Here is a 230686-nt window from a genome sequence, read left to right as displayed (position 1 = left end):
ACATCAACCACCTCATCTACCAGCCGGGCGGCGCGCTGCTCATGGCGGTCGGCAACGAGCGCGACTCCCTCGCCTCGCTGGTCGCCTACAAGCTGGGCCTGCGCGGCCCGGCGATCTCCGTCCAGACGTTCTGCTCGACCTCGCTGGTCTCCGTCCACCTGGCCTGCCAGAGCCTGCTGACCTACGAGTGCGACATCGCGCTGGCCGGCGGCGCCTTCACCCCGCTGCCCCAGCCCTCCGGCTACCTGTACGAGCAGGGCGGCATCATGTCGCCCGACGGGATCGTGCGCAGCTTCGACGCCGAGGCCGGCGGCACCGTGATGGGCAGCGGCGCCGGCGTGGTCGCGCTCAAGCGCATGTCAGAGGCGCTGGCCGACGGCGACGTGATCCACGCGGTGATCCTGGGCTCGGCCGCCAACAACGACGGCCGCATGCGGGCCGGCTACACCGCGCCGGGCGTGGAGGGCCAGGCCGAGGTGATCGAGTCCGCGCTGGGCGTGGCCGGGGTCAAACCCGAGACGGTCGGCTACGTCGAGTGCCACGCGACCGGCACCATGCTGGGCGACTCGATCGAGCTGGCGGCCATGAACCGCGTCTTCCGCACCGGCCGTGACACGCCGTGCGTGCTGGGCTCGGTCAAGCCGAGCCTGGGCCACCTCGACCGCGCGTCGGGCGTGACCGGCCTGATGCGGGCGGCCATGAACCTGAAGAACGAACTGCTGCCCGGCACCCCCAACTACCAGACGCCCAACCCGGCGCTGGCCTCCGCGCAGGACCGGTTCACCGTCCTGACCGAGCACCGGCCGTGGCCGGAGGGCCCGCACCCGCGGCGGGCGGGCGTCAGCTCGTTCGGCCTCGGCGGCACGAACGCGCACGTCGTCCTGGAGCAGGCGCCGCCCCGCGAGGAGCGGCCGGCGCGGCCCGGCCCGCACCTGCTGGTGTACTCCGGCGGCGACGACCAGGCCCTCACGGACGTGACCACCCAGCTGCGCCGCTACCTGGAGGACGAGGACGGCGTGGACCTGGCCGACGTGGCCTACACGCTCCAGGTCTCGCGCGGCGGCTTCGCCAAGCGCCGGGCGGTCGTGGTCCGCGACCGCGACGACGCGATCGCCGCGCTGTCCGACCCGTCGCGCTGGATCGACGGCAAGACGCAGCGCCGCCACGCCAAGGTCAAGCTGATCCGGCCCACGGGCGAGGTTCCGGACGGCTGGTGGGCCGACCTGCGCGCCGCCGCCGCCGAACTGGCCACCGGGGAGGCGGCCGCGAAGCTGCGGGCCGTACCGGATGAGACGGCGGGCGAGGACGACGCGAGCGGCCGTGAGGCGGCGCTCACCGCGTTCGCCTACAGCCTGACCGCGCTCGGCATCCGCACCCTGCGCGACGGCAAGGACCAGGCCAACGGCGTCGAGGAGCTCGTGGTCGAGCCCGACGGCGACCTGACGGCCGCCGAGTGGGTGCTGTCCGCGCTGGCCAGGCTGTGGCAGGGCGGCGTCACCGTCGACTGGCCCGCGCTGCACAAGGGCGAGGGGCGGCGCGTGCTGCTGCCGACCTACCCGTTCCAGAAGCGCAGGTTCTGGGTCAAGCCGCTGCCCGGCCAGGCGCCGGTCGCCGAGGGCAAGAACTTCGACCGCTCCCAGTGGACCTACCTGCCCACGTGGAAGCAGCGGCCGCTGTCCACCACCGACCTGGACGAACGGCTCAGGCTGGCGGGCCCGTGGCTGGTGTTCACCGCGGACGCGCGCGGCGAGGCGCTCGTCGGGCGGCTGAACCAGGCCGGCGCCGAGGTGACGGCGGTACGGCCGGGCGAGCGCTTCGAGCAGGACGACTCCGGCGACTTCACCATCCGGGTGGACAAGTCCGACGACGTGGCCGAGCTGATCTACTCCCTCGTGGCCGGCCCCCGCGCCATCGTGCACGGCTTCAGCCTGGCGAGCCCGGAGGCTTCCGGCGACCCGGTCGAGCACTTCACCACCGAGCAGAACCGCGGCTTCTACTCCGTTCTCGCGCTGGCCAGGGAGCTGGTGGACAACACCGGCTCGGCCCCGCGCGCGGAGCTGGTGCTGCTGACCTCGCAGGCGGTGGGCGTGGCCGGCGCCGACCTGCGCCACCCCGAGCACGCCACGCTCGCGGCCCTCGCCCCGAGCCTGGCCCAGGAGAACCCCCGGCTGCGAGCGCGGCACATCGACGCCGACGAGGTGGCCGAGGACGCCCTGCACCTGCTGGCCGCCCAGATCCTGGCCGCCTCCGTCGCCCCCTACGAGGGGCCGATGGCGGTACGCGCCGGCGAGACGTTCGTGCGTGCCTACGATCAGCACCCCATCGCCGAGCCCGAGGGCGAGGCGCGGCCGATCCGCGACGGCGACACCGTGCTCATCACCGGCGGTCTCGGCGACGTGGGCCTGGTGCTCTCCCGCCACCTGGCCAGCACGTACGGCTGCCGCCTCGTGCTGACCGCCCGCTCCCCGCTGCCGCCGCGCGAGGACTGGGACGCCTACCTGGACGGGCACGACGGGGACCGTACCTCGCGGCACATCCGCAACATCCGCGACCTGGAGGCGAGGGGCGCCACGGTGCTCCCGCTGTCGGCGGACGTGGCCAACGAGGAGCAGATGGCGGCCGTGGTCAAGGCGGCGGTCGGCCGGTTCGGCACCATCGACGTCGTGGTCCACGGCGCCGGGGTGCAGGACGGGGCGTACTTCAACTTCGCCCACCTCATGGACCGTCAGCAGTGCGACGCCCACCTGGCCGCCAAGGTCACCGGGTTCCACGTGCTGCAGAAGGTCCTGGGCGAGCGCTGCCCGGAGCGCCGGATCACGCTGTCGTCCATCGCCTCGGTGCTGGGCGGGATGACACTGGCGCCGTACGCGGCGGCCAACGCCGCCCTGGACGCCTACGTCAGGCAGGCCAGGACCGCGGGCGAGGGCCGGTGGGTCACCGTCGACTGGGACACCTGGGCGATCGACCCCGACCGGGTCGAGGGCCACAGCGAGGCCGTGGTCGGCTACGCGATGGCACCCGCCGAGGGCGTGGACGTCTTCGAGCGCACGCTGTCGGCGGCCGACCGCGCCGGCCACTTCGTCATCTCGACGGGCTGGCTGGAGACGCGGATCGCGCAGTGGGTCACCGGCGACATCCACGACACCGACGGCGACTTCGACGAGCAGGAGCGCCACCCCCGGCCCGAGCTGAACAACGCCTACGTCGAGCCCGCCCCCGGCACCGAGACCACGCTGGCCGACATCTGGTCACGGGTGCTCGGCATCGAACCGATCGGCGCGCTGGACAACTTCTTCGAGCTCGGCGGCCACTCGCTGCTGGCGATCGAGCTGACGACCCGCATCCGCCGGGCCGTGAGCGCCTCGATCCCGGTGACGGGACTGCTGGAGTGCCCGACTGTCCGCCAGCTCGCCGCTCTTCTCGACGCGAGGGACGAGGATGAAGCAGCCTGAGTACCTGCGGACGGTACAGGCCTTCGCCCGCCGCGAACTCCTGGGCAAGGACGCCTACCTCGACTCGCTGGCCGAGGCTCCGCTGCCGCTCTACGAGCGGTTCGCGGAGACCGGCCTGGCGAACTGGTGGCTGCCCGAGGAGAGCGGCGGGCTGGGCCTCGGCCTGGAGGAGAGCGTGCGGATCACCGCCGAGCTGGCCTACGCCGACGCGGGGGTGGCCTTCACGCTCTTCATCCCGGTCCTGACGACGAGCATGGTCTCCTGGTACGGCAGCGCCGAACTCAAGGAGCGCCACCTGAAGCCGCTGGTCAACGGCGGCTACGCGGCGACCCTGGGCAGCGAGCACGCCGCCGGCAGCGAGCTGGCCAGGATCACCACCACGGCCCGCCGCGAAGGCGACCAGATCGTGCTCGACGGCGAGAAGGCGTTCTCCACCAACACCGGCTTCGCGAACTTCCTCGTGGTGGTCGCGCGCGCCCAGGACGACCCGGCGGGCTACCTCGCCGTCCTGGTCCCGCGCGAGACCCCCGGCGTCAAGGTCGACAAGCGCTGGGACGTCATCGGCCTGCGCTCGTCGGCCACCTACCAGGTCTCCCTGTCGGGCGTGCGCGTGCCCGCGGCCAACGTGCTGCGCGGCAACGGCCTGCGCCTGCTGGAGATCGGCCTGAACGCCAGCCGCATCCTCATCGCCACCACGGCGCTGGGCATCGCCCGCCGCATCCGCGACGTCTGCATGGAGTACGGCAAGGCCAAGCAGGTCAAGGGCGCCCCGCTGGCCGGCAACGCGGTCTTCGCCTCCCGGCTCGGCCAGTTCGAGATGCAGATCGAGGTCATGGCCAACCAGTGCCTGGCGGCGGCGCGGGCGTACGACGAGGTGGCGGCCAGGCCGGACGCCGGCGAGGAGTTCCTGCGCGTCGGCACGCTCAAGCAGGCGCTGACCACGAAGATGTTCTGCGGCCAGACCGGCTGGCAGATCGCCTCGGCGGCGTCGGAGATGTTCGGCGGGCTCGGCTACACGCACGAGTCGGTCATCGGCAAGCTGATGCGCGACATGCGCTACGTCTCGATCGTGGAGGGCGGCGACGACGTCCTGCGCGAGCTGGTCTTCAGCCGGTACGTGGTTCCGGTGTCGAAGCGGTCGTGACGATCCGCCGTGCGGCGTCGGTCGCCGGTGTGGCGGTGGTCGCCGGTGTGGCGGTGGTCGTGACGAGGGCCGCGGCGTAACCGGGCGCCACGTCCAGCCACCGGACCGGCCACTCGCCGTCAAGGGAGCGCGAGCCCACCAGGGCCGCGCTCCCTTCGTGTGCCGGGGTGACCCGGGTGTCGCGCAGCCCGGCCAGGCCGACGCCGGTGGCCTTGATGTAGGCCTCCTTGGCGGTCCACAGCCGGAAGAACTCGGGCGCGCCCGCCGCGCGGACGCGCTCGGCTTCCTCCGGTTGGTACATGCGCGCGGCCAGCTCCAGGATGTCGGCGTCGGAGCTGACGCGCTCGACGTCGACGCCGACCCGCCGGCCCTCGGGAGCGACGGCGATCAGCGCCCACTCCCCCGAGTGCGACAGGTTGAAGTCCAGGCGGTGATGGTGGTGGTCGAGGCGGGGGCGGCCGCCGCCTTCCGTGCGGAAGGCGAGCCGGGCGGCGGGGATGCCGCACAGCTCGCCCAGGATCTGCTTGAGCGTCGAGCGCGCCACCACCCAGCGGCGGCGCTCCAGCGGATCGGCGAAGCGCAGCGCCCGCTCGCACTCGGCCTCGGAAAGGGCCGACCAGCCGGGCATGCCCGGCCGGTCGAGGTACACCTTCCACACCTTCACACCCACGGCCGCAGCGCCTCCGCGAGGATGCGGTGCGTGAGCATGGCCTGCTCGAAGACGGCGAAGTGGCCGCCGTCGAAGGGCCGCAGCACGAACGCCGCCGCGGTCTGGTCCCGCCAGCCGATCACCTTCGACTCGGCGATGCGCGGGTCCCTGGTGCTCGGCAGCGCGGTGATCGGCAGGTCCAGGGGCGGTTCCTGCGCATACGTGTAGGTCTCCTTGATCGTGAAGTCGGCCTGGATGGCCGGCAGGATCATCGCCATGGCGCCCTCGTCGCTGAGCAGCCACTCCGGCGTGCCGCCGAGCCCGCGAAGGAACGACACCAGCTGCGGCCTGGTCATCGTGCGCACCGGCTGGCCGTCCTCGTAGGTGACCTGCGGCGCGTCGCAGCCGGAGACGAACAGGTGCACCGGCTCCGGTCCGCCGCGCCGCCGGATCTCCCTGACCAGCTCGAACGCCACGAGCGCGCCGAGACTGTGCCCATAGAGCGCATAGCGCCGCCCGGCGGCGTTCAGCTCCACGTCGGACAGGACGACATCCGCCAGATCGGAGACCAGGGCCCCCATCCGCTCGTAGGCCGGCTCCTTGTGCCTGGCCTCCCGGCCGGGCGGCTGCACCGGCTGGACCGCCACCCCCGGCAGCTTGCGCTGCCAGAGGCGGAAGGCCGAGGCCGCGCCGCCCGCGTGGGGCAGGCAGTACAGCGGGAGCGCGCCGGGTTCGGCGCCGGTCTGCGTGCGGAAGGGCAGCCAACGGTTGAGCGCGTCCGTGCTCATCACGTCGTTGACGGTCATGGGGGGCGCCTCATTCCACGATCTCAAGCTGCACGTACGACGGCGGCGGCTGGACCACGCTCAGGTCGGCCTCCAGGACCACGTGCGCGCCGTCCCTGCTCACCTCCCGGAACCCGGCGAACGCGTAGGTGACCTGCATCATGCGGTTGCGGCCCGTCTCCACGAAGTCGGCGCGGACCGCGGCCCCGGCCTCGGCTGCCAGGCGCATGATGTGGTTCAGCAGGACCATGCCGACGCCGCGTGACATCACCCGGCACGACATGAGCATCATGTTGAGCCGCCAGACCTCCTCCTGCTTCTCCACCAGGGCCAGCCCGATCTTGCCGTAGCTGCCGAACTTGTCGGTGAGCGAGGCGACCAGGACCAGATGGTCGGGCGACTCGCGCAGCGTGTCGAGCTCCTCGTAGGAATAGGTGCGGCCGGTGGAGTTGAGCTGGTTGGTGCGGACCGTGAGCTCCTCGGCCCGCTGCAGGTCGTCGCGGAGCGCTGGCGCGATCGTGAACGACATCTCCAGGCTGGCGAGGAACTCCTCGTTGGTGCCGACGAACTCGTTCTCCAGCTCGTCGCGGGCGATCTGGCCCTGGTACATCTCGCGGCGCAGCGCCGACTCGTCGGTGACGAAGCGCGGCTGGAACTCCGGCCGCTCCAGCGCGTCGTGCAGCTCCAGGATGTCGACGCAGGTCACCTCGGGCACCTCGTGCGCCACCTCGGCCAGCTCGAACGGCTGGTCGTCGACGAAGGCGAAGGCGTCCAGGCCCAGGTTGAGCGCCTTGGCGATCCGGCGGATGGAGTCCGACTTGGCGTTCCAGCCGATCTGCGGGAACAGGAACATCTTGTCCAGGCCGAGCACGCGCAGCTTCTCCAGCGCGGTGTCCCGGTCGTTCTTGCTGGCGACCGAGTGGAGCACGCCCTTGCGGTCGAGTTCGTGGATCGCCTCCACCACGCTCTCGCGGACGTGCACCTCCTCGTCCTCCAGCAGGACCCCGTCCCACAGCGTGTGGTCGAGGTCCCAGACGATGCACTTGATCCGCCCCTGTACGGGTTTCTCGGGGAGGAGGGCGACGGTCTCTACGGTCATGGCTTCTCCCGATCTGCCTGACCAGCGATGGTCATGCGCTGGATCTCGTTGCTGCCTTCGATGATCTCCATCACCTTGGCGTCCCTGTAGAAGCGCGCCACCGGGTAGTCGGGGGTGAACCCGTTGGCGCCGTGGATCTGGACCGCCTCGGAGGCGTGCTTCGCCGCCGCGGTGGAGGCGAAGTACTTGGCGATCCAGGTGGCCATGAGCGTGGCCGAGTCGCCCGCGTCCTTCAGCCGGCCGGCCTCGGCCAGCAGCAGGCGGGCCGCCCGCGCGTCGGTGACCATGTCGGAGAGCTTCGCCTGGATGAGCGGGAGGTCGCGCAGCGGCTTGCCGCCGACCTCACGCTTGGCGGCGTACGCCGCGCTCGCCTCCAGGCAGCCCTGGACGATGCCGACCGACCCGGCCGCCACGCTGTAGCGGCCCAGGTCGAGTGTGCCGGTGAGGACCATCCCGGCGGTGAAGCCGCTCGGGCCGAGCAACGCCTCGCGCTCGACCTCCACGTCCGTGAAGGTGATCTCGGCCAGCATGGACGCCCGGGTGCCCAGGATCTCCTCGATCGGGCGCACCCGGATGCCCGGGGTGTCCTTCGGCACCAGGAAGGCGCCGATGCTGGAGGCGGTGCGGGCGAAGACGAGGAACACGTCCGCCCGCTGACCACCGGTGGTCCACTTCTTGGTGCCGTTGATCACCCAGCCGCGGCCGGTCTCCGTGGCGGTGGTGGTGATGCCGGAGGTGTCGCTGCCGGCGCCCGGCTCCGACAGGCAGAAGGCGCCCAGCGCCGCTCCGCTCGCCAGTGCCGGGCCCCACTGCTCGCGCTGGGCCGGGGTGGCCCAGCGCTGCACGGTCCACGACAACATCGTGTGCACGGTGAGCAGGCTGCGGACCGAGGAGCAGCCCCGGCCCACCTCCTCGTGCACCTCGCCCAGCGTCACCATGTCCATGCCGGCGCCGCCGTACCGCTCGGGCAGGAAGGGGGCCCACAGGCCCGCTTCGCTCGCCTTGCGGATCAGGTCCTCGGGCACGCGGCCGTCGAGGTCCCAGGCATCGGCGTGGGGGACGATGTGCGCGTCGACGAACTCGCGGGCCGAGCGCCGGTCGGTGACCCTGCCCGTGGTCACGCCGCCACTCTCGCCAGCCTGTCGACCAGCTCGGCCATCGAGTCGGCCGTGCGGAAGTTGTCGATGCGCAGCTCGTCGTTGGGGATGGTGACGCCGAAGGTCTTCTCGACGAACATCACCAGCTCCATCGCGAACAGCGAGTTGACGAAGCCGAGGGCGAAGATGTCCTGCGCGGCGTCGAGCTCGGCCTGCGGGAAGCGGCCACGGACGAAGTCGAGGATCTGGCCCTGAGCGGTGTTGGACATGGTGGTGAACCCTTCTCAGTTGTAGGTGTAGAAACCGCGGCCGGACTTGCGGCCGTGCAGCCCGGCGTCCGTCATCTGCTTGAGCAGGGGGCACGGCCGGTACTTGCTGTCCGCGTAGTGCTCGTAGAGCACCTCGACGGAGTAGAGGATGGTGTCGACGCCGATCAGGTCGGCGGTCTCCAGCGGGCCCATCGGGTGGCCGAAACAGCTGCGGAAGACCTCGTCGACGGACTCGGCGGTGGCCACGCCCTCGTGGACCAGGTACGCCGCCTCGTTGACAGTGAGCATGAGGACCCGGTTGGAGACGAACCCGCAGGCGTCCTTGACGTCGATGGCCTTCTTGCCCATGGCCTTGAGCAGGTCGCGCGTACGCTCGACGGTCTCGGCCGAGGTGTGGAAGCCGGGGATCAGCTCGCAGGCGGGCTTGGCCGGGACCGGGTTCATGAAGTGCACGCCGACGACCTTGTCGGGACGCCGGGTGATCGAGGCCATCTTGGTGATCGGGATCGCCGAGGTGTTGACCACGAAGACCGTGTCGGGCCCGCAGACCTCGTCGAGCTCCTCGTGGACGGCCCGCTTGACCTCCCAGTTCTCGGTGACGTTCTCGATGACGACCTCGGCCTTGGCCGCGCCGCCGACACCCACCGACGTGGTGATCCTGGACAGGATCTCGTCGGCGTCCAGCGCCGGTCCGCCCATGAGCCGGCTCATCCGCGCGTTGCGCGAGATGGTTTCGAGCGCCTCCTTGAGGATCTGCTCGTCCTTGTCGACCAGGACCACGTCGTGCCCGGTCTGCGCGAGGTTCTGGGCGACGCCGACGCCCATGACGCCTGCGCCGATTACGCCGATCAAAGCCATGACATTCCCTTCGTTACCGGCCACGCCTGCGGGCGGCCGAGGCTTCGAGTCCTGATCTGCGGAGCTGGGCGCGCACCTGGCTGCCGCCTTCGGCGCCGCCGTCGGTCTGCGCCTCTCCCGAGGCCATCGCCTCCACGGTCTGGGCCAGCGCGGCCACCGTGGGCGCCTCGTAGAGGATGTGCGGGGGCAGCTCGTCCAGCTCGAACGCGCGGCGGACCGCGGCCACGATGGTGACGCCGAGCAGCGAGTTGCCGCCGAGTTCGAAGAAGTTGTCCAGGACGCCGACCCGCTCCAGCTTGAGCAGGTCGCACCAGATCCCGGCGATCTTCTCCTCCGCGGGGCCGGTGGGCTCCTGGTAGGAGGTGACCAGTTCGGGCCTGGGGTGACGCTCGCCGCCCGACTCGGCGGCGGTGACCGCCTCCAGGGTGAACATCGAGCTGCCCTCGACCAGCGTCGGGAAGTCCTGGGTGGAGACCACGACGCGGGTCTCGCCGCTGGCCAGCACCCGCAGCAGCGAGCGCCAGCCGTCCTCGAACCCGATGCCGATGCGCACCCGGTTCTTGCGGAAGAAGTCCTGGAGCCCCTCGTCGTAGCCGGCCAGGCCGGCCTCCCAGGCGTTCCAGGTCCACTCGCCCCAGTCGACCGACACCACGCGGGTGCCGGAGGCGGCCATCCGGTGGGCGTAGGCGTCGAGGTAGGCGTTGGCGGCGCAGTAGTCCACCTGGCCGGGGCCGCCGCCGGTGGCGGAGGTGATCGAGGAGAACAGGACCAGGAAGTCCAGCTCGGCCTCGTCCGGCTCGCCCAGGCGCAGCGCCTCGGCCAGCGCCCGCATACCGGCGATCTTGGGCGCCATGACCTCGTCGAGCTCTTCCGGCCGCTTGAACTGCATGAGCCCCATACCGGGCACGCCCGCCGCGTGCAGCACGCCGTGCAGCGTGCCGAACCGCTCGCGGGCCCGCCCGACCGCGCGGGCGACGTCGTCCGCGCTGGCCACGTCGCCGACGACGACCTCGACCTCGCCGCCGGCCGCCTCGATCGCCAGCACCCGCTCGACGCGGTGGCGTACCGTCTCGCCGGCCTGCTCGGCGCCGCCCAGGATCGCGGCCCAGCGGGAGCGCTCCGGCAGGCCGTTCCTGGCCAGCAGCACCAGCTTGGCCTGCGACTCCTTCGCCAACTGCTCGGCCAGGCCGAGCGCGATGCCGCCCAGGCCGCCGGTGATCAGGTAGACGCCGCCGTCGCGCAGCGGCTCGGCCTCCGGCAGCGGCATGCGGTCGTAACCGGGCACCCAGCGCCTGCCGCGCCGCAGCGCCACCGTCCTGGCGGACTGCTCGCGCAGCAGCTCGGCCACCAGGTCGGCGGGGCCGTCCTGCTCGGCGTCGATGAAGCGGGTGCGGACGTTCGGGTACTCCAGCGGGATCACCAGGCTCGGGCCGATCAGCTGCGCGCTGTCGGGGTTCGTGACGTCCTCGCCGAGCACCTGCTGGGTGCCGGTGACCGCCACGTCCAGCGACCAGCGGTCCACGCCCGACTCGCCCGCCGCCCTGGCCAGCGCGACCAGTGTGTGGGGGCCCTGCGCCGTCGCGTCCAGCCCCCAGAGATGGACGACCCGGTCGAGGGGACGGCCCGCGCCACGCAGGTCTCTGAGCAGGGCCGCGGTGTCGGCCACGTTGCCGGGCCGGATCGTGTAGCCGTCCGGGGAGGTGGTGTAGGAGTCGCCCGGCCGTACGACGGAGATGGGCTTGTCCGTGCTAAGGCGGAGCTCGGCCACCACGCGCTCGGCCAGCCCGTCGCGGGCGTAGACCAGCCAGGTGGCGGGCTCGGCCTTCGCCGAGGCGGTGACCTGGCGCCAGACGGGCTGGTAGAGCCACTGGTCCTCGGGCAGCTTGGCCAGGCTCGTGATCGCGTCGAACAGTGAGCCCTCGGCGATCGCGTCCTCGACCGTCCTCTTCCTGCCCTTGCTCGCCGGCGGGTCGATCCAGTAGCGCAGCCGCTGGAACGGATAGGTGGGCAGCGGCACGCGGCCCGGCAGCCCCGCGGGGTCGGCGCCCTCGACGCGGCCGTGGTAGGCGTCCCAGTCGAGGGTGGCGCCGCCCAGCCAGAGGCGGGCCAGGCAGCCGGCGAACACCTCGTCGTCGGGCCGGTTGTCCCCGGCGGCCGGCAGTACGTGGGAGATGAGCGGCCAGCGCTGCGGCGGGCAGCCCGCGCCGCGCACGAGCGCGCCGAGCGACTGGCCCGGCCCGATCTCCACGATCGCCAGCTCCGGGTCGGCCAGCAGGCTCTCAAGCCCGGCGGCGAAGCGCACGGTCTCGCACATGTGCCTGGCCCAGTAGCCGGGGTCGCGCACCTCCTCGCCGGCCACCTCGCCGGTCAGGTTCGACACGTACGGCAGCGCCGGGGCGTTGAGCCGGACGTTCTTCTTCACCCAGTCGGTGAGCTCGGCCGCGATCGGCTCCAGCATCCTGGAGTGGAAGGCGTGCGTCGTCCGCAGGGGCCGGCACGGCACCTCCGCCGCCCGCAGCCGCCCGGCCAGGGCGTCCACCGCCTCGCCCGGCCCGGCGACGACCGTCACCTGCGGCCCGTTGACGGCGGCCACGTCCAGCCCGTCCAGCGGGAAACGGCGGCGCAGGCCGTCCTCGGGCATGGAGATCGCGAGCATGGAGCCGCCGGGCAGTCCGGCGATGAGCCGGGCCCGGTGGGCGACCAGCTTGAGCGCGTCCTCCAGGGACAGGACACCGGCCAGGGTGGCGGCCACATACTCGCCGAGGCTGTAGCCGAGCATGATCCGCGGCTGGAGGCCCCAGTCCATGAGCGTGCGGGCCAGCGCGTACTCGACCGCGAACAGCGCGGGCTGGACCAGCTCCGTGCGTTCCAGCCGGGCGGCGCGCTCGTCGGCGGTGTCGCCGCCGCGGCCCAGCAGCGCGGCCAGGCCGGGCGCGCCACCGCGCTCGCCGGTCAGCAGGTCCGCCAGGTCCAGTTCCCGCAGCTGCTCCAGGCAGGTGTCGAGGTGGGCCTTGAAGACGGGCTCGTGCGCGTAGAGCCCGCCGGCCAGGCCCGGGTACTGCTCGCCGACGCCGCCCAGCAGGAAGGCGACCTGCCGTCCCTGCACGGTGTCGACCCGGTTCAGGACCCCGGTGCCGGTCAGTTCCTCCGCCGCTTCCCCGACGGTGGCGGCGACCAGGGCCCGGCGGTGCTCGAACGTCTTGCGTCCCACCTGAAGGGTGTACGCGACGTCGGCGAGCCGGGCCCCGGTCGCCTCTCTCAGGTGCTCGCCAAGGCGTTGGCACGCCTGGTCCGCCGCCGTGGCATTGCGTGCGGACAGCGGGAGCACCTGGTACCTGCGCGGGGACTCGGGGGCGGTGTCCCTGGCAGGCGCCTGTTCGACGACGAGGTGCACGTTCGTGCCGCCCATGCCGAGCGAGTTGAGTCCGGCGATGCGCGGGCGCCCGTCACGGGTGCGCCACTCGGCCAGCTCGGTGTTGACGTAGAACGGGCTGTCGTCGAAGTCGATCTCGGGGTTGGGGCTGGTGTAGTGCAGGCTCGGCGGGATCATCCCGCTGTCCAGCGCGAGCGCCGTCTTGATCAGGCCGCTGGCGCCGGCGGCGCGGTCGAGGTGGCCGACGTTGGTCTTCACCGAGCCGATGGGGCAGTACCGCTTGTCGCTGGTCTGGCCGAAGGCCCGGGTCAGCGCGGCCACCTCGATCGGGTCGCCGAGCTCGGTCGCGGTGCCGTGGGCCTCGATGTAGCTGATGTCGTCACCGCTCACGCCGGCGTCGGCCATCGCGTCGGAGATGACCCTGGCCTGGCCGACCACGCTGGGCGCGGTGTAGCCGACCTTGAGCGCGCCGTCGTTGTTCATGGCCGCGCCGCGGATGACCGCCCAGACGTGGTCGCCGTCGCGGATCGCGTCCGGCAGCCGCTTCAACAGTACGGCAGCGGCCCCGTCGCCGAACATGCTGCCCCGCGCCCGCGCGTCGAACGTGCGCACGTGCCCGTCGGGCGACTCCTGCCCGCCCGGCCCGAACTTGTGGCCCACCCGGTCCGGCACCCGGATCGAGACGCCGCCGGCCAGCGCCAGCTCGCACTCGCCCGCCCGCAGGCTCTGCACCGCCATGTGCGCGGCCACCAGCGAGGTGGAGCAGAACGTCTGCACCGCCACGCTCGGCCCGTACAGGTCGAACAGGTAGGACACGACCGTGGTCAGGGCGTCCTTGTCGTTGCCCATGATGACTTCGAAGTCGCTGAAGTCGTCGCTGCCGGCGCCGAGCAGGTGGTCGCTCATGCGCAGCAGGTAGGTGCTGATGTTGGCGCCGCCGAACACGCCGACCCGGCCCCGGTTCTCGGGGGCGGCGTACCCGCCCTGCTCCAGGGCCTCCCAGCAGACCTCCAGGAAGGCCCGCTGCTGCGGGTCGGTGATCGCGGCCATGCGCGGGCTCATCCCGAAGAAGGCCGCGTCGAACTCGGCGACCTCGTCCAGCACCGGCCGCGCCGGCACGTAGGCCGGATCACGCACCAGCTCGGGGTCCACGCCCGCCGCCACCAGCTCCTCCTCGGAGAAGAACGTGATGGACTCGACGCCGTCACGCAGGTTGCGCCAGAAGGCGCCGACGTCGGAGGCGCCGGGGAAGCGGCCGGCCATGCCGACGATCGCGATCCGCCGATCGTCGTCGTCCTTGCTGGGCGCCGCCCGCTCGACGACTCTCGCGGGCACTCTCGCGGGCGCCGCGGACACCGCCGCGCCGCGCTCGTCGAGGATCGCCGCCAGCCGGTTCACCGTCGGCGCCTCGAACAGCATCACCGTCGGAACGGCCACGCCGAACCGCTCCTTCACCAGCCGGAGCATCTGCAGCGCGACCAGCGAGTTGCCGCCCAGGTCGAAGAAGTTGTCCCGGGTGCCGACCGGCTCGACGCCCAGCACCTCGGACCAGAGCTCGGCCAGGCCGCGCTCGGCGTCCGTGAGCGGCGGGCTGTACGGCTGCGGCAGCTCAGGCCGGGGAAACCGGTCCCCCTTGGCCGTCACCGGCGTGGTCGCGGCCGCGCGCGGCAGCCGGTCGTCCAGCCCGCCCGCCGCCACCACCAGACCCGGCTCGGGCGCGGCCAGCAGCCGGTCGAAGGCGGCCATGCCCTCTTCCGTGCTCATCGAGTGCGCCACCATCGCGGCGCCGAGCCCGCCGCCCAGGCGTTCCAGTGAGACCGCCCAGGTGTCCCAGCCCGCCGCCACCCACGTGGTCGGGGTACGGCGGGCGTGGACCCGGTGGGCCAGCGCGGTCAGGGCGGCGTTGGCGGCGGCGTAGCTGCCGAACGTGATGCCGCCGAGGATCGAGGAGGTGGAGGAGAACAGCACACAGAACGCCGGCGGCCGCTCCATCTCGTCGAAGACCCGCTCCAGGACCATGGCGCCGGCCACCTTGGCGGCGAAGTGCCTGGCCACGGCGGTCTCGTCCAGGTCGCGCAGGGAGACGAAGGTGTCGGGGCTGCTCTCGGCGGCCAGGTGGATCACGCCGTCCACGCCGTCGAGGGCGGCGCGCATGGCGTCCGGGTCGGTGACGTCCACGGCGGGGGTCAGCACCTCGACGCCGCGCGTCCTGAGCCGCTCCACGGCCGCGTGGCGCGGGTCGGCGGCCTGCCCGTTGGGGCTGCGCAGGCCGTTGCGGCCGGTCAGGACGAGGCGGCCGGCTCCGGCGTCGGCCAGGTGATCTGCCAGCAGGAGGCCCACCGGGCCCAGGCCGCCGGTGATCAGGTAGGCCCCGCCCTTCTTGACGCCCTCTCGCGGGCCGGCGGGCTTGACGCCTTCTGGCGTGCCGGCGGACTTGACGCCTTCTCTTGTGTCGGCGGGTTTGACACCTGCTCGTGTGTCGGTGGGGCGTACCGGCTCGAAGTCGCGCAGGAGGCGGCGGCCGTCGCGGTAGGCGGCCAGCACCTCGCCCTGCGGCGCGGCGAGTTCGGCGGCCAGCAGCGCGGCGGCCTCCCCTGCGGCCAGGCCGGGCGGCAGGTCGACGGCGCGGCAGTCGAGGTTCAGGTACTCCTGGTTGGCCACCAGCGGCAGCGTCGCCACGGCCGCCTGGGCGGGCGACGGGCTCTCGCCGGGAAGCACGGCCTGGCCGCCGGAGGTGACCACGAGGATCCGGGTGTTGTCACCGCTCTCGGCCCAGGTGTCCAGAAGCGCGGACACGGGCAGCAGGGCCTCGCGGCCGTCGCCGCCGTCGTCGGTGTGGTCGAGCATGCGCAGGTCGATGACCACGTCGGCGGCTCCGGGACCGGCGTCGATCTCGACGTCGGTGCCCGCGGCGCGCAGGGCCTGTGCCAGGGCCTCGGCGACGCCGCCGCGGTCGGCGACCAGCACGGCCCGCCCGACCGGCGCGGACGCCCCGGCGGTTTCCGCGGCGGTCCACTTCGCGGCCATCACCCGCACGTGCGGTTCCGGCGTGGCGGCCGGTGCCGGGATGCCGGCCGGCGCGACGGCCGGCGCCGTGGCGGTGGGCGCGTCCACCCAGTAGCGGGTGCGCTGGAACGGGTACGGCGGCAGCGACACCTTGGCCACCGGGCGGTCCTGCTGGTAGCCGGCCCAGTCCACCGGTACCCCGGCCAGCCACAGCCGGCCGACCGCCTCGGCGAGCACCTTCCCGGCGGGCCGCTGGTCGCTCTCGGCGGGCAGCGCCTGCACGATGAGCGGCCACCGCTCGCGCGGGCAGTCGCGGTGCCCGCGGACCATCGCGCCCAGCGACGGCCCCGGGCCGATCTCCAGCAGCGCGGCCTCGCCGTGCCCGAGCAGCGTGCCGATGACCTTGTCGAACTGCACCGGCGCGCACATGTGCTCGGCCCAGTAGCCGGGGTCGGTCACCTGCTCGGCGGTGGCGAGGGCGCCGGTCACGTTGGAGACGTAGGGGATGCGGGGCGGGTTGAGCGTGATGGTGGCCGCGATCCACGCGGTGAGCTCGCCGCGGATCGGCTCCATCATGCGGGAGTGGAAGGCGTGGGTGGTGGCCAGCGGGCGGCACGGGATCGACTCGGTCTCCAGCAGCGCCCGCACGGCCGCCATGCCCTCCGGCTCGCCGGAGATGACGGTCAGCTCGGGGCCGCTGACGGCGGCCACGTCCACGCCGGGGACGGCGGCGATGCGCGCCCGCACCTCGGCCTCGGCCAGCGGGACTGCGCTCATGCCGCCGGCGGGCAGCTGGTTGATCAGTTTGGCCCGGTGGGCGACCAGCGCGAGCGCGTCGTCCAGCGAGAGGACTCCCGCCAGGGTCGCGGCCACGTACTCGCCGAGGCTGTAGCCGGCCAGGATCGACGGCTCGACACCCCAGGAGCGTACGAGCCGCGCCAGCGCGTACTCCACCGCGAACAACGCGGGCTGGAGCAGGTCGGTCGAGGTGGCGTCCGAGGCCTCGGCGCGGCCCAGCATCCTGGCCAGCGCGCCCGCCTCGCCCGTCACGCGGGGGCGGAGCATGCCGGCCAGCGGGTCGGCGCCGTCCATGAGCCCGCGCAGCGCCGTACGGCACCGGTCGAGCGTCTGGGCGAAGACCGGCTCGGTGTCGTAGAGGTCGGCGGCCATGCCCGCGTACTGCTCGCCGGTGCCGGCCAGCAGGAAGGCCACGGGCCGGTCGTCACGGGTGTCGGAGCGGGTGAGCACGGCCGGCTCGCGCAGCCCGGCCACGGCCTCGGCCGTGTCGCCGGCGACCAGTATCCTGCGGTGCCCGAACAACTGGCGGCCCGACTGTAGCGTGTGCGCCACGTCGGCCAGCCGTACGCCGTCCTCGGCCTCCAGGTGGGCGGCCAGCCGGTCGGTCATCGCGTCCGCCGCCTCGGCGGTGCGCGCCGACCAGACCAGAAGCTCGGCCCTCGGCTCCGTCTCCGGCCTCGGCACCGGCGGCGCCTCCTCCAGGACCACGTGGGCGTTCGTGCCGCCGATGCCGAAGGCGCTGACCCCCGCCCTTCTGGTACGGCCCGCCGCCCGCGGCCATGAGCGCAGCTCCGTGACGACCTCGATATCGGCGTCGCCGCTGCTGAGCTGCTGGTTGGGCGTGACCAGGTTGAGCGTGGGCGGGATCTCGTCGTTGCGCAGCGCCAGCGCCGCCTTGATGAGGCTGGTCACCCCGGCCGCCCGGTCGAGGTGGCCCAGGTTCGTCTTCACGGAGCCGACGAGCAGCGACTCGCCGCGGAAGACCTGCTGGATCGCGGCGAGCTCGGCGGCGTCGCCGAGTGCGGTGCCGGTGCCGTGCGCCTCCACGTAGTCGATGTCGGAGGGGGCCAGGTCGGCGGCGGCCAGCGCCTCGGCCATGACCGCGGCCTGTCCCTGCACGCCGGGCGCGGTGAAGCCGACCTTCTTGCCGCCGTCGTTGTTGACCGCCCAGCCGCGGATGACCGCGTAGATCTGGTCGCCGGCGTCCAGCGCGTCCTCCAGGCGGCGCAGCACGATCACGCCGACGCCGCTGCCGAGCGGGCTGCCGAGTCCCGCCGCGTCGAAGGCGCGGCACTCGCCGTCGGGCGGGGCGATCCCGCCGGGCTGGTAGATGTAGCCGACCCGGTGGGGGACGTTGACGGCGACGCCGCCGGCCAGCGCCATGTCGCACTCGAACCCGGCCAGGCTCGTGGCCGCCGCGCAGATGGCGACCAGCGAGGTCGAGCAGTAGCTCTGCACGCCGTAGCTGGGTCCGGTCAGGCCGAGCGTGTGCGCGACGCGGGTGGTCAGCGAGTCCTTGTCGTTGGCCAGGCCGAGGGCCAGATGGCCCATGACCTCGCCGATGCCGCCGGGCAGCAGGTTGTTCTGCATGTAGGAGCTGTGGGCGCAGCCGCCGAAGACGCCGATGGAGCCGTCGAAGCGGGTCGGGTCGCAGCCCGCGTCCTCCAGCGCCGCCCAGCCGTGCTCCATGAACAACCGGTGCTGCGGGTCGAGGATCTGCGCCTCCTTGGCGCCCAGTCCGAAGAACGAGGCGTCGAACAGGTCGATGCCCTCGATGACCGGGTTGGCCTTCACGTAGCTCGGGTCCTGGAGCTGCTCCTCGGTGACACCCTCGGCGCGCAGTTCCTCGTCGGTGAAGCGGGTGATCCCCGATCTGCCCGCCCTGATGGCGGACCACAACTCGGCGACGCCGGGCGCGCCCGGGAACCTCCCGGACATCCCGACGATCGCGATGTCGGTGCCGGCGCTCTCGTCACTCACGGTTCCTGTCCCTTCCGGTGCTGGGCCTTCCGCTTGCGGACCGGGCGCGGCGGCGCCGCTGACCCCTCGCCGAGCTGCTGGTCAGTACTTCCTGCGTGGCCGACTCGCCGCCGTCGACGGCCGCGGCGAACGCGGCCACGGTCGGGTGCTCGAACAGCACGGCCGGGGCGATCGGGACGCCGAGCTCCTTCTCGATGGCGAGCACCATGGCCATCCCGACCAGGGAGTTGCCGCCGAGGTCGAAGAACGGGTCGTGCACGCCCACCTGGGCGATGCCGAGGTAGGCGCCCCACATCTCGGCGATCAGCGTCTCCCGCTCGTTACGCGGCGGCGCGTAGTCGGTGCGCAGTTGCGGGCGGGGGAAGCGCTCGCCGCGCGGGACCGCGGAGGCGGCGCCGATGAGGTTGTCGATGTCGAGCATCGCCGTCCACTCCCTGACCACCTCCCCGAGCGGCTGCCTGGCGGCCAGGACGTGGCCGTGGCCGCCCTGGATGATCGTGTCGAGGAGCTCGTTGCCGGCCTCCTCGGCGAAGCCGTACCTCTCGCGGTAGGCGCGTACCCGCTCGGCCAGGCCGCCGGTGCCCTTGAAGTTCTCGGCCTGCCAGTCGTCGTGCAGCCAGGGGCCCCAGGAGATGGAGACGACCTTGGTGGAAGGGGCGGTGGCGGCCAGCGCCTCGCCGTAGGCGTCGAGGACGCTGTTGGCGGCGCAGTAGTCGCCCTCGCCGATGCCGCCGAACGCGGTGACCGCCGAGGAGTACAGGACGAGCAGCTCCGGCCGCTCGTGTTCGGGGGTCCGCGCGCCGACCAGTTCGGCCAGCGGGCCCATGGCCAGGACCTTGGGCGCGAGCACCGCGCGGGCCTCGGCGACGGTCCTGCGCTGCATCAGCCCGCCCGCGGGCAGACCGGCCGAGTGGATCACGCCGTGCAGGGCGCCGTAGTGGCCGCGCACGTCCTCGATGGCCCGCCCGAACCGCTCCGCGTTCCCTGTGTCGGCGGCCACCAGCAGCACCCGCGCGCCCGCCGCCTCCAGCGCCGCGACGTCCTGGAGCGTGCGCTCCGCCCGGCTGCCGGGCTCCGGCGTCGCCTCCCTGTCCAGTGGGGTACGGCTCAGCAGCGCCAGCTTCCTGACCCCGCTCCGCACCAGATGCCTGGCCAGCCCCATCCCCAGCCCCCGGGTACCACCCGTGATCAGGTAGACCCCGTCGGCCCGCCAGGGAGAGCCCTCGCCTGATGGCGCGGACGGCACTTCGGACCAGGCGCGCAGCCACCGGTGGGAGCGGCGCCAGCCGGCCAGGGCGTCGCTGCCGCCGACCTCGGCGACCAGTTCGGCGGCCAGTTGCCCGGCCACCGGCGCGTCGGCCGGGGCGTCCGGGTCGAGGTCGACGCCGGTCCAGCTCAGGTCCTTGAACTCGTGCTGCACCGCCCGCCCGAACCCGTGTGCCATGGCCTGCTGGGGCGCGAGCGCGTCCCCGCCGAGGATCTCCGTGGCGCCCCTGGTGACGGTGAGCAGCCGGGAACCGGGGGCGACGTTCATGGCCTGGGTGGCCAGCAGCAGGCTGTCGAAGCCGTGGCCGATGGCCGCTACCAGGTCGGTACGGTCCGACAGCAGGCTCCACAGGTGCGCCACGTGCACGGGACCGTCGGGCAGGTCGCCGAACACCTCGGCGTAATGGGCCGGGTCCGCGGGGTCGATGGTCAGGCGGCGCCCTTCACGGTGGGCGTGGGTGCCGGGGAGGACCTCGATGACCGTGGTGCCGCCGGCTTCGGCCAGGCCGGCGAGAGCCGTACCGGCGAGGCCGTCGGAGAAGATCACGAGCGGGCCGGGCAGGGAGAGGAAGGCCGGGAGTGCGGGGCGTGCGGCGGCCCGCTGCCACGCGGGCACGAACCGGAAGTCGGCCGGGTCGCTCGAACGGGCGGGGGCTGTGGTCCCGATACCGGTGGCGGCGGTCCCGAGGCCAGTGGCGGCGGTCCCGAGGCCGGTGGCGGCGGTCCTGATGACGGTGGCGGGGGCGACGTCCCGGCCAGGCTCGGGCCAGAAGCGGGTGCGCTGGAACGGGTAGCCGGGCAGGGTGGTCACGCCCGCGCCGGACGGGCCGGTCAGGTCCCAGCGGATCGTGGCGCCCAGTTCCCACAGCCGGCCCGCGCTCTCCAGCAGCTCGGTCCTGGAGTCGCGGCGCTCGCCGGTCGTCCACAGCGCGGGCAGTGTGCCGAGGACGGCGGCGGGCCCCGCACCGGCGAGGTTCTGGCGGACCAGCCCGCCGAGCGTCTGCCCGGCGCCCAGTTCGATGAAGACGTCGATGTCCTGGTCCACGCAGTGCCGCACCCCGTCGGCGAAGCGGACCGGGCTGACGAGCTGGTCGGCCCAGTAGGTGGCGCTGACGGCCTGTTCGGGGGTGAGGGCGGCGCCGGTGAGGTTCGCGACGATCGTGGTGGCCGGCGGCTTTCTCGGAACGGTCTCCAGCAGGGCCAGCAGCTTGTCGCGGGCCGGCTGCAGCAGCGAGCTGTGGAAGGCGTGCGCCGAGCGCATCGGGCGGCAGGCCAGCCCGGCGGCCATCAGGACGGCGGTGGCCTGCTCGATCTGGGCGGGCAGGCCGCTCAGGACCGTCATCGACGGGCCGTTGAGCGCGGCCACGTCGACCTCCAGGCCGGGCAGCGCCTCGCGGATGCGCTCCTCCGAGGCGGCCACGGCGACCATGCGGCCCGCGGGGACCGCGTTGATCAGGTGGGCCCGCTCGATCACCACGTGCAGGGCGTCCTCAAGGGTGAAGACGCCGGCCAGGCACGCGGCCACGTACTCGCCGAGGCTGTAGCCGATGAGCATGTCGGGGGTGACGCCCCAGTGCGCGAGCAGCTTGGCCAGCGCGTACTCGACCGTGAACTGGAAGGGGTGGGCGATCGGGGCGTGGTCGAGCGGGTCATCGGCGCGCTCACCGGTGTCGCGGCCGAGCAACGTGGCCAGGTCGTCCTGCCTCGGGGCGGCCTCGGCCTCGAAGAAGGGGCGCAGGTCCAGGCCGGCGTGCGCCAGCACCTGTTCGACGCACTCGTCCACAGCCTGTGCGTAGACGGGCTCGCTCGCGTACAGCTCCTTGCCCAGGCCGGCGTACTGGTCGCCGACGCCGGGGAGCAGGAAGGCGATCCTCGGGTTGTCCTTGGCCCGGGGCGGCGCGGGGGCTTCCGCCAGGGAACGCAGGCGGGTGACGGCCTCGCGCAGGTCCGCCACGACCAGCAGGCGGCGGTGGTCCAGGTGGGCGCGGCCGTTCTGCAGCGTGCGGGCCACGTCGGCCGGGCGCAGGTCCGGCTGCCCGGTCAGGTGGGCAGCCAGCCGTCCCGCGTGCTCGCGCAGCGCCGTCTCGCCGCCGGCCGAGACGGGGAGGGCGTAGACGGGGGCGGCCACGGGCGGAGCTTCGGGGGCGGGGGCCGCTTCCAGGACCACGTGGGCGTTCGAGCCCGACAGGCCGAACGAGCTGACGCCCGCCAGCCTCGGCGCCAGCTCCAGCACCTCGTTGACCGGCTGGACGGTGCCGTCGCCGGGGATGGCCGTCGCGGGACGTTCCAGGTTGAGGTTGGGCGGCACCAGGCCGTTCTCCAGCACGAGCACGGTCTTGATCAGCCCGGCGACCCCCGCGGCGGCCTGCGTGTGGCCGATGTTGGTCTTGATGGCGCCCACCCGCAGCGGCCGCTCGGCCGGGCGCTCGCCGAACACGTCGTGCAGGGCCGACAGCTCGATCGCGTCGCCGAGCTGGGTGCCCGAGCCGTGCGCCTCCACGTAGTCGACCTCGTCGGCGCGGACGCGGGCGGCGGCGTGCGCGCGGGTGATCACGTCGACCTGGGCGCTCCTGCTGGGCGCGGTGAGCCCGTTGCTGCGCCCGTCCTGGTTGACCGCCGAGCCCTTGATGACCGCCCGGATACGCCGCCCGTTGGCCAGCGCCTTCGACAGCGGCTCCAGCACCACCAGGCCGCCGCCCTCACCCATGACGTAGCCGTCGGCGCCTTCGTCGAAGGTCTTGCACCGGCCGTCGGAGCACATCATCATGCCCGCGCACGCCTGGATGAACATCGACGGGTGCAGGGTGAGCGAGCAGCCCGCGGCCAAGGCCAGGTCGCACTCGCCCCTGCGCAGGCTCTCGACGGCCAGGTGCACGGCGATCAGCGAGGAGGAGCAGGCGGTGTCCACGCTCATCGTGGGGCCGGTCAGGTCGAGCTGATAGGCGATGCGCCCGGCGGCCACGCTGGAAATGGCGCCCTGGCCCAGGTACGGGTCGGCGACCGCGTCCCGGCCCTGGAGCTCCATCTGGAGCCGGCCGTACTGGAGGGTGTCCATGTAGCCGACCATCACGCCGGTCCTGCTGCCGGCCATCCGGTCGGGGGCCAGGCCCGCGTTCTCCAAGCCTTCCCACGCCAGCTCCAGCAGCAGCCGCTGTTGCGGGTCCATGCGCAGCGCCTCGCGTGGCGAGATGCCGAAGAACTCCGCGTCCCAGCCGGTCACGTCGTCGAGGAAGCAGCCGTAGCGCGTGTACATGCCGCCCGGCTTCTGCGGGTCGGGGTCGTAGTAGTCATCGATGTCCCAGCGCGCGGGCGGCACCTCGCCGACGGCGCTCCTGCCTTCGCGCAGCAGTTCCCACAGGCCCTCGATCGTGTCGCCGCCGCCCGGGTAGCGGCAGGCCATGCCGACGACGGCGATGGGCTCGTGGCGGCGGTCCTCGGCCTCGGTGAGGTTCCGGCGCGCTTGGGCCAGTTCGACGGTCACACGCTTGAGGTAGGCGCGCAGCTTTTCCTCGGTCCCCATCGGGCGAACCTTTCCGGTAACGGGAGTCATGGGTTCACAGTTCGTTGTCGATGAGCGCGAAGATCTCCTCATCGGAGGCGGCGTCGATCTTCTCGACCATGCCGTCGGCGTCGTTCTGGCCCGCGCCGTACCGGGCGAGGGCGGTCTGCAGGATCGGGACGAGCCGGCCGCGGATGGCCTCGCCCTCCCCGTTGGCGCTGGTGAGCATGGCCTCGACGCGCTCCAGGGCGCTTTCCAGCACGTCCTCGGGCGACGGCGTCTTGGGCGCGAGCGTGCGGAACAGGTAGTCGGCCAGGGAGGTCACGGTCGGGTGGTCGAAGACGAGCGTCGCGGGCAGCCGCAGGCCGGTCTCCGCGTTGAGCCGGTTGCGCAGCTCGACCGCGGTGAGCGAGTCGAACCCGAGCTGGCTGAAGGCGGTGCCGACGTCGATCTGGTCAGGGCTGGCGTGGGCGAGCACGGCCGCGACGTGCGCGCGGACGGTGGCGGTCAGCAGGCGCAGGCTCTCGGTGTGCGGGAGCGCCGCCAGCCGCTCGGCCAGCCCGCCCGCGACCGTCACGTTCGACGCGGTACGGCGGGGCCCGCGCACCAGCCCGCGCAGCATCGCGGGAAGGTCGTCGTTCTCCGCCCTGGCCCGAAGCCCGGCGGTGTCCCAGCGCACCGCCACGACCACCGCCTCGTCGGTGGCCAGCGCCGCGTCCAGCAACTCCAGCCCCTGAGTGGAGTCGAGCGGGGCGACGCCGGAGCGGGCCAGCCTGCCCCGATCGGCGGCGCTGAGCCCGCCGGTCAGGTCGGTGGAGGTGTCCCAGAGTCCCCAGGCGATGGAGACGGCCGGCAGCCCCTCGTCCCTGCGCAGTTCGGCCAGTGCGTCGAGGTAGGTGTTGGCGGCGGCGTAGTTGCCCTGACCGGCGTTGCCGAGGATCCCGGCCAGCGAGGAGAAGAGCACGAAGACCTTGAGGTCGCGGTCCTTGGTCAGCTCGTGCAGGTGATGGGCCGCGTCCAGCTTGGGGGCGAAGACCCGGTCGATCCGCTCCGGCGTCAGCCCCTCGATCGTGGCGTCATCCAGAACCCCCGCCGTGTGCACCACACCGGTCAGATCCGCGATCCCGTTCACCACCGCGGCCAGCGCCTGTCGGTCGGCCACGTCACAGGCCAGCACCTCGACCCGCGCGCCCAGCCCTTCGAGCTCCGCGCGCAGCTCCCCGGCCCCCGGCGCGCCGGGGCCGCGCCGCGACAGGAGCACCAGATCGCGCACCCCATGCCGCTCGACCAGATGACGGGAGATCAGACCGCCCAGGCCGCCGGTCCCGCCGGTGACCAGGACCGTGCCGGAACCGATGGGCTCCGGTTCCCCGGCGGTTCTGCGGGCCACGCGCGGGGCGAACAGCTTGCCGTCGCGCACCCGCACCTCCGGCTCGCCGGTCGCCAGCACCCGCTCCCAGTCCGCGAACCCGTCCGGGACATCGGCCAGGACGAACCGGCCCGGCTGCTCGGTCTGCGCCGTCCGCACCAGCCCCCGGACCACTGCGGCGTCCAGGCCACGCGGTGCGAACACCACCTGGTGGTCCTCGCCGGCCACCGCCGCCAGAACGCGGGCGGTCAGCTCGCGCGGCGTGCCCTCGGCCAGCGGCACCACCGTGAACGCGCCGGCCGGATCGGCCGTGGGCGCGACCTCCACCCAGTCCAGGCCGTGCGGGGCCACCTGGGCGGCGGCCGGTCGGGGTGCGGCCTGCCGTACGCGGAGGGAGTCGATCGAGAAGACCGGGTGACCGGCGGCGTCCACCGCCTCGATCCCGGCGTCGTCGGCGCCGCGCGGCGTCAGCCGTACGCGCAGGAGGGAGGCCTGTGCGGCCGACAGGCGCACGCCGCGGAAGGCGAACGGCAGCCGCAGCGCGCCCTCCTCAGCCGCCAGCACGAGCGGGTGGAAGGAGGCGTCCAGCAGCGCGGGGTGGATGCCGAACCCGGTCACGTCCACCCCGTCGGGGGCGCTGACCTCGGCGAACAGCTCATCACCCGCGCGCCACATCGCGTTCACGCCCTGGAAGGCGGGCCCGTACTCGTAGCCCTGGGCGGCCAGGCGCTCGTAGGCCACCTCCACCGGCTGGGCGCCGTCGGGAGGCCAGGTGGCGGCCCAGCCGGGAGAGGCGGGTCCGGTGACGGCCAGGGCGCCGGAGGCGTGACGGACCCAGGCGTCGCCGGTCTCGGAGAAGATCGTGATGCCGCGCCGTCCGTCGGTCCCGGCGGAGACGACGACCTGGAGGCGGGCGGTTCCGGTGAGGATCAGCGGCGCCTCGATGATGAGTTCCTCGACCAGTTCGCAGCTCGCGGCGGCGGCCGCTTCGAGCGCCAGTTCGGCGAAGGCGGCGCCGGGCAGCAGGACGCCGCCCTCGACCGCGTGGTCGGCCAGCCAGGGCGCGACCTTGGTGGACAGCTGACCGCTGAGCACGAGCCCGCCGTCGGCCACCGGCACGACCGCGTTCAGCAGCGGGTGCTCGGAGCCGTCCACGCCGGGCACGCGCCCCGCCCGCGCGCCGGCGTCCAGCCAGTAGCGCTGCCGGTCGAAGGCGTAGGTCGGCAGGTCCACGTGCCGGAAGGGAGTGGCGGCGAGCGCGGCGGCCCAGTCGACCTCGGCGCCCAGCACGAACGCCTGGGCGAGCGCGGTCAGGAAGCGCCGCCAGTCGCCCGCGCCCTTGCGCAGGGTGCCGCAGATGCCCGCGGACTCGTTCATCTCGGCCACGTCCGCCTGGAGCACCGGGTGCGGGCTCACCTCGACGAACAGCGGCGCTCCGGTGACCGATCCGATCGCCTGCCGGAACAGGACCGGATTGCGCACGTTGTCGAACCAGTAGCCGGCCGTCAGCCGGTCGGTGTCGATGAAGTCCCCGGCCATCGAGGAGCAGAACTCGATGTCGGTACGGCCCGGCCGTACCTCGCCCAGAAGGGCGGGCAGCTCGTCGCGCAGGACCTCCATGTGCGGCGTGTGCGAGGCGTAGTCCACCGCGATCCTGCGCGCCCGGTAGGGCTCCTCCCAGGCGGCGGCCACCTCGTCGAGCGCGTCCACGTCACCGGCGACGACGCACCCGCCCGGCCCGCTGTCCACGGCGATCCACAGCCGTCCCTCGTACGGCGCGGCCAGCTCGCGGACCCGCTCGGACGGCAGCGCGACGGAGAGCATGCCGCCGGTGCCGCCGAGCCGCTCGACGATGACCCGGCTGCGCAGCGCGACGATCCTGGCGGCGTCCTCCACCGAGAGGACCCCGGCGACGCAGGCCGCGGCGATCTCTCCCTGCGAGTGGCCGACGACCGCGGCGGGCTCGACGCCGAGCGAGCGCCAGAGCTCGGCCAGCGCGACCATCACCGCGAACAGCACGGGCTGGATGACGTCGGAGCCGGTCAGCTTCTCGCCCGAGCGCAGCACGTCCTCCACCGACCAGCCGGTGTGCGGCTTGAGCGCCTCGTCGCACGCGCGCAGCCGCTCGCGGAAGACCTCGCTGGCCTCGAGAAGCTTGACGGCCATCCCCGGCCACTGTGATCCCTGGCCGGGGAACAGGAAGATGGTGCGGGCCGCGGCGGCGACGCCCTCCAGGACGGCGGGGTGCGGGGCACCGTCCGCGAGCGCGTCGAGGCCGGCGAGCAGTTCGAGGCGGTCCGCGGCGATCACGACGGCGCGGTGGGCGAACCTGGCCCGGCGGGCGAGCACCGGGCCGGCGGCGGCCAGGTCGGCGAGCGGCGCGGTCGCGGCCCGCCCGCGCAGCCTGGCGGCCTGGGCGCGCAGCGCGCTCTCGGTCTTGGCCGACACGACCCACACCAGCGGCGCGTCCGCCTCGGGGGCGGGCTCCTCGTCGGGGCCGCGCTCCAGGATCAGGTGCGCGTTGGTGCCACTCACGCCGAAGCTGGAGACGCCGGCGCGCGGCGGGCGCTCGCCCTCGGGCAGCTCGACCTCGTCGGTCAGCACCCGTACGCCGCCCTGCGACCAGTCCACGTGCGGGGTCGGCTCGGCCACGTGCAAGGTGCGCGGCAGCACCCGGTGCTCCAGCGCCTTCACCATCTTGATCACGCCGCCGACCCCTGCCGCCGCCTGGGCGTGCCCGAGGTTCGACTTGAGCGAGCCCAGCCAGAGCGGCCGGTCGGCCGGCCGCCTGCGTCCGTAGGTGGCCAGCAGGGCGTGCGCCTCGATCGGGTCGCCGAGGGTGGTGCCGGTGCCGTGCGCCTCCACCGCGTCCACGTCGTGGAGGTCGAGGCGGGCGTCGGCGAGCGCCTGCTCGATCACGCGCTCCTGGGCGGGTCCGCTCGGGGCGGTCATGCCGTTGCTGGCGCCGTCCTGGTTGACCGCGCTGCCGCGTACGACGGCCAGGATGCGGCGGCCGTTGCGGCGCGCGTCCGACAGGCGCTCCAGCAGCAGCACCCCGGCGCCCTCCGCCCAGGCCACCCCGTCGGCCGTGGAGGAGAACGCCTTGCAGCGTCCGTCGGGCGACAGCGCCCGCTGGCGGGAGAACTCCACGAACGGCACCGGTGACGGCATCAGCGTCACGCCGCCGGCCAGGGCAAGCGTGCACTCGCCCCGGCGCAGCGCCTGGGTGGCGAGGTGGATGGCGACCAGCGAGGAGGAGCAGGCGGTGTCGATCGAGATCGACGGGCCCTCCAGGCCGTAGACGTAGGAGACGCGGCCGGACAGCACGCTGGCCACGGAGGAGGTGAACAGCGTGCCCTCGATCGCCTCTGGCGAGCCGTCGAGGAAGCGGTTGGAGTAGTGCTCGTACATCACGCCCGCGTACACGCCGGTACGGCTGCCGCGCAGCGTCCCCGGGTCGATCCCGGCCGCCTCGAACGCCTCCCAGGTGGCCTGGAGGAACAGCCGGTGCTGCGGATCGGTGCCGAGCGCGTGGCGCGGGCTGATGCCGAAGAACGCGGCGTCGAAGTCGAACGCGTCGGGGATGAAGCCGCCGTTGCGCGTGTAGCTCTTGCCGATCGCGTCGGGGTCGGGGTCGTACAGGTCATCGAGGTTCCAGCCGCGGTCGTCGGGGAAGTCCCCGATGGCGTCGCGGCCGGAGCGCACGAGCTCCCACAGTTCCTCGGGGCTGCTGACGCCGCCGGGGAAGTGGCAGGCCATGCCCACGATGGCGATGGGCTCGTGGCGACGGCTCTCGTCCTCGGTCAGGCGCCTGCGGGTCTCCGCCAGTTCGACGGTGGCGCGCTTGAGATAGTCGCGGAGCTTGTCCTCGGTACCCATCGCTCGGGCCTTTCCTGTCATGGTTCACAGTTCCTTGTCGATGAGTGCGAAGATCTCCTCATCGGAGGCGGTGTCGATGTCGACGCCCTCGTCGTCATTGCTCGCGGTGCCCCCGAACCTGGTCAGGCCGCTCTGCAGCACGGCGACCAGGCGGCCGCGGATGTCCTCGCCGTTGTCCTTGGCGGTGGTGATCATGGAGCCGACCCGTTCCAGGACCCCGCGCAACAGGTCCTCGGGCGACGGCGTGGCGGGTGCCAGGGTCTCGTGCAGGTACTTGGCCAGCGCCGAGACCGTCGGGTGGTCGAACACGAGCGTCGCGGGCAGCCGCAGGCCGGTCTCGGCGTTGAGCCGGTTCTGCAGCTCGACCGCGGTGAGCGAGTCGAACCCGAGCTGGTTGAACGCGCTGTCCACGTCGATGTGGTCGGCGCTGGCGTGGGCGAGCACCGCGGCCACGTGGCCGCGGACCGTCGTGGTGAGCAGCCGCATCGCCTCGGACTCCGTCAGCGCCGCGAGCCGCTCGGTGAGCCGCCCCGTCCCCTTCTTCTGCGCCGAGGTACGGCGCGGCGCCCGCACCATCCCCCTGAACAGAGGCGGCAGCATGCCGTCCTCGGCTCTGGCGCGCAGCCCGACCATGTCCCAGCGGGCCGCCACGACCACCGGCTCGTCCCCGGCCAGTGCGGCGTCGAACAGGGCCAGCCCGTGCTCGACCCCGAGCGGGGCGACACCGGCGCGGGCGAGCCTGGCGATCTCCAGGTCGGTGAGCGCGCCGCCCATGCCGCCGTCCCAGAGTCCCCAGGCGATGGAGACGGCGCGCAGTCCCTCGGCGGCGCGCTGCTCGGCCAGCGCGTCGAGGTAGGTGTTGGCGGCGGCGTAGTTGCCCTGGCCGGCGTTGCCGAGGATCCCGGCCAGCGAGGAGAAGAGGACGAAGACCTTGAGGTCGCGGTCCTTGGTCAGCTCGTGCAGGTGATGGGCGGCATCCAGCTTGGGGGCGAAGACCCGGTCGATCCGCTCCGGCGTCAGCCCCTCGATCGTGGCGTCATCCAGAACCCCCGCCGTGTGCACCACACCGGTCAGGTCCGCGATCCCGTTCACGACCGCGGCCAGCGCCTGTCGGTCGGCCACGTCGCAGGCCAGCACCTCCACCCGCGCGCCCAGCCCTTCGAGCTCCGCGCGCAGCTCCCCGGCCCCCGGCGCGCCGGGGCCACGCCGCGACAGGAGCACCAGATCGCGCACCCCATGCCGCTCGACCAGATGACGGGAGATCAGGCCGCCCAGGTCGCCGGTCCCGCCGGTGACCAGGACCGTGCCGGAGCCGAGCGTGACCGGCCCTTCCACGGTCCGGCGCGCCAGGCGGGGGGCCAGCACCTTGCCGTCGCGCACCCGCACCTCCGGCGCGCCGGTCGCCAGCACCCGCTCCCAGTCCGCGAACCCGTCCGGCACGTCGGCCAGGACGAACCGGCCCGGCTGCTCGGTCTGCGCCGTCCGCACCAGGCCCCGGACCACCGCGGCGTCCAGGCCACGCGGCGCGAACACCACCAGGCGCTCTTCCCCGGCCATCGCAGCCAGCGCCCGTGCGGTCAGCTCGCGCGGCGTGCCCTCGGCCAGCGGCACCACCGTGAACGCGCCGGCCGGATCGGCCGCCGGCGCGACCTCCACCCAGTCCAGGCCGTAGGGCGCGGGACCGGTCGAGTGGCCGCCGAGCGCGCCCGCGGCGACCGCGCGGACGCGGGCGGACTCCAGCGCGAACACCCGCAGGCCCGAGGCGTCCGCCGCCTCGATCGAGCAGCCGTCCTGGCCGTCGCGCAGCAGCCGCACCCGCAGCGCCGTCGCCCCCGGGCTCACCAGCCGCACGCCGCGGAACTCGAACGGCAGCCGCAGCTCCGCCGAGGGCGCGCCGATCAGCAGCACGTGGAACATCGCGTCGAACAGCGCCGGGTGAATCCAGTGGCCGGCCACGTCGAGTTCACCCACGGCCACGTCGGCGAACAGCTCGTCGCCCGAGCGCCACAGCGCGCGCACGCCCTGGAAGGCGGGCCCGTACTCGTAGCCCGCGTCGGCCAGCGGGCCGTAGGCCACCTCGACCGGCTCGGCGCCCGGCGGGGGCCAGGTCTCCGCCCAGTCGCAGGCGGCGGGGGCCGCGGGCTCCGGTGACAGGGTGGCGCGCACGTGGCGGGTCCAGGGGGCGTCGGGATCCGCCACGGGGCGGGAGTGGACGCGGGCCTGCCGTACACCTTGGTCGTCGGGGGGGTCCGCGACGATCTGGACGGTCACGCCGCCGCGCTCGGTGAGCATGAGCGGCGCCTCGAAGACCAGTTCCTCGATCTGGCCGCCGGCTTCCAGCAGCAGGTCGGCGAAGGCAGCGCCGGGCAGTACGGCGGCGCCGTTGACGGCGTGGTCGGCCAGCCAGGGCGAGTCGGACAGCGAGAGGCGGCCGGTGAGCACGCTCGCGCCGTCGCCGGCCACGTCGAGCGCGGCGCTCAGCAGCGGGTGGGTGACCTCGCGCAGGCCGGTCGCGGACAGGTCGGCGACGCGGGCGGGCGGGTCGAGCCAGAAGCGCTCGCGGTCGAAGGCGTAGGTGGGCAGGTCGACCGGGGCGCCGGAGCCGGTCAGCTCGGGCCACTCGACGCGGGCGCCGATCACCCAGGCCTGCGCGAGGCAGGTGACGAGGGCGTCGGCCTCCGGGCGCTTGCGGCGGCTGAGCGTCAGGACGGCGGCCTCGCGGCCGTCCAGGCAGTCGTGGGTCATCCCGGCGAGCACCGCCTGCGGGCCGATCTCCAGGTAGGCGTCGGCGCCGAGCGAGTCCAGCCGCTCGATCATGGCCTGGAACTGGACCGCGCGGCGGATCTGGGCCAGCCAGTACTCGCGGTCGGCCCACGAGCCGCCGTTGAGGTTGGTGGCGAACTCCAGCTTCGGCTCGGCGAACTCGACGTCCTCCAGCACGGCGGCGAAGGGGGCCAGCATCGGCTCCATGAGCGGCGAGTGGAAGGCGTGGCTGACGGCGAGGCGGTGGATGCGCCGGCCGAGGTCCGACCAGTGCTCGGCGAGCGCGAGACAGGCGGCCACCTCGCCGGAGACGACCACGCTCTTGGGCCCGTTGACGGCGGCGACGCCGATCAGGTGCTCCTGCCCGGCCAGCGACGAGGCGATCTCCTTGGCCGTGGCCTCGATCGCGACCATCGCGCCCGGCGTGTCGAGTCCCTGCATGAGGCGGCCGCGGGCGGCGATCAGCCGGGCGGCGTCGGGCAGCGACCAGACGCCCGCGGCGTAGGCGGCGGCGAACTCGCCCACCGAGTGGCCCGCGACGATGCCGGGGTGTACGCCGAGCGACTCCAGCAGCCGGAAGGCGGCGACCTCGAAGGCGAACAGCGCGGGCTGCGTGTAGGAGGTCTCGTTGAGCAGCTTGGCCTCGGGGGTGCCGGGCTCGGCCCACATCACCTCGCGCAGCGGGCGGTCGAGGTGGCGGTCCAGCTCGGCGCAGACCTCGTCGAGCGCCTTGGCGAAGGCGGGGAAGGCGGCGTACAGCTCGCGGCCCATCCCGTGCCGCTGGCCGCCCTGGCCGGTGAACAGGTAGGCCAGCTTGAGGTGCTCCTTGGCCTGCCCTTCCACGACCTCGGCCGGGGCCTCGCCGCGCAGGTGCCCGCCGAGCCCGGCCAGCAGCGCCTCACGGTCTCCCCCGAGTACGGCGACGCGGTGCGTGAAGGCGGCGCGGCGTGTGACCAGCGAGTGGGCGACGTCCCGGGCGCCGGTCTCGGGCCGGTCCAGCACGAAGTCACGCAGCCTGGCTGCCTGCCCGCGCAGCGACGTGGCCGTCTGCGCGCTGAGCGCCCAGACCAGCGGGCCGTGACCGGCCTGACCGGTGGCGGGGACGGCGGGCTCCTGGGTGTACTCCTCCAGGACGGCGTGGGCGTTGGTGCCGCTGATGCCGAAGGCCGAGACGCCCGCGCGGCGGGGCCGCTTGTCGTGCGGCGTCCACTCGCGGGCCTCGGTGAGCAGGTTGACCGCGCCCGCCGACCAGTCCACGTGCGGGGTCGGCTCGGCCACGTGCAGGGTGGGCGGCATGACGCGGTTCCGCAGCGCCATCACGGCCTTGATCACGCCGGCCACTCCGGCGGCGGCCTGGGCGTGTCCGATGTTCGACTTCACCGAGCCGAGCCACAGGGGCCGATCCGCCGCACGATTACGTCCATATGTGGACAAAATGGCCTGTGCTTCGATCGGGTCGCCCAGCTTGGTGCCGGTCCCGTGCGCCTCGACCACGTCCACGTCCGCCGTGGTCAGCCGGGCGTCGGACAACGCCTGCGCGATCACGCGCTCCTGGGCGGGCCCGCTCGGGGCGGTCATGCCGTTGCTGGCGCCGTCCTGGTTGACCGCGCTGCCGCGGATGACCGCGAGGATCCGCCGGCCGTTGCGGCGCGCGTCCGACAGACGCTCCAGCAGCAGCACCCCGGCGCCCTCGCCCCACGCCACCCCGTCCGCGGTCGAGGAGAACGACTTGCACCGCCCGTCGGGCGACAGCCCCCGCTGCTTGGAGAACTCCACGAACGTGTCCGGCGGCACCAGCACCGTCACGCCCCCGGCCAGCGCCATCCCGCACTCGCCGTCGCGCAGCGCGCGTACCGCGAGGTGGATGGCCACCAGCGAGGAGGAGCAGGCGGTGTCCACCGAGATCGACGGACCCTCAAGACCGAACGTGTAGGACACCCGCCCCGACAGGACACTCGGCGTGCTGGAGGTCAGCAGCAGGCCCTCGACCGACTGCGGGATCGCGCCGTGGGTGAACCTGACCGAGTAGTCGTTGTACATGCACCCCGCGTAGACCCCGGTACGGCTGCCGCGCAGCGTCGCCGGGTCGATCCCGGCCCGCTCGAACGCCTCCCACGACGCCTCCAGGAACAACCGCTGCTGCGGGTCCGTGGCCAGCGCGTTGCGCGGGCTGATCCCGAAGAAGCCGGCGTCGAAGCTCGCCACGTCGTGCACGAAGCCGCCGTGCCTGGTGTAGGACTTGCCGGGTGCCTCCGGGTCCGGGTCGTAGACGTCCTCGTCCCAGCCTCGGTCGGCGGGGAACTCACCGATCGCGTCCACACCGGACCTGACCAGGTCCCACAGCTCCTCCGGGCTGGACACGCCGCCCGGATAGCGGCAGGCCATGCCCACGATCGCTATCGGCTCGTGGCTGCGCGCCTGCGCGTCCGCCAGGCGCTGCCTGGTCTCGGCGAGTTCGACCGTGGCCCGCTTAAGGTAATCGCGGAGCTTTTCCTCAGTTGCCATGATCGGGTCCTTCCGCCATGCTCCGGTTGTCGATCAAGGCGAAGATCTCCTCGTCGGAGGCCGAAACGATCTTCTCGGCGGCGCCGTTCGCCGCGGTGCCACTGCTGCCGAACCGGGTGAGGGCGCTCTGCAGGATGGCCACCAGCCGTCCCTTGATCCCCTCGCCCTCCCCGTTGGCCGCCAGCAGCATCGACTCGACCTTCTCCACCGCGCCGCGCAGCGTGTCCTCGGGCGAGGGCGTCTGCGGGGCCAGGGACTGGAACAGGTGCTCGGCCAGCGCGCTGACCGTCGGGTGATCGAAGACGAGCGTCGCCGGCAGCCGCAGCCCGGTGTCGGCGTTGAGCCGGTTGCGCAGCTCGACCGCGGTGAGCGAGTCGAAGCCCAGTTCGTTGAACGACTTGTCCACGCCGACGTGGTCGGCGCCGCCGTGGCCGAGCACCGCCGCCACGTGCGAGCGGACCAGGCCGGTCAGGTGGTTGCGCGCGTCCGGCCCGCCCATGACGGCCAGCCGCTCGACCAGCGCCACCGGCCCGGCCGCGGGAGCCGTACCGTTCCTCGCGGAACCACCCTTCTCCGCGGTACGGCGGGGCGCGCGCACCAGCCCGCGCAGGATCGAGGCGAGCTCCCCCGCCTCGGCCCGCTGCCGCAGCGCCGCGGCGTCCCACCGGGCCGCCACGACCACGGCCTCGGCGGCCGGCGCGGTCAGGACGGCGTCGAAGAGGTCGAGACCCTGCTCGGCGGTGAGGGCGGCGACACCGGCGCGCGACATCCGCGCGACGTCGGCGCCGGACAGCTCACCGGCCATCCCCGTCTCCCACGCGCCCCAGGCCACCGACACCGCGGGCAGCCCCAGGGCGTGGCGGTGCTCGGCGAGGGCGTCGAGGAAGGCGTTGGCGGCGGCGTAGTTGGCCTGCCCCGCGGTGCCGATCACGCCGGCCACCGAGGAGAACAGGATCAGCGGACGGTCCCCGGCCAGCTCGTGCAGCCGCCACGCGGCGTCCGCCTTGGGCGCGAGCACGGTGTCGAGCTGCGTGGCCGACAGCCCGGAGACCGTCGCGTCGTCCAGGACGGCGGCCGTGTGCACGACCCCGCCCAGCTCGGGAATCCCGGCGACCAGCCTGCCCAGCGCGTCCCGGTCGGAGACGTCGCACGCGGCGATCGTGACGCGGGCGCCCAGCGACTCCAGCCGCCCGGTCAGCTCGGCCGCGCCCGGCGCGCTCGGGCCGCTCCTGGAGACCAGCACCAGGTCGCGCACGCCGTGCCGCGCGGCCAGCCGTTCGGCCACCAGCCCGCCCAGCGCACCCGTGCCGCCGGTGACCAGCACGGTCCCCCCGGCCAGCGTGCCCGCGAGAGCACCCGTCGGCGCACGGTCGGAAGCGGAAGCGGGAGCGCGGTCGGAAGCGGGGTCGGAAGCGGGAGCGGGGGCCGGCGAGCCCGGGTCCGCCGTGCCCGGGTTCGCCGGCTTCGCGCCCGCCGGACCCCCGGTCCGTCGGGTCAGGCGGGGAACCTGAAGGCTGCCGCCGCGCACCCGCAACTGGGGCTCGTCGGTGGCGGCCAGCAGTCCCCAGTCGGTGAAGCCCGCGTCCACGTCGGCCAGCGCGAAGCGGCCGGGGTGCTCGGCCTGGGCGGAGCGCACCAGTCCCCACAGGGGGCCGGTGACGACCGCGGGTCCCCTGGTCACGAAGACCATCCGGGACTGCCAGAACCGCTCGTCGCCCACCCAGCCCTGCACGAGGTCGAGGGCCTGGTAGAGGGCGTCGTGCACGGAGTAGGGCAGGTCATCGGCGTCCGGCTCGAACGGGACGAGCACCGCCCGCGGCGCGTCCACGCTCATCTCGGCCAGCGAGGCCAGGTCGTAGTAACGCTGCCCGCCGGCCTCGTCGGCGAAGGCGTCGTAGCCGACCGTGGCCCAGGTGACGTCGCCGCGTCCGGGCTCGGGCAGCTCGGTCCAGTCGACGCCGTAGGTCTCGGCGGACGGGGCGGCGCCGGTGCGCGGGACCGCGCGCAGGGTCAGCGATTCGGCCGTGGCGATCGGGGCGCCGGACACGTCGTAGACGGTCAGGGCGTGGCGGTCCTGGCCTTGGGGGGCCAGCCGTACGCGGAGGGTACGCGCGCCGCCGGTGCTCGCGTGCACGCCGCTCCACGAGAACGGCAGCAGCAGCGTGCCCGGCTCGCCCGCGGCGTCGAGCACCAGCAGGTGGAGCGCGGCGTCGAGCAGAGCGGGGTGCAGGGTGAACCGGTCGGCGCCCTCGCTGACGTGCTCGGGCAGGTCCACCTCGACGTAGGCGTCCGTGCCCGCGCGCCAGGCGGCGCGCAGGCCCTGGAAGGCGGGGCCGTAGCCGTAGCCGCGCTCGGCCAGGCGCTCGTAGGCGTCGTCGAGGTCCACGCCTGTGGCGTCGGCCGGGGGCCAGGCGGTCAGCGGCTCGGCCGTGCCCGGTCCGCCGGATGCGGCGGGTGTGCCGTCCGACAGTGTGCCGGTCGCGTGGCGCGTCCACGGGGCGTCGGGATCGCCCGCCGGGCGGGCGTGGACGGACAGGTCGCGGTGGCCGCCCTCGTCGGAGGCGCCGACGGCCAGCTGGATCTGGACCGCCTCCGTGGCGGTCAGGCGCAGCGGAGCCTCCAGCGTCAGGTCCTCGACGGTCGCGGCGCCCACGGTGGCGGCGGCCTCCAGGGCCAGCTCCACGAACGCGGTGCCGGGCAGCAGGACCGTGCCGTCCACGGCGTGGTCGGCCAGCCACGGGGTGGCGGCGAGCGAGAGCCTGCCGGTCAGCAGGTGCCCGTCGCCGGCGGCCAGCGGGACTGCCGCGCCGAGCAGCGGGTGGCGGGCGGCGTCCAGGCCGGTGGCGGACACGTCGGTGCCGCCGGCCGTACCGTCGAGCCAGTAGCGCTGCCGCTCGAAGGGGTAGGTGGGCAGTTCGGCGAGGGGGCCGGCGCCCAAGGCGGCGGGCCAGTCGACGGAGGCGCCCAGGACGTGGGCCTGGGCCAGCGCGGTGAGCAGGCGGGCGCGCCCGCCGTCGCCGCGCCGCAGCGTGCCGGTGGCGCCGCCGGGGCGGCCCGCGGCGGTCAGCGTGTCCTGGACGTGGCCGGTCAGCACCGGGTGCGGGCTGGTCTCGACGAACAGCGGCGTCCCCGCGAACGACTCCACGGCCTCCTGGAAACGGACGGGGTTGCGCAGGCTCGTGTACCAGTACTCGGCGGTCAGCTCGGCGTGCTCCACCGGGCCGCCCGCGTAGGAGGAGCAGAAGGCGACCTCGCCGGCGCGCGGCCTGATGCCGTCGAGCGCGGAGAGGATCTCCTCGCGCAGCGCCTCGATGTGCGGGGTGTGCGCGGCGTAGCCGATCGCGACCCGCCGGGCGTTCAGGCTCTCACCGTGCGCGGCGGTGAACTCCTCCAGCGCGTCGGCGTCCCCGCCGATCACGCAACTCTCCGGCCCACTGTGTACGGCAAGCCAAAGGCGGCCCGCCCACGGCTCGATCAGCTCGCGCCCCCGCCCGGCCGGGACCGGCAGGGCGACCATGCCGCCCCGGTCCCCGAGCCGCGTCAGCGCCCGGCTGCGCAGAACCACGACCTTGGCCGCGTCCTCCAGCGTCAGGGCGCCGGCCACGCAGGCGGCGATGATCTCGCCCTGCGAGTGCCCGACGACCGCCGACGGCTCGACGCCCAGCGAACGCCACACCTTCGCCAGCGCCACCATCACCGCGAACAGCACCGGCTGGATGACGTCGGAGCCCTCCAGCTTGCCCTCGGCGCGCAGCGCGTCCTCGACGGACCAGCCGGTGTGCGCCCTGAGCGCCGCGTCGCAGCGGCGCAGCTCGATGCGGAAGACCTCGTCGGAGTCCAGCAGTTCGACGGCCATCCCGGCCCACTGCGAGCCCTGGCCGGGGAAGACGAAGACCGGCTGGACGTCCCTGTCCGCGACGCCGCTCACGAGCGCGGCGTGCGGGACGCCTTCCGCCAGCGCGTCCAGGGCGGCGAGCAGTTCTCCGCGCTCGCGGGCGACCACGACGGCGCGGTAGGCGAACCCGGCCTTCCTGGCCAGCGCCCGTCCGGCGGCGGCCAGGTCGGACGCCTCGGCGGCGACCTCGCGCAGCCGGGCGGCCTGGGCGCGCAGCGCGCTCTCGGACCTGGCCGACACCACCCAGGCCAGAAGCTCCTGACCGGACGGCGGCGCGGGCTCGGGGGCGTGATGTTCTGGGGCGGCGGGGGCCTGTTCGATGATCAGGTGCGCGTTGGTGCCGCTGATGCCGAAGCTGGAGACCGCGGCCCGCAGCGTGCGGCCCTCGGGCAGGTCCACGGGCGAGGTCAGCAGCTTGACGTTCCCCGCCGACCAGTCCACGTGCGGGCTTGGCTCGTCGGCGTGCAGGGTGCGCGGCAGCACGCGGTGCTCCAAAGCCTGCACCATCTTGATGACGCCGCCGACTCCCGCTGCGGCCTGGGTGTGGCCGAGGTTCGACTTGAGCGAGCCGAGCCACACGTCGTCGTAGACCGACATGACGGACTCGGCCTCGATCGGGTCGCCGAGCGTGGTGCCGGTGCCGTGGGCCTCCACGACGTCCACGTCGGCGGAGGTGAGGCGGGCGTCGGCCAGCGCCTGGCGCATGACCGCCTGCTGGGCCAGCCCGCTGGGCGCGGTGAGGCCGTTGCTGGCGCCGTCCTGGTTGACCGCGCCGCCCCTGATGACGGCGAGCACGGGGTGGCCGTTGCGGCGGGCGTCGGACAGGCGCTCCAGCAGGAGCATCCCGGCGCCCTCCGCCCAGCCGGTACCGTCGGCGGCGGCGGAGAAGGCCTTGCAGCGGCCGTCGCGGGCCAGCCCGCCCTGGCGGCTGAATTCCACGAACATGCCGGGCGTGGACATCACGGTCACCCCGCCGGCCAGCGCCATCGTGCACTCGCCACGGCGCAGTGCCTGCGTGGCGAGGACGATCGAGACCAGCGACGACGAGCAGGCCGTGTCCGTGGTGAGCGCCGGGCCGCGCAGGCCGAGCGTGTACGCGATCCGCCCGGAGACCACGCTGAGCGCGGTGCCGGTGAGCAGGTGGCCGTCGGCGACGCCGCCGGACAGGTGCAGCCGGGGACCGTAGTCGGGCGCCATCGCGCCCACGAACACCCCGGTCGCCGTGTCACGCAGCTCGGCCGGGTCGATCCCGGCCCGCTCGACCGCCTCCCAGCTGATCTCCAGCAGGAGCCGCTGCTGCGGGTCCATGGCGGCGGCCTCGCGCGGGCTGATGCCGAAGAAGGCGGCGTCGAAGCGGTCGGCGTCGTGCAGGAAGCCGCCGTGGCCGGTGTCGCTGGTGCCCGAACGGTCCTGGCCGGTGGCGAACAGCGCCGCCAGGTCCCAGCCCCGGTTCGCCGGGAACTCGGTGATCGCGTCGGTCCCCTCGCTGACCAGCTTCCACAGGTCGGCGGGCGAGGCCACGCCACCCGGATACCGGCAGCCCATCCCGACCACCACGACCGGGTCGTCGTCGAGGTGGGCCCGCTCCTGGACGTCCGCCCGCGGCGCCTCCCGCGCCAGCAGCGCGCGCAGGTGGTCGATCAGCTTCTGCGGGGTCGGGTGGTCGAACAGCAGGCTCGTCGGCAGCCGCAGCCCGGTGGCCGAGCGCAGCCGGTTGCGCAGGTCCAGCGCGGTGGCGGACTCGACGCCGAGGTTCTTGAACGTCCTGGCGGGCTCGATCCCGGCGGCGTCCTCGTGCCCGAGCAGCCCGGCCAGCGTGGTCAGCACCAGCTCCCGGACATCCCCGGTGAAGCCCGCGACCGCAGCGCCGTCCGGGTGGTGAGCGCCGTCCGGTTCGTCTGATGTGTGCGGAGCCGTCCCGCCGTTGAGCGCCGCCCGCGCGGCCGGGGCACCTTCCGCCGGTACGGCAAGCCGGTGACGACGGCGCTGGAACGGGTAGGTCGGCAGGTCCACCAGCCGCCCGCCCCCGCAGGGACCGGCCCAGTCGACCTCGGCTCCCCCGGCATAGGCCTCGGCCAGCGAGCGCATGACCCGCTCCGCCCCGCCGTCGTCGCGGCGCAGGGTGCCGACGGCGGCCACCTCACGCCCGGCGGCCTCGGCGGTCTCGCTCACCCCCGGCACCAGCACCGGGTGCGGGCTGCACTCCACGAACACCCCGGCGTCGTGCTCAAGCGCGACCCTGACCGCCTGCCCGAAGCGGACGGGCCGCCGCAGGCTGGCATACCAGTAGGAGGCGTCCAGCTCGGCGGTGTCGATGGGGCGGCCGGTGAGCGTGGAGACGAAGGTGGTGCACGTGGAGGCGGGCCGTACCGGGGAGAGGGCGGCGAGGACCTCGTCGCGGACCTGCTCGACCTCGGCGGAGTGGGAGGCGTAGTTGACCGGGATGATCCGGCTGCGGTACTCGGGCAGCCGGGACTTCAGCTCGGCGAGCGCCTCGTCAGGGCCGGAGACGACGAAGGACGTGGGCCCGTTGACGGCGGCGACGGCCAGGTGGCGGGAGACGCGCGCCATCGTGCTCTCGATCACGCCGAGGGGCGCGGCCAGCGACATCATGCCGCCCTTGCCGGCGATCCCGGCGATGGCCTTGCTGCGCAGCCCGACGACGCGGGCGGCGTCCTGGGCGGACAGGGCGCCGACCGCGGTCGCGGCGGCGATCTCGCCCTGGGAGTGTCCGATGACCAGGTCGGGACGCAGGCCGTGCGACTGCCAGAGCGCGGCCAGGCCGGTCATGACGGCCCACAGCGCGGGCTGGACCACGTCCACCCGGTCGAGGCCGGGCGCGCCCGGCTTCTCGCGCAGCACGTCCATGAGGTCGTAGTCGGTGAAGGGTGCGAGCGCGAGCGCGCACTCGGCGACCCTCTCGGCGAAGGCGGGCGAGCTCGACAGCAGCTCACGGGCCATGCTCGGCCACTGGGCGCCCTGGCCGGGGAAGACGAAGGCGGTGCGCCCGGCGCCGGAGCCGGTGACGGCCGCGTCGTGCGGCAGGCCGCCGGCCAGCGCACGCAGCGCCTCCCGCTTGGCGGTGCCGAGGACGACCGCGCGATGCTCGAAGGCGGCGCGGCTGCGCACCAGGCTCCACGCCACGTCGGCCGGGTCGGCCTCGACCTCGGCGAGTTGCCCGGCCAGCTCCTTCAGCGCGGCCGGGGACCGTGCGGAGAACACCCAGGGGGCGCCGCCGCCGGGCTCCTTGCGGGCGGGCGGACGCCGGGAGCCGCCGATGCTGAGACGCGGCGGCTCGGTGACGAGCAGGTGGCAGTTGGTGCCGCCCATGCCGAACGAGCTCACGCCGGCGACCAGGCGGCGCGCGGACCACGGGAGGGTCTCGGGGACGACGCGCAGGCGCAGCGAGTCGAAGGGGATCTCCGGGTTGGGCGTCTCGCAGTGGAGGCTGGCGGGCAGCTCGCGGTGCTTCAGGCTCAGCACGACCTTGAGCAGCCCGGCGATGCCCGCCGCGCCCTCCAGGTGGCCGATGTTGGTCTTCACCGAGCCGACCAGCAGGGGCTCGGTGGCCGGGCGGGCCTTGCCGTACACGGAACCGAGGGCGGTGGCCTCGATCGGGTCGCCGACCTTGGTCCCGGTGCCGTGAAGCTCCACGTACTGCACGGCACCGGGCGCGACCCCCGCCTGAGCGCAGGCCAACTCGATGACCTCGGCCTGCGCCCGGCTGCTGGGGACGGTCAAACCCTCGCCGCCGCCGTCGTTGTTGACCGCGCCGCCCAGGATCACCGCGTGGATGACGTCCCGGTCGGTTACGGCCGCGGCGAGGGGCTTGAGCACGACGAGCCCGCCGCCCTCGCCGCGTACGTAGCCGTTGGCCCGCGCGTCGAAGGTGTGGCAGCGGCCGTCGGGTGACAGCGCGCCGAACTCGCCGATGGCGTTGGTGGTCTCGCCCAGGAGGTTGAGGTTGACGCCGCCGGCGACGGCCAGGCCGATCTCGCCGCGGCGCAGGCTCTCGCACGCCATCTGGACGGCCACGAGCGAGGAGGACTGGCCGGCGTCCAGGGTGAGGCTCGGGCCGCGCAGACCGAGCAGGTAGGAGACCCGGTTGGCGATCATCGCCCGGTTGGCGCCGGTGTAGCCGTGCCGGCCACCGGCTCCCAGCGACGCGAAGTCGTTGGAGATCGCGCCCAGGAACACGCCCGCCGCGCTGCCGCGCAGCTCCGCGGGCAGCACCCGCGCGTTCTCCAGCGCCTCCCAGGCCAGCTCCAGCACGAGGCGCTGGTGCGGGTCCATGGCCGCGGCCTCGTTCGGGGAGATCCCGAAGAACGCGGCGTCGAAGCCCTCGACATCCTCCAGGAATCCGCCGAAGCGGTAACCGGCGGCGTTCGGCCACCGGCCCTCGGGGGCCGGGGTGACCGCGTCCACTCCGTCACGCAGCAGGTGCCAGAACCGGGCCGGGTCGGCAGCCTGAGGGAGCCTGCAGGACATGCCGACGACGGCGATCCCAGCCAGCTGATTCGACTCACCAACCATCAATGCGCCACCTCAAGCCGGGGTATTGAATATTCGCGACTATTGGCCAGTAATTAAGACCCTAATCGCGGACTTTGCTGAGGCACATGGAAGGACGGTGGCACGTAGTTACCGCAACTGTTGGCCGCCCAGCTACGGTTGACGGTGTGGGCACGGCTGGGCAATGAATGGCAACATGCCCGTAGAAGCTGCACTCAGTTTCGGCCAGTTGTTCAGCTGGCGCGATATCGAGCGGCACCCGCACGACTGGATCCACGAGGCGAACCTGCCGGCGATGTGGGACCTGCGCGGACTGACACTCGACCGGGTGACGGGCGCGCTGCGCGCCCTGGTCGATCGGCACGAGGCGCTGCGCACCACCTACCACGTGCGGGACGGCGTGCCGTACCAGAGAGTGCACGAGACGGTGGCGCTGCCGATCGAGCTCGCCGAGCGCGACGGCGGCGACCAGCAGGAGGCGGAGCGCACCGCGGCCGAGCTGATCGGGCGGCCCTTCCCCATGGAGGGGAACCTCAACTGGCGTGGCCTGCTGGTCAGCGTGAAGGGCGAGCCGAAGTTCCTCGCGCTGTCGATCTCGCACCTGATCCTCGACGCCTGGTCGGTGCAGCACCTGCGGACACAGTTCCGCGCGCTGGTCGGCGACCCGGGCGCCACCGCCGAGCTGGGCCCCATCCCGAGCACGCTGGCGCTGAGCCAGCGCGGCCAGGAGTGGGCGGCCCGCCGGACGGGCGCCGAGCGCCACTGGCGCGGCGTGCTGGAGGACGGGCTCATGGACGAGCTGCCCACGCTGCCCTCGCGGGCCTACCGCAACCGCCTGGAGGCGACGCTCCACTCGCGCCGCATCGGCGGGCTGGCCCACGCGGCCGCCAAGCGCCTCGGCGTCACCGCGCCCGCCGTCGTCATGGCGCTGGTCGCGGCGGGTGTCGCCCGGCAGACCGGCGCGGACCGGGTCACGATGAGCCTGATGGCCTCCAACCGGTTCTCCGCCGGCAACCAGCGCGCCGTCGGCACGCTCAACCAGCTCGTCCCGGTCGTCCTGCCCGTCGACCAGGGCGCCACCCTCGCCGAGCACGTACGCGGGCTGCACTGGGCCGCCACCAAGGCCTACCGGCACGGCAGCTACGACATCGACCGCATGGCCGAGGTGGCCGCCGAGTACGGCAGGCCCGAGCACGGCTGCTGGTTCAACCACCTGCTGCGCTGCTGGTTCAACTACCTGCAGATCGACGACAAGGTCGCCGACCCGGCCGACGACAGCCCCGCCGAGCTGGTGTGGACACCGCTGGCCCAGCAGTACGGCCAGCCGTTCCGCGTCCGGGTGCAGGTGCAGCGCGGCAGGACCTCGCTGCTGATGCTCGCCGACCCGGACGTCGTCCCCGCCGACGGCATGCTCGACATCCTGCGCGGCGTGGGCCACGGGGTCCAGCTGGCCGCGAGCGAGCCGGAGACCGGGCTCAAGGAGCTGTGGAGCGGCAAGGAGCTCGACCCGTCCCTGTTCCCGCGCGAGGCCGACGGCCCGCCGCGCTAAGCCACTTCCGGGAGATATGCCGTGGCACGGACCCTGTACCAGTGGTTCGCCGACAGCGTCGCCCGCCACGGTGACGCCGTGGCGCTGGAGGTGGCCGGCGACCGGCTCACCTACGCCGAGCTCGACGAGCTGGCCGGGCGGATCGCCGCCGGCATCAGCGGCGACGCCCCCCGGATCGGGCTGCGCGCCGACCGCACGGTGCTCGCCTACGCCGGATACCTGGCGATCCAGCGGCTCGGGCGCACGGTCGTGCCGCTGAACCCGGCCGCGCCGCGGGCACGCAACGAGACCATCGCGCGCGCCGCCGGCCTCGTGCTCGCCACGCCCGCGCCCGCCGGACGGCCCGCGCCGGTGGGCGCCCAGGATCCGGACGGCCTCGCCTACATCCTGTTCACCTCGGGCTCCACCGGCGTGCCCAAGGGCGTGCCGCTGCGCCACGGCAGCGTGGACGCCTACCTGTCGTACGTGATCCCGCGCTACGAGCTGGGGCCGGGCTGCCGCGTGTCGCAGACCTTCGACCTGACCTTCGACCTGTCGGTCTTCGACATGTTCGCCACGTGGGGCAGCGGGGCGACGCTGGTCGTGCCGCTCAAGTACGACCTGCTCAAGCCGGTGGCGTTCGTGACCAGGCATGAGCTGACGCACTGGTTCTCGGTACCGTCGGTGGTCTCGGTGGCGGCGCGGCTGCGCCGGCTGGGGACCGGCGCGATGCCGTCGCTGCGCTGGAGCCTGTTCTGCGGGGAGCCGCTGACGCTGCAGCAGGCCGACGCCTGGCGGGCGGCCGCGCCGTTCAGCGTCCTGGAGAACCTGTACGGGCCGACCGAGCTGACCATCAGCTGCACCCAGTACCGCCTGCCCGCCGAGCGGGCCGACTGGCCGGAGCCGGCCAACGGGACGGTGCCGATCGGCGTGCCGTACCCGCACGTGGAGCACACCGTCATGGACGGCGAGCTGTGCCTGAAGGGCGTACAGCGCTTCCCCGGCTACCTCGACCCGGCCGACGACGAAGGCCGCTTCGCCGGCGAGTGGTACCGCACGGGCGACCGGGTGGCCTGGGAGGACGGGCTGCTGGTGCACCACGGGCGGCTGGACCAGCAGGTCAAGATCGCGGGGCATCGCGTGGAGCTCGGCGAGATCGAGGCGGCGCTGCGCCGGCAGCCGGGCGTGAGCGAGGCCGTCGTGCTGGCCCTGCCCGGCGCCGACGGCGAACTGGTCCTGGAGGCCGCCTGCACGGGCACGGGCGTCGACACCGCCACCCTGCTCAGGGGCGTCGCGCAGGTCCTGCCGCGCTACATGGTGCCGCGCTCGGTGACCGTACTCGACGAGCTGCCGCTGAACGGCAACGGGAAGGTCGACCGGCGCGCCCTAGCCGATATGTACGGCCAGCGCCTCCCATAGCGAGCCGACCGTGGCGAACGTCTCCTCGTCCAGGATGTCGTCCGGCAGCGCGACCGCGTAGCCGTTCTCGATGTCGACGAGCAACTGAACCACGCCCATCGAGTCGAGCCCGAGCCCCGCCAGCTCGTCACGGGCCGAGAACGCCCCCGAATCGGCGTACGGCAGGTGCGGACGCAGGAGACGCTGAAAGTCAGCAGGTATTTCCAACATATGCCACCTCGCAATAAATCTGCCTACCACTAACCGTCCCCTATTCATAAGGGGAACCGCTAGTGGCAGCTTCTCGCTATCCCCTAGCGGCCACCGCGCACCCATTGTGGTAACCCCAGGGAAACCCAATTCTGAAAGCGTGAAGACTGCGAAGCTGTGCTGGGGTCAGCGCTACATGTGGCTGCGATTCCACCAGCTACCCCCTGCTCACCGCCACGAGACGCACGTCGTGCTCAGGCTGGGCGTGCACGAGGGCATCACGCTGGCCAACTGCCGGGCCACTCTCACGTACCTGGCCCGCCGGCACGAGGCGCTGCGCACGACCTTCCACCTCGACGGCGACGGCGACCCCTATCAGAAGGTCAACCCCCCTGGACCGGTCAGGGCGATCGAGGTGAGCACCGAGCGGGACGGCACCCCGACGCCCGCCGAGGTGGTCGAGGACCTGTCGAGCCGCCCCTTCGACCTGGAGTCCGAGTGGCCGATCCGCGCCTGCGTGATCACCACCGGCGGCGTGCCCAGGCAGATGGTCATGGTGCTCAACCACCTGGCCGTCGACGTCTGGACGATCGGCGAGCTCAAGCGCGAGCTGCGGATGCAGCGCGCCGGCTTCGCCACCCGCCGCCCGGCCGCGATCCAGCCGGTCCGGCACCAGCCGGCCGACCTGGCGCGCTACGAGGCGTCGGCGGAGGCGGCCGTGACCGCCGCCCGCGCGGTCGCCCACTGGGAGAACGAGATCGCCCAGCTCCCCTACGACCTGTTCGCCACCCGGCGCACCCGCCCGGAGGGCCCGCCGGCCCGCCACGCGACGCTCATCTCCCCCGCGCTCCTGTCCGCCTCCCGCGAACTGGCCGCCACGCACCAGGCCTGGCCGTCCCTCATCCACCTGACCGCCTACACCGCGACCATGGCCGCCTACACCGGCAGCGACACCGTCGGGCACCTGTCGTTCGTCGGCAACCGCGACTCCCACCCCTTCGGTGACGTGCTCACGTGCATGTTCTCGCCGACGCTCGTGCGGGTGGACTGCTCGGGCGACCCCACGTTCGGCGAACTCCTGGCGCGCGTCTCGGCCGCGTTCACGCTCGCCCGCGAGCACGCGTATCTGCCCTATGACGAGGTGGTCGAGCTGCTGTCGCGCGAGGGCTCGCGCCGCGCCCATCCGGTACGGCTGGCCTCGGAGTTCAACTTCATCAAGCAGGCCTCCCGCGAGTACAAGGGCCGGCGGACCGCGTTCACCTCGAACCCGGTGCCCGAGTCGTGGGCGCACACCGGCACCGACACCTACGTGCGGGTGGACGAGTGGAAGGACGCGGTGGCGGTCTCCCTGCACGCGACCTCCGCGGTCATGGACGGCGACGCGGTGGAGCGGTTCCTGCGCGGCTTCGAGGCCGTGCTGCTGGCCGCCCGCGACGACGGCCTCCGGCTCTCGGAAGCGGCCCGGCTCGCCGGCTTCACACCTCCGGGCGGCGAAGCGGCCGAGGAGGGGAAGGCCGCCGCCGGGTGTGGGGGCGCGCGGCCGTACCTCGGAGCCTCGGACGCCGACCCGGCGGCCGAGCAGGATCTCGCGGAGATCGTCCGGCAGGTGAACGGCCTGCGGAAGACGGACCTCACGCGCAGCTACACGCTCGCCGGCGGCCGCGCCCTGCGGATCCCGCGCGTGCTGGCAGAACTGGGCGCCCAGGGCTGGACCGGACTCGACGTCCGCCAGCTCGCCGGTCCCACGCCGCTCCGGGCGCTGGCCCGACGGCTCGTCCCCCATCCCACGCAAGATCGGAACAGACTCGGAGTGGTCACATCATGAGCGTTTCCAAGCACCACGAGCTGGTGGCGTCCGAGCAGGAGCTCCGCGACGTCGTCAACCGCGAGCTGGCCGGCACCGGCACCGGCTCCGACCTGGTCATCATGGGTGGCCACTTCATGCTTTTCGAGAACGAGGAGGGCAACCTGGTCTCGGGCATCATCGAGGAGCAGGACTCCGAGGTGATGAAGCGCCGCATCGCCGGCCGCGTGGGCATCTTCCCCGGCTACACCTGGCGGTTGTCGGTGGATCTGCTGCGCGACCACCCTGAGGCCCGCCTGCTGCTGCTCATCAACGACTGGCAGTACGTCCCCCAGAACGGCAGGCCGGCGAGCGAGCTGCGCGCCGAGTACTACGAGGGCTTCAACCAGCTCCCCTCCTCCTACGAGAAGGAGCTGCGCAGCGTGGGCCTGTCCCCCGACAGCATGCTGCCCAGCAGGAAGCACCCGCTGGCCTTCCCCGAGACCTGGCTGAAGTACCGCTTCCAGAAGACCGCCGCCAAGCTCGTCAAGCAGGGCCGCCTGGAGAAGCGCTACCTGGAGTCCGGCGAGAGCAAGCCCGAGGTCTCCTTCCTCGACGACAACGGCAACTACCGCACGCTGATGAGCTGCGGCATCACCGGCTGCGCCGGCGAGATGACCGAGATGGTGGCCGAGGTCTACAACGCCGGCTACCGGACGCTGCTCGTCTACGCGCCCGGCGAGTGCCTGAACCCCGTCGAGACCGGCGTCGACATCGCCCTCAGCCTGTACGGCCTGCCCGGCATGACCGTCATCATCACCGACCCGGGCGGCAGCGGGGAGATGTCGGCCGACGAGATCTTCGGTGGACTCGTCACGGTGTGCACCATCAGGAGCTGATTCCGTGAACATCATCTACCTGGACAACTGCGCCACCACGCGCGTGGACGAGGAAGTCCTCGACGCGATGCTGCCCTACCTGCGCGAGGACTTCGGCAACCCGTCCTCGCCCCACGTCCTGGGCAAGCGCGCCCGCCGCGCGGTCGACCTGGCCGCCGCGTCGGTGGGCGAACTGCTCGGCGCCGACCCGAGCACGATCGTCTTCACCTCGGGCGCGACGGAGAGCAACAACATCGCCCTGCTCGGCCTGTTCGAGCACGAGGACCGGGCGCCGGTCAACGCGATCTTCTGCACGACCGACCACAAGTCGTCGCTGTCGATCGGCGGCGCCCTGGCCGCCCGCGGCGTGGAGACCAGGACGATGGCGGTGCGCGAGGACGGCCAGGCCGACCTGGCCGACCTGCGCGCCAAGCTCGACGCCCACACCCGGGTGGCCACCGCGGCCTGGGTCAACAGCGAGATCGGCACCATCCAGCCGATCGCCCAGATGGCCGCGCTCTGCCACGAGGCCGGCGCGCTGCTGCACGTGGACGGCGCGCAGGCGGCCGGCCGTATCCCGATCGACGTGCACGCCGAGGGCATCGACACCCTGTCGCTGTCCGCCCACAAGGTGCACGGCCCCAAGGGCGTCGGCGCGCTGTACGCGCGCCGGGAGGTGCGCCGCGGGCTACGCCCCGTCATGTACGGCGGCGGCCAGCACGAACTGCGCAGCGGCACGATCCCCACCCATTTGGTCGTCGGCCTGGGCGCGGCCTGCCGGCTGGCCCAGCGGCGCCTGAACGACAACTGGTCGGCCATCACGCGCCTTCGCGAGATGGCGCTGAAGGTGCTGTCCGACAGGGTGCCGGGGTTCCGCTTCAACGGCGACCCCAACATCTCGGTGCCCCACGTCCTGAACGTGGTGCTGCCGGGAGTCCGCGGGGAGAGCCTGGTGTCCGGGTTGCACCGGGTGGCTCTGTCGACCGGGTCGGCGTGCAACTCCGACTCCCAGGAGCCGTCCTACGTCCTCACCGCGATCGGCGTCACGGCCGACGACGCCAACAGCTCGGTCCGCATCTGCCTGAGCCCTCAGTTGTCGGAGGAGGATCTGGTGACGGGGCTGGAGCTCGTGTGCGAACGCGCCAGAGGCCTCGCCGAGGTCGTCACCGGCGCCTCCGCCCACTACCGCTGACCCCGCCACGACCAACCCAGCCACGACCAACCCGGCCAGGGGCCACCCGAAAGGGCGGCACCCCCGAAGGAGCGGCACGCGCAGGAGTGCGGGCTTGGGGTTACGACCCGGAAGGAACGGCCCGGGGGGTGCCGGAACGGGAAGGGCCCGACGGCCGGTGTGGTCGTCGGGCCCGGGAAGGAGGTGAGTCAGTGGCCGTTGGGGAGGAACTTGCGGGCGGCTTGGACGCCGGCCTGGAAGCGGCTGGTGGCGTCCAGGTCCCGCATGAGCGTGGCGATGTGCCGGCGGCAACTGCGCACGGACATGCCGAGCTTGCGGGCCACCACCTCATCGGTGTACCCCTTGGCCATCAGGGCGGCGATGGACTGCTGCAGGTCGTCGGCGACGTCGGCGTACCCGGCCTCGATGCCCTCCAGCGGCGTGGCCGTCTCCCAGAGGTGGTTGAACAGGTCCAGGAAGAACTGGGCCACCCCCTGGTTGTGCACCCGCGCCACGTTCGCCTCGCCGTCGGCCACGCCGAAGAGCACGACGAGCGAACGGTCGAAGACGATCGCCGAACGCGGGATGTGGCTGACGGTGTAGACCGTGGCCCCCGCCTCGGTCAGCCGCTTCATCTTCATCCGGGTGGCGAGGTCGGCGCGGTTGCGGTGCTGGCAGATGATCCGGACGGAGATGCCGCGCCCGAGCAGCGTCAGGTACGTCTGGGCGAGCTCGTCCCCGTCGATCCCGCTGGACTGCAGCACCAGGACCTCGTCGCGGCAGGCGTCACCGGCCATCTTCAGGAAGCCGCGCACCTCCATGCTGCCGACCAGGTAGTCGATCGAGCCACCGGGCGTGGCACCGTCGCCGGCGTAGTCCTGGCGGAAGACGTCGATCCGCTCCCTGATCTGGTCGATCAGCTCCCGCCGCTGGTAGATCTCCCGCTCCACGTAGGACACGAGAGAGGCGGCGGCCACCTCGGGGTCGACGGGCAGGAACCGCTGGCCCCGCCCGTCGCCGGGCCGCAGCAGGCGGCTGCCGACGAGCTGGTCCACCGCCTCCCGCATCTCATGGATGCCGATGCCCAGGTCGGCCGCGGCCACCTCGACGGCCTCGATCGCCCCCTTCCGCGCCGCATATCGGTATACCGCCGACACGTGGTCCCCCTCGACCGGCGCCCGTCCCGTGAAGAACGCACTCGTCGTCATGATCTACCTCCCCTGTTCTGCGAACTGCTCGGCCACCGAGATCACGTACTGGCCGTACGCGGACTTCTCCAGTGCGACGCCGAGCCGGTGGCAGGCCTCGGCGTCGATGTATCCCATGCGCAGGGCGATCTCCTCCAGACAGGCGATCCGGACTCCCTGGCGCTGTTCCAGAAGCTGCACGTACTGCCCGGCCTGGAGCAGGGACTCGGGTGTCCCGGCGTCCAGCCAGGCGAAGCCGCGGCCGAGGTCGACCAGCGTGGCCTTGCCCCTCCGCAGGTAGTCGCGGTTGACGTCGGTGATCTCCAGCTCGCCGCGCGCGGACGGGGCGAGGTTCTTGGCGATGTCGACCACGTCGTTGTCGTAGAGGTACAGGCCCACGACCGCGCGATTGGACTTGGGTACGGCCGGCTTCTCCTCCAGGGAGAGCAGGCGGCCGTCGGGGGCGGTTTCGGCGATGCCGTACCGCTGGGGGTCGCTGACCGGGTAGCCGAACAGCACGCAGCCGTCCACGTCTTTGCACTCCTGGCGCAGCACGCCCTGGAAGTCGTAGCCGTGGAAGACGTTGTCGCCCAGGATCAGGGCCACGCTGTCGTCGCCGATGTGCTCGGCGCCGAGCACGAACGCCTCGGCGATGCCGTTGGGCTCGGGCTGTTCGGTGTAGTCGAGGCGCAGGCCGAACTGGGAGCCGTCGCCCAGCAGCCGGCGGATCTGTGGCAGGTCCTCCGGAGTGGAGATGACCAGGATCTCCCGGATGCCGGCCAGCATGAGCACCGACAGCGGGAAGTAGACGAGCGGCTTGTCGTTGACCGGGAGGAGTTGTTTGGAGACGGCCAGCGTGGTCGGCAGCAGCCTCGTGCCGCGCCCGCCGGCGAGGAGAATCCCCTTCATCGTGGTCCGCCTTTCGCTCGGTACCACTGGACGGTCGCGGCCAGCCCTTCGGCGAAGGGCACCTCGGGCCGGTAGCCCAGACCGCGGATCTTGGAGTCGTCGAGCGAATAGCGCCGGTCGTGGCCGGGCCGGTCGGCGACGTGGTCGATCATGTCGGGGCCCGCGCCGCAGGCCCGCAGGAGCAGGTGGGTGAGCTCGCGGTTGGTCAGCTCGGTGCCGCCGCCGATGTTGTAGACCTCGCCGGGCGCGCCGTTCTCGGCGACGAGGAGGATGCCTCTGCAGTGGTCGTCCACGTGGACCCAGTCGCGTACGTTGCGGCCGTCGCCGTACAGGGGAACCTTCTTGCCGGCCAGGAGGTTGGTGACGAAGAGCGGGATGAGCTTCTCGGGATACTGGCGTGGGCCGTAGTTGTTGCCGCAGCGGGTGATGCGCACGTCCAGGCCGTGGGTGCGGTGGTAGGCCAGGGCCATGAGGTCGGCGGCGGCCTTGGCGGCGGCGTAGGGCGAGTTGGGCTTCAGGGGGCAGGTCTCGTCCCAGGAGCCGGTGTCGATCGAGCCGTAGACCTCGTCCGTAGATATCTGGATAAATCGGCTTACTCTGGCGTCCAGTGCGGCCCGCAGCAACGCCTCGGTGCCCGCCACGTTGGTCCGGACGAACTCCGCCGCGCCCGCGATCGAGCGGTCCACGTGGGTCTCGGCGGCGAAGTTCACCACCATGTCGTGGCCCGGGACCAGCTCGGCCAGCAGCCCGGTGTCGCACACGTCGCCCTTGACGAAGCGCACCCTCGGGCCGGCCGGCACGTTGGCCTGGTCACCGGCGTAGGTGAGCTTGTCCAGCACGGTGACCCGCCCGGCCGGACGGCCGAGCAGGTGCCTGACGTACGCGGATCCGATGAAGCCGGCCGCGCCGGTGACGAGGATGCGCATGGCGATCAGGTCCCCGCTCTCGTCCGCCGGCTGAAGAGGATGAGCGCGGCGCCCAGCAGCAGCGCGGCCATCGCGGCCAGCACCGCCAGCTCCGGGAGCACCGCGAGCAGGCCGGTGCCCGGCCGTGACAGCGCGAGCAGCGCGTCCATGCCCCACGCGTGGGGGAAGAAGTGGCCGATCGTGTTGAGCGTCTCGCCCGCCGCCTCGCGCGGCCACAGGCAGCCGCCCAGCATGCCGAGCACGACGCCGAGCGACGGGCCGATGGCCGGGGCCTGGTCGGGGTTGTTCAGCAGCGTGCCGACCAGGATCGCCGCCGCCGTCGCCACCAGCGCGAACACGCCCACCACCGCGGCCACGCCCAGCGGGTCGCCCCACCGCACGCCGAAGGCCAGCGAGCTGACCACCACGATGAGCACGGCCTGCGCGATCGCGACCGCGAAGCGGCTCAACGCCTCGCCGATGAGTACGGCTCCGCGCTTCACCGGGGCGGTCAGCGCCCGCTGGAGCATGCCGAGGCGGCGGCTCTCGACCATGGCGGCGGCCACGGCCATGGAGTTGATGAACGTGAACAGGAGCAGGTTGGCGGGGGCGGTGTAGGCGAAGCCGCGGGGTTCGCCGCCGGGCGACTCGGTGTCGACGACGGTGACGCGGCCGGTCTGCGACTGCGCCTGCCGTACCAGGAGGGCGGCTTCCTGGGGGGTGGAGCCCGTGCGCTCGGCGGCGGCCGAGGCGGCGAGGACACCCGAGACACGGCCGACGGCGACCTCGATGGCGGCACGCGCGGCCACGCCGCTGCCGTTGTTCTCGGTCGCGACGAGGTCGAGGCGGGACGAACCGGGGGTGATCACCAGACCGGCGGCCAGCGAGCCCTCGCGCACGCCCGGCTCCAGCTCGGACTTGGCGGCCACGGGCGTGATCTCCAGGTCGGGGTGGCGGCGGAGCTCGGCCAGCACCGCGGCGGTGACGGGGTCCCCGCCGGGCGCGACGACGCCGACGGGCAGCCGCTCTCCCACGGTGCCACCGCCCAGCGCCATGCCGACGAAGATGATCGAGACGAACGGCATGACCGCCATGAAGAACAGGCCGGTCCTGTCACGGGTGTGACGGCGCAGATTGGCCAGCACAAGCGCCAGCACCGGACGGGGCTTCATCCCAGCAGTCCCTTCTTGAGTCCCATGGCGGCCAGGCCGCCCGCGGTCAGTGCGATCGCGCACAGGACGCCGATCGGCAGCGCCACGCTGGACAGTCCGTCGCCGGAGCCGGCCAGGCCGACCAGCGCGTGCGAGGTCCAGCCGTTGGGCGTGAACAGGGCCACGGCCTGCAGGGCGTCGGGCAGGTTGGGGATCGGCACCAGGCTGCCGCCGAAGAACGCGGCCACGAACGAGACCGCCATGATCACGCCGTCGGCCTGCGCGTCGGTCTTGACCCGGCTGGCGACCAGCATGGTGATCGCGGCGGCGGCCAGCACGTGCGCGCACAGCACCGCGAAGACGGCCACCGGGTCGCCCCACGTGGTGCCGAAGATCAGTGTCGAGGAGGCCCAGGTCACGCAGACGCCGAAGAGCGCGAGCGCGAAGCCCACGATCGCCTTGCCGGCGACCGGCACCCAGGGGGCCAGCGGCCCGGCGCGCATCCGGTTGAGCGTGCCCAGCTTGCGTTCGGTGAGCAGGCTGCGGAAGGAGGCGCCCACCACGAAGAAGGCGAACAGCGCCGCCATGCCGGAGCCGTAGTAGACGGAGAGGTCCACCTTGCCCCCGGCGAGGGGGTCGCTCACCACGCTCAGCGGTTCCGCCGGGCCCGCGGCGAACCGCTCCGTCAGTGCCCTGGACTCCACCATCACCGCGATCCGCTCCACCAGCGACCTGGCCACCACTCCGGCCAGCGGCGACTCGGGGGTTGTGAGCACGGAGACCTGTCCTGAGCCGCCCGCGCCGACCGTGCGGCTGAAGTCGCGGCCGAACACGATCGCCGCGCCGACGCCGCCGTCGTCCACGGCCCGCCGCGCCGCCTGCTCGCTCGGCAGGTCGCGCAGCGTGAGCACGCCCTTGAACTGCTCCGCCGCGGCGATCTCGCGCCGCACGTCGGCGGGCAGCCGGCCGCGGTCGAGGTCCACGACGCCGACGGTCGCGCGCAGCGGCGGGTCGTCGCCGCCGAGCGCCAGCCCGAACAACGTGGCCAGCGCCACCGGCACGATGACCGCGATGATCAGCGCGGTGCCGTCCCGCAGCCGCGTACGCAACTCCAGGGCGCTCACTGTCAGCAGGGGTCGCATCATCCTCAGTCCCTGAGCGTGCTGCCGGTCAGGTGGAGGAAGGTCGCCTCCAGGTCGGGTTCGATGACCTCGGTGGCGGTGACGGTGGCGTAGCCCTCCACGGCGGTGATGAGCGCCGGAAGCAGGTACCTGCCGCCCTCGGCCAGCAGGCGCACCGAGCCCTCGCCGGTCCTGACCGCCTCCAGCACGCCCTCGACGGTACGGAGCTTCGCGAACGCGGCGTCCACGTCGCCGTCGAGCACCAGCTCGATCTTGTCGGCGCTGCCGACCATGGCCACGAGCTCCCGCCGGGTGCCTTCGGCGACGATCTGGCCGTGGTCGATGATGGCCACGCGGTCGCAGACCCGCTCGACCTCCTCCATGTAGTGAGAGGTGTAGAGCAGTGCCATGCCCTCGGCGACCAGGTGCTCGACGCCGTCCAGGATGGCCTTGCGGCTCTGTGGGTCGACGCCGACGGTGGGCTCGTCGAGTATGAGGATCTCGGGGCGGTGCAGGAGGGCGGCGCCGATGTTGATGCGCCGCTTCATCCCGCCGGAGTAGGTGTCGAGCTTGCCGTCGGCGCGGTCGGTGAGGCCGACCAGTTCCAGCACCTCGTTCACGCGGCCGGCCAGCTGTTTGCGCGGCAGGCCGAACAGGCGGCCGAAGAAGCGCAGGTTCTCCCGGCCGGTCAGCTCGGGGTAGAGGGCGATCTCCTGCGGTACGTAGCCGATCTTGGCCTTGGCCCGCAGCGGGTCGGCGCCGAGGTCGACGCCGCCGACCGTGACGTTGCCGGAGTCGGGGCGCAGCAGGCCGACCAGCATGGAGATGGTCGTGGTCTTGCCCGCGCCGTTCGGGCCGAGCAGGCCGTACGCCTGACCGGGCGCGATGGAGAAGCCGACGTCCCGTACGGCGACGACGTCGCCGTAGCGCTTGCTCAGGCCGTGGCAGGACAGGGTCGCGCTCACGGGTTCCACCCCTTAGCGTCCACGGGCTCGCCCTTGTCGGCGCGGTTGCCCCAGATGGTCTGCCGGTCGAGATCGCAGCCGAGCTGGTAGTCGAGCGGGCTGTTGCCGGTGACGCGGTTCCACAGGATGTGGTTGTCCAGGGCGTCGTCACCGCCCCAGTCCTTGGAGGAGCCGACGGTGAGGGCGGCGCCCATGACCGACTCCCCGCTCGGGTGGTTGCCGTGGATGCGGTTGTCCACCACGCTCACCCGGTGGGTGCCGATCAGTGCCAGGCCCACTCCGGAGATCGGCGGCCCGGCCGCGCCGAGCCCGTCGGGCTGGATGCCGGCCGCCAGGTTGTTGCCGAACGACTCGTTGCCCGCCACCAGGCAGTCGCGGACGCCACCCTCGGGCTCGCCCTCGTAGATCTGGTTGAGGAGCATGATGCCGATCGCGTTCTCGTGGCAGGAGTTGCGCAGCACCCGCGTGCGCGAGGAGTTGTCGACGAAGATGCCGAACGCGTTGCGGACGACCTCATTGCCGGTGACCTCGCCGCCGGCGTCCGGGCAGAAGCTCAGCGCGATGCCGCCGTACTGGGTGCCGTAGGCGCGGCACGCCACGACCTCGCACCCGCTCGACTCGCGCAGGTAGACGCCCCACACGGCGTTGTCGGCGGCCTCCACCTCGCGCACCGCGACGCCGGCGACCGTGTGGGCGTAGACGCCCGCGCCGGTGAAGCCGCGCACGGTCAGGCCGGAGATCTTCACGCGGGCGACGCCGTTGGCGCTGATGCCGCTCAGCACGCTCGCGTCGGCGTCGTGCAGTTTGGGGATGTCGGGCAGCACGTCGCCGCCCGGGACCAGGACCGTCCTGCCCATGCCGGCGCCGCGCAGCGTGACGTCGTCGTGCCTGATCCAGACGGTCTCCGCGTAGACGCCTTCCTCAAGGAGGATCTCGGCGCCGGGGCCCGACTCGTCGAGCGCGCGCTGGATGGACTCGCCCGGCTTGACCACGTGCATCAGTGGGTTCCCTTCCGACGGACGTAAACGATCGCGAGGGAGACGAACAGGCCGGAGCCGTGGCCCCAGCGGGCGGCGCCGGTGACGCGGCCGGCGTGCGGCGGGAGCCGTACGAGGGCGGCCTTCTCGCTGGCGCCGCTGACGGTGAAGACCGCGCGTCCGGGCAGGTCGAGACCGGTGGAGGCGATCAGTTCCGCGGCGGCGTCGTCGAGCAGGCGGCCGGCCCAGCCGGACGGCCGCTCGCCGGTCTCCTGGAAGTCGTGCCAGCTGAAACCGGGCGGACGCCCGCCCACGGCCTTGATGAAGCTCTCCTTGACCGAGAAGGTCGGCCCGCCGCCGCCCATGACGCGGTCGAACGTCTCGCCACCGCGCCGGGCGGCGGTCGCGAGCCGGTCGGCGGCGACGATGTCGACCCCCAGGAGGACGGCGGGCAGGTTCATGAGCCTGCCTCCGGAGTGCGTGCCGGCGACCGAGGAGCGGAGCGCGGAAGGCGGGTGGGCGACACGGTCATGCCAGCGCTCCAGCGCAGCGCCCGGCGAAGCCTTCCAGCGCCGCGGTGTACTCGTCGCCGCGCTCGATCATCGGGATGTGGCCGCTGTCCTCGACGACCACGATCTCGACGGGGTAGCCGGCCAGCACGTCCAGCCACGGGTCGACCGGCGTCATGCGGTCGTGGCGGCCCCAGATGTAGATCGACGGGCAGGCCACCCGGTCGAGGGCGGGCTTGACCTGGTAGGTGCGGGTGGCCTTGAGGCTGCGGGCCATGCTGACCATCGACTCGGGCCGGCGCAGCATCTCGCCGACCTCGTCCTTGCGCTCGTCGGAGAAGGCGCGCGAGCGGTCGTGGAAGAGCGCGGCCAGCATACGGTCGCCGAACTCCTGGCCGAAGGGCTGCACGCTGCCGCGCCGGTCGAAGCTGAGGCCGACGTCCGGGTCGGGGGTCAGGCCGGGGGCGCCGCTGACCACGATGCCGCGTACCCGCTCGGGGTGGCGTCCGGCCAGGTCGATGGCGACCAGCCCGCCGAGCGAGTTGGCGCAGACGATCACCTCGCCGGCGCCCGCCTCGTCACAGGCCGCCAGGAAGGAGTCGCCGAGCCGTTCGATCGAGCCCGCCACCCGGCGGTCCAGCGCGCAGATGGCCTCGTGGGTACGCAGCACCGGCCAGCCCTGCTCTTCCAGGCGGCGGTAGGGGTGCTCCCAGATCCAGCCACCGGCGAACAAGGCGGACATGAAGACGACGGCCGGCCTGGACCCGCCGTCCAGCCGGTGCTCGGTCGTGAAGTCGGTCATCGGGGCTCCGTTCACAGGTGTGGTTCACAGCAGGGAGGCGTCGTCGGGGATCCATCCGCAGCCGCAGGCCGTACCGGTGCCGACCGGTACGACCGACTCGCAGCTCGGGCAGCGTGCGTACTCCCGCGACTTGGCGGGAACCCAGATGCTCGTGTGGACGCGGGTGCACAGCCCGCTCTTGAAGAAGCGGCGCATGGCCCGCTGGTGCGGCCTGGCGTGCACGGCGCGTACCGATTCCGGCCGGTCGAAGGCGCTCAGGGTGTACTTGCGGTTGCCGACGTCGACGGTGGTCACGCCGAGGAACCCGCGCGAGGCGCGCAGCGACTTGACGATCTCCACGCTGAGCAGGTCCACGTCGGCCGCCTCCGCGGCGTCGCGGATCTCCAGCCAGGTCAGGGAGAAGGCGCCGGGCCGGTCGGTACGCCCGCTCGCCGCCCGCGCGCTCACCCCGAACTCGCGCACGTCATCGGCCTCCGGCACGAACCTGGCCGAGTAGCCGAGCGCCTCGGCCAGCGCCAGCCGGTCGAAGATCCGCCGCACCCGCCCGTCGGCCGTCACCAGGTCGGTGCCGGACACGCGGGCGGCGCCGCCGGTCGCCGGCATGCCCAGGTAGGCGGCGCGGTGGTCGGCGGTGAGCGTCCAGGAGACGGTCACGCCGTCCTCGTCGCCGGTCACCGTCCCGACCTCGAAGCGCAGGCCCTTGAAGCTCTCCATCAGAGCGGCGGCGTGCGCGGCCAGTTCCTCGCCGCTCAGCGGCCCGCCGGAATCGGGGTCCTCGTAGCGGGTGACGCAACCGGCCACCATGGCGGCGTCCTCGCGCCGCCACGCGTCCAGGTGCTCCTCGGCGATCTTCCTGGCGTCCATCTCAGTTGTCCTCCGGAAGCCGCGCGGCCGCGACCGCGACCGCCAGCGCGTGGCCGTCGGTGTGGCTGAGCGAGATGCGGATCCGCTCCCCCGACCTCGCCCGCGCGGTCAACTCCCCGCTCAGCTGTACGGCCGGCGGATGCCCGTCCAGGCAGGCCGCAGACTGCTCGCACACGGGCGTGGGCCGGGGCAGCACCTCGACCGAGCCCAGGAGTTCCGCGGTCGGCGGCAGGTCCAGCAGCCGCAGGACCGCGTACTTGCCGGCGAGCCGCCCGGCCCAGTGCTGCAGCGTCCGGCCGGCTCCCGACCTGACCCGTTCTGCCGGAGTGTAGACGGCTTCCAGAGCCATCGCCCCGACCAGCTCCTGCGGTCTGGTGAAGTCGCCGAATCGCACGAGCGCGCTGCCCCACCGGTTCACGCCGCCACCTCCCTGGCCAGCCGGCGCAGCGTGCTGGGCTCGGCCATGCTGAGGCAGCGGGCGCCGGAGCGGCGCGAGAGCCCGGCAAGCACCTTGCTGTCGCCGACCTCGACGCTCGGGCCGAGCGCGTCGACCACGGCCACGGTGCGCGTCCACAGGACCCGCCCGGTGAGCTGGCCGACCAGCGCCCGCCTGATGACGTCCAGGTCGGTGGTGGGTTCGGCGGTGACGTTGGGCACCACCGGCACGAACGGCGGGCGCATCGCGGCCACCTCGACCGCGGCGCTCCACTCGGGCACGGCCGGGTCCATGAGCGGCGAGTGGAAGGCGTTGCCCACCGACAGCTCCACGATCTTGCTGGCCGAGGTGGCCAGCTTGGCCAGGCGGTCGAGCGCGCCCATGGCTCCGGAGACCACCACGTGGCCGGGCGCGTTCTCCAGCCCGACGACGAGCGGCTCGTCCGGACCGGCCGCCCACCCGACCATCTCCTCGACCTGCTCGACCTCGAGTCCCATCACCGCGTGCATGCCGCCGATGACGTTCACCCGCGACATCAGCCGGGCCCGCAGCTCCACGAGCCGGGCGGTCTCGGCCAGGTCCAGGACGCCCGCGGCGTAGAGCGCGCTCAGCTCGCCGACGCTGTGCCCGGCGACCACGTGCGGCCGGAATCCCTCTTCCTCCAGTACGGCGTGCGTGGCCAGGTTGCAGGCGGTGACGGCGATCTGGGCGTGCTCGGTGGAGACCAGCCGGTCCAGCGGCCCGCGCGTGCAGATGGGCGAGATCGGCCGGGACAGCCGCTCGTCGAACTCGTCGAGCACTCTCCTGGCCACGGGGTTGCGCCGTAGCCACGCGCCCATGCCGACGCGGACCGTGCCCTGCCCGGGGAAGAGGTAGCCGACCATGATCTGCTCCTTAGAGGCGGCGCCGGGGCCGCCGCTCCGGCTCTGCGGGCTGCTCCGTGCCGAGGAAGCCCAGCAGGAGTTTGCTGACCGTTTCTGGGGCGTCGAGCGGGATGTAGTGGCCGGCGTCCTCGACGCGCTCGTAGCGCCAGGGGCCCTTGACGAACTTGCCGGAGTTGGCCATGCCCTCCTCCAGCAGCGCCTTGTCCTCGGTGGACCAGATGCCGAGCGTCGGGGCGTAGATGGGCGGGAAGGGCCGCTGGTGACGCAGTTCGGCCTCGGGCGAGCGGTTGGCGCGGTACCAGTTCAGGCCCGCGGTCAGCGCGCCCGGCCTGGCCATGTCGCGCAGGTGCCGGTCGTAGTCGCCCTCGCGGCCCATGATCTCTTTCCACAGCCGCCAGCCGTTGCGCTTGAGCAGCTCCTCGGCGGCCGGTGACTGGTAGAAGAGCATGTACCAGGAGGCCGCGCGCTGCTCCAGCGTCGGGTAGGAGAAGACGCCCGGGTGCCCGACCGACAGCACCGCCAGGTGGTCGATGCGGCGCGGCATGAGGAACGCGTACATCCAGGCGATCGCCGCGCCCCAGTCGTGGCCGACCACGTGCGGCCGCTTGATGCCGAGCTGGATGGTCATGGCGACGATGTCGTTGACGATCGTCTGCATCGTGTAGGCCTCGATCTCCTGCGGCTTGCTGGAGTCCCCGAAGCCCCGCAGGTCCGGCGCGATCACCCGGAAGCCGCCCTCGACGAGCGCGGGGATCTGGTGCCGCCACAGGTAGGAGGAGTCGGGGAAGCCGTGCAGCAGGATGACGGTGTCGCCCTCCCCCTCGTCCACGTAGGCGATGTCCACGTCGTTGACGTGGATGATCTTCTTCTCGGTCATGCCGACTCCCTGAACAACCGCTCGGCGAAGAACTCGCTGAAACCGAACTCGGGCACTTCCTCGGGGGCGACCATGTTGAGCAACCCGGTCACCTGCGCGGCGAAGTTCTTCGCCATCAGCTTGCGGACCCTGCGCCGCCGCTCGACGGCGGCCGGGCCGAACTCCACGTGCAGCCGGCTGATGATCTGGGCGCCGAAGTCCAGGCGCGACAGCCGGAACTCGCGCTCCTTCACGTACGGCTCGAAGACCGGCGGCGACCAGTCGTCGGAGTCCAGGAGGATCTCGCACACGGTCCTGGAGTCCCGCATGGCGCATGACAGGCCGGTGCCGAGCACGGTGTCGGCGTTGCCCGCCTCGTCGCCGATCAGCACGACGCCCTCGGTCAGCGGCGGGCCCTCCGGCACGCTGGAGACCGACGGCCACACCGACAGCGGGCCCGCCTGACGCGACTCCACGACGGCACGGCCACGGTCGGGCAGGCACTCCAGCTCGAAGGCCTTGAGGAAGCGGTCCATGGCGCCGGGGCCCCGGTACTTGCGGCTGTCCTTGGTGCCGAAGTTGAGGTAGAGGCGGGCGCGGCCGTACCCCTGGGGGAAGACCATGAACATGACGTCGCCCTCGGTGCCCATCGCCTGGACGTCGGCGGGCCAGTCGTCGAGGCCCTCGACCATCACCCCGCCGCCCCAGTGGTGCATGTGGTTGCTCATGGTGATGCCGACCTGGCGGCCGACGGTGCAGCCGCGGCCGGTGGCGCCGAGCACGATCCTGGGCCGGATCTCCTCGCGGCGGCCCTCGGAGTTCAGGTAGGTGACCGACGGGCGGGGGCCGGCGGTCACCTCGATCTTGCCCGCGTCCATGATCAGCGTGGCGCCGCTGTCGGCGGCCTGGGCCGCCATGAGCTCACAGACCTGGTGGTGCGGGAACGAGTACGGCCCGCCGATCCCCGGGATGAACCGGGTCATGTCCACGGCCTCGACCTCATGCGGGTCGACCGCCTCGTCCCAGGTCATCCACTCGCGGATCTCCCAGGCGCCGCCCGCCCCGAAGCAGTCGTAGACGCCCAGGCGCTGGGCCTCCCTGATGCCCCACGGGGCCAGCCACTCGCCGCGGACCAGGTCGTTGTAGCTCTCCTGCTTCTCCAGCAGCACGACGGAGAGCCCTCCGGCGGCCAGCTTGCACGCCGCCGACGCTCCCGCGATGCCACCGCCGACGATGACGACGTCGGTCATGACTCCCACCTCTCCCAAAACGTGCGTTCCTTGGCGCTGACGCGATCGGCCGGGCGGAAGTCGGTGCCCACCGTGTAGGCGACCGGGATCATGCACACCTGCGTGACGCCGGACGGGATGCCGAGCAGCTCGCCGACCGGCCCTTCGTGGGCCACGTGCAGGCAGGTGATCGTGCTGCCGAGCCCTCTGCTGCGCAGCGCGAGCTGGAAGGACCAGATGGCGGGGAAGATCGACCCGTAGAAGATGCTGGCCCGCATGGAGCCGTGGGTGGAGCGGTGGCCGGGGTCGTCGTCCTCCTTGGTCGCCATCCGCCTGCGCCACGCCTCGTCGATGGCCGAGATGTCCGGCGGCCGCCCCAGCACGCAGGGGATGACCAGGACCGGTACCCGGGCGATCGCCTCGGCCAGCGCCTGAGCCGATTCGTAGTTCTTGCGCGCCTGCCGGTCGGTACGCCGCCGGCCGGCGTTGGTCCACATGTCCATGCGGTGGAACTGCCACGACAACGAGGTCAGCTCGGCGATGCGGTCCTTGACGCCGTCGTCGGTGACCACCATCCACCGCCAGTTCTGGTGGTTGTTGGCGCTGGGGGCCTGGATGGCGATCTCCAGCGCCTCCTCCACCACCTCTCTCGGCACCGGCCGGTCGAGGTCCAGGCGGCGGCGTACCGACCGGGTGGTGGTCAGCAGGCGGTCGGTCTCGGCCACGTCGAACGGCAGGCCGGTCATGATCTCCACGGGGGCGGTCATATCGCCCCCAGGAGCACCGCGCCGCGTACCGATCCCGGCGACTCCGACAACACCAGCGCCTGCGCGGGCGGCGCACCGAGCTCCGGCTCGGTCACGAACCCGTTTTTCCCGTCGTCCGCGGGCGCCGTGGAAGGCGTGCTCGCTGGTGCGGTGGAAGGCGTGCTCGCTGGTGCGGTGGAAGGCGTGCTCGCGGGCGCGATCCCGTCGCGCACCGCCAGGGCGCCGAGCGCGAGGTTCAGCGCGCCCGAGGCCGCCTGGCAGTCGCCCGCCAGCCGGGTGCTCGTGGTCAGGACCGCGTCGGGCAACGCCGCGCGCACCGCCGCCGCCTCGTCGGTCCCGCCGGCGCCCAGGACGAGCTCGGGTCGCGCGTCCCGCAGCCGGTCGAGGCCGCGGGCGAGCTCGCCGGGCAGGTGGCTGGTGCCGAGGATCCTGGCGTACGGCGTGCCGTCCCGCCCGGCGCAGTGGTCGGCGGACTCGACCACGAAGGCCACCGCACCCGACCCCTTCACCGGCTCGCCGGGCGGCCGGGCCGTACCGTGGACCGCTTCGTCCGCGGCGACCACCAGCACGACCTCCGCCTTGCCCGCCCTGATCATCTCGACCGCGCAGTCCAGGGCGATCGAGGCGGAGGCGGCGCCGTTGCAGATCGTGGTGGTCGGCCCGCGCAGCCCGAGCGTCTGGCAGACCGCGCCTCCGGTGGCGTTGAGCACCACGTTGGAGAAGCTCAGAACGGCCGGCTTGTTGGGGTTGAGCGCGATGCTCTCGTCGAAGCCGCCGGTGCTCTCCGCCGATCCGGCGCCGGTCGCGAAGACCAGGCCGACGTCGTCGAGCTCCTTCCTGGGCAGTTTGAGTCCTGAGTCCTCCCAGGCCAGCCGGGAGGCGGCGATGGCCATGCGGGAGAGCTGGTTCATGTGCCGCCACAGCGAGCGGGGCGCGAACGTGCGGCCTTCGAGCGTCGGCGCCTCGCCCGTGGCCTCGCGACCGGCCAGGATGGCGGCGCTGAGCTCGGCGATGCCGGTGGCGGCGCCGATGACGGGGCCGAGGCCGGTGATGACGGCCTCACGGTGCGGGAACTCCTCGTACTCGCGTGGCGGCTGGGGGGTGGTCAGCACCAGCGAGACGTTGTTGCCGCCGAAGGCGTAGTTGTTGGAGACGACGGTGTCGATGGGCATCGGCCTGGCCGCGTTGGGCACGAAGTCCAGGTCGCGCGGCTCGGCGTCGTCGTCGAAGCCGATCGTGGGCGGCGCGACGCCGTGGCGCAGCGCCAGCACGCTCGCCACAGCCTCGACCGCGCCGGCGGCGCCGAGCGTGTGGCCGACGAACGACTTGATGCTGCTGGTCGGGACCTGTCCGGCACGCTCGCCGAACACGACCCGCATGACCTTGGCCTCCATGGCGTCGTTGGCGGGGGTGCCGGTGCCGTGGCCGCTGACGTAACCCACGTCGGCGGTGGTGAGGCCGGCGTCGGCCAGGGCCCGCCGGACGGCGCTGGCGCCGCCACGGCCGGTGGGATCGGGGGCGGTCGCGTGGTAGGCGTCGGCCGACAGCCCGTAGCCGGCGACCTCGGCCAGCGGCGTCGCGCCCCTGGCCAGGGCCAGGTCGAGCGGCTCCAGCAGGAGGAAGGCGGCGCCCTCGCCCAGGTTGAGGCCGTCGGAGTGGCTGTAGGGGCGGCAGGGTCCTGTGCTGAGGGCCTGGAGGCCGGCGAAGCCCGCGTACGTGCCGAAGAGCAGCGGGTCGACACCGCCCGCGAGCACGACGTCGGCCTCGCCGGTGAGGATCTTGTCCTTGGCGAGGCCGACGGCGTTGCCGCCGGCCGCGCACGCCGTGGAGACGAGGATGCGGGGGCCGCCCAGGCCGAGGCGCTCGGCGACCACGTCCTGGGTGCGGTGCATGGGCTGGTAGAGCCCGGCCGCGTCGGGGGTGGCCTGGCACTTGCCGAGGATGATCCCGAACCGGTCCGGGTCGAACCCGCTCAGACCCGCCTGCTCGACCGCCTGCCTGGCGGCGATGAGCGCCAGCTGGGCGGTGCGGTCCAGGTCGGCGTCGGAGCCGGTGAGCTGACTGGTGATCCACGCGTCCGGGACCTGGCCGGCGTACCTGGCCTCGAACACCGCGTAAGCCTCGTCCTCGACCGGGGCGAGACCGCCCTGGCCGGCGAGGAGCCGCTGCCAGAACTCGGCCGGGTCGCGCCCGGCGGCGCAGATGATCCCCAGACCGGTGACGACGATGGGCCGCAGCGCCATTGCCTTCTCCTTCAGATGATCGGGATGCTCCAGCTCTTGGGCACGATGTACGGGCTGGTGAGCGTGGTGACCTCGGAACCGGCGACGGTGAACTCCAGACCGGCGGCGGCCAGGTCGGTGTCCACCCTGACCAGGCCGAGCGTGGTGCCCAGGCCGACGCTGTGCACGGCGTGCACGACCTCGCCGACGTCCTCGCCGCCCGCGTACACGCGGGTGCCGGGGGTCGGCACGCCCTCGCCGCCGACGAAGCCGACGGTGCGGCGGCCGGTGCCGGACTCGAACGCCTCGAGCACGGCGTCCTTGCCCACGAACGCGTCCTTGGTGACGTCGACCAGCCAGTTGGCGCCGATCTCGATCACGTTCGCGCCGCCGGTGACCTCGTGGCGCGGGATCGGCTGGCGTACCTCCAGCATGGCCAGCTCCAGGGCGTCCTGGCCGGCGGCCTGGGCGTGCTCCAGCGACTGGGTCCACAGCTCGCCCACGGCGGTCTTGGGCACGAGCATCTGGTAGCCGTACTCGCCGGTGAAGCCGGTGCGGGCGAAGATGATCTCGGCGTCGTTCCAGGTGGTGTCGACGACCGACTCGAACGGCAGCGCCGCCAGCTCGCCGTCGATCAGGCGGCCGACGACGCCCCAGGCGTACGGGCCCTCCAGGCCAAGGACGGTCAGGTCGTCGCGCTCGGTGATCTCGACACCCTCGTCGTTGTGGGTGCGCAGGTGCTCCAGCAGCCGCGCCCCGGCGCCCGCCGAGCTCTCCAGCAGGATGCCGTCCTCCCGGCCGAAGGCCAGGACCTGGTCGACGACCTGCCCGGACTCGTCCAGGACCAGGCTCATCATGCAGCGCTCGGAGGTGAGGTACTCCACGTCGCGGGCGAGCACCCGCTGCGCGAAGTCGATCGCCTCGGCCCCGGTGACCTCGATCAGCAGGTGGGCGCTCAGGTCGAGGATCGCGGCGCGCTCCCTCAGCACCTTGTACTCGGCCGAGAGCGCGTCGGGCGCGGCGGAGAAGCGCCGCGGCAGGGAGGCGTCGCCCACGTCGCCGTAGACGGTGTCCTCCGGATGAAGGTTCGTGAGGACGCTAGCCATTCTTCACACCTTTCGGGTCAGCGATCGTGAGGTTTCCTTCAGCGGCGATCTGGCCGTCGACCCGGGCCGAGACCTTGTACTCGGCGAAGCCCCTGCCGCCCGCGGTCCGCTCGGCGCTCAGCACGAGCTGGTCGCCGGGCACCACGGGACGGCGGAAGCGCATCGACCTGACTCCGGCCAGGTAGCTGATCTCGCTCGCGCCGGCCAGCGCGAAGACCACGCCGGCGAGCTGGGCCAGCGACTCGATGATCACGATGCCGGGCAGGACCGCCTCGTTCGGGAAGTGGCCCTGGAACCACAGTTCGGTGCCGGCGACGTTCTTGGTGGCGCTGCCCTTGACGCCCGGCTCGACCCGGGTGACCCGGTCGAGCAGGAGCATGGGCCAGCGGTGCGGGAGCACGGCCCGGATCTGGTCGTGGCCGAGGCCGGTCAGGACCGGCGGCGCCGTCGTCGCGGTCATGACGCCCGCAGCGCGGGGTTGACCTCGTCGGCCAGGCGGGAGACCGACCCGAAGACGGCCATCTCGCTGTCGTAGAGGGCAACGCCGAACTCGGCCTCGATGGCCACGTAGAGCTCCAGCACATCCAGGCTGTCGAGCTCCAGGCCGCGGCCGAACAGCGGCTGGTCGTCGGTGATCCAGTCGGGCTCGATCTCCAGGTCGAGCCGGGAGACGATCATCTTCTTGATCTGGGTGCAGGTCTGCTGGCGCTCGGCGGCCTTCGCGCGAAGCTCGTCGATGGTCATCTGTCCTCCTAGTAGTGACCGGGGTCAGCCGAGGCCGCCGCCGTGGGCGACGATCACGGAGCCGGAGATGTACGACGCCTTGTCCGAGGCGAGGAAGCTGACGATCGACGCGATCTCCTCCGGGCGGCCCATGCGGCCCAGGCGGATGCGCGACTCGTACTGCTTCCTGATGTCCGTGGGCACCTTGCGGGTCATGTCGGTGGACACGAAGCCGGGGGCGACCACGTTGGCCCTGATCCCGTGGGGCGCGGCCTCGTTCGACAGGGCCGAGGTGAAGGCGATGATCGCGCCCTTCGATGCCACGTAGTTGGTCTGGCCGGGGAAGCCTCCGTCGAGCCCGCTCGTGGAGGAGATCGTCACGATGGAGCCGCGCTTGTGGTTGCGCATCAGACGCAGCGCCTCGCGGCAGGCCAGGAAGGTTCCGACGACGTTGACGTCGAGCGGGGTGCGGAACTGCTCCTGGCTCATCGTGATGAGGTATCGGTCGAGGGTGAGGCCGGCGCTGGTCACGAGGACGTCGAGGCGGCCGTGGTCGGCACGGATGCCGCGGAACATCTCGCGCACGGCGTCCTCGTCGGCGACGTCCGCCTGTACGGCCTCGGCGCTGCCGCCCTCCTCCTGGATGAGCGCCACGACCTCTTTGGCGTCCCGCTCCGACCTGGCGTAGTTGACGATGACATGGGCGCCTTCTCTGGCCAGATCGAGCGCGACCGCCCGGCCGATTCCGCGTGAGGCGCCCGTCACCAGGGCCACTGAGCCTTCGGCAAAGAGCATCTTCGTTCTCCAGGAATTCGACAGCACATTATCTGGATCTTCACTGAACAAGTTACTAAAGGGCGATATCACCCCTGTATCATTCAGTTATTAGTGCATTGACTGGGGAAATTGGATATATCACCCTTGCATCATGGACGAGCTCGACGTAGAAGTTTTGGTCGTCGGCGGCGGCCCGGTCGGCCTGTCCGCCTCAATTGAGCTCTCGCGCCACGGAATATCGACGCTGCTCGTCGAGAAACACGCGGGCACCTCGATATTTCCGAAGGCCAGGCTCATCACCACCCGGACGATGGAGATCTTCCGCGCCTGGGGAATCGTGGCGGACGTCGAGCGCGCCGGAATGCCGCGCGAGGAGTTCCTCGCCGTGGGCGTCGGCAGCTCGCTGTCCTCCGACGACTTCATCCGCTCCGCGGCGGCGATCGAGCGCGACGCCCCGCAGAGCCCCACCTACGCCTACCTGTGCTCGCAGGACCACCTGGAGGTGATCCTGCGCCGGCTCGCGGAGCCGATGCCGTCCGCCCAGGTCAGCTACGGCGCGACGATGACCGGGCTGCGTGACGTCGGCGACGGCGTCGAGGCGGTCGTCGAGGACGGGCGGGGCCGTACGCTGGTGCGCGCCCGCTACGCCGTGGCCGCCGACGGCGCCAGGAGCGGCGTCAGGGAGCAGCTCGGCATCGAGGTCGAAGGCCCGCCCACGCTCGGCCACATGATCAGCATCATGTTCGAGGCCGACCTGAGCTTCCTGCCCTCCGAGCGCCGGGCCGCGCTGTCGTTCCTGCGCGACCCGCCGTGCGCGGTCGAGGCCGTGGACGGCGGCAGGCGCTGGATGGTGCAGACCGGCTACGAGCCCGAGGAGGGCGGCAGCCCCGCCGACTTCACCCCGCGGGTCTGCCTCGACGCGGTACGCGGCGCCGTCGGCGTGCCCGGCCTGCCGGTGGACATCCTGGGCGTCATGCCCTGGCTGCAGCAGGCCAAGGTGGCGACCACCTTCCAGAAGGGCCGCGTCTTCCTCGCCGGGGACGCCGCGCACGTGGCCACGCCGCAGGGCGGGTTCGGCATGAACTGCGGCATCCAGGACGCGCACAACCTGGCCTGGAAGCTCGCCGCCGTGCTCCACGGTACGGCGGGGCCGTACCTGCTGGACACCTACACCGCGGAGCGGCACCCGATCGCGGCCAGGACCGTGGACGAGAGCCTGAACAACGCGCTGATCACCTTCCACATGATGGAGGGGCACCTGTCGATGACAGAGGCGATCGAGCAGCAGGCGGGCCGGCGCAGCTCGGAGGGCCTGGTGCTGGGCTTCCACTACGACTCGGCGGCCGTGGTCGCCGACGGCACGCCCGCCCCCGCGCCCGGAGACCCCTACCGCACCTACGTCCCCGCCGCCCGCCCCGGCCACCGCGCCCCGCACGCCTGGCTGACCGGCGAGAACGGCAGGATCTCCACGCTCGACCTGCTCGGGCCAGGGTTCACGCTGCTGACGCCGGCCGGGAGCGGCTGGCTGCAGGCGGCGAAGGAGGCGGCCGAGTCGAGCGGCGTGGTGATCGCGGCGGTCGAGATCTCGGCCGACGGGTCCGGCGGGCTGACCTCGCCGACCTGGGCCGGGGAGTACGGCCTGGAGGAGAGCGGGGCGGTGCTGGTCCGCCCCGACGGTCACGTGGGGTGGCGTTCGTGCGCCGGGCAGCCCTCGCAGGCGGAACTGCTGGAGGCGCTGGACAGGATCCTGGCGCGGTCATGATGGACCAGGTCACGATGCGGCTGAGCCGCATCGTGACGGGCCGGATCAAGACGAGCGGGATCATGGCGCGCGGGGTCGTGGTGGGGGCGTGAGCGGGTGCGCATCTTGGCCGCGGCGAGGCGCAGCGACAGCGGGCTGCCCGAGGTCGCGGCCAGGACGCGGCCGCGGGCCGTGCCCACCAGCAGGTCGGCCAGCCGCCGGGCGTCGGCCGCGGGCAGCGGCCGGACGAACTCGCGGTGCGCCCCCTGCCTGGCCACCAGGTCGTCCAGCGGGTCCGTGCTGACCACGACGACCCGGCAGTGCGCGCCGCCGGGCAGCAGCGGCACGACCTGTTCGGCGTCGGTGACGTTGTCCAGCACCACCAGCAGCCTGCGCCGCGCGGTCCAGGACCGGTACAGCGCCAGCTTCTCGTCGGCGTCGAGTGGCAGGTCGGCGGCGGGCACGCCGAGGGCGCGCAGGAACCGTTCGACCACGGTCTCCGGCTTGGCCCCCGCCATGTCGGCGAACAACTGCCCGTCGGGGAACCAGTCGATCCGCTCGTGCGCCCACCGCAGCACCAGGGCGGTCTTGCCCATGCCCGCCGGCCCGCTGACCACGGTCGTGGCCGGGGCCGCCGCCTGGTCCTGGCTCAGGGCCGCGTCCAGGGCCGCCAGCTCACGCTCCCTGCCGACGAATGGCAGGATCTGCGGCGGCAGCTGCGACGGAACCACCTGCGCCGGCGCCGGGACACGCGGCACCGGACGCATGAGCGCGACCTCGTCCCTGAGGATCTGGTCGTGCAGGCGCCGCAGCGCGGGACCGGGCTCCAGGCCGATCTGCTCCAGCAGGTAGCGGCGCGTCTCCTGGTAGGTGCGCAGCGCGTCGGCCCGCCGTCCCGCGCGGTACTGGGCCAGCATCAGCTGGGCGCGCACCCGCTCGCGGAAGGGCGACTCGTTCACCAGGGCCAGCAGGTCGGGGATCACCTGGTGGTGCCGGCCGAGCTCGATCTCCAGCTCCAGGCAGGCCTCCATGGCCTCCAGCCGCGACTCCTCCATCCTGGCGACGTCGTAGCGCAGGCCCCTGATGTCCTCGAACGGGTTGCCCCGCCACAGGGACAGCGCCTCGCGCAGCAGTTTGACCGCCGCCTCGCGCTCGCCGTCGGCCGCCGTCGCGCGTGCCCGCGCCACCAGCGCGCCGAAGCGCAGCCAGTCAATGCTGTCCGGCTCGGCGCGCAGCATGTAGCCGGGGCTGGACGTCTCGATCACACCCGCCCCCAGCGTACGGCGCAGCCGCGAGACGCAGATGGCGATCTGCCGCCACGCGCTGGCCGGGGCCGAGCCCGCCCACACCGTCTCCACCAGGCGGTCCACGCTGACCACCCGGTTGGCGTTGAGCAGCAGGCTGGCCAGGATCGCCAGCTCCCTGTTCGCGCTCATGTGCAGATCGGCGCCGTCCTTGGCGACCTTGAGCGGGCCGAGGACGCCGAACTCGAAGGGCCTGCTCATGCCGGGTACCGCTCTAACTCGTCGGCCGCTCTGGCCGTGCCGCCGGCTTCCCGGATCTCCCGCGCCATGGCGGCGGTGGCCTGCCGTACCCGGTCATCGGAGACGACCGCGAGCACGTCGGCGACCAGGCGCTCGGGCGTCAGCTCCGCAGGGTCGACGACGCGGCCGAGGCCGAGTTCGGCGACGCGGCGGGCGGGCGGGCCGTCGATGGCGGTGGCCGGGACGATGACCGTGGGGCGGCCCCAGTACAGGGCTTCCATGGCGGTGCCCATCCCGCCGTGGGTGACGGCCACGTCGGCGTGCCGCAGCACGCTCATGTGCGAGACCCAGCGGCGGACCTGGACGTTGGCGGGCAACGGCCCCAGGTCGACGGCTTCCGGCACGGTCACCACGGTGTGCCAGGGCAGCTCGCCGAAGGCACGCACGCAGGTGCGGAACAGGTCGGGACGGCTGCTGGCCACGGTGCCGAAGGTGAGCAGCGCGATCGGGCGGCCGTCGCCTGGCGGCGTCCAGTCCGACAGGAAGCTCCGCTCGCCCAGGCACGGCCCGACGAAGGCGAAGCGCTCGTCGAAGGTCTCCCCGGCGAACTGGAAGGAGCGCGGCAGGTTGACCAGGCTGAAGTCCTGCACCTGCCACCACAGGTCGGCCGGCGGCACGTCCACGCCGTGGTCGTGCGCGAGCGCGGCCGTCCTGGCCAGCATGTCGTCCACCCAGCCGGGCAGCGCGCCGCCGTCGCCGCCGTCGCCGTAGATGGAAGAAAGGTAGGAGAAATGCTCGTTCGACGCGAACACCGGAATGAGTTGTACGGCCGGCCGCCCCCACTTACGCGCCAGAATCCGCCCGGCGTGCAGAACGGAGATGTCATAGACCACCACGTCGGCCTTTTCCTCGCCAACGCTTTCCAGCATGACCCGGCTCTCGTCGAGAAACAGCGAGATGAGCCCGAGCGGGTCGTCTTCGAGCCGACGCAGATCGGCCTTGTGATAAATGGAGTCGTAGCCGATGACGGTGGCGCCCGCGGCGCGGACGACGTCGGCCATGCTTTCACCGGTGACGTAGGTGACCCGGTTTCCCCGGCGCACCAATTCGGCGACCACGGCCAGGTTGGGAATCACGTGGCCATGATCGGGCTGACACATGAAGAGGTAATGCCGTGCCATACGCACAAAGCTAGTGAGGACGGGGCATAACGTGTCACCCCTAACCCCGTGATAGGGGTACCGCCGGTACGGGGCCCGGTGATTACGTTGGGTCATGGCCACTCGTGTCTGGGACTACCTGCCGGAATACGACGTCGAGCGGGACGATCTGATCGACGCCGTCGAGACCGTGTTCCAATCCGGCCAGCTCGTGCTCGGCGAGAGCGTGCGCGCCTTCGAGGCCGAGTTCGCCGCCTACCACGGCGCGCGCCACTGCACCGGAGTCGACAACGGCACCAACGCGCTCAAGCTCGGCCTCCAGGCTCTGGGGGTCGGCAGGGGCGACGAGGTGATCACCGTGTCCAACACGGCGGCGCCGACCGTCGTCGCCATCGACGGCGTGGGCGCGACCCCGGTCTTCACCGACGTGCACCGCGACACCTACCTCATGGACGTCGAGCAGGTCGAGGCGGCCATCACGCCGCGCACCCGCTGCCTGCTGCCCGTCCACCTGTACGGCCAGTGCGTCGACATGGCTCCGCTGGAGCGCCTGGCCGAGGCGTACGACCTGGTGATCCTGGAGGACTGCGCCCAGGCGCACGGCGCCAGGCACCACGGCCGCGTGGCCGGCTCGATGGGCCGGGCAGCGGCGTTCTCCTTCTACCCGACCAAGGTGCTCGGCGCCTACGGCGACGGCGGCGCGACGATCACCTCCGACGACGTCGTGGACGCCAACCTGCGCAGGCTGCGCTACTACGGCATGGAGCAGACCTACTACGTGGTGCGGACGCCGGGCCACAACTCCCGCCTGGACGAGGTGCAGGCGGAGATCCTGCGCCGCAAGCTCACCCGCCTCGACGCCTACATCGCCGGCCGCCGCGCGGTCGCAGAACGCTACGAGCGCGCCCTGGGTGACACCGAGCTGGTGCTGCCCGCGACCGCGGAGGGCAACGAGCACGTCTACTACGTGTACGTGGTGCGCCACCCCCGGCGCGACGAGATCATCGAGGCGTTGCGCGCCTACGACATCCACCTCAACATCTCCTACCCGTGGCCGGTCCACACGATGACCGGCTTCGCCCACCTCGGCTACCGTCCCGGCAGCCTGCCGGTGACCGAGGAACTGGCCGGGCAGATCTTCTCGCTGCCCATGTACCCCTCCCTCCCGGTCGAGGTGCAGGAGAAGGTCATCGCCGCCCTGCGCGAGGTGCTGTAGATCACCACTCGGGAAGCAGTCCGAGCGCGGCCGCCTCACCCAGCGTGGGGGCGGCCGCGTCGCGTTCCGACAGGATCGGCGCCGGCTCGGCGGGCAGGCCGAGCGCGAGGTCGGTGTCGAAGACCGACAGCGTGAGCTCGTTCTCCTTGCGGTACTCCGCCGACAGCAGGTAGCACACCACCGAGTCGTCCTCCAGCGCGGCGAAGGCGTGCCCCACGCCCGGCGGGAAGTAGACCGCGCGCCCGTTGGCGAGGCTCAGCTCCGCCGCCTCCCACCGCCCGAACGTCGGCGAGCCCACCCTGAGGTCCACCGCGTAGTCGAGCACCCGCCCCGCCGCGCAGTACACGTACTTGGCCGTGCCCGGCGGGATGAGCGTGTAGTGGATGCCGCGCACCACGCCGCGCCTGGAGACGTTCCTGCTGGCCTGCGCGACCGGGAAGAGCCCCTTCCCGGTCGCGGCGATGAAGGCCCCCTCCTGGTACGGCGAGGCGAACGACCCGCGCTCGTCGGGGAAGACCGCAGGGGTGAACTCGAAGGCGCCGGCGACGGCGAGTTCGCGATGGCGCATCACACGACGTGGACGTCGGGGACGTACAGGATCCACCGGCCGCCGGACTCGCGGAAGCCCGTCTCCTTGGCCATGATCTCCTCGGCGTGGTTCCAGGCGAGCAGCAGCGCGTAGTCGGGGTAGGGGTCGCGGAAGGCCTCGGGCCCGAGCACGGGGATGTGCGTGCCGGGCGTGAGCCGTCCTTGCTTGGCCGGGGTGGTGTCGCTGACGAAGGTGAGCAGTTCCGGGCCGATGCCGCAGTAGTTGAGCACGGTCGCGCTCTTGGCGGTGGCGCCGTAGCCGTAGATCGTGGCGCCCTGGGCGCGCAGTCCCTTCAGCAGCGCCGTGAGCCGGTCGCGGTTGCCCTCGACGGTGGCGGCGAAGCGGTCGAGCGCGGACAGCCGGGTGATGCCGGCCTCGTCCTCCTCGGCCAGCATCGCGGCGACCGCGGGAGCGGGCGTCCTGGCTCCGGTCCTGGCGAGGGTGTAGCGCACCTCGCCACCGTGCACGGGCAGGCGCTCGACGTCCACGAGCTCGAAGCCGTGGCGGGCGGCCATCCTGCTCACCGAGCCGGCGCAGAAGAAGTAGAAGTGCTCGTCGTAGATCTGGTCGAAGGAGGAGCGGGCCACGATGTCGGCCAGGTAGGGGTCCTCGAAGACGAAGACGCCGTCCGCCTTCAGCAGCGTGTCGACGCCGCTGAGGATGGAGTCCATGTAGGGGATGTGGCACAGGGTGTTGGCCGCGTAGATCACGTCGGCGGGGCCGTCCTCGGCGCGTACGCGGGCGGCGGTCCCGGCCTCGAAGAAGTCCTTGGTCACGCGCACGCCCTTGGCGGCGGCCAGGTCGGCCACGCCGCCGGACGGCTCGACGCCGAGATGCCTGACCCCGGCGTCGGCGACGACCTCCAGCATGGTGCCGTCGTTGCAGCCGAGCTCGACGACGAACGGGTCATCGCCGCTCAGCTCGGTGGTCAGCAGCCGCTTGGCCAGCGTGTGGAAGTGCTCGCGCATGACCGAGGAGCCGGAGGAGACGTAGGGGTAGCCCTCGTGGAACATGCGTTCCCTCGGCACCTCTTCGAGCAGCTGCACCATCGTGCAGCTCTCGCAGACGCCGACCGCGAGCCGGAAGAAGAACTCCTCGCGTGGGTCACCGGGTTCGACGAAGGCGTCGGAGATCGGCTGCCGGCCGAAGTCCGCGAACTCGCGGAGCCGGCCGGAACAGATGCGGCACGCCATACGATCCTCCTGAAGATTGCCGTCAGCGGCGGTACTTCACCCACACGTCACCGGTCTGCACGTAGCCGGTGAGCCGCACGACGACCGCGGCCTGGGTGGGCGAGACGATGGGCCTGTTGTGGACGGCGCCGAGGAGCCGGCGGGTCACCGCGTCGTCCTGCACCCACCAGTCGTAGGGGGCGACGATGACGACGTCACCGAACCACGAGGTGATCTGCACGTCGACGGTCACCTCACGGTAGGCGCACTCGGCCCTGGTGAAGTCGACGCGCACGGTGCCGAACCTGTGTGCCCTGGTCGTGATGAGCGGCGGCACCACCCAGCGCCCGTCCTGGCGGATCTTGCCGCTGCGCGTGTGCAGCTCCAGCACGTCACCGGGGTGGGCGGCGGGCAGCGGAGCGGCCGCCACGGTGGCGGGCAGCAGCGCCGTGGCCGGGGGGCCGCCTTGGGGTAAGTCCTCGACGACCTCGTCCAGCTCACGGAGCGTACGCGCGCCGTAGGTGCGGTCCAGGCGCTCGTTCAGCTCTTCGAGGTCGATGCGTCCCTCGCTGACCGCGACTCTCAGCATTTCCGCAATTCTGTCGCGATCCTGGTCACTGGCTCGGATTTCCGGACGATCGGTCATGGCGTCCACCCTAAGAGCGTATGAATGGCCGGTCCCAGAGATAACCCCTATTTTCCATCACCGAAAAGCAGGGGTTGAGGTGTTATGAGGGCTCATGCGAGCTTCGGCGGTAAAGGCCTGTTGTTAGGAGACCGCCATTCTTGACGTCAGGAGCTGGTTCGAGGAAGTCGCCGAGCACACCGCGATGACGGTGGAGCGGCTTCCTCTGGAAGAGCTGGGCGGATGGAGCCGGTGTGAGAGCACCGGGAACATCAGCCACGACAGCGGCAAGTTCTTCACCATCCAGGGGCTCGACGTGCGCTTTCCCGGCAGCCCCGTGGACGCCTGGACCCAGCCGATCATCAACCAGCCCGAGGTGGGCATCCTCGGCATCCTCGTCAAGCGCGTGAACGGCGTGCCGCACCTGCTGATGCAGGCCAAGAACGAGCCCGGCAACCACGACGGCCCCCAGGTCTCGCCCACCGTGCAGGCCACCAGGAGCAACTACACCCGCGTGCACCAGGGGCGGCCGGTGCCGTACCTGGAACACTTCCGCGAGCCGAGCGGGCGGGTGCTGGCGGACGTGCGCCAGTCGGAGCAGGGCGCCTGGTTCTATCGCAAGCGCAACAGGAACATGGTCGTGGAGACCGCCGAGGACGTCGAGGTGCTCGACGGGTTCCGGTGGCTGCCGCTGGGGCGGGTCCACGAGATGCTGGCCGTGCCCGACCTGGTGAACATGGACGCGCGCACCGTGCTGGCCTGCATGCCGGCGCTGGAGACGCCGCTCCCGGGCGAGGACGGCTTCCGCGCGGCGCTGATCCGCTCCCGCGACCCGCGCCAGAGCGCCGTGCACGGGATCGACGAGGTGCTGAGCTGGCTCAGCGGCATCCGCTCGACCGTCGACATCAGCACGGAGCCCATCCCGCTCAACCGGCTGCGGCAATGGCGCCGCGGCGACGGGCGGATCTCGCACGACAGCGGCCGCTTCTTCGACATCATCGGCGTGCGCGTCGCCTCCACCGGGCGCGAGGTGAGCGGCTGGACGCAGCCGATGATCGAGCCGGTGGGCACCGGCGTCATCGCCTTCCTCGTGCGCCAGATCGGCGGCGTCCTGCACGCGCTGGTCCACGCGCGGGTGGAGCCCGGCTACACCGACGTGGTCGAGCTGGCGCCGACCGTGCAGTGCGTGCCGGAGAACTACGACCACCTGCCACCCGCCGCCCGCCCGCTGTTCCTGGACGAGGTGCTGGGCGCCGCGCCGGGGCGCATCCGCTTCGACACGGTCCTCTCGGAGGAGGGCGGCCGCTTCTACCACGCCAGGAACCGGTACCTGATCGTGGAGACCGGCGAGGACCTGGCCCCCGGCCACCCCGACTTCCGCTGGCTGGCCATGCACCAGGTCGTGGAGCTGTTGCGGCACAGCTACTACCTCAACGTCCAGGCCCGCACGCTGAGCGCCTGCCTCGACAGTCTCAGCGCAGCCGCTCGATGACCTTGCCGAAGTCCTCCATGGCCGCCTCGGTCACGGTGAAGTAGGCGAAGCCGTACCTCTCGCTGTCGCGCAGGACCTGCTCGGCGAGCTGCGCGGGCGTGCCCACGAGCAGCGTCGGGACCTCCATGAGCTGCTCGGCCGTGAGGTCGGGCGCGTAGCGGCGCAGGCTCTCCAGGCCCGCGCGGCGCTCGCGCGTGAGCACGGTGGCCTTGGGCAGCAGGTTCAGCTCGGGCTCGCGACCGCCCGCCTCGGCCCTGACGAAGGCCACGCGCTCGGCGAGCGCGTCCGCGTCCACGAGGGCGGTCCTGCCGTATTCGGCCCGGTACGGCGCGCCGGTGAAGCTGACCGTCCGGGCGCGCTGGGCGGCCAGGCGCAGGATGCGGTCGCCGTGCCCCCCGATCATCAAGGGCGGCGCCGACTCCCCCAGCGCCGCGTCGAGCTCCTTGACCAGGCTCTCCAGCCGGTCGGCGCGCGAGGACGCGGTGCCGAACGGGATGCCCGCCTTCTCGAACTCGGCCTTCACGTAGCCGGTGCCGAGGCCGAGCTCCAGCCGGTCGCCGAGGAGCTGGGCGGTGGTGGCCACGTCCCTGGCGAGCAGCGCGGGCAGGTAGAAGCTGGAGTTGAGCACGTACGTGCCGATCCTCGGGCGCGTGGTGGCCTCGGCGGCCAGCACGGCGCAGGGAAAGGGCGCCAGCAGGTTCAGGTGGTCGGGGACGGCGACGACGTCGTAGCCCAGTGCCTCGGCCCGCCGGCACTTGTCCATCCACTCGGTCCTGGAGCAGCCTTCGGTGATGAGCACCACGCCGAATCTGATCATGTCATCCCGATCCTCGCGATCGCGGTGACGATCAGGCCGTTGCGGATCAGCCACCGCCCCTGCCACCGCAGGCCTTCCGCCATGATGTGGGCCGAGAACGTGCCGCCGAACGGGTCCACGTCGATCTCGGCGTCGTAGAAGCCCAGCCACCGGTTCGTCATCGGGAACCAGGCCTTGTAGACGGACTCCTTGGCGCTGAACAGCAGCCGGTCCCAGCAGGGCCCGGGGCTGGCGGCCGCCAGCCGGCGCAGCATGTCACGCTCGTGCGGCAGCGACACCGCCTCGATCACGTCGTCGCCCACCGGGGCGTCGGGCTCGGCGTCGATGCCGAGCATGGCGGGCTTCCTGGTGAGCGCGGCGGCGCGGTAGCCGGTGCAGTGGGTGATGCTCCCGGCGATGCCGGGCGGCCAGGTCGGCTCGCCCCGCGGGCCGCGCAGCACGGCCACCGGTGCCATCCCCAGCTTCCCCATGGCCCGGCGGACGCAGTAGCGCGCGGTCGCGAACTCCCTGCGGCGCTTCTCCACCGCCCGCCCGATCAGCGCCTCCTCCTCGGGGAAGAGCACGGTGCCGGGAGGATCGTCGAAGGTCTCGAAGGCCTCGACCTCCGGGGGGAGGATGTCCTCGATCACCCAGCCAACTTACCCACACGAGGCAATTCGCCAATAGGGCGGTAAAGATGATTCCGGGGCCGGTCCGCGAAATTAGGGGTGCGTCCTATAGGGGCGACGGAGTGCGAGTTAACCCGGAATTTGACCGCTTTTTGAGCGGTATTCGCTATCAAGGAGGATGCGCTATACGCGGTTGGGGCGGGCGGGACCGGCCGTGTCCCGGATGGGGCTCGGCTCCCTGGCCCTGGCCGGCGCCTACGGTCACGCCGATCAGCACGAGGCGGCCGGCCTGATCCGCCGCGCGCTCGACGCCGGAGTGACCCTCGTCGACACCGCCGACTTCTACGCCGCCGGCCAGGTCGAACGCGTGGTCGGCCGGGCCGTGGCCGGACGCGCGCACGAGGTCGTCGTCTGCACCAGGGGCGGCGCCCGCGTCCTCGGCAGGACGATCGACTTCGACGGCAGGCCCGAGTACCTGGAGCGCGCCTGCGAGTCGTCGCTGAAGCGCCTGGACGTCGAGAGCGTCGGCGTCTACTTCCTGCACTGCCAGGACCCCCGCGTGCCGATCGAGGAGAGCATGGGCGCGCTGGCCGCGCTCGTGGCCGCGGGGAAGATCCGCCACATCGGCCTGTCGGGCGCCACGGCCGCGCAGCTGCGCCGGGCGCACGCCGTACATCCCGTGACGGCGCTGGCGGTGGAGTTCTCCCTGTGGGTACGGCGGGCCAACGCCGCCCTCCTGGCCGAGGCGGAACGGCTGGGCGTGGGCGTGCTGGCCGCCCGCCCGCTGGGCCGGGGCTTCCTCACCGGCCGGATCAGCTCCGCCGCCGTACTCGGGCCCCACGACTGGCGCCACGGCGACACCCGCTTCCTGCCCGAGCGCGACGTGCCCGCGCTGCGCCGCCTGGAGGCGGCCGCGGCCGAGCTCGACCTGGGCGCGGGACGGCTGGCGCTGGGCTGGCTGCTGGCCCAGGACGAGCGGGTGGTGCCGGTGCCCAGCACCCGCGACCAGGTGCACCTGGAGATGAACCTCGCCGCCACCACGGTGGCGCTGGGCCGCGAGACCCGCGACGAGCTGACCGGGATCTTCCCCGACTACTCGCCCTCGCTCCTGCTCTGAGGCGCGAGCAGGGAGGCCGCCACCGCCTTGTTGACGGCGTCGATCCGCGAGACGGCGTTGAGCTTGACGAAGATGTTGCGCATGTGCCGCTTCACGGTCGCCTCGGCCAGGCCGAGCCGCCGGGCGATCTGGGCGTTGCTGAGCGCCTGGGCGGCCAGTTGCAGGACCTCCAGCTCCTTCTCGCTCAGCCCGCCCGAGGGCGGCGCCGACTCCACGTGCGCCAGGCTGTGCCGGGAGACCGCGAGCACCACCCTGGACGGGTCCTCGTGCACGCTCTTGACCGCGGCGATCAGCTCGTGCCTGTGCACGCTCTTGAGGAGGTAGCCGCGGATGCCGGCGGCCAGCAGCCGGGTGAGCAGCTGCGGCCCGTCGTACATGCTGAGGATGATGATCTGGGTCTCGGGCGAGATCCTGCGTACCTTGCCGACGGTCTCGGTGACCTCGTCGCCGGGGATCTCGACGTCGAGCAGGAGTACGTCCGGTTTCGTGGCGCCGGCCATGGCGACGGCGCCGGCCGAGTCGCCGGCCTCGCCGACGATGCCGATGTCGCCGCCGGCCTCCAGGATCTCGCGCAGCCCCTCCCTGAAGAGGGCGTGGTCGTCCACGATGCCGACGGAGATCAGCGCGTTACCCGGGGTCGTGGTCATCGTGCCGCTTCTTCAGTGGGATGAACACCTCCACGAGGCAACCGCTGCCGGGGGCACTGGAGATCGTGACCCGCCCGCCGAGCAGTTCGGTGCGCTCGCGCATGGAACTCAGCCCGACGCCGCCCCTGCCGCGCACCACGGCGGGGTCGAAGCCCCTGCCGTTGTCCTGCACGGTGGCGACGAGCTCGTGAGGGGCGATGTCCACGCGCATGAGGATCATCGTGGGCGCCGCGTGGTTGATGGCGTTGCGCGCGGCCTCCCTGACGACCAGGAAGGCCTCGTCGAGAACCCGGGCCTCGGCCCAGCCCTCGTCGCCGTTGACGTGGAGCCCGACGGAGACCGTGTCGTCCTCGACCGACTCCAGGAAGCCGAGCAGCGCCTTCTCCAGGCTCTTCAGCGGCACCTGGGGGTGGAGCTCCGAGGTCATCTGGCGCAGGTTCTCCATCGTCTCCTGGATGGCCTGCTGGGCGACGCCCATCTTGGTGGAGGCGCGGGCGGCGTTGGTGACCCGGTAGACCTCGGCCAGCGCGAGCTGCTGGTGCGCGACGCTGATGCCGTGGCCGATGCGGTCGTGTAACTCCCTGGCGATCCGCCTGCGCTCGTCCTCCTGCGCCTCGTGGACCTGGTTGAGCAGGAAGCCGTGGTAGCTCTCCGACGCCTCGCGGATGCGCAGGGACAGGCTCTCCTCCATGCCGGTTGCCACCAGCGTGAATGCCTCGGCCGGCGATTCCGATTCCGCGGCCACCTGAAGGGCGAGTCGTGTCATCGCGACACGAAAGAAAAGTGAGCCTGCCTCAAGAGAAGCTTTCGGGTGTACGCCGGTGGCGGCACGGCGGCTGCCCACTTCCCACGCGTGGAATTTATACAGGTTGTTAATCTGCACCTTTCCGGCACGGAGAGTAGCCGCCACATCGTCCAGGACGTAACGCGCGGTCATTAGGGCCTGTCGCTTGGCCTGCGGATCCGTGTACAGAACGTTGCCGGCGGCGAGGAGGGCGGCCTCGAATTCGACGAGGATTTCTTCCCGACATGCGTCCACGATTCGCGCCGGGTCGCCCCCAACCCCGTATGCCGCATCCAAGGATGTCCCTTCCGCCCATGGGACCGAGCACTCAACTATCTCGCAGCCTGGCCATCCTGGCAACATATAACGTCAAATGCCGGATATCAGCGCGGTAATGTGAACCAGGTGTTGTGTGGCCATGAACGCGCGGTACGGCCGGCGTTGTTCGCGCCGGCTTCCCCCGCCCAAGCGCGCCCGCTCCCCGCCTAAGCACGCCCGTCCCCCGCCCAAGCGCGCCCGCTCCCCGCCTAAGCGCACCCGCCCCGCGCCGGCCACGACCACCGCGACCGCCCCTGCCGCCATCGCCACGACCACCCAGACCAGCGCCACCCCCAGCAGCACGACCACCGCGGACAACGCCACGACCAGCACGCACGCCGCCACCGACATGAACCACCTGCAGGCCCGCTCACCCCTGGTCACCACGATCGTGCGCCGCCCCGCCGCGGCATCCCCCTCGCAGTCGGACAGATCCTTGGCCGGCACGCCGACGAGCGTCATCCAGTAGATGGAGGCGGCGGCGAACACCAGCAGCCCGATAGGGGTGCCGGTGGCCTGCCCCCCTGTGGCGAGCGTGAAGCCCCCCAGGTACGACAGCAGCCCGGACAGCACCAGCACCGCCACGGTGCCGCCGGAACTGCCCTTGAGCGGCACCGGCGGGCCGGAGTAGAGGTAGCCCAGCACCAGGTTGGCCCCCACGATCAGCGTCATCGGGCCCGGCAGGTCGAGCGTGGCCGCCAGCGAAAGCACCGCCGCGACACCCGCCACGAACAGCGCCGACCCCGGATCCAGCGCCCCTCGGGCGATAGGCCTGGCCGATCCGTTGACGCGGTCTCCCGCCACGTCGGTGACCCCGTTGAACAGGTAGATGGCGAAGATCGACAGGACCCACGCCGCGACGCCCTGCAGCACCTTGATCGGCTCCGGAGCCACCGCCGTGACCGGAAGGGCCAGCACCACGCCGGTGAGGAAGCGCATCGCGGACACGGTGAGGACGGCGGGCCTGGCCTCGGCCACGCACATCGCGAGCATCGAAGGGATCGAACCTGTCGCGTTCCTTGACGCGGTTACTCCAGCCATGGCCGGATTCTTGCCCCCGGCACCGGCGAAGATAAGGGGGGTGATACGAAAGTTGTAGTCCCGGATGATTCCTCGGATACCCGGGCTACAACCTCCCGGGAATCCATCTTGCCCGGCCCGCGAAACCCCGGCTAGCTTCGCCTCAAGTCGACCCAACGCGACCATAGGGAATGTCATGCTGGATTTCAAGCTGCTCGGGCCTGTAGAGGTGCGCGACGAATACGCTGGAATACTGGCACTGCGTGGCCCGAAGATTCGCCAGGCGATTTCCCTGTTGGCGCTCAATGCCGGCCGTACGGTCGGGTTCGATCAATTCATCGATGAATTGTGGCCGGCCAGGACGCCGAAAGACGCGTTGAAGACCCTGCAGACCCACATCTATTACCTGCGCAGAATGCTCGGGCCCGCCGCGGGGCCTTTGGTCGTGACCAAGCCCGCCGGCTACGTGCTGCACGCCGACGCGGACCGCGTCGACGCCCTCGTCTTCCCCCGCCTGGTGGCGCGGGCCGGGGAGCAGGCCCGCGAGGGCAGGACCGCCGCCGCCGAACGGCTGCTGGAGCGGGCGCTCGGCCTTTGGAGCGGCTACACCGCCCTGGCCGACGTGCCGCTCGGCCTCGTTCTCGGCCCGCCCGCGACCGCGCTCGACCAGCAGCGGCTGCGCGCCCAGGAGACCTCCATCGACCTGCGGATCAAGCTCGGCAGGCACACGGAGCTGATCGAGGAAGTGCGCGCGCTGGTCGCCGCGCATCCACTGAACGAGACCTTCCACTCCCAGCTCATCACCGCGCTCACGCGCGCCGGCCGGCGCACCGACGCCCGGCGGGCCTACGAGGGGCTGCGCATTCTCCTGGACGCCGAGCTGGGTGTGAAGCCCACGTTCGAGCTCCCCGCTCTGCATTGAAAAGGCCTGCGAAAGGAAAACCGATGAAGGGTGTCGAGCGTTACGCCGGATTCACGCCCATCGACCTGGTCGACCGCACATGGCCCGGCAATCGAATTCGCACCGCGCCGCGCTGGCTGTCGACGGATCTGCGCGACGGCAACCAGTCCCTCGCCAATCCGATGACCCCCGAGCGCAAGCTCATGATGTTCGAGCTTCTGGTGGATATGGGATTCACGGAGATCGAGGTCGGTTTTCCCGTGGCCAGCCGGAGCGACCACGACTTCGTGCGCATGCTCATCGAGCAGGACCGCATTCCCGACGACGTCCGCATCACCGTGCTCACCCAGGCGCGCGAGGAGCTCATCGAGCAGACGATCGACTGCCTCAAGGGCGCGGACCGCGCGATGATCCACATCTACAACGCCACCTCACCGGTCTTCCGCGAGGTCGTCTTCGGCATGGACCGCGACGGCTGCAGGGAGATGGCCGTGCGGGCCACCCGCGTGATGATGGACGGCGCCGAGCGCCGGCTGCGCGGCACCGACGTGGCCTTCCAGTACTCCCCCGAGCTGTTCAACGAGACCGAGCTGGACTTCTCCCTGGAGGTCTGCGAGGCGGTCATGGACGTCTGGCAGCCCGGCGAGGGACGCGGGATCATCCTGAACTTCCCGACCACGGTCGAGCGTTCGCTGCCCAACGTCTTCGCCGACCAGATCGAGTGGCTCGGCCGCAACCTGTCCAGGCGCGAGCACGTGTGCCTGTCCGTCCACCCGCACAACGACCGCGGCACCGGCGTGGCCTCGGCGGAACTCGCCCTGCTCGCGGGGGCCGAGCGGGTCGAGGGCTGCCTGTTCGGCAACGGCGAGCGGGCCGGCAACGTCTGCCTCGTGACCCTCGGCATGAACATGTACTCCCACGGCGTCGACCCGGGGCTCGACTTCTCCGACATCAGCGCGATCCGGCGCACCGTCGAGATCTGCAACGAGGTTCCCGTCCACCCGCGCCACCCCTACGGCGGCGACCTCGTCTACACCGCCTTCTCCGGCTCGCACCAGGACGCCATCAAGAAGGGCTTCGACGAGCTGGAACGGCAGGCGCTCGCGCGAGACCTGCCCGCCGGTGAACTGCCGTGGCGGGTGCCGTACCTGCCGGTGGATCCCAAGGACGTGGGGCGCACCTACGAGGCGGTCGTGCGCGTGAACAGTCAGTCGGGCAAGGGCGGCGTCGCCTACGTGATGAGCGCGTGGCACGGCATGAACCTGCCGCGCGGCCTTCAGAGCGACCTGGCCGCGAAGGTGCAGGCGCACGCGGACGCGATGGGCGGCGAGCTGTCGCCGAGCCTGATCGGCACGTTGTTCGTCCAGGAGTACCTGTACCACGGGGACGCCTCCGAGGCGGCCGGCTGGCACACGCCCATCACCGCCTCGCTGTACGTGGACGGGGCCTTCGACCACTGCGGCCCGCGGGCCGACACCTTCCGTACGCTCGGCGCGCTCCTCGGTCCCTGGGGCATCCAGGTGCGCGTCGTCCACCGTACGGGCCGGTCCCTCGACCACGAGGAGCTTGATCCCCACCAGCGGCTGCTCGGCGGCTGCTCGCGAGAAGAGACCGTGATCTACGCGGAGTGCGCGCTCGGCGACGAGGTGGCCTGGGGCGTCGGCATCGACGCCGACATCGCCACCGCCGCCTTCCTGGCCGTGCGGGCCGCCGGGACGCGCCTGGTCCGCGATACCCACACCAGCCGTGCCGTGAGCGTCGCCGCGGTGGGGCACTAGGAACGGGGAGAAGCGATGTCACTGGCCACTCTGCGCGCGCTGCTGGACGAAACGGTGTCCGGCAAAGGCCGCATCGCGATGGTCACCGGAGCCATCGCCACCGGCAAGAGCAAGCTCCTGTACGGCTTCGCCGAAGGCGTCTTCGAGCAGGGCGCGCTACCGCTGACCGCGACCGGCTCCCGCGCCGAGTCCGAGGTCCCGCTGGGCGTTCTCTCCCAGCTCATCCACAGTGCCCCGCTGACCGAGGAGCAGCAGGAGACCACGCTCGGCCTGATGCGCGAGGACGCCCGCGCGAAGCTCGGCATGGACCCGCGCTCGGAGGCCATCGAGCACATGGACGTCCAGGTCGTGGACGCGCTGGCCAGGGTTCTGCTGGACCTGTCCGAGCGCTGCCCACTGGTGATCATGGTGGACGACGTCCACTACGCCGACCGGGGCTCCCAGCTGTGCCTGTCCTATCTGGCGCGCCGGGTCAGGTTCGCCAAGATCATGCTGGTCTTCAGCGCCGCCGACCACAGCCCGCACCTGCAGAGCCTCTTCCACACGGAGATCCTGCGACAGCCCCACTGCCGCCCGGTGCGCCTGTCGCACCTGTCGGCGGAGGGCGTGACGGAGCGGGTGGCCGAACGCGCCGGCGCCGAGGCGGCCGAGCGGCACGCGGCCACCTGCCACGAGCTCAGCGGCGGCAACCGGCTGCTGGCCGACGCGCTGCTTGAGGACCTCCAGGACGCCGGCGCCCCCGCCACCCGCTACGGCGACGCCGTCCTGACCTGCCTGCACCGGGCCGACCTGCGCATGCTGGTGACGGCCAGGGGCCTGGCGGTGCTGGGTGAGCCGGAGCGCCTGGGCAGGTTGCTCGGCGAGAGCGAGCCGGCCACCGCCAAGGCGCTGATGGCCCTGGACGGCGTCGGCCTGCTCGACGAGGGCCGCTTCCGCCACGAGACGGCCAGGTCGGCCGTGCTGGGCGAACTCGACCCCGCCGAGCGCGTCGGCCTGCACCGCCAGGCGGCCGAGCTCACCTACGACGAGGGCGCGCCGGTGGCCGTCGTGGCCCAGCACCTGCTGAAGGCGGGGCACGCCGAGGAGCCGTGGGCGCTGTCGGTACTGGAGGAGGCGGCCTCGCACGCGCTGCGCGACGACGGCGTGGAGATCGCGATCGAGTACCTGAAGCTCGCCTCGCGCGCCTGCGACGACCAGCGGCGGCGGGCCAGGATCGCGACCATGCTGGTGCGCGCCAAATGGCGCATCGACCCCGGTACGCCGACCGGCCAGCTGGCCGAGCTCACCGACGCCCTGCACAAGGGCAACCTGGGCGGCTCCGACGCGGTGGTGCTGGCCAAGGCGCTGCTGTGGCACGGCCACGCCGGCGACGCCAAGGAGGTGCTCGGTCACCTCGCCGAGTCCGACCGGCTCGACCAGGAGGCGGTGGCGGAGGTGGCCGCGGCCCGGCCGTGGTTCCGTGGCACCTACCCCTCGTTCCTGCGGCATCTGCCCGGCCTGACCCGCGAGCAGGCGGGCAGCGCCGCCTCGTCGCTGCGGGTGGGACGCCGGATGGAGTCGGCGGAGGCGCTGGCCGGAGTGCTGGCCGAGGGCCCGAAGGAGGAGACGATCGCCACGGCCGAGCAGATCCTGCGCGGCTCGCACCTGGACGAGATGTCCATGGACACGGTCGAGAGCGCGCTGCTGACGCTCACCTACACCGACCGCTCAGGCAAGGCCGCGCCCTGGTGCGACGCCTTCATCGAGGAGGCGGCGGCCCGCCGCGCCCCGAGCAGGCAGGCCCGGCTGTCGGCCATCCGCGCCGAGATCGCGCTGCGCAGGGGCGACCTGGCCGCGGCCGCCGAGGACGCCACCCGGGCGCTGGAGATCATCCCGGCCGGTAGCTGGGGCGTGGCGGTCGGCAGCCCGCTCGGGACCCTGCTGCTGGCCGGCTCCGCCATGGGCCGCCTGGACGAGTGCCTGTCGCGCTTCGACGAGCCCGTCCCCGACGCGATGCTGGAGACGCGCTACGGCCTGCAGTACCTCTACGGCAGGGGCCGCTTCAACCTCGCGGCCGACCAGCCCAGGCAGGCGCTGCGCGACTTCATGCACTGCGGCGAGCTGATCCGCAAGTGGGAGATGGACGTGCCCGGGTTCCTGCCCTGGCGGGTGGACGCGGCCGAGGCGCTGATCCAGCTCGGCCAGAACGAGGAGGCCCGCCGGCTCATCGACGACCAGCTCACCCGCTGCCGCGGCCGGTCCAACCGGGTCCACGGCATCGCGCTGCGGGTGCTGGCCTCGGTGAGCGAGCCGCGTACCCGGCCGATGCTGCTGCGCCAGTCGAGCGACCTGCTGCAGTCGTGCGGCGACCGGTACGAGCTGGCCAGAGCGCTGTTCGATCTCACCGAGGCCTACCACGCCAAGGGCGAGGCGCGCCGGGCCGGGATGCTCGGGCGGCGGGCCCGCGTCCTGGCCGAAGCCTGCCACGCCGCGCCGCTGAGCCGGGCCCTGTCGCGCGGGCGCAGGACCGACCCGGCGCCCGAGCCCGAGCACCACGGCGAGAGCCCGGTGCTCAGCGACGCCGAGCTGCGGGTGGCGACGCTGGCCGCGGAGGGTTTCACCAACCGCGAGATCTCCGGGAAGCTGTTCATCACGGTCAGCACCGTGGAGCAGCACCTCACGAGGATCTTCCGCAAGCTCAGCGTCACCCGCCGCACCGATCTGCCGACGAGCCTGGCCCGTGAGCACACCTGACCGGGTCTCACTCCGCGATGGCGGTGTGCATGACCCAGCGCAGGACCGGCAGGTCCTCTCCGTCGACGGAGGTGTTCTCGCCCTGGTGCCGGAAGTGCTCGTACCCGGCGCCCAGCGGCAGCTTGAACGTCTCCTCGACGGCGACGACCCGCTGGATGCGGCGGTCGGCGGGCAGGTGCGGCGGGCCGCCGAGCAGGATGACCTTGAACTGGGACATGACTGCCTCCTTTCAGAGGGGGATGTTGGAATGGCGCCCTCTCGACGGCGGTGCCTCGGCGAGAGCCTCGGCCAGCCGCAGCCGGGTGGTCTCGGGAGCGATGACCTCGTCCACGGCGCCCATCGCCAGCGCCCGCCGTACGCCGCCGGACACCCGCTGGTGCTCCTCGGTCAGGCGGGCCAGCAGCTCCGGTCGCGCCTCCTCCGGCGCGGCGGCCAGGACCTTGCGGTGCAGGATGCCGACCGCGGCCTCGGCGCCCATGACGGCCACCTCGGACCCCGGCCAGGCGAAGACCCGCGTGGCGCCGAGCGATCGGGAGTTCATGGCGATGTAGGCGCCGCCGTAGGACTTGCGGGTGATGAGCGTGATGCGGGGGACGACGGACTCGGCGAAGGCGTGCAGGAGCTTGGCGCCCCGCCGTACGACCCCGCCCCATTCCTGGTCCACGCCCGGCAGGTAGCCGGGCACGTCCACCAGGACGAGCAGCGGGACGCCGAGCGCGTCGCACATGCGCACGAAGCGGGAGGCCTTCTCGGCCGACAGGGAGTCGAGACAGCCGCCCTTGCGCAGCGGGTTGTTGGCCAGCACGCCGACCGTGCGCCCACCGAGGCGGCCGAGGCCCGTGCACATGTTGCCCGCCCACTTGGGCTGCAGTTCCTCGAAGCCGTCGTCCACGATGGCGCGGACGAGCTTGCGGGCGTCGTACGCGCGGCGCGGCGAGTCGGGCAGCAGGGAGCCGAGGTCCCTGGGCTCGCTCAGCTCGGTGAAGTCGAAACCGCCGTGCCGGGTGAAGAACCCGGCCAGGCGGCGGGTCCTGCGGTAGGCCTCCTCCTCGTCGGCGACGGTGATGTGGGCGACGCCCGACTTGGGCCCGTGGGCGGCGGGGCCGCCGAGACCGGCCATGTCGATCTGCTCGCCGGTGACGGTCTTGACGATGTCGGGGCCGGTCACGAACAGGCGGGCGTCCTCCGTCATGACGATCACGTCGGTCAGCGCCGGGCCGTACGCGGCGGCGCCGGCGGCCGGGCCGAGCACGACGGAGATCTGCGGCACCACCCCGGAGGCCCTGGTCATGGCGGCGAACATGCGGCCGACGCCGTCCATCGACTCCACCCCGTCGGCCAGCCGGGCGCCCCCCGAGTGCCACAGGCCGATCACAGGGGACCCCTGGAGCACCGCGACGTCGATCGCCTCGACGATGTGCCGGGCTCCGGCCGCGCCGAGCGCGCCGCCCTTGAGGGTGGCGTCGGTGCAGAAGGCCACCACGGGCGCCCCGTCCACCAGGCCGCGAACGGCTATGACGCCGCTGCCGTCCTCCTCGTGAAGCGGCACGGCGGTGTCGGGGTCGAGCAGGCGGGAAAGGCGGACCGACGGCGCCCTCGTATCAGTGATTCGTTCTGACAGAACTGTCATCGCTGGAGATTTCCTGACGCTCGGCAGTGGTTAATGGCAAAAGTGCCAAGATCACAACGCCCTGCCAACCCTTATTGTCCGGTTGCCGATGACAGCTTGTTGCCGCCCTTTCTGCGCGTTGACCCGACTTCGTCATAGGCGCTTCCATATCGGGATCTTCACTTTTGGAGGACTGACGTGTCCCAATGGTCCTTACCTATCGTTTCCGCGCTTCTGGTCTCGCTGGCGGTTCCGCCGGGGGCCACCGCCCAAACCCCTCAGACCGACCCTGCCGCCCTGGTCAACGTCTTCCACGGCACCAAGGAAGCGGCCCCCGACTTCGGGCACGGCGGTGGCGGAGGGATGACCTTTCCCGGCGCCGTACTGCCGTTCGGCATGATGCAGTGGAGCCCTGACACCGTCAGAGAGGCCGGCGGCGGATACGCGTGGGAGGACAACCGCCTGCGCGGATTCTCCATGACGCACATATCGGGGCCTGGCTGCAACGGCGCCCAGGATTTCCCGATCATGCCGTTCTCCGGTGTCATCGGCCGCTCCCCGGCCACCAATGGCTGGGATTACGTCCAGACGTTCAAGCACGAAAATGAGAAAGGCCGGCCCGGCTCCTATTCGGCCACGCTCGACAGTGGCGTGGGGGTGGAACTGGCCGCCACCACCCGCGCCGGCGTCGGCCGCTTCAGCTTCCCGGCCGGCAAGCCGGGCACGGTGCTGCTCAACACCAGCGGCTCCATCAACGGCGTCGACGACGGCGAGACCAAGGTCAGCGGCAACACCGTCGAAGGCTGGATCCAGACCGGCGGCTTCTGCGGCCCGCCCATGCGCTACAAGGTCTACTTCCACGCCACCTTCGACCGGCCCGTCACCGCGTACGGCACGTGGAAGAACGACACGGTCACCCCCGGCGCCGCCCGCGTCAAGAACAACGGCCCCGCCCGCGTCGCGAACGCCGAGACCGTCGGCGACGGCGACGTCGTCACGAGCGGTCCGGGATCCGGCGCCTACCTGCAGTTCGACTCCGGCCAGCCGGTCCAGATGCGCGTCGGCCTGTCCTACGTGAGCCTCGACGGCGCCAGGAAGAACCTCGCCGCCGAGGTCGGCACGCAGAACATCGGCCAGATCAGCGACCAGGGCTACGCCGCCTGGAACAAGCGGCTCGGCCAGATCCGGGTCACCGGCGGCGGCGAGGACCGCCAGCGCACCTTCTACAGCAACCTCTACCACGCGCTCCTGCAGCCCCACGTCGCCGACGACGTGGACGGCCAGTACCCCGGCTTCGACCACAAGCCCAAGCAGGTACGGCCGGGCCGCCACCACTACGCGCTCTTCTCCGGCTGGGACATCTACCGCAGCGAGGTCCAGCTGATCGCCCTGCTCGACCCGGCCGTCGGCGCCGACATCGCACAGTCGATGTACGACAACGCCCAGGCCGTCGGCAACGTCTGGGACCGCTGGTCCCACCAGATCGCGATCACCGGCGTCATGGTCGGTGACCCCTACCACTCGATCCTGGCCAGCATGTACGCCTTCGGCGCCCGCGACTTCGACGCCCACAAGGCGGTCCAGGCGATGGCCGAGGCGGCCAGGAGGGTCGGCCCGCAGGACATCGGCAGCCCGCTGCTCGGCTACGACGAGCGCCCCGGCAACGCCGCCTACATGAGCCAGGGCTACGTGCCGATCGACCCCGCCACCACCCTGGAGTACACGGTCGCCGACTTCGGCATCGCGCAACTGGCCGCCCGGCTCGGGCAGACGCAGATCGCGCAGGAGTTCACCGCCAGGTCGCAGAACTGGCAGAACCTCTACAACCCGGCCAATGCCTGGATCCAGCCGAGGGCCAAGGACGGCTCGTTCGTCTCGCCGTTCGACCCGGCCAGCATGCAGCTGTACGTGGAGGGCAACGGGGCGCAGTACCACTGGATGGTGCCGCACAACGTGCGCGGGCTGTTCAACGTGATGGGCGGCAACGCTCAGGTGCTGCCGCGCCTGGACGCCTTCTTCAAGAAGCTCAACGCCGGTCCGCACGAGCCGTTCGCCTACCTGGGCAACGAGCCCTCGCTGGCCACGCCGTGGCTCTACGCGTGGGCGGGCCGGCCGTACCGGACGCAGGAGCTCGTGCGCCGGGTGCAGCAGGATCTGTTCAGGTCGGGCCCCGACGGGCTGGTCGGCAACGACGACCTGGGCGCCATGGGCTCCTGGTACGTGTGGTCGGCGATGGGGCTCTTCCCCGCGATCCCCGGCCGGGCTGAGCTGATGGTCAACACGCCGCTGTTCGACAGCGTCACCGTCACCAGGCCGCAGGGCACGATCACGGTCAGCGCGCCCGGCGCCGCCGCCAACCCCTACGTGCAGACACTGCGGGTGAACGGCGCCGCCACCGGCAAGGCGTGGCTGCCCGAGTCGTTCGCGCAGCGCGGCGGGCGGCTGGACTTCACGCTCGGCGCCAAGCCCAACACCCAGTTCGGCAGCGAGACCTGGAACGCGCCCCCGAGCTTCGGCGACGGCGTCAAGCCGTACCTGGCCGGGCTGAGCCCGGGCAGCGGGCCGGTCGAGCCGGGCGGCGGCTTCAGCAGCGAACTGGCCGTGCAGTCGTCCGGGCGGGCGCAGACCGTCGCCTGGACGGCCAAGGCGCCGGCCGGGATCACCGTGACCCCAGCGAGCGGGACCCTGCGCGTCCCGGCGGGCGGCAAGGCCACGCAGAAGGTGGTCATCTCGGTGAGTCCCGGCACGGCCACCGGGTTCCAGGAGGTGGACTTCGTGGCCGGTGAGGTGAGCGCGGGCGTGCGGCTCAACGTCGCCCAGCGCGGCACCGTGGCCTGGGCGCAGAACGGCGCCGGCGTCGGCGACCCGGACCATCCGGGCATCGCCAACCTCGACGGCTTCAACTTCAGCTACTCCAACGAGGGGCTGGCGGCCAACGGGTTCGTGCCCGGCAAGCCGTACAAGTGGAAGGAGTTCGAGTTCACCTGGCCCGACCGCAAGCCCGGCGAGTGGGACCACCTGCGGGTGGGCAGCGGGCCCGTGGAGGTGAAGGCGCCCGCCGGGGCCTCGAAGGTCGCGTTCCTGGGCTCGGCCACGTTCGGATACCCGGAGGTGGACGTCACGATCACCTACACCGACGGCACCACCGGCACCGGCAAGCTGGGCTTCAGCGACTGGATCCTGAACTTCAGCAGCGCCCAGCCGCAGCACGGCAACGAGATCGTGGCCAAGCTCCCCAACCGGTTGTTCGGCGGTTCGTGGGCCTTCCAGCCGATCCCGTCGTACCTGTTCGCCGCCCAGCCGATCGCGCTGGACCCGTCGAAGCAGGTGCGCAGCCTGACCTTCGGACCCGTTCCCGAAGGCGCCATGCACCTGTTCACCTGGGCGTTCGCCTAGGTGGCTAGGAGGGGGCGGCGTCCAGGTAGACCCAGGCGCCGCCCTCTCTGACGAACCTGCTCACCTCGTGCGTATGGCCCGCCGTGCCCGCCCGGGTGAAGTGGGCGCGGAACTCCACGGTCCCCTCGGTGTGGATCGCGGTGCCCGCCGTGGCCGCGACGATCTCCAGGCGGTCCCAGCGCAGCCCGCGCTCGATCTCCACCCGGCCGGGCCGGGTGCGCGGGTGCCAGGTGCGCAGCAGGTAGGCGGAGTCGCCGACGGCGAAGGCGCTGTAGCGCGAGCGCATGAGCTGCTCGGCGGTCACCGCCCGCGCCTGGCCGCGGTGCAACTTCCCGCAGCACTCGGCGTAGAGGGCGGGCAGCCCGCAGGGACAGGGACGCTTGGCCATGGGCCCATCGTGTCAGGTGTAGATGACCGCCAGGAACCTGACCAGGATCTCCTCCCGCTTGGCCGCGGGCAGCGCGTCCAGGATCGAGTTGACCACGGCCATCCCCGGCTGGCCGCCGCCGCCGAGATCCACCCCGACCGCCGCCGCCAGGTCGGCGAACTCCCGGTCGCCGAGCGCGTCGAGATCCAGCTCCGCCACCATCTCGGCCAGACCGTCCGGCACCTGCGCCGGTCCGCGTTCCCTGGCCGCCTCCGCCGACTCCGCGATCACCTGCAGCATCGCGTCGACGCCCTTGAGCGTGGCGCCGGTGACCGTGATGTGGAGGTTGGCGGGGATTCCGGCGTACGACAGCTGCGGCTGGATGAACCACCCGCGTGCCCGCGCCTCGTCGGCCAGCACGAAGACGTCGATCTCGCTTGAGGTGAACGCGATCAGCGACCCGGCCGGGTCCCCGAGCACCCGCAGTCCCGCGATCGCCGCCAGCCCCTCACGCAGCCGCCGCGCCGCCTCCAGCGTGTCCCGCCCCAGCTCCCGGTACCCCTCGTGACCCAGCATCCGCAGCGTCGCCCACGCGCCGCCGAGCGGCCCCGCCGACTTCGAGCTCTGCACGGTCGCGTTGATCACCGTGTATCCCGGCCAGGCCGCCGAGGCGAAGTACGCCTTCCTGCGCATCGCCGGGTCGGCGAACAGCACCACCGAGGCACCCTTGGGCGCGTAGCCGAACTTGTGCAGGTCGCAGGAGATCGACGTCACCCCCGGCACCGACAGGTCGAACGGCGGCACCTCCGCCCCCGCCTCCCGCAGCCACGGCAGCAGCCATCCGCCCACACACGCGTCCACATGACACGGCACCCCCGCCGCGGCCGCGACGGCGGCGACCTCCGCCACCGGATCGACCACACCCTGCGGATACGACGGCGCCGACGCCACCACCAGCACCGTGTCCCCGTCGATCCTCTCCCGTACGGCCGCCGCCGCCACCTTGAACGTCTCCAGGTCCACCGGCACCGCCCTGACCTCCAGGCCCAGGTAGTGCGCCGCCTTGTGGAAGGCCGGGTGCGCCGTCACCGGCACCACCACGTTCGGCCGCGCCCGTCCCGCCACGTCCCGCGCCGCCTTGACCGCCAGCATGATCGACTCGGTGCCGCCGCTGGTGAAGATCCCGTGCCCGCCGCCGAGCACCGCCGCCACCTCGCCGACGACCTGCTTCTCCATCTCCACCACGCTGGGGAAGGCGGTCGGGTCGAGGGTGTTGACCTCCAGCATCTCGAAGTAGGCGCGGGCCGCGGCATCATGCACCTCCGGCCGGCCCGTGTCGTAGACGTAGGCGGTCACCTGGCCGCCGCGTACCGGCAGGTCGTGCCGCTTCAGCGCGGCGATCTCGGCCAGCAGCTCCTCGGCGGTCCTCACACGGTCTCCTTCTGGGCTTCTGCCTGGGGTACGGCGAGCCGGCCGTACCAGCTGATGAGGGGAAGGCTGAGCAGCATGAGCGCGGCCGGGAGCGCGGTGAAGCCGAGCAGCATGCCGGTGAGCGCCGGCGCGCTCTGAACGGCGGCGGCCTGCGTGGCGGCTGAGGCGAAGCCCGACAGGGCGAGCACGGCGGCGAACAGGCCGGGCCCGAGCGCCAGCCCCGCGGTCTCCCCCGCCGTCCACAGGCCGGTGAACGCGCCCGCCTGCGCCTGGCCGGTGCGGGCGGCGTCGGCGTGGACGGTGTCGGGCAGGAGCGAGAGCGGCAGCAGTTGCAGCGCCGCGTAGCAGACCCCGGCCAGGGCGGTCAGGGCGAGAGTGACGGCCAGCGAGCGAGCGGCGATCGCCGGGATCAGCCCGATCGCGGCCAGCCCGAAACCCAGCGTGGCGGCGAAGTAGCAGCGCACATGCCCGTACGCGCGGGCCAGCCGGGACCAGGCGGGCACCGCCAGCAGGCTCGGCCCGACCAGGCAGACGAACATCAGCGACGTCAGGCTGTAGTCGCCCAGCCGGTACGCGGCCACGTACGGGGCGCCGGCCAGCATCACCGCGACCCCGAGAGCCTGCGTCACGAAGGCGGCCAGCAGCGCGAAGAACGGCCGGTTCCCCCGGGCCATGCGGAACGCGGCGACCGGGCCGAGCTGGTGCGGGCCCGGCCTCGACGTCACCCAGCGGGTGCCCAGAGTGGCCCCGACCAGGGCCGCCGCCATGACCGCGCCGACCGCGGCCCCCATGACCGCGTACCCGGCCCTGCCGCCGCCCGCCAGGTCCACCACCGCGGGGGCCAGCCCGCCCGCCACCAGGATGCCCACCGTCAGGCAGACCACCCGCCACGACATGATCCTGGTCCGACCGCGCTGGTCCCCGGCCATCTCGGCGGGCAGCGCGACATAGGGCACCTGGAAGCACGCGAACGCCGTGGCGGCCAGCAGAAACGCTCCTCCGGCCCAGGCCACGGCGAACCCCGTGCCACCGGCGGGTACCGCGAACATCAGGGCGAAGGCCACCGGCAGCGCCACCGCGCCGGTCATCAGCAGCCTGGTCCTGCGGCCGGTGCGTACGGCTTCGCGGTCGCTGGCGGCGCCGACCAGGGGGTTGAGCAGAACGTCCCAGATCTTGGGCGCGACCAGGACGGCGCCCGCGATGGCGGCCGGGACGGCGAGGACGTCGGTGAGGTAGTAGAGCAGCAGGAGGCCGGGCACGGCCGAGAACACCCCGGTCCCGACGGACCCGACCCCATAACCCAACAACCTGCCCCGGCCGAGTCCTTGGTGTCCGCCGTTGCCGTGCGGCCGTCGTGCGCCGTGGGTCGATGATTGCCGGGCGCCGTCGTTCGGTGGCTGTTGGGCGCCGTCGTTCGGTGGCTGTTGGGCGCCGTCGTTCGGTGGCTGTTGCGGCACGTTGTGGGGTGGCTCTTGGGTGCCGTCGGTTGGCGGCTCTTGTGTGCCTTCGGTAGGCGGCTCTTGCGTGCCGTTGCCGGGCGGCGGGGTCACGGCAGGGTGCCGGGGAGGGCGAGGGTGCGGTGGACGGTCTGGTGCAGGTGGGTGCGGAAACGGCGCGACGCGGCCCGGTCGCCCGCGCCCCTGCGGTTGCCGTCGGCGTCGAGGATCCCGCCCTTGGCGAACCCGTGCACGCACCAGATGACCGACCACATGGCCATCTCGACGTCCACGGCCGGGTCGATCACCCCGGCGGTGACGGCGGGTTCCAGGGCACTGGTGACGGCGTCGGCGAGCGGGCGTACGTACTGGCGTTCCAGGTCGGTGAGGTCACTCGCGTCGGACAGCCAGCGGTGCATCCACAGCGCGGGCACCTCGGGGTGTTCGAGGCAGAAGTCGAGGTAGTCGTCGATCAGGCGGTGGATGGCTTCGACCGGATCGGCCCCGGACCACCGGGCCAGCGACGCTTCCAGCGTGGCGCGCTCGGCGGTGTGGGCGCGTTCCATGACGGTGAGGTAGAGCTCGCGCTTGCCACCCACGTGGTAGTTGACGGTGGCGATGTTGAGCCCGGCCGCTTCGGCGATCTGGCGGGTGGAGGTGCCGTCGTAGCCGAGTGCCGCGAACAGCTGCGTGGCCACCTTGACGATGTTCTCCTGGGGATGCACCCCGTCACCATATTCCGGACATTTTCCTCAGTCAATCACTTGATGGAGACGGACTCGCCACACCCCCCAGGCCCGCCTTGGCCGGAGCCATGGCGGGCGTTGGGGATGCTTACCGTTGCTGGTCGGCGAGGGTGTCGAGGGCCCGCGAGAGCCGTTCCATGGCCGCCAGGCAGGCGGGCCAGTCGTCGCCCACCGCCTCGGCGATCCGTTCGGCCATCTTCTGGTGGTCCGGGCTGATCCGTTCCACGGCGGAGAAGCCCTCAGGGGTGGGCCGGAGAAGCTTCGCCCTGCGGTGTGCCGGGTTGGGCAGGTACTCGGCCAGACCCTTCTCCACCAGCAGATCCGCTATCCGCTGCACGCTCTGCCGGGTGATCCCCATGACGCGGGCGATGCCCGCCACCGGCAGCGGCTCGCGCAACACCGCGCCGAGCACCTGCCACCAGGCGGCGGTGAGCCCGGCCGGGCGGGCCAGTTCCTCGGCGATCGCGAGGAACTGGCCGTTGAGCCGGAACGAGGTGATCGCGCTCCCGGACAGCAGATCCGCCTCTTCGCTCACGACTGCCCGGCGGCCTCAAGCACCGCGAAGGCCGAGGCGTCACTGTTCTTGAACAGCCGGAACCACGCGTCCAGCACCTCCGGCTCGTAGACGCCGAGCCGGGCGAAGATCTCGCGGGCGAACGCCTCGGGCTCGGTCGCACCCGCCGTGATGACGTTGTCCGCGGTTACGGCGTCGGCCTCGACGTAGAGCTCCGCGCCCTTGTACCCGGGCACCGTCATCGTCAGGAACTCCAGCACGTTGCTGGTGTGCGCGCGCTCGTCGAGCAGCCCCTGCCTGGCCAGCCCCACGGTCGCGCCGCAGATCCCCGCGACCGGGATGCCCGCCGCCACGAACTCCTTGGCCTTACGCCCGAACGCGTCGAGCTCCCCGCTCACCCACGTGTCGGCGCCGGGCAGGATCAGCAGCTCGCTGTCCTGGGGAGAGAGCTGGTCGAGCGTGATGTCGGGCAGGATCCGCATGCCGCCGATGGTGACGACCGGGTCGAGGGTCTCGCCGACCGCGACGATCTCGAACCCGCCGGGCTCGCGGTGCCAGGCGCCGTTGCGGAGGTGGGCGGTGGCGTGACCGGTCTCCCAGTCGGCGAGGGTGTCGTACACGGCGAGGTGAACTGTTTTCGTCATGACAGTATTCTGTCATGACGACAGCATGCTGTCAACTCTCAGAAGTGTCCGATCTCCCGGACCGCGAAGAGTGGCCCGACCTCGCGGCAGGGCGCGGCGAGGACATGGAGCCTCGGGACGAGCGGGCCTCGGAGACCGAAGCCTGGGGGCGCGGGATACCGGGGACGAGAGCGGGGGTGCCGGGAGTGCGGTGCTGCGGGGAGGCCGGGGGTGCCGGGGCCCCGGGGGTGGGGCTTTGGAGGGCGGGGGGTGGGTGGGGAGCGTGCGAGGATGGCCTCTATGGCAGAGATCGTCGGCGGAGGCATTCCGGTCAACGACGCCGAGCGAAGAGTGATCGCCCACCTACGCGACCAAGCCCCCCAAGATTGGCTCCTGCTGCACAACGTCGAGGTCCCCCGAGGCGACGACCTGTTCGAGGTGGACCTGATCGTCCTCACGCCCCACTCCCTCGTGGTGGTGGACGTCAAGGGCACGCGGGGCCGTATCGAGGTCTCGGGCGGACGGTGGTTCCCGCAGCGCGGCGGCGCGGTCGGCTCGCCGGTCACCAAGCTCAGGGGCACGGCGAGGGCGCTGAAGGGCCTGCTGGTCGACGCCCATCGCAGGCTGGAGCGCGTCTACGTCGACAGCCTCGTGGTGCTGACCTCCCCCGACGCCGAGCTGTCCGACCCGTCCGGCCGCGACGCCGTCAACGTCGCCGACCTCGACGCCCTGATTCCCACGCTGGCCGACGTGACGCGGGTGCGCCGCGGCGGCAGCCCCGACGTACGCCCGTACGTGACCGCGATCCTGGACGCCCTCCACCAGTCCGTACGGCGCAGCACCGCCCCGCCCAGGTTCGGCAACTGGGAGGTGGAGGAACAACTGGGCGGCGACGCCAAGGTGACCGAGTACCGGGCCTTCAACGCCACCCTGCCCGGCAGCGAGACCGTCCTGCTCCGCGTCTACCAGGCCGACCCCCTGGCCGACCACCCCAGCCGGGCCGCCGAACGCCAGCGCATAGCCAACGCCTACCAGTCGCTGACCCGCATCCCGCCCCACCCGAACGTGGTCCGTTCCCGCGACTTCTTCGCCATCGACGACGAGAGCCGCTTCGTGCTGGTCCTGGACGACGTGCACGGCCAGGCCCTGCACGTACGGCAGAGCGCCCGCCTGACCGTCGTCCAGGACATGCTGCGCGGCCTGGCGCACGCGCATGCCAACGGCGTCATCCACCGCGCCCTCACCCCGGCCAGCGTGCTGGTGACGGACGAGGGCCACGCGGTGCTGACGGGCTTCGACTACGCCAAGCCGGGTGCCCGCAACTTCACCGTCGCCCACGAACTCGGCAACGTCCTCGACATGCACTACGTGGCCCCGGAGTGCCAGGAGGGCCCGGACCGCATGACCCCGGCCTCGGACGTGTACGCCGCGGGGGTGATCGCCTACCAGTTGCTGACCGGCGGCCTGCCGGAGGACACCGACGCCAAGGACGTCCCCGAGGTCGTGACCAGGATGCTCGACGACGCCCCCGCCAGGCGGCCCACCGCCGCGGACAGCCTGGCGTCCCTGGAGGGCATTCGTCAGGAATCCCGTCTCAGGCGCCTCTTCCGCCGCGTACTGTCTTGATCATGGATGTTTCACTGCGTCCTGTGCGCGAAGACGACCTACCCTTCCTCAATCACCTGACCAACGACCAAGAGGGCTCGGGGGCCCACCAGTGGTACGGCTGGCACGACCCGCACCACCACCGCCGGCGATGGGAGGAGAACGGCTTCCTCACCGATGAGGGCGGCTATCTGATCATCACGAGAGCCGAGGACCGGCTCGGCTTCGTGTCGTGGCACAAGCAGACGACCAGCAGAGTCTCCTACTGCTACGAGATGGGCCTCATCGTCGCTTCCGAGTTCCGCGGCCGGGGTTACGGCACGCACGCCCAGCAGTTGCTGGTCAGATATCTGTTCGACCACTCGACGGTGAACAGGATCCAGGCCGCCACCGAGCTGTCCAACCTGGCCGAGCAGCGGGCGCTGGAGAAGGCCGGGTTCACGAAGGAGGGTGTCCTGCGGGGTATCGGCTTCCGGGCCGGCCGATGGCAGGACGGGGTTCTGTACAGCATTCTGCGCGCCGACCTCAACTAGAGGCTGCGGCGCAGCGTGCTCGCGTGCTCCAGGTAGTCGTTGGCGAGATGGGTGCGTCCGGCCGAACGGTGCAGTTCGCCGAGCATCTCGGTGGTCTGCGCCTCGCCGCTGCGGTCGCCGAGTTCCTGGAAGACCTCCAGGGAACGTTCGAGACCGGCGGAGGCCGGCGCCCACTCGCCGCGTGCCACCTGGAGCCCGGCGAGGCTCTGCATGGCGTAGGCGCCGCAGTGCCGGTCGCCGAGCGATTCGAAGATGTCGAGGGCGTGCCGGTGGAAGGACACGGCCTGCTGGAGCCGGCCGATCTGCAGGCTCACGCAGCCTTCCCGGTGGGAGTCGCCGAGTTCCTGGGCCAGCCGCATGGCCTGCTTGAGCCACTTGCCCGCCTGGGCCAGGTCGCCGTTCCTGAGGCAGAGGCGGCCGATGGCCTGGCGGACGAAGGCCTCGCCGTTCTGGTCGCCCGCGGCCAGGAACATGGCCAGCGCCCGCCGGTAGTGGCCGAGCGCCTTGGCCACGTCGCCCCGGAACTGCCGGACGGCGCCGAGGCCGCACAGCGTGGTGGCCTCGGCTCTGGTGTCGCCGAGTTCGCGGAAGATGCGGCGGGCGCGGCTGAACTGGCCGGCCGACTCCTCGTATCTGTCCTGGTAGAGGCTGACTTGGGCCAGGCCCCTGAGCATGGCGGCTTCGCCGTACCTGTCGCCTGAGGAGCGTGCGGCGGCGAGTGCGAGCGCGTGCGTGCGGGACCAGGCGTCGAAGTGGCAGTGCAGGTCGAAGTAGGGGACCATCGCGGCGGCCAGCCCCCACGCCGACTCGGCGAGACCGGCCTCGGCGGCCACGCGCACGGCGCCGACCAGGGTGTCGTGCTCGGCCTCGAACCAGCCGGTGGGGTCGGCGGTCAGCCGGTCGAGCGTGCGGGCGGGCAGTTGCCAGCGCGGCGCCCGGTCGGAGGTGAGGCTGAAGACGACGGTGGGCAGGCGGGTCATGGCGTGCTCGGTGGTGGCCGTCCATGCCGCCAGGACGCGGCCGAGGGCTTCGGGGTCGGCGTGCCGTTCGAGCGCGTGGGCGCCGATGAGGCCGGGCACCACGTACCGCGGCTGGCCCACGGGGTCGGTGCCGACGAGCCTGAGCAGGTTGGCGTCGACGAGCAGGTCGGTCACGTCGTCGGCGCGCGGGCGGTCGAGCACGGCGCCGACCACCCAGCCGGGCTGCGCCTGGCCGCCGAGCAGGCCGAGCGTGCCGAGCGTGCGTGCCGCCTCGTCGGGCAGCGCCGCGTAACTGCGGTCGAGGCTGGCGCGTACCTCCTTGAGCTCGCCGAGCAGGTCCTCTTCGAGCCTTTCCTTCAGTACGGCCAGCGACCACCCCGGCCGGGCGGCCAGCCGGGCCCCCGCGCTGCGCACGGCCAGCGGCAGCCCGCCGCAGGCGGCGACGATCGCCCGGGCGGACTGCGGCTCCCTGGCCACCCGGTCGCCCCCGGCGATCCGGCCGAGCAGGCGCAGCGCGTCGGCGGGCGGCAGCTCGCCCAGGTCGAGCTGGAGGGCGCCGGGCAGCTCGGTGATCTTCCTGCGGCTGGTGACGATCACCGCGCAGCCGTTGCCCGGCAGCAGCGGCCGGATCTGGTCCGCGCCATCGGCGTCGTCGAGAAGGATGAGCATCGGCCGCTCGGCCAGCACCGTGCGCAGCAGCGCCGACCGCTCGTGCGCCGTGGGCGGCGGCGTGTCCACCCCCAGCGCCCGCAGCGCCTCGGCGAGCAGTTCGCCGGGCTCCCTTCCGGCCAGGTCCAGGTAGAGCTGCCCGGCGGGGTAGCGTTCGCGCAGCGCGTGCCCGGCATGTACGGCCAGCGCCGTCTTGCCCGCCCCCGGCGGCCCCGACACGATCGCCACCCCGAACGGCGCCGCCAGGGTCGCGAGCGGCTCGGCCCGCCCGGTGAAGTCCGGCACGTCGGGCGGCAGTTGCCGGGGCACGACCGGCGCGCCCTCGTCGGCGAGGATCGTCTCGTAGGCCCGACGCAGGTCGGCCCCGGGTTCGACGCCGAGTTCGTCGACGAGCTGGGCCCGGATGAGGCCGTAGGCCTTGAGCGCCTCGGCCTTCCTGCCGCTGCGGTGCAGGGTCAGCAGGAGTTGCTGCCACAGGTCCTCGCGGTAGGGGTGCTCGGCGATCAGGCTTCTCAGCAGGGCGATGGCGCCGGCCTGGTCGCCGTCTTCCAGGTGGTGGGCGATCAGGTTCTCGGCGGCACGCAGCCGTACCTCCAGGAGGGGTTCGAGGCGGCGGTCCCAGAGCGGGCTGCCGGGCAGGTCGGCCAGCGGCGCGCCACGCCAGAGCGCGAGCGCGCCCGCGTAGTCGCCACGGGTCACCAGGTCCTCGAACACGAGCAGGTCGAGCGCGCCGCCGGGCACGTCGATGGCGTAGCCGCTGCCGTCGCCGCGCAGGTGGCCGCCGCCGAGGTCGGTGCGTAAGGAGCTGACGTAGGTACGGAGGTTGGCCTGGGCCGAGCGCGGCGGCCGCTCCGGCCAGAGGATCTCGACGAGTTGGTCGGCGCCCACCACGTGCCCCGCGTTCAGCAGGAGGGTGGCGAGCAGCATGCGGGGTTTCTTGCCGGAGACCCGCACGGGGTCGCCGGCGGACCTGACTTCCAACGGTCCGAGCACATGAAAAGTGACCGACATGACCGCATCCGCTCCTTTATGGAGACCTGACAGCCCTTTGTATCTGTTCTGGACGTTTCTTGTGCGGCTTATGCACACCCTGGTCTCAGAGATCCCAGAACCCCCCGAGAGGATCACCATGAAGCTCAGAGGAGCAGTGGTCGCAGGCGTCACCCTCTTACTCAGCCTCGGCGCGGTGCTGACCACGGGGTCAGCCGCGTCGGCCGACCCAGAGCCGTTCTCCGCGGAAGCGGAGATCCTTGCCACCAACTTCCAGCTGCCCTTCCCCTGTGGACAGAGCTGGGCGGGCAACTCCAGCGCGAGCAGCGCGCACCAGTCGTGGGAGATCGATTTCAACCGCGGCGGCAGCGCCGACGCCGACCTCGGCGACCCGGTGGTCGCCGCCGCGTCGGGCACCGTGGTGATCTCGGCGCACCAGGGCTCCACCAACGGTTACGGCAACCTGGTCAAGATCGACCATGGGAGCGGCTGGACCACCTACTACGCCCACCTGAACGTCCGCTCGGTCAGCGCGGGCCAGGCCGTCTCCCAGGGCCAGCAGATCGGCACCGTGGGCAAGACGAGCAAGCCGGGCAACAACATCAGCGCCCACCTGCACTACGAGGTACGGCAGGGCGAAGGCTACCCGGGCAACATCCGCAAGGCCGTCTTCAACGGCACCACCTTCGGCTACCCGGTCCAGACGCTGACCTCCAGGAACTGCGGCGGGTCCAGCAACCCGTACACCCCCGAGCAGGTCTGCGGCGCCGGCTACGGCGTCGTCGACTCGGCGGCCCTCGGCAGCAGCGGCACCGTCTACCTGCTCTACAACAACTCCAACGGCTACAACTGCGTGGTCACGCTGAAGAAGACCTCGCTGGGAACCGCGTCCCCGGTGACGGCCTACCTGGAAGTTCAAGGAAGCGCCCGGATAACGGATTCGGGCAACTTCAGCTACTACGCCGGACCGGTCAGGGCGGCGGCCCCGGGCAAGTGCGTCAAGTGGGGCGGCAAGGCCGGGACAGCCACGTACGACTCCCCCTTCGAGCACTGTGGATCATGAAACTGAGAATTCTCTTGCTGGCCGGACTTCTCGTGATGTCCGGCCAGCAGGCCGCAACGGCCTCCGCTGAATCCAGCCCGCTCGCCGACGCCTTCGACAAGGCGGCCAGCGGCTACGACGTCCCGCGCGACCTCCTGGCCGCGCTGGCCTACGCAGAAACCCACCTCGACGGCCACCGGGGCGAGCCCAGCGCCAGCGGCGGATACGGCCTGATGCACCTGGTTCCGAAGGCTCTTGAGGAGGCGGCCAAGCTCACCTCCACCCCGGCCGACCAGCTCAGGACCGACGACGCGGCGAACGTGCTCGGCGGCGCCGCCGTACTGCGGGCCAAGGCGGACGCGCTCGGCATGGACGCGAGCGCGCGCAAGGACCCGGCGCGCTGGTACGCGGCGATCGGCGCGTACGGCGGCGGCAAGAGCACCGCCAACATCTACGCCGACGCCGTCTACGAGGCGCTGTCCAGCGGCTTCGAGGCCAAGGGTGTGCGCGTCAAACCGCAGGCCGTGCAGCCGGAGCGCGGCGAGGACTACACGCCGTTCGCCGCCGCGGCGGTCGACTACCCCGGCGCGCTGTGGTCGGCGGCCAGCACCTCCAACTACACGGCCGCCAACCGCCCGTCCAGCGCGGCGATCAACAAGATCGTCATCCACGTCGCGCAGGGCTCCTACGCCGGGACGATCTCCTGGTTCAAGAACCCGGCGGCCAAGGTCTCCTCCCACTACGTGGTCCGCTCCTCCGACGGGCAGATCACGCAGATGGTGCGCGAGAAGGACATCGCCTGGCACGTCAAGGGCGCCAACACCAACAGCGTCGGCATCGAGCACGAGGGTTACATCAGCGACGCCTCGTGGTTCACCGACCAGATGTACCGCGCGTCGGCGGCGCTGACCCGCAACATCGCCGACCGCCACGGCATCCCGAAGACCCGCGCGAACATCGTGGGCCACGTCGAGGTGCCCGGCAACGACCACACCGACCCGGGCCCGAACTGGGACTGGAACAAGTACATGAGCTACGTGACCGGCGGCAGCGGCAACCCGCACACGCCCGAGTCGGTCTGCGGCAGCGGCTACAAGATCATCGACTCGCAGGCGCTCGGCAGCGCGGGCACGGTCTACCTGCTCTACAACCCGGCCAACGGCAACAACTGCGTGGTCACGATCAAGCACACGTCGCTGGGCACCGCCACCGCGACCAGCGCCTTCCTTGAAGTCCAGGGCAGCCCGAGGACCACCGACTCCGGCAACTTCTCCTACTACGCCGGACCGGTCAGAGCGGCCGCACCGGACAAGTGCGTCAAGTGGGGAGGTTCCGCGGGCAGCTCCACCTACACGAGCCCGTTCGAGCACTGCGGCTAGAAGACCTACGTGTGGGCCACGGACCTGGCCCACACGTAGTCGGGCTGTCCGGCCGGACCCCGGTGGATCTCGCTGACCAGCCGCAACGCCCCCGGCACCGCGTGTGCGGCCAGCCTTCCCGCGCAGTGCGCGGCCAGTTCCTCCAGCGACAGCGCCGCGACGGGCGCCACGACCGCCGTCACCCGCTGCCCGGGACCGCCGACCACCACCGCGTCGTACACCGCCGGATGCGCCCGTACCACCGCCTCCACCTCCTCGGCGCGCACCTTCCCGCCGCCGGTACGGATCACGTTGGCCGCCCGGCCGAGCAGGGTGACGCTCCCGTCGTCCTCGACCCTCGCCAGGTCGCCCGGCACCGCCCACCTGCGGCCCTGGGCGTCGCACGGGAAGTCCGCGCCGTTCCAGTAGCCGCGCGCGACCCGCCCGGTCCTGCCCAGCACACCCTCCTCACCGGGCGCGGCGGGCTCAAGACCATCAGCCAGTACGGCCGCGCCGTCCGCCAGCCCGAACCCGGCGCCCATCGCCTGGCAGGCCAGCCCGGACTCGGCGGCGCCCAGCGCGTCCACGATCGCCGCGAGACCGGGAACCGCCGCCCGCAACCCCGCCTTGATCCGCTCCGACATGGGCGCCGCGCCCGTCACCACCGCCATGAGCCCGGCCAGTTCCCCCGGCCGCACCGCCGACAGCAGCGGCCTGGCCATCGCGTCACCGGTCAGCACCATGACCTGGGCCCGCTCCGCGTCGGCCAGCCGGACGATCGCGCGGGGGTCGAAGCCGTGCCCGGTCCACAGGATGAGCGTGCCGCCCGTGGTGTGACAGGTCCAGCCGAGCCACTGCCCGGCGGCCTGGGCGAGCGGCGCGCAGACCAGCATCCGCAGTCCGGCCCCGGCCGCGGCGTTCTCGGCGACCTGCTCCGGCGAATCGACCGGCTCGCTCACGAACGACCCCATCGCGGCGAAGAACACGTCCTCGTGCCGCCAGAGCACGCCCTTCGGGCGGCCGGTCGTTCCGGCGGTGTAGATCAGGTAGTGATCGTCGCCGGAGCGCTCCCGGGGTTCCGGCAGGCTGCGGGGAAGGGCCACCGCCCGCTCGTACGGCGGGCCGTACGCGATCGTGTTCGTGAACCACGGCACCCGCCGCAGCAGACCCGCCTCGCCCACGAGCGCGGCGCACCCGGAGTCGCGCAGCACATGGGTGAGGTCGTCCTCGCGGCAGCGGTGGTCGAGGTTCACCGGCACCGCGCGCAGCTTGAAGCAGGCCAGTTCGCTCTCCTTCCACTCGGCCCTGTTGCGCGCGAGGATGCCGACCCTGTCGCCAGGCCCGACGCGCATCCCGCTGAGGTGGCAGGCGAACCTGGTGGCGCGTTCGTCCAGCTCGCGGTAGGTGAGGCGGCGCTCGCCCGCGACCAGCGCCGTCCGGCCGGGCACCGCCCGCGCCACGCTCTCGAACAGGTCGGCCAGGTTGAAAGTGCGGCTCACCGGTCAAGATTGCGCAGCCCGCACCACCTGTTGTCCAGACCCATCAGAAGGTGTCGATGATGTCCACGACGTAAAGGAGCGGTCCACCGCCCGGAACGCCGATGCCGCCCGTGGTCGTGAAGCCCTTGGCGGCCGGGACGGTGACGGCCACGCGGCTGCCGACGGCCTTGCCGGTCAGCGCCTCGACCCAGCCGGGCGGGACCGCCCCGGGTACGAGCGTGAAGCCGCGCGGGCCGCCGCGCCGGAGAGAGGAGTCGAAGACCGTGCGCGCGGGCCACCTGGCGCCGACGTACTGCACCACGACCTTGGCTCCCGCCTCGACCACGGGACCGGAGCCGTCGATGAGCGTGCGCGAGGGCCCTTGCGCCCGGAGGTCCGCCGGGAGCTCGGGCAGCCCCTCCCCGAGCAGGCGGGCGTCGGCCGGGTAGCCGCCGAGGATGTCGAAGACCGCCACCAGCGTCTCCCCCGGGCCGACTCCCGCCGGAGCGCCGTCGCCCGCCGGGCCGACCAGCATCACCCGACTGCCCGCCGCGTGCCCGGCCAGCGCCTCGCGCCAGGCGTCCGGCACCTGCCCGCCGCCGAGCACGACGGTGGCGGGCTGGCGGGTGTCATAGGTGTTCATGTACGGCCTGTTGCCCTCCCACCGGCGTACCTCGACGTCGGTGACCACCACGTCCCCCTTCTGCGTCACCCGCCCGCCGCCCTCCCAGAGCACGGTGACCCGCGGCTCCCGGTCAGGGAGCTCGGTCGGCAGGCTGATGACCGGCTTGGTGCCGAAGGCGCCGGACACCCTCGGAGTGGCGGTGGCGAGCCCGCAGGAGGTGGCGAGCAGGATTGCGGCAAAACAGATCAGTCGCACACTTCGCTTCTTTGCCGCGATCACTCCAAGGGATTGGCATCTACCCCCAAAACCACATGGCCGACGTCCTCTCAGGATGCGGCATGCTGGGTGGGTGAGCAGGCCCAACCTCGCGCGGCGGGTGGCGGAAGCGGCCGAGATCGCGCTGACCCACCGCAAATACGTGACCTTCGTCGACGTCGTCACCGGCCTGCGCTGGCTGCACACGCGCCACGTCGACACCTGGCGCCAGGGCCGGGCCGCCACGCTGGCCGAACTGGCCGCGGTCGACGACGACCGGCTGCTGGACGCCGCCGCCCACCTGCGGGAATGGGCGCTGGGCAGGGGGCTGCGGCCGGTGGCGACGCCGTACGTGTCCAGCAGCCGCGACCGCCGCGACCTGCGCTTCACCAGAGACGGCGACCAGGAGCCCTACAGGACCCACTGGCTCTCACCTGACCTGAGCGAAGCCCGCGTCAAGCAGATCACCGAACGCCAGGCCAAAGCCCCCGACCTGGTGGCGGTGAAGCCAGTGGACGCCTGGACCTGCGCCGAATGCGGCGACACCGGCGACTACTTGATCATGGAAGAGGACCGTCCGCACTGCCTCACCTGTGCGGACCTGGACCACCTGATCCTGCTCCCCGCCGGCAACGCCACGCTGAGCCGCCGAGCCAAGAAGGAGAGCGGCCTGTCCGCCCTGGTGGTCGAGTACAACCGCAGACGCAAGATCTACCAGCGCGTGGGCGTGCTGGTGGAGGAGTCCGCACTGGCGCTGGCCGAGGAGTCATGCCTCGCCGACGAGGAGGTACGGCTACGCCGCCGCGACCGCGACCGGGTACGGCGGGCGGAGCAGGACGTCGAATACCAGACCAGGATGGCCACCGAGATAGCCCGCCTCTTCCCCGGCTGCCCAGCAGAAAGAACCCGCGAGATCGCCGAACACGCGGGCCAGCGAGGCAGCGGCAGGGTGGGCCGTTCAGCAGCGGCGAGAGCCCTGGACGAGAACGCGATCACCCTGGCGGTGGTGGCCTCGATCCGCCACCTGGACACCGACTACGACCGCCTGCTCATGTCCGGCGTCCCCCGCAAGGAAGCCCGCGACCGCATCCGCGACCAGATAACCGCCAAACTGGCCGAATTCCGCCCCTAAAAGCAAGGTGGTCGCTCCGCTCCCGCGCGTCTCCAGTCGGACCGGGGGCCCGACCCCTGAAGGACTTCGCTCCGCTCAGACGCCCTTTCCGGCCCCACCCCTTGCCCAGCTGGAGCGTTGGCCAGCTGACACCCACCCCGCACAAAGGTGCTCGCTCCGCTCGCGCGCCTGAACGAGGGGGCAAGCCCAGGCATGACCAGCGGCGCACAAGAACACCCGAACAGCCGGGTTCACAGGCGTCCGCGCTAGAGGCGGACAATGCGACGGCACCCGGCCCGAGATCTCAAAAAGGCCTGGCGGTCCCGCCCACACTACGGAGACGTAGGCCAGAACTTGGGCAGATTGACCGCAGGATCGGTCACCCGCAGCCGACTTGCCGGCGTGGGATCGACGCCTTTCAAAGTGATCAAGCGTGGTCCGCCGGCCTCTGCCAGCAGCGCCAGCGCGCTCGGCAGCCCAGCGGCGACCGTCGCGATGGCGATGCCCATCCCGAGCAGCCCGGGATGCTTGTGCGGGTATTCGATCCGGTGCAGACCGGAGGCCGCGATCGCGGCCACTTCCCGCGGTCGCTGCATCTGACGGCCGTCGTTGGTGAGGACGACGTGGAAGCCCTCGGCCGCGGCTCGCGGATACAAGGTCTCGTCACGCGTGCCCGATCAGCCAGGAAGATCCAGTAGATGGACGATGTCGTGGTTGAGCACGAAGCTGGTCAGGACCTGATGCAGGGGACGGGGGACGTTCTCATCCAGCAGCAGCCGCACGCTGCTCCCGAGGAGGGTCGTAGCTGTCGACGTAGGCGGCGAAGTCAGCGGCGTCCATCGCCGCGGTGGCGGACACGCTCGGGTAGTAGTCCGCGATCCGCTCGGCCGGGACACCGTCCCGCAGCAGTGCCGCGATCTCGTCGTACGGCACGCGGGTCCCTTCGATCACCGGCATACCACCACGGACCGCCGGGTCGACGGTGACGTGCTCCCTTGGACGCAGCAGGTCCGGGATATGCCGTCCATCGCGGTAGAACGGCCGCAACACCTCGACCATGTCATGGATGACGATATTGGCCCTGCGGTGCACCAGATCGGTGGCCTGACCCTGCTCGACCAAGTAGATCGTCGAGCCGTCGGTCACCAGCTGATAAGCCGACAGATGCTCGCGCTGTCGCAGATCGTCGCGGAGTGTGTCCAAGGCCCGGCGAATCTTCTGCAGGGACGCGTCGCTGCGCAGCTTCACACAGGTGCGCAACGCGACCAGGTCTCGAAACGAGTACAGCACGGGGCGTACCGGTGAGACCTCAGGCACCAGCACGGCGCCACGGCCAGAGCTGGCCTTACGCCAGTGCGCGAGCTGGCGAAGCGTGGCACCCGACAACGCCGCCGCCAGCTTCGGACTGTAGGACACCCACTTCACCGCCCTCCGCCTGAATCAGGGTCTTCATCATCGCAAACATCCCCACGATTCACTCGCCCTTACCCATCTTGATCGGGGAGGCCACCGCGGCTGCTGGAATCCGCATCCGGGTGTCGGCGCGGCGCCCATGCCATCAAGCTGACCGCCCGTAGCCACGGTGCCTGGCGCCTTTGCCGACATACCGGTCCATCCGGATGAAGCTCACGTGCCAGGACAGGTCCTGGCGTGCAGCACGACACCTTGGTCCGCACGGCTTCGAGCTGAGTTGTTCAGGCCGCCATGCTCAGGGCTTGTCAATCTCCGGGGTCCTCGGCGGTCGCGGTCGCCGTCTGGTCGTGCGCGTCGTCACCATGCTCGTGCCCACCCTTGGCGATCCCGCCGCCCCTGTGCCTTACGGCAAGTCGTCCGCGCGGCGCGGGTAGTTGATCCTGCGGCGCCGGGGTAGGCCGTGCCCTACCTGGTTTCGTCCGGTAACGGGTCTTGCCGTGCCTGTTGCCGCCGCCACCGGCGTCGTTGGTTCAGCTGGTCGTACCGGCAGGTTCGAGGGGACGGGCCGGTCTGCGGCGGGTCAGGCGGCGGGACCATGACGCCGGCCACGGCTGTCGGGCGCCCTCCGAACCGGGTAACAGCACAAGGGCAGGTCGTCCGGCGCTCCGACGCGGAGGGACATCGTGGTTGATGCGTCGGTCGGGGGTCAGGCCGGAAGCGGGTGGGTGAGGTGTTCGATGATGGGGCGCCACGTGGCAAGTTCTTCCAGGGGTGGCCGGGTCAGGCCGATCACCTTGCCCAGGTCGTCGGCTCGGCGGAGGGTGACGGCGGCCATGCCGTACGGGTGGGACTCGAAGACGGCCACCTCCGCGTCGGACATCAGCCCGCCCTGCAGTTCCAGCGTCCGGGCGGATTCCGGCGACAGGCGGCGCGACGGCTCGACGGTCGCCAGGTAGCGCTTCGCCGGAACGTGCAACTCCACCAGGCCGGCCACCCGCTCGCCCAGCAGCGGCCGGACGGCGTCGGCGCCGGCGCTCGCGTGTCCCGCCTCGTCGCCCGGGTGCAGCAGGTGGCCGATGTCGTGAACGAGCCCGGCGACCTGCAGTTCGAAGTCGTCGGGATGCCATTCGCGCACCACGGCCGCGACCTGCAGGCCGTGGTCGAGCAATGCCACCGGGTCGCCGGTACGGTCGGGGCTGTCCCAGGCGTCTTCGCAGCGGGTGAGGATGTCCATGAGTTCGTCGAGCGTCACCGGGATAGCGTTACCATATGCGCGACTGGCACGACATCAGAGACGAGCTACGAAATTTCGCACTCGGGCTGCCGGAGACTCATGAAGACCATCCATGGGGCGAATCGGTCATCAAGGTCAACAAGAAGGTCTTCCTCTTCCTCGGCATGGACGAGCCGACCGAGAAGTGGGACCCGACCTTCGGCGTGAAGCTGCTGTCGGAGACCCACGGACACGCCCTCACCGTCGAAGGCGCCGAGCCCAGCGGGTACGGCCTGGGCAAGGCCGGCTGGGTCACGGTGCCGTTCATGAGCGAGCTGCCCGAGACCGAGATCCTGCTCGACTGGGTCGAGGAGAGCTACCGGGCGATCGCCCCGAAACGGGCCATCAAGCTCTTGGACGGCCAGCCGTAACAGCGCGACGGCTATCGAACGGCCGGCCGTAACAGCGCGAAAGGCTTCCGAACGGCCGGCCGTAGCAGCGCGAAAGGCTACTGAACGGCCAGCCGTAGCGCGAACCCGACGAGCAGCACCCCCGTCACCCGCTCCACCCGCGCGCGCACCTTCGGCCGGCGCAGCAACGCGCCCACCCTGTCCACGACCACGTTGTAGAAGCTGAACCACAACGCGTAGAGGGCCGCGAAGATCGCCGACAGCAGCATCGGCGCCGCCCCCTCCATGAACTGCGGCAGGAACGTCACGAAGAACAGCAGCACCTTGGGGTTGAGCAGGTTCGACAGAAAGCCGTTGCGCACGTGCCGCAGTCCCGTGCCCGCGGGGGGCTCGGCGGGCGGCGCGACGACGGCACGGGCCCTGAGCCCCTGCACACCCAGCCAGAACAGGTACGCCACCCCCAGCCACCGCAACACGGAGAAGGCGGTGGGCGAGGCGGCGAGCAACGCCGACAGCCCGATCGCGGCGGCGACGGCGTGCACTCCGAGCCCGAGCAGCCCACCGGTCATGGTGAGAAGCCCGGCGGTGCGGCCGTGGGCGAGCGAGCTGCGCATGATGAGCGCGGCGTCGGGCCCGGGGATCATGATCATGATCAGGGCGGTGACCGAGAAGGTCAGCAGCATGGCGGGGGTCTCCCGGGAGCACTGGGGGCGCGCTCCCGCCAACCCGCTGGTGCGCAGGCCGCACGAGAACGCGGGTGAACACAAATATGCCTTGTGGGCAGACCCAATCTTAGGTGACGTGATCGGTCCTCACGACCCGGCCCCCCACACGCCGGTCCTCACGACCCGATCCCCCACACGCCGGTCCTCACGACCCGACCCCCAGGTACTCGGCGATCGCCGCGCCGTCACCGGCGAACTCCCCCGCGGCCGCCGCGTACACGAACCGGCCCTTCACCATGCATCTGACCTCGTCGGCGACCTCCAGCGCCAGCCGGAGGTTCTGTTCGACCAGCACCACCGAGATCCCCGTCTCACGCAGCCCCGCCAGCACGACGCCGAGCTCCTCGACCAGCCGGGGTGCCAGGCCCTCCGACGGCTCGTCGAGCAGCAGCAGACGCGGGTTGCCGAGCAGCGCGCGCCCGATGGCCAGCATCTCCTGTTCGCCTCCGGAGAGCTGGTCGCCGCGGTGGCGGCGGCGCGCGGAGAGGGCGGGGAAGATCTGGTAGACGCGCTCGACCGTCCAATCGCCAGGGGAGCGGGAGATCGCCAGCGTCTCCTCCACCGTGAGCGAGCGGAACACCCTGCGCCCCTGCGGCACGATGCGCACCCCCGCGCGGGCGATGCGCCGCGTGTCCAGGCCGGACAGTTCGCGCCCGGCCAGGGCGATCGACCCGGCCCATGGCCTGACCAGGCCCATCAGCGCGTGCACGAACGTGGTCTTGCCGGCCCCGTTGCGCCCGAGCACGGCCACGGCCCGGCCTTCGCCGAGGGTGAGGTCGGCGCCGTGCAGCACCTGGGCGGTGCCGTAACCGGCGGTGAGATCCTGGACGGTCAGCATCAAGTCCCCAAGTAGGCCTTCTGGACCTCGCGTGAGGCCCGCACCCGCGCGGGCGTGCCGTCGGCGATCACCTGGCCCGCCGCCAGCGCGGTCACCCGTGAGGCGACGGCGAAGACCAGGTCGAGGTCGTGCTCCACGATCATCACGGTGAGCTCGGCGGGCAGCGCCCGCACCAGCTCGGCCAGTTCCGCGCTCTCCGCCGCCGACATGCCCGCCGCCGGCTCGTCGAGCAGCAGCAGCCTGGGCCGCGCCGCCAGCGCCATCGCCAGTTCCAGCCGCCGGCCCTGCCCGTGCGAGAGCGCGCCGGCCGGCCCGTCCGGCTCGACGCCCATCGCCGCCAGGTGCCCGGCCGCCTCCCGCTCGATCTCCGCGCGCCGCCCGCGCGGCAGCCACGCCCGCAGCCTCAACCCCTGCCTCGCCCGTACGGCGAGCGCCACGTTCTCCAGGCACGTCAGCCCGGTGAACAGGCTGCTGTGCTGGAAGGTCCGCCCGATCCCGAGCCTGGCCCGGCGCGGCTCGGAGAGTTCGCTCACATCCCGCCCGGCGAACTCGATCCGCCCCGCCGATGGCCGCAGCGCCCCGGCGACCGCCGCGAACACCGTCGACTTCCCCGCGCCGTTGGGCCCGATGAGCGCCCGCCGTTCACCCTCCTCGACGGACAGGGAGACCCGGTCCACGGCGGCCAGCGCGCCGAAGCGCACGGTCAGCTCACGCAGCACGAGCACGTTTCCTCCACAGCCCGGCGAGCCCCTCGGGCAGCAGGTAGACACACAGCACGAACAACGCCCCCTCGACCAGCAGCCACTTGTCGCCCAGCGCGCCTGACGTGGCCTCGCGCAGCGCGATCAGGCCGGCCGCGGCCAGCGCGGGCCCGGCCAGCGAGTCGCGCCCGCCGAGCAGCACCATGACCAGCAGCAGCACCGAGACGCCCACGCCCAGGTGCGTCGGGGCCACGAAGGTGTCCTTCTGCGCCACCAGCGCGCCGCCCGCCGCGCACACCGCTCCGGCCACGGTGACGGCGGCCAGCCGTACCCCCGGGACGGAGTAGCCGAACGCGGCCATCCGCGCCTCGTTCTCGCGTGTGCCCGCGATGGCCGCGCCGAGCGGCCCGCGCCGCACCACCGCCAGCACCGCGAACCCGGCCGCGACCACCGCCAGCGCCCACCAGTAGAAGACCACAACGTACGGCATGGCCGTCTCCAGCCCGAACAACGTGCTGACCGGAATGCCGGCCAAGCCGTTGTCCCCGCCCGTGACCCGGCCGGCCCGCGTGGCCGCCTGGACCGCGATCTCCCCGATCGCCAGCGTGAACATCAGGAAGAAGAACCCCCGAGTACGCACCGCGAACCACCCGGTGACCAGCGCGAACACCACCCCCGCCAGCACCGCCGCACCCAGCTGCACCACGGCCGACTCGCTGAGATGCTTGGCCGTCAGCCCCGCGGCGTACGCGCCCACCCCCAGAAAGGCGGCGTGCCCCAGTGACGGCAGCCCCGCGTGCCCGACGAGGAGGGCGAGGCTCGCGGCCATCAGCCCGTAGGCCAGCCCGCCGGTGAGCAGGCTGAGCTGGTAGGCCCCCAGGACGAACGGCATGGCGGCCAGCACGGCGGCGGCCAGGACCGCCCTCACCCGGCCCGCCCGAACATCCCGGACGGGTTCCACAGAAGCACCGCCGCCATGACCGCGAACAGCAGGTACGCCGCCAGCTCCGGTACCAGAGACACCCCGACGGTCTGCACCTGCCCGACCAGCAGCGCCCCCACCACCGCCCCGCGGATGGAGGCGAGACCGCCGATCACGATGACGATCAGCGCCAGCACGAGCACCTCGCTGTCCAGCCCGGCCCGCAGGTTGAGCAGCGGCAGCCCCAGCACGCCGGCGAACGTGGCCAGCCCGCAGCCGGCCAGCATGACCGATAATCGGACCCGCGCGACGTCCACGCCGATCGCCGCGAGCATTCCGGGATCGTCCACCGCGGCCCTGACCAGGGCCCCCGCCCGGGTCCGCTCGAAGACCCAGTACACGATCGCGCCGATGACGAGACCGGCCGCGATCACCGCCACCCGGTAGACCGGATAGCTGCCGAGGACGCTGCCGTCCAGCCCGCCGGGTGGCGGAAGGGTGTGGAAGCCCCGGTCCACCACGCCGAGCAGAAACTCCGACAGCAGGATCGCCAGCCCCAGCGTGAGCAGGGCCTGGTCCAGATGACCGCGCCCGCGCAGCGGCAGGATCGCCGCCGACAGGACGCCGCCCAGCGCCACGCCGAGCGCGGCCACGAGCAGCGCGGCGCCCGCCCACATCCCGAGCCCGACCGAGGCGCCGCCGAGCAGCAGGAAGGCGACGTAGCCGCCGGCCATGTAGAGCGCGCCGTGGGCCAGGTTGAGCACGTCGAGCATGCCGTAGATCAGCGTCAGCCCGACCGCGAGCACGAACAGCAGCGCCCCGAACGCCAGCCCGTCGAACGCGTTGACGAGCAGGCTCACGAGGCCTCCGGCGCGATGGTGGCGATCACCTTGTTCACGCCGCCGGAGTACTCGCGGACATACCAGTTCTGCACGGGGTTGTGTTCGGCGTCCAGCGTGAACGGGCCGCGCGGGCTGGCGATCTCCCCCACCTGGCCCAGGGCCTGGGCGAGGTCGCCGCCCCGTCCGGCGGCCTGGTCGATGAGGCTCATGGCGTCCCAGCTCTGCAGCGCGACCACCGACGGGTTCTTGCCGGTCTTCGCCTTCCACTTGGCGGTGAAGGCCTGGTTGTCCGGGTTGTCGAGGGCGGGCGAGTACAGGCCGACGCTGGTGATGCCTTCCGCGTCGGCTCCGATCGCCTGCAGTACGTCTTCGTCGGTGATGTTCTGGCAGGTCAGGAGCTTGAGCTTCTTGTCGTAGCCGAACTGCCTGAAGTTCTTGGCGAACGTGATGGCCTCGCCGCCGGCGTAGAAGACGTAGAGGAACTTCGCCTCGGCGGGGATCTGGCTGAGGTACGGCTGGAAGTTCTGGGTCTTGCCGAACGGGGTGAGGATCTGCTTCAGCGGCTTGGCGCCGCCGCCCTTGGCGTAGCCCTCGGCGAAGCCCTTCAGCGTCTCGGTGCCGGCGGAATAGTCGGCGCCCATGAGCACGGCGCCGTCCTTGCCGTACGACTCGGCGGCGTGGCGGCCGGCCGCGTACCCGTGCATGTAGTTGGTGTAGGAGACGCGGAAGACGCCGGGGCCGCCCAGCGCGTCGGCGCCCGCGTTGGCGATGACCACGGGCGTCTTCTGGGCGGCGGCCTCCTTGGCCACGGCCACCGCGACCGGGGAGGCGATCAGCCCGGTGATCACGTTCACCTGGTCCTGGAGGGTGAGCTGCCTGGCCTTCTGCTGGCCGGTCTCCGGGGTGCCGGCGTCGTCGGCGACCACCAGCCTGGCCGTCTTCCCGCCCAGTTTTCCGCCGTGCTCGTCCAGGTAGAGGCGCATGGCGGTCTCCATGTCGTCGCCGAGCGCCGCGTACACGCCGGTCTGCGAGATGATCGCGCCGACCTTCACCACGGAGTCGTCGGCCGCCTGCCGGGTGGCCGCGCCACCGCACCCCGCGGCGAGCGCAACGGCCAGAGCGAGCAAGGCAAATCTCATCGGAGGCTCCCGCTGCCGCTTGCGTTTCCGAGATCCTCGCGCGTGCGGCGGCAGAAGGGAAGAGCGCTATCCCTTGCCCGGATGCAGCGCTCCGCAGTCGCGGCAGGTCCGCGCCGCCTGGTCGGCGTAGAAGGCGGCGAAAACCGGTGGCAGGTCCTTGACGATGTCGCGTACCTGGAGTTCCACCTCGTGCACCATGGCCCCGCACTCCTGGCAGTACCACCGGAAGGTCTCCAGCCGTCCCTCCTCGCGGATCTTCTCCACGACGAGGCCGACCGAGTCCGCCTCCCGCTGCGGCGAGTGCGGCAGGCCGGCCGGAAGCAGCCACATCTGCCCTTCGCGGATGTGGACGGTGTCCGGGCCCTCCGGCGTCATCACGTTGAGGCGCATGTTCCCCTTGATCTGGAAGAACAGCTCCTCGTACGGGTCGACGTGGAAGTCGGTGCGCTGGTTGGGACCGCCGACGACCATCACGATGAAGTCGCCGGCCTCCTCGAAGACCACCTTGTTGCCCACGGGCGGCTTGAGCAGGTGCTCGTGCTCCTCGATCCACTTGCCTAAGTCGATGGGTGGCAGCATGACCCCTCCCTATCCGAACACGGCCCGCACGGAGCCGAGCCCGTCGATCCGCACCTCGAAGGCGTCCCCGCTGACCGCCTCCACGAACGGCCCCAGCGTTCCGGTCAGCACCACGTCGCCCGCGCGCAGCGGGAACGCCGAGCGCCCCGTCGCGCCCGCCAGCCAGACCAGCGCGTTGAGCGGGTGCTCCATGACCTGCGCCCCCGACCCCGACGACACCTGCTCGCCGTTGCGCGTCATGGTCATGGCCGCCGTACGCAGGTCGAGACCGCGCAGATCCCGGGGGTCGCCACCCAGGACGAAGGCGCCGCTGGAGGCGTTGTCGGCGATCGTGTCGGCCGGGGTGATGTCCCAGCCCTCGATCCGGGAGTCGGCCACCTCGATGGCGGCCAGCGCGAAGTCCACCGCCCTGATCACCTCGGCGGTGGTGAACGGCCCGCCCTCCAGGTCCTCCTTGAGCACGAACGCCACCTCGCCCTCGACCCTCGGCTGCAGGAAGTCCCCGATCGGGATCGGCTGCCCGTCGAGGTGGCAGCGGTCCTGGAACAACATCCCGAAGTCCGGCTCGCCGATGCCGAACCGCCCGCGGACCTCCGCGTTGGTCATGCCGACCTTGCGGCCGACGAGCCTGCGCCCCTCCTGGAGCGCGCGCCGCGTGTTGATCTCCTGTACGGCGTAGCCGTCCCGTACCGACCCGACCAGGTCGCGGACCGGCGGGCACGGCTTGCCCGACGCGGCCGCGTCCAGCAGCCGGTCGGCCGCCTGGGTGCGCACGTCCACCGCTTCCGACCATTCATCGTGCATCTGAATCACTCCAGCCTGATGGTGGGCTCTCGTCATCGTCTCCCCTGTAGGGGATCTATGCCAATTACGCTGCCTGTCATGCGGACGCGTATCGATCAGGTGAACGCCCATGACGGGTCCTTCGACGTCCACGTCTGGCTGCCGGACTCCGGCCGCGGGCCGGGCATCCTGTTGCTGCAGGAGGTCTGGGGCGTCGGGCCGTACATCAGGAAGGTCGCCGAGGACCTTGCCGCGCTCGGCTACGTCGTGGCCGCCCCCGACCTGTTCTGGCGGGTGCGGCGCAACTGGCAGGGTGCCCACGACCTGGCGGGGCTCCAGGCCTCGATCGAGGTCGCGAGCCGGTTCGACGGCGCCCAGGGCGTGGCCGACAGCGGCACGACGCTGGCGCACCTGCGCGCGCTGCCCGAGGTCGCGGGCGGCGTCGGCTCGCTCGGCATCTGCCTGGGCGGTTCGCTGAACTTCGCGCTGGCCGCCGGCGAGCCCATGGACGCGGTGCTGTCGTTCTACGGCTCGCAGGTGCCCGACACCCTCGCCCTCATGGAGCGCGTCGACGCTCCCCTGCTGCTGGCCTTCGGCGGCGACGACCCGTACATCCCCCGCGAGCGGGTGGCCGAGGTGGAGCGGGCGGCGGCGGGCCGTCCCAACGTCCGGGTGTACGTGGACGAGCGGGCCGGACACGCATTCCACAACCATGAGGCCCCGGATTTCTACCACGAGGAGGCCGCCGCGGACCTCTGGCGGGTGGCCGTCGACTTCCTCGGGAAGCACATTCCGGTCCGTCCGTAATAGGCGTGCACAAAAGCTGCACACGGCCCCCACACACCCTGTCTGGTACGCCACTTCCCCGTACCCCACGATGAAGCCGTGACAGGGATCTTCACCATGTGGGGAAATGTCATCATCGCGACGCTTCTGACCGTTCCGGCGGCGGTGCTGGCGATCTTCCATCTCACCCGCGGCCGTGCCCGCCGCGCGCACCCCGCGCCCCTCCGCAGCGCGGTCGCCGACGTCGGGATCGTCATCGGCACCGCGCCCTGGATCTGGATGATCCTCACCCCCTCCGGCCGCCGGAACACGGTCGAACTCGTCCCCTTCCAGGTCTTGATCGACCTCGCCACCGGGCCATGGGAGACGGCATTCGTGCAGGTTGGCGGGAATCTACTGGTATTCGCCGCCCTGGGGGGACTGCTCCCGGTCCGCTCGGCGAGCTTCACCTCGCTGGCGCGCATCGCCCTCATCGCGGCGCTGGCCTCCACGACCGTCGAGTCCCTCCAGTACGGCCTGCGACTGGGCCGCGACTCAGCCACCGACGACGTCTTGGTCAACACGGCCGGGGCCGTACTGGCTGCCGTGATTACTCGCCGCTGGTGGGCCCCCGTAATACCGGGCAGGACCGTTCCAAGGTAACGGCCCGCGAAAACCCCCGAAGATCACCACACAGGCACGATCCACTCAAAAGAAGCACGCGACCAACCTGCGTATCTGTGCGATCGTGGACAAGACGGGGCAAGTTCTCTGGAGACGCCAAACCCGGTTGGTGACAGAGGGTGGTCAAACGTGTCTGAATCCCCGGTACCTCACGAGCCCCCCATCTATCGACGGATCGCCGACGGCCTCCGCGCGCGGATCATGGCCGGCGAATTGCGTGACGGGGATCGGCTACCGGGCGAGAACGCGCTCATGGCAGAGCACGACGTGGCACGCGCCACCGCTCGGCAGGCGCTTGCCGTACTCATCAACGAAGGGCTGGCGGTACCCAAGCGAGGTTCGGGGGTCTACGTGCGCTTGTTCAAACCGATCCGACGACACGGCTCCCGCCGGCTGTCCCGCGAGCAGTGGGGGCAGGGGCGGGCGATCTGGGACGCCGACACGCGCGGCCGTCCGTTCACCGTCGACGAGGTGGAGGTGGCCAGGGAGAACGCCACGGAAGACGTCTCAGCGGTGCTGGAGAGCGGCGAGGTATGGGTACGGCGGCGGCGCTATTCGGTCGACAGCCGCCCCGTCCAGCTCGCCACCTCCTACTTCCCCGCCGCGCTGGTCGAGGGCTCCGCCATCACGGTGGCCGACACCGGACCAGGCGGCGTCTACGCCCGCCTGGGCGACCTCGGACTGCCCCCGGCCCACTTCACCGAGGAGGTACGCGCCAGAATGCCCCGCCCGCGCGAGGCCGGCCTCCTGGGCCTGCCCGGCGGCACCCCCGTCATCGAGGTCTGCCGGACCGCCTACACCTCCGGCGGACTTCCGGTCGAGCTCAACGAGATGGTTTTGGACTCCGCAGCCTATGTACTTCAGTACGATTTCGATGCTTAGGTCAAGCCGAAATGTCAAGCGATAGGTTGACGTATCCCTCACGATCATTGCCCTCTCTAGAGAGGTGCCCCATCGTCAGAGGAGAAGGAATCATCGCCTAGCGGCGGCTCCCGGGAAGGGTGGTCATGTCCTTTGACCGGCACCTCGCGGAGATCGCCCGGGAGTTTCCGCACTGGACCATCTGGCGGAGCGACGCGGGACGCTGGTGGGCCACCCGGCATCACCCGCTCAGCGCCGAGCAGCGTGATGCCGGGTGCGCGATGACGATCGACGCCGACGACCCGGACGGTCTGCGCGACCAGCTCCGGGACCAGCAGAGGCGAGCGGGAACCCCGCCGCCCGCCTGACGGCTGGACCGTTCTCACGGTCCAGCGGGTTCAGGCGACACGAGCAGCCCGGTGCCGGGTCCAGCGTCTCGGCGGCTCCGGCACCGGGCCACCAAAAACGGGGCCAAGGTCGCGGAAGCCTCCGACCCTATCGGGGGCGGAGGCTTCCGCCCACGGAGTAGCGTCGGACCCATGCTCTTCGAACAGCGCCTGCGCGAAGGCATCGCCGACGGCACCATCACGCTCGCCTTCCGGCGCTGGAAACGCAGCCAGGTCAAGCCCGGCGGCCGCTACCGCATGGGCGACGGCCGCATCGCCGGCGTCTCCTCGGTCGAGGTGGTGCCCGACGCCACAGCCATCACCGAGGCCGACGCCCGCGCCGCGGGCTTCCCCGACGCCGCGACGCTCCGCCGCGACCTCGACGCCCGCGGTGACGACCCGATCCACCGCATCGGACTGCACCTCGCCGACGCGAGCGACCCGCGCGACGCACTCGCCGACTCCGCCGAGCTCTCCCCCGACGACCTCGCCGGCCTGCGCACCCGTATGGCCCGCTTCGGCCCCTGGGCAGTGCCCACGCTCCGCCTCATCGCCGAGCGCCCCGGCGTGCGGGCCGGCGACCTCGCTCCCGAGATCGGCCAGGACCTGCCCACGTTCAAGATCAATGTTCGCAAGCTCAAGAACCTCGGCCTCACCATCAGCCTCGGCACCGGCTATCGCGTCTCGCCGCGCGGGCGGGCGTACCTGGACATGACGCAGGCCCCGCCGTAGCGGGGCCCGCGACACCGTCGGTCACTTGCGCACGTCGGTCAGCCCGCCGATGTTGACGTCGGTGTCGTCGCTCGCGCGCTGGGGCTGGGGCTCCTCGATCGAGTCCGCCACGATCACCCGCACATCCTCCTGCGAGGGTACGGCGGGCTCCTCCTGAGCCGGGAACGTGACCACGTCCTGAGCCGCGGGCGTCTCCTGGGCGGGAAGCGTGAGCGCCTCGTCAGCGGGAACGGCCGGCGGCCCCTCCAGCAACGGCCCGGCGGCCGACTCGCTGCGCATCAGGTCGCCCAGCACGGCACTGATCTCGGTCAGGCGGCGTACCACCTCGCCATGGGTGTCGGTGAGGTAGCTGACCCGGCGCCCGGCGTGCTCGTCCAGCGAAGCGGCTCGCTGCTGCGCGGCCGTCAGCGTCGACTCGGCCTCTCCACGCGCCGAGTCGAGCGTCTGCTCCGCCTCGGCCCTGGCCGCGTTCATGGTCCGCTCGGCTTCGGCCTGCGCCCCTTCGACCAGGCGCTCGGACTCCGTGGTGGCCGCGCTCACCGCGCGGTCGGCCTCCGACCTGGCCTCGCGCAGGGCCTCTTCCGCCTCGGCCCGCGCGGTGGTCAGGGTCTCCTCCGCGTCAGAGCCGGCCTGGGCCAGCATGCGCTCGGCGGCCGAGGTGGCCTCGCCCACGCGGCGCTCGGCCTCGGCCTGGGCCGAGGTCAGGATGTTGTCGGCGGTCTCACGGGCGGAGGTGACCATGCGGTCGGACTCCGTCCTGGCGCTCTCCCGCACGCTGGCGGCCTCGCTGGCGGCGTCCTCCTTCTTGGCGGCCGCCTCCTCCTCGCCCAGCTTGAGGATCTGCGCCAGGCGCGGGCTCAGGTCCTCGTAGCTCTGCGGCGCCTCGACCATGCGCCGCCTGGCCTCGGCCAGTTCGATGCGACCCTGCTCCGCCTGGTCGATCGCCCGTGCCAGCCGCTCTTCGAGATCTCGGATTTGATTGCGGGTTCTCATCATGTAGTCGTGGACCTGACGGCGGTTGTAGCCGCGCATCACGACCTCGAAGGTGTCCTCTTGCATCAGATCGGGGATGCTCTCGTGCTGGTTTTTCATGGGGGTTACCTATGGTCTGCGTGAGGCGGGGGACTGCAATTTGTGAGTGTCTGACGACGAGACGTCAGGAATCGACTTTCCTGCCATCTGCCCACGTCCGCAACCGGAACGCCACACCTGGGGCAGGAATTACGATGTCCCGGGTGTACATAGCAGCGTTGGACAACGGGGCAGTTCCGGACATTCATCCCGAGGCGTACATAGCGCCAGGGGCCGTCGTCGTGGGCCGCGTCAGCGTGGGCCGGGCGGCGTCCATCTGGTACGGCTCCGTCCTGCGTGGAGACGATGAGCGAATCGAGATCGGGGAGGAGTGCAACGTCCAGGACCTCTGCTGCCTGCACTCCGATCCGGGAGAGCCGGCGATCCTGGAGCCGCGGGTCAGCCTGGGCCACAAGGCGATGGTCCACGGGGCGTACGTCGAGACCGGCGCCCTGATCGGCATCGGCGCCATCGTGCTCGGCGGCGCCCGGGTCGGCGCGGGCACCCTCGTGGCTGCGGGCGCGCTGGTCGGCCCCGGCAAGAGGATCCCGCCGGGCGTGCTCGTGGCGGGCGTCCCCGGCAAGGTCGTGCGCGAGCTCACCGACGACGACAGGGCCACGTTCGCGCGTACCCCGGATTCCTATATGGCCAAGGCGATCAGACACCGTTCGGCGTCCCCCCTCCGATCGTCATAACGGACATTCTGCCCCCTATTGCCGCCGACCGTGGCGGACCGGCGAAGTACGATGGCCGCCGTGCACCCCTTGGACCCCTTCTCGGCCGTCGAAGCGGACGTGCGCGCGCTCGTGGCGAACCCGCGCTGGGCCGGGCTCCCCGATCACCTCAGGGCCGAGGCGCTGGCGACCACGACGGTCGTCACCCCTGACGGCGGCCGCTGGCTCTTCGGCGCCCACGCCCGCTGGTACCTCCACGACCCCGCCGACGGGCGCTGGCACCTGGCCGCCCCGCCGCGCGGCCTGCCCGTCCGCGCCGGCCGCCACGGCTCGCCCGTCCTGAACCCCGGCCTGCTGCCCACAGGCGCCGACTTCATCGGCCCGGACGGGTCCACCCAGGCCTTCATCGGCCCCGACGTACACCCGGGCCTCACCGAGGAGATCCGGGTCCTGCTGCGCCGCGCGGGCCGCAAGTCGGAGCTCGACTACCCGCTGACCTCCTTCAGGGACGTCTTCGCCGCCGACGTCCCGAGCACGGTCGCCGCCGTCTGGGGCACGATCATGTGGTGCGCGTACGCGCCCGCGTTCGACGGCAACGAGCGCCTGCTCACCATCTTCGGCGAGTACCTGCGGCGGCCCCTGCCCGGCGACGAGTGGGTCCGCTGGCTCACCCGCCCCTCCCTGGAGGCCCTGGTCACGCTGTACGCGGAACGCGTACGCGCCACCGGCCGGCCCGACCCCTCACTGTCGGTCCCCTACCCCTGGAACACCCACCCGGGCAAGCCCCCCACCCCAGGCCCCGGCCACCCAGGGACCAGCCACACGGGAACCGGCCACTCGGGAACCGGGCATCCAGGTACCGGCCCCTCGACATCCGGCTCCTCGACGTCCGGTCACTCCGCTTCCGGCCACTCCGCTTCCGGTCAGCACGCGGCGGGCCATTCCGCGTACGGGACGACCGAGCACTCCCAAGGCGGCTCCGGCCCGCCCGGCGGCGCGCCGAGCGGGAAGGACACGCCGGGGAAGGCCGGGCTGCGGCTGGTGGCCCTCATGGCCGACACCGCGCAGATCCTGGCCGACGACCCGCGCTTCGCCCCCCGGGCCCACGCGCTGCTGGCCATGCTCAAGCCCCTGCTCCACCAGCCCTCCCTCGACCACGCCGCCGCCCTCAGAGGTGACGACACGGTACGGCGGGCGTGGCTGGCCCGCGTGCCCGCCGACCTGGCCAGGTGGATCCTGCCCGACACCGACCCCGGCACAGCCTTCCGGCACACGGTCTACGACCTGGTGGAGTCCCTGGCGTTCACCTCCGACGCGCCGAGGGCGGCGGCGTCCTTCCTGACCGATCTGCCGGGGGCGGGCGATCGGCTGCACGACTGGCTGGACCACCGGGTCCGCCATGCCTACGCCGAGCTCACCGCGCATGTCGCCGAATATGGGGAGCACACCGAGCCCGACGGCTTCGCCGTACCGGCGTTTCTGTGGACGGGCGCGACAGGCGGCTGGCCGGAGCGCGCGACCTCGCCGGCGACGGCGCGCGGAGTGCTGGTCGCCCCGCCGGACAGGGGTTCCGCGGCGGCGGTGCTGGGCGCGGCGTACGCGACCGGGCTGACGTGGTGCAGGCTGACGGGGGCGCGGATGCCGGAGGAAGGTCTGGCCGGGGCGCGGGCGATCGTCCGCAGGCTCGTGCACGAGCGCGACGACATCCACCCGTAAACCACTAATACCGTAATTTCTCTCTTACTCCCCCTATATCGTTCCTTCTCCTGAACAACCGGGCATTGGCTGAATTGTGATCTCGGAAACGGGAAATGATCCTGATGGGGCCCGGCGGTACAGAAAGGAATGACCCCGATGGGCCATGTCGCCTGAAGGGCCCCGGGCCGTAACCTCGTAGAGGGTGTGGGCTGCGGAAGGAAGGACGACGCGGTGGGGCACGATGACCTGGACTATCGGGTCCACGATCGTGTCGCGTTGGACGAGATTGCACTCTACGCCGAGGTGCTGACCGCCGTGGCAATCAGCGACCGGCGACTCACCTTGGCCGAGCTCGACGACGCGCTCGGATTGCGGACTTCAGCGAGTCACTGAAATGGGCCAGTACAAAGACCTAGTCCCGGACTCCCCAGGGGTCCGGGACCGCAGTGACAGGACTAGTCACTTCGACACTAGTCACTTCGACTAGGAGCGAACCAGACGCGCGATGGCCGCGGACGCCTCCTTCACCTTCGCGTCCGCCTCGGGCCCCCCTGTGTTGATCGCGTCGGCCACGCAGTGCGAGATGTGCTCCTCCAGCAGCCCGAGAGCCACGGCCTGAAGCGCGCGCGTGGCGGCGGAGACCTGTGTGAGGATGTCGATGCAGTAGGCGTCGTCCTCCACCATGCGCTGGAGGCCCCTGATCTGGCCCTCGACCCGGCGCAGCCGCGTGAGATAGGCCTGCTTGTCTCCGCTGTACCCATGCATGGTCCTACGGTACCCGTAAGCGGTATCGCGGGCCGCGTTCAGCGAAGTTCGCTGATCAGCTTCTCCCACTGCTCGCCCACACCGTCGGCCGAGTGGCGGGCGGTCGTCTCCAGCGCCCCGGCGGCCAGCGAACGGCGCCGCCGTTCGTCGTCGATGAGCGCCAGCAGCGCCGCGGCGAACATCTGCTCCTCGCCCTCGGGCACGAGCACCCCGTTGTAGCCGGTCGCCACGAACTCGCTCGGCCCCCTGGCCCCGTCGAAGGCCACCACGGGCACCCCGCAGCCCATCGCCTCCAGCACGGTCATCCCCAGGTCCTCGGTACGCGAGGTCGTCGCCACGATCGAGGCCTTGGCGAACTCGCCGGCCAGATCGGACGTGGTGCCCATGAAGTACACGTGGTTGTGCAGATCCAGTTCGCGCACCAGCGCGCGCAGCCGCCGCTCCTCCGGCCCGCCGCCGTAGAGCCGCAGCCGCCAGTCGGGACGCTTGTCGGCCACCATCGCGAACGCCCTGATCAACCGGTCGTACGCCTTGGCCGGCACCCACCGTCCACCGGCAGCCACGATCCGGTTGTCCATCCGCGAGCGCGGCCACGGCCCCCGGGGCAGCGCGTCCGGTACGGCCAGCACCTTCGGCCCCGCCTCGACCAGCCGCGTCCACTCCTCCCGCGCCGACTCGGTGGCCGTGACGACCGCGTCGAGCCGGGGGTAGAACTTGCGGACCGGGGCGGGCACCGATGGCCGGCCCCATTCGCGGGCGATGCGGAGGATCTCGCGCGGGCCGTACCTGGCGGCCTGGACAGACAATGCTGGCCGCGTCGTGATCAGAACATCACTCTTCAGCCCGCGCAACGTCCGCCACAGCGCCACCTCCGTGCGCATCTGCCCGCTGGGGAACAGGTGCCTGACGCCCGGCCGGACGTCCACCACCGAGCGGAGCCTGACCTTGGAGCCGACCGGGAAGAAGGGCTTCTCCTTCTGCCGCCTGATGCTGATCACTTCGACCTCGTGCCGCTCCGCGAGGGCGCTGGCGAGGTTGAGGGTGGACCGGATGTCGCCGCGCATGCCGTACGCGGAGGGGATCATCAGGCTGACCTTCACCCGCCTACCTCGATCCGCAGTTCGTCGTCGGCGGTGTAGCAGGGCCGGACGGGCACGCCGTCCACCTTGGTCGCCGGATAGTGCAGGCGGCGGCGTTTGCCGTCCACGTCGTCGAGACGCGAGCCCAGCCGCAGCGGCTCCGGCAGCCCCTCGACCTCCAGGGACGGCTCCCAGGTGCCCGAGGCCTCCGGGTCGGCGGCGATGACGTCCACGAGGGAGATCGCGGCATGGAAGCGCACGCCCTGGACGGTGGCCCGCGCGGACAGGTGCGCGGCCGACTGCCTGCGGCGCAGCGCGAGACTGGCCTCGTGGCGGGCGTCGTCGTCGTCCAGACCGGTGAAGGCGAGCAGGCCCATCACCTCGAACCGGCCCTCCCTGAACCACACCGAGCGCACCTCGGCCACGGGCTCCGCCTGGTCGATCTTGAGCGCGAGGAAGCCGTTGCGCGTGCGGTAGGAGCGGTAGGCGAAGGTGCGTTTGCACAACGCGTAGGTGTCGAGGTGGTCCAGCGAGAAGCCGGGGTCCACGCTCCTGAGCCTGGTCCTCGCGCCGTCGTGGCGCAGGTAGGCGTCCCACCGGCCGGCGATGAGGCCCAGCGGCGCCAGCGAGACCGCGAGCGTGGCCTCGCGTGACCTGTTTCCCGGCTTGCCGAGCACCACGTCGCGCTCGACGCCCGTTCCCCGATGGCGCAGCACCAGTTCGGTGCCTTCATCGAGCGGGTCGTCGATCGCGAGTCGCAGGGAGAGCACGTCAGCCAGAGTGACTTCCGCGTCTGTGACGACGACGCGCATCGCGAGCCCCCTCCCCGTCGAATGAAGCCATGCGACGTTGAGGTTACCGTGATTTTCCCGTTATGTGGATGGCGGATTTCCGGCGCTTGACCGGTCTGACGTGCGAAACTCCTCCACAAAGGCTGTGAAGGAGTCCGACTTTCCCGCGTCAGGACGTACCCTTGACCGACTTGATCAAGAGCTGCGCCACGTCCACGACCTCCAGCGACTCCTTCGCCTCGCCGCTGTTCTTCTTCTCGTTGATGGCGTCGCCGAGCATCACCATGCAGAACGGGCAGGCGGTCGAGACCGTGTCCGGGTTGGTGGTCAGCGCCTCGTCCACGCGCTCGGTGTTGATGCGCTTGCCGATGCGCTCCTCCATCCACATGCGGGCGCCACCGGCGCCGCAGCAGAAGCCCCGGTCCTTGTGCCGGTGCATCTCCTGGGTCTGCACGCCGGGCACCTTCGACATGATGTCGCGGGGCTGGGAGTAGACCTTGTTGTGGCGGCCGAGGAAGCACGGGTCGTGGTAGGTGATCTTCTCCTCGATCGGCGTGACCGGCGTGAGCTTGCCGGTGTCGACCAGGTGCGACAGCAGCTGGGTGTGGTGGACGACCTCGAAGGTGCCGCCGAGCTGCGGGTACTCGTTGGCCAGCGTGTTGAAGCAGTGGGGGCAGGTGGCCACGATCTTCTTGACCCCGGCCTCCTTCAGCGTCTCGATGTTCTGCTGGGCGAGCATGTTGAACAGGTACTCCATGCCCAGGCGGCGGGCCGGGTCACCGGTGCAGGCCTCCATCGGGCCGAGCACGGCGAACTTCACGCCCGCGATGTGCAGGAGCTCCGCGACGGCCTTGGTGGTCTTCTTGGCCCGGTCCTCCAGGGCGCCGGCGCAGCCGACCCAGAAGAGGTACTCGGCGTCCTCGGGCATCTTGTCCTCGACCAGCTCGACCTCGAAGTCGAGCTCCTCGATCCAGTCGGCCCGCTTCATCTCGGACATGCCCCACGGGTTGCCCTTGTTCTCCAGGTTCTTCACCATCACCCCCGCCTCGGACGGGAACGACGACTCCACCATCACCTGGTAGCGGCGCATGTCGAGGATGTGGTCGATGTGCTCGATGTCCACCGGGCACTGCTCGACGCAGGCGCCGCAGTTGGTGCACGACCACAGCACGTCGGGGTGGATGATGCCGTCCTCGCCGACCAGCGGCTTCTCCAGCAGCGCGAGCACGTCGGTGTCGGCGTGGCTGGTGTCCGGTTGCGGAAGATCCGCGCCCTGCAGCAGATAGGGGGCGACCTTGAAGGCGTGGTCGCGCTGGTCGAGGATCAGCATCTTCGGCGACAGCGGCTTGTCGGTGTTCCACGCCGGGCACTGCGACTGGCAGCGTCCGCACTCGGTGCAGGAGTAGAAGTCGAGGAAGCCCTTCCAGGTCGTGTCGCCGATCTTGCCCCGGCCGAGCTTCTCCGGGTCCAGGTCCTCGTCTTCGAAGTCGACGAGCTTGCCGTCCACCCGCAGCTCGGAGGCGGCGCCCAGGCCGTCGGGGCGACGCGAGAACAACACGTTCAGCGGCGCGGTGAAGATGTGCAGGTGCTTGGAGTTCACCACGATGACCAGGAACACCAGCATGAAGCCGATGTGCAGGAGCAGCGCGATCTCCTCCAGCAGCGTGCTGGCGGGCAGGATCTTGCCCAGCGCGATCGAGACGAACGCGCCGCCGGTGTAGGGCAGGTTGCCGTTGGCCGAAGCCACCCCCCGCGCCAGGAACAGCGTCCAGATGATGTTGAAGATCATGAACAGGACGAGCCAGGCACCGCCCAGGTGCGAGCCGGAGAAGCGGGACTTGCGGCCCAGCGTCTTCGGCGAGTTCTTGATCCGGATGACCGCGAACGCGATGAGCCCGAGCACGCAGGCCACCGCGATGAAGTCCTGCAGGAAGCCGAGCGCCGACCACTGCCCGATCAGCGGGATGTGGAAGTTCGGCCGCCCGGTGATGGCGCCCTGGACGATCCCGCCGTACGCCTCGACGTAGACGGTCAGCAGGATGAAGAAGGCCCACATGACGAAGAAGTGCGCCACGCCGGACGGCGTCCACTTCAGCAGCTTCTTCTGCCCGAAGACCTCGACGATCTGGGCCTTGAGCTCATCGGGTACGTGGGTCTTGGCGTACTCGATGCGTTCGGGGGCCGGTGGTCCCACGGTCGCGAGCTTGAACAGGAACAGGGCCCTGCGGCCCGCGACGGCCACCGCCGCCACGGTCATGACGAGCGCGAGCACGGCTACCCAGAGCACGGGTCCTCCCACAGACGGCGTTGGCTGCCAGCGTACGGTCGCCGGTCATCCACGCAATGACCAGGTCTCCCCAGAATCCTACCCGTGAGTAACATTCCGGGCCCAACGCGACCCACCCTAAGGTCAACCCACCTTCTAGAACAATGCTCTAGCCTGTGAGATAGCGCTGAATCGTCGGCGCGATCAGCGCCACCAGCTCCTCGTCGTCGGCGGTGGCCAGGGGCTCCAGCTCCAGCACGTAACGCGCCATCACCAGCCCGAACATCTGCGAGAAGGCGGCCTCTATCCGCAGGTGCGGCACGCCCAGCCCGTCGGCCACGCGGAAGAGCAGGGCGTTGGTGATGAACTCCCGCAGCATCGCCAGCGCCGCGTCATTCGTCATCGCCGAGCGCATCAGCGCGATCACCGGCTGGCGGGCCTCTCGCTCGGCGGTCAGCGTGAGCAGCAGGCGGACCAGCCGCTCACCCACCTCCTCGCGCGGCCCCTCCAGGATCGCCGGCACCACTTCCTCCGGATTGATGGGGAGCTGCATGGCCTCGGCGAACATCCCCTCCTTGGTGTTGAAATAGTGGTGCACCAGCGCGGGATCGACCTTCGCCTCCCTGGCGATGCCCCGAACCGTCGCCTTGTCGAAGCCCTTCTCGGCGAAGACCGTCCTGGCCGCGGTGAGGATCTCGCCCCGCGTGTCCACGGACCCCGGCCGGCGGCCGGGGCGCCGTTTGACGGTCATCGCCCCACCGCCAGGTAGACGCGCATCGGCACGCTCAGCATGCCGTCGGGGAAGGCCAGCCTGAGCTCGCCCCGGCGCCGCTCCACCAGTTCGTCGGCCAGCTCGGCCGGCAGCGCCGCCATGTAGGAGTGGGAACGCAGGTCGAGCAGGAACTCCTCGATGCCGACCAGCCGGTTCCACGGAATCCAGCGCTCCTCGACCACCTCGAAGGCGGCGGTGATCGGCGGCGGCGACCACTTCTCGTGCGCCGGGCCCCAGTAGCGCGGCGCCTCGGCCGACAACCTCTCCTCGTAGGCGGCCAGCCACTCGGCCTGGCCGGCGTCGGCGAAGTTCCAGCAGGCGGCGATCGCGCCGCCTGGGCGCAGCGCCCGCCGGGCCTCGGCGATCGAGACGGCCGGGTCCAGCCAGTGCCACGACTGGGCATAAGTGACCAGGTCCGCGCTGGCGTCTCCCACGGGCAACGCGTTGCCGTCGGCCACGACCGCGGCGACGCCGGCCGTACCGGAGAGGCGGGAGACCAGGTAGGAGAGCATTTCCGCGCCCGGATCCACGGCCAGCACCCGCGCGCCGCGGGCCCGCAGGGCACGCGTCAGGATGCCGGTGCCCGCGCCGACGTCGACGACCGTCGCGCCCGCGAGCTCGATCCCCGTGATCTCGGACACGGCGCCGTAGACCTCGTCGGGGTAGTGCGGGCGGGCCGCGTCGTAGGCCTCGGCGACCCGGTCGAACACCCTGCCGAGTTCACGTTCGATCATGTGCGCGCCGCCAGGTACAGCCGGGCGAAGGCGAGCGCCTCGGCGAGGTCGTCGATCCGCTCGGTCCGCGAGGCCGCCTTGCGGGTGTTGATCTCCAGTACGACCAGGCCGTCGTAGCCGTTCCTGGCCAGGCGCTCCAGCATCGGCGCGCACGGCTGGTTGCCGCGGCCCGGCACCAGGTGCTCGTCCTTGTTGGTGGTGCCGAGGCCGTCGGCCAGGTGGAGATGGGCCAGCCGGTCGCCCAGCTTGGTCGCCATCTCCATGGCGTCGGAGCCGGAGACCGCGGTGTGCGACAGGTCGAGCGTGACGTGGGGGAAGTCGTAGTCGACCGGGTTCCAGTCGGGCGAGTACGGCACCACGTCGTTGCCGCGGGCGCGCAGCGGGAACATGTTCTCCACCGCGAAGACGATGTCGGTCTCCTCGCGCATGCGAGCCAGGCCGGTCTCGAAGTCGCGGGCGTAGTCGCGCTGCCAGCGGAAGGGCGGATGCACCACGACGGTCTGCGCGCCCAGCCGCTCGGCCGCCTTCTGCGCCCTGACCAGCTTGGCCCACGGATCGCGTCCCCAGACACGCTGGGTGACCAGCAGGCAGGGCGCGTGGATGGCCAGCACGGGCACCTCGTAGTGCTGCGAAAGCCGCTCGATCACGTCGATGTCCTGGCTCACCGGGTCGGCCCCGACCATGATCTCGACCCCGTCGTAACCCAGGCGCGCGGCCAGTTCGAACGCATCGGGTGTGCGTTCCGGATATACCGAAGCAGTGGACAATGCGATCTTCGCATTGGGCACGCGGATGACGTCAGCCACGTTGCCAGCCTAAGCGGGGTGAGGCTGCGGCGTGGCGCATGCGCCTACGGTTGACCCATGTCACGCATTGCCCACGGCGCCATCCCGAGTCCCAACATCTGGAACACGCCGCAGGTGTACGAGCTGGAGAACCGCGCCGTAGACCCCGATGGCGCGGCCGACGCGGCGATGCGGGAGATCCGTCCGCGAGACGGCGCGGTCGTGCTCGACATCGGCTGCGGCACCGGCTACCACCTGCCCGCGCTCGCCGCCGAGGCCGCCCGGGTGATCGGCGTGGAGCCGCACGGCGACCTGGTCAAGCTGGCCCTGCGGCGCTGCGCGGGCCTGCCCGGCGTCGAGGTGCACCGCGCCACCGCCCAGAGCCTGCCGGTGCCCGACGCGAGCGTGGACGTCGTGATCGCGCGCTGGGCGTACTTCTTCGGTCCCGGCTGCGAGCCGGGCCTGCGCGAACTCGACCGCGTGGTACGGCGGGGCGGCGCCGCCTTCGTCGTCGACCTGGACGCCACCCGGGGCGACTTCGGCCGCTGGTTCCAGCGCACCGTGCCCAGCTACTCCCCCACGGCCGTCGAGACCTTCTGGACCCGGCAGGGCTGGCTGCGCCGTCCTCTCGACCTGCGCATGTCCTTCGAGCGCCGGGCCGACCTGGAGGCGGTGCTGCGCATCGAGTTCACGCCGGAGGTGGCCGCCGAGGCGATCCGGGAGACTCCTGGCCTGGAGGTGGCGTATCCGAACGTGCTGCGGTGGCGCACCTATTGACATTGACGTTGGTGTCAACGTTTAGCGTGGACCCATGCGGATCGGTGAACTGGCCAGACGGGCGGGCGTGAGCACCAGGTCACTGCGCTACTACGAGCAGCACGGCCTGATCAGCGCCCGGCGCGCCGCCAACGGCTACCGCGAGTACCAGGAGGACGACGTCCGGCTGGTCAGCGAGATCCGCACGCTGCTCACCAACGGTTTCACGCTGGACGACGCCCGCCCGTTCGTCGAGTGCCTGCGCTCCGGCCACTCCTCCGGCGGCGACTGCGCCGGTTCGGTCGAGGTCTACCGGCGCAAGCTGGAGGAGATCGACTCCGAGATCCGGACGCTGCTCGCCCGCCGCGCCGAGGTGGCCGCGCAACTGTGTTCCGGATGCGTCTTCAAGGGAGAGAAATGATCACGCTGACCACCGAAAACTTTGACGAGCAGGTGCTGAAGAGCGACAAGCCGGTTCTCGTGGACTTCTGGGCCGAATGGTGCGGGCCCTGCCGTATGGTCGCCCCGGTGCTGGAGGAGATCGAGGCCACGCGCGGCCTGGCGATCGGCAAGCTCAACACCGACGAGAACCCGCAGATCATGGCGCGCTTCGGGGTGATGAGCATCCCGACCATGATCCTTTTCGAGAACGGGCAGCCGGTCAAGCAGGTCATCGGCGCCAAGCCCAAGCGTCTGCTGGAGCGCGAGCTGGGCCTCGCGTAGTCCCTTTTGTGTAGTTCGGATCGTCATCGCGAGCGATCCGCTCCGCTGAGTGACCGTCCTAACGTGGCCGGTCATGAGCCGAGTTCTCAGCCTTATCGCGCTGGCCGTGCTGGTGGCGGTCACGATGTTCGACCTGGCGCCGCCCAGGAGCGCGGCCACCGCCTTCAGCGCGGCGCGCGCCTTCGAGGACGTGCGGGTGATCGCGAAGGCGCCGCACCCGACCGGCTCGGCCGCGAACGACCGCGTCCGCGAGCACCTTGTCGCCCTCCTGAGGGAAATCGGCTTCGACACCCGCGTCCAGGAGGGCGTCGGCGTGCTGCCCCTGAACTACACGGGCAGCACGCCCGTCGCCCGGGTCCGCAACATCGTCGCCACCCGCCCCGGCAGCGCCTCCACCGGCCGGATCGTCCTGGCCGCCCACTACGACTCCGTACCGGGCGCGCCCGGCGCCGCCGACGACGGCGCCGGGACCGCGGCCGTGCTGGAGGTCGCCCGCACCCTGCCACCGAACCTCCGCAACGACGTCGTCGTCCTGCTCACCGACGCCGAGGAGGCGGGACTGCTCGGCGCCGAGGCCTTCGCGCGCCAGAACCGCTTCGACGGCCCCGTCGTGGTGCTCAACCACGAGGCCCGCGGTGTGCGCGGCACCGTGCAGATGTTCCGCTCCTCCGGTGGCCTCATCGACGTGTACGGCACCGCCGCCCCGCACCCCGCGGCGGACTCGGCCTTCGCCTCCCTGATGGGCCTGCTGCCCAACAACACCGACTTCCACGTCTTCGACCAGGCCCGGTGGATGGGACTGGACTCGGCCTTCGTCGGCGGCGGCGCGTACTATCACACCCCGCTCGACGACCCCGCCCACCTGGACCGGGGCAGTCTCCAGCAGATGGGCGACAACGCGCTGGCCGTGGCGGCGGCGCTGGGGTCGAAGGACCTGGGCGCGCTGGAGTCCGCGGGCGCGCCGGTGTTCTTCACCGTGCCCGGGGCGCTGGTCAGGTATCCGGGATGGCTGGAGCTCCCGGTCGCCGCGCTTGCCCTCGTGATGGCTCTGGCCGTGGTGTTCGTGGTGCGGCGACGGGGGCTGGTGAGCTGGCCCCGGGCTCTTGCCGGGCTGGGGGTGTCCGTGGTGACCGTGGCGCTGGCCGGGGCCTGGGGTTACGCGCTGTGGCCGCTGCTGGGGGCGCTGCGCCCCGACTACACGATGATGTTCACCGGAGACCCCTATCGGCCCTGGCTGTACTGGGCGGCGTTGCTGGTGTTCACGGCGGCGATCGTGCTGGTGTGCGCGTCACTGCTGCGCCGCCGGTCGGATGGGCCGGTGCTCGGCGGGACGGCCTGCGGCGGGTTGCTTCTTGTCGCGTCGCTCGGGATGGTGTCGGCCTTGTTGCTGCCCGGAGGGTCGCACGTGTTCGCCTGGCCGGCGTTGTTCGCGGCGCTCGGGTGGCTGGTGTCCCTGATGGTGCCGCGTGGCGGGATCGTCGCGCTGACGGCCGGGCTGGCGCCGGCGGCGGTCATGCTCGGCGGCACCGCGCTGACCTCGCTGGACATCGGGCTGGGCATCGGTGGCATGTTGTCGGCGCCGCACTTCGCTCTCCTGCTGCTGCTGGCGCTGCCCGTGGTGGAGCGGCCGCCTGGCCGTACCGTGCTGGTGGCATTGCCCGTCGCGGCGGTGGCGCTGATCGCGGCGGGACTGTTCGCGGACCGCTTCGACCCCGCCCACCCGCGCCAGGAGCGCGTCTCCTACGCGATCGACACCGGCACCGGCGAGGCGCGCTGGGGACGGCCGGGCGGCGACGACGCCGACAGCGTCCGGTTCTTCGGCGAGGAGGGCCTGAGCACGAGCCGGGCCCCCGCCGCCCCCTTGCGCGCGCCCGGACTGACCGTGCTGAAGGACACGACCTCCGGCGGCGTCAGGACCATGGCGCTCCGCCTCACCCCCTCCGGGGCGGCGCCGGTCGTCGGGCTGGACGTCGACGGACAGCGGCCGAAGATCACCGTGGCGGGGCGCGAGCTGGGCGAGCGGGCCGGGTTCTCCTTCCACGCGCCGCCCGCCGAAGGGGTGGAGGTCACGCTGACGCTCCGCGCGGGCGAGGCCAAGATCCGCATCTACCAGCAGGAGTACGACATGTCAGTGATCCCCGGATACCGGGTCCCGGAAGGCAGCGTGCAGCTCCGGCCGCGCACGACCGCCTTCCTGACGAAGATTGTCGCCCCCGCCCGCTAGCCTGCTCCGCATGGCCAAGACTGCGACGGGTTATCGCTGCACCGAGTGCGGCTGGCGCACGCTCAAGTGGGTCGGCCGCTGCGGCGAGTGCCAGGCGTGGGGCACGGTCGACGAGGAGGGCGCCAAGGGCGTCCACGTCGTGCGGGCCGGGGCCACGACGGGGCCGGCCGTACCGATCGGCGAGGTCAAGGCCGAGATCGCGACCGCGCGCACCACCGGCGTGGGCGAGCTCGACCGGGTCCTCGGCGGCGGCGTCGTGCCCGGAGCCGTCATCCTGCTGGCCGGCGAGCCCGGCATCGGCAAGTCCACGCTGCTGCTGGAGGCGGCCGCGTCCATCGCCCAGCGCGCCACCGTCCTCTACGTCACGGGCGAGGAGTCAGCGGCGCAGGTCAGGCTGCGCGCCGACCGCATCGGCGCGCTGCGCGACAACCTCTACCTCGCCGCGGAGACCGAGCTGTCCGCGCTGGTCACCCACGTGGAGAAGGTCCAGCCCCGCTTCCTCGTGGTCGACTCGGTGCAGACGATCGGCTCCGCGCAGGCCACCGGCGTGCCCGGCGGCGTCACCCAGGTGCGCGAGGTCGCGGCGAACCTGGTCCGGCTGGCCAAGGAACGCAACATGGCGACCGTGCTGGTCGGCCACGTCACCAAGGACGGCTCGATCGCCGGGCCCCGCACGCTTGAGCACCTCGTCGACGTGGTGCTCAACTTCGAGGGCGACCGCCACTCGCGGCTGCGCCTGGTGCGCGCGGTGAAGAACCGCTTCGGCCCGACCGACGAGGTGGGCTGCTTCGACCTGCACGAGCGCGGCATCGAGGGCATCACCGACCCCACCGGGCTGTTCGTCTCCCAGCGCAGCAAGCCCGTCCCCGGCACCTGCGTGACCGTGACCGTCGAGGGCACCCGGCCGCTGCCCGCCGAGGTCCAGGCGCTGGTCGCGCGCACCGAGGCGCAGCAGCCCCGGCGCACCACCTCGGGGCTCGACTCCTACCGGGTGCAGTTGGTGCTGGCCGTACTCGAACGCAGGCTCAACGCCAAGCTGGGCGGGTGCGACGTCTTCACCGCCACGGTCGGCGGGCTGAAAATTGCCGACCCTGCGGTGGATTTGTCCGTTATGCTCGCCGTGGCCAGTGCAGCGGGTGACAAGCCGCTGCCTTCCGGTCTGGTCGCTCTCGGCGAGGTCGGGCTGGCCGGGGAGCTGCGGCCGGTCAAGGACGTCCGGAGACGGCTCACCGAAGCCGCGCGGCTCGGCTTCACCCGCGCGCTCGTACCCGCCGGATCGCTCGAAGAATCCGGCGGCAAGCGCGCCGGCCAGCGCTCGCTCGTGCCGGTCGGGCCGGTGTCGTTCGCGCCCGGGTTCGAAGTCGTCCAGGCGGAGAACGTGTGGGACGCACTCACACACGTCACATAGCCCCGCTAAGCTGAAGTTGACATATCTACACGGGGGTCAGGTGCCAAACGACAGGAGTCTTGACGACCGCCGTCGCGAAGCCCTGGCCGCAGTGGCGCCGGGCACACAGCTACGCGACGGCCTGGAGCGGATCCTGCGCGGGCAGACCGGCGGCCTGATCGTGCTGGGCTACAACGATTCCGTCGAAGACCTGTGCAGCGGCGGGTTCCTGCTCGACGTCGAGTTCTCGCCCACCCGCCTGCGCGAACTGGCCAAGATGGACGGCGCGATCGTGGTCCACCACGACGAGGACAAGATCGTCCGCGCCGCCGTCCACCTCGTGCCCGACCCCTCCATCCCCACCGACGAGTCCGGCACCCGCCACCGCACCGCCCAGCGCGTGGCCCGCCAGACCGGCCTGCCGATCATCGCGATCAGCAAGTCCATGCGGATCATCGCCCTCTACCTCGACGGCATCCGCTACGTCCTGGAGGAGTCGGCCGCCATCCTGTCGCGCGCCAACCAGGCGCTGGCCACGCTCGAACGCTACAAACACCGCCTCGACGAGGTCTCCGGCACCCTGTCGGCGCTGGAGATCGAAGACCTGGTGACCGTCCGCGACGTGGCCGCGGTCGCGCAGCGGCTGGAGATGGTCCGCCGCATCAGCGACGAGATCAAGGGCTACGTGGTCGAACTCGGCACCGACGGCCGCCTGCTGTCCCTGCAACTGGATGAGCTGGTGGCCGGAGTCGACTCAGAACGCGAACTGGTGGTCCGCGACTACCTCCCCGCCCCGGCCGGCCGCCGCCACCGCAACTTCGCCGAATCGCTCCACTCCCTCGACAACCTCACCGGCAGCGAACTCCTCGACCTGTCCGCCGTCGCCCACGTCCTGGGCCACAGCGGCAACGAAACCCTCGACAGCCCCGTCAGCCCGCGCGGCTTCCGCCTGCTCGCCAAGGTCCCCCGCCTGCCCGCCACGGTCGTCGACCGCCTGGTGGACCACTTCGGCGGCCTGCAGAAACTCCTGGCGGCCAGCATCGACGACCTCCAAGCCGTGGGCGGCGTCGGCGAGTCCCGCGCCCGCAGCGTCCGCGAGGGCCTCTCCCGTCTCGCCGAGTCCAGCATCCTCGAGCGCTACGTGTAGCTGCCCGCGCCTTCCCTGCGCGTCTCTTCTCCCCGCGTGTTTCTTCTCCCTGTGCGTCTGGCCCCCTCGCCGCGCGCGTATTTTCTGTTACGGCAAGCCCACCACCCCGCCCCGCCGCCCTCCGCGAGCGCCCGTCGAGCGATGGTCGTGAGGGCTCACGGGGTACTCGCCGCTACAACTCCGCCCTGGACACGCGGGATGGCCCGGCCGGCCGCCGTCCAAGGCGCCGGATTACCACCGACCCCCTCCCCACCGCCCCGGCGCCTCCCGGGTTCCCCGGGCAACCCGACGCCTCCCCAGCTTCCCGACCTCTGCCTCGGGGGCATCCGGCTTCTGACCGCGGCCTCGGGTCGTGTCCGCCTGGTCTGCCGCGGGTTGGTGGGCAGAGGTTACCGGAGGTGGAAGACGACCAGGGGGCTCTTGAGTTTGCCCAGGCGGGCCACTGCCACGTACGTGCCGGGGAGGGCGGTGGGGCCGTTGGCCGTGCACTCGGTGCGGGAGCGTTTGCGGTCCCAGTCCACCGTGCGCACGAACGGGATCCCCCGCTCCAGCTTCTGCGCCGTCCCCGACTCCCCGCTCACGCAGTCGGCCGTCGACCAGATGCGGTCCTCGCCGGACGTGATGCGGATCTCCATGGCCCGCGGCCCCACGTCGGTCGTGCACATGACCTGGCCGGTGTTGACGAGTGTGGCCATCAGGTTGGGCATGGCGCCGGCGCCGTACACGTCCTGCCTGCCCTGCAGGTTGAGGACCAGGTCGCTCTCCTCGCACGGCGCCCCGGGGCGTTTCACCTTGGCCGGGGCCGTGGTGGCGGGGTTCTTGGTGGGGGACGGGGTGGGGCTTGGGCTGGCCGTACCGAGAGCGAGGGTACGCAAGCCGGCCAGAAGCGGATCGGCCGCGGGCGGACCGCTGCTCGTCGCGGTCTCTGCGCTGGAGGTCCGCTGGGGACCGCTGGAGCCGCTGGAGCAGGCCCACGCCACGACGGCGACCACCACCAGCACGCCGACCAGCACGCTCATGCGCCGACGCCAGTAGACGTCGCCGCCATCGCCACGCATCGCATCCGAATCCATACGCACAGCATGGTAATTCTGTGGCCACCGAGGGTGACGACACGCCGTCGGCGGTCCTTTCCGCGTACGCTAAGGCGGGTGATCGAGCCGATCCTCCTACACACCCCCGTTCTGGAGTGGTACGCCGACAACGCCCGAGACCTCCCCTGGCGCGCCGATGACGCGACGCCGTGGGGTGTGCTGGTGAGCGAGATCATGCTGCAGCAGACACCGGTCATCCGGGTGCTGCCGATCTGGCACGAGTGGATGGAACGCTGGCCCACTCCGAAGTCTCTGGCCGTCGAACCGCCGGGCGAGGCCGTGCGCCACTGGGGCCGCCTCGGCTACCCGCGCCGCGCGCTGCGCCTGCACGCGTGTGCCAAGGCCATCGCGGACGAGCATGGCGGCGAGGTCCCCTCCGACCACGCGACGTTGCTGGCCCTTCCCGGCATCGGCGAGTACACCGCCGCCGCCGTGGCCAGCTTCGCCTTCGGTGGCCGTCACGCCGTCCTGGACACCAACGTGCGCCGCGTGTTCGCGCGCGCGGTGCGCGGCGACGAGTACCCGCCGACCGCCACCTCCGCCGCCGAGCGCCGCCTCGCCGAAGCCCTCCTGCCCGCCCTGGGCGCGCCCCGCTGGGGCGTGGCCGTCATGGAACTGGGCGCCTTGGTCTGTACGGCCCGCAGCCCCAAATGCGCCGACTGCCCGATCTCCGACCTGTGCACGTGGCGCCTGACGGGCAAACCGGCCCACGACGGCCCGGCCCGCAAGGGCCAGACGTACGCCGGTACCGACCGCCAATGCCGCGGCCGCCTCCTGGCCGTACTCCGTGCCGCCCACGGCCCCGTGCCGAAGTCGGCCCTGGACGTGGTCTGGGACGACCACGTCCAACGCGAACGCGCCCTGGACGGCCTCATCACCGACGGCCTGGCCGAGCACCTGGACGACGGCACCTACCAGCTCCCCACCTGACCCACGCATCCCGGCCCGGACCCGGCATCACGCACCCCGGCACCCACGCATCCCGGCCCGCACCCGGCACCACGCACCCCGGGCACCCACGCATCCCGGCCCGGACCCGGCGCCACGCACCCCGGGCACCCGCGCGCCCCGGCCCCCCGGACCCTGCACCACACGACCCGTGGCCGGCGACCGTCCCCGTGCGAGCCGGAAGGCGTGAAGGCCGCCCATCACGCCGGGCGGCCTTCCGGCAGGGTCAGGCGATCCAGGCCGGGGTACCGAACTCCTTGCCGTCGGCCCCGAAGGCGTGGGCGTCGCCCGGTGCGGTCACCACGGCGGTGTAGCCCTCGGCACCGTCGGCCACGATTTGGCGGGCCGTACGCGCGGGCATGATCACGGTGTCACCGGCCGCCACCGCGAACGTCTCCTCACCCAGCGACACCGTGGCGCTCCCGGTGATCCAGGTCCACACCTGCTCGACGTCGAAGTCGTGCAGCGGCCCCTGGCCACCCGGCTTCACTTCCACCCGCCACAGGGAGCGGCTCGCGCCACCCTGCGTGGGCGAGGCCAGGGTGGTCATGACGCCTCCGGGAGTCTCGGTCACGCGGGCGTCGGCGTTGCGAACTACTGTCATGGCGCTCTCCTCATGTAAAATAGACAACCAAGTTGTCCATAAGGTAAACGAGGTTGTCTATCATGTCAAGCGAGCCCCCGGGCTTCGAGTTGCCGCTGCGTCTGTTCATGGCGTTCCGCATGATCATCGACGAGCTGCACGCCGAACTCGCCCGCCAGGGCCACCCTGACGTCCGCCCCATGCACGGCTTCGTCATGCAGGCCGTCGGCCCCCACGGCACCACCGCCGTGGAACTCGGCCGCACCCTCGGCGTCTCCAAACAGGCCGCCGGAAAGACCATCGACACCCTGGAACGCCTCGGCTACGTGGAACGCAGCACCGACCCGGCCGACTCCCGCCGGAAGATCGTCAAGCTGACCCCGTACGGGGTGGACGCGCTGATGAAGTCCGCCGCCATCTTCGACGACCTGCGGCGCGCCTGGTCCCGCACCCTTGGCGAGGACCGGCTACACGCCCTCGAACAGGACCTGCGCACGATGACGCCACCGGACTTCTTCCGCCTGGACATCCCGGGCTGGTTCGGCGGCCTGTGACGCGCGAACCCAGGCCCTACGGCGCCACATGTGACACACCTCGCCAAGCCCCCCGAAGGCGCCTGCACGCGCTGCGGATCAGATCCCCACGGCGTGACCCCCGGTGCGCGCCCGCCGGACGCGTGGAGCCACGCCCCCGCCCGCACCACACCGAGGCGTGGCCCCCGCCCAGCCCTTCACGCCCGACAGGGCCACCACCGAGGCGGCGCACCCCCGAAGGGGACTAGGCGGCCAGCTGGAGACCGAGGCTGGTGAGGTTGGTACGGGCCCAGTCGAGCTCCTCGGCGAGGAGGGAGACCAGGGCGCCGGGACCCTTGGCGCGGCCGGGGACGATGAGGTTGTGGGTCTCGACCTCGATGTGCGCCGTGCCGTTGACCGCCCCGGACAGCATCGCCGTCAGCGTGTCGTGGAGTACGGCGCCGGTGCTCGGGTTCTCGTCGGTGTGGTTGTGCACATGGCCCAGCTTGACCACGGGGGCACCGGCGGCGGCCAGGCCGCGCAGTGCCTCGCCGGGCTCCTCGGCGCCGCAGGCCAGGTGACAGGCGTCCAGGCAGACGCCGAGGTGCTCGGAGTCGATGCCGCAGACCCGTTCCAGCGCCTGCTCGGTCGTCTCCAGTACGCACCCGGGCCACGGCTCGAAGCCGACCCGGATGGTCTTGCCGGTGACGCTGTAGATGCCGCGCAGCTCGCGCGCCAGCCGTTCCAGCCGCTTGGTGGCGATCGTGTGCAGATCGGACGGCCAGTCGCGCCGCCACCCGATCGGAATCGTGGAGATGCTCCCGAACCGCACATCCTCCGGCAACAGGAACGCCAGGATCTTGGCCAGGGCCATCGTGTAGCGGTAGCGCTCGGGCTTGGCCCAGTCGGGGCCGGGAACCTCCTGGTTGCGGCCACCCGTCCCGTTGAGGCTGACGACCTCGAGTCCGCGTTCCTCCAGGGAACGGCGCAGGCGTACCAGCTCGATGCGGTCAGCCGTCAGATGGTCGGCCACGGCGGGCGACAGCCACAGCCCGATCCCCATGCGTTCCACCCCGAGCCGCTTGCGCACCGGTACGGCGTAGCGGGTCAGGTGGGCGATCAGGTTCTCGAGGTCTTCCGCGGGGTGCACGCCTGCGTTGTAGGCCAGGTGAACGAGCGTTCCGTCGTCGTGACGCAGGCGCATCGGCTTCCTCCACGGCTTGCACTGGTGTTGTTCCGGTCGCCCGCCTCGGGATAGCGCGGCCCTTGTCCGAGCATGTCCGCTCCCGGGTGACCCACGCGTCCGCCCTGAGTTGATTCCTCACTACTCCCCAGGGAGCAGCCTCACGGTAGGCGCACCTTCTTGTGGCGCACTTGGACGAGACTTGGCGACCTCATGCTCTACGCAGTGTAGTACTACCTGCCGTGGTGATACACCCCGTCTGCCCAACGATTCGGAAACATTGCCGCCACCCCACCCCACCGCCGAAACCCTTCCCCCCAACCCCCACCAACACCCCAGAACCCCCGCCACCCCAACCACCCACCCCCGGGGTAGCGGCAGCCACAGACGCCGGCGGCCAAGGTGTAGACGCCTTGAAAGCGGCGACCTCGCAAGCGACGGCCCGGAAGGTAGCAGCCCGGACGGTAGTGGCCTGGACGGTAGTGGCCTGGACGGTAGTGGCCTGGACGGTAGCAGCCCGGACGGTAGCAGCCCGGACGGTAGTGGCCTGGACGGTAGTGGCCTGGACGGTAGTGGCCTGGAAGGTGGCGGGCCTAGGAAGTTGGTTGGTCTGGGAGGTGGTGGCCTTGGGCCACGGAGCCTGGGCAACTGTGCGCGCGTCACGGCGGGGAGCGGTGAGGCGGAGGAGCGTGCCCCTGGAGGGCCGTGCGGGCACGACGGCGGGTGGGGCCGACCAGGCTTGCCGTAACGGATAAAAGGGCATGAGAGCGGCACCACAACGGATACAAGGGCGTGAGAGCGGCACCGCACCGGATACAGGACGTGAGAGCGGAACACACGAAAGAGCCCCCCGCGGAAAACCGCAGGGGGCTCGATCAAACTGAGCGGGTCAGTTCTGGATGGGCGCCGCGATCGCCGCCGCCGAGTCGGGCACCGCGGTGGGTGCCGTCTCGCCGGTGAAGACGAACTTGGCGTTGTCGCCTTCGCCCTCGATCGTCACCTTGATGACCTGGCCCGCGCGCAGCTCGCCGTAGAGGATCTTCTCCGACAGCGAGTCCTCCAGCTCACGCTGGATGGTACGGCGCAGCGGCCGGGCCCCCATGACGGGGTCGTAGCCGCGGTCGGCCAGGAGCTGCTTGGCGTCCTGGGAGACGTCCAGCGACATGTCCCGGTCCTTCAGCCGCTCGGACACCTGGGCGAGCATCAGATCGACGATCTTGATGATCTCCTTCGGCGTGAGCTGGTGGAAGACCACGATGTCGTCGACACGGTTGAGGAACTCGGGCCGGAAGTGCTGCTTGAGCTCCTCCTGGACCTTGGACTTCATCCGGTCGTAGTTGGACTCCGCGTCGTTCGCCTTCGCGAACCCGACCCCGATGCCCTTGGAGATGTCACGGGTGCCGAGGTTGGTGGTCATGATGATGACCGTGTTCTTGAAGTCGACCACGCGGCCCTGGGCGTCGGTCAGGCGACCGTCTTCCAGGATCTGCAGCAGCGAGTTGAAGATGTCGGGGTGGGCCTTCTCGATCTCGTCGAACAGGACCACGGAGAACGGCTTGCGCCGCACCTTCTCCGTCAGCTGGCCGCCCTCCTCGTACCCGACGTAGCCGGGCGGGGAGCCGAACAGCCTGGAGACGGTGTGCTTCTCCATGAACTCCGACATGTCCAGCATGATCAGCGCGTCTTCGTCGCCGAACAGGAACTCCGCCAGCGCCTTGGACAGCTCGGTCTTACCGACGCCGGACGGGCCGGCGAAGATGAACGAGCCACCGGGGCGGCGGGGGTCCTTCAGGCCGGCGCGGGTGCGCCGGATGGAGCGGGACAGACCCTTGATGGCGTCGTCCTGGCCGATGATCCGCTTGTGGAGTTCGTCCTCCATGCGGAGCAGGCGCTGCGACTCCTCCTCGGTCAGCTTGAAGATCGGGATGCCCGTCGCCGTGGCGAGGACCTCCGCGATGAGCTCTTCGGTGACCTCGGCGACGACGTCCATGTCGCCGGCCTTCCACTCCTTCTCCCGCCGCTCGCGCTTGAGCTGGAGCTGCTTCTCCTGGTCGCGGAGGGCAGCCGCCTTCTCGAAGTCCTGCGCGTCGATCGCGGACTCCTTGTCGCGGCGGACGTTGGCGATCTTCTCGTCGTACTCGCGCAGGTCCGGCGGAGCGGTCATCCGGCGGATGCGCATCCGGGAACCGGCCTCGTCGATGAGGTCGATCGCCTTGTCGGGCAGGTAGCGGTCGCTGATGTAGCGGTCGGCCAGGCGGGCCGCGGCGACCAGCGCGTCGTCGGTGATCGACACGCGGTGGTGCGCCTCGTAGCGGTCGCGCAGACCCTTGAGGATCTCGATCGTGTGGCTGAGCGAGGGCTCGGCCACCTGGATCGGCTGGAAGCGGCGCTCCAGCGCGGCGTCCTTCTCGAGGTACTTGCGGTACTCGTCGAGCGTGGTGGCACCGATGGTCTGCAGCTCACCGCGGGCCAGCATCGGCTTGAGGATGCTGGCGGCGTCGATCGCGCCCTCTGCGGCGCCCGCACCCACGAGCGTGTGCAGCTCGTCGATGAACAGAATGATGTCGCCGCGCGTGCGGATCTCCTTGAGCACCTTCTTCAGGCGCTCTTCGAAGTCACCGCGGTAGCGGGAGCCGGCGACCAGAGCGCCGAGGTCAAGCGTGTAGAGCTGCTTGTCCTTCAGCGTCTCGGGCACCTCGCCCTTGACGATCTTCTGGGAGAGCCCCTCGACGACGGCGGTCTTGCCGACGCCGGGCTCGCCGATGAGAACGGGGTTGTTCTTGGTCCTCCGGGAGAGGACCTGCATGACCCGCTCGATCTCTTTCTCGCGGCCGATGACCGGATCCAGCTTGCCCTCACGGGCGGCCTGGGTCAGGTTACGGCCAAACTGGTCGAGCACCAGGGACGTCGACGGAGCCGACTCCTGCGGTCCGCCCGCGGCCGCCGGTTCCTTGCCCTGATAGCCATGCAGCAGCTGGATCACCTGCTGCCTGACACGGTTGAGATCGGCTCCAAGCTTGACCAGCACCTGGGCTGCCACACCCTCACCCTCGCGGATGAGACCGAGCAGGATGTGCTCGGTTCCGATGTAGTTGTGGCCCAGCTGCAAAGCCTCACGGAGCGACAGCTCGAGGACCTTCTTGGCCCGCGGGGTGAAAGGAATGTGCCCCGACGGAGCCGACTGGCCCTGGCCGATGATCTCCTCGACCTGCTGGCGCACACCCTCAAGGCTGATGCCGAGACTCTCCAGAGCCTTGGCGGCAACGCCCTCACCTTCGTGGATCAAACCAAGAAGAATGTGCTCAGTGCCGATGTAGTTGTGGTTGAGCATCCTGGCCTCTTCTTGGGCCAAGACGACAACCCGCCTCGCTCGGTCGGTGAACCTCTCGAACATCTCGTCGCTCCTCACAGAGCGGTCAGTCAGGCCGGTTTAGTCCGGTCCCGTCATCCCGCATGCTAGCCCTGGCTCGGCGAACCGTGCCCACTGCCGCTGACACGCTCTATAGCAGAGACGTTCCCCGAGAGCAGGGCGTTCACCCTCCATCCAACTACCGTTCGGGGGTGGTGTGTTCCCGATACGCCGCAAGCGAACGAGGTTTAGGACGCCCTCGGCGGAGGGCCGGGAAATTACCGCCCGCCACGCGTACGGACCGCCACGACGAGGCGCCGGACACATCCGTAAGCCGTACTTGACATCCTATGGCCTCCCGGCAAGCGGTTGGCATGCGATCAGCCAGCGACTCCGCACTGATCGGCATTCAGGAATCAAGGACGCGTAAACCGCGAGTGCATCGGCAAATCCGGCTGCGGGGAGTGAGTACTCGCACGGTACGGCGGAGCGAAATCGTCAGGAATCCCGGGTACCAAATGCGGCACAATGGGCCCCCAGGTCCACGATGCGAGACGCGCAAACCAGGACAAAGACCGCCCTAAAAAACGATCATGCGCTTATGGCAGTCGCCGGGGTTCTAGGCAACTGTCATAAGCGCATGGTCGATCGCGACAGCGGTTAGTGCGCGGCTTCGTACTTCTCCACCACGGTGGAGGCGATTCGGCCGCGCTCGCTGACGGGCAGGCCGTGAGCCTTGGCCCACTGCCTGATCTCGGAGCTCTTCTCGCGGGTCATCGCGCGCTGCCCGCCACGACCCCGACGACGCGTGGAGACGGCACCGCCGCGCCGAGCGTGCTGCACGAAAGGCGAGAGCGCATCCCTCAGCTTCTTGGCGTTAACGTCACTGAGGTCAATCTCATACGAAGCGCCGTCAATAGCGAAGCTGACCGTCTCATTGGCCTCGCCCCCATCGAGGTCATCGATGAGAATCTCCTGGATCTGCTTGGCCATCTACGCAATCCTTTCCCGGAGCATTGTTTCATTCGCCTGCCCAAACATATACCCGGAAAGGCGCTAAGACAATTCAGCGAGACACGGATTCGGCTGACTCGCGGATCAGTTGTGGTTCTCGACCCGATCCTGGCGGTTTGGCCGCCGGCCGGTGAGGGTCGCGGGACGCCTTCAGCGCACGCCAAAGTCGAAGGAACCGGTGACTCCAGCCGGTGCCACGGCGGCCGCCAATGCTTCCGTAAGGCCTTCCATTCGTCCTCGGCCCGCGCGCCGATCGGGGTTTCCACGGCGACAGATTTCCCAGGAGCCGGCTGAACGCCTCGGGCGCGGCGCCGCGCGTGGGGGCCGTGTGGCGGACAACCGCCGACGCCCGACCATAGCGCCACGCGGATGCCACCCGTGTGACAGGTCGCCGACAAGGGGGTGACCTGGGCGACTGACAGCCTAATGCCAGTCTCTCCAGGCTCCTTACCGGATCAAGGGAAATTTTTTGGGCTATCCCGCCTGCCCCGGCTCGCGCAGGTCTTTGACCACCCGTGTTCCCGCCAGCCGGTCATGTGGACCACGCAGCTGGGGACGGTCGATGAGGATGAGCATCCCCACGCCGAAGGCGATCACCGCGGCCCCCAGATCGAGCACCGGAATGCCCATCAACATGGTCGGCCCCGGATACAGCAGCGAACGTTTCAGCAGCCCATGGGAGGTGACAACGGCGCCGTCCGCCTGAATCACGCGAATCCGCATGATCGCCTGCCCGAAGGTGCGGCCGCCCGTGGAATGCGACACCCAGTCGTAGACCGTATAGACGAGGCCGGCGCCGAACCAGGCGATGACCTCCGGCCAGCGGCCCTCGAAGACCTCCAGCAGCCCTACAGACCGGAAGAGTGTCCACAGCCCGATGAACAGAATGTAATAGAACACGCCGAAGACCAGGGCCTCAATGAGGCGCGCGACCAGCCGTTCCCACCATTCGGCGGTCACTGCGCGTTGGGCGGGCGCGGCCATAGCCTCAACCTCTCGACGGCCTTTAGATCGGCTGTCCCCTCATTCTGGTACGGCACGGCGCCACATGAAACAGGGGCCACCGGGCGGTGACCCCTGAATCCATGACACGACCACTACTTGATCTTGACCACCACGGTACGCGCGACCTTGTCGGCGAACGTCTGCTGCAGCGGCTTGTCCCACAGCTGCGAGGCGCCGTTCAGCGCGACGAAGATGTAGCCGAGCCAGCCGAGGAACGGGATGCCCGAGATCAGGTATCCGCCCCACGTCACGCCGGCCCGCTTCATCGCGACGTCAGTGGACAGCCCGCCGGGCGGCATGGCGCCGCCGACCGGGACGATCTTGATGCCCATGACGATCTTGCCGAGCGTCTGCCCGTTCATCTTGGTCATGATCAGCTCGTAGGCGATGTAGACCGCCCCGATCAGCACACCCGCGATGAGACCGACGAGCACCGGACCGAAGAAGCCCGTGCGGGAACCGTCGAGCGAGCTGTACGTCGCCAGGAAGATGCCGGCCATGATCAGGGAGATCACCCAGTAGACGATGCCGAAGAGCACACCGTCGATGATTCGGGCGACCAGCCGCTGCCACCACTCGGCCAGCGGCGCGGGCGCGCCTGGCGGCTGGACGCCCACCGGCTTACCGTAGGCCTGGCCGTAGCCGGGCTGGAAACCCTGCTGGCCGTAGCCCTGCGGCTGCTGTTGCTGACCGTAACCCTGCTGACCGTAGCCCGGCTGGGCGTACTGCTGCCCGGACGGGGCCTGCTGGCCGTAGCCGGGCTGCTGCTGGCCGTAGCCAGGCTGCGAGCCGGGCTGCTGGCCGTATTGAGGCTGCTGCTGGCCATAGCCGGGCTGCTGCTGACCGTAACCGGGCTGCTGGCCGTAGCCGGGCTGGGAACCCGGCTGCTGGCCGTAACCAGGCTGCTGGCCATATTCGGGCTGCTGCTGGCCGTAGCCGGGCTGCGACTGGGCCTGCTGGCCGTAACCAGGCTGCTGGCCGTAGCCGGGCTGCTGCTGGCCGTAACCGGGCTGGGAGCCCGGCTGCTGGCCGTACTCGGGCTGCTGCTGGGCCTGCTGGCCGTAACCAGGCTGCTGGCCGTAACCCGGCTGCGAGCCGGGCTGCTGGCCGTACTGAGGCTGCTGCTGGCCGTATCCCTGCTGCTGGCCGTACTGGGGCTGCTGACCGTAACCCGGCTGGGAGCCGGACTGCTGTCCGTATCCCTGCTGGCCGTAGGGGTCGCCGTCTTGGCGGTAACCCACGACGGTCACATCCGGGTCGGGCTCGCCCTGTGCGTGGCCCGCGTTGTGCTGTCCGTATTCGGGAGTCCCGGAGTTGTCGCCGGGGTCGTCCTGTGGATACGGCGGCTGTCCGGTGCTCACCGTGTCACCTCGCTTCGAGTGTGCATGTGGCACATGTCAGGACACATGCCTTCGCTGCCCAACGTATCGACATAGGTATCTACAATCACCTTTCCCTTTGGTCGAGGTCCGAGTCAAACGACGGCAGGTGGAGCAGCATCCTGGTGTTGCCCAGGGTGTTGGGCTTGACGTGCTCCAAGTCGAGGAACTCGGCTACGCCCTCGTCATAGGAGGCGAGCAGCTCGGCATAGACCTCGGGAGATACCGGCGTGCCCTGGATCGGGCGGAACCCATGCGCGGCGAAGAAATCCACCGCGAATGTCAGGCAGAACACCCGCCGCAGCCCGAGTTCCCGGGCCGTTCCGATCAAAGCGGTAACGATTTGGCCCCCGACCCCGAGACCGCGGGCGTCGGGGTCGACGGCCACGGTGCGAATCTCGGCGAGGTCCTCCCACAACACGTGCAGGGCACCGCATCCGACGACCTGCCCGTCACGCTCGGCCACCCAGAACTCCTGGACGTCCTCGTAAAGAGTGACCGTGGCTTTTTCCAGCAGGCGGGGCCCGGCTCCGGCATAGGTGTCGACCAGGCGCCTGATCGTCCGGACGTCCGGCGTGCGAGCTCGTCGCACGACGACCTCGATGTCGGGTACCGCCCGTTCGGCGACCTGTTCCATGGCACTTCAGAGTACAGACGCAATTACGGCTGCCCCCTATTTATCGTCCTACTTCCTCAACCATCTCATCCAGTGGACGAGCATGCCCGACGACAGCCGTCGCCCCCTCAACCACCAGGCGAATAGCCGGTGACGAGCAATGACTCCTCCGGTGACGCCGAACCTCACGTACGTCCCATGCACCCGCAAAGTGCGCATAAAGTCGCTCCTGTACGGCGGAGCACGTGATCCCCCCGTGACACTTCGGTTGTGAAACCTCAACCGACTTGGCAGTTCTGGTTGAGCACGAACCTGGAGTGCACTAGTGTCCAGCGTCGATGTCACCCGCGTTCTTACGCGCGGCGGCACGCCTAATCCCCTCCCCTGGGGAGCCGGGGACCCGCCAGTGGCCGCAGGCCATCCCGGGGTGAATCCGAGCCACGGCTCGGTAGGGCTGCTCCGGCCCGAACCCGTCAGCTAACCCGGTAGGCGGCCACGAGAGGAGCTGGTTGGTGAAGCGCACGCGTAACCGTGAGGGGAAGCCCGCGGGCAAGCATGCCCGCCCTCCCGAACCAGGCATCAGGAAGCGGCTGGTCGTCCTGACGGCAGCCGTGGCCGCGGTGACGTTCACCGTCACGCCTCTCGGTTCCGCAGCCGCCGATCCGAAGCCGTCGCTCAAGCAGCTGTCGGAGCAGGCCGAGAAGCTCCACACGGAGATCGAGACGCTCAGCGAGCAGTTCAACGGCCAGCGGGTGAAGCTCAGGGACGCCCAGAAGGCCGTCGACGCCGCCAAGAAGACGCTGGCGTCCAGTGAGGCCGATCTCGCCACCAAACGCCAGCGGGCGGGCATGCTCGCCCAGAGCGAGTACATGATGGGCGGCTTCAGCCGCGCCCTCGCCTTCGCCGCCTCCGACGACCCCGAGCTCTTCCTCGACCGCGCCGCGACCAGCTACGCGCTGGAGCAGCAGCAGGGCGAGGAGGTCAACCAGGTCACCCGCGCCAGGGAACTGGCCGAGAAGGCGCAGTCCGAGGCGAAGACCCGCATCGACAAGGTCACCGAGATCGTCGAGGACCTGGACGCCCGGCGCGACAAGATCACCAAGCTGGTCAAGAAGGTCGAGAGCGACCTGTTCCAGCGGGCCATCGGCGAGGCCGGGCGGCCGGGCACCCGCGCGGTGCGGGTCAGCCTGCCGATCGCCGGCTCCGGCAAGGCGGCCGAGGCGGCCAGGTGGGCGCTGACCCAGCAGCTCAAGCCGTACGTGTGGGGCGCCGAGGGTCCCAGCTCCTACGACTGCTCCGGCCTGGTCATGGCGGCCTACCAGCGGGTCGGCATCTCGCTGCCGCACTACACCGGCGACCAGTGGACGGCCGGCACCCGCATCTCCCGCGAGGAGCTGCGCCCCGGTGACCTGGTGTTCTTCTACAGCGACCTGCACCACGTCGGCATCTACGTGGGCGGCGGCATGATGGTGCACGCGCCGCAGACCGGCGACGTCGTGCGCCTGGCGTCGATCTCCCGCCGCCCGTGGGCGGGCGCGGTCCGCATCGCGGACTGACCGGTCCGCATCGCGCACTGACCCCGCCAGGAGACGGCACCTGGACCCCACGCCAGCCAAAACCGACCCCGCCGGGCGAACCGGCGGGGTCGAGTCTCAGCCCTGCTAGATCAGCTGGCGGCGTGCCGCCCAGGCAACCGCCTCGATGGCGGTGGCCACACCGATCCTGTCGCATATCCCTCGCAAACGGCGGCGTACCGTGCGTCCGCTGATCTCCAGCCGGCGCCCTACCCGATCGACCGTGACTCCCTTGGCCAGCTCGGCGAGCAAGGCTAAATCGGCGTGGCTCAGCTCAACGCCCTCGGTGAGCACATCCATCGGGAGCCCTCCCCCCAACAGCAGAACTCGCAGACGTATCGGACCGCGCAACGCGCTCGTCTCGCAGACGGTAAACGCATTCAGGAAAGGTCGTCAAGCTCGACAATTGCCCAGCTTGACCAGCTGTATTGACATGATCAAACCTATGTGAACTACTCGCCATATGTCGTCACACGTCGGGGCACGATGAGCGATCTCACTGATCCTTACAACGCCCCTCGGTCACCGACGCTGACCCCCGCCGACGTGCTGGGATTCGATCCGTTCGATCCCGGGTTCCGGCGTGACCCGTACGGAAAGTATCGGGAGCTTCGCGAGCGCGGCGATTTATTTCATACCCGCGGCGGTTTGGTGGTAGCCACATCACACGAGCACGTCTCGGCGATGCTGCGCGACCCCCGCTTCGGCCACGGACACGTCCCGCCGGACACCGATGACCCTGACCGGCCGCAGGTGTCGTTCCTGCGTCTCGACCCGCCCGACCACACGCGGCTGCGGGCTCTGGTCAGCCGGGCGTTCACGCCCCGCATGCTCGAACGGCTGCGCCCCCGGGTCGAGGCGATCACCGCGGAGCTGATCGGCGCCATGGGCGAGGAGGCCGACCTGGTCGCCGAGTTCGCCTATCCGCTGCCGGTCCTGGTGATCACCGAGATGCTCGGCGTGCCGCCTGAGGACTACGAGCGCTTCCGCGGCTGGAGCGAGACGCTCGCCCGCAGCCTCGACCCGATGCTGCCCTCCGGCCAGGCCGACACCACCGAGCGGGCAAGCCTGGAGTTCCGTGCGTACTTCCGCGAACTGCTGGCAGAGCGGCGCGTACGCCCCGGCGAGGACCTGCTCAGCGCCCTCACCCAGGTCCGGGAGCTCACCGAGGCCGAACTCCTGGCCACCTGCGTCCTGCTGCTGGTCGCCGGGCACGAGACGACCGTCAACCTGATCGCCAACGGCGTACTCAACCTGGCCAGGCACGGCATGCTCCACCGGGCGGCGGACGAGCCCCAGGCGGTGGTCGAGGAGGTGCTGCGCTACGACCCGCCGGTGCAGCTCACCGCCAGGACGGCGCTGCGGGAGGCGGAGCTGGGCGGCACGGCGGTGCCCGCGGGCACACCGGTGATGGCGCTGGTCGGCGCGGCCAACCGCGACCCCGCCGTCTTCCCCGATCCGGACCGCTTCGATCCGGGACGGGCGCCGGAGCGGCATCTGGCCTTCGGGCTCGGGATCCACTTCTGCCTCGGGGCCACGCTGGCGCGCATGGAGGGCGAGATCGCGCTGCGGGCGCTGGCCGCGGCGGCGCCGGAGCTGAAGCTGGCCGAGGAGGCGCCGCCGTACAAGGAGAACGTGGTTCTGCGGGGGCTGGCCAGGCTTCAGGTGCGGTTGTCGTAGCGGGTTCTGGCGGCCTGGACGTCCTCGATGTGGGCCTCGGCCCATTCCTTGATAGCGGCCATGATCGGCAGGAGCGTGCGGCCCAGATCGGTGAGCTCGTAGTCGACGCGTACGGGCACCGACGGGGTGAGCGTGCGGGAGACCAGGCCGTCGCGCTCCAGGCTGCGCAGGGTCTGGGTGAGCATCTTCTGGCTGACGCCGGCGATGGCCCTGGCCAGGTCGCTATAGCGCTGCGAGCCGCCGGCGAGCGCGGTGAGGATCAGGCTCACCCACTTGTCGCTGAGCGTGCTGAGGAGCTGGCGCGAGGGGCACTTGGCGATGTACGCGTCGTAGGCCAGGCGGGCTGCCGCGCGCCTGTCCGCGGCCGACTGGGTGGGCACGGCATTCCTCCGGGTTGCTTACGCACCTTCAGGTGCCTTCTTACCAAAAGAGAGTAAGCCTTCCTACCGTGGCCGCATGACAACGATGCGAGCGCTGGTCGGGCGCGAGGGTGAAGTGGAGATCGTCACGGTCCCGGTGCCGCAGGCTGGACCCGGCCAGGTACGCGTGAAGGTGGCCGCGGCCGCCGTGCAGCCGATCGACCTGTTCACCGCCTCGGGGACGCTGCCCGGCTACAAGCTGACCGACCCCATGGAGCGGTACGGGCTCGGGTGGGACGTGGCCGGAGTGGTCGACCAGGTGGGGCCGGGGGTCAGCGGACTGACGGCCGGGCAGGCGGTGTTCGGGCTGTCCGACCGGCTGATGCTGCCGCACAAGGGGCAGGCCGAGTACGTGCTGCTCGACGTCTCGGAGGTCGCCGCCGCGCCCGAGGGGCTGACGCCGGAGCAGGCCGCCACGCTGCCGCTGAACACGCTGACCGCCATCCAGGCCCTCGACCTGGCCGCTCTGGCTCCCGGGCAGACGCTCCTCGTGACCGGGGCCGCCGGTGCGCTGGGCGGCTACCTGGTGGAGATCGCCGCCGCGCGCGGGCTGCGGGTCGCGGGACTGGCCGGTCCCGGCGACGAGAAGCTGGTGCGTGGCTTCGGGGCGGAGTGGTTCGTGTCCCGGGACGCGGATCTGGCCGCGGCCGTGCGCGCCCTGGTGCCCGGCGGGGTGGACGGCGTGGTCGACGCCGCGGTCGTGGGGCTCACCGCGCTGGACTCGGTGCGGGCCGGGGGCGCGTACGTGGGCGTGGCCGCCGGGGCGGCGCCGATCCCGCTGCGCGGAATCCACGTCTCCACCGTGTACGTACGCGCCGACGCCGGCCAGCTGGCCCAGGTGGCCCGCTGGGCGGAGGCGGGCCGGCTGACGGTACGCCTGGCCGGCGCCCACCCTCTGGAGAAGGCGGCGCAGGCCTACGCCCGGCTGTCGGCGGGAGGACAGCGCGGACGGGTCGTCGTCACGCCCTGACGGTCAGCCGGTGGGCTTGACCAGCGGGAACAGGATGGTCTCGCGGATGTTCCTGCCGGTGAACGCCATGATCATCCGGTCGATGCCGACGCCCACGCCGCCGGTGGGCGGCATGGCGTACTCCAGAGCCTGCAGGAAGTCCTCGTCCAGCTGCATCGCCTCAAGGTCGCCGCCGGCGGCCAGCAGCGACTGCTCGACCAGGCGGCGCCGCTGCTCGATCGGGTCGTTCAGCTCGGAGTAGGCGGTGCCCAGCTCGGTGCCGAACCCGATGAGGTCCCACTTCTCGGTGACCAGCGGGTTGTCGCGGTGGTTGCGGGCCAGCGGCGAGGTCTCCAGCGGGTAGTCCATGACGAAGGTGGGCTGGATGAGCGTGTGCTCGACCAGCTCTTCGAAGATCTCCTGGACGAGCTTGCCCTGGCCCCACTTCGGATCCCAGTGAATGTCCCGCTTGTCGGCATATTTCCGGACCTGCTCAAGCGAGGTCTCGGTCGTGATCTCCTCGCCGAGCGCGTCGGAGACCGAGCCGTAGAGCGTGATGCGCGGCCACTCCTTGATGCCCAGGTCGACCTCGACGCCGTCATGCTCCACCACGGACGTGCCCAGCGCGGCCACGACGCACTTCTGGTACATGCGCTGGGTCAGGTCGGCCATGTCGTTGTAGTCGAGGTAGGTGCCGTAGGCCTCGAGCATGGTGAACTCGGGGTTGTGCGTGGAGTCCGCGCCCTCGTTGCGGAAGTTGCGGTTGATCTCGAAGACCTTCTCGATGCCGCCGACCACGAGCCGCTTGAGGTAGAGCTCGATCGCGATGCGAAGGTAGAGCTCCATGTTGTAGGCGTTGATGTGGGTCTTGAACGGCCGCGCCGTCGCCCCGCCGTGGATGGGCTGGAGCATCGGGGTCTCGACCTCGAGGTAGCCCTCCTCGTGCCAGAAGTCGCGCGCGGCACGGACGGTGGCGCTGCGCAGGTGGGCCATCCTGCGGGCCTCGTCGTTGACGATGAGGTCGACGTAGCGCTGGCGGACGCGGGCCTCGGGGTCGGTGAGGCCGAGGTGCTTCTCGGGCAGCGGGCGCAGGCACTTGGCGGTGATCTGCCAGGAGTCGGCCAGGATCGACAGCTCGCCGCGGCGCGAGGTGATGACCTCGCCCTCGACGCCGACGTGGTCACCGAGGTCGACGTCGCTCTTCCAGGCGGCCAGCGACTCCTCGCCGACCTTGTCGAGCGAGACCATGACCTGCAGGTCGCCGGAGCCGTCGCGCAGGGTGGCGAAGCAGAGCTTGCCGCCGACGCGGTTGAGCATGACCCGGCCGGCGATCGCGACCCTGTCTCCCGTGGCGGTGTCCGGCTCCAGGCCCTGGTATTTCTCCCTGACCTCGGCGTTCGTCGCCGTGCGGGGGAAGTTGACCGGGAAGGGCTCGACGCCCTCGCTGCGGAGGCGGTCGAGCTTCTCCCTCCGGATGCGCATCTGCTCGGGAAGTTCGTCGCTCACAAGAACAAAGGGTAGGGGATATGGCGAACTGCAAGGGCTCGTCGGCTCCCTGCAGGGGCGCTGCAAGAACTCTCCGTTACCAATGGAGCACAGCACCTCCGGGTTCCAGGAGAGAGACCATGATAAAGAAGATCGCGATCGGCACCCTCGCCGTTGCCGCCACCTCCGCCCTCGCCCTCAGCCTGCCGACCGCCGCCTCCGCCAGCACGTCGAGCTACGACTACAGCTCGCACTGGGGACCCGTCTACTCCAAGCACTTCCAGGCCAAGTCGCACGGCTGGGTCGGGGTCGAGTGGGACGAGCACCAGGAGTCCAACACCGTCTCCGTGACGGGCCGGCTCTATGACCTCGACTCCCGCACCTACAAGCAGGGTGGCAAGTGCGCGTACGTGAAGTTCCAGGCCAGCGACTTCGACTACGACTGGTCCACGGTCTACACGAAGAAGTACTGCGGCTACCCCGGCTACAAGAAGTACGCCTTCTCCGAGGAGGACGTCTTCAGCCTGCGCGTCAAGGTCTGCCAGATCGGCCCGCACAGCAGCCACCCGACCAAGTGCGGCTCGTGGAAGTACCTGTACACGGCCGAGTCCGAGTAGCGACGCCCGCAAGCCGCGAGCGGCCCCCCATTCCCGAGCGGGGGGCCGCTCGCTCATGTCGTGTTGCGGTTGTAGATGAGCCGCAGGCCGATCAGGGTCAGCCAGGGCTCGTGCACGTCGATCGAGCGCGACTCCCCCACCACCAGAGCGGCGTGCCCGCCGGTGGCCACCACGGTCACCTCGTCCGGGTCGTCGGCCAGCTCCGCCATCATCCGCTCGACGATGCCGTCGACCTGGCCGGCGAAGCCGTAGATGATGCCGGCCTGGAGCGCCTCGACGGTGTTCTTGCCGATGACCGAGCGCGGCCTGATCAGTTCGACCTTGTGGAGCTGGGCGCCGGCGGCGGCGAGCGCGTCGACGGAGATCTCGATGCCGGGCGCGGTGACCGCACCCACGTACTCGCCCTTGGCCGAGACCGCGTCGAAGGACGTGGCGGTGCCGAAGTCGACGATGACGCACGGCCCGCCGTACTGGTCGATGGCGGCCAGGGCGTTCACCACCCGGTCGCTGCCGACCTCCTTGGGGTTGTCCATGCGGACCGGCACGCCGGTGCGGATGCCGGGCTCCACGATCACCGCGGTCACGTCGCCGTAGTAGCGGCGGCACATCTCCCGCATCTCGTTCAGCACGGACGGCACGGTCGAGCAGATCGCGATGCCGCTGACGTCGGCTCCCTTGAGCAGCGGTGACTGGCCGAGCAGCCCCTGGAGCACGACGGCGATCTCGTCGGCGGTGCGGCGGGCGTCGGTGGCCAGCCGCCAGTGCTCGATCACCTCTTCGCCTTCGAAGAGACCGAGCACGGTGTGCGTGTTGCCGACGTCGATCGTGAGCAGCATCAATTACCCCCGTAGATCCAGTGCGATGTCCAGGGCCGGCGCGGAATGCGTAAGCGCTCCCACCGCAAGATAGTCAACGCCAGTTTCAGCCACATCACGGGCCATTTCCAAGGTCAGTCCCCCACTGGCCTCCAACTTCGCCTGATTTTTCGTGATTTGTACGGCGAGCGCCATCTCCTCGACGGTGAAGTTGTCCAGCAGGACCACCTCCGCCCCCTCGGCCAGCACCTCCCGCAGCTGCTCCAGCGTGTCGACCTCGACCTCGACCGGCAGGTCCGGGTACCGCTCCCTGACCGCCCTGAACGCCGCCCCGGCTCCCCCGGCCGCGACCACGTGATTGTCCTTGATCAGCGCCGCGTCCGACAGCGACATGCGGTGGTTGACCCCGCCTCCGGCCCGCACCGCGTACTTCTCCAGCGCCCGCAGCCCCGGCAGCGTCTTACGGCTGTCGCGCACCCGCGCCCCGGTACCCTCCAGCGCCGCGACCCAGGCGCCGGTCAGCGTCGCGATGCCCGACAGGTGCGTGAGCAGGTTGAGCGCGGTCCGCTCGGCCGTGAGCAGGGCGCGCGTGGGCCCCTCGACCGTCATCAGCACCTCTCCCGCCGCGACCCGCTGCCCGTCCTCCACCAGCCTCGTCGTACGGCTCGCGCCCAGCCGCAGGAAGACCGCCTCGGCCACCGCCAGCCCCGCCACCACGCCGCCCTCGCGGGCCACCACGTCCCCGGCCGAGCGGTGCCCGGCCGGGATCGTGGCCAGGCTGGTCACGTCACCGGCCTCCTGGAGGTCCTCGGCCAGCGCCCGGTCGATCACGTCCTGGATCTCGGGCGCGCCGGTGTCCAGCGCGAGCCCGTGCGGCGTGTAAGTCATCTGCAAGCCTTCCTCGGTCAGTCGCACGTCCAGATGTCCCAGCCAGCGCTCGTCGTCGCGCTCGCCGAAGTCCTCGCGCCAGTGCGAGCCCCTGGTCTCCGCACGGGCCACGGCGGTGGCCGTCAGCACGGTCGCCACCGTGAGCAGGTTCGTCGTCTCCCACGCCTCGGTGCACGGCGGCACCCGCACCGGCGTCCAGCGGGCGTCGCCGAGCGCCTTCGCGGTCAGGACCAGCGACTCGCGGCTGCGCAGCACGCCCGCTCCCCTGCTCATGTGGGCCTGGATCCTGGGGCGGACGCGCGGGTCGAACAGGCCTTCCTGCGCCTGGGGGTCCGTGGGCGCCGGCCGTACCGTGGGCTGGATGTCCTGGGCGATGCGCTCGGCAAAGACGAGCCCCTCCAGCAGCGAGTTGGAGGCCAGGCGGTTGGCGCCGTGCACGCCGGTGCACGCGACCTCGCCGCAGGCGTACAGGCCGGGGATGGAGGTGCGGCCGTGCAGGTCGGTGCGGACGCCGCCGCTGGCGTAGTGCGCGGCGGGCACGACCGGGATCAGCTCCGCGGCAGGGTCGATGCCGTGCTCCAGGCAGAGCGCGCGGATCGTGGGGAAGCGGGTGCGCCACTTGTCCTCGCCGAAGTGGCGCCCGTCGAGGTAGACCTGCCCGGCCCTGCGCATGATCGCCTTGGCGACCACGTCGCGGGGGGCGAGGTCGGCGAGCTCGTGCACCTCGTCCATGAAGCGCGTGCCGCGCTCGTCCACGAGGAACGCGCCCTCGCCCCTGACCGCCTCGGAGATCAGCGGCTGCTGGCCGGTGGCGTCCTCACCGAGCCAGAGCACCGTCGGGTGGAACTGGACGAACTCCAGGTCGCGCACCACCGCTCCGGCGCGCAGCGCCAGCGCCACACCGTCTCCGGTGGAGACCAGCGGGTTGGTGGTCGACTGGTAGACCTGCCCCATGCCGCCCGTGGCCAGCACGACGGCGCCCGCGCGTACCGCGCCCACGCCGTCGCTCGCGCCCTCGCCCATGACGTGCAGCGTCACCCCGGCGGCCCGCCCGGCGGCGTCCTTGAGCAGGTCGAGCACGAGCGCGTGCTCGATGACCTCGATCCCGCGCTCGCGCAGCGCCGCGACGAGCGCGCGCTGCACCTCGGCGCCGGTCGCGTCGCCGCCCGCGTGGACGATCCGGTCGCGCCGGTGGCCGCCCTCGCGGCCGAGCTGCAGCTCGCCGCCGTCGGTCAGGTCGAACCTGGCACCGCGCGCGATCAGCCGCCGCAGCGCCCGCGGCCCCTCGGTCACAAGCGCGTGTACGGCCCGCCGATCGCACAGCCCCACCCCGGCGATCAGCGTGTCGTTCACGTGTTCCTCGGGGCTGTCGCCGGGATCGAGCACCGCCGCGATCCCGCCCTGCGCGAATCGGGTCGAACCCTCCCCGAGCACGTCCTTGGTGACGACGAGCACCTTGGCCTCGGGCCGCAGCTCGGCATGGCGCAACGCGACGGTCAGCCCGGCCACTCCCGAGCCGACCACGACCACGTCGGCCTCGCGGGTCCAGCCGGGTTCCGGCGCGCTGAGCCGCAGGGGGATCGCCGGTCCACTCATGGGGGTCTCCTCATCGAGGGAATTTCGTCAATATGACGATAACCCCTCCCGATGAGTGACCCGTCGCCGGGGTGGGGCCTTCTCAGGACAGGCGCAGGACGGCGTTGTCGATGAGCCGCGTGCCGCCGACCTTCGCGGCGACGGCGAGGACCGCCTCACCCGTGTACGACTCGCCGACCTCGGCGAACGTGGCCGGGTCGACCAGGACGAGGTAGTCGAGTGCGAGATCGGCCCCGTCGAGCACCGCCCGCGCCGCCGCCTTGATGCGCGCCGGCCCGGACTCCACGGAGCCGGCGAACAGAGCCCGCGACAGCGCGAGTGCGGTCTGCCGCTCGTCCGGCGACAGGTAGCGGTTGCGGCTGGACATCGCCAGGCCGTCGGGCTCGCGCACGGTGGGGATGCCGGCGATCTCGATCGGCAGGTCCAGGTCGGCCACCATGCGCCGGATCATCGCCAGTTGCTGGGCGTCCTTCTGACCGAAGACGGCCACGTCGGGCCGCACCAGGTTGAACAACTTGAGCACGACGGTCAGCACACCGTCGAAGTGCCCCGGTCGCACCGCGCCCTCGACGATCGTGCCCATGTGCCCGGAGGAGACGCTCACCTGCCGGTCGGGGTGGTACATCTCCTCCGCCACCGGAGTGAAGACCGCGCACACGCCCTCCGCGCGGCAGACGTCGAGGTCGGCCTCCAAGGTGCGCGGGTAGCGGGAGAAGTCCTCGGAAGGGCCGAACTGCAGGGGATTGACGAAGATGCTGACGACCACCCGGGGGGCCAGCGACCTGGCCTCGCGGATGAGCGTCCGATGCCCCTCGTGCAGCGCCCCCATGGTCGGAACCAGGGCGACCCTGCCCTCTCCCCGAGCCTTGACCAGGTCAGCGCGATTGCGCGCGACGATCAGCTCCACGCCACAGCCTCCTATGCCACGATCAGGGCCATCCGGTCCCTGTCAGGTCCATATGTTGCCGCCCAGCGCGTCGAGCAACCTCTCCGCCTCCTCGGGTTTGAGCAGACCCGCCGCGAGCGCGCGGTCGGCCGTGAGCCGGGCCAGGGCGATGTAGGCGTCGGCCGCCTCGGGCGCGGCCAGGATGAGGGCGTCCACGTGCTTGCGCACCGTGCCGGCGTCGCCGCGCACGACCGGCCCGGTCAGCCCGGCGATGCCCAGCCTGAGCACGTTGTCGAGCGCGGCGCCGAGCAGCGGCCCGAGCATGCGGCCGGGATGCTCGACACCGATGCCCTCCAGCAGTTCGGAGGACTCGGCGATCAGCGTCACCATGTGGTTGGCCGCCCCGGCGAGCGCGGCGTGGTAGAGCGCGCGGTCGGCGTCGGCGATCCAGACCGGCTCGCCGCCCATCTCGATGACCAGCGCCTCGGCGATCGGCCGCAGCGGGTCGGGTGCGGTGACGCCGTAGGAGATGCCGGTCAGGCGGTTGATGTCGTCGTCACGGCCGGTGAACGTCATCACCGGGTGGAGCGCCAGCGGGAGCGCTCCAGCCCGCGCCGCCGGGTCGAGCACGGACAGCCCGTAGGCGCCGCTGGCGTGGACGACCAGTTTGCCGCGCAGGTCGGCGCCGGTGGCGGCCAGGCCGCCGACCAGGCCGGGCAGGGCGTCGTCGGGCACCGTGAGCAGGATCAGTTCGCCGGCCGCGACCACGTCCTCGGGCCTGGAGGTGGCGACGCCGAGCCGTTCCGCCGCCCAGCGCTGGGAACTGTCGGAGACCCCGCTGGCGGCCACGATGCGATGGCCGGCCTGGGCCAGCGCGGCACCGAGTGCCGAGCCCACTTTGCCCGCTCCGACCACGCCGACGGCCAGCCGTGCCGGGCGATCACCTGCGTCCATGTCGTCCTGTCCCTGTCCCGCTGTTGGCACTGCCGACCAGCGTAACTGGAGCCTTCCCATGCACAGGTGACCGGGCTTTTACCGCATGTTGCGTTAACGACAAATCCGACAAGGGCATACAAAACGTGCACCCCCTGTCGGGAGAGATGAGGAGAGGGGATTTTCATCGCATGGCAGCGGGCGCCGAGCCCATAGTGGACCCGACGCCCGCAATGACGATGTGCTACCCCCTTGGGAGTGCACCATCGACCGGCCATCCGCCGACTGGCCGGCCGAATAGGGCTCGGGCCGGGTTGCCATAACCGGTCCGAGCCCTCCGTCCGTCTACCTGGTGTGCGCGCCACCCTTGCAGCCGGCGATCGCCTGGCCGAGGACGGCCACGGCGTTGCCACAGATGTTGATCGGGATCCGGACCGGGGCGAACACCTGGTTGCCGGAGAGCACGCTGTTGTTACCGGAGGTAACGAGGTCGGCCTGGGCTGGGGTGGCCAGGGCCAGCATGGCGAAGGCGCCGGCCGCGACGAAGGTCTTCTTGAGCATTTGGGGGGCTCCTCTCGGTGACGCGGCCCCGGGTGGCCGCTTCAGCTACCTACTTGGCCGACCGGGTGACCGGACCGAGCCCGCTGGGGGGCGGGCCGGGACGATCGTCGGTGACCATGAGTAACGATAGCGCAATCTCGCCACAATAAGTAGTCATGACATCACTGTGCGTGTCGGCACCTGGTCATGAGATAGTCCAGGAATGTGGCTCACCTGGCGTGCCGCGATGGAGCGCGCACTCTATGGCGACAGGGGTTTCTACCTGCGCGAACGCCCTTCCGGCCACTTCCGCACCTCGGTCAGCGCCGGGGCCGCGTTCGCCGACGCGGTGCTCACGCTCCTTCTCCGGGTCGACGCCGAGCTCGGCCACCCGGAGCGACTCGACTTCGTCGACGTCGGCGCCGGGGAGGGGGTCCTGGTCAGCCGCGTGCTCGCGGCCGCCCCGTCCGAGCTGGCCGTACGCCTGAACGTCACCGCCGTCGACCTCTCCGCCAGGCCGTCCCACCTGCCCGAACGCATCGCCTGGTCCCAGACCATCCCCGGCGGCATCACCGGCCTGGCGATCGCGAACGAGTGGCTCGACAACATCCCGCTCGACGTGGCCGAGCACACCGCCGAAGGCCCCCGCCTGGTCATGGTCGACACCGAGACCGGCGAAGAACGCCTCGGCGAGCCGCCACACCCCGCCGACGAGGAGTGGCTCGCCCGCTGGTGGCCCCTGTCCTGCGTCGGCGCCCGCGCGGAGATCGGCCGCGCCCGTGACGCCGCGTGGACGGCCGTCATCGTACGGCTGGCCCGCGGCCTGGCGGTGGCCGTCGACTATTCACACCCTGTGGACAACCGGCCGCCCTGCGGAACGCTCACCGGATACCGCGACGGTTCGGTCGTCCCGCCCATACCAGACGGGACCTGCGACATCACCGCACACGTGGCACTCGACTCGTGCGCCGCCGCCGGCGAGCGGGCCGGCGCGATATCCACAACGTTGTCCACACAGCGCGACACGCTGCGCGCCCTCGGCATCACCGCCACCCGTCCGCCCCTCGACCTGGCCCACACCGACCCCCGCGGATACCTGCGTGCCCTGGCGCGCGCCTCCGAGGAGGGTGAGCTGATCGACCCCCGCGGCCTGGGCGGCTTCGGCTGGCTCCAGCATCATGTGTGATCACTCTTCGCCATGAGACGATTACCCACATGGATCTGCCCAGAGGTCTGCTCCGCGCGGCTCCCGCCCCATGGAACCTCGCCGTCACCCACGAACCCTCCCTCACCGTGCTGGCCAGGTCGCCAGAAGACGTCCGGGACGCGGTCCGCCACGCCGCCGCGCACGATCTACGCGTCCGGGTGCACAACACCGGCCACGGCGCGCTACGCGCGGCCACCGCGGGCGACCTGCTCATCGTCACCTCCGAGCTGACCGGCGTCGAGATCAACCCGGCCGACGGCACCGCCACGGTCGGCGCCGGCGCCACCTGGAAGGACGTCATCGCCGCCGCCCACCCCCACGGCCTGGCGCCGCTGACCGGATCCAGCACCCACGTCGGCGTCGTCGGCAACAGCCTCGGCGGCGGGCTCGGCTTCCTGTCCCGCCAGTACGGCCTGGCCTGCGACGCCATCACCGCCGCCCAGATCGTCACCGGCGATGGGAACCTGCGCTGGCTCGACGACTCCGGAGAGCCGGACCTCATGTGGGCGCTGCGCGGCGGCGGACCGAACCTGGGCGCGGTCACCGCGCTGCGGATCAAGCTCCTCCGCGAGCCGAGCCTCTATGGCGGCGGCCTGTTCTGGCCGGTCGAGCTGACCCGGCAGGTGCTCACCGCCTACCGCGAGTGGACCGCGGACCTGCCGGTCACGGTCACCTCGGCCGCCGGGACGATCCACCTGCCGGACGCGCCCTTCGTGCCCGAGCCGATGCGCGGGCGCTCCTTCGCGCGCGTGTGCCTGTGCGCCACCGGCCCCGGCGCCGAGGACCTGGTCGCGCCGATGCGGGCGGTGCCCGGCCTGGCCGTGGACATGGCCGGGCCGCTGCCGTTCACCGAGATCGACGCGGTGACCCGGGATCCGGTCGACCCGCTGCCCTACACGACGCGGGGCGAGATGGTGACGGAGCTGTCCGACGCGGTGATCGACTACCTGGTGCAGGTGGCGCCGCGCGGAACAGAGCCCTACGTCTTCATCCTGATCAGGCACGTGGCCGGGCTCCCGCACGCCGACGACGCCGGGCTTGGCTACTGGCAGGGCGACTTCGGCGTCGCGGCCGTCAGCATGATTCCGGACGAGCGGGCCACGGCCGAGGTGGCGGCCTTCGGCGACCGGTTCTCGGCCGCGCTGGCGGGCAGCGCGACCGGGTTCGTGCCGCTCAACTTCATGGGCGCGCCGGAGCAGGCGGTGCGGGCCTTCACGCCCGAGCACCTGCGGCGGCTGGCGGAGGTCAAACAGCGGCACGACCCGGCGGGAATGTTCGGCGGCGACCGGGCGATCAGCCGGTCGTGACCTCCAGCGACTCCAGGCCACGGATGACGTAGCCGGGCTTCCACACGGGCTCGCGGACCAGCTCCAGCTTCGGCGCCTTCTCCAGCAGGGCGCCGAAGGACTCCATGAGCTCGATCCTGGCCAGCGGCGCGCCCAGGCAGAAGTGGATGCCAGCGCCGAAGGAGATGTGCGGGTTGTCGGCGCGGCCCACGTCCAGGCGGTCGGGGTCGGGGAAGACCTCGGGATCGCGGTTGGCGGAGCCGAACAACAGCGCCACCTCCACGCCCTTCGGGATCGCCACGCCCTCCACCTCGATGTCCTCCAGAACCCAGCGCTCGAACATCTGCAGCGGCGTGTCCCAGCGCATCAGCTCCTCGATCGCCGTCGGGAGCAGGGAGTGGTCGGCGCGCAGCCGTTCCAGCTCGGCCGGGTTCCTGAACAACGACCACCAGCCGTTGCCGGTGACGTTCACGGTGGCCTCGTGGCCGGCGTTGAGCAGCAGCACGCAGGTGCCGACCAGCTCGTCCTCGGTCAGCTCCTCGATCTGCGCCAGCGCGCTGACGAGGTCCTCGCCGGGCTGCCGCCTGCGCTCGCGGGCCAGGGCCTTCAAATAGTCGGCGAACTCCGCCGCCGCGCGGACCGCCGTGTGCTGGGCCTGCGGCGACGGGTTCAGCTCGTACATGCCGCAGATGTCGGCCGACCAGGGGCGCAGCAGGTGCCGGTCGTCGCCGGGAATGCCGAGCATCTCGGCGATCACCGTCACCGGCAGCGGCTCGGCCACCTCGGCGAGCAGGTCGCCCCCGCCCTTGGCCACGAAGGCGTCCACCAGCCCGCCCGCGATCGCCCGTACGCGCGGCCGTAGCGACTCGACCATCCTCGGCGTGAACGCCCTGGAGACCAGGCGGCGCAGCCGCGTGTGCACGGGCGGCTCCACGTCGAGCATGCCGGCGTTGATCACCCGCCAGAACGGCTCCTGGAAGTCCGGCGGCGCCTCCTGCCCGAACTCCTCGTGCGCGGCGACGTGCAGGTAGGAACGGCCGAGCCGGCGATCACGCAACAGCGCGTTGACGTCGGCGTGCCGCGAGACCAGATACTGGCCGGTCGGCTCGAAGAAGCTGACCGGCTCGGCCCGCCTCAGCTCGGCATAGACGTCATACGGATGAGCAACGAAATCCGGATTCCACGGGTCAAAGCGCACCGCTTCATCCTACGAGCTGCCGTCCTTGGCATTCTCCTGGTCAGACCGCTTGGCGTGCCTGCTGCGCATCCTGATGTTGAGCAGTTCGACGATGACCGAGAAGGCCATCGCGAAGTAGATGTAGCCCTTGGAGATGTGCTGGCCGAAGCCCTCCGCGAGAAGCACCACGCCGATCAGCACCAGGAAGGACAGGGCCAGCATCTTGATGCTGGGGTGCTTGTCCACGAAGCGGCTGATCGGGCCGGAGGCGAACAGCATGACCAGCACCGACACGATCACCGCCGCGACCATGACGCCCAGTTCGTTCACCATGCCGACCGCGGTGATGACCGAGTCGAGCGAGAAGACGATGTCCAGGATCATGATCTGGATGATCACCGAGGCGAACGAGGCGACCTTGCGCGGCTTGCCGTTGTCGCCCTTCAGCTCCATGCTGTGGCCGATCTCGGTGACGCTCTTGGCCAGCAGGAACAGGCCACCGAGGATGAGGATCAGGTCCCGGCCGGATATGTCATGGCCGAAGACGGCGAACAAGGGCTCGGTCAGCCTGACCACCCACGACAGGGCGAGCAGCAGGAGCAGCCGGCTGATGAGCGCGGCGGCCAGGCCGAGCACCCGGGCCCGGTCGCGCTGGTGCTCAGGGAGTTTCCCGGCGAGGATCGAGATGAAGATGATGTTGTCGATCCCCAGGACGATCTCCAGGGCGACCAGGGTGAAGAACCCGATCCAGATCTCCGGGTTGCTTACCCAGTCCCACATCTCCGCACCTCCGTTGTCGGGAACTATCTCCCGGTACCAACGACCTAACCCCCGCAGAAGTTCACGATCCTCCTTAGTAGTTCGGAAATGGCGCTGGCCTGGGATGATCCACCCGCTTGGAGTGGTCAACGACGGGCCGTGGCGTTAGGGACACCCGGCTCTGACGCCCTCCCGTTTCCTCGTGGAGGAGAGGGAGATCTCGCTGCCGGGCGTTCCAAGGGGTTGCTATTTATGGCCGGGTGTCGCTTATAGTGCTGCGTGTAGGTCATGAGTGCCAGCGACAAGCCCCGGCTAGCTGGCCGGCAACCCTCGCGTCCGCGGCGGGGTGCCCCGGGTGAGGACCTGGTCCGTCACGAGGTGTGGCGGGCAAGCGCGGGCTCCGTGGCGATTCCAGGGGTCCCGACGACCCCAGGAGATTCGCCGTGTCCACCCTGACCATCTTCAGCTCCGTCCCCGCCCAGACCCAGGCGCGGCAGCCCCAGCACGGCGAGGCACGCGCCATCCCGGCCGTCCTCGGCGCCGACCTGGAAGTTCCGGTCAAGGGCGGCAAGCTGGTCGGTTACGCCAACCTCGACTACGCCGCCAGCGCACCCTGTCTGGAGCCGGTCAGCGCCGCCGTCACCGCCGCGCTCCCGGCCTACTCCAGCGTGCACCGCGGCGCCGGCTACGCCTCCCAGCTCACCACCGCCCGCTACGAGCAGGCCCGCCACACCGTCCGCGCCTTCGCCGGCGCCCGCCCCGACGACGCGGTCATCTTCACCCGCAACACCACCGACGCCACGAACCTGCTGGCCGGCGTCCTGCCAGCGGGCACCACCACCGTGGTCTTCGACAGCGAGCACCACGCCTCGCTGCTCCCCTGGGACAAGACGGTACGGCTGGCGCCGCCCGCCTTCCCCGGCGAAGCCGTCCGCCAGGCCGACGAGGCCCTCGCCGCCATCTCCGGCCCCAAGCTGCTCGTCGTCACCGCGGCCTCCAACGTCACCGGCGAGCTGTGGCCCATCGCCGCCCTCGCGCACATCGCCCACCGGCACGGCGCCCGCATCCTGGTCGACGCCGCCCAGCTCGTCCCGCACCGCCAGCTCAACCTGACCGCCCTGGACCTGGACTACGTCGTCTTCTCCGGCCACAAGCTGTACGCGCCGTTCGGCGCCGGTGTGCTGATCGGGCGCCGTGACTGGCTGGCGAGCGGCGAGCCGTACCTCAAGGGTGGCGGCGCGGTGAAGTCGGTCGGCGCGGACGAGGAGTCCACCGAGTGGCACGACGACCCCGAGCCCCGGCACGAGGCCGGCACCCCGAACGTGATCGGCGCGATCGCGCTGGCGGCGGCGTGCGACGCGCTGAGCGCGACCGGCTGGGCGCCGCTGGTCATCGAGGAGGAGCGGCTGATCGCACGGCTGCGCGACGGCCTGGCCTCGATCGAGGGCGTGCGGGAGCTGTCGCTGTGGGGTCCCGACCACCCGCGTGTGGGCATCGTCTCCTTCGTCGTGGACGGCTACAGCGCGCGCGAGGTCGCCGAGGCGCTGTCCGGCGAGTACGGGATCGGCGTACGCGACGGCAAGTTCTGCGCGCACCCGTTCGTGCGGCACCTCCTGGGCACCGCCGACGGGGGTTGTGAGGACGGGACGGCGTCCGCTGTGCGCGCCTCGATCGGCATCGGCACCACCGACGAGCACGTCGACCGGCTCATCACCGCGCTGCGGGACCTCACGGCTCGTTAGGCGTCACCCAGGCGGAGTCCTCACCGCGAGGGTCAGGCGTCACCCGGGCGGAGTCCTCACCGCCCCAGTCAGGGGCGTCACCCAGGCGGAGTCCTCACTGCGGGTCAGGCGTCACTCAGGCGGGTTCTTCCTCGGCTGGTCGTCGGACATCAGCGCGTCGAGCGCCTTCATGTCGTCGTCGCTCAGGGCCGCGCCGCTGCCCGTGGCGGGCGGCGGCGTGGACTGGCGCGGCACGTCGGCGCGCGGCTCCGTCCCGTTGCCGGGCGCCTCCGTCCCGACGCGCGGCGCCTCCGTCCCGTTGCCCGGCGGCTGATCTCCTGTCCCCGGCGGCTGCGCCCCTGGGCGCGGTGGCTCCGTCCCGTTGCGGGGCGAATCAGTCCCGGTGCCGGACGGCTCGGTCTCGGTGCGCGGCACGTCCCGCACGGTGCGGACGTTCGTGGGCATGGTCGTGGTCGTCGTGCTCCCGGTCGACTCCGGCAGCGTCTGGTCGGCCGCGCGCCTGCTCAGGATCGTGCGGGCGATGCTGTCGACGCTGATCCGGCCGGCCCCGACGGCCAGCAGGAGCAGGCAGGCCGCGCCCAGCGCCCCGACGAGCTCCCAGCCCAGGTCGGTGACGAAGATGCCGTTCTTGCCGTGGACGAAGATGATCGCGCCCAGGCTCACGCACAGCAGGGCCAGCGCGGCCAGGCGGGTCAGCAGTCCGATGATCAGGAAACTGCCGCCCACGAGCTCGGCCACGGTCGTGAATCCGGCCGCGAGCTCGGGTTGGGGCACGCCGGACTGGGTGAACATCTGTGACGTCGGTCCCAGTCCGTTCTGCCATTTCTGCCACCCGTGGGCCACGAAGATCACGCCGATGGTCACTCGCGAGATCAGGGCAGCTAGGTCGAAAGCTAGCTTCATGGTGGTTTCTCCCCCCGTTGTGGTAATTGTCCCCCACCCCTCTGACCTGCGACTCCTCCCCATACCGTCTCTTGAACGGCCCGTTACGCCAGGGCGCGCCGTACAGAATGAAAGGACCGCACAGTAGATCGCGCGCGAGGCCGGTGGGAGCATGGGGAAATGACCGAGCGCATCATCGGGATCGGCGCAGGGGCGAAGGAACTGGCCACAGAGGACATGGTCCTCAACATCGGCCCCCAGCACCCCTCCACCCACGGCGTGCTCCGGCTGCGGCTCACGCTCGACGGCGAGCGGATCTCCAGCGCCGAGCCCATCATCGGCTACATGCACCGGGGCGCGGAGAAGCTGTTCGAGGTCCGCGACTACCGGCAGATCATCATGCTGGCCAACCGGCACGACTGGCTGTCCGGGTTCGCCAACGAGCTCGGCGTGGTGCTGGCCGCCGAGCGCATGCTGGGCATGGAGGTCCCGGTCAGGGCGGTGTGGGCGCGTACGTTGCTGGCCGAGCTCAACCGGGTGCTCAACCACCTGATGTTCCTCGGTTCCTACCCGCTGGAGCTCGGCGCGATCACGCCGCTCTTCTACGCCTTCGAGGAGCGCGAGCGCATCCAGGCCGTCATGGAGGAGATCTCCGGCGGGCGCATGCACTACATGTTCAACCGCGTCGGCGGGCTCAAGGAAGAGCTGCCGCTCGGCTGGCTGGACCGCGTGGCCGAGAGCGTCGCGATGACCCGCCGCAAGGTTCCCGACATCGAGGGCCTCATCCTGCACAACGAGATCTTCCTGGCGCGCACCAAGGGCGTCGGCGTCCTCGACCGCGACACGATCATGCAGTACGGCGTGAGCGGCCCCATCGCCCGAGCCGCCGGGGTCGACATCGACCTGCGCCGCGACCAGCCGTACCTGGCCTACCCCGAACTGCCGGTCAAGGTCGTCACGCGGACCGCCGGCGACTCCTACGCCCGCTTCGAGGTCCTGCTGGACCAGGTGAAGGTCTCCCTCGACCTGGCCGAGGCCTGCGTCGACAAGCTGCGCTCGCTGCCGCCCGGTCCGATCAACCAGCGCCTGCCCAAGGTGCTGAAGGTGCCCGAGGGCCACACGTACGCCTGGACCGAGAACCCGCTCGGCATCAACGGCTACTACCTGGTCTCCAAAGGGGACAAGACGCCGTGGCGGATGAAGCTGCGCTCCGCCTCCTTCAGCAACATCCAGGTACTGCGCGAGATCCTGCCGGGCCACCTGGTGGCCGACATGGTGGCGATCTTGGGATCCATGTTCTTCGTCGTGGGTGACATCGACAAGTGAAACGCGATAAATACGTCGACTGGCTGCGTGCTCTGAGCCTGATCGTCGTCGTGGTGTGGCATTGGGCGTTCACGATCCTGCAATGGACGCCGGAGGGGCCCTCTCCGACCAGCCCGCTCGGCTTCACCACCGGGTTGTGGATCCTCACCTGGCTGCTGCAGGTGCTGCCGCTCTTCTTCTACGTCGGCGGGCACGTACACCTGCTGTCCTGGAACCGGGCGTGCGAGCGCGGAGTCGGCATCGGCGCCTTCGTCTCGCGGCGGCTGCGGGCGCTGGCACTGCCCGCGCTCGGGCTGTCGGCGGCGTGGATCGCCATCGGAACCGTCGCCACCACGGTGTTCGACGCCCCGCCCTGGACGTGGCGGGTCGTGCTGCTGGTCCTGAGCCCGCTGTGGTTCATCGGCGTCTACCTGGTGCTGATCGCGCTGCTGCCGGTCGCGCTGTGGCTGCACCGGCACTACGACGTGCTCGTCCTCATCTGGCTGGGCGGCGCGGCGCTGGTCGTCGACGTGCTCCGGTTCCGCTACCACCTGGAGTGGGCCGGCTGGTTCAACATGATCATCGTGTGGGGGCTGGCGCACCAGGCCGGCTTCTTCTACGACCGCGTGGTCGCGCTGCCCCGCCGCTACGACATCGGCGTGCTCTGGACCGGCCTGTTCATGCTGATCGGGCTGGTCTACTCGGGCATCTACCCGGGCTCGATGGTCGGCGTACCCGGTGAGAAGTGGTCCAACATGGCGCCGCCGACCTTCGTCATCGTCGCCCTGCTCATCTTCCAGATCGGCCTGGTCGAGGTGCTGCGCCCGGCCATGGAACGGGTGTTGGAGAAGCCCGGATGGAAGCGGGTCAACGACACCATCAACCGGTTCGCGCTGCCGCTGTTCCTGTTCCACACGACCGGGATGGCGATCGCCCTGGGGCTCGGGTGGTGGTTGTTCGGCACACTCGGCGGCACCATCCCACCGGACTTCACGTGGTGGCTGGAACGGCCACTGGCCATCCTCGGGCCTCTGATCTGCACCCTTCCGGTCATCTACCTGTTCGGCCGCAAGCGCCACACCGTTCAACAAGTGCCTGACACCCGTTGAGCCCTCGCCGTAGCCTGGAGCCATGAAGAACATCGGCTTCCGGACGACGAGCGGATCATCAAAAGCGTGACGCACGAGGGTGAGAACACCACGGACGGCATCAGACGGGCAGTGCGCCTTCTGGATCGACAGGCATGGCTGGAGCAGGCCCGCGCCGACGCCGCGCGACTGGCCGACGAGGACCTCTCCACGGAACCGGACGCATGGTGATCCTGGTGGACTCGCACCATCGACACCGACTACATCCGCGGTGAAGCCGTCCACTACCTTGGCAGGGACGAGTTGGCCGCCGTCGAGAACGCGCTAACCCGCTACCTTGAGCTCTGACGCTCGGCTTCCGGGTCCTTGGGGATGCGGCAGGAGTGTTCGAGGAAGAGGGCGGCGCCGATCAGCACGACGAAGGCCAGGAACGAGCCCGTGGCGACGAAGAACTCGGCTCGCGGCGTCGATCTGGTCAGCATCGACATGGTGTGCAGCGAGAACCCGGCGAAGATCCCGGCGAACACCGCCCCCACGTACGCCGAAGCCTTGGCCAGAGCGGCCAGACGGGCCACCGCCAGCGGCTCCACCGGCTTGGTGCCCGGCTTGCGGGCGATGCGCGCCCGCGTCATCCACGCGCTGTACGCCTCCCCCACGGCCAGCAGCAACACGGTCGGAATGGCGGTCCACGGAATCACCGGCAGATCCGAGTAGACCTGCCGCACCAGAACCCAGGTGAGCAGAGCCAGCACGACGACGATCCCGACGAGCACGCCGGGTTTGGTGGGTCTCAAGCCGGCCCCTGCAACTTCAGGTCCTCGCGCAGCCACACCCCGGTCCGGTCGAGCCCGGCCAGCAGATCGGCCACCCGCCCCCGCCCGGGGATCTCACCGTCGGGATCCACCTGAGCCCACGGCACCAGCACGAAAGCCCGCTCGTGCGCCCGCGGATGCGGCAGCGTCAGCTCGGGGTCGTCGCTGATCACCTCACCGACCACGAGCAGGTCCACGTCGAGCGTGCGGGCGCCCCACCGCTCCTCCCGCACCCGCCCGAAGGCGTTCTCCACGCTCTGCGCCCGGTCGAGCAGCATCTGCGGCTGCAGCTTCGCCTCCGCGACGATCACCGCGTTCAGGTACGGCTTCTGCCCCTCCGGCCCGCCCACCGGATCGGTCTCATACACCGGCGAGGCCGCCACGAACTCCAGCCCAGGCGCGTCGAACAGCGTGTCGACCGCGCCCTGCAACGTCTGGAAGCGCTGCCCGAGATTGCTGCCCAGCGCGAGAACCACCTTCATGGCCGGCTCCGTTCGATCGTGACCACGACGTCGTCGAAGGGCAGCGGGATCGGCGCCGCCGGCTTGTGCACGCTCACCTCGGCCCGCTCCACCGGCCCGGAGGCCAGGCAGACGTCGGCCAGCCGCTGGGCGAGCGTCTCGACCAGCTCGACCGGCTCGCCCTCGACGACCTTGACCAGCGCCTCGGCCAGCTCGCCGTAGTGGACGGTCAGCGTGAGGTCGTCGCCCGCCGCCGCCGGGGCGGTGTCGAGGAACAGCGTCGCGTCCACCACGAACTCCTGGCCCAGCTCGCGCTCCGCGGGCAGCACCCCGTGGCGGCCACGGGCGCGCAGGCCCTTCAGCGTGATGCGGTCAGCGGTCAAGCTCGCCCTCTTCCTCATCGTCCTCGCCCTGAAGCACCGGTGAGCCGTGGTGCATCCACAACCGCCAGCCCTGCGGCGTACGGATGTAGACGTTGCTCGCCACGACCTTCCCGGCGGCGAAGCTGGCCTCGCCCTCCTCGCCGGCGGTCAGGATGTTCTCCACGCAGGTCAGGACGGCCACGTCACCCAGCACCACGGTGCTCACGTCCGTGAGCACGAACTGGATGTAGGTGGTGTTCGCCATGATCAACGCCCAGGACCGCAGCACCTCGGAGCGCCCTGCCAGCAGCGACCAGCCGGGATGAACACAGCTCACCTGATCGCTGATCGTGTCCTCTGCCCAGATCTCGGTCATCTTGTCGAGATCGGCGTTCTCTATGGCGGTATAGAAGGCCTGGTTGACCGTCTCGATGGCCGCGGTGTCGACGCTCATCCTTCGGCTCTCTTCCATGCGGCGGCCACACGCACGGCGTCCGCGTTGGGCCCTACCTCGTGCACCCGCACGCACCACGCGCCCGCCCGCGCGGCCAGCGCCGTCACCGCCAGAGTGGCGTCGTCGCTCCTGCTGAACGGACGCGGCGTACCGTCGGCGCCGGCCAGCAGCCGCCCGATGAACCGTTTGCGCGACGCCCCGACCAGCAGCGGGAACCCCAGCTCTGCCAGCCGTTCGATGCCGGCCAGAACCGCCCAGTTGTGCTCGGCGTTCTTCGCGAACCCCAGCCCAGGATCAAGCACCACCTGCTCCGTGGACACACCCTCGGCCAGCACGTAGTCGACCCGCTTGGCCAGTTCTTCACCCACCTCGGTGACCACGTCCTCGTAAACGGCCCGATTGTCCATGTCGTGCGAGTGGCCACGCCAGTGCATGACCACGTACGGCACACCGGTGGCGGCCACGACCTGCGGCATGTCCGGATCGGCCAGCCCGCCGCTCACGTCGTTGACCAGCCGCGCACCCGCCTCGACGGCCGCCTTGGCGACCTCGGCCCGCATGGTGTCCACACTGACCGCGACACCCTCGGCGGCCAGCGCCCGAATCACCGGCACCACCCTGGCCAGCTCTTCATCCAACGCCACCCGCGCGGCACCCGGCCGCGTGGACTCCCCGCCCACGTCGACGATGTCGGCGCCCTCGGTCACAAGCTCAAGCCCGTGCCGGATCGCGGCCGCCTCGTCGAACCACAACCCGCCGTCGGAGAAGGAGTCGGGCGTGACGTTGACCACACCCATGACGAGGCACCGATCCTCGGCAGGCAGTCCCGGCACCCTCATCATGCCCCCAAGCCTAGGCGGTGGTGGTTCGCTCTCGATGTCGTGGGTGGCACTTTCCCCGCCGCTCTCAACTCTCAGTGGCCGGCCGTCTCCGTGGCCGCGTCGCAGGATCACGTGTATATCCGCCACAGCCCAGCCAGCGTAACGCCCCCACCCCATCAGGCAGTTCCAACCACCACTTCAGGCAGTTCCAACCACCACTTCAGGCAGTTCCAACCACCACTTCGGGCAGTTCCAACCACTTCTCTCGGGTTACGGCAAGCCCAGCTCACCCCACCCGCCGCACCCCTTCGCGGCCTTCCAGGGAAACGGCCGTCCACCCCACGGGTGTCCCGCCGTAACGCCCGCCCCCTGGGCCGGGCACCGCTCCAAGGACACCGCACACCCACGGGCAGAGGAACCACGCGGACAGAGGCCGCACGCGGGCAGGCTCGGGAGGTACTCCCGAGCCTGCCCGTGCGGCGGGATGTCGCACCGGCGAGGCCGGCGCCGATGTGCGGTGGCCGGGGTGGGGTCGCGTGCCCGGCCGGCCGGACGGACGTAACGGCGGGACACCCGTGAGGTGGACGACCGTTTCCCTGGAAGGGTGTGCAGGGGTACGGCGGGTGGGGTGACCTGGGCTTTGCCGTAACCCCGAAAGGGCGTGGTTTTTGCCGGGTGAACGCCTGCTTCAGCGGCCGATTATCAGGCTCATCGCCTCGGCGCGGGTTTTGTCGCTGGTGCGGAAGTCGCCGCGGACCGCGCTGGTGAGGGTTTTGGCGCCGGGCTTGCGTACTCCCCGCATCGTCATGCACAGGTGTTCGGCCTCGATCACCACGATGACGCCGCGCGGCTCCAGCACGCGCATCAGCGCGTCGGCGATCTGGGAGGTCATGCGTTCCTGAACCTGCGGGCGGCGGGCGTAGACGTCGACCAGGCGGGCCAGCTTGGACAGGCCGGTGACCTGTCCCTTTTCGTTGGGGATGTAGCCGACGTGCGCCACGCCGTGGAAGGGGACGAGGTGGTGTTCGCAGGTGGAGTACACCTCGATGTCGCGCACCAGGATCATCTCGTCGTGGTCGACGTCGAAGACCTTGGTGAGGACGTCCTCCGGCTGCTGGCGCAGGCCGGAGAACTGTTCCGCGTACGCACGGGCGACCCGGGAGGGGGTGTCGAGGAGGCCGTCACGGTCGGGGTCCTCGCCGATGGCGATGAGGATCTCCCGGACGGCCTTCTCGATCCTTGGTTGATCTACGTTCACGCACTGTCCCCGGACGGCAGGGCGTCCTGGTGCCCCGCGGTGAGCGAGCCGTTGGCCGACTGCTCCTTCGGCGTCAGGATGGGCGGCAGGTCCGACGGGAGCCGCTTGCCGTAGCCCGCGTAGGACGGGCGGTGCTCCTTGACGACCACGGACGAGAAGATCTCCACCACCTGCTGGCGGGAGAGGGTCTCCTTCTCCATGAGTTCGAGCACCAGGTTGTCGAGCACCTCGCGGTACTCCACCAGGATGTCCCACGCCTGGTCGTGCGCCGTCTCGATCATCCGGCGGACTTCCTCGTCGATCGTGGAGGCGATCTTCTCGGAGTAGTCGCGCTCGTGGCCCATCTCGCGGCCCAGGAACACCTCGGCCTGACCGCTGCCGAACTTGCGTGCCCCGAGCTGCTCGCTCATGCCGTACTCGGTGACCATGCGGCGGGCCACGGCGGTGGCCTTCTCGATGTCGTTGGAGGCGCCGGTGGTGGGCTCGTGGAAGACGAGCTCCTCCGCCGCGCGGCCGCCGAGCAGCATCGCGAGCTGGTCCATCATCTCCGAGCGGGTGGCGAGGAACTTGTCCTCCATCGGCAGCGTCATCGTGTAGCCGAGCGCGCGGCCGCGGGAGAGGATCGTGATCTTGTGCACGGGGTCGCTGTTGGGCAACGCGTGCGCCACGAGCGCGTGACCGCCCTCGTGGTAGGCGATCATCTTCTTCTCCTTGTCGGACATGACCCGCGTCTTGCGCTCGGGTCCTGCCATGACGCGGTCGATGGCCTCCTCAAGGGTGTCCATCGAGATCAGCTTCTGGTCGCCGCGCGCGGTGAGCAGCGCCGCCTCGTTGATCACGTTCGCGAGGTCCGCACCGGTGAATCCGGGGGTACGGCGGGCGATGACGTCCAGGTCGACCTCCGGCGCGAACGGCTTGCCGCGGCCGTGGACCTTGAGGATGCCCTTGCGGCCCTCCAGGTCGGGACGGTCGACGGTGACCTGCCGGTCGAAACGGCCGGGGCGCAGGAGCGCCGGGTCGAGGATGTCGGGCCGGTTCGTCGCGGCGATGAGGATCACGCCGCCCTTGACGTCGAAGCCGTCCATCTCGACGAGCAGCTGGTTCAGCGTCTGCTCGCGCTCGTCGTGACCGCCGCCCAGACCGGCGCCTCGGTGGCGGCCGACGGCGTCGATCTCGTCGATGAAGATGATCGCCGGGGCGTTGGCCTTCGCCTGCTCGAACAGGTCGCGTACGCGGGAGGCGCCGACGCCGACGAACATCTCGACGAAGTCGGAACCGGAGATCGAGTAGAAGGGCACTCCGGCCTCACCGGCCACCGCGCGGGCCAGCAGGGTCTTGCCGGTGCCGGGCGGGCCGTACAGGAGCACGCCCTTCGGGATCTTCGCGCCGATCGCCTGGAACTTGGCCGGGGCCTGCAGGAACTCCTTGATCTCCTGGAGCTCCTCGATGGCCTCGTCGGCGCCCGCGACGTCGGCGAACGTCGTCTTGGGAGTGTCCTTGGTGATCAGCTTGGCCTTCGACTTGCCGAAGCTCATCACCCGGGAGCCGCCGCCCTGCATCTGGTTCATGATGAACAGGAAGATCAGCACGATGATGACGATCGGCAGGAAGCTCACCAGGAGGCCGACGAGGAAGTTCTCCTGCGGCACCTCGGTGGTGAAGCTCTTGGTCTTTCCGGCGCCCACCTGCTTGTTCAGCTCTTCGGTGAGTGTCGGGCCGTAGCCGGTGACCCAGTCAGACTGGATCATGTTGGTCGGGGCGTCGCCCGACTTGACGGTGATCTTGTTGTGGAGGGTCAGCTCGATCCGCTGGTCCTTGTCAACAATCTTCGCGTTGCTGACGTTGCCGGTGCGGATCTGCTCGAGGACCGTGGACGTGTCGGCCTGCTTGAAGTTGCCACCGCCGCTCCACAGCTGGGTGACGAGCAGGAGCAGCACGACGATGCCCAGGATCCACAGCAGTGGCCCACGTGTAAATCGCTTGAGATCCATCCGATGCGGAACCCCTTGCGGGCCCGTCCCTTCCTGACCATGGCCTGGAAACCCCGGGCAGGGCCCGGGGCCGCGGCATCCGACACCGCGACTACTGACTACCCGAAGGGGACCACGCGGTCACCCTCCCGTCGTCAGAAGGTACACCGGACAACGCGCGGTGGCACCGCCCGCTAGACCGGCCTTGCCCTACCAACGTACGTCAGGTAGAGCGATGTTCCCGGTCCCTGCGTGCAATGTCGGAAATGCCGCGCAGACAGCTACGTGTAGACATGCGGAGCCAACGTGCCGATGAACGGCAGGTTGCGGTACTTCTCCGCGTAGTCCAGCCCGTAGCCGATGACGAACTCGTTCGGGATGTCGAAACCGACATACTTCACATCGATCGGCACCTTCACCGCGTCCGGCTTACGCAGTGCGGCGCAGATCTCCAGCGAGGCCGGGTTGCGCGATTTCAGGTTCTCCAGCAGCCAGTGGAGGGTCAGGCCGGAGTCGATGATGTCCTCGACGATCAGCACGTGGCGGCCCATGATGTCGTTGTCCAGGTCCTTCAGCACCCGGACCACACCCGACGACTTGGTGCCGGCGCCGTAGGAGGACACCGCCATCCAGTCCATCTGCACCGAGGTGTGCAAGGCCCTGGCCAGGTCGGCCATGACCATGACCGCCCCTTTCAGCACGCCCACGAGCAGCAGTTCCTGGCCCGCGTAGTCTTCGTCGATCCGGCCGGCAAGTTCTTTGATCTTCGCCTGGAGTTCGTCCTCGGGGATGAGGACCTTCTCGAGGTCGTGGCCCATGTCGGCAGCGTCCACCTGCGAGTTCCTTACGGGATGGGTCTGATGGCGAGTATCAGCGTCCCATACCGCCGCACGGCGGTCAGACCCCCGGGCAGGTCAACGCCCTTCTGTCCCCGCCACTCGGTGACCAGCCGCTCAACAGCGTGCACGTGGACGGCCGACAAGGCCCCGGAAGGCACCCCGGCGTCGATCGCCGCTCGTTTGATCACTCGCCGGCGGACCGCGCCGGGAAGATCCTCCAGCGCCGGTACGGCCAGCGTGACCATCCCCGGGATATCGCTTAGAGCGCAATACTCAAACGCCTTCTCAGCCCATTCATGAAGCGCGTCGGCATCGTCACGGGCCAGCTTGGCCGTCCGCGCCAACGCCTGAGCCACTCCGGGGCCCAACTCGCCCTCCAGCACCGGCAGCACCGTCCTGCGCACCCGCACCCGGGTGAACCGGTGTTCCTCATTGTGCGGGTCCTCCCAAGGCTCCAGGCCCAGGTGCGCGCAGGCGGCCACCGTCGTACCCCGTCCCAGCTCCAGGAACGGCCGCCGATAGATCCCCTGAAACTTCGCCATCCCCGACAACGACCGCAGCCCGCTGCCCCGCGCCAGCCCGAGGAGTACCGTCTCCGCCTGGTCGTCCATCGTGTGGCCCAGCAGGACCGCCACCGCGCTCAGCCGCGCCGCCGCCTCCCTGAGCGCCTTGTACCGGGCGTCCCTCGCCGCCGCCTCCGGCCCGCCCTCGGTGCCCACCCGCGCCGTCAGCACCTCCGCGGGGTCCAGCCCCAGCGGCAGCGCCGCCACTCCGGCCGCCCGCTCCGCAGAGCCCTCCTGCAGGCCGTGATCCACCGTCACGAGTCCCGCCCGCAGACCCATCCGCGGCGCCACGAAGGCGAGGGCCGCGGCCAAGGCCAGGGAGTCGGCGCCGCCACTGCACGCGGCCAGCACCAGGTCGCCCTGGGGCAGATCGCCCAGGACCTCTCTGACAACTCGCCGGACGTCGGCTACGGCGGGATGCGGACCCATGCCGCCCATTCTCCCCAGCCCTTCCCGTCCGGGCGTCGCCCGCCCTGGGCCGGCGAGAACTCGATCATCACGTGGCTAGTTCCACGCGCCGGGCACCTGGTCGGGCACCTTGCCCTTGAGCTGGTCCTGGGCGAGTACCTGGCTCTCCAGCGGCAGCGCGATGGTGACCTGCCGCCCCCAGTCGGAGTAGCGGGTGTCCGTCTCGACGCGGAGCACGGAACCCTTCCAGTGGTGCAGGACTCCCCTCGCCGTGGCCCGCTCCACCAGGCCGGCCGTACTCAGGCGAAGGGTGTAGGAGATGACACTGACCGGCTTGCTCCAGGAATAGCCGCGGAAGCGCGCGGCGAAGGTATCGGACACCTTGACCAGTTGGCCGCACTCGATGGTGCCCTTCACCACCCCGCCCCGCCAGGACGTGCGGTGGGCCAGCAACGCCTTGAGCGTGGCGGGCTCCAAAACCTCCAGCAGCGGGTTACTGGAGGGCAGATCGGTATGCCGGTAACGCACCCAGCTCGTGCCCTTCGGCAGCACATCGGCGAATCGAGGGCCCGAGACGTAGTCAACGTAGCGGGACGAGATCACCCTCAGAGGCATCTGCTCCAGGGCGGCGTCCTCCGCCATGTCGAACTCTCTCAGAGCGCTCATCGCCGCCTCGCTGTACCGCAGGTGCTGGGACGTGTCGGCGGCGACCTCACCCTGCGGCCCGAACCCTGCCGTGCCCTCCAGCTTCACGGTGTGCCCCAGGCCGCGACCGTGATCCACCTTCACGGCGGACTCGATGTTCACGCCCTTGCCGCGGATCAACGCCGCCCGGAGCGCCGTCACCGGGTCGGTCCCGGGCGCTGCCCGCGCGGGGACGGCGACAAGCTGTACCAGGCCCACGGCCAGGAGTACGCCCACGACGGTTCGCCTCATCACGATCTCCCGGGGTTGGCCGGAGGGGACGCAACAATCTTGTGCAGGCGAGATCAACTGTCAACCCGAGATCATGGTCCCCATCGGCGACCCGCGCGGCCGTTCCAGGTCACCCGCACTGTGAACGGCCCGCCCCTCCTTCACCCAGGAGCCACACCCGTGATGAATCAGAAGTGATGAACAGGTGCGTCCGCCTGGGTCCAGTGCCAGTTGACCGGCCCCCACCGCTTCTTCAGCACGGCGCGCTGCCGCGCGTACCCGCTCAATGCCTGCTCAACGGCGGCCGCCAGGTCGTCCAGATCGTCAGGGACGGGCAGGCGCAGGAGCAGGTGCTGCTTGTTGTGGACGAGCAGGAGCTCACCGGCGGGCGAGCAGGTGGTGAGGGTGAAGTGGGTCAGCGGTTTGAACGCCTTGTTTCCCGTGTCCAGCCTGGCCCGCAGGTTTCCCCTCGTGTCCCAGGCGTAGAGGCCGTAGCGGTTGAGGTGGAAGGCGAAGCCCCTGTACGCGTCGGCGGCGAGGCCGAAGCAGAAGCCGGTGAAAGGGGAGTCGTGCCAGTCGTCCATGCCTTGGAGGCGCCCGGTCATGTTGCCCTGGTCATCGACAAGGGCGAACACGAACGGCCGGCCACGGCTGCCGCCGCGGTAGGTCTTGCCGTACCAGGGGACGACGAACAGGTCGTCGGCCAGCGCCACGGCTCGCTTGAGGCGGGAGTCGCGCCAGGGTGAGAACTGGTCCTCGTCTGGCACCTGTTCGGTCAGTGCGGGCCGGGGCCGGTGGGCCAGGCCCACCGGGGCGCCCCGATGGAAGACGTGGGTGCGCAGGTCGATCTCCCGCTCATGATCCGGTTGGGGATCGAGCGAGGCGAGCGCCTCGATCACCGGCTTGGACGAGGCCGTCAGGGCACCGTCCGCCACGCCGACGAGGTTGGCGAGGTGGTTGCCGTACTTCCACACCCCGAATTCGGCGACGGTACACAGCAGACGGCCCGAGGGCGTGACGCTGATGGACGTGGCGAAGGACTCGCCCGGCGTGAACTCGTCGAAGGCGTTCCGCAACTCCCTTGTGGCGTAGGTGGCCACCACCCGGCTCAGGCCGGGTGAGATCAGGGTCGTGTTGTCCGGGAGGGCGCTGACCGCGAGGGTGCCGTCCGGCAGGACACAGAGGGTCATGTCGCCACCCTCCGCCACAGCCGCGCCGTCCGTATAACGGCTCCGCCAATAGGCACTGGCCAGCACGTCACCGGCGCTGGAGTAGCGGGTGACGATCCGGTACGCGAAGTCGGCCAAGGCCGGGTCCTGTACGTCGGCTGACATGCGGTACGTGTGCCGGTGGACCCCGTACAGCGCATAGACCTCCCCGTTGGGCGCGGCCGCCACGTCGAACGCCTCGACGCCCCAGCCGTTGGAGTAGAGCGCGGTCAGGTCGATACGGTGAAGGTCCACCAGCTTGGCCGGCAGGGCCAGTGGGAGCGCTTGGTTCATGGCCGTCATTGTGGATCTTGGCACCGACAGTTACTTCAAGGGCTTCCTGAGGGTGAACAACCACACGCCGGCCCCGGACAGGGTGGAGCCCGGAGCGTTGCCCACCACCGAACGGGGCAACCGGGCAATCCAGAGAGCGTAACTACGGCCCGGCTGCCTGCGCCTACCTGGCCCACCACGCCTCCGGCAGGGCGGGCCGTAGCGTGCCCACCACCCAACGAGGTGCCAGCACCGCCCACGGCCCCGGCTGCCTGCGCCTACCCGGCCCACCACACCCCCGAGCACGATGGGCAGAGCATGCCCACCCCCGACCGGGCCACCGGGAGAGCCCGTCCAATGCCCCGGCTGCCTGCGCCTACCCGGCCCACCACGCCTCCGGCAGGGTGGGCAGGAGCGTGCCCACCACCCAGCCGGGCAAGGGGTGGGGTCCAGCAGGCAGCCCGAGCGCAGCGAGGACCCCCAGGAGTCGAGCTTCAGCTCGACTGGCCAAACGCGCGAAGCACCTTGCCCTTGGGCCCGGCTAGACGCGCGAAGCACCTTGCTTTGGGCCGGTAAGACGCGCGAAGCACCCCGCCCTTAGGAGTCCAGGGCCGGTTGGCCGATCACGCGGGCGATCCAGGCGTCCGGGTCGGCGATTTCGGCGATGGTGGGCAACGTCTCGGGCGACGTCCACACCTTGTTGAAGCCGTCCATCTCCACCTTGCCCACCACATGGCGGACGAAGGCCGAGCCCTCCGCATACTGCTTCATCTTCAGCTCGATGCCCAGCAGCCGCCGTACCGTCTTGTCCAGTCTGGACGTGCTCTCCCTGCGCGAGGCGAACTTGGCACGGATGTCGGCCACCGACGGGACCACGGACGGCCCCACCGCGTCCATCACGTAGTCTCCGTGGCCCTCGACCAGCGTCATCACCGCGGTCAGGCGGTCGAGGATCTCCTTCTGGGCCGGCGACTGGATGGCGTCGATCAGGCTGCCGTCTCCGCCGCGTACGACGTCGGCGACCGTGTCGGCCGCTGTGCGCAGCCGTTCCAGGATCGTCGGCAGGTCGAGGTCGGAGGCGAGCAGGAACTCGGTCATCTGCGAGCGCACGTACTCGCGCAGCCACGGTACGCCCGTGAACTGCACGCGGTGCGTCTCCTCGTGCAGGCAGACCCAGAGGCGGAAGTCGCGCGGGTGCACGTTCATCTCGCGCTCGGCGTGCACGATGTTGGGCGCGACCAGCGTCAACCGGCCCGCGGCCTCCTGGCCGGTCGGGTCCGGCGGGAGGAACAGTTCGTACTGGCCCAGTACGCGCGAGGCCAGGAACGCCAGCACGGCGCCCACTTCGACCCCGGTGATGCGCGAGCCGACGGCCGTCACGATGGCGGGCGGCGGGTTGTCGCTGTTGCCCATCCGCTCGGTCAGCGGCTCCAGCACGACGCGGAAGCCTTCGACGTTGGCCCTGATCCAGCCGGGGCGGTCGACGATGGTCGCCGGCTGTGGGGGCGTCTCGGTGTGGATTTTGGTGAAGTCACGCACATGGCCCTCGGCCTCGCGGGAGAGAGTGCGTAGCTCTGTGACCGCCTGCCTGGCCTCCTCCCGGCTAACCTGCGGCCCGGGGCGCACCAGGCGCGTGCCGGTCGATACGGCCAGATCCCAGTCGATCACCTGCATGCCTACCACCGTACGTGGTCGGAGGCCGACCCGCGACGGCCTCGCGTCAGGATCGGGCGACGATGGCGGCAAGCCGGTCCAGGACGGGTTCGGCCGACAGCGGAACCTGGTCGGCCATGAAGGCGAAGGTGACCAGCCGCCCGTCCTTGGTGGTGGCGAGGCCGGCGAGCGTGTTGACGTTGTTGAGCGTGCCGGTCTTGGCGCGGACGAGTCCGGCCTGTCCCTTGCTGTCGGAGCCGGAGAAGCGCCGCCCGTTGCCCAGCGTGCCGGTGAACCCGGCGATCGGCATGCCGGAGGCCACCGCGTGGAGTTCGGGGTGCTTGGGCGAGCCGGCCAGCGCCACGAGCTTGGCCAGGCCGTCGGCGCTGATGCGGTTCTTGGTGGACAGGCCGCTGCCGTCGTACACCTGGATGCCGCGCGAGGCCCCCAGTCTCTTGAGTACGGCGAGCACCGCCTTGCCCCCGCCTTCGAAGGAGGCCGGCTGTCCTTCCTTGAGCGCGACCTGCCTGGCCAGTGCCTCGGACAGGTCGTTGTCGCTGAAGGTGAGCGCGTGCTCGACCAGTGCATAGACGGGCGGGGAGTCGACCTTGCCGAGTTCGGCCGCGCTCTGGCCGGCCTTGACGGGGGCGATGCCCTTGGACACGGCGATGCCGTACCTGGAAAGGAGCTTGGCGAAGGCGGCGGCGGCGAACTGCGGCGGGTTGGCGACGCGGGGCTGGGAGCGGGCCGGGTTCTGCCGGCCTTCGTCGATGGCCAGCGCGTGAACGGGCGCGACGTTGCCGTCGGGGATGTAGCTGGGCTTCCAGCCGGGGCCGATGGGCGAGCCGGTGTAGAGGGAGGAGTCGTAGCCGAGCGTGACCTTCTTGACGCCCTGCTTCTTCAGTGTGGCCGCGGTGCGCGCGGCGAGCACGGCCAGGGAGGCCGGTTTGGGGTAGGTGGTGGGCTTGGCCGCCGGGCCGGACAGCATGGGGTCGCCGCCGCCGACGAGCACGATCGAGCCGGGCGTCCTGCCCTGGACGACGCGCGTGGACAGGCGGGTGTCCGGGCCGAGCGAGGCCAGGGCGGCCGCCGAAGTGACGATCTTGGTGGTGGAGGCGGGGACGATGCCGATGTCGGCGTTGGAGGCGAAGACACGCTGGCCGGTCGCGGCGTCCACAACGACGGCGCCGACGCGTTTCCCCAGCGCTTTGTCACCCAGCGCATCGGTGAGCTGTTGCGTCAAAGTACCCTTAGTCGGGAGAGGTCCGTCTCCACCCGAGGCCAGCACTGGTCCAGCGGTGATCACCGGGACGGAGGGAGACGCGGTCGGCTGATCGGCTGGGTGCGGGGCCTGCCTCGTCAGGGCGGCCAGGCTGAAGTCGTTCCGCACCGCGTAGACACCGGTGGCGATCGTCGTGGCCTGGAGCAGGACGAGAGTGGCCACCGCCACCCAACGCTCGCGCCGTACCACGTCGCCTGTCCCTCTCTCCTGTAGTTCGCCTACGAGACATTAACGCCCAGCCGGGGGTGCCCGGGGGGTTGAGCGGAGGAACAGCGGTGGAGTTCGACGTTGTCGTTGAGATTCCCAAGGGGCAACGGAACAAGTACGAAGTGGACCACGAGACCGGGAAGATCCGGCTTGACCGGCTCCTGTTCACCTCCACGCAGTACCCCGCGGACTACGGCTTCATCGAGAACACCCTCGGTGAGGACGGCGATCCCCTTGACGCGCTGGTGTTGCTGCAGGAGCCGACGTTCCCCGGCTGCTACATCACCTGCCGCGCGGTCGGCATGTTCCGCATGACCGACGAGAAGGGCGGCGACGACAAGGTGCTGTGCGTCCCCGCCACCGACCCCAGGATGGAGCACATCCGCGACATCCACCACGTGCCCGAGTTCGACCGGCTGGAGATCCAGCACTTCTTCGAGGTCTACAAGGACCTGGAGCCCGGCAAGTCGGTGGAGGGCGCCAACTGGGTGGGCCGCCTGGAGGCCGAGGTCGAGATCAAGCGCTCCTTCCAGCGGCTGAAGGACCAGGGCCACCACTGACGGACCTCATCGGGGACGGGTGGCGCCCACGAGGTCGCGGCGCCACATGGAGGCGATCCTGACGACGTCACCCGTCTGCGGGGCGTGCACCATGAGGCCGCGGCCGATGTACATGCCCACGTGGTGGATGTCTCCGGGATCACTGGTGATGCGGCCGAAGAACAGCAGGTCGCCCCGGCGCAGTTCGCGTAGCGGCACGTGGGGTCCCGAGGTCCACTGGGTTCCCGTCCAGTGGTCGATCCGGACCCCGGCCCGCTCCCACGCCCGCATGGTCAGCCCCGAGCAGTCGTAGCTGCCGGGCCCGTCGGCCGCCCACACGTACGGCTTGCCGAGCTGCGTCAGCGCCCAGTTGGCGGCGATGTCCCCGTTGGTGGACCCGGCCCCGGACACCGGTATCGCCCCGGCGCCGAAACTCGTGCGTTCGAAGGCGGCGGCGCGTTCCCTTGCCAGCCGGTCGGCGAGGCTGCGCGCGGAGTCGACCTGGTCCTGCAGCTTCTTCTTGGTGGCCAGCAGCGTCTTGGTCTCGCGTGTCTGCTTGGCGACGGCGGCCTCGGCGGCGGTCTTGGCCTCCTCGGCGCGCTCCATGGCGTCCTGCTGCGCGGTCTGGGCGTCGTCGGCCTGTTCGCGCAGGATCTCGGCCACGCGTTCGGCGGCCCGCATGCGGTCGAGGACGAGCGTGCGCTCGCCGCCCATCTGCTCCAGCACCGAGGCCCGGTGCAGGAAGCCGTCGGCACTGTCCGCGATCATGGTCAGCATCGGCCGGGCGAGGTCGAACCCGCCATAGGCCTGCGCGGCGATCGCCGCCACGTCCGCCCTGGCCGCCTCGGCCATCGTCTCGGCGTCCAGCAGCCGCGTACGTGCCGCCACCGCGGCGACCTTGGCCGCCGCGAGCTTGACCTGTTCCCCGTTGTAGGCCTCGACCAGCCGTTCGGCGGCCGCGTCGAGCTCGTCGAGCCTGCTCTGCGCGGCCGCGAGCTTCGCGGCCGCCGCCCCCAGCGCCTTGTTCTTGTCCCGTACGGCGTCGCGCGCCTCGGCCACGTCGTCGGCCGAGGGCCGCGGGTCCGCGTAGGCGGGCGGGCAAAGGGTGGCGATCAGGCAGGCGACCAGCAGTCCGGCTCTGACGGAGTGCATAGATCCCCCTCGCTCTCGGTCACTCTATGCACACAGTGCCCGCTCGTCACTCACCGCACACATGAATCACACGCAACGTAATCATCACAGGCGAAACAGGCGTTCTATCCACGGACGGACGCCAATAGAGGGAGGTTTCGCACCACGGGGATAGGTGAAGACAGGTGTCTGGCTTCCATACGCAGCGTGAAGTTCGGCGGCTTTGCACCAGTCGGCGCTGACCCGGGCGGCGGCCCAGGCGGCGGCGATGGCCGGGCGCGACTCCTGGTGGCGGTCGTAGGTCTGGAAGAGCGTCATCGTGGCGGCCGCGGCGAGGTGGCCGTCGCCCGGGTAGGCGGTTCCCGCGAGGTAGGGGGCGGTGACCCGGCCGCCGTGGGTGGTGTCCAGGGCCCAGGTCCAGTTGGCCAGCACGAGACCCAGCACGGGGTCGGGCACGGTGGCGGCGGCGCCGTACATGCGCTCCTGGCGGGGGCCGGTGAGGCGGCGGGAGGTCCACAGCCAGTCGAGCTCGGCGGGCGGCTCGCCACCGGCGAGCCAGGACAGGACGGCCAGGCCCCGCGCGGTCCGCAACCGGCAGAGTTCGAGCAGGTCGCGCAGCATGCGGGGGCCCGGGTCGAGCCAGGTGGGCCAGTCGACGCAGTGGCCTCTGCGCACCATCGCGGCGAGTTCGTCGCGGACGGTCAGCGGGCAGACGCGGCAGCCGAGGTGCGAGTCGTGGCGCAGCTCGAATGCCTCCATCGCTCAGCTCGCCGTCGGGTCGGGGGCGGCGGTGGGGGTCTCCACGGGCGGCGTGGGCGTGGGGGTCTGGGTGGGGGTCCGCGTGGGCGTCGCCGACGGGGTGGGGGTCTTGGTGGGCTTGTGCGTGGGCTTGTGCGTCGGAGTGGCCGTCGGCGCGGGGGTGGTGGGGCAGGGCGTGCGGGTGGGGCGGCCCTGCGGGTCCCTCGTGGGCTTGCCGGCTCCCGGTACGCCGCCGGGGTCACCGGGCTCGCCCGGATCGGGAGCGGCCGGTGGGGAGGCGGGCGTGGTGGTGGCCGGCGCGGGCGAGGAGGGAGCGCGGGTGGGCGGTGCGGTGGTGCGGTCGGCGGCGGGCGGCGTGACCGCCGACGGTTCGGTGGCGGCCAGGACGCCGAGGGGGCGGGTGGCGGCGCTGTCGGGGATGGGTTCGACCTGGATCGCGGTGTCCTGCGGGTCGGGCGCCCAGGGCAGCCTGATGCCGGGCGGCTCGCCGGTGGCGGGGAAGGCGCCGGTGGCGAGGCCGGACAGGCCGCCGGTCTCGGTGCCGAACTGGTGGAAGACGACGCCGATCGCGATGACCGTGGCTACGGCCGCCAGCGCGCCAGCCAGCGCCTGAGGCCACTTGCGAGCCTTCTTCTCCCCCGGGCCGGGAAAGCCGGCGGCGTCCAGGGCGGCCGAGCGCCTGGCGACGTAGCGGCGGTACGGCAGGAGCTCGGGGTCGATGAAGCAGCTCATCACCCGGACCCTCAGCGACCCCGGCAGCCTGGCCGCCGGGAGCAGCTCGAACACCTTGGCGGCCGAGATCTGCCGGTTGCGGTGCGGGGCGCAGAGGTCGCAGTGGGCCACGTGCCGTACGAGCTGCCTGCGCATCTCGGTGGTGAGCTCGCCGGAGAAGCCGGCGAGGATGTCGGCGCGGCGCGGGCAGTCGTAGGGGCCCTTCCTGGCCAGGAACTCGGCGGTGATCGCGTCGCGCAGGCGCTCGCGGGCCTCCTCCTCGGCGATCTCGACCTGGCGCGGCGAGGTGCCGAGGACGGCGGCCAGGTCGGAGGTGGACAGGCCGTGGCGGGTGCTCAGCTCCAGCAATTCGCGGTCACCGGCCGGCAGGCCCTGCGCCGCGTTCCATGCCATGACCCGCAGGTCCGCGTCCTCGGGGTCGTCCGGCTCGGGGGCCTCGGTCAGTGTTCGCGCATCTTGGGGGGCCGCCAGGCGGCGGCGGGCGCATTCGCCGCGAGCCAGCGCGTAGAGCCAGGGGCGCAGGCGCTCCGGCTCGGCCAGCGCGCCGATGTGCGCCTCCGCGGCGATGAGCGTGTCGCGCAGCGCCACCTGGGCGCTGTCGGAGCTTTGGAGGAGGGACCAGCAGTATTGGTAGATGCTCTCGGCATACGTGTCGTAAAGCGCAGCCAGAGCACCCGGGTCGTCAGCGCGGAGAGCCTCGACCAGGACGCGGTCAGTCATGTTGCTGAAGGTAATGGATTGGTAACTAGTAGTTCTACCGATTCAGCGCTAATGACAGAATGGCCCGCCGATAAAAGTCCGAATAAAAATGAATTGTTGCGAAAGCGCCGCGCCCGGGGGCGCGGCGGTTCACTCCTTGTGGTCGTCGCCGGGCAGCGCAGTACGCCCGCGGTCCACGGCGAACGGCTCGGTCGTCGGCATGACCGTGTGGACCGGCACCGCACCCGCCAGAGCCAGTTCCTCGAACGGCCGGCCGGTCGAGCCCCAGGTACGCGCCACCACTTCGGTCTTGGCCACCTTCGCCCCCGGCGCCAGCCCCTCGACGGTGAGGATGAAGCGCGGCGGCGCGCCCGCCTTCACGTCGTCCACGAACGCGTAGCCGCCGCCGACCAGCTTGCCCGCCGGGTCGCGCAGCAGGGCGTTGACCACCAGGCTGCTGGCGGGCAGCGCGTACGGGTTGTCCACGTACCCGGTGACCAGGTAGGTGCCGTCCTTCTGCTTGAGCGTCTGCACGCCCGAGACCGGGAAGGTGCGGAAGGCCGAGGCGATCCTGGCCGCCGCGCGCCACTGGGCGGGGCGGTACTCGATGGTGACCTTGGCCGGCCGTTCCGAGGCGCTGGCCTGGCCGGCGAACGACAGGGAGCCGCCCGGCGGGACCGCGTCCAGCGGCTGGTCCATGCGCACGACCTCGGCGCCGGAGGCGTCACGGCCGATCACCGTGGCCACCACGTGCTCGCCGAAGTGCCAGGGATTGGCGTTGGTGAGCACGCCGGCCCAGTTCACGGCGTAGCCGGAGGCGGTCTTGACGGTGTTGGACACCTGCTCCTTCAGCGCCAGCGGCTTGAGCTGGGCAGGCTGCGCTTCTTCTGAGCACCCGGTCAAGAAGATCGCGCCGAGTGCGAGGACAGTGACGGTTCGGCTACGCAGGATCACTTTGCCGTGATAGCCGGTGCATGGGCACGTCATGCGTGAGACACGCGCATGGCGTACCCATTCTTTAACGTGGGCGCACGACCCGCGTCTCATCCCACACCGGCTCAGGAGCCTCGTAAACGGTGCCGTCGGCGCCGAAGACCAGGTATCGGTCGAAGTCCGCGGCGAACCAGCGGTCGTGGGTGACCGCGAGCACGGTTCCGTCGAAGGCGTCCAGGCCGACCTGGAGCGCCTCGGCGCTGGCCAGGTCGAGGTTGTCGGTGGGCTCGTCGAGCAGCAGCAGCGTCGCGCCGGACAGTTCGAGCAGCAGGATCTGCAGCCGCGCCTGCTGGCCGCCGGACAGCGTCTCGAAGCGCTGGTCGGCGATGAGCCCGGCCAGCTCGTAGCGGGCCAGGATCTTCATGGCCTCGTTCTTGAGCCTGGCGTGCTCGGTCATGACGATCTCGACCGAGCTGCGTCCCCGCAGGTCGGGGCGGGCGTGGGTCTGGGCGAACAGGCCCGGGACCACCCGCGCGCCGAGCCTGGCGACGCCGGTGTGGCGCACGTCCTCGCCGGAGATCAGGCGCAGGAAGTGGGACTTGCCGGAGCCGTTGGAGCCCAGGACGGCGACGCGCTCGCCGTACCAGATCTCGGTCGAGAACGGCTTCATCAGGCCGGTCAGCTCAAGCTCCTCGCAGATGACCGCCCGCTTGCCGGTGCGGCCGCCCTTGAGCCGCATGCGGATGTTCTGCTCGCTGGGCGTCTCCTCCGGCGGGCCCGCATCCTCGAACCTGCGCAGCCGCGTCTGGGCGGCGTGGTAGGCCGGGGCCATGCCGTCGTTGTAGCGTGCCTTGTTCTTGAGCATGTTGACCAGGGCTTTGAGCTTGGCGTGCTCTTCGTCCCAGCGGCGGCGCAGCTCTTCCAGGCGTTCGTTGCGCGCCCGTCTGGCGTCGGCGTAGGTGGTGAAGCTCCCGCCGTGGATCCAGATGTTGCCCGACTCCACGGTGACGATCCGGTCGGCGGCGTTGGCCAGCAGCTGCCGGTCGTGGCTGACCAGCAGGACCGTCTTGGACGTCTCCCTGAGCTGGCCCTCCAGCCACTCCTTGCCCGGCACGTCGAGGTAGTTGTCGGGCTCGTCGAGCAGCAGCGTCTGGTCGGGGCCGCGCAGCAGCGCCTCCAGCACGAGCCGTTTCTGCTCGCCTCCCGACAAGGTGGCCACATCCCTATATTTCACGTTGTCGTACGGCACGCCGAGCGCAGCCACCGTACACGTGTCCCAGAGCACCTCGATGTCGTAGCCACCGGCGTCGGTGTAGTCGGTGATGGCCTGGGCGTAGCGGAGCTGCGTCTTCTCGTCCTCACGCTCCATCATGGCCAGCTCGGCCCGCTCCAGCTTGGCCGCCGCCTCCCGCACCGCCGGAGGCGCGACGCTGAGCAGCAGGTCGTGCACGGTGGAGCCGTCACGGACGCTGCCGATGAACTGGCGCATCACGCCGAGCCCGCCGGAACTGGCCACGCTCCCCTCGACCGGCTGCAGATCGCCTGCCACCAGCCGCATCAGCGTCGTCTTCCCGGCCCCGTTGGGGCCGACGAGCGCCGCCTTGACCCCGTCGGGGATCCGGAAGGACACGTCGTTCAGCAGCGGCCGCCCATCCGGCAGCACGTACGTCAGGTGTCCGACCTCGACGTGACCCATCTCCCGATCCCTCCCCAGTTCCTCGCGCAGGCTACCTGCCGGGGCCGGACCGGGTCATCCGGGTTTTCGGGGGTAGACAATAAGTCATCTAATGACTAGAACTGTAATCGGCTCACCTCCTCCCCCCCTGGATGTGTGATGAAGCGTCTGCGCCTGGTTTTAGTCCCACTCCTACTCGCGCTCCTCCTGCCTCAGCAGGCCATGGCCGCCGAGGCCAACTGCGCGCCCGAATTCCGTGGCTCGTCGATCAACCCCCGGCTGACCAGCCTGTTCAGCAACTACGGCAACGACAACTCCCGGCTCGACGACTGGACGGGTGCCGACGGCACCTACTCGGTCCGCCTGCCCAGCGGCAAAGAACTCTGGGTCTTCTCCGACACCTTCCTCGGCCAGGTCAACCCGGACGGGTCCCGGCCGCCGGTGGTCGAGGAGGGCGGCACGACCGTGTTCCTCAACAACACCTTCGCGCTGGAGCGCGAAGGACGCCTGCGCACGATCTACGGCGGCCGCCCCGGCAAGCCCGCCGCCGTGATGCCGCCCCGCGACAAGAAGCACTGGTACTGGGCCGGCGACGTGACGCTGGCCGGTGGCATGGTCGAGGTGACCTACCAGGAGTACGAGCGCTTCGGCACCGGTGCCTGGGACTGGAAGTGGCACCGCAACGTCGTGGCCCGCTTCCCGCAGGGACGTATGGAGCGCCCGGTCAGCGTCCACGACCTGCCCTCCGGCAACGGCGTGGCCTGGGCCTCCGGCATCCTCAAGGACGGCCGCCACACCTACGTCTACGGCGTGGAGGACAAGGGCGCGACCAAGTACATGCACCTGGCCAGGGTCCGCGGCGAGAGCCTGCTGGGCCGCTGGGAGTTCCGGACCGCCTCCGGCACCTGGTCGCCGTCCGAGAAGGACTCGGCGCGCATGATGGAAGGCGTGGCCAACGAGTACAGCGTGACCAAGGTCGGCGACGGCTACGTCCTGATCACCCACGACACGACCGAGGCGCTGAGCGCCAAGATCGTGGCCTACTCGTCCTGCTCGCCGACCGGGCCGTTCACCGGCAAGCAGGTCCTCTACACGACCCCCGAGACCAACGGGAACATCTTCACCTACAACGCCCACGCCCACCCCGGCGTGGCCGGTGACGGACTCGTGGTCTCCTACAACGTCAACAGTTTCGTCAACACCGACCACTATCGCGACGTGTCGATCTACCGCCCGAGGTTCATCGACGTGAGGTTCGGTTGAGGCGTAACTGGGCCGCCCGTCTTCGTCGCTTCGCCCTTGACGGCATGGACGCGGTGACGTTGGAGAACGAGCTTCTCCGCGTCACCGTCCTGCCGGGCAAGGGCGGCGACGTCGTCGAGTTTCTGCACAAGCCGACCGACACCGACTTCGTCTGGCTCTCTCCCCAGGGCCTGCGCCCCCCTGCCGCGCACCTTCAGGGCGCCGCCGACGACGTGGCCCAGTTCATCGACCACTACGAGGGCGGCTGGCAGGAGATCTTCCCCAGCGGCGGCGCGCCCAGCCTCTACCGGGGCGCCCGCCTGGCCCAGCACGGCGAGGTGTCGGGGCTGCCGTGGGAGTGCGCCGTCGTGGCCGACACGCCTGAGCGGGTCTCGGTACGGCTCGGCGTGCGCACCCGGCGCCTGCCGTACCGGCTGGAAAGGACGCTCACTCTCGCGGCCGGATCGGCCGCGCTGGAGGTCGAGGGCCGCGCGAGCAACGACAGCGGCCTGCCCCTGCACGCCATGTGGGGCCAGCACATCGTGTACGGCGCGCCGTTCCTCAAGCCCGGCCACCGGATCACGCTGCCCGGCGGCGTGAAGGTGGTCCCGCACGACACGGCCATCAACCCGGCGGGCCGCAGGGTCGCGCCGGGCGGGCCCTGGGACTGGCCGCTGGTGCCCGGCGAGGGCGGCGGCGCGACCGATCTCGCCGTGGTGCAGGCGCCCGGCTCGCCGAGCGACGTGCTGTACCTGACCGGCTTCACCGAAGGCTGGTATGAGATCTCGGGAGAGATCGGCATGCGGGTGGAATGGGATGCCGAGGTGCTGCCGTATCTGTGGATGTGGCAGGAGCTCGGCGCTTCTGTGGACTATCCCTGGTGGGGCCGGGCCTACGTTCTCGGGCTCGAACCGTTCGCGGGCATGCCGACCGACGGGCTGGCGGCGGCCGTGGGCAACGGCACGGCGATGGCGCTGGGGCCGTACGAGAGCAAGGTGCTGAGATGGCGCGCGGAGGTGCTGGCGTGAATGATGTCGAAGGCAAGGTCGCTTTGGTGACCGGCGGGTCCACGGGGATCGGGCGCGCGGTCGTCGACCGGCTGGTCGCCGGGGGGGCCTCGGTGGTCTTCTGTGGCGTCGGCGAGGGCGTGCCGGTGGCGGGCGAGCGGGTGACCGGGGTGGCGGCCGACGTGCGCGACGCCGGGCAGATGCGCGAGCTGGCCGAGCTGGCGGTCTCCCGCCACGGCGGGCTGGACATCGTGGTGACCTGCGCCGGCGTGCAACGTTACGGCACCGTCGAGGACACCCCGCAGGAGACGTGGGACGAGGTCATGGACGTCAACGTCAAGGGCGTCTACCTGGCCTGCCAGGCCGCGGTCCCGCATCTGCGCGCCCGGGGCGGCGGGGCGATCGTCGTGGTCGCCTCCGTCCAGTCGTTCGCCTCGCAGACGCGGGTGGCGGCCTACTCCACCAGCAAGGCGGCCCTGCTCGGCCTGACCAGGTCGATGGCGCTCGACCACGCCGCCGACGGCATCAGGGCCAACGTCGTCTGTCCCGGCTCGGTGGACACGCCCATGCTGCGCTGGGCCGCGGACCTGTGGCGTGGCGGGCGTACGCAGGAGGAGATGGTGGCCGAGTGGGGCCGCTCCCACCCGCTGGGCCGGGTGGCCCGGCCGGCGGAGGTGGCAGAGCTGGTCGCGTTCCTCGCCAGTGAGCGGGCCTCGTTCATCACCGGCTCCGAGCACCGCGTGGACGGCGGCCTGCTGTCCGGCGTCCCGGTGGCGCTACCGGAGTGAGCCCGCGACGAAGGCGGCCAGGTCGGCCGACTGGCGCAGGCGGCTCGGCTCGTGGACGTACATCATGTGGCCGGCCTCGTAGTACTTGAACTCGACGTTGCCGCTCAGCTCGCGCGGGACGCGCAGCTGGGCGAAGGTGTGCTCGGCGGCGAAGTACGGCGTGGCGCCGTCGTGATAACCGCAGGCCACGTGGACGCGCAGGTGGTGGTTGTCGCGCATGGCCGCGGCCAGCTTGTCGGCGGCGTGAACATGGGCGCCCTCGAACTCCTTGTACGACCAGGGCTGCACCCGGCCGGTGAGGATCTCGTAGGGCAGGTCGCTGGTGTAGCCGAGGTCGGCACGCAGGTAGTGGTTGAGCGCGGCGCTGTAGGGACCGACGATCGCGCTCATGCTGGGGTCGCGGTCGAAGTGCTCGCGGCCGCCGTCCTCGTCCCAGCCGGTGAAGCGGCCGTCGAGGCGGCCGACGATCCGGCGGCGTGAGCGCAGCAGCTCGGTGAAGAAGCGGATGTGCTCCAGGCGCAGGTCGACCCGGTCGACGTAGTCCGCGCCGAGGCCGGTGAGCTCGGCGACCTTGGCGACGGCGGCGGCGCGTTCCTCGGTGGTGAGGCGGTTGCCGCGGGCCAGGGCCCACGGGTAGTCGCGGGCCGCGTACTCCTCGGCCTCGCGCAGGACCTCGGCCAGCGGGCGCTCGCCGTGCAGGCCGTGGTAGTGCGCGATGGCCGCGTACGTGGGCAGGTAGAGGGCGTAGGCCAGGTCGTTGCCCGGGTTGAACTCACCGGTGATGAAGTCGAGCACCGAGGAGATCAGCATGAGCCCGTTGAGGTACATGCCGTAGCGGGTCTGCAGGTGGTCGGCGAGCGCGGCGGCCCTGAGCGTGCCGTAGGACTCTCCGGCCAGGAACTTGGGCGACATCCACCGCCCGTTGCGGGTGGTCCAGAGCCGGATGATCTCCCCCACCGACTCCACGTCGCCGGTGAAGCCGTGATAGGCGTCGGGCTTGTGGCCCTCGGCGGCCCGGGAGAAACCGGTGGAGACCGGGTCGATGAACACCAGGTCGCTCTCGTTGAGCAGCGTCTCGGCGTTGTCGGCCAGCCCGTACGGCGGAGGCAGCAACGCCCCGGCGTCGCCCATGACCACCCGGCGCGGGCCGAGCACCCCGAGATGCAGCCACACGCTCGACGACCCGGGCCCGCCGTTGAAGGCGAAGGTGACGGGGCGCGTCAGGGGGTCGGCGCCGTCGAGCGTGTAGGCGGTGACGAACATCTCGGCCTTGGCCTGGTGGCCGTCGAAGGCGCCGTCGGTGAACGTCTCCTCCCGCAGCACCATGGTTCCGGTCCTCGCCGTGTACGGCTGGCCGGAGGTGAGGGTGTGCAAGGTGGTGACCAGGTTGTCAGCGGGAGTGATGTTCGTCATGGGGATGAGACTATGTCCGGACTTCTAGTGAAATATCAGGGTCGGCGAAACGCTCATTGGGCACCTGCGCGTACCAACCCGGACGGCCCGGATCGCGGTCGTACGGATAGCCGCCCATCTCCCGGTAGAGCTCGGCGTACCGCGCCACCTTGTCCCGGTCCAGCCGGACCCCCAGCCCGGGGCCGGAGGGCACCGCGATCGCGCCGTTCACGTAAGGCAGCTTGCCGCCCTCGATCACGTCGTCGCGCAGCTGGTGGTAGTGGGCGTCGGCGGCGTACCCGAGGTTGGGCAGCACCGCGCCCAGGTGGAGCATGGTCGCGAGCTGGATGCCCAGCTCGCCCGAGGAGTGCACCGCCACGCCCAGCTGGAACGTCTCGCACACGCCGGCCGCCTTCACGCACGGCCGGATGCCGCCCCAGAAGGTCGTGTCCAGCAGGATCACGTCCGCGCTGCGCCGCATGACGTTCGAGGCGAGCTGCTCGAAGTTGACCACCACGGTGTTGGTGGCCAGCGGGACGCGTACCTGCTCGCGGACCTGCCGCAGGCCCTCCAGGCCGAAGACCGGGTCCTCCAGGTAGTCGTTGTTGAGGTCCTCGATGGCCCGGCCGAACCGCAGGCCCTCGGCCATCGAGAGCACGGCGTTCGGGTCGTAGCGCAGCCGGTCCTCCGGGAACGCCGCGGCCAGCGCCCGGTAGCACTCCAGCTCGTAGCCGGGCGGGAAGACGCCGCCCTTGAGCTTGTGCACCGTGAAGCCGTGGGCCCGCTTGAGCTCGCGCGCCTGCTCCACCAGTTGATCGGGGGTCCTGATCTCCTTGTGGCCCTCGGCCGCGTACCGGAAGAACAGGTAGGAGGCGAAGGCCACCTCGTCGCGTACGCGCCCGCCGAGCAGGTCGTGCACGGGTACCCCGAGGTGCTGCCCGGCCAGGTCGAGGCAGGCGAACTCGATGGCCGCGAGCAGCTGCGTGCGGTTGTTGTAGAGCGAGGCGGTGGGATTGGCGATCTTGAAGCGGAGCGCTTCGAGCTGGAACGGGTCGTGGCCGGTCAGGTAGGGCAGCAGCGCCCTGAACGCGGCCTCCGCGCTCTCGCCGCCGCCGCCCATCTCGCCCAGCCCGACGAGCCCGTTGTCCGCCTCGACCTCGACGATCGTGCGGACGAAACGGCCCCAGTGGGCGCCGTTGCTGTGCCGCAGCGGCGCCTCAAGCGGGACGGCGACGGTGGTCGCCCGGATGTCAACGATCTTCACAAGTCCCCCAAACGGCGGCCACCCCGCAGGCGGGCAGCACGACCTTGACCGATTCGCCGTCGACCGCCGCGGGCGCCAGGTCGGTGAGCAACCCGGAGCTGACCTGGGCTTCGCGCAGGCCCGGCACCGTCACCCGCGCCTCCACCGGCCGCGGCGCCAGCGACTGCAGGCGCACCACCAGGCCGTCCGCCGACCTGCCCAGCGAGGTGACCAGCACGTCGGGGTGGTCGACGCGGACGTACTCGTGCTCGTCGGCCGCCCCGACGTCCGCGCCGGTCGTCAAGACCCCGATGAACGGCTCGGTCAGCCCCGCCGCGGCCCGCGCGCCCAGGCGCCTGGCCTCGGCTCCGGCCTCAGAGGTGACGGCGTAGCGGAACGTGGTCTCACCCTGCTGCTGGGCGGGGAAGTTGGTGTCCCAGATGTTGTTGAGCGCCCAGGAGTAGACGGTGCCCGCCTCCTCCTCCAGCGTGGGCGGGAACGGCGCGTACGGCATGTGGATGGTGCCGAGCTGCACCAGCGGCGCCTCCATCGTGGCCCAGGCGATGGTCAGCTCGGGGTCCTCGTAGGCGATCCAGTGGCGGATCGGCAGCATGTACTCCGCCGAACCCGGCACCCGGGGCACGCCTGGCCCGCCGACGCCACCGGTCAGCTCCCAGGCCGCCGGGGCGCCCGCGGCGAACGGGAAGGCCAGGAAGACCGCCTCCTTCGCCGGAGTTCCCTGCTTGGCCAGCTGGTAGGTCAGGTCGAGCCTGGGCACGCCCTTGTGCAGCTCGATCGTGGTACGCAGCCAGTCGACGCCCTTGCCCTGCAACTCCACGACGAGCTTCTCGCTGACCGCGGTGCGCTGCGCCTTGACCACGGCGGCGTTCCTGGCGATGGCCCGGTCGCCGAGCAGCGTGCGGTCGTGCGCGCCCACGTGTCCGGACATGTGGTTGAAATGCGGGGCGGTGGCGTAGCGGTCGTAGACGTACTGGCCGAATCCGGCGGCGGCGTCGGCGTTGACCAGCTCGCGACCGGCCACCTTGTCGAAGATCGAGCGGACGTAGCCCTCGCGCAGGTCGTAGGTGACCCGGTAGAACTCGTTCTCGATCACCGGCTCCTGGCCCATCTCGACCGGCTCCGGCGCCTGCGTCTCGGCGGCGACGACGTCCACGCGGGCGTAGCCGTACCCGGGGACGTCGGGGACGACCGCGTGCAGGTGGCGCCCGATCGGCCGCGTCGGCCAGTCCTCCGGGAGCACGACCTCCTCGTGGTGGGGCAGGATCTGCCCGGTTCTGGCGTCCTTCAGCGCGATCGGCGCCTCGATGGGCACGAGGTCGCGCGGCAGGAACGCCTTCACCACGTCCGTCCTGGCGTGCGTGGCCGGGTTGAACACCGCGAACGAAGCCGCGCCCTCCCCGCCCAGCGCCGCGCCGAACCGGCGGACGGCCGCGTGCAGCAGGTCGGCCGCGTCGTCCTGCGCGTCGTAGGCCCCGGCCGACTTCCTGGTCCACTGCAGCCCGCCCGAGTCGCCCGCCTCCTCGGCGTCCTCCCACGGGTTGGCCGCGCCCCAGGTGTGCTCGTTGAACAGCGCCACCTTGTCGTAGGCCAGCGAGATCTGCTCGGTGGCGTCGACACCGGCCAGCGTGTGCAGGGTCTCGGCCGCCCTGAGCGAGGACTGCGCCCGCCGTACATAGCCCAGCGGACGGGCGCCGGAGCCGAGCCCGTCGGCCCACCAGTCGGTCCAGTCGCCCTCGTGCACGGCCAGCCGGTCGCCGTACCTCTCCTCGACGTGCTCGAAGAAGTCACTGTTGACCGCCGACCGCAGCCTCGGCCAGGCCCACTGCTCGTTCCAGCGCCGCGCGATCGACGCCGGAACGATCGAGGGCCCCGCGTTGTCGGCGTGCGCGCCCTGCACCCGCAGATGCAGCACATCCAGCTCGTACGGCTCCCGCGGCGCGTCCGGCCCCTGCCACCCGAACGTCCCCGGCCCGTACGGATACCCCCGTGTGGCCAGCGCCGACAGGTAACGCGGCAGCAGATCGTCGGCCAGCTCGTAGGAGTCGGTCAGCCCGACGGTGTTGCCCTCCATGTACGCCATGCCGTGCGGCGTGTCGGTGAACCACACCAGCACCCGCTGCCCCGACGGCGCCTGCCACCAGAACGGCCTGGTCAGCTTGTCGCCGCCGTGCAGATACGGCACCGACCGCCCGGCCCAGTTGTGCGCGGCGGCCAGATACCGCACACCGGCCGCGTTGAGCGCGTCCACGAGCCCGACCACGGCGCCGGGCACGTCGGTGTGCATCGCCGACCTGACCGGGAAGTCGAAGACCTGGCGCAGCTGCCGGTAGAGCTCCTCGGTCGAGCACGCCTCGGTGTGCAACTGGAACGGCAGCGCGGTGACCTCGATGATTCCCTCGCGGGCCGCCCGGTTGAAGCGTTCCACCTGCTCGGCGGGGCGGGCCGCCAGCCACTTGGCCGCGGGCATCGACGACTCGACCGTCCAGCGGAACTTGGCGTCGTCCGGCCACGAGGCGGTCTCGTCGGCCAGCCGTACCGCCGCGTCGAGGTATTCCAGGTGGTGGCGCAGGACGGTGCCCTGTGGGTCGGTGTAGCCGATGTCCAGGTGGGAGTGGTGCACGACGAAGACGCTCCACTTGCGCTGCGGCGTCACCGTGACCTCGGCCGAGCCGATCACGCCCGCGGCGTCGCGCACCTCCAGCGTGAACGTCCTGGGCTCGGTCACCTCGGGCACCAGCAGGGTGACGTCGGCGCCGGTCTTCTGATCAACGTCCTTCAGCGACACGATCAGATCGGAGCCGATCAATCCGGTGCACGACACCCTGACCGCCTGGCGCCCGTCATGGGTGAACAACGGCAGTACGGCCAGCCGTACCTCAAGGCCGCGCACACTGATCACCGGGGTCGAGGTGTCGTGCCGCAGCGCCTGCCTGATTCCGTCGTAGTCCGGGGAACCGAGGCTCCTCTGCAGCAACCGGCTCGTCATCACACACTCCCTAGAGAAAGGCCCCTGGCGAAGAGGCGCTGGGTGGCGAGGAACAACGCGACCGTCGGCAGCGAGACCATCAGGCCGGCGGCCAGGCCGACGGGCACGGGCGTGCCCGCGTAGACGTCGGTGATCAGGCCGTTGAGCGCGACCATGACCGGCCGCACCCCCTCGGACTGCGTCAGGACCAGGCCGAAGATCAGGTCGTTCCAGATGAAGGTGAACTCAAGGATGAAGACCGCGGCCAGCGCGCTCATCGACAGCGGCAGGTAGATGCGGAAGAAGATGCGCAGGGTCGAGGCGCCGTCCATCCTGGCGGCCTCGAAGATGGAGAAGGCCACGCCCGAGTAGAAGTTGCGCAGCACGAACGCGGCCAGCGGCACGTTGATCGCGGTGTAGAGGAGCAGCATGCCGAAGCGGTCGTCGTAGAGGCCGGCGTCGCTGTAGCCGATGAACAGCGGCACCAGCAGCATCTGCGACGGGAAGATCGTGCCGCCGAAGATGAGCATGAACCACAGGAAGCCGAAGCGCAGCCTGAGCACCACGATCGTGTATCCGGCCATGGCGCCGATGAGCACGCCGAGCAGGGGCGAGACCACGCTGTACAGAGCGGTGCTGGCCAGGCTCTGGGTGAGGTCGGCCCGCTCCAGCGCGGTCGAGAAGTTCTGGAACAGCGCGAAGTCGCCCGACGGGACCCACGCGCCGGCCGGGTCGTAGGCGTCGGCCGGGCGCGAGGCGTTGACCAGCAGCAGATAGGTGGGACCGAGCCAGATCAGCCCGAGCACCACGAGCACGACACGTCGCATCATCGCACCTGCCTCCTCAGGTAGAGCCAGGAGGCCAGTCCGGCCACCACGGTCAGCAGCACCGCGACCGCGGAGCCGTAGCCGTACTTGGTGGCGACGAACGTCTCGCGGTACATCATCACCGCCAGCGTCTCGGAGTTGCGTCCGGGCCCGCCCTGCGTCATCGCCCAGACGATGTCGAACGTCTTCAACCCCGCCACCAGCGCCAGCCCCACCACGACCGCGGTCAGCGGGCGCATCAGCGGCCAGATGACGTGCCGGAACAACGACCAGCCCGACGCCCCGTCGAGCCTGGCCGCCTCGATCGGCGCCTTCGGGATCGACTGCAGGCCGACCACGAACAACAGCGTGTTCACGCCGAGTTGCTGCCACGTCCACACCAGCAGCATCGCGACCGTGTTGTGCGGCGCCTCCTGCATGTACGCGGTGTCGGTGCCGAGCAGCAGGTTCGCGATGCCGTCGTGGGACAGGATCGGGCTCCAGACCATGCCGAGCCCGGCGCCGCTCAGCGCGTACGGCAGCATGAACGGCACCCGGAACCAGGCCCCGCCCTTGATGTCGTAGGACAGCACCGCCACCAGCAGGCCCAGCCCGACCGGGAGCACCATCGTGCCGACCACCCAGATCAGCGTGTTCCTGGTCGAGGTGAGCAGCGCCGGGTCGTCGAAGAGCCGGGTGAAGTTGCGCAGCCCGACGAACTCGGGGTCGGCCAGGCCGTCGTAGGCGGTGAGGCTGAGGTAGGCCGTCCACAGGAACGGCGCGTACAGGAGCCCGGCGACCAGGAGGACCGCCGGGGCCACGTATCCGCCCCTGAACCGCCCGAGGATGGGGGCGTTTCTCACTGGTGCGTGCTCCAGTACTCGTCGGCGGCCTTCTGAATCGTCTCCAGCACCTCCTTGGTGGTGCTGGTGTCGGAGACGAACTTGCCGAAGCCGTCGAGCGCGGCCGACAGGATCGGCGGCGGCGTCGCCTCGAAGTAGCGGTTGACCAGGCGGTACTTGCCGCTGCCCGCGTCCTTCGTGATCGAGTTGAGCGCCTCGTCCTTGACCGTGACCTTGGGGTTGGCGCTGACGTCGCCCCTGCTGCTCGCCCACTTCTCCTGGGCCCCGGCGCTCGTCCACCACTTGAGGTACTTCATCGAGGCCTCGGGGTCGGCGGCCTTGTCGAGCGCGCAGAGCGGGCCGCTCTCGAAGATGACCGAGGTCTTGGGCAGAGAGGTGTTGACGTTCGGGATGACGAAGAAGCCGTAGTCCTTGCCGGGCGCCATGCTGCGGGTGGTCATACTCGTGTTGAAGAACGTGCCGAAGGAGACCATGGCCGTTTTGCCGGTCTTCAGCAGGTCCGCCGGGTCGGTCTTGTCACCGGCGTTCACGAAGTATCCGGCGTCGATGAGTTCCTTCCACTTGTCCATCACCGCGACCACGCCCGGGTCGGTGTACTTGGCCTTGCCGGTGGACAAACGGTCGTACAGGTCGGGGTCCATTCCGGCCATGAGCTGCTCGAACCAGACGAAGGAGAACAACACGCTGGTGTGGTAGAAGGGCGTGACCCCGGCCTTCTTCAGCGTGTCCGCGGCCTTGATCAGCTCTTCCCAGGTGGTCGGGGGCTTGACGCCGTGCTTCTCGAAGACCGGCATGTTGTAGAACATGCCCCAGTAGGCGACGTTGAGCGGGACGCAGTACTGCTTGCCGCCGACCGTGTAGTAGGGCGCGAGATCCTGCGGGAGGTCACCCGCCTTGATCGCCTCCTGCCAGACGGCGGTGGTGTCGGCGACCTGCTTCTGCTTGACGATCTCTTCGAGCATCCCCCCGGTCTGCCAGGTGAACAGGTCGGGCTTCACGTCGGTGCGGAACGAGGCCTTGATGAACGCCTGGTACTGCGCCGAGTCGGTGTAACCCACCGGCTTCATCGACAGGCTGATCTGCTGCTTGGACAGGGCGCCCATGCCGTCGAAATACTTGCTCCAGGCGCCTTTGTCGTTGTAGAGCGACAGCTCGCTCTTCTTCTGCGGTGCTGCGGCGTCGTTGCCACCGCAGGCCGCCAGCGTCAGGGTGGCGGCCAATCCGAGCGCGGCCAGAGTGCGCATGCCGGACTCCTTACTCCATGGGGGGATGGTGCAGCCTCAGCTCGACGACGCTCTTCACGTCCGCGAGATGGGCCTTCATCAGCCGCTCAGCGGCCTGGGGGTCACCTGCCTCGATCGCTTCGAGGATCGCCAGGTGTTCGTCGTAGTCACGCCGCCGGTCATCGAAGATCTGCAGGATCTCCCGCTGCTCGTTGGCGTGCACGGTCAGCAGCGAGTCGACGATCTCGTGCAGGACGCCGTTGCCGGCCAGCCGGGCGGTGGCCCGGTGGAAGGTCATGTTGGCGTCGTGCAGTTCGGCGTCCTCGCCGCGCAGGTGGAGCGCCGCCTCGTCGAGCATCGTGCGCAGTGCGGCGATGCCGTCGGCGGTGGCGTGCTGCGCGGCCATGGCCGCCAGCGGCGGCTCGATGACGATGCGGGCGCCGAGCAACTCCAGGAGCTGGGCGCCGCGCATCTCGCGCATGTTGGGGTTGGGCATGACGAGACGTTCGATCGCGGAGCCGACGTAAATGCCGGAGCCGTGGCGCATCTCGATCGCGCCGGTGGCTTCGAGCCTGCGCAGCGCCTCGCGGAGCGTCGGGGTGGTGACAGCGAAGCGCTGGGACAGTTCCCTGGTCGAGGGCAGCCGGTCGCCCGGACGATGACCTCCGGTACGGATGAGCTCCAGCATGCGCTCGGTAAGCGCGTCGGAGAGCGTGGGACGGGTGACTTCGGCCGACATATCAAGTCATCTAATCACCTTATGTGCACTGCGTCTACGAGTGGTTTCGGAGTATTTTGCACGCCATGAAAAGGTTCCTGGCGTGGACGGTGCCCGTCCTCCTGGTGCTCGGCACGGCCGGACTGGGCGCGGCCGGCTGGTACTACTCCGGCATGGTCATCGACCCGTCCGGCGGCCAGAACTCCTACCCGCTCGAAGTCACCGAGGCCACCGGCGAGCAGGTCACGCTCAGGGGCGGCGGCGACATGGCCGCGCCCGGCACCTACGGGCTGACGTGGAAGGACGGCAACGCCACGCTGGGCAAGGTGATCTCCACCGGCCCCGGGACGGTGACGCGCGAGGTCCTCAAGGTACGGCGGGGCGAGCTGAAGCCCGGGGTCCGCGGCTACCTCGACCGGTGGATGTGGGGGAACGAGGATCCCGACTCGGCGCTCGGCCTGCCGTATAAGAGCGTGAAAATCCGCTCGGAACTGGGCGAGTTCCCGGCATGGCGGACGGAGGGCAAGTCGAAGACGTGGGTGATCGCGGTGCACGGGCGCAACGCGAACGCCAGCGAGGCGCTGCGGATCACCCCGGCCTTCCACAGGCTGGGGATGCCGGTGCTGGGAATCAGCTACCGCAACGACACCGGGGCGCCGGCCGGGCCCGACGGGAAGTTCCACCTGGGCGCCTCCGAGTGGAAGGAGGTGGCGGCCGCCATCTCCTACGCGCGCTCGCAGGGGGCGAGCGGGGTGGTGCTCTACGGGTACTCGATGGGCGGCGGGATCGTCGCGATGGCGGCACGCAAGCTCACCAAGGAGCCGATCAGGGGGATCATCCTGGACAGCCCGGTCATGGACTGGAAGGGGCCGATCGACGCGGGGGCGCGCGAACAGGGTGTGCCGTTGTGGCTGGCCTCGGTGGGCCGGTTCGTGATCGAGCGCCGGACCGGGATCTCACTGGCCGAACTGGACCACGTGGCGCATGCCCAGGAGTTCAGGATGCCGGTGCTGCTCTTCGTGGACGACTCCGACACCGGGGTGCCGCCTGGGCCCGCGCTGGAGTTCGCCCGGGTGCGGCCGGATCTGGTGAACGTGGTGCGTACGCAGGGGGGCGGGCATGTCGGATCATGGAACGTCGACCCGGAGGCCTACGAAAAGACCGTCACCGACTTCACCACAAAACTCCCCACAGCATCCAAGTAACCCCGCCCCACGCCTTCCCCCTGACCCACGGCGCCCCACGTCGTCTTCTTGACCACCACCGGCCTTCTCCCCCGGCCACAACCACCGTCCCCGCGAAGCGGTCTCATGGGTTTCTCCCCCGGGCGCGACCGCCATCCGCGAAGAGCGCCCCACGGCTGCCTCCCGCTCCCCCGCGAAACGGGCCCCACGGACCTCTCCCCGGCCACAACCGCCCCACCGCGCGAAGGGGGCCCCACGGGCTTCTCCCGTTCCCCCGCGAAGCGGGCCTTTCCCGGCCGCGACCGCCGTCCGGCGCGAGCGCCCCCAGGGCCTTCACCCGATCCCGCGAAGCGGGCCCCACGGGCCTTTCCCGGCCACCACCGCCGTCCGCGCGAAGCGCCCCAGGGCTTTCACCCGATCCCGCGAAGCGGCCCTACGGTTTGTTCTTGAGCAGGGCCATCATCTGGTCGATCTGGGCCTTGCGTGACTTGCTGATCTGGTCAGCCCACTGCTTCACGTCCGGATTTATCCCGTTCATCGTCTCAATCTTCGCCATCTGGATGGCGTCATCCTGGTGGGCGATCAGCAGATTGAGGAAGTCAGGCTCGAAGTTCTTCGACTTCGCCAGCCGCTCGATCTTCTCCCGGTCCGTCTCCGGCATCCCGCCATGATGGTCGTGGGCACTCGACGGCGCGACGGTCGGCTGATCCCAGGAGCGTAACCACTCCATCATCTTCGTGACCTCGTCCCCCTGCGTGGACTCGATCGCCATCGCCATCACCTTGAGCTGGTCCTGGACGGGCTTGGCCCGCGCCTGCTTGACGATCTCGATGCCCTGCCGATGATGCGGGATCATCATCTGCAGGAACATGACGTCCTCGGAGTTGGCCGGCGCCTCGGTCTCGGGCGCGGCGCAGGCGGCCGCCAGTAACAGAAGCCCCAGGGCGAATGCTCTTTTCATCTCGACCCGAGATTGACACGTTACGGCGGTCGAGTCGAGACCCGAAGTTCGACCTTAAGTGTGCTTAATTCTCCTTTAAGTATCGGCCGCCGTCCGGCATGATCGCCGAATGGTCACGCTGCACGGCACGCTCGTCAGGCTCGAGCCCCTCACCCTCGGCCACGCCCCCGACCTGGCGAAAGCCGCCGAGGAGGACCGCTCGTCCTACGCGTACACCATGGTCCCCCGGGCCCACGAGGTCGAGTCGTACATCTCCGCCCAGCTCACCCGCCCAGGCCTGACCCCGTTCGCCCAGGTACGCACCCAGGACGGCATGGCCGTAGGCTGCACCGGCTTCTGGGACCCACGCACCTGGCCCGGCCGCGCGGACCTGTGCGCCATCGAGATCGGCTTCACCTGGCTGGCCGCCTCCGCCCAGGGCAGCGGCATCAACGCCGAGGCCAAGCTCCTGATGTTCGACCACGCCTTCGACGTGCTGGGCGTGGTGCGCGTCGACCTCAAGACCGACGCCCGCAACGAGCGCTCCCGCCGCGCTCTGGAACGACTCGGCGCGACCTTCGAGGGTGTACTGCGGAGCTGGTCCCTGTCCTGGGCACCCGGCGAGGAAGGGCGGCTGCGGGACTCGGCGATGTTCTCGGTGATCGCTGCCGAGTGGCCCGCCGTACGCCGAACCCTGATCACCCGCCTCAACCCCACCTGACCCCATCCCCCCGCTCCCTGAAGCCTCCATGGCGAACCCCGGCCCAGTGTGGCCGTCTGAGCAGGAATGAAGAAGCGTCCCACGGCCCCGGCCACCTAGCGTCGACGGCATGAACCTCGCGCTTCAGTACTGCCACATCACCGTCAACGACTTGGACGAGTCGCTCGCCTTCTACCGCGACGCACTCGGCTTGGAAGTGCGCAACGACGTCGGCTCGGACGTGTCCCGCTGGGTCACCCTCGGCGGCGTGACGCAGCCCGGCCTCGAGTTCGTGTTGTCGCAGCCACACGCCGGCCGTTCCCAAGCCGACGGAGACGCTCTGCAGGAGCTCCTGGTCAAGGGCATCCTGCCAATGATCGTCTTCAGCACCGACGACCTGGACGCCACCTTCGAGAAGGTGAGGGCGTACGGCGCCGAGGTGCTCCAGGAACCCATCGACCGCCCCTGGGGCCCACGCGACTCCGCCTTCCGCGACCCCTCGGGCAACATGATCCGAATCCAGCAAGCCTGAACAAAGACGCCTTCCTCGCTGAATGCGAGTCAAGCCACCAGACCATCCGCTGAGACGACCGACATCCTCCAGGATGGATCACCACACCAGGAGGACTCCCGATTTCCCGCACTACAAGATCGAAAAAGGCCCTCCCGGATCACCCGGTAGGGCCCTTTTCCTGCGGAGCCGCCTTCGGGATTCGAACCCGAGACCCCTTCATTACGAGTGAAGTGCTCTGGCCGACTGAGCTAAGGCGGCGCTGCCGTACAGCGTGATGAAGTCTACAGGAGGCGTGGCACTTCTTGCTCCCGTCGATCAGCAGCGGGTGCCGTCGGCGGGGGTGGTGCGGGTGATGAGGTAGTGGTCCACGTGGGTGTCGATGCAGGTGGAACCGCTGCCGTAGGCGGTGTGGCCGTCGCCTTCGTAGGTCAGGAGGGTGCCGGATTCGAGTTGGTCGGCCAGGGATTGCGACCATTGGTATGGGGTTGCGGGGTCGCGGCGGGTGCCGAGGACCAGGATGGGGGCGGCGCCGGCGGCGCGCAGGGCTGCGGGGGGCTCTGGGGCTGAGGGCCAGAAGGCGCAGGGCAGGATGCTCCACATGACGTAGGAGCCGAAGACGGGGGCGGCTTTCGCGGCGGTTGTGGCGGCTTGGGCCAGGGCTGAGGTGCTGGGTGGGGCTGGGGTGTCGGCGCAGGTTATGGCCATTCCGGATTCGGTCTGGTTGGAGTAGGTGCCGTCGTCGGCGCGGCCTACCAACTGGTCGGCCGAGGACAGGAGCAGGGTGCCGTTGCCCTTCTGGGCTTCGGCCAAGGATTCGGACAGGGCCGGCCAGGTGTTCCGGTCGTAGAGCGGGGTCAGGGCTCCCAGGGTTGCCAGGGCTTCTGTTACCGGGCGGCCGGTTTCGCTGGTCAAGGGGTCTTTGTCGGTACGGCGGAGCAGTTCCGACATCTCGGTGAGGGCGTGTTCCGGGGTCCTGGAGGTGAAGGGGCAGGACTCGGAGGTGAGGCAGTCTTTGGCGTAGGCGCGGAAGGCGGTTTCGAAGCCCTTGGCCTGGTCGAGGTTGAGGCGTTGGCGGGTGATCGCCGGGTTCATGGCGCCGTCGAGGACCAGGGCGCGTACCTTGCCGGGGAACAGGTGGGCGTATGTCGCGCCCAGGAGGGTTCCGTATGACTTGCCGAGGTAGGTGAGCTTTTCGTCACCCAGGGCGGCTCGGAGGAGGTCCATGTCCCGGGCGGCGTTCGTGGTGCTGACATGCGGGAGGAGCTTCGGGGAGCTTGCCTGGCAGGCCTTGGCGAAGTCCTTCGAGGCCTGTTCCAGGGCGGACTGCTCGGGCTGGGTGTCGGGAGTGCCGTCCAGGGCGATGAATGCGGACAGCTGGTCGTCGGTCAGGCATTTGATGGGGGTTGATGCGCCTACGCCCCTGGGGTCGAAGCCGACGATGTCGAAGCGGGCGCGGATGTCCTGGCTGAGCATGGCGGGGGCCGCGCGGGCGTAGTCGATGCCGGAGCCGCCGGGGCCGCCCGGGTTGATCAGCAGGGAGCCGATGCGGTCGCCGGTGGCCGGGAGGCGGATCACGCCGATCTCGATGTGTTCGCCGTCCGGCTGGGCGTGGTCCAGGGGGACCCGGAGGCGGGCGCACTCGAAGTCGTCACCGCAGCCGGACCAGGCCAGGGTCGCGGGGGCGGGGGCCCGGGCGCTCGCACAGCCGGAAGTCAGCAGCATCAGGGCGGCCAGGAGGGCTCGGCACCACACCGTCGCCATGCTACGCCGAGTCGAGGCCTGTCCTTCGCGTGAACCAGCGGGCTCCGCCGACTCCCTTGTGTCAGCAGCGTCCTAGGCCGCGCGGTAGCGGGCGAGGAAGAGGTCGACGCCCGAGGTGATGATCTCTTCGAGGTCGACCTCCGCGTCGGCGTCGAACGTGCGGACCAGTTGCGGCACGCCGATCGTGGCCGCCACCAGCTGCCGGACGGCGAGGGCCGGGTCGGGCACGCTGATCCGCCCGCGCTCATGCAGGATCTCGAACGCCTCGACGAGCGGCTCGTTGTTCATCTTGTCGCTGATGCGGTACCACGCCTTCCCGAGCTGCGGAAAGCGGTCGATCTCCCCGATGACCAGCCGACGCAGGGCCATGATGTCGGGACGGAGGAGGATCTCCGCCCATTCGGTTATCAGGCTGATGAGGGCCGTCCGCAGATCGTCCGCCTGGGCGATCTTCGACTTGCAGGGCTCCAGATGCGCGTACGTCTGCGGCAGGATCCCCCCGATCACCGCCAGGAAGAGCCGCTCCTTGTTGCCGAAATGCTTGTAGATCGTGGGTTTGGACACCCCGGCCCGGGAGGCGATGGCATCCACCGATGCGGCCGTATATCCCTCTTTGAGGAACTCGACCTTGGCCGCGTCGATGATCGCTTCGCGCTTGCGCTGCGAGACGTTGACCGCATCGGGGATGATCGGGAGGCCGAATTCGTCAACGTTCATGCGCGTAAACTACACCGTTTGGTGTCCTCTCCTTGACCAGCGGGACGACCTCGGTCGCGAAGCGCACCACCTGCTCGATCGACTGTTGCTCCGGCCAGAAGATGAACGTGGTGAAGGGCTGGTCGATGGCGAGCTTCGCCAGGAATCCGGCCCATTGGTCAGGCGTGCCGCGTACCGGATCGGAGCCGTGTTCGGGCAGTTCGCCCGGGGTGGTGGTGATGGTGCCGACGACCTGCGCCATCCGCATGACGGCGGCCGGGTCCCGGCCTTCGGCGCGCGCCGCCTGGTCGATGAGGGAGTTCGCCTCGGGCCAGGCCTCGTACGGCAGATACGACGGGATCGGCGCGGCCCACCCGTCGGCCAGCCGGCCGGTGAACCGCAGCGCCCGCGGCCCCTGCGCGCCGACCCAGATGTTGATCGGGTGGGCCGGCGGCGGACCGGCATGCACGCCGTTGACCGTGTGGTGCTCGCCGCGCAGCCGTACCGTGGGCTGGTCCGGGCTCCACAGCGCGCGCATGATCTCCATCGCCTCGCCGAGCGCGTCGAGGGCCGCCGCGGGCTTGAGCTCGGGTACGCCCATGCCGGCGATCGCCCGCCAGTAGCCGCCCGCACCGATACCCAGCTCAAACCGCCCGCCGGAGGCCAGATCCAGCGTTGCCGCAGTATTGGCGAGTACGGCCGGCGGACGCAACGGCAGGCTGGCGACATCAGGGAAGAACCGGATCCGCTCCGTGTGCTCCAGCAAGGTGCCGATCAGGGCAAAGGCATCAACTTGCGTGGGGGCATAGGGATGATCCTGTACGCCGACCAGGTCGAGGCCGATCTCCTCGGCAACGGTGACCAGTTCGCGATGGGCGGCTATGTCGGGTGTGGGAACAAGGGAGAAGCCGAACTCCATGACAACCTCCGGTTTATGATCTCCTCTCGAAACTAAACCGTTCAGTTTCCAATGTCAACTACACCGTTCAGTACAGCCCGATCCATGCACGTGGGACGTCCGCAGCGAACGCCTGCTGAGCTGATCAACCTGAATGCCGCTGCGACGGAGCGGAGGCACTCACCTGCCCAAAGCTCGCTCACCCGGTACCGCAGCGGCTGGCCATCTCGCCACCAGGTGCTTGAGGCAACCCCCGCAGCCCGGGTTCAGGCGGGGTTTGAGGTGCCGTCGGGGTTGGCGCCCTCGGGACCGTACTGCTTTTCGTGTTGCTGGCGAGGCGAACACACCGACGCCGACGGGCAGGCGCAGCGGCGCCCCCCGTCGTCCAGCCGGACCAGCACGGTGTCCGACGGGACGTTGTGGCCCATCACGGTGCCGTCGCCCTGGGGCGTGGCCACCCGGCTACCCGCCTTCGGCATCCGGTAGCGCGTCTCGACGTACAGCGGATGCTCGTATTTGAGGCAGCACATGAGGCGCCCGCACGCCCCCGCGATACGCAGCGGGTTGACCGGCAGGTCCTGGTCCTTGGCCATGCGGACCGACACCGGTTCGAAGTCCTTGAGGAAGGTCGCGCAGCACAGGTCACGACCACACGGGCCGATGCCGCCCTGGAGGCGGGCTTCGTCGCGGGGGCCGATCTGGCGGAGTTCGACCCGGGCGCGGAGATTACGGGCCAGGTCGCGGACCAGCGCCCGGAAGTCGACCCGGTGCGGCGCGGAGAAGTAGACGGTGTAGACGTTGTCCTTGTCGAGGTAGTCGACGCCGACCACCTTCATGGGCAGGCTGTGGCGTTTGATCAGCCGCTTGGAGACACTACGGGCTTCCGCGCGGCGGCGCTTGTTGCTCTCGTCACGGGCCAGGTGCTCGTCGCCGGCGACGCCCGCGCACACGGGCAGCCCGTCGATGTCCTCACTTGAATACTGCGGCGCCCACACGCACTCCGCGACCTCGGGACCCGAGTCGGTGGGCACCAGAACCTTGTCACCGACCTTGGGACTGTGCCCGCCCGGATCGAGGTAGTAGAGCCTCCCGTAGCGTGTAAAGCTCACGGCCATGATCATTCCCATGGGCTAGAGCTCGCCTCCTGACGGCCTCGGGGGTGCCTACCATTGCCACACTACGTGCGCGAGCCGCCCAAACGTGAGAGTCACTAGCACTACTTTCCCCACCCCACCCAAGATCCCCTCGCGCACGGGGACTGTGGTGAGCCCAAGGTCCAGTGCCCACTCAGGAGTGGGCCGTGGTCAGCACGAGGTCGATGCGGGGCACGGTGACTCCACTACCCGCTCCACGCCGGGCAGGGACTCGATCACCTTGATGACGCGCGCATGATCAGCATCCGGGTGAAGCAGAAGCCGGATGGACTCGGTCATGTCCTCAGGTGTCTGGCCCGCGGTGGCGCCGATGCTCCGCTGAGCCTTCCAAGCCATCTCCCGAGTCTCGATGAGAGTGTCCGCCACCTCGGGCAGCGAACGGAGCGCGTCGTGCGCGGCCTTCACCTGCTCAGACACTGCCCGGAGGTCGAGTACGGAAGGCTTGCCCGCGGACTGCCCGCCTTCACACGGCGGGCTGGATCCGTCGCGTCGGCACATGAAGACCGAGATCGTGCGCTCCCGCGGCCAGCCCTCCGGCAGCCCCACGGACAACCGCCGCCGAATCATGCTGGAGTCCACCACCTGCGCGACGCCAGGCATGGCCTTGACCTCGGCGATCAACGACTGGTAGTCCGCCCCGGGACTGATCTTCACCCGGAACGACTCCGGCAGGTCCCGTTCACGAACAGCCTTCTTGACGCTCTCGGAGATGAGGTCATCGGCCTGGAAGTTCTTGAACGCCTGTCTCTGGTCTTCGAATACCAAGGTCTCCACCCAGGGAGCCTTCAGCAGCGCCCGTTGGACAGCCAGGCGCTGATCCTTCGTGATGGCCTCACCCTCGCAGGACGGCAGCGTCGGGTTCTCCCCGTGACACAGGAAGACGGACAGGTCGGCCATGTCGCTGTTCGGCGGCAGCACCGCGGCGGCGGTGCTCTGAGTGCCTCCGGAGGGCGAGGTGACCATGACCCCCGTCATCACACCGGCCGCCACCATGACCGAGGCCACGGTCACCCATCGGCGGCTCGCCCGCGGGATCAGCAACCGCACCCGCGCCCAGCTCACCCCGATCCACCGCAGGTCAGCCCAGCGCCGTCGGGCGACCGGACGCAGCGGGCGCAGGGTCTCCGGGTCGATGGCGGCCCCCGCCTCGGACAGGGCCTGACGCAGACGTTCTTCCACAGGGCTGTTCATGACCCCTCCCCCAACTGCTTGGCGAGGGCGGCGAGCCCCCGGGCGATCGTGGATCGAGCGGTGCCGCCGCTGATCCCCATGGTCTCGGCGATCTCCGGATCGGAGAGGTCGAAGTAGTAGCGCAGCGTCAGCGCCTCTCGCTGCCTGCGCGGCAGGCGCTGGAGCGCGAGCAGCACCTCACGGCGCTCCTCACCGACCAGCGCCGCGCTCTCCGCCGACCAGACCGGCGGATCGTACGGCAGGGCGCGCCGGAACACCGTCGTCCGCCGCCGCAGCACCGACCGGCACCCGTTGAGCACCGCCGAACGCACGTAGGCCAGCGCCTTATCCGGATCTCGCAGCCTGCCCCTGCCGGCATGGGTACGCGCGAACGCCTCCTGAACCACGTCCTCGGCGCTGGCCCGATCGCCGAGCATGAGCAGCGCCAGCCGGACCAGGCCCAGCTGATGCTCGGCGAAGATGGCCGCGACGTCGACATGCTGCCGCGTCAGGGGTTCTCCATGGGTGAGCAGTTCGACTTCCACATCACAGAGACGCCTGTGAAGCCCGTCTGCTGCTTCGGTCACCGCGATATCTTCCCGCCTCGCCGGAGTACCCCTACCTCGTGTTCGCGCGGGCCGTTACGGCGAGTGCCACGTCCGACGTGAGAAGCGACCCCCACGACACGCCCGCCGATGTCGGCGGGTGGCGTGGGGGCGGCTTGCCGTAACGAAAGGCAGCGAAAGAACCCGCAGAGAAAAGCAGCGCTCAGCCGCGCAGGGACAGCATCAGCGCTTCCACCGCGATCTGTGGATTGACGCTGGCCTCCAGACGCTCCCGGCACACCATGATCGCCTCGATCCGCCGCAGCGTCTCCTCCGGTGTACCCCCCCGAGCCACCTGATCCAGGTCAAACCGCAGATCGTCGTTGGCCAGCTCCACCCCCGCCCCGAACTGCATCGCCAGCACGTCCCGGTAGAACGACACGAGCTCCAGCAACGCCGAGTCCAGCGAGTCCCGCTTGATCCGCGTGGCCCGTGACTTCTGCCGGTCCTCCAGCTCCTTCAGCGCCCCCGCGCCCCCGCGCACCAGCCCGCGATTGAGGCCTTTCCCCGTCGACCCCTCGCCGTACAACTTGCGCAGTTCTGACGTCTCCGTCTCATTGAGCGCCACCGTGGCCGCAGCGGCCTCCTCCTCGGCCGCCTTGACCAGGCGTTCCGCAGCGGTGATGCACTCCCCGACCCCCGTCAGCGACCGGGGAATCGCCAGCACCGCCTCCCGCCGCGACCGCGCCCCCTCATCCAGCGCCAGCGACCGCGCCCGGCTGACATGCCCCTGCGCGGCCCGCGCCGCGAACCGCGCCATCGGCGCAGGCACGCTGTCGCGCGTCGCCAGTACGTGCGCGACCGCCTCCGTACCCGGCGTGGTCAGCGTGATCACGCGGCAGCGCGACCTGATGGTGATCATCATGTCGTCCGGCGCGGGCGCGCACAGCAGCCACACGGTACGCGGCGGCGGCTCCTCGATGGCCTTCAGCACCGCGTTCTGGGCCGATTCCGTGGCCCGGTCGGCGTCCTCGAAGAGGATCACCCGCCACCGCCCCTGCGTCGGCGCGCCCGCGGCCCGCAGAATGAGTTCGCGGGTCTGCTTCACGCCGTAGGACAGCCCTTGAGGACGCACCGATTCGAGGTCGGGATGCGACCCGATCATCACCTGATGGCACTGGTCGCAGTGGCCGCATCCGCCGTCCGGGCACAGCAGCGCGGCGGCGAAGGCCCGCGCGGCGTCCTCACGCCCGGAGCCCGGCGGGCCGGTGAACAACCACGCGTGCGTCATGCCCGCGCCCCGCCCGCCGCCGACGACCTCGCGCGCGGCAGCGGCGGCCCGCGAAAGTACGGCTACCGCCTGGTCCTGGCCGACAAGGTCATCGAAGACACCCACGGAAGCAAGGTTAGTCGCGGATGGCAGGCATCGTGCCCGTGTTGTCTTCGGACTCCTGCGGCACCGGATCGGGCAGGATCTCCCGCACCCGGTCCTGGATCGAACGGGTGATCTCCTCCGGCCTCAACGTGCCGTCGACGACCAGATAGCGCTCGGGCGCGGCCGAGGCCAGCGCGCGGAACTCCTTGCGCACCCGCTCGTGGAACTCCAGCGGCTCCGACTCGATCCGGTCGGCCGCCCCGCCCAGCCGGGTCAGCCCGATCTCCGGCGGCGTGTCGATCAGCACGGTCAGGTGCGGCACCAGCCCGCCGGTCGCCCAGGCGTTGACCCTGGAGACGTCGGCCGGATCGAGCTCCCGCCCCGCGCCCTGGTAGGCCAGCGACGAGTCGACGTAGCGGTCGGTGACCACCACGGCGCCCCGCTCCAACGCCGGACGGATCACCTTCTCGACGTGTTCGGCCCGGTCGGCGGCGTACAGCAGCGCCTCCGAGCGCGCCGACAGCCCGCGCTCGGCCGCGTCGAGCAGGATGGCCCGCAGCCGCATGCCGACCTTGGTGGATCCGGGCTCGCGGGTCTGGACGACGTCGTAGCCCTGGTCGCGCAGCCAGATCGCGACGAGCCGGGACTGCGTGGTCTTGCCGGAGCCCTCGCCGCCCTCGAAGGCGAGGAACAGCCCGGGGGTCTCCTCGTCGGAACCGGCCGCGTACCGCTCACCGCGCACCGCCGCGACCAGGTCCTCCGACAGCCGGACGCCCTTCCTGTCGTCCAGGTGGCGGAAGCTCAGGACGCCGAGGACGGTGACGAGCACGCCGCCGACGACCAGCACCAGGTTGACGCCGTCGAAGTTGTAGTCGTACCCGGCGAAGGGGAGCTTGTGCACCCCGAACACCGCCGCCAGCGCGCCGCCCACCAGGACCACCAGCAGCAGCGTCACCCGCGCCGCCGACCGCAGGAACGGCAGGATCCGCCCGCGCAGCGCGTCTTCCGCCTCCAGTTCGATCAGCGTGTAGCCGATGATCCACGAGATGCCCGCGCACGCGCCCAGCAGCCCGGTCAGCATGACCACGATCACCAGGTTGTGGATGAGCGCGATCGCCACGAGCGCCACGCCCGCGACCACGATCGACAGCCCGAACAGCCGCCGCCGCGACAGTCCCGCCAGCAGCCTCGGCCCGAAGAACATGCCGAGCGCGACGCCGGTGAAGACCGCGCAGAACACCATGCCGTAGGCGGCGTCGCCGCCTTCGAGCTGGCTGCTGACGTACAGCTTCGCCAGGACCACCACGGCGCCGCCGGCGGCGAAGGCGCCGAGCATGCCGATGATCAGCCCGCGGACCAGCCGGTTGCCGCCGACAGATCGGCGGCCCTCGGCGATCTGCTTGAGCACCGACGGCGTCGGGATCGTCCCGCTACGCCGGGGGATGTCGTGGAGTGTGAAGATGAGCGCCGCGGACACGAGGTAGGCGGCGGCGGCGATGATCAGCGCCGGCCCTGCCGTCCCCGTCGCGGGCGAGAACGGCGTCACGGTACGCAGCAGGTCGGCGACGACCGACAGCACGGCGAACAGCAGGGCGGCCGGCGGCGCGGTGCCGTAGGTCGCCAGCAGGTCGAGCCGGTTGGCCGGCTCCAGCCGCTCCCTGGGCACCAGGTTGGACAGCGTCGCGTCCTTGGCCGGCGTCCAGAGCAGGCTGACGCACTCCACCAGGACCATCGTGACGATCAGCCACTGGTAGCCGCCGACGAACACGGCCGACAGCACCACCGCGAACCTCGCGAGGCCGGCCGCGGCCATGGTCATCCGGCGGTCGAACCGGCCGGCGAGCGCGCCCGCCAGCGGTGCGAGCAGGATCGCCGGCAAGATCTTGGCGACGAACACGCCGCCGATGGCCAGCGTCTGCACGCGCGGGTCGCCCTGGTAGAGGTTTCCCGCGATGGCGGTCAGCGCCAGGATGGTCAGCCAGTCACCCAGGCTGCACGCCGACATGGCCGTCCACAGCTTGCGGAATGGGGCGTTAGCCAGCAAATGCGCTGGTCTGGGTCGGCCAGGGGCGGTCATAGTGTCAGCGTATCCAGGTGCTCGCCGGGCGTGGGAGGTCACGAGACGAGCCGGATATACCCGGCTGCTCGCGCCTGAGGGTATTACGTCCTGGGGCCCCTGTGCAGGGCACAGACCCCGAATGGGCCCCCATCGCTATGCGGCCAGGCACGCGCGCACCAGGGGGTTCCAGGCGGCTCTGACCGCCTCGGGCAGCTCCAGCTCTCTCCAGAGCTCCACCAGCAACACGCCGTCGACATAGCGCAGCAGGTCAGCCGGGCTTCCCTCGCGCAGCACGGCGGAGTAGACCGCGCCGCGGTCGGCTCTGTCGGCCAGGTCGCGCCGCCGGCCCGCCGGGTAGTCGACCGTGGCCAGCGCGCGCTCGGCCGGCAGCCGCGGCAGCCGATCGGGCACGTGGAAGGAGCCCTCATGCTCGGTGAACGCGATCTTCGGCTCCAGCGTCAGGTGGAAGCCGGCCGCGTCGAGGATGCGGCCGGCGGTCTCCAGCGTCGGCGACTTGCGGCCGTGCTCGTAGGCGGACAGCGTCGTACGCGACGTGCCACTCAGGTCGGCCAGCACGGTCTGGTTCATGCTGGCGGTCTGTCTGGCCCGTTTGAGCAGCAAACCGCCGCGCTCGGCCCAGAATCTGACGTCAGGCGTACGCAACCGCCCACCTCCTCGGTATCCGGTTGGATACTACGCCGGATGGGCCGGGACGTCAGGCGAATGGGGAAGTCAGCGCAACTCCAGCAGAGTGATCTCCGGCGGCGCCCCCACGCGCACCGGCGGCCCCCAGAAACCCGCGCCCCTGGTGACGTACACCTGCACGCCGTCGACCGTCGCCAGCCCCGACACCACCGGCTGCTGGAACGGCACCACCAGGTTGAACGGCACGATCTGCCCGCCGTGCGTGTGCCCGGACAACTGCAGGTCCACGCCGTAGTCCTTGGCCCGGTCGACCTGCACCGGCTGGTGGGCCAGCAGCACGGTGGGCCGCGCCGCGTCCCGCCCGCCGAGCGCCTTATCGAAGTCGGGGCCGTCGTTCATGGTCGCGCCGTTGATGTCGTTGACCCCGGCCAGGTCGAGGACCGCGCCCTGGTGCCGGATCTCCACCCGCTCGTTGCGCAGCGACCGCACGCCGAGCCCGTCGAGCTCCTTGATCCACTCATTCGGCCCGTTGGCCGTGTAGTACTCGTGGTTGCCGGTCACGAAATAGGCGCCATATCGGGATTCGAGGTTCCGGAATGGCTTCGCCAGCGACCCCAGTTCCGCCACCGTCCCGTCCACCAGGTCGCCCACGATCGCGACCACGTCGGGTTCGAGCTCGTTGATCATCCGGACGATGCGCTCGGTGTGCCCGATCCCGGTCAGCGGCCCCAGGTGGATGTCGCTGACTACCGCGAACCTCATCCCGCCCAGCCGGGGATCGAGCTTCGGCAGCGTGACCTTGACCGGCTCGATCACCGGCGGTCCCAGGGCGGTACGCATGCCGTACCCCACCGTGCCCATGGCCGCGACGCCCGCGACCAGCGCGGTGCCGCGCCCGATGAACAGGCGTCTGCTCACGTCCTCGCCGCCGGACGGCGGCGGCGCTTCGGCGGGCTCCGTCGCGGGCGGCGCCCCGCCCGCGACCAATACCGGCTCTTTCACCTCATGTACGGCAGGCCGCCGCCACAACCGGCTCACCACGGCCCGCGGGATCTCCAGCACCACCAGGAAGACCACGAGGTAGAACATCATGGCGAACCAGATGTAGCCCGGCCAGGCCAGCCACCACAACCCCGCCTCCACGCGGGTCCCGATGAAGGTCGCCACCACGAGCAGGACCAGGCCGACCATGGTCCAGGTGAGCGCCCGGCGCGAGCGGCCGGGCGCGGTGGTCGAACGGACCAGCCTGCGCCACAGGTAGTAGTGCACGGCCAGAACGACCACGATCATCATGACGGCGAATCCCACGCGGTCATGCTACGAGGCGGCGCCGACAACGTGCGCGGCGCCGCCTGAGAGCCTTCTCAGGACTTGGCGGCCGGCTTCTTCGCCGCTGCCTTCTTGGCCGGAGCCTTCCTGGTCGTGGTCGTCTTCTTCTTCGGCGCCGGCGCCCGCTCACGCCGCTCGGCCAGCAGTTCCGCCGCCCGCTCCGTGGTGATCTCCTCCACGCTGTCGTCCTTGCGCAGGGAGGCGTTGGTCTCGCCATCGGTGACGTACGGGCCGAAACGCCCTTCCTTCACCACGATCTGCTTCTTGGACTGCGGGTCCTCGCCCAGCTCACGCAGCGGCGCCGCGGCCGCGGCGCGTCCCCTGCCACGCTGCTTGGGCTGCGCGAACAGCTCCTTGGCCTGCTCGATCGTGACCGTGAACAGGTCGTCCTCCGCGGCCAGCGAGCGCGAGTCCGTGCCCTTCTTCAGGTAGGGCCCGAACTTGCCGTTGTGCGCGACGACAGGCTCGCCCTCCAGCTCACCCACGAGCCGCGGGATCTCCAGGAGCTTGAGCGCCTCCTCGAACGTGATCGTGTCCAGCGACATCGTCTTGAACAACGAACTCGTCCGCGGCTTGGCGGCATCCGCCTTCTTCGTCCGCTTCTTGGGCGCTTCGTCCTCGGCCGGAGCGGGCAGAACCTCCGTGACATACGGGCCGAACCGCCCGTCCTTGGCCACGATCATGTTCCCCGTCGCCGGGTCGTGTCCGAGCTCACGGTCGCCGGTCGGCCGCGAGAAGAGCTCCTCGGCCTTCTCCGCGGTCAGCTCGTCCGGCGTCATGTCCTCCGGAACGTTGATCCGCGAACCCTCCCTGTCCAGGTACGGGCCATATCGGCCGACCCGCAGGACGATGTCGCTGTCCCGGATCGCGAAGGAGCTGATCTCCTTGGCGTCGATCTCGCCGAGGTCGGTGACCATCTCCTTCAGACCCTCGTCGCCGTCGCCGCCGTAGTAGAAGCGCTGCAGCTCGGGCACCCGCTCGGCGCGGTCGTTGGCGATGTCGTCGAGGACCTTCTCCATCTCGGCCGTGAAGTCGTAGTCGACCAGGTTGCCGAAATGCTGCTCCAGCAGGTTGACCACGGCGAAGGCCAGGAACGACGGCACCAGCGCCGTGCCCTTCTTGAACACGTAGCCGCGGTCGAGGATCGTTCCGATGATCGAGGAGTACGTCGAAGGACGCCCGATCTCCCGATCCTCCAGCTCCTTGATCAGCGTGGCTTCCGTGTAACGGGCGGGCGGCTTGGTCGCGTGCGCGGCCACGTCGAGCCTGCTCAGGTCCAGCGCGTCGCCCTCCGCCAGGTTGGGCAGGCGCTTCTCGGAGTCGTCGCGGTCGGTCGACGGGTCGTCCGCGCCCTCGACGTAGGCCTTGAGGAAGCCGTGGAAGGTGATCGTGCGGCCGGAGGCGCTGAACTCGACCTCTTCACCCGCCGACGACGCGCCCGCCACCTTCACCGTGACCGACTCGCCGACCGCGTCCTTCATCTGCGAGGAGATGGTCCGCTGCCAGATCAGTTCGTAAAGGCGGAACTTGTCGCCGCTCAGCCCGGTCTCGCCAGGAGTGCGGAACTCCTCACCCGACGGGCGGATCGCCTCGTGCGCCTCCTGCGCGTTCTTCACCTTGCTGGCATATGCCCGCGGCTTGTCGGGCACGTAGGCGGCGCCGTACAGCTTGATGGCCTGAGAGCGCGCGGCGGCGATGGCCGTCTCCGACAGCGTGATGCTGTCGGTACGCATATAGGTGATGTAGCCCTCTTCGTACAGACGCTGCGCGACCTGCATCGTGTGCTTCGAGCTGAAGCCCAGCTTGCGGCTGGCCTCCTGCTGCAATGTGGTCGTCCTGAAGGGCGCATAAGGCTTGCGCGTGTACGGCTTGCGCTCGACCGACTTGACCCGGAACGACGAGGCGCGCAAACGCCCGGCCAGTTCACCGGCGGCCGCCTCGGACAGGTGGAGCACGCCGGCCGTCTTCAGCTGGCCGGTGGAGGCGAAGTCGCGGCCCTGCGCGACCCGCTTGCCGTCGACCGTCGACAGCGTGGCGGTGAAGTCACGCGGCCGCTCCTCGGCCTTCCCGGTGTCGAAAAGGGCGGAAAGGTCCCAGTAGTTGGCGACGGTGAACGCCATCCGGTCCCGCTCGCGCTCCACGACCAGCCGGGTCGCGACCGACTGCACGCGGCCGGCGGACAGGCGCGGCTTGACCTTCTTCCACAGGACCGGGCTGACCTCGTAGCCGTAGAGGCGGTCGAGGATGCGGCGCGTCTCCTGGGCGTCGACCAGGCGCAGGTTGAGCGTGCGCGGGTTCGCGACGGCTTCCTGGATCGCCTGCTTGGTGATCTCGTGGAAGACCATGCGGTGCACCGGCACCTTGGGCTTCAGCACCTCCTGCAGGTGCCACGCGATGGCCTCGCCCTCGCGGTCCTCGTCAGTTGCGAGGTAGAGCTCGTCGGCGTCCTTCAGGAGCTGCCGGAGCTTGGTGACCTGGGCTCGTTTGTCGGCGTTGACGACGTACAGCGGCTCGAACTCGTGCTCCACGTTCACGCCGAGCCGAGCCCACGACTCCCCCTTGTACTTCTCGGGGATGTCGTCGGCCCGCTCCGGCAGGTCACGGATGTGGCCGATGCTGGACTCGACGACGTAGCCACGCCCCAGATACTTCTCAATCGTCTTCGCCTTGGCGGGCGACTCGACGATCACCAGGCGTGTTCCGCCGGCGCCGTTGTTGGCTGGCACGCTGCTTCCTACCTCGCTGTTCGTTCGCGCTTCCCCCTGCCGGAGTCCGGCACAGATCTGCAAGGTAACCCGGATTGCGGGTTTTTTCCTTCCCCCGGGCTACCCACAACCTTCCGGGTCCACCCACAAGGACGCAGAATAAGGCCCACCGAGCAGCCTCGCGCCCTGACTCACCCTGGAGACTAATCGTTGTGCCCGACTACTCCTACATGGATATCTTCATTCCACGCGACACCTCCCGAGAAGCCGCACGTCAACTGCTCACCGAACACGCCGAGTACGGCCAGTGGGAACTGTCACTCGTGCGCGTGTATCCCGATGGAAGCCGTCGGGTACGGCTGCGCCGCAAGATCATACGAGTTCGCCGCACCCTCTAATTGTTGACCGCTTCTGGACATGGCTTTGCCCGTCCCGGGGCCGCGCCCCCCAGAACGGGCAAAGCGTCTCACGCTACTTACTCACAGGCTGTGAGCGAGAGCCGTACCTGGACTACTTCCTGCCGAGCCGGAGCCGGCGGGTGGTCGCGAACAGCGTCGTGGACGCGGCGAACATCGCCCCGAGCACCAGCGCGAACAACGAGGTGGAGTTCATCCCCGTGACGCCCGCGGGCTGAGCCGCGCTCATCAGGCCCAGGTCGCCGACGGGCAGCGAGCCCGCGGTGGAGGCCACCGCGCCGCCGACCGGAGTCGCGGAGGCCAGCCCGCCCACCGGGCCGAGGGCCGACAGCGGGCTGGGGGAGGCGGTGTGGTTCTTGGTCTTCACCGGCAGGTTGGTCTTGCCCTGCGTGGCAGGGGTGGCCGGCTGGCCGGGCAGACCGGGCAGGCCGGGAAGCGCGGGCAGGCCCAGGGTCTGGGTCACGTCGCCGACGACGGGCAGCGGGGGCAGGCCGCCGGAGCGCATCTGCTGGGTCACGTTCCCCGCGTCCTTCAGGCTGGCCAGAGCCGGAAGGGGCAGTGCGGGCAGCAGGCCGCTGCTCTTGGCGACGCTTCCCGAACGGGGACGCGCGTAGTGGTCGTACCCGTGGCCCTCTTCGACCGGCTTGCCGACGTGCGAGCCGCCGAGGCACCCGGCGGCGGCGTCACCCAGGACGGCCACCGCGTTGCCGCAGACGTTGACAGGAGCGGTGATCGGCGCGATCACCTGGTTGCCGGCGAGCACACCCGACTGGCCTGAGGTGGTGTTGCCACCGCCGCCGATGCCGTTGTGCGGGTTGACGCTGGCGCCGCCCTTGCAGTGGGCCTCGGCCAGGCCGAGCGCGGCCACCGCGTTGCCACAGGCGTTGATCGGAGCGGTGATCGGTGCCACGACCTGGTTGCCCGAGCCGACACCCGACTTGCCAGAGGTGGTGTTGCCGCCGGCGCCCTTGCCGCCGTTCTTCACCGAAACGCCGCCCTTGCACCCGGCGAAGGCCTGGCCGAACGCTGCCACGGCGTTGCCGCAGACGTTGATGGGAGCGGTGATCGGCGCGATCACCTGGTTGCCGGAGAGCACCCCGGAACGCCCTGAAGTGGTGTTGCCGCCCGCCCCACTGCCCGCGGCGGTGTTCTCGACGGTGCTGCCGCCCTTGCAACCGGCCGGGGCGTTGCCGACCGCGTTGCCGCAGGCCGTGATGGGCAGACTGACCGGCGCGACGACCTGGTTGCCGCTGCCGGCGCCGAAGCGCCCGTCGGTGTCGTTGCCGCTGGAGCCCCTGCCGTGCGCGGAGTGGTATCCGTGACCGGGCTTGCCACCGCCGTTGGTGACCGACGAGCCGCCCTTGCAGCCGGCGAACGCCTGGCCGAAGACGGCGATCGCGTTGCCGCAGATGTTGATCGGGCCGCTGATGGGCGCGATCACCTGGTTGCCGCCGAGCGCCGAACTCCGGCCCGAGGTGGTGTTGCCACCGGCGCCGACACCGGTGTTCTTGACGGACGAGCCGCCCTTGCAGCCCGCGGTCGCGTCGCCGAAGATCGCCAGCGCGTTGCCGCAGGCGTTGATCGGGGCGCTGATGGGCGCGGTGACCTGGTTGCCGCCCAGAAGGCTGCTGTCACCGGAGGTCTTGTTGCCGCCCGCGCCGCCCTTGCCGGAGTTCTTGACGGTCGCGCCGCCCTTGCAGCCCGCGTCGGAACTGCCGAACAGCGAGACCGCGTTGCCACAGGCGTTGACCGGCGCGCTGATCGGCGCGTTGACCTGGTTGCCGCCCAGCACGCTGCTGTTGCCGGATGTCTTGCCGGGGATGCCGCCCTTGCCGGTGTTCTCGACCGAGGCGCCGCCCTGCGAGGTGGCGCTGGACTCGCCGGCCGCGCCGACGGCGTTGCCGCTGATGTCGATCGGCAGGGAGACGGGCAGGTTGACCTGGTTCCCGCCACCGACCGATGAGTTGCCCGAGGTGTCGGCGACAGCCGTACCGCCGCCGAAGGACATGACCGCTACGGCGAGCAGAGCCGCCGGGGCCGATGCCTTTGCCCACGTACGCATAATGAATGCTCCTAGTGGTTCTTGGGGGGATTACCTGACAGTTCGCGGGCAGCCCGAGACCGTGCGCGCCCTCTGGATGGGGCGCCGCTCAGCGAAGATCACGGGGTACGCGAACCTGGGACTGACTGACTCGCTCGCGGAGGGGTTCAGGATTCGCCCACGCTCCGCCGCCGGGCCTTAGACCAGGGCCGGCCGATGACGCGTTAGATCAGTCAGGTGAGAAAGAAGGGTCGTCCGCCGCTGTGCGGACGACGGGGGGCAGCACGCACGCCAGGGGGGCGCGCTGTGCCAGGAGCCGCGGGTCGAACACCGACCTCGCGACGTCCCCCATGCTCGACCCGAAGGGGCCACTGCCACCGCCATTGGGGGCCAGCCCATTGGCGCCCAGGTTTTTGGACGCGGTGGATGGATCGGGCATGCCCGGGGTCGACTGGCTGGTCAGCCCGTCGACCTTCAGGCCTGCCATCGCCTCGGCGTTGTCCGTGACCGAGACGGCGTCGCCCGCCGTGGGGAAATCGCCCGTGACGGGCCCGGCGGCGACCATGGAGTGAGAGGTGTCGGCCGCCGCGGGAGCGGCGGTGAGCATCCCGAAGAGAAGAGCGAGCAGCCAGCCGGCGGCCACCAGGGCCCCAACCGCGACTGCCCGGGCGATGACCTGACCGGCGCCGGCCGCGAACCGCGCCATCCGGTCCTGCCGATCAGTGATCGCGCCCTCCGTGGGAACGGCCACGCGCACACGCCGCGCAACGAGGGCCATCGCCCTCAGCTGCTGCACCGGCGTGCGTGCCACGTGACCTCCCAAAGCTCCAGAACCGACCCCACCAGGTGAGGCCGGTCCATGGACTCACCCCTCAACGGTCCGTAACCGTAGCAGCACCCAACGTTGTCGCAAGGACTTTTCAGCAGAGATCCAGGAAGAGGTCAAGAACCCACGCCCCAAACCAGCCTGTACCCGCTGATTGGGCACGCTTTCCTCTTGCCGTCGGGGCGTCCCGACACTGTTCGTCGGGCCGGCGCGGAAACCAGGTATGACGCACCCCCTAGAGTTTGCTAACCTTTCTCTCGCCGACGCGGGATGACGGTCCCGCGTGCAGGCACCAAGTCCGGGTGGCGGAATAGGCAGACGCGCTAGCTTGAGGTGCTAGTGCCCTTTGCGGGGCATGGGGGTTCAAGTCCCCCCTCGGACACATACCGTTGGCTTTGGAGTCCTGGTCGTGCGAACTTGCGGCCAGGACTTTGTGCTTTGCAGGGTGTTAGATCAGGCCCTCGCCCAGCTCAATGTGGATTTCGCCTTCCGAGCGGCACGGTTGCGGAAACGTTGGCCCCGCGGGTGGGGCGGGCACCTCGGACCGAACTGACCCGCTTGAACTTCTGTGTGGCTGGGCCGAGCCAGCCGGCCCAGCGCTGCTGGAACTTCACCATCAGGGACCATGCCGTGTCGTCCGCGTGGTTCACCGAGGTGGTCAGGGTCGTCTTGCCGTCGGGTGAGCTGTATCTCGGTGCTCCGTAGCCGTGCGGGAACCGCCGTTGTGCTGCCGTAGTCCTGCGCGATCAGCCCGGGGGCATAGGTGATCGTCCCGGTACGGCTGGCGCTTCCCGGCCTGTGGCTTCGCGCTCTGGTCCGGCTTGCGTACCCCGATGCTATTGGTCCGCTTGCCCCGGCTCATCGGGTACGCGCGCCTGCCACGGCGGAACCGTCGACGAACGTACCTGGGGCTTCTCTCGGCACCGGCAGCGCCGTCGGCCAGGGCGGGTGAGGTGCCCTGGCCGACGGCGCTCTGCCGGTGTCTTGACCGGCGTTCGGTGTGTTACTTGGTGGGCTCGGGCTGCTCGTCACCGAACACCACCTTGACGAGCTGCTGCTTCACCTTCTCGAATTCCACGGACATGGCGACCATGTCGAGTTCGGCTTCGCCGGTGGTCAGCGAGGCGGTCATGGTCTTGCTGCCGTCGGGGGTGCTGTACATGAGCGCGGCCCAGCCCCAGAAGCCGCCGTTGTGGTGGAGGAGGGTGGCGCCGTTCTCGGTGTTCTCGACGAATATCCCCAGGCCGTAGCCGATCGTGGGGTCGGGCTTGCGCATCTCGGCCAGGAGCGGGGTGGGGATGAGCTTGCCGGAGTTCAGGGCGGAGAAGAACGTGTGGAGGTCCTTGGTGGTCGAGATCATGTCACCGGCGGCGGAGATCCAGGAGGGGTTGAAGCTGGTGGTGTCGGCGGTCTTCCACTCTTCGCCGTCCTGGTAGCGGTAGTAGCCGTGGGCGTGCGGCTCGGGGATGTCCGGGGAGGCCTCCGGCAGCACTGTGCCTGACAGGCCTAGCGGGTGCAGGATCCGTGCCTCCATCTCCTCCGCGAACGTGCCGCCGGTGATCTTCTCGACCAGGAGTCTGGCCAGCACGTAGTTGGTGTTGGAGTAGCTCCAGGCGGTTCCCGGCTCGAACCGGGCCGGCTTGGACAGCGCCAGCCGTACCAGCTCATCCGGCTTGTAGGTGCGGGACCGGTTGTCGACCACCCATTCCTTGCCCAGGCCGGGGATTCCCGGCCCGAACGTGCCGTCGGGGTAGTACTCGCCGGTGAAGTTGAACACGCCGCTGGTGTGCTGCAGCAGCATCCGGACCGTGATGCGCCGGTCCAGCCCGTATTCGGGCAGGTGGTCATCTACCGGGGTGTCCAGTGTGATTCGGCCCTCGGCCACCAGTTGCAGGACCAGGGTCGCGGTGAAGGTCTTGGTGGTGCTGCCGATCCGGAACAGTCCGTCCGTCGCCGGCTTGGCGGGCTGGCCGAGTTCGCGCACTCCGGCGGTGCCGACCCATTCTCCCTGCTCGTCGTTCACTCGCAGTTGTACTCCGGCGGCCAGGCCGGCGTCGACGAACCCCTGGATGGCCTTCTGCAGTTCGGGGCGGGTCTCGTGGGTGGTGGTCATGGTGGTCTACTCCTTCGAATCTGTTATGTCGGGTCAGGCGGCGTCGAGGGCTTCGGTGATCTTGCGGATCATGTCGGCGACGGTGGGGCTGGGCTGGGCCTGGTGGGTACGGGCGGCCGCCTCGATGGCGACGATCACGGTGTCGCGGTAATTGGCGGCCTCGGCCGGGTCCTGCTGCTTGAGCAGGGCGACGGCCGCCGTCAGGGCGGGCAGCACCTGGTCGGCCAGTTCGGCGACCGACTTGCCGCTCACGTTGATGTCCTTGCTCTTCGCGGCGAGGACGTGCCCGATCATGCCGGTCGCGGAGGCCAGGGCGATGGAGCCCTGAGTGGCGGCCTTGTGGGGCGAGCCGGCGACGTCCGCGGCGGAGATCAGCGAGACAGCGCCGTAGGCGGCGGTGCGCAGGGTGGCCTTGTTCTGGTCGGTGAGGGTGACGGACATGGTGTGCTCCTTCGGATCTGTGCGTCTTGCGGTGCTTCAAAGCATCGCCAAGTGCCCTGATACCGGGTGGTCGCCGTCCTGACGCGGCCGCTGACACGCCATCGCGGGTTCTTCGCCGAAGGGGGTCTCAGGTGTCGAGAGAACACGGCCGCGTGGCCCCACGAGAGCCTCCGGCGGGTGTTCGTGCTGGTCAGGAGGCGATGTGGGGGGCTAACCGGGTGATTTGGTGATCGTCTTCCGGATGAAAAACCGGGTGACATTTCATGTCTCTTCCCGGAATGTTGAGCGGGGGCGATGAGTTTTGTCGGTGGTGCCGGTCAGTCTTTGCATGACCACAACTTCTTGTGAGACCCAAGGCTGGGATGCCAGCCGTGACCACGTCATTACCGACAATCAAGATCGAGGTTCCGTGTCCAGTCCACAGCTCGACTCACCCGCCAAGCCCACGACCGGCGTCGTCGCAGGTCGTACCCCGGCCGTGATCCGGCTGCTGGTGCTCGCCACGTTCGTGGTCATCCTCAATGAGACGATCATGATCAATGCGATCCCGCAGCTCATGGAGGCTCTGCACATCACTGAGCAGACCGCCCAATGGCTCTCGACCGCCTTTATGTTGACCATGGCCGCGGTTATCCCGATCACCGGATGGTTCCTGCAGCGCGTGTCCACGCGCAGTGCGTACACCACCGCGATGGGCTTGTTCCTGCTCGGCACCGCGTTGGCCGCCGCCGCGCCGACGTTCGAGGTGCTGCTGGGTGCCCGGATCATCCAGGCGTCCGGCACCGCGGTGATGATGCCGCTGCTGATGACCACGCTGATGCAGGTCGTGCCCCCTTCCGACCGGGGCCGGGTGATGGGAAATCTTTCCCTCGCCATCTCGGTCGCGCCCGCCATGGGTCCGGCCGTGTCGGGTCTGATCCTTCAGTTCGGGACGTGGCGGATGCTCTTCATCGTCGTGCTTCCCATCGCGGCGCTGATCACTTGGGGCGGGCTGAAGCAGCTCAAGAACGTCGGGGAGCCGAAGTTCAGCACGATCGACTGGCTGAGTGTGGTGACCGCCGCCGCCGGGTTCGGCGGGTTCGTCTACGGGCTCAGCCGGTTCGAGAGCGGCTCCCCGGGGACCGCCGCCGCGATCGTGGGCGTCGGGCTGCTCCTGATCGGGGCTTTCGTTCTTCGTCAGATGTCGCTGCAGAAGCGCGGTGTGCCGCTGATGGACCTGCGTACGCTGCGCCACCGCACGTACACCGTCGCGCTGATTCTGATGTCGGTCGCCTTCATGTCGATGCTCGGCTCGATGATCCTGCTGCCGCTGTATCTGCAGACCATCCGCGGGCTCAGCCCTCTGGAGACCGGGCTTCTCGTGATGCCCGGTGGTCTCGCCATGGGGTTGCTCGGTCCGACCGTCGGGCGGCTGTTCGACAAGTTCGGCGGGCGGGTGCTGGTCATTCCTGGCGCTGTCGGGATCATGCTGGCGCTGGTCGGGTTCACTCAGGTCACCATGACCATGCCGTACTGGCAGATTCTTGGACTGCACGCTCTGCTCATGGTGAGCCTGGCCGCCACGTTCACTCCGGTGTTCACGCTGGGGCTGGGCGCGGTTCCCTCCGATCTGTACTCCCACGGCAGTTCGATTCTGAGCACGTTGCAGCAGGTGTCGGCAGCGATCGGTACCGCGCTGGTGGTCACCGTGATGAGTGCGCGGGCCGATTCGCTGAAGGCCGGAGGGATCGCGGAGAACGTCGCTCTTCTCGATGGCATGCGGCTGGCCTTCATCATCGGTGCGGTGCTCTCCGTGGCCGTGGTCATCACCGCCCTGATCCTGCCTGCCCGAGCGGACAACCCCGTCGAGCACTGATAGCACTCCCGTGAGGGTCCGCCTGTGAGGGGCGGGCCCTCACTCGCGTCTCAAGCTCTATGTCGTACGCGGCCGTAGCCGGCCAGGGCGTGGAAGGCGGACTTGGGTTCCCATGGGAGTCCTGGGTAGGCGGCGCCCGTACCGCCGGACTCCAGGATCTTGACGACGCCGAAGGCGGCGGTGTCGAGGTCGCGCTCCGGGTCGTCGGAGTGGGGCAGGTGCCGGTTGGCGAAGGTGTTGACGAACGCCGCGTCCACCCCCGCTTCCTGGTAAATGGTGAGAAGTTCCAGCACGTACCGGGTCTGCTCTTCCTCGTCTCTGGTGACCTGGGTGCGCAGGCTGGGGCGAGCGTGATCGTCGTACTCGACGATGGAGTCGCCGCGGCCGCCCAGCGCGGCCGCTCCCCGGTGGGTGGCGCAGCCGAACTCGGTGACGGCGAACGGCTTGCCCTGGGCGACCTGCGCCCGCAGGCCTTCCAGCCAGCCGGGCGGCGTGGTCGCGTCGCGGTATCCGGCGTCGGTCGCGACGATGTCGAACGGTGTCCAGTCGACTCCTTCGAAGGGGAGCGAGGCGTAGCCGACCTGGCCGCCGAAGCGTTCGCGCACGCCGGCCACGGCCTCCTTGAAGAAGGCGTTGATGGCGCTGTGCAGGGTTGGGAGGGTGGCGCGCATGCGCTCGGGGTCGGTGAACAGGCCCAGGCGCTCCTCCAAGGTGCCGCCGGGCAGGAAGCCGCTGGTGAACAGGCTGATCTCGGAGCCGGTGAGCAGGACGACGCGCGCTCCTGCCCGGCGCAGGCGTTCGGCTCGCTCGGCCGCGTCCAGAAGGAATGCCAGCAGTTCGTCCTGGGTCAGGCCGTTGGTGAACGGCGAGTACCAGATCTCCAGGCCCGCCTCCGCGGCGTGCTGGGCGGCGGTTTCCAGGCGGTCTTGGACGCCTCCGGTGATGCGTACGGCGTCGCAGCCCAGGTCGTCGTGGATGATCCGCATCTCCCGGCGGACGGTTCCGGGGTCGAACGGCTCGTGGGTGGTGGATCCGGCGGAGGTGAAGCCGGTGTCGTAGGTGATTCCGTAGGCGCGCATCAGAAGTCCATCTCCCCGCCGGCCGGGGCGGCCGGGTTCTTCTCCGGCTTCTCGGCGATGACGGCCTCGGTGGTCAGGAACAGCGCCGCGATGGAGGCGGCGTTCTGCAGCGCCGA

The 230686-nt window shown here is 70.8% G+C and carries 190 protein-coding genes, 2 tRNA genes and 2 riboswitches (1 of these 194 cut by a window edge); of the genes, 58 read left to right on the top strand and 134 right to left on the bottom strand.

The window, feature by feature from the left end:
* Positions 1-3452, top strand: partial view of an SDR family NAD(P)-dependent oxidoreductase gene (locus ACIBKY_RS45585; RefSeq protein WP_397107264.1) — the 3' portion only. The gene continues 403 nt to the left of window position 1, outside the view; 3452 of the gene's 3855 nt are visible here — the last part of the coding sequence; its start codon lies off the left edge, out of view; its stop codon occupies positions 3450-3452.
* Positions 3439-4596 (top strand): acyl-CoA dehydrogenase family protein, encoded by a 1158-nt coding sequence (locus ACIBKY_RS45580; protein WP_397107262.1) that lies wholly within the window; start codon positions 3439-3441, stop codon positions 4594-4596. The genes ACIBKY_RS45585 and ACIBKY_RS45580 overlap by 14 nt, the downstream gene beginning before the upstream one ends.
* Here ACIBKY_RS45580 and ACIBKY_RS45575 read toward each other — a convergent pair.
* The 11 genes from ACIBKY_RS45575 to ACIBKY_RS45525 are packed head-to-tail and all read right to left on the bottom strand — an operon-like array spanning position 4559 to position 42219.
* Positions 4559-5254 (bottom strand): 4'-phosphopantetheinyl transferase family protein, encoded by a 696-nt coding sequence (locus tag ACIBKY_RS45575; RefSeq protein ID WP_397107260.1) that lies wholly within the window; start codon positions 5252-5254, stop codon positions 4559-4561. The two genes, ACIBKY_RS45580 and ACIBKY_RS45575, sit on opposite strands and share 38 nt — an antisense overlap.
* 2 nt (positions 5255-5256) lie before the next feature.
* The gene (locus ACIBKY_RS45570) at positions 5257-6051 is read right to left on the bottom strand and encodes a thioesterase II family protein (RefSeq protein ID WP_397107258.1); all 795 of its coding nucleotides are present in this window, start codon (positions 6049-6051) and stop codon (positions 5257-5259) included.
* A gap of 10 nt (positions 6052-6061) precedes the next feature.
* Positions 6062-7129 carry an HAD-IIIC family phosphatase gene (locus tag ACIBKY_RS45565; RefSeq protein WP_397107256.1) on the bottom strand — a complete coding sequence of 356 codons (1068 nt, stop codon included), beginning with the start codon at positions 7127-7129 and terminating at the stop codon, positions 6062-6064.
* Positions 7126-8250 carry an acyl-CoA dehydrogenase family protein gene (locus tag ACIBKY_RS45560; protein WP_397107254.1) on the bottom strand — a complete coding sequence of 375 codons (1125 nt, stop codon included), beginning with the start codon at positions 8248-8250 and terminating at the stop codon, positions 7126-7128. The genes ACIBKY_RS45565 and ACIBKY_RS45560 overlap by 4 nt, the downstream gene beginning before the upstream one ends.
* On the bottom strand, positions 8247-8495 hold the full coding sequence (locus tag ACIBKY_RS45555) for an acyl carrier protein (protein WP_184971176.1): 249 nt from the start codon (positions 8493-8495) through the stop codon (positions 8247-8249). The genes ACIBKY_RS45560 and ACIBKY_RS45555 overlap by 4 nt, the downstream gene beginning before the upstream one ends.
* 15 nt (positions 8496-8510) lie before the next feature.
* Entirely contained in the window at positions 8511-9353 is an 843-nt protein-coding gene (locus ACIBKY_RS45550) for a 3-hydroxyacyl-CoA dehydrogenase family protein (RefSeq protein ID WP_397107252.1), read from the bottom strand.
* 13 nt (positions 9354-9366) lie between these two features.
* Positions 9367-18510 (bottom strand): SDR family NAD(P)-dependent oxidoreductase, encoded by a 9144-nt coding sequence (locus ACIBKY_RS45545; RefSeq protein ID WP_397107250.1) that lies wholly within the window; start codon positions 18508-18510, stop codon positions 9367-9369.
* Complete coding sequence (locus ACIBKY_RS45540) at positions 18503-23296, bottom strand: SDR family NAD(P)-dependent oxidoreductase (RefSeq protein ID WP_397107248.1); 4794 nt, start codon at positions 23294-23296, stop codon at positions 18503-18505. The genes ACIBKY_RS45545 and ACIBKY_RS45540 overlap by 8 nt, the downstream gene beginning before the upstream one ends.
* Before the next feature lie 34 nt (positions 23297-23330).
* Positions 23331-28523 carry an SDR family NAD(P)-dependent oxidoreductase gene (locus ACIBKY_RS45535; protein WP_397107246.1) on the bottom strand — a complete coding sequence of 1731 codons (5193 nt, stop codon included), beginning with the start codon at positions 28521-28523 and terminating at the stop codon, positions 23331-23333.
* A gap of 24 nt (positions 28524-28547) precedes the next feature.
* On the bottom strand, positions 28548-33791 hold the full coding sequence (locus ACIBKY_RS45530) for a type I polyketide synthase (RefSeq protein WP_397107244.1): 5244 nt from the start codon (positions 33789-33791) through the stop codon (positions 28548-28550).
* Entirely contained in the window at positions 33781-42219 is an 8439-nt protein-coding gene (locus ACIBKY_RS45525; RefSeq protein WP_397107242.1) for an SDR family NAD(P)-dependent oxidoreductase, read from the bottom strand. Before ACIBKY_RS45525 ends, ACIBKY_RS45530 begins: the two co-directional genes overlap by 11 nt.
* A gap of 175 nt (positions 42220-42394) precedes the next feature.
* Here ACIBKY_RS45525 and ACIBKY_RS45520 point away from each other — a divergent pair, with 175 nt between their 5' ends.
* A complete protein-coding gene (locus ACIBKY_RS45520; protein ID WP_397107240.1) occupies positions 42395-43747 on the top strand; it encodes a condensation domain-containing protein in 1353 nt (450 codons plus the stop codon).
* A 21-nt stretch (positions 43748-43768) separates the two neighbouring features.
* Positions 43769-45145 carry an AMP-binding protein gene (locus tag ACIBKY_RS45515; RefSeq protein WP_397107238.1) on the top strand — a complete coding sequence of 459 codons (1377 nt, stop codon included), beginning with the start codon at positions 43769-43771 and terminating at the stop codon, positions 45143-45145.
* Here ACIBKY_RS45515 and ACIBKY_RS45510 read toward each other — a convergent pair.
* Positions 45113-45355: a phosphopantetheine-binding protein gene (locus tag ACIBKY_RS45510; RefSeq protein WP_184971190.1), complete on the bottom strand. Its 243-nt coding sequence runs from the start codon at positions 45353-45355 to the stop codon at positions 45113-45115. The genes ACIBKY_RS45515 and ACIBKY_RS45510 overlap by 33 nt on opposite strands.
* A gap of 139 nt (positions 45356-45494) precedes the next feature.
* Here ACIBKY_RS45510 and ACIBKY_RS45505 point away from each other — a divergent pair, with 139 nt between their 5' ends.
* From ACIBKY_RS45505 to ACIBKY_RS45495, 3 genes are read left to right on the top strand one after another with little or no spacing between them, the layout of a single operon-like run.
* A complete protein-coding gene (locus ACIBKY_RS45505; RefSeq protein WP_397107236.1) occupies positions 45495-47159 on the top strand; it encodes a condensation domain-containing protein in 1665 nt (554 codons plus the stop codon).
* Entirely contained in the window at positions 47156-48016 is an 861-nt protein-coding gene (locus ACIBKY_RS45500) for an LPD16 domain-containing protein (RefSeq protein ID WP_397107234.1), read from the top strand. Before ACIBKY_RS45505 ends, ACIBKY_RS45500 begins: the two co-directional genes overlap by 4 nt.
* A gap of 4 nt (positions 48017-48020) precedes the next feature.
* On the top strand, positions 48021-49187 hold the full coding sequence (locus tag ACIBKY_RS45495; protein ID WP_397107232.1) for a cysteine desulfurase family protein: 1167 nt from the start codon (positions 48021-48023) through the stop codon (positions 49185-49187).
* 188 nt (positions 49188-49375) lie between these two features.
* On the opposite strand, the gene ACIBKY_RS45490 is transcribed toward ACIBKY_RS45495, so the two are convergent.
* The 20 genes from ACIBKY_RS45490 to fabG form a co-directional block, all read right to left on the bottom strand.
* Positions 49376-50374, bottom strand: coding sequence for a hypothetical protein (locus ACIBKY_RS45490; RefSeq protein WP_379611835.1), 999 nt, complete (start codon positions 50372-50374; stop codon positions 49376-49378).
* Positions 50375-50377: 3 nt separating this feature from the next.
* Positions 50378-51262, bottom strand: a complete 885-nt coding sequence (rfbA, locus tag ACIBKY_RS45485) for a glucose-1-phosphate thymidylyltransferase RfbA (protein WP_379611837.1) — start codon at positions 51260-51262, stop codon at positions 50378-50380.
* Positions 51259-52188, bottom strand: coding sequence for a dTDP-glucose 4,6-dehydratase (rfbB, locus tag ACIBKY_RS45480; RefSeq protein WP_397107230.1), 930 nt, complete (start codon positions 52186-52188; stop codon positions 51259-51261). Before rfbB ends, rfbA begins: the two co-directional genes overlap by 4 nt.
* Before the next feature lie 5 nt (positions 52189-52193).
* Complete coding sequence (locus tag ACIBKY_RS45475; protein WP_397107228.1) at positions 52194-53339, bottom strand: ABC transporter permease; 1146 nt, start codon at positions 53337-53339, stop codon at positions 52194-52196.
* Complete coding sequence (locus tag ACIBKY_RS45470; RefSeq protein ID WP_397107226.1) at positions 53336-54463, bottom strand: ABC transporter permease; 1128 nt, start codon at positions 54461-54463, stop codon at positions 53336-53338. Before ACIBKY_RS45470 ends, ACIBKY_RS45475 begins: the two co-directional genes overlap by 4 nt.
* A 2-nt stretch (positions 54464-54465) precedes the next feature.
* Positions 54466-55404 (bottom strand): ABC transporter ATP-binding protein, encoded by a 939-nt coding sequence (locus ACIBKY_RS45465; RefSeq protein ID WP_397107224.1) that lies wholly within the window; start codon positions 55402-55404, stop codon positions 54466-54468.
* Positions 55401-56402 (bottom strand): nitrous oxide reductase family maturation protein NosD, encoded by a 1002-nt coding sequence (locus ACIBKY_RS45460; protein ID WP_397107222.1) that lies wholly within the window; start codon positions 56400-56402, stop codon positions 55401-55403. Before ACIBKY_RS45460 ends, ACIBKY_RS45465 begins: the two co-directional genes overlap by 4 nt.
* Positions 56402-56842 (bottom strand): hypothetical protein, encoded by a 441-nt coding sequence (locus ACIBKY_RS45455; protein WP_397107221.1) that lies wholly within the window; start codon positions 56840-56842, stop codon positions 56402-56404. The genes ACIBKY_RS45460 and ACIBKY_RS45455 overlap by 1 nt, the downstream gene beginning before the upstream one ends.
* 67 nt (positions 56843-56909) lie before the next feature.
* Positions 56910-57692, bottom strand: a complete 783-nt coding sequence (locus ACIBKY_RS45450) for an alpha/beta fold hydrolase (RefSeq protein WP_397107219.1) — start codon at positions 57690-57692, stop codon at positions 56910-56912.
* Between the two features lie 24 nt (positions 57693-57716).
* Entirely contained in the window at positions 57717-58556 is an 840-nt protein-coding gene (locus ACIBKY_RS45445) for a nuclear transport factor 2 family protein (protein WP_397107217.1), read from the bottom strand.
* Position 58557: 1 nt separating this feature from the next.
* Complete coding sequence (locus tag ACIBKY_RS45440) at positions 58558-58974, bottom strand: phosphopantetheinyl transferase (RefSeq protein ID WP_397107215.1); 417 nt, start codon at positions 58972-58974, stop codon at positions 58558-58560.
* Positions 58971-59876: an ACP S-malonyltransferase gene (locus ACIBKY_RS45435; RefSeq protein WP_397107213.1), complete on the bottom strand. Its 906-nt coding sequence runs from the start codon at positions 59874-59876 to the stop codon at positions 58971-58973. Before ACIBKY_RS45435 ends, ACIBKY_RS45440 begins: the two co-directional genes overlap by 4 nt.
* A 10-nt stretch (positions 59877-59886) precedes the next feature.
* Positions 59887-60753, bottom strand: coding sequence for an alpha/beta fold hydrolase (locus tag ACIBKY_RS45430; protein WP_397107211.1), 867 nt, complete (start codon positions 60751-60753; stop codon positions 59887-59889).
* Complete coding sequence (locus ACIBKY_RS45425; protein ID WP_397107209.1) at positions 60750-61982, bottom strand: NAD(P)/FAD-dependent oxidoreductase; 1233 nt, start codon at positions 61980-61982, stop codon at positions 60750-60752. Before ACIBKY_RS45425 ends, ACIBKY_RS45430 begins: the two co-directional genes overlap by 4 nt.
* Positions 61979-62728 carry a nitroreductase family protein gene (locus ACIBKY_RS45420; RefSeq protein ID WP_397107207.1) on the bottom strand — a complete coding sequence of 250 codons (750 nt, stop codon included), beginning with the start codon at positions 62726-62728 and terminating at the stop codon, positions 61979-61981. The genes ACIBKY_RS45425 and ACIBKY_RS45420 overlap by 4 nt, the downstream gene beginning before the upstream one ends.
* Positions 62725-64971: a beta-ketoacyl synthase N-terminal-like domain-containing protein gene (locus ACIBKY_RS45415; protein ID WP_397107205.1), complete on the bottom strand. Its 2247-nt coding sequence runs from the start codon at positions 64969-64971 to the stop codon at positions 62725-62727. Before ACIBKY_RS45415 ends, ACIBKY_RS45420 begins: the two co-directional genes overlap by 4 nt.
* A gap of 11 nt (positions 64972-64982) precedes the next feature.
* Positions 64983-66056, bottom strand: a complete 1074-nt coding sequence (locus tag ACIBKY_RS45410; RefSeq protein WP_397107203.1) for an aminomethyltransferase family protein — start codon at positions 66054-66056, stop codon at positions 64983-64985.
* Entirely contained in the window at positions 66049-66516 is a 468-nt protein-coding gene (fabZ, locus tag ACIBKY_RS45405) for a 3-hydroxyacyl-ACP dehydratase FabZ (RefSeq protein ID WP_184971230.1), read from the bottom strand. Before fabZ ends, ACIBKY_RS45410 begins: the two co-directional genes overlap by 8 nt.
* Positions 66513-66800 (bottom strand): acyl carrier protein, encoded by a 288-nt coding sequence (locus tag ACIBKY_RS45400; RefSeq protein ID WP_157251764.1) that lies wholly within the window; start codon positions 66798-66800, stop codon positions 66513-66515. Before ACIBKY_RS45400 ends, fabZ begins: the two co-directional genes overlap by 4 nt.
* A gap of 24 nt (positions 66801-66824) precedes the next feature.
* Positions 66825-67574 carry a 3-oxoacyl-ACP reductase FabG gene (gene fabG / locus ACIBKY_RS45395; protein ID WP_379611855.1) on the bottom strand — a complete coding sequence of 250 codons (750 nt, stop codon included), beginning with the start codon at positions 67572-67574 and terminating at the stop codon, positions 66825-66827.
* 133 nt (positions 67575-67707) lie between these two features.
* Here fabG and ACIBKY_RS45390 point away from each other — a divergent pair, with 133 nt between their 5' ends.
* Positions 67708-69318 (top strand): FAD-dependent monooxygenase, encoded by a 1611-nt coding sequence (locus tag ACIBKY_RS45390; protein ID WP_397107200.1) that lies wholly within the window; start codon positions 67708-67710, stop codon positions 69316-69318.
* On the opposite strand, the gene ACIBKY_RS45385 is transcribed toward ACIBKY_RS45390, so the two are convergent.
* Positions 69234-70802, bottom strand: a complete 1569-nt coding sequence (locus tag ACIBKY_RS45385) for a BTAD domain-containing putative transcriptional regulator (RefSeq protein ID WP_397107198.1) — start codon at positions 70800-70802, stop codon at positions 69234-69236. The two genes, ACIBKY_RS45390 and ACIBKY_RS45385, sit on opposite strands and share 85 nt — an antisense overlap.
* The gene (locus ACIBKY_RS45380; protein WP_397107294.1) at positions 70799-71941 is read right to left on the bottom strand and encodes a macrolide family glycosyltransferase; all 1143 of its coding nucleotides are present in this window, start codon (positions 71939-71941) and stop codon (positions 70799-70801) included. Before ACIBKY_RS45380 ends, ACIBKY_RS45385 begins: the two co-directional genes overlap by 4 nt.
* A gap of 115 nt (positions 71942-72056) precedes the next feature.
* Here ACIBKY_RS45380 and ACIBKY_RS45375 point away from each other — a divergent pair, with 115 nt between their 5' ends.
* Positions 72057-73157 (top strand): DegT/DnrJ/EryC1/StrS family aminotransferase, encoded by a 1101-nt coding sequence (locus tag ACIBKY_RS45375; protein ID WP_397107196.1) that lies wholly within the window; start codon positions 72057-72059, stop codon positions 73155-73157.
* Position 73158: 1 nt separating this feature from the next.
* On the opposite strand, the gene ACIBKY_RS45370 is transcribed toward ACIBKY_RS45375, so the two are convergent.
* Genes ACIBKY_RS45370 through ACIBKY_RS45360 form a run of 3 tightly spaced genes read right to left on the bottom strand, consistent with a single transcriptional unit; the run spans position 73159 to position 75564 of the window.
* The gene (locus ACIBKY_RS45370) at positions 73159-73725 is read right to left on the bottom strand and encodes a dTDP-4-dehydrorhamnose 3,5-epimerase family protein (protein ID WP_379611861.1); all 567 of its coding nucleotides are present in this window, start codon (positions 73723-73725) and stop codon (positions 73159-73161) included.
* Entirely contained in the window at positions 73725-74939 is a 1215-nt protein-coding gene (locus ACIBKY_RS45365; RefSeq protein ID WP_397107194.1) for a methyltransferase domain-containing protein, read from the bottom strand. The genes ACIBKY_RS45370 and ACIBKY_RS45365 overlap by 1 nt, the downstream gene beginning before the upstream one ends.
* A gap of 22 nt (positions 74940-74961) precedes the next feature.
* Positions 74962-75564, bottom strand: a complete 603-nt coding sequence (locus ACIBKY_RS45360; protein ID WP_397107192.1) for a DUF1707 domain-containing protein — start codon at positions 75562-75564, stop codon at positions 74962-74964.
* 136 nt (positions 75565-75700) lie between these two features.
* Here ACIBKY_RS45360 and ACIBKY_RS45355 point away from each other — a divergent pair, with 136 nt between their 5' ends.
* Entirely contained in the window at positions 75701-77035 is a 1335-nt protein-coding gene (locus ACIBKY_RS45355) for an NDP-hexose 2,3-dehydratase family protein (RefSeq protein ID WP_397107292.1), read from the top strand.
* Here the strand turns inward: ACIBKY_RS45355 and ACIBKY_RS45350 are convergent.
* Positions 77016-77852: a TIGR03621 family F420-dependent LLM class oxidoreductase gene (locus ACIBKY_RS45350; protein ID WP_397107190.1), complete on the bottom strand. Its 837-nt coding sequence runs from the start codon at positions 77850-77852 to the stop codon at positions 77016-77018. The genes ACIBKY_RS45355 and ACIBKY_RS45350 overlap by 20 nt on opposite strands.
* On the bottom strand, positions 77849-78481 hold the full coding sequence (locus ACIBKY_RS45345) for a 4'-phosphopantetheinyl transferase (protein WP_397107189.1): 633 nt from the start codon (positions 78479-78481) through the stop codon (positions 77849-77851). Before ACIBKY_RS45345 ends, ACIBKY_RS45350 begins: the two co-directional genes overlap by 4 nt.
* 157 nt (positions 78482-78638) lie before the next feature.
* On the opposite strand from ACIBKY_RS45345, the gene ACIBKY_RS45340 reads away from it, so the two are divergent.
* On the top strand, positions 78639-79577 hold the full coding sequence (locus tag ACIBKY_RS45340; protein WP_397107187.1) for an aldo/keto reductase: 939 nt from the start codon (positions 78639-78641) through the stop codon (positions 79575-79577).
* Here ACIBKY_RS45340 and ACIBKY_RS45335 read toward each other — a convergent pair.
* From ACIBKY_RS45335 to ACIBKY_RS45325, 3 genes are all read right to left on the bottom strand, one after another.
* A complete protein-coding gene (locus ACIBKY_RS45335) occupies positions 79553-80224 on the bottom strand; it encodes a response regulator (protein ID WP_397107185.1) in 672 nt (223 codons plus the stop codon). The two genes, ACIBKY_RS45340 and ACIBKY_RS45335, sit on opposite strands and share 25 nt — an antisense overlap.
* Positions 80205-80990: a sensor histidine kinase gene (locus ACIBKY_RS45330; protein WP_397107183.1), complete on the bottom strand. Its 786-nt coding sequence runs from the start codon at positions 80988-80990 to the stop codon at positions 80205-80207. The genes ACIBKY_RS45335 and ACIBKY_RS45330 overlap by 20 nt, the downstream gene beginning before the upstream one ends.
* Before the next feature lie 387 nt (positions 80991-81377).
* Positions 81378-82319: a UbiA family prenyltransferase gene (locus ACIBKY_RS45325; RefSeq protein WP_397107181.1), complete on the bottom strand. Its 942-nt coding sequence runs from the start codon at positions 82317-82319 to the stop codon at positions 81378-81380.
* A 112-nt stretch (positions 82320-82431) separates the two neighbouring features.
* Here ACIBKY_RS45325 and ACIBKY_RS45320 point away from each other — a divergent pair, with 112 nt between their 5' ends.
* From ACIBKY_RS45320 to ACIBKY_RS45310, 3 genes are read left to right on the top strand one after another with little or no spacing between them, the layout of a single operon-like run.
* Positions 82432-83268: a BTAD domain-containing putative transcriptional regulator gene (locus ACIBKY_RS45320; protein ID WP_397107179.1), complete on the top strand. Its 837-nt coding sequence runs from the start codon at positions 82432-82434 to the stop codon at positions 83266-83268.
* A 23-nt stretch (positions 83269-83291) separates the two neighbouring features.
* Positions 83292-85025: a 2-isopropylmalate synthase gene (locus tag ACIBKY_RS45315; RefSeq protein ID WP_397107177.1), complete on the top strand. Its 1734-nt coding sequence runs from the start codon at positions 83292-83294 to the stop codon at positions 85023-85025.
* 15 nt (positions 85026-85040) lie between these two features.
* Positions 85041-87758, top strand: a complete 2718-nt coding sequence (locus ACIBKY_RS45310) for an AAA family ATPase (RefSeq protein WP_397107175.1) — start codon at positions 85041-85043, stop codon at positions 87756-87758.
* A gap of 7 nt (positions 87759-87765) precedes the next feature.
* Here the strand turns inward: ACIBKY_RS45310 and ACIBKY_RS45305 are convergent, their stop codons facing one another.
* The gene (locus ACIBKY_RS45305; RefSeq protein ID WP_379611873.1) at positions 87766-87975 is read right to left on the bottom strand and encodes a DUF5988 family protein; all 210 of its coding nucleotides are present in this window, start codon (positions 87973-87975) and stop codon (positions 87766-87768) included.
* A 12-nt stretch (positions 87976-87987) separates the two neighbouring features.
* Positions 87988-89388 (bottom strand): acyl-CoA carboxylase subunit beta, encoded by a 1401-nt coding sequence (locus ACIBKY_RS45300; RefSeq protein WP_397107173.1) that lies wholly within the window; start codon positions 89386-89388, stop codon positions 87988-87990.
* 177 nt (positions 89389-89565) lie between these two features.
* Here ACIBKY_RS45300 and ACIBKY_RS45295 point away from each other — a divergent pair, with 177 nt between their 5' ends.
* Positions 89566-92763 carry a GH92 family glycosyl hydrolase gene (locus ACIBKY_RS45295; RefSeq protein WP_397107171.1) on the top strand — a complete coding sequence of 1066 codons (3198 nt, stop codon included), beginning with the start codon at positions 89566-89568 and terminating at the stop codon, positions 92761-92763.
* A gap of 4 nt (positions 92764-92767) precedes the next feature.
* Here ACIBKY_RS45295 and ACIBKY_RS45290 read toward each other — a convergent pair whose 3' ends face one another.
* The 6 genes from ACIBKY_RS45290 to ACIBKY_RS45265 form a co-directional block, all read right to left on the bottom strand.
* Positions 92768-93151 (bottom strand): YchJ family protein, encoded by a 384-nt coding sequence (locus ACIBKY_RS45290; protein WP_397107169.1) that lies wholly within the window; start codon positions 93149-93151, stop codon positions 92768-92770.
* A gap of 12 nt (positions 93152-93163) precedes the next feature.
* Complete coding sequence (locus tag ACIBKY_RS45285) at positions 93164-94561, bottom strand: pyridoxal phosphate-dependent decarboxylase family protein (protein ID WP_397107167.1); 1398 nt, start codon at positions 94559-94561, stop codon at positions 93164-93166.
* Positions 94558-95820 carry an MFS transporter gene (locus ACIBKY_RS45280; RefSeq protein WP_397107165.1) on the bottom strand — a complete coding sequence of 421 codons (1263 nt, stop codon included), beginning with the start codon at positions 95818-95820 and terminating at the stop codon, positions 94558-94560. Before ACIBKY_RS45280 ends, ACIBKY_RS45285 begins: the two co-directional genes overlap by 4 nt.
* A 287-nt stretch (positions 95821-96107) precedes the next feature.
* Positions 96108-96722 (bottom strand): TetR/AcrR family transcriptional regulator, encoded by a 615-nt coding sequence (locus ACIBKY_RS45275; protein WP_397107163.1) that lies wholly within the window; start codon positions 96720-96722, stop codon positions 96108-96110.
* 109 nt (positions 96723-96831) lie between these two features.
* Positions 96832-97278, bottom strand: coding sequence for a MarR family winged helix-turn-helix transcriptional regulator (locus ACIBKY_RS45270; protein WP_397107161.1), 447 nt, complete (start codon positions 97276-97278; stop codon positions 96832-96834).
* Positions 97275-97901 (bottom strand): type 1 glutamine amidotransferase family protein, encoded by a 627-nt coding sequence (locus tag ACIBKY_RS45265; protein WP_397107159.1) that lies wholly within the window; start codon positions 97899-97901, stop codon positions 97275-97277. The genes ACIBKY_RS45270 and ACIBKY_RS45265 overlap by 4 nt, the downstream gene beginning before the upstream one ends.
* A 279-nt stretch (positions 97902-98180) precedes the next feature.
* Here ACIBKY_RS45265 and ACIBKY_RS45260 point away from each other — a divergent pair, with 279 nt between their 5' ends.
* Positions 98181-99506, top strand: a complete 1326-nt coding sequence (locus ACIBKY_RS45260; RefSeq protein WP_397107157.1) for an NERD domain-containing protein — start codon at positions 98181-98183, stop codon at positions 99504-99506.
* 2 nt (positions 99507-99508) lie between these two features.
* Positions 99509-100018, top strand: coding sequence for a GNAT family N-acetyltransferase (locus ACIBKY_RS45255; protein ID WP_397107155.1), 510 nt, complete (start codon positions 99509-99511; stop codon positions 100016-100018).
* On the opposite strand, the gene ACIBKY_RS45250 is transcribed toward ACIBKY_RS45255, so the two are convergent.
* The gene (locus tag ACIBKY_RS45250; protein ID WP_397107153.1) at positions 100015-102648 is read right to left on the bottom strand and encodes a BTAD domain-containing putative transcriptional regulator; all 2634 of its coding nucleotides are present in this window, start codon (positions 102646-102648) and stop codon (positions 100015-100017) included. The genes ACIBKY_RS45255 and ACIBKY_RS45250 overlap by 4 nt on opposite strands.
* 148 nt (positions 102649-102796) lie before the next feature.
* Between ACIBKY_RS45250 and ACIBKY_RS45245 the strand changes: the two genes are divergently transcribed.
* Together ACIBKY_RS45245 and ACIBKY_RS45240 are read left to right on the top strand one after the other, a co-directional pair.
* A complete protein-coding gene (locus ACIBKY_RS45245) occupies positions 102797-103720 on the top strand; it encodes a M23 family metallopeptidase (RefSeq protein WP_397107151.1) in 924 nt (307 codons plus the stop codon).
* The gene (locus tag ACIBKY_RS45240) at positions 103717-105078 is read left to right on the top strand and encodes an N-acetylmuramoyl-L-alanine amidase (protein ID WP_397107150.1); all 1362 of its coding nucleotides are present in this window, start codon (positions 103717-103719) and stop codon (positions 105076-105078) included. Before ACIBKY_RS45245 ends, ACIBKY_RS45240 begins: the two co-directional genes overlap by 4 nt.
* 5 nt (positions 105079-105083) lie before the next feature.
* Here ACIBKY_RS45240 and ACIBKY_RS45235 read toward each other — a convergent pair whose 3' ends face one another.
* The gene (locus tag ACIBKY_RS45235; RefSeq protein WP_397107148.1) at positions 105084-106556 is read right to left on the bottom strand and encodes an AMP-binding protein; all 1473 of its coding nucleotides are present in this window, start codon (positions 106554-106556) and stop codon (positions 105084-105086) included.
* 43 nt (positions 106557-106599) lie between these two features.
* On the bottom strand, positions 106600-107415 hold the full coding sequence (locus tag ACIBKY_RS45230) for an FKBP-type peptidyl-prolyl cis-trans isomerase (protein ID WP_397107146.1): 816 nt from the start codon (positions 107413-107415) through the stop codon (positions 106600-106602).
* A 94-nt stretch (positions 107416-107509) separates the two neighbouring features.
* On the opposite strand from ACIBKY_RS45230, the gene ACIBKY_RS45225 reads away from it, so the two are divergent.
* A complete protein-coding gene (locus ACIBKY_RS45225; RefSeq protein ID WP_397107145.1) occupies positions 107510-108547 on the top strand; it encodes a DUF2293 domain-containing protein in 1038 nt (345 codons plus the stop codon).
* 311 nt (positions 108548-108858) lie between these two features.
* Here ACIBKY_RS45225 and ACIBKY_RS45220 read toward each other — a convergent pair whose 3' ends face one another.
* The 3 genes from ACIBKY_RS45220 to ACIBKY_RS45210 all read right to left on the bottom strand — a co-directional run bounded on the left by ACIBKY_RS45220 (position 108859) and on the right by ACIBKY_RS45210 (position 111191).
* On the bottom strand, positions 108859-109182 hold the full coding sequence (locus tag ACIBKY_RS45220; protein ID WP_397107143.1) for a hypothetical protein: 324 nt from the start codon (positions 109180-109182) through the stop codon (positions 108859-108861).
* 106 nt (positions 109183-109288) lie between these two features.
* Positions 109289-109942, bottom strand: coding sequence for a DUF433 domain-containing protein (locus tag ACIBKY_RS45215; protein WP_397107141.1), 654 nt, complete (start codon positions 109940-109942; stop codon positions 109289-109291).
* A 703-nt stretch (positions 109943-110645) separates the two neighbouring features.
* Entirely contained in the window at positions 110646-111191 is a 546-nt protein-coding gene (locus ACIBKY_RS45210; protein ID WP_397107140.1) for an HD domain-containing protein, read from the bottom strand.
* 17 nt (positions 111192-111208) lie between these two features.
* On the opposite strand from ACIBKY_RS45210, the gene ACIBKY_RS45205 reads away from it, so the two are divergent.
* A complete protein-coding gene (locus ACIBKY_RS45205; protein WP_397107138.1) occupies positions 111209-111583 on the top strand; it encodes an MmcQ/YjbR family DNA-binding protein in 375 nt (124 codons plus the stop codon).
* Positions 111584-111660: 77 nt separating this feature from the next.
* Here ACIBKY_RS45205 and ACIBKY_RS45200 read toward each other — a convergent pair whose 3' ends face one another.
* From ACIBKY_RS45200 to ACIBKY_RS45165, 8 genes are all read right to left on the bottom strand, one after another.
* On the bottom strand, positions 111661-112245 hold the full coding sequence (locus tag ACIBKY_RS45200; RefSeq protein ID WP_397107137.1) for a LysE family translocator: 585 nt from the start codon (positions 112243-112245) through the stop codon (positions 111661-111663).
* Between the two features lie 187 nt (positions 112246-112432).
* Positions 112433-113125, bottom strand: a complete 693-nt coding sequence (locus tag ACIBKY_RS45195) for an ABC transporter ATP-binding protein (RefSeq protein WP_397107135.1) — start codon at positions 113123-113125, stop codon at positions 112433-112435.
* Positions 113125-113850 carry an ABC transporter ATP-binding protein gene (locus ACIBKY_RS45190; protein WP_397107133.1) on the bottom strand — a complete coding sequence of 242 codons (726 nt, stop codon included), beginning with the start codon at positions 113848-113850 and terminating at the stop codon, positions 113125-113127. The genes ACIBKY_RS45195 and ACIBKY_RS45190 overlap by 1 nt, the downstream gene beginning before the upstream one ends.
* Complete coding sequence (locus tag ACIBKY_RS45185; protein ID WP_397107131.1) at positions 113834-114754, bottom strand: branched-chain amino acid ABC transporter permease; 921 nt, start codon at positions 114752-114754, stop codon at positions 113834-113836. Before ACIBKY_RS45185 ends, ACIBKY_RS45190 begins: the two co-directional genes overlap by 17 nt.
* On the bottom strand, positions 114751-115608 hold the full coding sequence (locus ACIBKY_RS45180) for a branched-chain amino acid ABC transporter permease (protein WP_397107129.1): 858 nt from the start codon (positions 115606-115608) through the stop codon (positions 114751-114753). Before ACIBKY_RS45180 ends, ACIBKY_RS45185 begins: the two co-directional genes overlap by 4 nt.
* Complete coding sequence (locus ACIBKY_RS45175) at positions 115605-116729, bottom strand: ABC transporter substrate-binding protein (RefSeq protein WP_397107128.1); 1125 nt, start codon at positions 116727-116729, stop codon at positions 115605-115607. Before ACIBKY_RS45175 ends, ACIBKY_RS45180 begins: the two co-directional genes overlap by 4 nt.
* A gap of 66 nt (positions 116730-116795) precedes the next feature.
* Entirely contained in the window at positions 116796-117308 is a 513-nt protein-coding gene (locus ACIBKY_RS45170; protein WP_397107126.1) for a 3-hydroxyanthranilate 3,4-dioxygenase, read from the bottom strand.
* Between the two features lie 9 nt (positions 117309-117317).
* The gene (locus ACIBKY_RS45165) at positions 117318-118112 is read right to left on the bottom strand and encodes a 2-keto-4-pentenoate hydratase (RefSeq protein ID WP_397107124.1); all 795 of its coding nucleotides are present in this window, start codon (positions 118110-118112) and stop codon (positions 117318-117320) included.
* Between the two features lie 78 nt (positions 118113-118190).
* Here ACIBKY_RS45165 and ACIBKY_RS45160 point away from each other — a divergent pair, with 78 nt between their 5' ends.
* The 5 genes from ACIBKY_RS45160 to ACIBKY_RS45140 all read left to right on the top strand — a co-directional run bounded on the left by ACIBKY_RS45160 (position 118191) and on the right by ACIBKY_RS45140 (position 121519).
* Positions 118191-118898 (top strand): dienelactone hydrolase family protein, encoded by a 708-nt coding sequence (locus ACIBKY_RS45160; protein WP_397107122.1) that lies wholly within the window; start codon positions 118191-118193, stop codon positions 118896-118898.
* Positions 118899-118976: 78 nt separating this feature from the next.
* Complete coding sequence (locus ACIBKY_RS45155; RefSeq protein ID WP_397107120.1) at positions 118977-119519, top strand: VanZ family protein; 543 nt, start codon at positions 118977-118979, stop codon at positions 119517-119519.
* A gap of 150 nt (positions 119520-119669) precedes the next feature.
* The gene (locus ACIBKY_RS45150) at positions 119670-120422 is read left to right on the top strand and encodes a GntR family transcriptional regulator (RefSeq protein WP_184971312.1); all 753 of its coding nucleotides are present in this window, start codon (positions 119670-119672) and stop codon (positions 120420-120422) included.
* A 125-nt stretch (positions 120423-120547) separates the two neighbouring features.
* Complete coding sequence (locus ACIBKY_RS45145) at positions 120548-120769, top strand: hypothetical protein (protein WP_184971314.1); 222 nt, start codon at positions 120548-120550, stop codon at positions 120767-120769.
* A gap of 171 nt (positions 120770-120940) precedes the next feature.
* Positions 120941-121519 (top strand): hypothetical protein, encoded by a 579-nt coding sequence (locus ACIBKY_RS45140; RefSeq protein ID WP_397107118.1) that lies wholly within the window; start codon positions 120941-120943, stop codon positions 121517-121519.
* Positions 121520-121540: 21 nt separating this feature from the next.
* Here ACIBKY_RS45140 and ACIBKY_RS45135 read toward each other — a convergent pair whose 3' ends face one another.
* Positions 121541-122611: a hypothetical protein gene (locus ACIBKY_RS45135; RefSeq protein ID WP_397107116.1), complete on the bottom strand. Its 1071-nt coding sequence runs from the start codon at positions 122609-122611 to the stop codon at positions 121541-121543.
* 134 nt (positions 122612-122745) lie between these two features.
* Here ACIBKY_RS45135 and ACIBKY_RS45130 point away from each other — a divergent pair, with 134 nt between their 5' ends.
* The 3 genes from ACIBKY_RS45130 (at position 122746) to ACIBKY_RS45120 (ending at position 125355) form a co-directional block, all read left to right on the top strand.
* On the top strand, positions 122746-123285 hold the full coding sequence (locus tag ACIBKY_RS45130) for a gamma carbonic anhydrase family protein (protein ID WP_379611910.1): 540 nt from the start codon (positions 122746-122748) through the stop codon (positions 123283-123285).
* Between the two features lie 51 nt (positions 123286-123336).
* Positions 123337-124980 (top strand): hypothetical protein, encoded by a 1644-nt coding sequence (locus tag ACIBKY_RS45125; RefSeq protein WP_397107114.1) that lies wholly within the window; start codon positions 123337-123339, stop codon positions 124978-124980.
* A 213-nt stretch (positions 124981-125193) separates the two neighbouring features.
* A complete protein-coding gene (locus ACIBKY_RS45120; protein WP_379638691.1) occupies positions 125194-125355 on the top strand; it encodes a hypothetical protein in 162 nt (53 codons plus the stop codon).
* Between the two features lie 90 nt (positions 125356-125445).
* Here the strand turns inward: ACIBKY_RS45120 and ACIBKY_RS45115 are convergent, their stop codons facing one another.
* The 7 genes from ACIBKY_RS45115 to ACIBKY_RS45085 form a co-directional block, all read right to left on the bottom strand.
* Positions 125446-125727, bottom strand: a complete 282-nt coding sequence (locus ACIBKY_RS45115) for a metal-sensitive transcriptional regulator (RefSeq protein WP_184971324.1) — start codon at positions 125725-125727, stop codon at positions 125446-125448.
* Positions 125728-125765: 38 nt separating this feature from the next.
* Positions 125766-126827, bottom strand: coding sequence for a glycosyltransferase (locus ACIBKY_RS45110; RefSeq protein ID WP_397107111.1), 1062 nt, complete (start codon positions 126825-126827; stop codon positions 125766-125768).
* Positions 126824-127576: a hypothetical protein gene (locus tag ACIBKY_RS45105; RefSeq protein WP_379611914.1), complete on the bottom strand. Its 753-nt coding sequence runs from the start codon at positions 127574-127576 to the stop codon at positions 126824-126826. The genes ACIBKY_RS45110 and ACIBKY_RS45105 overlap by 4 nt, the downstream gene beginning before the upstream one ends.
* A 190-nt stretch (positions 127577-127766) precedes the next feature.
* Positions 127767-129884 carry a (Fe-S)-binding protein gene (locus tag ACIBKY_RS45100; protein ID WP_397107109.1) on the bottom strand — a complete coding sequence of 706 codons (2118 nt, stop codon included), beginning with the start codon at positions 129882-129884 and terminating at the stop codon, positions 127767-127769.
* Between the two features lie 148 nt (positions 129885-130032).
* On the bottom strand, positions 130033-130614 hold the full coding sequence (locus ACIBKY_RS45095) for a TetR family transcriptional regulator (RefSeq protein WP_397107107.1): 582 nt from the start codon (positions 130612-130614) through the stop codon (positions 130033-130035).
* A complete protein-coding gene (locus ACIBKY_RS45090) occupies positions 130611-131369 on the bottom strand; it encodes a class I SAM-dependent methyltransferase (protein ID WP_397107105.1) in 759 nt (252 codons plus the stop codon). The genes ACIBKY_RS45095 and ACIBKY_RS45090 overlap by 4 nt, the downstream gene beginning before the upstream one ends.
* Positions 131366-132175 (bottom strand): sugar phosphate isomerase/epimerase family protein, encoded by an 810-nt coding sequence (locus tag ACIBKY_RS45085; RefSeq protein ID WP_397107103.1) that lies wholly within the window; start codon positions 132173-132175, stop codon positions 131366-131368. Before ACIBKY_RS45085 ends, ACIBKY_RS45090 begins: the two co-directional genes overlap by 4 nt.
* A 57-nt stretch (positions 132176-132232) precedes the next feature.
* Between ACIBKY_RS45085 and ACIBKY_RS45080 the strand changes: the two genes are divergently transcribed.
* The 6 genes from ACIBKY_RS45080 (at position 132233) to disA (ending at position 138391) form a co-directional block, all read left to right on the top strand.
* Positions 132233-132931: a class I SAM-dependent methyltransferase gene (locus ACIBKY_RS45080; RefSeq protein ID WP_397107101.1), complete on the top strand. Its 699-nt coding sequence runs from the start codon at positions 132233-132235 to the stop codon at positions 132929-132931.
* 34 nt (positions 132932-132965) lie between these two features.
* On the top strand, positions 132966-133331 hold the full coding sequence (locus ACIBKY_RS45075; protein ID WP_379611921.1) for a MerR family transcriptional regulator: 366 nt from the start codon (positions 132966-132968) through the stop codon (positions 133329-133331).
* A complete protein-coding gene (gene trxA / locus ACIBKY_RS45070; RefSeq protein WP_397107099.1) occupies positions 133328-133633 on the top strand; it encodes a thioredoxin in 306 nt (101 codons plus the stop codon). Before ACIBKY_RS45075 ends, trxA begins: the two co-directional genes overlap by 4 nt.
* A 73-nt stretch (positions 133634-133706) precedes the next feature.
* On the top strand, positions 133707-135857 hold the full coding sequence (locus tag ACIBKY_RS45065) for a M20/M25/M40 family metallo-hydrolase (protein ID WP_397107097.1): 2151 nt from the start codon (positions 133707-133709) through the stop codon (positions 135855-135857).
* 10 nt (positions 135858-135867) lie between these two features.
* Positions 135868-137265 (top strand): DNA repair protein RadA, encoded by a 1398-nt coding sequence (gene radA, locus ACIBKY_RS45060; RefSeq protein ID WP_397107095.1) that lies wholly within the window; start codon positions 135868-135870, stop codon positions 137263-137265.
* Positions 137266-137305: 40 nt separating this feature from the next.
* Complete coding sequence (gene disA, locus ACIBKY_RS45055; protein ID WP_184971346.1) at positions 137306-138391, top strand: DNA integrity scanning diadenylate cyclase DisA; 1086 nt, start codon at positions 137306-137308, stop codon at positions 138389-138391.
* A 389-nt stretch (positions 138392-138780) separates the two neighbouring features.
* Here disA and ACIBKY_RS45050 read toward each other — a convergent pair whose 3' ends face one another.
* Positions 138781-139464, bottom strand: coding sequence for a hypothetical protein (locus ACIBKY_RS45050; RefSeq protein ID WP_397107093.1), 684 nt, complete (start codon positions 139462-139464; stop codon positions 138781-138783).
* 195 nt (positions 139465-139659) lie between these two features.
* On the opposite strand from ACIBKY_RS45050, the gene ACIBKY_RS45045 reads away from it, so the two are divergent.
* Complete coding sequence (locus tag ACIBKY_RS45045) at positions 139660-140415, top strand: A/G-specific adenine glycosylase (RefSeq protein WP_397107290.1); 756 nt, start codon at positions 139660-139662, stop codon at positions 140413-140415.
* Between the two features lie 244 nt (positions 140416-140659).
* On the opposite strand, the gene ACIBKY_RS45040 is transcribed toward ACIBKY_RS45045, so the two are convergent.
* Positions 140660-141037 carry a cupin domain-containing protein gene (locus tag ACIBKY_RS45040; RefSeq protein ID WP_379611927.1) on the bottom strand — a complete coding sequence of 126 codons (378 nt, stop codon included), beginning with the start codon at positions 141035-141037 and terminating at the stop codon, positions 140660-140662.
* A 62-nt stretch (positions 141038-141099) separates the two neighbouring features.
* Between ACIBKY_RS45040 and ACIBKY_RS45035 the strand changes: the two genes are divergently transcribed.
* A complete protein-coding gene (locus tag ACIBKY_RS45035; protein WP_397107091.1) occupies positions 141100-141570 on the top strand; it encodes a MarR family winged helix-turn-helix transcriptional regulator in 471 nt (156 codons plus the stop codon).
* A gap of 223 nt (positions 141571-141793) precedes the next feature.
* On the opposite strand, the gene ACIBKY_RS45030 is transcribed toward ACIBKY_RS45035, so the two are convergent.
* From ACIBKY_RS45030 to ACIBKY_RS45010, 5 genes are all read right to left on the bottom strand, one after another.
* Positions 141794-142732, bottom strand: a complete 939-nt coding sequence (locus ACIBKY_RS45030) for a TIM barrel protein (protein WP_379611930.1) — start codon at positions 142730-142732, stop codon at positions 141794-141796.
* A gap of 868 nt (positions 142733-143600) precedes the next feature.
* Positions 143601-146105 (bottom strand): ATP-dependent Clp protease ATP-binding subunit, encoded by a 2505-nt coding sequence (locus tag ACIBKY_RS45025; RefSeq protein ID WP_397107089.1) that lies wholly within the window; start codon positions 146103-146105, stop codon positions 143601-143603.
* 615 nt (positions 146106-146720) lie between these two features.
* Positions 146721-147053 (bottom strand): Lsr2 family protein, encoded by a 333-nt coding sequence (locus ACIBKY_RS45020; protein WP_184971356.1) that lies wholly within the window; start codon positions 147051-147053, stop codon positions 146721-146723.
* Positions 147054-147548: 495 nt separating this feature from the next.
* Positions 147549-148058, bottom strand: a complete 510-nt coding sequence (locus tag ACIBKY_RS45015) for an RDD family protein (protein WP_397107087.1) — start codon at positions 148056-148058, stop codon at positions 147549-147551.
* A 113-nt stretch (positions 148059-148171) separates the two neighbouring features.
* Positions 148172-148696, bottom strand: a complete 525-nt coding sequence (locus ACIBKY_RS45010) for an RDD family protein (protein ID WP_397107086.1) — start codon at positions 148694-148696, stop codon at positions 148172-148174.
* A gap of 66 nt (positions 148697-148762) precedes the next feature.
* Here ACIBKY_RS45010 and ACIBKY_RS45005 point away from each other — a divergent pair, with 66 nt between their 5' ends.
* Positions 148763-149515 carry a hypothetical protein gene (locus tag ACIBKY_RS45005; protein WP_397107084.1) on the top strand — a complete coding sequence of 251 codons (753 nt, stop codon included), beginning with the start codon at positions 148763-148765 and terminating at the stop codon, positions 149513-149515.
* 10 nt (positions 149516-149525) lie between these two features.
* Here ACIBKY_RS45005 and ACIBKY_RS45000 read toward each other — a convergent pair whose 3' ends face one another.
* Positions 149526-150095, bottom strand: coding sequence for an amino-acid N-acetyltransferase (locus ACIBKY_RS45000; protein ID WP_397107082.1), 570 nt, complete (start codon positions 150093-150095; stop codon positions 149526-149528).
* 337 nt (positions 150096-150432) lie between these two features.
* A riboswitch (cyclic di-AMP (ydaO/yuaA leader) is annotated at positions 150433-150581 on the top strand.
* A gap of 5 nt (positions 150582-150586) precedes the next feature.
* On the opposite strand from ACIBKY_RS45000, the gene ACIBKY_RS44995 reads away from it, so the two are divergent.
* Positions 150587-151630 carry an NlpC/P60 family protein gene (locus ACIBKY_RS44995; protein ID WP_397107080.1) on the top strand — a complete coding sequence of 348 codons (1044 nt, stop codon included), beginning with the start codon at positions 150587-150589 and terminating at the stop codon, positions 151628-151630.
* Positions 151631-151735: 105 nt separating this feature from the next.
* Here the strand turns inward: ACIBKY_RS44995 and ACIBKY_RS44990 are convergent, their stop codons facing one another.
* The gene (locus tag ACIBKY_RS44990) at positions 151736-151948 is read right to left on the bottom strand and encodes a LuxR C-terminal-related transcriptional regulator (protein ID WP_157251897.1); all 213 of its coding nucleotides are present in this window, start codon (positions 151946-151948) and stop codon (positions 151736-151738) included.
* 186 nt (positions 151949-152134) lie between these two features.
* On the opposite strand from ACIBKY_RS44990, the gene ACIBKY_RS44985 reads away from it, so the two are divergent.
* On the top strand, positions 152135-153328 hold the full coding sequence (locus ACIBKY_RS44985) for a cytochrome P450 (RefSeq protein WP_397107078.1): 1194 nt from the start codon (positions 152135-152137) through the stop codon (positions 153326-153328).
* On the opposite strand, the gene ACIBKY_RS44980 is transcribed toward ACIBKY_RS44985, so the two are convergent.
* On the bottom strand, positions 153310-153708 hold the full coding sequence (locus tag ACIBKY_RS44980) for a winged helix-turn-helix transcriptional regulator (protein WP_397107076.1): 399 nt from the start codon (positions 153706-153708) through the stop codon (positions 153310-153312). The two genes, ACIBKY_RS44985 and ACIBKY_RS44980, sit on opposite strands and share 19 nt — an antisense overlap.
* Positions 153709-153784: 76 nt before the next feature.
* Between ACIBKY_RS44980 and ACIBKY_RS44975 the strand changes: the two genes are divergently transcribed.
* Positions 153785-154717: an NADP-dependent oxidoreductase gene (locus ACIBKY_RS44975; RefSeq protein ID WP_397107074.1), complete on the top strand. Its 933-nt coding sequence runs from the start codon at positions 153785-153787 to the stop codon at positions 154715-154717.
* A gap of 3 nt (positions 154718-154720) precedes the next feature.
* Here ACIBKY_RS44975 and lysX read toward each other — a convergent pair whose 3' ends face one another.
* A complete protein-coding gene (gene lysX, locus ACIBKY_RS44970; RefSeq protein ID WP_397107072.1) occupies positions 154721-156202 on the bottom strand; it encodes a bifunctional lysylphosphatidylglycerol synthetase/lysine--tRNA ligase LysX in 1482 nt (493 codons plus the stop codon).
* Between the two features lie 119 nt (positions 156203-156321).
* On the opposite strand from lysX, the gene ACIBKY_RS44965 reads away from it, so the two are divergent.
* Positions 156322-156798 carry a hypothetical protein gene (locus tag ACIBKY_RS44965; protein WP_397107070.1) on the top strand — a complete coding sequence of 159 codons (477 nt, stop codon included), beginning with the start codon at positions 156322-156324 and terminating at the stop codon, positions 156796-156798.
* Between the two features lie 53 nt (positions 156799-156851).
* On the opposite strand, the gene ACIBKY_RS44960 is transcribed toward ACIBKY_RS44965, so the two are convergent.
* From ACIBKY_RS44960 to ACIBKY_RS44940, 5 genes are all read right to left on the bottom strand, one after another.
* Positions 156852-157634, bottom strand: a complete 783-nt coding sequence (locus tag ACIBKY_RS44960) for a type III pantothenate kinase (protein WP_397107068.1) — start codon at positions 157632-157634, stop codon at positions 156852-156854.
* A gap of 3 nt (positions 157635-157637) precedes the next feature.
* Complete coding sequence (locus tag ACIBKY_RS44955; protein ID WP_397107066.1) at positions 157638-160097, bottom strand: L-aspartate oxidase; 2460 nt, start codon at positions 160095-160097, stop codon at positions 157638-157640.
* A gap of 82 nt (positions 160098-160179) precedes the next feature.
* Positions 160180-161004 carry a pantoate--beta-alanine ligase gene (gene panC / locus ACIBKY_RS44950; RefSeq protein WP_397107064.1) on the bottom strand — a complete coding sequence of 275 codons (825 nt, stop codon included), beginning with the start codon at positions 161002-161004 and terminating at the stop codon, positions 160180-160182.
* A 42-nt stretch (positions 161005-161046) separates the two neighbouring features.
* Positions 161047-161937, bottom strand: a complete 891-nt coding sequence (locus tag ACIBKY_RS44945; RefSeq protein WP_379611947.1) for a Rossmann-like and DUF2520 domain-containing protein — start codon at positions 161935-161937, stop codon at positions 161047-161049.
* 324 nt (positions 161938-162261) lie between these two features.
* Positions 162262-162477: a chaplin family protein gene (locus ACIBKY_RS44940; RefSeq protein WP_397107062.1), complete on the bottom strand. Its 216-nt coding sequence runs from the start codon at positions 162475-162477 to the stop codon at positions 162262-162264.
* Positions 162478-162703: 226 nt separating this feature from the next.
* On the opposite strand from ACIBKY_RS44940, the gene ACIBKY_RS44935 reads away from it, so the two are divergent.
* Both ACIBKY_RS44935 and ACIBKY_RS44930 read left to right on the top strand, forming a co-directional pair.
* A complete protein-coding gene (locus ACIBKY_RS44935) occupies positions 162704-163642 on the top strand; it encodes an SAM-dependent methyltransferase (RefSeq protein WP_397107060.1) in 939 nt (312 codons plus the stop codon).
* Between the two features lie 29 nt (positions 163643-163671).
* Positions 163672-164970: an FAD-binding oxidoreductase gene (locus tag ACIBKY_RS44930; protein ID WP_397107058.1), complete on the top strand. Its 1299-nt coding sequence runs from the start codon at positions 163672-163674 to the stop codon at positions 164968-164970.
* Here the strand turns inward: ACIBKY_RS44930 and ACIBKY_RS44925 are convergent.
* The gene (locus ACIBKY_RS44925; RefSeq protein ID WP_397107056.1) at positions 164957-166147 is read right to left on the bottom strand and encodes a cytochrome P450; all 1191 of its coding nucleotides are present in this window, start codon (positions 166145-166147) and stop codon (positions 164957-164959) included. The genes ACIBKY_RS44930 and ACIBKY_RS44925 overlap by 14 nt on opposite strands.
* 9 nt (positions 166148-166156) lie before the next feature.
* Complete coding sequence (locus ACIBKY_RS44920; RefSeq protein ID WP_397107054.1) at positions 166157-166906, bottom strand: TerC family protein; 750 nt, start codon at positions 166904-166906, stop codon at positions 166157-166159.
* A gap of 263 nt (positions 166907-167169) precedes the next feature.
* A riboswitch (SAM riboswitch) is annotated at positions 167170-167285 on the top strand.
* Positions 167286-167328: 43 nt separating this feature from the next.
* On the opposite strand from ACIBKY_RS44920, the gene ACIBKY_RS44915 reads away from it, so the two are divergent.
* Entirely contained in the window at positions 167329-168627 is a 1299-nt protein-coding gene (locus ACIBKY_RS44915; RefSeq protein WP_397107052.1) for an aminotransferase class V-fold PLP-dependent enzyme, read from the top strand.
* Positions 168628-168738: 111 nt separating this feature from the next.
* On the opposite strand, the gene ACIBKY_RS44910 is transcribed toward ACIBKY_RS44915, so the two are convergent.
* The gene (locus tag ACIBKY_RS44910; RefSeq protein WP_397107050.1) at positions 168739-169530 is read right to left on the bottom strand and encodes a DoxX family membrane protein; all 792 of its coding nucleotides are present in this window, start codon (positions 169528-169530) and stop codon (positions 168739-168741) included.
* Between the two features lie 159 nt (positions 169531-169689).
* On the opposite strand from ACIBKY_RS44910, the gene ACIBKY_RS44905 reads away from it, so the two are divergent.
* The 3 genes from ACIBKY_RS44905 (at position 169690) to ACIBKY_RS44895 (ending at position 172133) form a co-directional block, all read left to right on the top strand.
* The gene (locus ACIBKY_RS44905; protein ID WP_397107048.1) at positions 169690-170835 is read left to right on the top strand and encodes an NADH-quinone oxidoreductase subunit D; all 1146 of its coding nucleotides are present in this window, start codon (positions 169690-169692) and stop codon (positions 170833-170835) included.
* A complete protein-coding gene (locus tag ACIBKY_RS44900) occupies positions 170832-171923 on the top strand; it encodes an acyltransferase (RefSeq protein WP_397107046.1) in 1092 nt (363 codons plus the stop codon). The genes ACIBKY_RS44905 and ACIBKY_RS44900 overlap by 4 nt, the downstream gene beginning before the upstream one ends.
* A gap of 66 nt (positions 171924-171989) precedes the next feature.
* Positions 171990-172133 carry a hypothetical protein gene (locus ACIBKY_RS44895; protein ID WP_397107044.1) on the top strand — a complete coding sequence of 48 codons (144 nt, stop codon included), beginning with the start codon at positions 171990-171992 and terminating at the stop codon, positions 172131-172133.
* 101 nt (positions 172134-172234) lie between these two features.
* Here the strand turns inward: ACIBKY_RS44895 and ACIBKY_RS44890 are convergent, their stop codons facing one another.
* The 13 genes from ACIBKY_RS44890 to dacB all read right to left on the bottom strand — a co-directional run bounded on the left by ACIBKY_RS44890 (position 172235) and on the right by dacB (position 185142).
* On the bottom strand, positions 172235-172696 hold the full coding sequence (locus ACIBKY_RS44890; protein WP_397107042.1) for a DUF3180 domain-containing protein: 462 nt from the start codon (positions 172694-172696) through the stop codon (positions 172235-172237).
* On the bottom strand, positions 172693-173196 hold the full coding sequence (folK, locus tag ACIBKY_RS44885) for a 2-amino-4-hydroxy-6-hydroxymethyldihydropteridine diphosphokinase (protein ID WP_397107040.1): 504 nt from the start codon (positions 173194-173196) through the stop codon (positions 172693-172695). The genes ACIBKY_RS44890 and folK overlap by 4 nt, the downstream gene beginning before the upstream one ends.
* Positions 173193-173576, bottom strand: coding sequence for a dihydroneopterin aldolase (folB, locus tag ACIBKY_RS44880; protein WP_397107038.1), 384 nt, complete (start codon positions 173574-173576; stop codon positions 173193-173195). The genes folK and folB overlap by 4 nt, the downstream gene beginning before the upstream one ends.
* Positions 173548-173991 (bottom strand): nuclear transport factor 2 family protein, encoded by a 444-nt coding sequence (locus ACIBKY_RS44875; protein WP_184971388.1) that lies wholly within the window; start codon positions 173989-173991, stop codon positions 173548-173550. Before ACIBKY_RS44875 ends, folB begins: the two co-directional genes overlap by 29 nt.
* Complete coding sequence (gene folP / locus ACIBKY_RS44870; RefSeq protein ID WP_397107288.1) at positions 173988-174788, bottom strand: dihydropteroate synthase; 801 nt, start codon at positions 174786-174788, stop codon at positions 173988-173990. The genes ACIBKY_RS44875 and folP overlap by 4 nt, the downstream gene beginning before the upstream one ends.
* A gap of 712 nt (positions 174789-175500) precedes the next feature.
* Positions 175501-176070 carry a GTP cyclohydrolase I FolE gene (folE, locus tag ACIBKY_RS44865; RefSeq protein ID WP_379611964.1) on the bottom strand — a complete coding sequence of 190 codons (570 nt, stop codon included), beginning with the start codon at positions 176068-176070 and terminating at the stop codon, positions 175501-175503.
* On the bottom strand, positions 176067-178061 hold the full coding sequence (ftsH, locus tag ACIBKY_RS44860) for an ATP-dependent zinc metalloprotease FtsH (RefSeq protein WP_379611965.1): 1995 nt from the start codon (positions 178059-178061) through the stop codon (positions 176067-176069). The genes folE and ftsH overlap by 4 nt, the downstream gene beginning before the upstream one ends.
* Before the next feature lie 260 nt (positions 178062-178321).
* Positions 178322-178873, bottom strand: a complete 552-nt coding sequence (gene hpt, locus ACIBKY_RS44855) for a hypoxanthine phosphoribosyltransferase (protein ID WP_312896704.1) — start codon at positions 178871-178873, stop codon at positions 178322-178324.
* An 11-nt stretch (positions 178874-178884) separates the two neighbouring features.
* On the bottom strand, positions 178885-179880 hold the full coding sequence (tilS, locus tag ACIBKY_RS44850) for a tRNA lysidine(34) synthetase TilS (protein ID WP_397107035.1): 996 nt from the start codon (positions 179878-179880) through the stop codon (positions 178885-178887).
* Between the two features lie 66 nt (positions 179881-179946).
* Entirely contained in the window at positions 179947-180786 is an 840-nt protein-coding gene (locus tag ACIBKY_RS44845; protein ID WP_397107033.1) for a hypothetical protein, read from the bottom strand.
* Between the two features lie 167 nt (positions 180787-180953).
* The gene (locus tag ACIBKY_RS44840; RefSeq protein ID WP_397107031.1) at positions 180954-182267 is read right to left on the bottom strand and encodes a hypothetical protein; all 1314 of its coding nucleotides are present in this window, start codon (positions 182265-182267) and stop codon (positions 180954-180956) included.
* A 576-nt stretch (positions 182268-182843) separates the two neighbouring features.
* Positions 182844-183920, bottom strand: coding sequence for a zinc-dependent metalloprotease (locus ACIBKY_RS44835; RefSeq protein ID WP_397107029.1), 1077 nt, complete (start codon positions 183918-183920; stop codon positions 182844-182846).
* Positions 183921-183966: 46 nt separating this feature from the next.
* Positions 183967-185142 carry a D-alanyl-D-alanine carboxypeptidase/D-alanyl-D-alanine-endopeptidase gene (dacB, locus tag ACIBKY_RS44830; RefSeq protein ID WP_397107027.1) on the bottom strand — a complete coding sequence of 392 codons (1176 nt, stop codon included), beginning with the start codon at positions 185140-185142 and terminating at the stop codon, positions 183967-183969.
* Positions 185143-185456: 314 nt separating this feature from the next.
* Between dacB and ACIBKY_RS44825 the strand changes: the two genes are divergently transcribed.
* The gene (locus ACIBKY_RS44825) at positions 185457-185948 is read left to right on the top strand and encodes an inorganic diphosphatase (protein ID WP_184971400.1); all 492 of its coding nucleotides are present in this window, start codon (positions 185457-185459) and stop codon (positions 185946-185948) included.
* 6 nt (positions 185949-185954) lie between these two features.
* Here the strand turns inward: ACIBKY_RS44825 and ACIBKY_RS44820 are convergent, their stop codons facing one another.
* The 5 genes from ACIBKY_RS44820 to ACIBKY_RS44800 all read right to left on the bottom strand — a co-directional run bounded on the left by ACIBKY_RS44820 (position 185955) and on the right by ACIBKY_RS44800 (position 191877).
* Positions 185955-187079 carry an NlpC/P60 family protein gene (locus tag ACIBKY_RS44820; protein WP_397107025.1) on the bottom strand — a complete coding sequence of 375 codons (1125 nt, stop codon included), beginning with the start codon at positions 187077-187079 and terminating at the stop codon, positions 185955-185957.
* A gap of 84 nt (positions 187080-187163) precedes the next feature.
* Entirely contained in the window at positions 187164-187817 is a 654-nt protein-coding gene (locus ACIBKY_RS44815) for a hypothetical protein (RefSeq protein WP_397107023.1), read from the bottom strand.
* Positions 187818-187820: 3 nt separating this feature from the next.
* Positions 187821-189269: a hypothetical protein gene (locus ACIBKY_RS44810; RefSeq protein ID WP_397107021.1), complete on the bottom strand. Its 1449-nt coding sequence runs from the start codon at positions 189267-189269 to the stop codon at positions 187821-187823.
* Positions 189270-189398: 129 nt separating this feature from the next.
* A complete protein-coding gene (locus ACIBKY_RS44805; protein ID WP_397107019.1) occupies positions 189399-190202 on the bottom strand; it encodes a hypothetical protein in 804 nt (267 codons plus the stop codon).
* Positions 190203-190266: 64 nt separating this feature from the next.
* Positions 190267-191877, bottom strand: coding sequence for an ABC-F family ATP-binding cassette domain-containing protein (locus ACIBKY_RS44800; protein WP_397107017.1), 1611 nt, complete (start codon positions 191875-191877; stop codon positions 190267-190269).
* A gap of 138 nt (positions 191878-192015) precedes the next feature.
* Between ACIBKY_RS44800 and ACIBKY_RS44795 the strand changes: the two genes are divergently transcribed.
* The 3 genes from ACIBKY_RS44795 to ACIBKY_RS44785 are packed head-to-tail and all read left to right on the top strand — an operon-like array spanning position 192016 to position 194893.
* Positions 192016-193119 carry a DUF4185 domain-containing protein gene (locus tag ACIBKY_RS44795; RefSeq protein ID WP_397107015.1) on the top strand — a complete coding sequence of 368 codons (1104 nt, stop codon included), beginning with the start codon at positions 192016-192018 and terminating at the stop codon, positions 193117-193119.
* 44 nt (positions 193120-193163) lie between these two features.
* Complete coding sequence (locus tag ACIBKY_RS44790; RefSeq protein ID WP_397107013.1) at positions 193164-194126, top strand: DUF4432 family protein; 963 nt, start codon at positions 193164-193166, stop codon at positions 194124-194126.
* Positions 194123-194893, top strand: a complete 771-nt coding sequence (locus tag ACIBKY_RS44785) for an SDR family NAD(P)-dependent oxidoreductase (protein ID WP_397107011.1) — start codon at positions 194123-194125, stop codon at positions 194891-194893. The genes ACIBKY_RS44790 and ACIBKY_RS44785 overlap by 4 nt, the downstream gene beginning before the upstream one ends.
* Here the strand turns inward: ACIBKY_RS44785 and ACIBKY_RS44780 are convergent.
* Genes ACIBKY_RS44780 through ACIBKY_RS44750 form a run of 7 tightly spaced genes read right to left on the bottom strand, consistent with a single transcriptional unit; the run spans position 194882 to position 204145 of the window.
* On the bottom strand, positions 194882-196306 hold the full coding sequence (locus ACIBKY_RS44780) for a S10 family peptidase (RefSeq protein ID WP_397107009.1): 1425 nt from the start codon (positions 196304-196306) through the stop codon (positions 194882-194884). The two genes, ACIBKY_RS44785 and ACIBKY_RS44780, sit on opposite strands and share 12 nt — an antisense overlap.
* Before the next feature lie 10 nt (positions 196307-196316).
* Positions 196317-197549, bottom strand: coding sequence for an enolase C-terminal domain-like protein (locus tag ACIBKY_RS44775; RefSeq protein ID WP_397107007.1), 1233 nt, complete (start codon positions 197547-197549; stop codon positions 196317-196319).
* Positions 197536-200535, bottom strand: coding sequence for a glycoside hydrolase family 38 C-terminal domain-containing protein (locus ACIBKY_RS44770; protein ID WP_397107005.1), 3000 nt, complete (start codon positions 200533-200535; stop codon positions 197536-197538). The genes ACIBKY_RS44775 and ACIBKY_RS44770 overlap by 14 nt, the downstream gene beginning before the upstream one ends.
* Positions 200535-201344 carry a carbohydrate ABC transporter permease gene (locus tag ACIBKY_RS44765; RefSeq protein WP_397107003.1) on the bottom strand — a complete coding sequence of 270 codons (810 nt, stop codon included), beginning with the start codon at positions 201342-201344 and terminating at the stop codon, positions 200535-200537. The genes ACIBKY_RS44770 and ACIBKY_RS44765 overlap by 1 nt, the downstream gene beginning before the upstream one ends.
* Positions 201341-202183 (bottom strand): carbohydrate ABC transporter permease, encoded by an 843-nt coding sequence (locus tag ACIBKY_RS44760; protein ID WP_379611985.1) that lies wholly within the window; start codon positions 202181-202183, stop codon positions 201341-201343. The genes ACIBKY_RS44765 and ACIBKY_RS44760 overlap by 4 nt, the downstream gene beginning before the upstream one ends.
* Entirely contained in the window at positions 202180-203427 is a 1248-nt protein-coding gene (locus tag ACIBKY_RS44755) for an ABC transporter substrate-binding protein (RefSeq protein ID WP_397107001.1), read from the bottom strand. The genes ACIBKY_RS44760 and ACIBKY_RS44755 overlap by 4 nt, the downstream gene beginning before the upstream one ends.
* A gap of 10 nt (positions 203428-203437) precedes the next feature.
* Positions 203438-204145: a FadR/GntR family transcriptional regulator gene (locus ACIBKY_RS44750; RefSeq protein WP_397106999.1), complete on the bottom strand. Its 708-nt coding sequence runs from the start codon at positions 204143-204145 to the stop codon at positions 203438-203440.
* 65 nt (positions 204146-204210) lie between these two features.
* Between ACIBKY_RS44750 and ACIBKY_RS44745 the strand changes: the two genes are divergently transcribed.
* A complete protein-coding gene (locus tag ACIBKY_RS44745; protein WP_397106997.1) occupies positions 204211-205329 on the top strand; it encodes an alpha/beta hydrolase in 1119 nt (372 codons plus the stop codon).
* Positions 205330-205741: 412 nt separating this feature from the next.
* On the opposite strand, the gene ACIBKY_RS44740 is transcribed toward ACIBKY_RS44745, so the two are convergent.
* Positions 205742-206269, bottom strand: a complete 528-nt coding sequence (locus tag ACIBKY_RS44740; protein WP_397106995.1) for a DUF305 domain-containing protein — start codon at positions 206267-206269, stop codon at positions 205742-205744.
* A gap of 109 nt (positions 206270-206378) precedes the next feature.
* On the opposite strand from ACIBKY_RS44740, the gene ACIBKY_RS44735 reads away from it, so the two are divergent.
* Together ACIBKY_RS44735 and ACIBKY_RS44730 are read left to right on the top strand one after the other, a co-directional pair.
* Positions 206379-206969, top strand: coding sequence for a GNAT family N-acetyltransferase (locus ACIBKY_RS44735; protein WP_397106993.1), 591 nt, complete (start codon positions 206379-206381; stop codon positions 206967-206969).
* A gap of 109 nt (positions 206970-207078) precedes the next feature.
* Complete coding sequence (locus ACIBKY_RS44730; RefSeq protein ID WP_397106991.1) at positions 207079-207480, top strand: VOC family protein; 402 nt, start codon at positions 207079-207081, stop codon at positions 207478-207480.
* A gap of 166 nt (positions 207481-207646) precedes the next feature.
* Here ACIBKY_RS44730 and ACIBKY_RS44725 read toward each other — a convergent pair.
* The 12 genes from ACIBKY_RS44725 to topA form a co-directional block, all read right to left on the bottom strand.
* Positions 207647-207720: transfer RNA gene (locus ACIBKY_RS44725), tRNA-Thr, on the bottom strand.
* Between the two features lie 57 nt (positions 207721-207777).
* Positions 207778-209223 (bottom strand): alpha/beta hydrolase, encoded by a 1446-nt coding sequence (locus tag ACIBKY_RS44720; RefSeq protein ID WP_397106989.1) that lies wholly within the window; start codon positions 209221-209223, stop codon positions 207778-207780.
* Positions 209224-209295: 72 nt separating this feature from the next.
* Positions 209296-209940 carry a TetR/AcrR family transcriptional regulator gene (locus tag ACIBKY_RS44715; protein WP_397106987.1) on the bottom strand — a complete coding sequence of 215 codons (645 nt, stop codon included), beginning with the start codon at positions 209938-209940 and terminating at the stop codon, positions 209296-209298.
* The gene (locus ACIBKY_RS44710) at positions 209930-210838 is read right to left on the bottom strand and encodes an LLM class flavin-dependent oxidoreductase (RefSeq protein WP_397106985.1); all 909 of its coding nucleotides are present in this window, start codon (positions 210836-210838) and stop codon (positions 209930-209932) included. Before ACIBKY_RS44710 ends, ACIBKY_RS44715 begins: the two co-directional genes overlap by 11 nt.
* A gap of 245 nt (positions 210839-211083) precedes the next feature.
* Entirely contained in the window at positions 211084-211932 is an 849-nt protein-coding gene (locus ACIBKY_RS44705; protein ID WP_397106983.1) for a stage 0 sporulation family protein, read from the bottom strand.
* A 189-nt stretch (positions 211933-212121) separates the two neighbouring features.
* Positions 212122-213018 carry a permease-like cell division protein FtsX gene (locus ACIBKY_RS44700; RefSeq protein WP_397106981.1) on the bottom strand — a complete coding sequence of 299 codons (897 nt, stop codon included), beginning with the start codon at positions 213016-213018 and terminating at the stop codon, positions 212122-212124.
* Between the two features lie 140 nt (positions 213019-213158).
* Positions 213159-213686: a SigE family RNA polymerase sigma factor gene (locus ACIBKY_RS44695; protein ID WP_397106980.1), complete on the bottom strand. Its 528-nt coding sequence runs from the start codon at positions 213684-213686 to the stop codon at positions 213159-213161.
* A 223-nt stretch (positions 213687-213909) separates the two neighbouring features.
* Positions 213910-215082 carry a DNA polymerase III subunit delta' gene (locus tag ACIBKY_RS44690; protein WP_397106978.1) on the bottom strand — a complete coding sequence of 391 codons (1173 nt, stop codon included), beginning with the start codon at positions 215080-215082 and terminating at the stop codon, positions 213910-213912.
* A 10-nt stretch (positions 215083-215092) separates the two neighbouring features.
* Entirely contained in the window at positions 215093-217138 is a 2046-nt protein-coding gene (gene tmk, locus ACIBKY_RS44685; RefSeq protein ID WP_397106976.1) for a dTMP kinase, read from the bottom strand.
* 135 nt (positions 217139-217273) lie between these two features.
* The gene (locus tag ACIBKY_RS44680; protein WP_397106974.1) at positions 217274-217783 is read right to left on the bottom strand and encodes a helix-turn-helix transcriptional regulator; all 510 of its coding nucleotides are present in this window, start codon (positions 217781-217783) and stop codon (positions 217274-217276) included.
* Between the two features lie 69 nt (positions 217784-217852).
* Positions 217853-219073: a metallophosphoesterase gene (locus tag ACIBKY_RS44675; RefSeq protein WP_397106972.1), complete on the bottom strand. Its 1221-nt coding sequence runs from the start codon at positions 219071-219073 to the stop codon at positions 217853-217855.
* Between the two features lie 56 nt (positions 219074-219129).
* Positions 219130-221820 (bottom strand): type I DNA topoisomerase, encoded by a 2691-nt coding sequence (topA, locus tag ACIBKY_RS44670; RefSeq protein WP_397106970.1) that lies wholly within the window; start codon positions 221818-221820, stop codon positions 219130-219132.
* 191 nt (positions 221821-222011) lie between these two features.
* On the opposite strand from topA, the gene ACIBKY_RS44665 reads away from it, so the two are divergent.
* Positions 222012-222197, top strand: a complete 186-nt coding sequence (locus ACIBKY_RS44665; protein ID WP_184971456.1) for a DUF5703 family protein — start codon at positions 222012-222014, stop codon at positions 222195-222197.
* 112 nt (positions 222198-222309) lie between these two features.
* Here ACIBKY_RS44665 and ACIBKY_RS44660 read toward each other — a convergent pair whose 3' ends face one another.
* Both ACIBKY_RS44660 and ACIBKY_RS44655 read right to left on the bottom strand, forming a co-directional pair.
* The gene (locus tag ACIBKY_RS44660) at positions 222310-224277 is read right to left on the bottom strand and encodes a chaplin family protein (RefSeq protein ID WP_397106968.1); all 1968 of its coding nucleotides are present in this window, start codon (positions 224275-224277) and stop codon (positions 222310-222312) included.
* Between the two features lie 208 nt (positions 224278-224485).
* Entirely contained in the window at positions 224486-225067 is a 582-nt protein-coding gene (locus ACIBKY_RS44655) for a hypothetical protein (RefSeq protein WP_397106966.1), read from the bottom strand.
* Positions 225068-225378: 311 nt separating this feature from the next.
* On the opposite strand from ACIBKY_RS44655, the gene ACIBKY_RS44650 reads away from it, so the two are divergent.
* Positions 225379-225464, top strand: a tRNA-Leu gene (locus tag ACIBKY_RS44650).
* 621 nt (positions 225465-226085) lie between these two features.
* Here ACIBKY_RS44650 and ACIBKY_RS44645 read toward each other — a convergent pair.
* Both ACIBKY_RS44645 and ACIBKY_RS44640 read right to left on the bottom strand, forming a co-directional pair.
* Positions 226086-227195: a serine hydrolase domain-containing protein gene (locus ACIBKY_RS44645; RefSeq protein WP_397106964.1), complete on the bottom strand. Its 1110-nt coding sequence runs from the start codon at positions 227193-227195 to the stop codon at positions 226086-226088.
* A 33-nt stretch (positions 227196-227228) separates the two neighbouring features.
* Positions 227229-227636: a hypothetical protein gene (locus ACIBKY_RS44640; protein ID WP_397106962.1), complete on the bottom strand. Its 408-nt coding sequence runs from the start codon at positions 227634-227636 to the stop codon at positions 227229-227231.
* A 328-nt stretch (positions 227637-227964) separates the two neighbouring features.
* Here ACIBKY_RS44640 and ACIBKY_RS44635 point away from each other — a divergent pair, with 328 nt between their 5' ends.
* A complete protein-coding gene (locus ACIBKY_RS44635) occupies positions 227965-229491 on the top strand; it encodes an MDR family MFS transporter (RefSeq protein WP_397106960.1) in 1527 nt (508 codons plus the stop codon).
* A gap of 50 nt (positions 229492-229541) precedes the next feature.
* Here ACIBKY_RS44635 and ACIBKY_RS44630 read toward each other — a convergent pair whose 3' ends face one another.
* Positions 229542-230570, bottom strand: a complete 1029-nt coding sequence (locus ACIBKY_RS44630; protein ID WP_397106958.1) for a hypothetical protein — start codon at positions 230568-230570, stop codon at positions 229542-229544.
* Positions 230571-230686: the final 116 nt, after the last annotated feature.

It is taken from the genome of Nonomuraea sp. NPDC050394, from assembly GCF_044459065.1.
GTDB lineage: Bacteria > Actinomycetota > Actinomycetes > Streptosporangiales > Streptosporangiaceae > Nonomuraea.
Note: the sequence above shows the minus strand (reverse complement) of the source record. Positions and strands in the feature narration are given on the sequence as shown.

Coding starts and splice junctions, on each gene's coding strand:
- ACIBKY_RS44630 (WP_397106958.1), bottom strand. CDS start 230,570: ATGCGCGCCTACGGAATCACCTACGACACCGGCTTCACCTCCGCCGGA.
- ACIBKY_RS45160 (WP_397107122.1), top strand. CDS start 118,191: ATGCGGACGCGTATCGATCAGGTGAACGCCCATGACGGGTCCTTCGAC.
- rfbB (WP_397107230.1), bottom strand. CDS start 52,188: ATGCGCATCCTCGTCACCGGCGCGGCCGGCTTCATCGGATCCGCGTAC.
- ACIBKY_RS44660 (WP_397106968.1), bottom strand. CDS start 224,277: ATGCGTACGTGGGCAAAGGCATCGGCCCCGGCGGCTCTGCTCGCCGTA.
- ACIBKY_RS45360 (WP_397107192.1), bottom strand. CDS start 75,564: ATGACCGATCGTCCGGAAATCCGAGCCAGTGACCAGGATCGCGACAGA.
- ACIBKY_RS45135 (WP_397107116.1), bottom strand. CDS start 122,611: ATGAAAAACCAGCACGAGAGCATCCCCGATCTGATGCAAGAGGACACC.
- ACIBKY_RS44920 (WP_397107054.1), bottom strand. CDS start 166,906: ATGTGGGACTGGGTAAGCAACCCGGAGATCTGGATCGGGTTCTTCACC.
- ACIBKY_RS45415 (WP_397107205.1), bottom strand. CDS start 64,971: ATGGCGCTGCGGCCCATCGTCGTCACCGGTCTGGGGATCATCTGCGCC.
- ACIBKY_RS44720 (WP_397106989.1), bottom strand. CDS start 209,223: ATGGCGACGGTGTGGTGCCGAGCCCTCCTGGCCGCCCTGATGCTGCTG.
- ACIBKY_RS45435 (WP_397107213.1), bottom strand. CDS start 59,876: ATGGTCGGCTACCTCTTCCCCGGGCAGGGCACGGTCCGCGTCGGCATG.
- ACIBKY_RS45380 (WP_397107294.1), bottom strand. CDS start 71,941: ATGTGTCAGCCCGATCATGGCCACGTGATTCCCAACCTGGCCGTGGTC.
- ACIBKY_RS45450 (WP_397107219.1), bottom strand. CDS start 57,692: ATGACCGACTTCACGACCGAGCACCGGCTGGACGGCGGGTCCAGGCCG.
- ACIBKY_RS45430 (WP_397107211.1), bottom strand. CDS start 60,753: ATGACCGAGAAGAAGATCATCCACGTCAACGACGTGGACATCGCCTAC.
- ACIBKY_RS45330 (WP_397107183.1), bottom strand. CDS start 80,990: ATGACACGACTCGCCCTTCAGGTGGCCGCGGAATCGGAATCGCCGGCC.
- ACIBKY_RS44930 (WP_397107058.1), top strand. CDS start 163,672: ATGGATCTGCCCAGAGGTCTGCTCCGCGCGGCTCCCGCCCCATGGAAC.
- ACIBKY_RS45385 (WP_397107198.1), bottom strand. CDS start 70,802: ATGAGCAGGCCCTTCGAGTTCGGCGTCCTCGGCCCGCTCAAGGTCGCC.
- radA (WP_397107095.1), top strand. CDS start 135,868: ATGGCCAAGACTGCGACGGGTTATCGCTGCACCGAGTGCGGCTGGCGC.
- folB (WP_397107038.1), bottom strand. CDS start 173,576: ATGAGGAAGAGGGCGAGCTTGACCGCTGACCGCATCACGCTGAAGGGC.
- ACIBKY_RS44795 (WP_397107015.1), top strand. CDS start 192,016: ATGAAGCGTCTGCGCCTGGTTTTAGTCCCACTCCTACTCGCGCTCCTC.
- ACIBKY_RS44845 (WP_397107033.1), bottom strand. CDS start 180,786: ATGAGGCGAACCGTCGTGGGCGTACTCCTGGCCGTGGGCCTGGTACAG.
- ACIBKY_RS44800 (WP_397107017.1), bottom strand. CDS start 191,877: ATGGGTCACGTCGAGGTCGGACACCTGACGTACGTGCTGCCGGATGGG.
- ACIBKY_RS45195 (WP_397107135.1), bottom strand. CDS start 113,125: ATGCTGACCGTCCAGGATCTCACCGCCGGTTACGGCACCGCCCAGGTG.
- ACIBKY_RS45200 (WP_397107137.1), bottom strand. CDS start 112,245: ATGCTGCTGACCTTCTCGGTCACCGCCCTGATCATGATCATGATCCCC.
- ACIBKY_RS45335 (WP_397107185.1), bottom strand. CDS start 80,224: ATGACCACGACCCCGGGTAACGCGCTGATCTCCGTCGGCATCGTGGAC.
- ACIBKY_RS45075 (WP_379611921.1), top strand. CDS start 132,966: ATGCGGATCGGTGAACTGGCCAGACGGGCGGGCGTGAGCACCAGGTCA.
- ACIBKY_RS44705 (WP_397106983.1), bottom strand. CDS start 211,932: ATGGCCGTGAGCTTTACACGCTACGGGAGGCTCTACTACCTCGATCCG.
- ACIBKY_RS44710 (WP_397106985.1), bottom strand. CDS start 210,838: ATGGAGTTCGGCTTCTCCCTTGTTCCCACACCCGACATAGCCGCCCAT.
- ACIBKY_RS45565 (WP_397107256.1), bottom strand. CDS start 7,129: ATGACCGTAGAGACCGTCGCCCTCCTCCCCGAGAAACCCGTACAGGGG.
- ACIBKY_RS45205 (WP_397107138.1), top strand. CDS start 111,209: ATGCGCGACTGGCACGACATCAGAGACGAGCTACGAAATTTCGCACTC.
- ACIBKY_RS44910 (WP_397107050.1), bottom strand. CDS start 169,530: ATGAAGCTAGCTTTCGACCTAGCTGCCCTGATCTCGCGAGTGACCATC.
- ACIBKY_RS45090 (WP_397107105.1), bottom strand. CDS start 131,369: ATGATCGAACGTGAACTCGGCAGGGTGTTCGACCGGGTCGCCGAGGCC.
- trxA (WP_397107099.1), top strand. CDS start 133,328: ATGATCACGCTGACCACCGAAAACTTTGACGAGCAGGTGCTGAAGAGC.
- ACIBKY_RS45470 (WP_397107226.1), bottom strand. CDS start 54,463: ATGATGCGACCCCTGCTGACAGTGAGCGCCCTGGAGTTGCGTACGCGG.
- ACIBKY_RS44780 (WP_397107009.1), bottom strand. CDS start 196,306: ATGACGAACATCACTCCCGCTGACAACCTGGTCACCACCTTGCACACC.
- ACIBKY_RS45325 (WP_397107181.1), bottom strand. CDS start 82,319: ATGCTCGCGATGTGCGTGGCCGAGGCCAGGCCCGCCGTCCTCACCGTG.
- ACIBKY_RS45260 (WP_397107157.1), top strand. CDS start 98,181: ATGGCAGAGATCGTCGGCGGAGGCATTCCGGTCAACGACGCCGAGCGA.
- ACIBKY_RS45530 (WP_397107244.1), bottom strand. CDS start 33,791: ATGGCAACTGAGGAAAAGCTCCGCGATTACCTTAAGCGGGCCACGGTC.
- ACIBKY_RS45305 (WP_379611873.1), bottom strand. CDS start 87,975: ATGTCCCAGTTCAAGGTCATCCTGCTCGGCGGCCCGCCGCACCTGCCC.
- ACIBKY_RS44875 (WP_184971388.1), bottom strand. CDS start 173,991: ATGAGCGTCGACACCGCGGCCATCGAGACGGTCAACCAGGCCTTCTAT.
- ACIBKY_RS45550 (WP_397107252.1), bottom strand. CDS start 9,353: ATGGCTTTGATCGGCGTAATCGGCGCAGGCGTCATGGGCGTCGGCGTC.
- ACIBKY_RS45300 (WP_397107173.1), bottom strand. CDS start 89,388: ATGACAGTTCTGTCAGAACGAATCACTGATACGAGGGCGCCGTCGGTC.
- ACIBKY_RS45420 (WP_397107207.1), bottom strand. CDS start 62,728: ATGACCGCCCCCGTGGAGATCATGACCGGCCTGCCGTTCGACGTGGCC.
- ACIBKY_RS45035 (WP_397107091.1), top strand. CDS start 141,100: ATGTCAAGCGAGCCCCCGGGCTTCGAGTTGCCGCTGCGTCTGTTCATG.
- ACIBKY_RS45015 (WP_397107087.1), bottom strand. CDS start 148,058: ATGGCCGCGCCCGCCCAACGCGCAGTGACCGCCGAATGGTGGGAACGG.
- ACIBKY_RS44840 (WP_397107031.1), bottom strand. CDS start 182,267: ATGAACCAAGCGCTCCCACTGGCCCTGCCGGCCAAGCTGGTGGACCTT.
- ACIBKY_RS45045 (WP_397107290.1), top strand. CDS start 139,660: ATGCTGCAGCAGACACCGGTCATCCGGGTGCTGCCGATCTGGCACGAG.
- folP (WP_397107288.1), bottom strand. CDS start 174,788: ATGGGTGTGGTCAACGTCACGCCCGACTCCTTCTCCGACGGCGGGTTG.
- ACIBKY_RS44965 (WP_397107070.1), top strand. CDS start 156,322: ATGATAAAGAAGATCGCGATCGGCACCCTCGCCGTTGCCGCCACCTCC.
- ACIBKY_RS45490 (WP_379611835.1), bottom strand. CDS start 50,374: ATGACGACGAGTGCGTTCTTCACGGGACGGGCGCCGGTCGAGGGGGAC.
- ACIBKY_RS45065 (WP_397107097.1), top strand. CDS start 133,707: ATGAGCCGAGTTCTCAGCCTTATCGCGCTGGCCGTGCTGGTGGCGGTC.
- folK (WP_397107040.1), bottom strand. CDS start 173,196: ATGAAGGTGGTTCTCGCGCTGGGCAGCAATCTCGGGCAGCGCTTCCAG.
- ACIBKY_RS44745 (WP_397106997.1), top strand. CDS start 204,211: ATGAAAAGGTTCCTGGCGTGGACGGTGCCCGTCCTCCTGGTGCTCGGC.
- ACIBKY_RS45375 (WP_397107196.1), top strand. CDS start 72,057: ATGGCCACTCGTGTCTGGGACTACCTGCCGGAATACGACGTCGAGCGG.
- ACIBKY_RS45050 (WP_397107093.1), bottom strand. CDS start 139,464: ATGGATTCGGATGCGATGCGTGGCGATGGCGGCGACGTCTACTGGCGT.
- ACIBKY_RS45265 (WP_397107159.1), bottom strand. CDS start 97,901: ATGACGAAAACAGTTCACCTCGCCGTGTACGACACCCTCGCCGACTGG.
- ACIBKY_RS45095 (WP_397107107.1), bottom strand. CDS start 130,614: ATGACCGTCAAACGGCGCCCCGGCCGCCGGCCGGGGTCCGTGGACACG.
- ACIBKY_RS45320 (WP_397107179.1), top strand. CDS start 82,432: ATGATTCCTCGGATACCCGGGCTACAACCTCCCGGGAATCCATCTTGC.
- ACIBKY_RS44905 (WP_397107048.1), top strand. CDS start 169,690: ATGACCGAGCGCATCATCGGGATCGGCGCAGGGGCGAAGGAACTGGCC.
- ACIBKY_RS45580 (WP_397107262.1), top strand. CDS start 3,439: ATGAAGCAGCCTGAGTACCTGCGGACGGTACAGGCCTTCGCCCGCCGC.
- ACIBKY_RS44815 (WP_397107023.1), bottom strand. CDS start 187,817: ATGGAGGCATTCGAGCTGCGCCACGACTCGCACCTCGGCTGCCGCGTC.
- ACIBKY_RS44985 (WP_397107078.1), top strand. CDS start 152,135: ATGAGCGATCTCACTGATCCTTACAACGCCCCTCGGTCACCGACGCTG.
- ACIBKY_RS45340 (WP_397107187.1), top strand. CDS start 78,639: ATGCGCTATACGCGGTTGGGGCGGGCGGGACCGGCCGTGTCCCGGATG.
- ftsH (WP_379611965.1), bottom strand. CDS start 178,061: ATGGATCTCAAGCGATTTACACGTGGGCCACTGCTGTGGATCCTGGGC.
- ACIBKY_RS44635 (WP_397106960.1), top strand. CDS start 227,965: ATGACCACAACTTCTTGTGAGACCCAAGGCTGGGATGCCAGCCGTGAC.
- ACIBKY_RS45125 (WP_397107114.1), top strand. CDS start 123,337: ATGGCCGCCGTGCACCCCTTGGACCCCTTCTCGGCCGTCGAAGCGGAC.
- ACIBKY_RS45030 (WP_379611930.1), bottom strand. CDS start 142,732: ATGCGCCTGCGTCACGACGACGGAACGCTCGTTCACCTGGCCTACAAC.
- ACIBKY_RS45455 (WP_397107221.1), bottom strand. CDS start 56,842: ATGAACCTGCCCGCCGTCCTCCTGGGGGTCGACATCGTCGCCGCCGAC.
- rfbA (WP_379611837.1), bottom strand. CDS start 51,262: ATGAAGGGGATTCTCCTCGCCGGCGGGCGCGGCACGAGGCTGCTGCCG.
- ACIBKY_RS44955 (WP_397107066.1), bottom strand. CDS start 160,097: ATGAGTGGACCGGCGATCCCCCTGCGGCTCAGCGCGCCGGAACCCGGC.
- ACIBKY_RS45365 (WP_397107194.1), bottom strand. CDS start 74,939: ATGGCGTGCCGCATCTGTTCCGGCCGGCTCCGCGAGTTCGCGGACTTC.
- ACIBKY_RS45540 (WP_397107248.1), bottom strand. CDS start 23,296: ATGGGGACCGAGGAAAAGCTGCGCGCCTACCTCAAGCGTGTGACCGTC.
- ACIBKY_RS44740 (WP_397106995.1), bottom strand. CDS start 206,269: ATGAAAAGAGCATTCGCCCTGGGGCTTCTGTTACTGGCGGCCGCCTGC.
- ACIBKY_RS44765 (WP_397107003.1), bottom strand. CDS start 201,344: ATGATGCGACGTGTCGTGCTCGTGGTGCTCGGGCTGATCTGGCTCGGT.
- ACIBKY_RS45510 (WP_184971190.1), bottom strand. CDS start 45,355: ATGTTGGAAATACCTGCTGACTTTCAGCGTCTCCTGCGTCCGCACCTG.
- ACIBKY_RS45445 (WP_397107217.1), bottom strand. CDS start 58,556: ATGGACGCCAGGAAGATCGCCGAGGAGCACCTGGACGCGTGGCGGCGC.
- ACIBKY_RS44645 (WP_397106964.1), bottom strand. CDS start 227,195: ATGACCACCACCCACGAGACCCGCCCCGAACTGCAGAAGGCCATCCAG.
- ACIBKY_RS45165 (WP_397107124.1), bottom strand. CDS start 118,112: ATGCACGATGAATGGTCGGAAGCGGTGGACGTGCGCACCCAGGCGGCC.
- ACIBKY_RS45170 (WP_397107126.1), bottom strand. CDS start 117,308: ATGCTGCCACCCATCGACTTAGGCAAGTGGATCGAGGAGCACGAGCAC.
- ACIBKY_RS45390 (WP_397107200.1), top strand. CDS start 67,708: ATGGACGAGCTCGACGTAGAAGTTTTGGTCGTCGGCGGCGGCCCGGTC.
- ACIBKY_RS44945 (WP_379611947.1), bottom strand. CDS start 161,937: ATGGACGCAGGTGATCGCCCGGCACGGCTGGCCGTCGGCGTGGTCGGA.
- ACIBKY_RS45245 (WP_397107151.1), top strand. CDS start 102,797: ATGAAGCTCAGAGGAGCAGTGGTCGCAGGCGTCACCCTCTTACTCAGC.
- ACIBKY_RS44975 (WP_397107074.1), top strand. CDS start 153,785: ATGACAACGATGCGAGCGCTGGTCGGGCGCGAGGGTGAAGTGGAGATC.
- ACIBKY_RS44770 (WP_397107005.1), bottom strand. CDS start 200,535: ATGACGAGCCGGTTGCTGCAGAGGAGCCTCGGTTCCCCGGACTACGAC.
- ACIBKY_RS45310 (WP_397107175.1), top strand. CDS start 85,041: ATGTCACTGGCCACTCTGCGCGCGCTGCTGGACGAAACGGTGTCCGGC.
- ACIBKY_RS44640 (WP_397106962.1), bottom strand. CDS start 227,636: ATGTCCGTCACCCTCACCGACCAGAACAAGGCCACCCTGCGCACCGCC.
- ACIBKY_RS44935 (WP_397107060.1), top strand. CDS start 162,704: ATGGAGCGCGCACTCTATGGCGACAGGGGTTTCTACCTGCGCGAACGC.
- ACIBKY_RS44835 (WP_397107029.1), bottom strand. CDS start 183,920: ATGCAGGTGATCGACTGGGATCTGGCCGTATCGACCGGCACGCGCCTG.
- ACIBKY_RS45145 (WP_184971314.1), top strand. CDS start 120,548: ATGTCCTTTGACCGGCACCTCGCGGAGATCGCCCGGGAGTTTCCGCAC.
- ACIBKY_RS45080 (WP_397107101.1), top strand. CDS start 132,233: ATGTCACGCATTGCCCACGGCGCCATCCCGAGTCCCAACATCTGGAAC.
- fabG (WP_379611855.1), bottom strand. CDS start 67,574: ATGCTCTTTGCCGAAGGCTCAGTGGCCCTGGTGACGGGCGCCTCACGC.
- ACIBKY_RS45315 (WP_397107177.1), top strand. CDS start 83,292: ATGAAGGGTGTCGAGCGTTACGCCGGATTCACGCCCATCGACCTGGTC.
- ACIBKY_RS45240 (WP_397107150.1), top strand. CDS start 103,717: ATGAAACTGAGAATTCTCTTGCTGGCCGGACTTCTCGTGATGTCCGGC.
- tmk (WP_397106976.1), bottom strand. CDS start 217,138: ATGACCGCCCCTGGCCGACCCAGACCAGCGCATTTGCTGGCTAACGCC.
- ACIBKY_RS44735 (WP_397106993.1), top strand. CDS start 206,379: ATGGTCACGCTGCACGGCACGCTCGTCAGGCTCGAGCCCCTCACCCTC.
- tilS (WP_397107035.1), bottom strand. CDS start 179,880: ATGGGCGGCATGGGTCCGCATCCCGCCGTAGCCGACGTCCGGCGAGTT.
- ACIBKY_RS44960 (WP_397107068.1), bottom strand. CDS start 157,634: ATGCTGCTCACGATCGACGTCGGCAACACGCACACCGTGCTCGGTCTC.
- ACIBKY_RS44940 (WP_397107062.1), bottom strand. CDS start 162,477: ATGCTCAAGAAGACCTTCGTCGCGGCCGGCGCCTTCGCCATGCTGGCC.
- ACIBKY_RS45140 (WP_397107118.1), top strand. CDS start 120,941: ATGCTCTTCGAACAGCGCCTGCGCGAAGGCATCGCCGACGGCACCATC.
- ACIBKY_RS44990 (WP_157251897.1), bottom strand. CDS start 151,948: ATGGATGTGCTCACCGAGGGCGTTGAGCTGAGCCACGCCGATTTAGCC.
- ACIBKY_RS45475 (WP_397107228.1), bottom strand. CDS start 53,339: ATGAAGCCCCGTCCGGTGCTGGCGCTTGTGCTGGCCAATCTGCGCCGT.
- ACIBKY_RS45525 (WP_397107242.1), bottom strand. CDS start 42,219: ATGGTTGGTGAGTCGAATCAGCTGGCTGGGATCGCCGTCGTCGGCATG.
- ACIBKY_RS44755 (WP_397107001.1), bottom strand. CDS start 203,427: ATGCGCACTCTGGCCGCGCTCGGATTGGCCGCCACCCTGACGCTGGCG.
- ACIBKY_RS44750 (WP_397106999.1), bottom strand. CDS start 204,145: ATGTCGGCCGAAGTCACCCGTCCCACGCTCTCCGACGCGCTTACCGAG.
- ACIBKY_RS44820 (WP_397107025.1), bottom strand. CDS start 187,079: ATGCACTCCGTCAGAGCCGGACTGCTGGTCGCCTGCCTGATCGCCACC.
- ACIBKY_RS45175 (WP_397107128.1), bottom strand. CDS start 116,729: ATGAGATTTGCCTTGCTCGCTCTGGCCGTTGCGCTCGCCGCGGGGTGC.
- ACIBKY_RS45570 (WP_397107258.1), bottom strand. CDS start 6,051: ATGACCGTCAACGACGTGATGAGCACGGACGCGCTCAACCGTTGGCTG.
- ACIBKY_RS45555 (WP_184971176.1), bottom strand. CDS start 8,495: ATGTCCAACACCGCTCAGGGCCAGATCCTCGACTTCGTCCGTGGCCGC.
- ACIBKY_RS44810 (WP_397107021.1), bottom strand. CDS start 189,269: ATGACTGACCGCGTCCTGGTCGAGGCTCTCCGCGCTGACGACCCGGGT.
- fabZ (WP_184971230.1), bottom strand. CDS start 66,516: ATGACCGCGACGACGGCGCCGCCGGTCCTGACCGGCCTCGGCCACGAC.
- ACIBKY_RS45535 (WP_397107246.1), bottom strand. CDS start 28,523: ATGGGTACCGAGGACAAGCTCCGCGACTATCTCAAGCGCGCCACCGTC.
- ACIBKY_RS45040 (WP_379611927.1), bottom strand. CDS start 141,037: ATGACAGTAGTTCGCAACGCCGACGCCCGCGTGACCGAGACTCCCGGA.
- ACIBKY_RS44730 (WP_397106991.1), top strand. CDS start 207,079: ATGAACCTCGCGCTTCAGTACTGCCACATCACCGTCAACGACTTGGAC.
- ACIBKY_RS44715 (WP_397106987.1), bottom strand. CDS start 209,940: ATGAACGTTGACGAATTCGGCCTCCCGATCATCCCCGATGCGGTCAAC.
- ACIBKY_RS45370 (WP_379611861.1), bottom strand. CDS start 73,725: ATGCGCCATCGCGAACTCGCCGTCGCCGGCGCCTTCGAGTTCACCCCT.
- ACIBKY_RS45130 (WP_379611910.1), top strand. CDS start 122,746: ATGTCCCGGGTGTACATAGCAGCGTTGGACAACGGGGCAGTTCCGGAC.
- ACIBKY_RS45025 (WP_397107089.1), bottom strand. CDS start 146,105: ATGTTCGAGAGGTTCACCGACCGAGCGAGGCGGGTTGTCGTCTTGGCC.
- ACIBKY_RS45460 (WP_397107222.1), bottom strand. CDS start 56,402: ATGCACGTGGTCAAGCCGGGCGAGTCCATCCAGCGCGCGCTCGACGAG.
- ACIBKY_RS45020 (WP_184971356.1), bottom strand. CDS start 147,053: ATGGCCAAGCAGATCCAGGAGATTCTCATCGATGACCTCGATGGGGGC.
- ACIBKY_RS45290 (WP_397107169.1), bottom strand. CDS start 93,151: ATGGCCAAGCGTCCCTGTCCCTGCGGGCTGCCCGCCCTCTACGCCGAG.
- ACIBKY_RS45425 (WP_397107209.1), bottom strand. CDS start 61,982: ATGACCGACGTCGTCATCGTCGGCGGTGGCATCGCGGGAGCGTCGGCG.
- ACIBKY_RS45255 (WP_397107155.1), top strand. CDS start 99,509: ATGGATGTTTCACTGCGTCCTGTGCGCGAAGACGACCTACCCTTCCTC.
- ACIBKY_RS45400 (WP_157251764.1), bottom strand. CDS start 66,800: ATGACCATCGACGAGCTTCGCGCGAAGGCCGCCGAGCGCCAGCAGACC.
- ACIBKY_RS45500 (WP_397107234.1), top strand. CDS start 47,156: ATGAGCGTTTCCAAGCACCACGAGCTGGTGGCGTCCGAGCAGGAGCTC.
- ACIBKY_RS45350 (WP_397107190.1), bottom strand. CDS start 77,852: ATGATCAGATTCGGCGTGGTGCTCATCACCGAAGGCTGCTCCAGGACC.
- ACIBKY_RS44790 (WP_397107013.1), top strand. CDS start 193,164: ATGGACGCGGTGACGTTGGAGAACGAGCTTCTCCGCGTCACCGTCCTG.
- ACIBKY_RS45520 (WP_397107240.1), top strand. CDS start 42,395: ATGCCCGTAGAAGCTGCACTCAGTTTCGGCCAGTTGTTCAGCTGGCGC.
- ACIBKY_RS45000 (WP_397107082.1), bottom strand. CDS start 150,095: ATGGAACAGGTCGCCGAACGGGCGGTACCCGACATCGAGGTCGTCGTG.
- ACIBKY_RS45410 (WP_397107203.1), bottom strand. CDS start 66,056: ATGGCTAGCGTCCTCACGAACCTTCATCCGGAGGACACCGTCTACGGC.
- ACIBKY_RS45115 (WP_184971324.1), bottom strand. CDS start 125,727: ATGCATGGGTACAGCGGAGACAAGCAGGCCTATCTCACGCGGCTGCGC.